193 protein-coding genes and 3 pseudogenes (2 of these 196 only partly in view) are annotated in these 230,686 nt (G+C 61.8%); 109 read left to right on the top strand and 87 right to left on the bottom strand.

The window, feature by feature from the left end; genetic code table 11:
* Together ACIQH5_RS03105 and ACIQH5_RS03100 are read left to right on the top strand one after the other, a co-directional pair.
* Positions 1-1,369, top strand: the 3' portion of a protein-coding gene (locus ACIQH5_RS03105) for an FAD-dependent oxidoreductase (RefSeq protein WP_400400173.1). The gene continues 257 nt to the left of window position 1, outside the view; 1,369 of the gene's 1,626 nt are visible here — the last part of the coding sequence; its start codon lies off the left edge, out of view; its stop codon occupies positions 1,367-1,369.
* Between the two features lie 2 nt (positions 1,370-1,371).
* Positions 1,372-1,971, top strand: coding sequence for a carboxypeptidase-like regulatory domain-containing protein (locus ACIQH5_RS03100; protein WP_091328123.1), 600 nt, complete (start codon positions 1,372-1,374; stop codon positions 1,969-1,971).
* 7 nt (positions 1,972-1,978) lie between these two features.
* Here the strand turns inward: ACIQH5_RS03100 and ACIQH5_RS03095 are convergent, their stop codons facing one another.
* Positions 1,979-4,435 (bottom strand): glycoside hydrolase family 2 TIM barrel-domain containing protein, encoded by a 2,457-nt coding sequence (locus tag ACIQH5_RS03095; protein ID WP_400400171.1) that lies wholly within the window; start codon positions 4,433-4,435, stop codon positions 1,979-1,981.
* A gap of 246 nt (positions 4,436-4,681) precedes the next feature.
* Between ACIQH5_RS03095 and ACIQH5_RS03090 the strand changes: the two genes are divergently transcribed.
* The 9 genes from ACIQH5_RS03090 (at position 4,682) to ACIQH5_RS03050 (ending at position 16,052) form a co-directional block, all read left to right on the top strand.
* Entirely contained in the window at positions 4,682-5,662 is a 981-nt protein-coding gene (locus tag ACIQH5_RS03090) for a hypothetical protein (protein ID WP_400400169.1), read from the top strand.
* A 32-nt stretch (positions 5,663-5,694) separates the two neighbouring features.
* Positions 5,695-8,676 carry a carboxypeptidase regulatory-like domain-containing protein gene (locus ACIQH5_RS03085; protein ID WP_400400167.1) on the top strand — a complete coding sequence of 994 codons (2,982 nt, stop codon included), beginning with the start codon at positions 5,695-5,697 and terminating at the stop codon, positions 8,674-8,676.
* Between the two features lie 286 nt (positions 8,677-8,962).
* On the top strand, positions 8,963-9,886 hold the full coding sequence (locus tag ACIQH5_RS03080) for a carbohydrate ABC transporter permease (RefSeq protein ID WP_091328231.1): 924 nt from the start codon (positions 8,963-8,965) through the stop codon (positions 9,884-9,886).
* Positions 9,879-10,802, top strand: coding sequence for a carbohydrate ABC transporter permease (locus ACIQH5_RS03075; protein WP_400400165.1), 924 nt, complete (start codon positions 9,879-9,881; stop codon positions 10,800-10,802). The genes ACIQH5_RS03080 and ACIQH5_RS03075 overlap by 8 nt, the downstream gene beginning before the upstream one ends.
* 55 nt (positions 10,803-10,857) lie before the next feature.
* Positions 10,858-12,156, top strand: a complete 1,299-nt coding sequence (locus tag ACIQH5_RS03070) for an ABC transporter substrate-binding protein (RefSeq protein WP_400400163.1) — start codon at positions 10,858-10,860, stop codon at positions 12,154-12,156.
* Positions 12,157-12,158: 2 nt separating this feature from the next.
* Positions 12,159-13,262: a Gfo/Idh/MocA family protein gene (locus tag ACIQH5_RS03065; protein ID WP_400400161.1), complete on the top strand. Its 1,104-nt coding sequence runs from the start codon at positions 12,159-12,161 to the stop codon at positions 13,260-13,262.
* Complete coding sequence (locus ACIQH5_RS03060) at positions 13,259-14,194, top strand: PmoA family protein (protein WP_400400159.1); 936 nt, start codon at positions 13,259-13,261, stop codon at positions 14,192-14,194. The genes ACIQH5_RS03065 and ACIQH5_RS03060 overlap by 4 nt, the downstream gene beginning before the upstream one ends.
* Positions 14,191-14,931, top strand: coding sequence for a cupin domain-containing protein (locus ACIQH5_RS03055; protein WP_400400157.1), 741 nt, complete (start codon positions 14,191-14,193; stop codon positions 14,929-14,931). The genes ACIQH5_RS03060 and ACIQH5_RS03055 overlap by 4 nt, the downstream gene beginning before the upstream one ends.
* Positions 14,932-15,032: 101 nt before the next feature.
* A complete protein-coding gene (locus tag ACIQH5_RS03050) occupies positions 15,033-16,052 on the top strand; it encodes a LacI family DNA-binding transcriptional regulator (protein ID WP_400400155.1) in 1,020 nt (339 codons plus the stop codon).
* 99 nt (positions 16,053-16,151) lie between these two features.
* On the opposite strand, the gene ACIQH5_RS03045 is transcribed toward ACIQH5_RS03050, so the two are convergent.
* From ACIQH5_RS03045 to ACIQH5_RS03005, 9 genes are all read right to left on the bottom strand, one after another.
* Positions 16,152-17,462, bottom strand: a complete 1,311-nt coding sequence (locus ACIQH5_RS03045) for an ABC transporter substrate-binding protein (protein ID WP_400400153.1) — start codon at positions 17,460-17,462, stop codon at positions 16,152-16,154.
* A gap of 50 nt (positions 17,463-17,512) precedes the next feature.
* A complete protein-coding gene (locus ACIQH5_RS03040; protein WP_400400151.1) occupies positions 17,513-18,496 on the bottom strand; it encodes an ornithine cyclodeaminase family protein in 984 nt (327 codons plus the stop codon).
* A complete protein-coding gene (locus ACIQH5_RS03035) occupies positions 18,493-19,458 on the bottom strand; it encodes an amidohydrolase family protein (RefSeq protein WP_400400149.1) in 966 nt (321 codons plus the stop codon). Before ACIQH5_RS03035 ends, ACIQH5_RS03040 begins: the two co-directional genes overlap by 4 nt.
* Positions 19,459-19,894: 436 nt before the next feature.
* Positions 19,895-20,197: a hypothetical protein gene (locus ACIQH5_RS03030; protein WP_091328102.1), complete on the bottom strand. Its 303-nt coding sequence runs from the start codon at positions 20,195-20,197 to the stop codon at positions 19,895-19,897.
* A 105-nt stretch (positions 20,198-20,302) separates the two neighbouring features.
* Complete coding sequence (locus ACIQH5_RS03025) at positions 20,303-20,959, bottom strand: TetR/AcrR family transcriptional regulator (RefSeq protein WP_091328100.1); 657 nt, start codon at positions 20,957-20,959, stop codon at positions 20,303-20,305.
* The gene (locus ACIQH5_RS03020) at positions 20,956-23,412 is read right to left on the bottom strand and encodes a beta-glucosidase (RefSeq protein WP_400400146.1); all 2,457 of its coding nucleotides are present in this window, start codon (positions 23,410-23,412) and stop codon (positions 20,956-20,958) included. Before ACIQH5_RS03020 ends, ACIQH5_RS03025 begins: the two co-directional genes overlap by 4 nt.
* Positions 23,409-24,542, bottom strand: coding sequence for an LLM class flavin-dependent oxidoreductase (locus ACIQH5_RS03015; RefSeq protein ID WP_400400144.1), 1,134 nt, complete (start codon positions 24,540-24,542; stop codon positions 23,409-23,411). Before ACIQH5_RS03015 ends, ACIQH5_RS03020 begins: the two co-directional genes overlap by 4 nt.
* A 26-nt stretch (positions 24,543-24,568) precedes the next feature.
* The gene (locus ACIQH5_RS03010) at positions 24,569-25,567 is read right to left on the bottom strand and encodes a LysR family transcriptional regulator (protein ID WP_400400142.1); all 999 of its coding nucleotides are present in this window, start codon (positions 25,565-25,567) and stop codon (positions 24,569-24,571) included.
* Positions 25,568-25,646: 79 nt separating this feature from the next.
* Positions 25,647-26,861 carry a flavin reductase gene (locus tag ACIQH5_RS03005; RefSeq protein ID WP_400400141.1) on the bottom strand — a complete coding sequence of 405 codons (1,215 nt, stop codon included), beginning with the start codon at positions 26,859-26,861 and terminating at the stop codon, positions 25,647-25,649.
* Positions 26,862-27,112: 251 nt separating this feature from the next.
* Between ACIQH5_RS03005 and ACIQH5_RS03000 the strand changes: the two genes are divergently transcribed.
* The 7 genes from ACIQH5_RS03000 to ACIQH5_RS02970 all read left to right on the top strand — a co-directional run bounded on the left by ACIQH5_RS03000 (position 27,113) and on the right by ACIQH5_RS02970 (position 35,130).
* On the top strand, positions 27,113-28,702 hold the full coding sequence (locus ACIQH5_RS03000) for an MDR family MFS transporter (RefSeq protein WP_091328094.1): 1,590 nt from the start codon (positions 27,113-27,115) through the stop codon (positions 28,700-28,702).
* Positions 28,703-28,799: 97 nt separating this feature from the next.
* A complete protein-coding gene (locus ACIQH5_RS02995; RefSeq protein ID WP_400400140.1) occupies positions 28,800-29,288 on the top strand; it encodes a PhzA/PhzB family protein in 489 nt (162 codons plus the stop codon).
* A gap of 22 nt (positions 29,289-29,310) precedes the next feature.
* Positions 29,311-29,949, top strand: a complete 639-nt coding sequence (locus ACIQH5_RS02990) for a TetR family transcriptional regulator (RefSeq protein WP_400400139.1) — start codon at positions 29,311-29,313, stop codon at positions 29,947-29,949.
* Between the two features lie 239 nt (positions 29,950-30,188).
* A complete protein-coding gene (locus tag ACIQH5_RS02985; protein ID WP_400400137.1) occupies positions 30,189-31,598 on the top strand; it encodes an ABC transporter substrate-binding protein in 1,410 nt (469 codons plus the stop codon).
* A 34-nt stretch (positions 31,599-31,632) separates the two neighbouring features.
* Positions 31,633-32,592 (top strand): carbohydrate ABC transporter permease, encoded by a 960-nt coding sequence (locus ACIQH5_RS02980; protein ID WP_091328088.1) that lies wholly within the window; start codon positions 31,633-31,635, stop codon positions 32,590-32,592.
* Positions 32,593-32,598: 6 nt separating this feature from the next.
* Positions 32,599-33,435 (top strand): carbohydrate ABC transporter permease, encoded by an 837-nt coding sequence (locus tag ACIQH5_RS02975; RefSeq protein WP_400400135.1) that lies wholly within the window; start codon positions 32,599-32,601, stop codon positions 33,433-33,435.
* A gap of 54 nt (positions 33,436-33,489) precedes the next feature.
* The gene (locus tag ACIQH5_RS02970; protein ID WP_400400133.1) at positions 33,490-35,130 is read left to right on the top strand and encodes a DUF5597 domain-containing protein; all 1,641 of its coding nucleotides are present in this window, start codon (positions 33,490-33,492) and stop codon (positions 35,128-35,130) included.
* 65 nt (positions 35,131-35,195) lie between these two features.
* Here the strand turns inward: ACIQH5_RS02970 and ACIQH5_RS02965 are convergent, their stop codons facing one another.
* A complete protein-coding gene (locus ACIQH5_RS02965; RefSeq protein ID WP_400400132.1) occupies positions 35,196-36,710 on the bottom strand; it encodes a GMC oxidoreductase in 1,515 nt (504 codons plus the stop codon).
* A 364-nt stretch (positions 36,711-37,074) separates the two neighbouring features.
* Here ACIQH5_RS02965 and ACIQH5_RS02960 point away from each other — a divergent pair, with 364 nt between their 5' ends.
* The 4 genes from ACIQH5_RS02960 (at position 37,075) to ACIQH5_RS02945 (ending at position 41,738) form a co-directional block, all read left to right on the top strand.
* Positions 37,075-38,058, top strand: a complete 984-nt coding sequence (locus ACIQH5_RS02960; protein WP_400400130.1) for a sugar phosphate isomerase/epimerase family protein — start codon at positions 37,075-37,077, stop codon at positions 38,056-38,058.
* A complete protein-coding gene (locus ACIQH5_RS02955; protein ID WP_400400128.1) occupies positions 38,048-38,440 on the top strand; it encodes a DUF6379 domain-containing protein in 393 nt (130 codons plus the stop codon). Before ACIQH5_RS02960 ends, ACIQH5_RS02955 begins: the two co-directional genes overlap by 11 nt.
* An 11-nt stretch (positions 38,441-38,451) precedes the next feature.
* Positions 38,452-40,638, top strand: coding sequence for a glycoside hydrolase family 3 N-terminal domain-containing protein (locus ACIQH5_RS02950; RefSeq protein ID WP_400400126.1), 2,187 nt, complete (start codon positions 38,452-38,454; stop codon positions 40,636-40,638).
* A 110-nt stretch (positions 40,639-40,748) separates the two neighbouring features.
* Positions 40,749-41,738 carry a Gfo/Idh/MocA family protein gene (locus ACIQH5_RS02945; RefSeq protein WP_400400124.1) on the top strand — a complete coding sequence of 330 codons (990 nt, stop codon included), beginning with the start codon at positions 40,749-40,751 and terminating at the stop codon, positions 41,736-41,738.
* Positions 41,739-41,780: 42 nt separating this feature from the next.
* Here ACIQH5_RS02945 and ACIQH5_RS02940 read toward each other — a convergent pair whose 3' ends face one another.
* Positions 41,781-42,482 (bottom strand): GntR family transcriptional regulator, encoded by a 702-nt coding sequence (locus ACIQH5_RS02940; RefSeq protein WP_400400122.1) that lies wholly within the window; start codon positions 42,480-42,482, stop codon positions 41,781-41,783.
* A gap of 107 nt (positions 42,483-42,589) precedes the next feature.
* Between ACIQH5_RS02940 and ACIQH5_RS02935 the strand changes: the two genes are divergently transcribed.
* Genes ACIQH5_RS02935 through ACIQH5_RS02920 form a run of 4 tightly spaced genes read left to right on the top strand, consistent with a single transcriptional unit; the run spans position 42,590 to position 48,033 of the window.
* Positions 42,590-43,351 (top strand): LamB/YcsF family protein, encoded by a 762-nt coding sequence (locus ACIQH5_RS02935; protein WP_400400120.1) that lies wholly within the window; start codon positions 42,590-42,592, stop codon positions 43,349-43,351.
* Positions 43,352-43,398: 47 nt separating this feature from the next.
* The gene (locus tag ACIQH5_RS02930; protein WP_400400118.1) at positions 43,399-44,721 is read left to right on the top strand and encodes an MFS transporter; all 1,323 of its coding nucleotides are present in this window, start codon (positions 43,399-43,401) and stop codon (positions 44,719-44,721) included.
* Positions 44,705-46,297, top strand: a complete 1,593-nt coding sequence (locus ACIQH5_RS02925; RefSeq protein ID WP_400400116.1) for a 5-oxoprolinase/urea amidolyase family protein — start codon at positions 44,705-44,707, stop codon at positions 46,295-46,297. The genes ACIQH5_RS02930 and ACIQH5_RS02925 overlap by 17 nt, the downstream gene beginning before the upstream one ends.
* On the top strand, positions 46,297-48,033 hold the full coding sequence (locus ACIQH5_RS02920) for an acetyl/propionyl/methylcrotonyl-CoA carboxylase subunit alpha (RefSeq protein ID WP_400400114.1): 1,737 nt from the start codon (positions 46,297-46,299) through the stop codon (positions 48,031-48,033). Before ACIQH5_RS02925 ends, ACIQH5_RS02920 begins: the two co-directional genes overlap by 1 nt.
* Before the next feature lie 73 nt (positions 48,034-48,106).
* Here the strand turns inward: ACIQH5_RS02920 and ACIQH5_RS02915 are convergent, their stop codons facing one another.
* Positions 48,107-48,997, bottom strand: a complete 891-nt coding sequence (locus ACIQH5_RS02915; RefSeq protein WP_400400112.1) for a LysR family transcriptional regulator — start codon at positions 48,995-48,997, stop codon at positions 48,107-48,109.
* A gap of 74 nt (positions 48,998-49,071) precedes the next feature.
* Here ACIQH5_RS02915 and ACIQH5_RS02910 point away from each other — a divergent pair, with 74 nt between their 5' ends.
* The 8 genes from ACIQH5_RS02910 (at position 49,072) to ACIQH5_RS02875 (ending at position 55,176) form a co-directional block, all read left to right on the top strand.
* Complete coding sequence (locus ACIQH5_RS02910; protein ID WP_400400110.1) at positions 49,072-49,737, top strand: RraA family protein; 666 nt, start codon at positions 49,072-49,074, stop codon at positions 49,735-49,737.
* A complete protein-coding gene (locus tag ACIQH5_RS02905; protein WP_400400108.1) occupies positions 49,737-50,402 on the top strand; it encodes an RraA family protein in 666 nt (221 codons plus the stop codon). The genes ACIQH5_RS02910 and ACIQH5_RS02905 overlap by 1 nt, the downstream gene beginning before the upstream one ends.
* Positions 50,399-50,989 carry an RraA family protein gene (locus tag ACIQH5_RS02900; RefSeq protein ID WP_400400106.1) on the top strand — a complete coding sequence of 197 codons (591 nt, stop codon included), beginning with the start codon at positions 50,399-50,401 and terminating at the stop codon, positions 50,987-50,989. Before ACIQH5_RS02905 ends, ACIQH5_RS02900 begins: the two co-directional genes overlap by 4 nt.
* Positions 50,990-51,001: 12 nt before the next feature.
* Positions 51,002-52,162: a pyridoxal phosphate-dependent aminotransferase gene (locus ACIQH5_RS02895; protein ID WP_400400104.1), complete on the top strand. Its 1,161-nt coding sequence runs from the start codon at positions 51,002-51,004 to the stop codon at positions 52,160-52,162.
* A 66-nt stretch (positions 52,163-52,228) separates the two neighbouring features.
* Positions 52,229-53,047 carry an alpha/beta fold hydrolase gene (locus tag ACIQH5_RS02890; RefSeq protein ID WP_400400102.1) on the top strand — a complete coding sequence of 273 codons (819 nt, stop codon included), beginning with the start codon at positions 52,229-52,231 and terminating at the stop codon, positions 53,045-53,047.
* Complete coding sequence (locus ACIQH5_RS02885) at positions 53,044-53,307, top strand: hypothetical protein (protein ID WP_400400100.1); 264 nt, start codon at positions 53,044-53,046, stop codon at positions 53,305-53,307. The genes ACIQH5_RS02890 and ACIQH5_RS02885 overlap by 4 nt, the downstream gene beginning before the upstream one ends.
* Before the next feature lie 82 nt (positions 53,308-53,389).
* Positions 53,390-54,964 carry an amino acid permease gene (locus tag ACIQH5_RS02880; RefSeq protein ID WP_400400098.1) on the top strand — a complete coding sequence of 525 codons (1,575 nt, stop codon included), beginning with the start codon at positions 53,390-53,392 and terminating at the stop codon, positions 54,962-54,964.
* Positions 54,961-55,176 carry a hypothetical protein gene (locus ACIQH5_RS02875; protein ID WP_400400096.1) on the top strand — a complete coding sequence of 72 codons (216 nt, stop codon included), beginning with the start codon at positions 54,961-54,963 and terminating at the stop codon, positions 55,174-55,176. Before ACIQH5_RS02880 ends, ACIQH5_RS02875 begins: the two co-directional genes overlap by 4 nt.
* A 243-nt stretch (positions 55,177-55,419) precedes the next feature.
* Here the strand turns inward: ACIQH5_RS02875 and ACIQH5_RS02870 are convergent, their stop codons facing one another.
* The 5 genes from ACIQH5_RS02870 to ACIQH5_RS02850 form a co-directional block, all read right to left on the bottom strand.
* Positions 55,420-55,710 (bottom strand): hypothetical protein, encoded by a 291-nt coding sequence (locus ACIQH5_RS02870; protein ID WP_091328045.1) that lies wholly within the window; start codon positions 55,708-55,710, stop codon positions 55,420-55,422.
* Positions 55,711-55,772: 62 nt separating this feature from the next.
* A complete protein-coding gene (locus ACIQH5_RS02865; RefSeq protein ID WP_091328043.1) occupies positions 55,773-56,411 on the bottom strand; it encodes a GntR family transcriptional regulator in 639 nt (212 codons plus the stop codon).
* A gap of 80 nt (positions 56,412-56,491) precedes the next feature.
* Positions 56,492-57,121 carry a 4-carboxy-4-hydroxy-2-oxoadipate aldolase/oxaloacetate decarboxylase gene (locus ACIQH5_RS02860; RefSeq protein WP_091328041.1) on the bottom strand — a complete coding sequence of 210 codons (630 nt, stop codon included), beginning with the start codon at positions 57,119-57,121 and terminating at the stop codon, positions 56,492-56,494.
* Positions 57,118-58,488 carry an MFS transporter gene (locus tag ACIQH5_RS02855; RefSeq protein WP_400400093.1) on the bottom strand — a complete coding sequence of 457 codons (1,371 nt, stop codon included), beginning with the start codon at positions 58,486-58,488 and terminating at the stop codon, positions 57,118-57,120. The genes ACIQH5_RS02860 and ACIQH5_RS02855 overlap by 4 nt, the downstream gene beginning before the upstream one ends.
* Positions 58,485-59,384 carry an NAD(P)-binding domain-containing protein gene (locus tag ACIQH5_RS02850; RefSeq protein ID WP_400400091.1) on the bottom strand — a complete coding sequence of 300 codons (900 nt, stop codon included), beginning with the start codon at positions 59,382-59,384 and terminating at the stop codon, positions 58,485-58,487. The genes ACIQH5_RS02855 and ACIQH5_RS02850 overlap by 4 nt, the downstream gene beginning before the upstream one ends.
* A 471-nt stretch (positions 59,385-59,855) precedes the next feature.
* Between ACIQH5_RS02850 and ACIQH5_RS02845 the strand changes: the two are divergent.
* A pseudogene (locus ACIQH5_RS02845) lies at positions 59,856-60,213 on the top strand (aldehyde dehydrogenase family protein); the annotation flags it as partial.
* Between the two features lie 187 nt (positions 60,214-60,400).
* Here ACIQH5_RS02845 and ACIQH5_RS02840 read toward each other — a convergent pair.
* The 3 genes and pseudogenes from ACIQH5_RS02840 to ACIQH5_RS02830 all read right to left on the bottom strand — a co-directional run.
* Positions 60,401-61,210 carry an alpha/beta fold hydrolase gene (locus ACIQH5_RS02840; protein WP_400400089.1) on the bottom strand — a complete coding sequence of 270 codons (810 nt, stop codon included), beginning with the start codon at positions 61,208-61,210 and terminating at the stop codon, positions 60,401-60,403.
* Positions 61,210-61,740, bottom strand: coding sequence for an amidase family protein (locus ACIQH5_RS02835; RefSeq protein WP_400400244.1), 531 nt, complete (start codon positions 61,738-61,740; stop codon positions 61,210-61,212). The genes ACIQH5_RS02840 and ACIQH5_RS02835 overlap by 1 nt, the downstream gene beginning before the upstream one ends.
* A gap of 153 nt (positions 61,741-61,893) precedes the next feature.
* A pseudogene (locus ACIQH5_RS02830) lies at positions 61,894-62,487 on the bottom strand (amidase); the annotation flags it as partial.
* A gap of 197 nt (positions 62,488-62,684) precedes the next feature.
* Between ACIQH5_RS02830 and ACIQH5_RS02825 the strand changes: the two are divergent.
* From ACIQH5_RS02825 to ACIQH5_RS02795, 7 genes are all read left to right on the top strand, one after another.
* Positions 62,685-63,704, top strand: a complete 1,020-nt coding sequence (locus tag ACIQH5_RS02825) for a LacI family DNA-binding transcriptional regulator (protein ID WP_400400087.1) — start codon at positions 62,685-62,687, stop codon at positions 63,702-63,704.
* Positions 63,705-63,714: 10 nt separating this feature from the next.
* Positions 63,715-64,719, top strand: a complete 1,005-nt coding sequence (locus tag ACIQH5_RS02820) for a response regulator transcription factor (protein WP_400400085.1) — start codon at positions 63,715-63,717, stop codon at positions 64,717-64,719.
* Between the two features lie 132 nt (positions 64,720-64,851).
* On the top strand, positions 64,852-65,088 hold the full coding sequence (locus ACIQH5_RS02815) for a hypothetical protein (RefSeq protein WP_400400083.1): 237 nt from the start codon (positions 64,852-64,854) through the stop codon (positions 65,086-65,088).
* Positions 65,088-66,638, top strand: coding sequence for a sodium:solute symporter (locus tag ACIQH5_RS02810; RefSeq protein ID WP_400400081.1), 1,551 nt, complete (start codon positions 65,088-65,090; stop codon positions 66,636-66,638). The genes ACIQH5_RS02815 and ACIQH5_RS02810 overlap by 1 nt, the downstream gene beginning before the upstream one ends.
* Positions 66,639-66,711: 73 nt before the next feature.
* Positions 66,712-67,599 (top strand): alpha/beta fold hydrolase, encoded by an 888-nt coding sequence (locus ACIQH5_RS02805; RefSeq protein ID WP_400400079.1) that lies wholly within the window; start codon positions 66,712-66,714, stop codon positions 67,597-67,599.
* Positions 67,600-68,069: 470 nt separating this feature from the next.
* The gene (locus tag ACIQH5_RS02800; RefSeq protein ID WP_400400077.1) at positions 68,070-69,044 is read left to right on the top strand and encodes a cyclase family protein; all 975 of its coding nucleotides are present in this window, start codon (positions 68,070-68,072) and stop codon (positions 69,042-69,044) included.
* 425 nt (positions 69,045-69,469) lie between these two features.
* The gene (locus tag ACIQH5_RS02795) at positions 69,470-70,069 is read left to right on the top strand and encodes a glycoside hydrolase family 3 C-terminal domain-containing protein (protein ID WP_400400075.1); all 600 of its coding nucleotides are present in this window, start codon (positions 69,470-69,472) and stop codon (positions 70,067-70,069) included.
* Here the strand turns inward: ACIQH5_RS02795 and ACIQH5_RS02790 are convergent.
* A complete protein-coding gene (locus ACIQH5_RS02790) occupies positions 70,053-71,303 on the bottom strand; it encodes a beta-ketoacyl-[acyl-carrier-protein] synthase family protein (protein WP_400400073.1) in 1,251 nt (416 codons plus the stop codon). The two genes, ACIQH5_RS02795 and ACIQH5_RS02790, sit on opposite strands and share 17 nt — an antisense overlap.
* 164 nt (positions 71,304-71,467) lie before the next feature.
* Between ACIQH5_RS02790 and ACIQH5_RS02785 the strand changes: the two genes are divergently transcribed.
* Positions 71,468-72,010 carry a TetR/AcrR family transcriptional regulator C-terminal domain-containing protein gene (locus ACIQH5_RS02785; RefSeq protein WP_400400071.1) on the top strand — a complete coding sequence of 181 codons (543 nt, stop codon included), beginning with the start codon at positions 71,468-71,470 and terminating at the stop codon, positions 72,008-72,010.
* Positions 72,011-72,174: 164 nt separating this feature from the next.
* On the opposite strand, the gene ACIQH5_RS02780 is transcribed toward ACIQH5_RS02785, so the two are convergent.
* Genes ACIQH5_RS02780 through ACIQH5_RS02770 form a run of 3 tightly spaced genes read right to left on the bottom strand, consistent with a single transcriptional unit; the run spans position 72,175 to position 74,806 of the window.
* Positions 72,175-72,747 carry a flavin reductase family protein gene (locus ACIQH5_RS02780; protein ID WP_400400069.1) on the bottom strand — a complete coding sequence of 191 codons (573 nt, stop codon included), beginning with the start codon at positions 72,745-72,747 and terminating at the stop codon, positions 72,175-72,177.
* A 2-nt stretch (positions 72,748-72,749) separates the two neighbouring features.
* Positions 72,750-73,793, bottom strand: coding sequence for a methionine synthase (locus tag ACIQH5_RS02775; protein WP_400400067.1), 1,044 nt, complete (start codon positions 73,791-73,793; stop codon positions 72,750-72,752).
* Positions 73,794-73,813: 20 nt separating this feature from the next.
* Complete coding sequence (locus ACIQH5_RS02770) at positions 73,814-74,806, bottom strand: DUF1852 domain-containing protein (RefSeq protein WP_400400065.1); 993 nt, start codon at positions 74,804-74,806, stop codon at positions 73,814-73,816.
* 120 nt (positions 74,807-74,926) lie between these two features.
* On the opposite strand from ACIQH5_RS02770, the gene ACIQH5_RS02765 reads away from it, so the two are divergent.
* The 3 genes from ACIQH5_RS02765 (at position 74,927) to ACIQH5_RS02755 (ending at position 79,370) form a co-directional block, all read left to right on the top strand.
* Entirely contained in the window at positions 74,927-75,868 is a 942-nt protein-coding gene (locus tag ACIQH5_RS02765; protein ID WP_400400064.1) for a LysR family transcriptional regulator, read from the top strand.
* A 250-nt stretch (positions 75,869-76,118) separates the two neighbouring features.
* Positions 76,119-78,527, top strand: a complete 2,409-nt coding sequence (gene ppsA / locus ACIQH5_RS02760) for a phosphoenolpyruvate synthase (RefSeq protein WP_400400062.1) — start codon at positions 76,119-76,121, stop codon at positions 78,525-78,527.
* Positions 78,528-79,370: a pyruvate, water dikinase regulatory protein gene (locus ACIQH5_RS02755; protein WP_400400061.1), complete on the top strand. Its 843-nt coding sequence runs from the start codon at positions 78,528-78,530 to the stop codon at positions 79,368-79,370.
* A 146-nt stretch (positions 79,371-79,516) separates the two neighbouring features.
* Here ACIQH5_RS02755 and ACIQH5_RS02750 read toward each other — a convergent pair whose 3' ends face one another.
* Both ACIQH5_RS02750 and ACIQH5_RS02745 read right to left on the bottom strand, forming a co-directional pair.
* Positions 79,517-80,833, bottom strand: coding sequence for an Nramp family divalent metal transporter (locus ACIQH5_RS02750; RefSeq protein ID WP_400400060.1), 1,317 nt, complete (start codon positions 80,831-80,833; stop codon positions 79,517-79,519).
* A 177-nt stretch (positions 80,834-81,010) separates the two neighbouring features.
* Positions 81,011-81,946 (bottom strand): dihydrodipicolinate synthase family protein, encoded by a 936-nt coding sequence (locus ACIQH5_RS02745; RefSeq protein WP_400400059.1) that lies wholly within the window; start codon positions 81,944-81,946, stop codon positions 81,011-81,013.
* Between the two features lie 165 nt (positions 81,947-82,111).
* Between ACIQH5_RS02745 and ACIQH5_RS02740 the strand changes: the two genes are divergently transcribed.
* Positions 82,112-83,122, top strand: coding sequence for a LacI family DNA-binding transcriptional regulator (locus tag ACIQH5_RS02740; RefSeq protein WP_400400057.1), 1,011 nt, complete (start codon positions 82,112-82,114; stop codon positions 83,120-83,122).
* A 492-nt stretch (positions 83,123-83,614) separates the two neighbouring features.
* Positions 83,615-83,956: a FadR/GntR family transcriptional regulator gene (locus ACIQH5_RS02735; protein ID WP_400400056.1), complete on the top strand. Its 342-nt coding sequence runs from the start codon at positions 83,615-83,617 to the stop codon at positions 83,954-83,956.
* A gap of 63 nt (positions 83,957-84,019) precedes the next feature.
* Here ACIQH5_RS02735 and ACIQH5_RS02730 read toward each other — a convergent pair whose 3' ends face one another.
* Positions 84,020-84,610 (bottom strand): TetR family transcriptional regulator, encoded by a 591-nt coding sequence (locus ACIQH5_RS02730; RefSeq protein ID WP_400400055.1) that lies wholly within the window; start codon positions 84,608-84,610, stop codon positions 84,020-84,022.
* Positions 84,611-84,711: 101 nt separating this feature from the next.
* On the opposite strand from ACIQH5_RS02730, the gene ACIQH5_RS02725 reads away from it, so the two are divergent.
* A complete protein-coding gene (locus ACIQH5_RS02725) occupies positions 84,712-85,470 on the top strand; it encodes an SDR family NAD(P)-dependent oxidoreductase (RefSeq protein WP_400400053.1) in 759 nt (252 codons plus the stop codon).
* Positions 85,471-85,499: 29 nt separating this feature from the next.
* Here the strand turns inward: ACIQH5_RS02725 and ACIQH5_RS02720 are convergent, their stop codons facing one another.
* Positions 85,500-87,371: a BTAD domain-containing putative transcriptional regulator gene (locus ACIQH5_RS02720; protein ID WP_400400052.1), complete on the bottom strand. Its 1,872-nt coding sequence runs from the start codon at positions 87,369-87,371 to the stop codon at positions 85,500-85,502.
* 118 nt (positions 87,372-87,489) lie between these two features.
* Here ACIQH5_RS02720 and ACIQH5_RS02715 point away from each other — a divergent pair, with 118 nt between their 5' ends.
* Positions 87,490-88,371: an alpha/beta fold hydrolase gene (locus ACIQH5_RS02715; protein WP_400400051.1), complete on the top strand. Its 882-nt coding sequence runs from the start codon at positions 87,490-87,492 to the stop codon at positions 88,369-88,371.
* A gap of 190 nt (positions 88,372-88,561) precedes the next feature.
* Here ACIQH5_RS02715 and ACIQH5_RS02710 read toward each other — a convergent pair whose 3' ends face one another.
* The 6 genes from ACIQH5_RS02710 to ACIQH5_RS02685 form a co-directional block, all read right to left on the bottom strand.
* On the bottom strand, positions 88,562-89,566 hold the full coding sequence (locus ACIQH5_RS02710) for a fumarylacetoacetate hydrolase family protein (protein WP_400400049.1): 1,005 nt from the start codon (positions 89,564-89,566) through the stop codon (positions 88,562-88,564).
* A gap of 1 nt (position 89,567) precedes the next feature.
* Positions 89,568-90,653 (bottom strand): amidohydrolase family protein, encoded by a 1,086-nt coding sequence (locus ACIQH5_RS02705; protein ID WP_400400048.1) that lies wholly within the window; start codon positions 90,651-90,653, stop codon positions 89,568-89,570.
* Positions 90,650-91,774: an FAD-dependent monooxygenase gene (locus ACIQH5_RS02700; RefSeq protein WP_400400047.1), complete on the bottom strand. Its 1,125-nt coding sequence runs from the start codon at positions 91,772-91,774 to the stop codon at positions 90,650-90,652. Before ACIQH5_RS02700 ends, ACIQH5_RS02705 begins: the two co-directional genes overlap by 4 nt.
* 88 nt (positions 91,775-91,862) lie before the next feature.
* Positions 91,863-92,870: a cyclase family protein gene (locus tag ACIQH5_RS02695; protein ID WP_400400046.1), complete on the bottom strand. Its 1,008-nt coding sequence runs from the start codon at positions 92,868-92,870 to the stop codon at positions 91,863-91,865.
* Positions 92,867-93,808 (bottom strand): fumarylacetoacetate hydrolase family protein, encoded by a 942-nt coding sequence (locus ACIQH5_RS02690; RefSeq protein WP_400400044.1) that lies wholly within the window; start codon positions 93,806-93,808, stop codon positions 92,867-92,869. The genes ACIQH5_RS02695 and ACIQH5_RS02690 overlap by 4 nt, the downstream gene beginning before the upstream one ends.
* Positions 93,808-94,827, bottom strand: coding sequence for a VOC family protein (locus ACIQH5_RS02685; RefSeq protein WP_400400043.1), 1,020 nt, complete (start codon positions 94,825-94,827; stop codon positions 93,808-93,810). The genes ACIQH5_RS02690 and ACIQH5_RS02685 overlap by 1 nt, the downstream gene beginning before the upstream one ends.
* A gap of 140 nt (positions 94,828-94,967) precedes the next feature.
* On the opposite strand from ACIQH5_RS02685, the gene ACIQH5_RS02680 reads away from it, so the two are divergent.
* Both ACIQH5_RS02680 and ACIQH5_RS02675 read left to right on the top strand, forming a co-directional pair.
* Entirely contained in the window at positions 94,968-95,921 is a 954-nt protein-coding gene (locus ACIQH5_RS02680) for a LysR family transcriptional regulator (RefSeq protein WP_400400042.1), read from the top strand.
* Positions 95,922-95,939: 18 nt separating this feature from the next.
* Complete coding sequence (locus ACIQH5_RS02675) at positions 95,940-96,611, top strand: hypothetical protein (protein WP_400400041.1); 672 nt, start codon at positions 95,940-95,942, stop codon at positions 96,609-96,611.
* Positions 96,612-96,733: 122 nt separating this feature from the next.
* On the opposite strand, the gene ACIQH5_RS02670 is transcribed toward ACIQH5_RS02675, so the two are convergent.
* Together ACIQH5_RS02670 and ACIQH5_RS02665 are read right to left on the bottom strand one after the other, a co-directional pair.
* Positions 96,734-96,868 carry a hypothetical protein gene (locus tag ACIQH5_RS02670; RefSeq protein ID WP_400400039.1) on the bottom strand — a complete coding sequence of 45 codons (135 nt, stop codon included), beginning with the start codon at positions 96,866-96,868 and terminating at the stop codon, positions 96,734-96,736.
* 64 nt (positions 96,869-96,932) lie between these two features.
* The gene (locus ACIQH5_RS02665; protein WP_400400037.1) at positions 96,933-97,445 is read right to left on the bottom strand and encodes a gluconokinase; all 513 of its coding nucleotides are present in this window, start codon (positions 97,443-97,445) and stop codon (positions 96,933-96,935) included.
* A 210-nt stretch (positions 97,446-97,655) separates the two neighbouring features.
* Here ACIQH5_RS02665 and ACIQH5_RS02660 point away from each other — a divergent pair, with 210 nt between their 5' ends.
* Both ACIQH5_RS02660 and ACIQH5_RS02655 read left to right on the top strand, forming a co-directional pair.
* Positions 97,656-102,353: an NAD-glutamate dehydrogenase gene (locus ACIQH5_RS02660; protein ID WP_400400036.1), complete on the top strand. Its 4,698-nt coding sequence runs from the start codon at positions 97,656-97,658 to the stop codon at positions 102,351-102,353.
* Positions 102,354-102,887: 534 nt separating this feature from the next.
* Positions 102,888-103,370, top strand: coding sequence for a hypothetical protein (locus ACIQH5_RS02655; RefSeq protein ID WP_400400035.1), 483 nt, complete (start codon positions 102,888-102,890; stop codon positions 103,368-103,370).
* 10 nt (positions 103,371-103,380) lie between these two features.
* On the opposite strand, the gene ACIQH5_RS02650 is transcribed toward ACIQH5_RS02655, so the two are convergent.
* The 9 genes from ACIQH5_RS02650 to ACIQH5_RS02610 all read right to left on the bottom strand — a co-directional run bounded on the left by ACIQH5_RS02650 (position 103,381) and on the right by ACIQH5_RS02610 (position 111,513).
* Positions 103,381-103,968 (bottom strand): TetR/AcrR family transcriptional regulator, encoded by a 588-nt coding sequence (locus ACIQH5_RS02650; protein ID WP_400400033.1) that lies wholly within the window; start codon positions 103,966-103,968, stop codon positions 103,381-103,383.
* 29 nt (positions 103,969-103,997) lie between these two features.
* Positions 103,998-104,600, bottom strand: a complete 603-nt coding sequence (locus ACIQH5_RS02645) for a TetR/AcrR family transcriptional regulator (RefSeq protein WP_400400031.1) — start codon at positions 104,598-104,600, stop codon at positions 103,998-104,000.
* Positions 104,601-104,606: 6 nt separating this feature from the next.
* Entirely contained in the window at positions 104,607-105,776 is a 1,170-nt protein-coding gene (locus ACIQH5_RS02640; RefSeq protein WP_400400029.1) for a pyridoxal phosphate-dependent aminotransferase, read from the bottom strand.
* A gap of 65 nt (positions 105,777-105,841) precedes the next feature.
* A complete protein-coding gene (locus ACIQH5_RS02635; RefSeq protein WP_253467912.1) occupies positions 105,842-106,639 on the bottom strand; it encodes an SDR family oxidoreductase in 798 nt (265 codons plus the stop codon).
* 107 nt (positions 106,640-106,746) lie between these two features.
* On the bottom strand, positions 106,747-107,775 hold the full coding sequence (locus tag ACIQH5_RS02630) for a biotin-dependent carboxyltransferase family protein (RefSeq protein ID WP_400400027.1): 1,029 nt from the start codon (positions 107,773-107,775) through the stop codon (positions 106,747-106,749).
* Positions 107,775-108,548, bottom strand: a complete 774-nt coding sequence (locus tag ACIQH5_RS02625; protein ID WP_400400025.1) for an allophanate hydrolase subunit 1 — start codon at positions 108,546-108,548, stop codon at positions 107,775-107,777. The genes ACIQH5_RS02630 and ACIQH5_RS02625 overlap by 1 nt, the downstream gene beginning before the upstream one ends.
* A 37-nt stretch (positions 108,549-108,585) precedes the next feature.
* Positions 108,586-109,389 carry a LamB/YcsF family protein gene (locus ACIQH5_RS02620; protein ID WP_400400024.1) on the bottom strand — a complete coding sequence of 268 codons (804 nt, stop codon included), beginning with the start codon at positions 109,387-109,389 and terminating at the stop codon, positions 108,586-108,588.
* Between the two features lie 91 nt (positions 109,390-109,480).
* Entirely contained in the window at positions 109,481-110,830 is a 1,350-nt protein-coding gene (locus tag ACIQH5_RS02615) for an MFS transporter (RefSeq protein WP_400400023.1), read from the bottom strand.
* Positions 110,831-110,880: 50 nt separating this feature from the next.
* Positions 110,881-111,513, bottom strand: coding sequence for an RraA family protein (locus ACIQH5_RS02610; RefSeq protein WP_400400022.1), 633 nt, complete (start codon positions 111,511-111,513; stop codon positions 110,881-110,883).
* Between the two features lie 309 nt (positions 111,514-111,822).
* On the opposite strand from ACIQH5_RS02610, the gene ACIQH5_RS02605 reads away from it, so the two are divergent.
* From ACIQH5_RS02605 to ACIQH5_RS02585, 5 genes are all read left to right on the top strand, one after another.
* Complete coding sequence (locus ACIQH5_RS02605; protein WP_400400020.1) at positions 111,823-113,403, top strand: ABC transporter substrate-binding protein; 1,581 nt, start codon at positions 111,823-111,825, stop codon at positions 113,401-113,403.
* 14 nt (positions 113,404-113,417) lie between these two features.
* Positions 113,418-114,464 (top strand): ABC transporter permease, encoded by a 1,047-nt coding sequence (locus ACIQH5_RS02600; protein ID WP_400400018.1) that lies wholly within the window; start codon positions 113,418-113,420, stop codon positions 114,462-114,464.
* Positions 114,457-116,241, top strand: coding sequence for a dipeptide/oligopeptide/nickel ABC transporter permease/ATP-binding protein (locus ACIQH5_RS02595; RefSeq protein WP_400400016.1), 1,785 nt, complete (start codon positions 114,457-114,459; stop codon positions 116,239-116,241). Before ACIQH5_RS02600 ends, ACIQH5_RS02595 begins: the two co-directional genes overlap by 8 nt.
* Positions 116,238-117,059, top strand: a complete 822-nt coding sequence (locus ACIQH5_RS02590) for an ABC transporter ATP-binding protein (protein WP_400400014.1) — start codon at positions 116,238-116,240, stop codon at positions 117,057-117,059. The genes ACIQH5_RS02595 and ACIQH5_RS02590 overlap by 4 nt, the downstream gene beginning before the upstream one ends.
* Positions 117,060-117,222: 163 nt before the next feature.
* Positions 117,223-117,966, top strand: coding sequence for a GAF and ANTAR domain-containing protein (locus ACIQH5_RS02585; RefSeq protein WP_400400012.1), 744 nt, complete (start codon positions 117,223-117,225; stop codon positions 117,964-117,966).
* Here the strand turns inward: ACIQH5_RS02585 and ACIQH5_RS02580 are convergent.
* From ACIQH5_RS02580 to ACIQH5_RS02565, 4 genes are all read right to left on the bottom strand, one after another.
* Positions 117,963-119,078 (bottom strand): fatty acid desaturase family protein, encoded by a 1,116-nt coding sequence (locus ACIQH5_RS02580; RefSeq protein ID WP_400400010.1) that lies wholly within the window; start codon positions 119,076-119,078, stop codon positions 117,963-117,965. The genes ACIQH5_RS02585 and ACIQH5_RS02580 overlap by 4 nt on opposite strands.
* A gap of 143 nt (positions 119,079-119,221) precedes the next feature.
* Positions 119,222-119,935, bottom strand: a complete 714-nt coding sequence (locus ACIQH5_RS02575; RefSeq protein WP_400400008.1) for a GAF and ANTAR domain-containing protein — start codon at positions 119,933-119,935, stop codon at positions 119,222-119,224.
* A gap of 9 nt (positions 119,936-119,944) precedes the next feature.
* Positions 119,945-120,679 (bottom strand): GAF and ANTAR domain-containing protein, encoded by a 735-nt coding sequence (locus ACIQH5_RS02570; RefSeq protein WP_400400006.1) that lies wholly within the window; start codon positions 120,677-120,679, stop codon positions 119,945-119,947.
* Positions 120,680-120,777: 98 nt separating this feature from the next.
* Entirely contained in the window at positions 120,778-121,557 is a 780-nt protein-coding gene (locus tag ACIQH5_RS02565) for a CPBP family intramembrane glutamic endopeptidase (RefSeq protein ID WP_400400004.1), read from the bottom strand.
* A 180-nt stretch (positions 121,558-121,737) separates the two neighbouring features.
* Here ACIQH5_RS02565 and ACIQH5_RS02560 point away from each other — a divergent pair, with 180 nt between their 5' ends.
* Complete coding sequence (locus ACIQH5_RS02560; RefSeq protein WP_400400002.1) at positions 121,738-122,550, top strand: lysostaphin resistance A-like protein; 813 nt, start codon at positions 121,738-121,740, stop codon at positions 122,548-122,550.
* A gap of 30 nt (positions 122,551-122,580) precedes the next feature.
* On the opposite strand, the gene mtr is transcribed toward ACIQH5_RS02560, so the two are convergent.
* The 11 genes from mtr to ACIQH5_RS02505 form a co-directional block, all read right to left on the bottom strand.
* Complete coding sequence (gene mtr, locus ACIQH5_RS02555; protein ID WP_400400242.1) at positions 122,581-123,996, bottom strand: mycothione reductase; 1,416 nt, start codon at positions 123,994-123,996, stop codon at positions 122,581-122,583.
* 94 nt (positions 123,997-124,090) lie between these two features.
* Positions 124,091-124,834 (bottom strand): 4'-phosphopantetheinyl transferase family protein, encoded by a 744-nt coding sequence (locus ACIQH5_RS02550; protein WP_400400000.1) that lies wholly within the window; start codon positions 124,832-124,834, stop codon positions 124,091-124,093.
* Entirely contained in the window at positions 124,831-125,631 is an 801-nt protein-coding gene (locus ACIQH5_RS02545; protein WP_400399998.1) for an ABC transporter permease, read from the bottom strand. The genes ACIQH5_RS02550 and ACIQH5_RS02545 overlap by 4 nt, the downstream gene beginning before the upstream one ends.
* A complete protein-coding gene (locus ACIQH5_RS02540) occupies positions 125,628-126,602 on the bottom strand; it encodes an ATP-binding cassette domain-containing protein (RefSeq protein ID WP_400399996.1) in 975 nt (324 codons plus the stop codon). Before ACIQH5_RS02540 ends, ACIQH5_RS02545 begins: the two co-directional genes overlap by 4 nt.
* Positions 126,599-126,811: an MbtH family protein gene (locus ACIQH5_RS02535; protein WP_062066064.1), complete on the bottom strand. Its 213-nt coding sequence runs from the start codon at positions 126,809-126,811 to the stop codon at positions 126,599-126,601. The genes ACIQH5_RS02540 and ACIQH5_RS02535 overlap by 4 nt, the downstream gene beginning before the upstream one ends.
* 72 nt (positions 126,812-126,883) lie before the next feature.
* Positions 126,884-137,434, bottom strand: coding sequence for an amino acid adenylation domain-containing protein (locus ACIQH5_RS02530; RefSeq protein WP_400399994.1), 10,551 nt, complete (start codon positions 137,432-137,434; stop codon positions 126,884-126,886).
* Between the two features lie 147 nt (positions 137,435-137,581).
* A complete protein-coding gene (locus ACIQH5_RS02525; protein WP_400399992.1) occupies positions 137,582-137,857 on the bottom strand; it encodes a hypothetical protein in 276 nt (91 codons plus the stop codon).
* A 122-nt stretch (positions 137,858-137,979) separates the two neighbouring features.
* Positions 137,980-139,707, bottom strand: coding sequence for a molybdopterin-dependent oxidoreductase (locus ACIQH5_RS02520; protein WP_400399990.1), 1,728 nt, complete (start codon positions 139,705-139,707; stop codon positions 137,980-137,982).
* A 204-nt stretch (positions 139,708-139,911) separates the two neighbouring features.
* Positions 139,912-140,871, bottom strand: a complete 960-nt coding sequence (locus ACIQH5_RS02515; RefSeq protein WP_400399989.1) for a 2-hydroxyacid dehydrogenase — start codon at positions 140,869-140,871, stop codon at positions 139,912-139,914.
* Positions 140,868-142,067: a pyridoxal phosphate-dependent aminotransferase gene (locus tag ACIQH5_RS02510; RefSeq protein ID WP_400399987.1), complete on the bottom strand. Its 1,200-nt coding sequence runs from the start codon at positions 142,065-142,067 to the stop codon at positions 140,868-140,870. The genes ACIQH5_RS02515 and ACIQH5_RS02510 overlap by 4 nt, the downstream gene beginning before the upstream one ends.
* 105 nt (positions 142,068-142,172) lie before the next feature.
* Positions 142,173-142,553, bottom strand: coding sequence for a bleomycin resistance protein (locus ACIQH5_RS02505; protein WP_400399985.1), 381 nt, complete (start codon positions 142,551-142,553; stop codon positions 142,173-142,175).
* 179 nt (positions 142,554-142,732) lie between these two features.
* Between ACIQH5_RS02505 and ACIQH5_RS02500 the strand changes: the two genes are divergently transcribed.
* The gene (locus ACIQH5_RS02500) at positions 142,733-143,071 is read left to right on the top strand and encodes a DUF1801 domain-containing protein (protein WP_400399983.1); all 339 of its coding nucleotides are present in this window, start codon (positions 142,733-142,735) and stop codon (positions 143,069-143,071) included.
* A 24-nt stretch (positions 143,072-143,095) separates the two neighbouring features.
* Here the strand turns inward: ACIQH5_RS02500 and ACIQH5_RS02495 are convergent, their stop codons facing one another.
* The 5 genes from ACIQH5_RS02495 to ACIQH5_RS02475 all read right to left on the bottom strand — a co-directional run bounded on the left by ACIQH5_RS02495 (position 143,096) and on the right by ACIQH5_RS02475 (position 147,692).
* Positions 143,096-143,824 carry a hypothetical protein gene (locus tag ACIQH5_RS02495; protein WP_400399981.1) on the bottom strand — a complete coding sequence of 243 codons (729 nt, stop codon included), beginning with the start codon at positions 143,822-143,824 and terminating at the stop codon, positions 143,096-143,098.
* A gap of 101 nt (positions 143,825-143,925) precedes the next feature.
* Positions 143,926-144,690 carry a maleylpyruvate isomerase family mycothiol-dependent enzyme gene (locus ACIQH5_RS02490; protein ID WP_400399979.1) on the bottom strand — a complete coding sequence of 255 codons (765 nt, stop codon included), beginning with the start codon at positions 144,688-144,690 and terminating at the stop codon, positions 143,926-143,928.
* The gene (locus ACIQH5_RS02485; RefSeq protein WP_400399977.1) at positions 144,690-145,514 is read right to left on the bottom strand and encodes a fumarylacetoacetate hydrolase family protein; all 825 of its coding nucleotides are present in this window, start codon (positions 145,512-145,514) and stop codon (positions 144,690-144,692) included. Before ACIQH5_RS02485 ends, ACIQH5_RS02490 begins: the two co-directional genes overlap by 1 nt.
* Positions 145,511-146,662 carry a cupin domain-containing protein gene (locus ACIQH5_RS02480; protein ID WP_400399975.1) on the bottom strand — a complete coding sequence of 384 codons (1,152 nt, stop codon included), beginning with the start codon at positions 146,660-146,662 and terminating at the stop codon, positions 145,511-145,513. The genes ACIQH5_RS02485 and ACIQH5_RS02480 overlap by 4 nt, the downstream gene beginning before the upstream one ends.
* Positions 146,663-146,852: 190 nt before the next feature.
* Positions 146,853-147,692: an IclR family transcriptional regulator gene (locus ACIQH5_RS02475; RefSeq protein WP_400399973.1), complete on the bottom strand. Its 840-nt coding sequence runs from the start codon at positions 147,690-147,692 to the stop codon at positions 146,853-146,855.
* Positions 147,693-147,740: 48 nt separating this feature from the next.
* On the opposite strand from ACIQH5_RS02475, the gene ACIQH5_RS02470 reads away from it, so the two are divergent.
* Together ACIQH5_RS02470 and ACIQH5_RS02465 are read left to right on the top strand one after the other, a co-directional pair.
* The gene (locus tag ACIQH5_RS02470; protein WP_400399971.1) at positions 147,741-149,045 is read left to right on the top strand and encodes an MFS transporter; all 1,305 of its coding nucleotides are present in this window, start codon (positions 147,741-147,743) and stop codon (positions 149,043-149,045) included.
* Positions 149,038-150,288: an FAD-dependent oxidoreductase gene (locus ACIQH5_RS02465; protein ID WP_400399969.1), complete on the top strand. Its 1,251-nt coding sequence runs from the start codon at positions 149,038-149,040 to the stop codon at positions 150,286-150,288. The genes ACIQH5_RS02470 and ACIQH5_RS02465 overlap by 8 nt, the downstream gene beginning before the upstream one ends.
* Before the next feature lie 97 nt (positions 150,289-150,385).
* On the opposite strand, the gene ACIQH5_RS02460 is transcribed toward ACIQH5_RS02465, so the two are convergent.
* The 3 genes from ACIQH5_RS02460 to ACIQH5_RS02450 are packed head-to-tail and all read right to left on the bottom strand — an operon-like array spanning position 150,386 to position 152,415.
* A complete protein-coding gene (locus ACIQH5_RS02460; protein ID WP_400399967.1) occupies positions 150,386-151,153 on the bottom strand; it encodes an SCO1664 family protein in 768 nt (255 codons plus the stop codon).
* Entirely contained in the window at positions 151,153-151,698 is a 546-nt protein-coding gene (locus tag ACIQH5_RS02455) for a DUF3090 domain-containing protein (protein WP_400399965.1), read from the bottom strand. Before ACIQH5_RS02455 ends, ACIQH5_RS02460 begins: the two co-directional genes overlap by 1 nt.
* A gap of 24 nt (positions 151,699-151,722) precedes the next feature.
* A complete protein-coding gene (locus ACIQH5_RS02450) occupies positions 151,723-152,415 on the bottom strand; it encodes an MSMEG_4193 family putative phosphomutase (protein WP_400399963.1) in 693 nt (230 codons plus the stop codon).
* A 135-nt stretch (positions 152,416-152,550) separates the two neighbouring features.
* On the opposite strand from ACIQH5_RS02450, the gene ACIQH5_RS02445 reads away from it, so the two are divergent.
* Positions 152,551-154,755 carry a beta-glucosidase gene (locus tag ACIQH5_RS02445; RefSeq protein WP_400399961.1) on the top strand — a complete coding sequence of 735 codons (2,205 nt, stop codon included), beginning with the start codon at positions 152,551-152,553 and terminating at the stop codon, positions 154,753-154,755.
* A gap of 41 nt (positions 154,756-154,796) precedes the next feature.
* Here ACIQH5_RS02445 and ACIQH5_RS02440 read toward each other — a convergent pair whose 3' ends face one another.
* Positions 154,797-156,260, bottom strand: coding sequence for a glycosyltransferase (locus ACIQH5_RS02440; RefSeq protein WP_400399959.1), 1,464 nt, complete (start codon positions 156,258-156,260; stop codon positions 154,797-154,799).
* 233 nt (positions 156,261-156,493) lie between these two features.
* Between ACIQH5_RS02440 and ACIQH5_RS02435 the strand changes: the two genes are divergently transcribed.
* From ACIQH5_RS02435 to ACIQH5_RS02425, 3 genes are read left to right on the top strand one after another with little or no spacing between them, the layout of a single operon-like run.
* Positions 156,494-157,594: a ferredoxin reductase gene (locus ACIQH5_RS02435; protein ID WP_400399958.1), complete on the top strand. Its 1,101-nt coding sequence runs from the start codon at positions 156,494-156,496 to the stop codon at positions 157,592-157,594.
* Positions 157,595-157,607: 13 nt separating this feature from the next.
* Entirely contained in the window at positions 157,608-158,759 is a 1,152-nt protein-coding gene (locus tag ACIQH5_RS02430) for a fatty acid desaturase family protein (protein WP_400399956.1), read from the top strand.
* 51 nt (positions 158,760-158,810) lie between these two features.
* Entirely contained in the window at positions 158,811-159,845 is a 1,035-nt protein-coding gene (locus ACIQH5_RS02425) for an AAA family ATPase (protein WP_400399955.1), read from the top strand.
* A gap of 49 nt (positions 159,846-159,894) precedes the next feature.
* On the opposite strand, the gene ACIQH5_RS02420 is transcribed toward ACIQH5_RS02425, so the two are convergent.
* Positions 159,895-161,295: a PLP-dependent aminotransferase family protein gene (locus ACIQH5_RS02420; RefSeq protein ID WP_400399953.1), complete on the bottom strand. Its 1,401-nt coding sequence runs from the start codon at positions 161,293-161,295 to the stop codon at positions 159,895-159,897.
* 114 nt (positions 161,296-161,409) lie between these two features.
* Here ACIQH5_RS02420 and ACIQH5_RS02415 point away from each other — a divergent pair, with 114 nt between their 5' ends.
* Both ACIQH5_RS02415 and ACIQH5_RS02410 read left to right on the top strand, forming a co-directional pair.
* Complete coding sequence (locus ACIQH5_RS02415) at positions 161,410-162,297, top strand: dihydrodipicolinate synthase family protein (protein ID WP_400399951.1); 888 nt, start codon at positions 161,410-161,412, stop codon at positions 162,295-162,297.
* A 3-nt stretch (positions 162,298-162,300) separates the two neighbouring features.
* On the top strand, positions 162,301-163,557 hold the full coding sequence (locus ACIQH5_RS02410; RefSeq protein WP_400399949.1) for an MFS transporter: 1,257 nt from the start codon (positions 162,301-162,303) through the stop codon (positions 163,555-163,557).
* Positions 163,558-163,637: 80 nt separating this feature from the next.
* Here the strand turns inward: ACIQH5_RS02410 and ACIQH5_RS02405 are convergent, their stop codons facing one another.
* The 3 genes from ACIQH5_RS02405 to ACIQH5_RS02395 form a co-directional block, all read right to left on the bottom strand.
* On the bottom strand, positions 163,638-165,008 hold the full coding sequence (locus ACIQH5_RS02405; RefSeq protein WP_400399947.1) for an L-serine ammonia-lyase: 1,371 nt from the start codon (positions 165,006-165,008) through the stop codon (positions 163,638-163,640).
* A 132-nt stretch (positions 165,009-165,140) separates the two neighbouring features.
* Entirely contained in the window at positions 165,141-166,034 is an 894-nt protein-coding gene (locus tag ACIQH5_RS02400; RefSeq protein ID WP_400399945.1) for a LysR family transcriptional regulator, read from the bottom strand.
* Between the two features lie 47 nt (positions 166,035-166,081).
* The gene (locus tag ACIQH5_RS02395) at positions 166,082-167,086 is read right to left on the bottom strand and encodes an Lrp/AsnC family transcriptional regulator (RefSeq protein ID WP_400399943.1); all 1,005 of its coding nucleotides are present in this window, start codon (positions 167,084-167,086) and stop codon (positions 166,082-166,084) included.
* A 102-nt stretch (positions 167,087-167,188) separates the two neighbouring features.
* On the opposite strand from ACIQH5_RS02395, the gene ACIQH5_RS02390 reads away from it, so the two are divergent.
* A complete protein-coding gene (locus ACIQH5_RS02390; protein WP_400399941.1) occupies positions 167,189-168,637 on the top strand; it encodes an MFS transporter in 1,449 nt (482 codons plus the stop codon).
* Positions 168,638-168,663: 26 nt separating this feature from the next.
* Positions 168,664-169,893, top strand: a complete 1,230-nt coding sequence (locus tag ACIQH5_RS02385; protein ID WP_400399939.1) for an amidohydrolase — start codon at positions 168,664-168,666, stop codon at positions 169,891-169,893.
* A 100-nt stretch (positions 169,894-169,993) separates the two neighbouring features.
* Here ACIQH5_RS02385 and ACIQH5_RS02380 read toward each other — a convergent pair whose 3' ends face one another.
* From ACIQH5_RS02380 to ACIQH5_RS02370, 3 genes are all read right to left on the bottom strand, one after another.
* Entirely contained in the window at positions 169,994-171,016 is a 1,023-nt protein-coding gene (locus ACIQH5_RS02380; RefSeq protein ID WP_400399937.1) for a DUF808 domain-containing protein, read from the bottom strand.
* Between the two features lie 205 nt (positions 171,017-171,221).
* On the bottom strand, positions 171,222-171,998 hold the full coding sequence (locus ACIQH5_RS02375) for a type 1 glutamine amidotransferase domain-containing protein (protein ID WP_400399935.1): 777 nt from the start codon (positions 171,996-171,998) through the stop codon (positions 171,222-171,224).
* Between the two features lie 83 nt (positions 171,999-172,081).
* Positions 172,082-173,080: a nitrilase family protein gene (locus ACIQH5_RS02370; RefSeq protein ID WP_400399933.1), complete on the bottom strand. Its 999-nt coding sequence runs from the start codon at positions 173,078-173,080 to the stop codon at positions 172,082-172,084.
* A 131-nt stretch (positions 173,081-173,211) separates the two neighbouring features.
* On the opposite strand from ACIQH5_RS02370, the gene ACIQH5_RS02365 reads away from it, so the two are divergent.
* From ACIQH5_RS02365 to ACIQH5_RS02320, 10 genes and pseudogenes are all read left to right on the top strand, one after another.
* Positions 173,212-174,099, top strand: coding sequence for a LysR family transcriptional regulator (locus ACIQH5_RS02365; protein WP_400399931.1), 888 nt, complete (start codon positions 173,212-173,214; stop codon positions 174,097-174,099).
* A 204-nt stretch (positions 174,100-174,303) separates the two neighbouring features.
* Complete coding sequence (locus ACIQH5_RS02360) at positions 174,304-175,371, top strand: LacI family DNA-binding transcriptional regulator (protein ID WP_400399929.1); 1,068 nt, start codon at positions 174,304-174,306, stop codon at positions 175,369-175,371.
* A 79-nt stretch (positions 175,372-175,450) separates the two neighbouring features.
* Positions 175,451-177,124: an ABC transporter substrate-binding protein gene (locus ACIQH5_RS02355; RefSeq protein ID WP_400399927.1), complete on the top strand. Its 1,674-nt coding sequence runs from the start codon at positions 175,451-175,453 to the stop codon at positions 177,122-177,124.
* 123 nt (positions 177,125-177,247) lie between these two features.
* Positions 177,248-177,976: pseudogene (locus ACIQH5_RS02350) on the top strand (ABC transporter permease); the annotation flags it as partial.
* A gap of 71 nt (positions 177,977-178,047) precedes the next feature.
* The gene (locus ACIQH5_RS02345) at positions 178,048-178,986 is read left to right on the top strand and encodes an ABC transporter permease (protein ID WP_400399925.1); all 939 of its coding nucleotides are present in this window, start codon (positions 178,048-178,050) and stop codon (positions 178,984-178,986) included.
* Positions 178,983-179,945, top strand: coding sequence for an ABC transporter ATP-binding protein (locus tag ACIQH5_RS02340; RefSeq protein WP_400399923.1), 963 nt, complete (start codon positions 178,983-178,985; stop codon positions 179,943-179,945). The genes ACIQH5_RS02345 and ACIQH5_RS02340 overlap by 4 nt, the downstream gene beginning before the upstream one ends.
* Positions 179,942-181,036 carry an ATP-binding cassette domain-containing protein gene (locus tag ACIQH5_RS02335; RefSeq protein WP_400399921.1) on the top strand — a complete coding sequence of 365 codons (1,095 nt, stop codon included), beginning with the start codon at positions 179,942-179,944 and terminating at the stop codon, positions 181,034-181,036. The genes ACIQH5_RS02340 and ACIQH5_RS02335 overlap by 4 nt, the downstream gene beginning before the upstream one ends.
* On the top strand, positions 181,033-182,583 hold the full coding sequence (locus ACIQH5_RS02330; RefSeq protein WP_400399919.1) for a glycoside hydrolase family 32 protein: 1,551 nt from the start codon (positions 181,033-181,035) through the stop codon (positions 182,581-182,583). Before ACIQH5_RS02335 ends, ACIQH5_RS02330 begins: the two co-directional genes overlap by 4 nt.
* A gap of 146 nt (positions 182,584-182,729) precedes the next feature.
* Entirely contained in the window at positions 182,730-184,154 is a 1,425-nt protein-coding gene (locus tag ACIQH5_RS02325; RefSeq protein ID WP_400400240.1) for a glycoside hydrolase family 32 protein, read from the top strand.
* Positions 184,155-184,180: 26 nt separating this feature from the next.
* On the top strand, positions 184,181-185,125 hold the full coding sequence (locus ACIQH5_RS02320) for a carbohydrate kinase (RefSeq protein WP_400399917.1): 945 nt from the start codon (positions 184,181-184,183) through the stop codon (positions 185,123-185,125).
* A 26-nt stretch (positions 185,126-185,151) separates the two neighbouring features.
* Here the strand turns inward: ACIQH5_RS02320 and ACIQH5_RS02315 are convergent, their stop codons facing one another.
* Positions 185,152-186,612: an MFS transporter gene (locus ACIQH5_RS02315; RefSeq protein ID WP_400399915.1), complete on the bottom strand. Its 1,461-nt coding sequence runs from the start codon at positions 186,610-186,612 to the stop codon at positions 185,152-185,154.
* A gap of 102 nt (positions 186,613-186,714) precedes the next feature.
* On the opposite strand from ACIQH5_RS02315, the gene ACIQH5_RS02310 reads away from it, so the two are divergent.
* Positions 186,715-187,596, top strand: coding sequence for a helix-turn-helix transcriptional regulator (locus ACIQH5_RS02310; protein WP_400399913.1), 882 nt, complete (start codon positions 186,715-186,717; stop codon positions 187,594-187,596).
* A 197-nt stretch (positions 187,597-187,793) separates the two neighbouring features.
* Here ACIQH5_RS02310 and ACIQH5_RS02305 read toward each other — a convergent pair whose 3' ends face one another.
* Positions 187,794-189,239, bottom strand: a complete 1,446-nt coding sequence (locus ACIQH5_RS02305; RefSeq protein ID WP_400399911.1) for an SLC13 family permease — start codon at positions 189,237-189,239, stop codon at positions 187,794-187,796.
* Between the two features lie 12 nt (positions 189,240-189,251).
* Positions 189,252-190,370: a PrpF domain-containing protein gene (locus tag ACIQH5_RS02300; protein ID WP_400399909.1), complete on the bottom strand. Its 1,119-nt coding sequence runs from the start codon at positions 190,368-190,370 to the stop codon at positions 189,252-189,254.
* A gap of 240 nt (positions 190,371-190,610) precedes the next feature.
* Between ACIQH5_RS02300 and ACIQH5_RS02295 the strand changes: the two genes are divergently transcribed.
* The 12 genes from ACIQH5_RS02295 (at position 190,611) to ACIQH5_RS02240 (ending at position 205,505) form a co-directional block, all read left to right on the top strand.
* Positions 190,611-191,549: a LysR substrate-binding domain-containing protein gene (locus ACIQH5_RS02295; RefSeq protein WP_400399907.1), complete on the top strand. Its 939-nt coding sequence runs from the start codon at positions 190,611-190,613 to the stop codon at positions 191,547-191,549.
* A 121-nt stretch (positions 191,550-191,670) separates the two neighbouring features.
* Positions 191,671-192,345: a haloacid dehalogenase type II gene (locus ACIQH5_RS02290; RefSeq protein ID WP_400399905.1), complete on the top strand. Its 675-nt coding sequence runs from the start codon at positions 191,671-191,673 to the stop codon at positions 192,343-192,345.
* 22 nt (positions 192,346-192,367) lie between these two features.
* A complete protein-coding gene (locus tag ACIQH5_RS02285) occupies positions 192,368-193,348 on the top strand; it encodes a D-2-hydroxyacid dehydrogenase (protein ID WP_400399903.1) in 981 nt (326 codons plus the stop codon).
* Positions 193,349-193,462: 114 nt separating this feature from the next.
* Entirely contained in the window at positions 193,463-195,052 is a 1,590-nt protein-coding gene (locus tag ACIQH5_RS02280; protein ID WP_400399901.1) for an ABC transporter substrate-binding protein, read from the top strand.
* Between the two features lie 32 nt (positions 195,053-195,084).
* Entirely contained in the window at positions 195,085-196,026 is a 942-nt protein-coding gene (locus ACIQH5_RS02275) for an ABC transporter permease (RefSeq protein ID WP_400399899.1), read from the top strand.
* Positions 196,010-196,855 (top strand): ABC transporter permease, encoded by an 846-nt coding sequence (locus tag ACIQH5_RS02270; RefSeq protein WP_400399897.1) that lies wholly within the window; start codon positions 196,010-196,012, stop codon positions 196,853-196,855. Before ACIQH5_RS02275 ends, ACIQH5_RS02270 begins: the two co-directional genes overlap by 17 nt.
* On the top strand, positions 196,848-198,431 hold the full coding sequence (locus ACIQH5_RS02265) for an ATP-binding cassette domain-containing protein (RefSeq protein WP_400399895.1): 1,584 nt from the start codon (positions 196,848-196,850) through the stop codon (positions 198,429-198,431). The genes ACIQH5_RS02270 and ACIQH5_RS02265 overlap by 8 nt, the downstream gene beginning before the upstream one ends.
* 109 nt (positions 198,432-198,540) lie before the next feature.
* Positions 198,541-198,966: a ChaB family protein gene (locus tag ACIQH5_RS02260; RefSeq protein ID WP_400399893.1), complete on the top strand. Its 426-nt coding sequence runs from the start codon at positions 198,541-198,543 to the stop codon at positions 198,964-198,966.
* Between the two features lie 150 nt (positions 198,967-199,116).
* Positions 199,117-200,139 carry a 3-oxoacyl-ACP synthase III gene (locus ACIQH5_RS02255; RefSeq protein ID WP_400399891.1) on the top strand — a complete coding sequence of 341 codons (1,023 nt, stop codon included), beginning with the start codon at positions 199,117-199,119 and terminating at the stop codon, positions 200,137-200,139.
* Entirely contained in the window at positions 200,133-202,889 is a 2,757-nt protein-coding gene (locus tag ACIQH5_RS02250) for an alpha/beta fold hydrolase (protein ID WP_400399889.1), read from the top strand. Before ACIQH5_RS02255 ends, ACIQH5_RS02250 begins: the two co-directional genes overlap by 7 nt.
* Positions 202,886-203,875, top strand: a complete 990-nt coding sequence (locus tag ACIQH5_RS02245; protein ID WP_400399887.1) for an NAD-dependent epimerase/dehydratase family protein — start codon at positions 202,886-202,888, stop codon at positions 203,873-203,875. The genes ACIQH5_RS02250 and ACIQH5_RS02245 overlap by 4 nt, the downstream gene beginning before the upstream one ends.
* 130 nt (positions 203,876-204,005) lie before the next feature.
* Complete coding sequence (locus ACIQH5_RS02240; protein ID WP_400399885.1) at positions 204,006-205,505, top strand: APC family permease; 1,500 nt, start codon at positions 204,006-204,008, stop codon at positions 205,503-205,505.
* A 7-nt stretch (positions 205,506-205,512) separates the two neighbouring features.
* On the opposite strand, the gene ACIQH5_RS02235 is transcribed toward ACIQH5_RS02240, so the two are convergent.
* Positions 205,513-206,325, bottom strand: a complete 813-nt coding sequence (locus tag ACIQH5_RS02235; RefSeq protein ID WP_400399883.1) for a hydrolase — start codon at positions 206,323-206,325, stop codon at positions 205,513-205,515.
* 118 nt (positions 206,326-206,443) lie between these two features.
* Here ACIQH5_RS02235 and ACIQH5_RS02230 point away from each other — a divergent pair, with 118 nt between their 5' ends.
* Together ACIQH5_RS02230 and ACIQH5_RS02225 are read left to right on the top strand one after the other, a co-directional pair.
* A complete protein-coding gene (locus ACIQH5_RS02230) occupies positions 206,444-206,650 on the top strand; it encodes a DUF2945 domain-containing protein (RefSeq protein ID WP_024820913.1) in 207 nt (68 codons plus the stop codon).
* Between the two features lie 4 nt (positions 206,651-206,654).
* The gene (locus ACIQH5_RS02225; RefSeq protein ID WP_400399881.1) at positions 206,655-207,851 is read left to right on the top strand and encodes an NAD(P)/FAD-dependent oxidoreductase; all 1,197 of its coding nucleotides are present in this window, start codon (positions 206,655-206,657) and stop codon (positions 207,849-207,851) included.
* A gap of 68 nt (positions 207,852-207,919) precedes the next feature.
* On the opposite strand, the gene ACIQH5_RS02220 is transcribed toward ACIQH5_RS02225, so the two are convergent.
* The 3 genes from ACIQH5_RS02220 to ligD all read right to left on the bottom strand — a co-directional run bounded on the left by ACIQH5_RS02220 (position 207,920) and on the right by ligD (position 210,814).
* A complete protein-coding gene (locus ACIQH5_RS02220) occupies positions 207,920-208,123 on the bottom strand; it encodes a cold-shock protein (protein ID WP_014921815.1) in 204 nt (67 codons plus the stop codon).
* Positions 208,124-208,279: 156 nt separating this feature from the next.
* On the bottom strand, positions 208,280-209,548 hold the full coding sequence (locus ACIQH5_RS02215) for a cation:proton antiporter (RefSeq protein WP_400399879.1): 1,269 nt from the start codon (positions 209,546-209,548) through the stop codon (positions 208,280-208,282).
* 21 nt (positions 209,549-209,569) lie between these two features.
* Positions 209,570-210,814 carry a non-homologous end-joining DNA ligase gene (gene ligD, locus ACIQH5_RS02210; RefSeq protein WP_400399877.1) on the bottom strand — a complete coding sequence of 415 codons (1,245 nt, stop codon included), beginning with the start codon at positions 210,812-210,814 and terminating at the stop codon, positions 209,570-209,572.
* A 156-nt stretch (positions 210,815-210,970) separates the two neighbouring features.
* Here ligD and ACIQH5_RS02205 point away from each other — a divergent pair, with 156 nt between their 5' ends.
* From ACIQH5_RS02205 to ACIQH5_RS02195, 3 genes are all read left to right on the top strand, one after another.
* On the top strand, positions 210,971-211,105 hold the full coding sequence (locus ACIQH5_RS02205; protein ID WP_400399875.1) for a hypothetical protein: 135 nt from the start codon (positions 210,971-210,973) through the stop codon (positions 211,103-211,105).
* Positions 211,106-211,222: 117 nt separating this feature from the next.
* A complete protein-coding gene (locus ACIQH5_RS02200; protein WP_400399873.1) occupies positions 211,223-211,561 on the top strand; it encodes a hypothetical protein in 339 nt (112 codons plus the stop codon).
* 87 nt (positions 211,562-211,648) lie between these two features.
* Entirely contained in the window at positions 211,649-213,397 is a 1,749-nt protein-coding gene (locus ACIQH5_RS02195) for a pyruvate dehydrogenase (protein ID WP_400399871.1), read from the top strand.
* On the opposite strand, the gene ACIQH5_RS02190 is transcribed toward ACIQH5_RS02195, so the two are convergent.
* Both ACIQH5_RS02190 and ACIQH5_RS02185 read right to left on the bottom strand, forming a co-directional pair.
* Positions 213,398-215,971: an ABC transporter gene (locus ACIQH5_RS02190; RefSeq protein ID WP_400399869.1), complete on the bottom strand. Its 2,574-nt coding sequence runs from the start codon at positions 215,969-215,971 to the stop codon at positions 213,398-213,400. It abuts the gene before it with no gap.
* Positions 215,956-218,400 (bottom strand): family 78 glycoside hydrolase catalytic domain, encoded by a 2,445-nt coding sequence (locus tag ACIQH5_RS02185; protein ID WP_400399867.1) that lies wholly within the window; start codon positions 218,398-218,400, stop codon positions 215,956-215,958. The genes ACIQH5_RS02190 and ACIQH5_RS02185 overlap by 16 nt, the downstream gene beginning before the upstream one ends.
* A 108-nt stretch (positions 218,401-218,508) precedes the next feature.
* Here ACIQH5_RS02185 and ACIQH5_RS02180 point away from each other — a divergent pair, with 108 nt between their 5' ends.
* Positions 218,509-219,156 carry a TetR/AcrR family transcriptional regulator gene (locus tag ACIQH5_RS02180; protein WP_400399865.1) on the top strand — a complete coding sequence of 216 codons (648 nt, stop codon included), beginning with the start codon at positions 218,509-218,511 and terminating at the stop codon, positions 219,154-219,156.
* Here the strand turns inward: ACIQH5_RS02180 and ACIQH5_RS02175 are convergent.
* Entirely contained in the window at positions 219,153-219,977 is an 825-nt protein-coding gene (locus tag ACIQH5_RS02175) for an IclR family transcriptional regulator (protein WP_400399863.1), read from the bottom strand. The two genes, ACIQH5_RS02180 and ACIQH5_RS02175, sit on opposite strands and share 4 nt — an antisense overlap.
* A 237-nt stretch (positions 219,978-220,214) precedes the next feature.
* Here ACIQH5_RS02175 and ACIQH5_RS02170 point away from each other — a divergent pair, with 237 nt between their 5' ends.
* The 9 genes from ACIQH5_RS02170 to ACIQH5_RS02130 form a co-directional block, all read left to right on the top strand.
* Positions 220,215-221,771, top strand: a complete 1,557-nt coding sequence (locus ACIQH5_RS02170; RefSeq protein WP_400399861.1) for an ABC transporter substrate-binding protein — start codon at positions 220,215-220,217, stop codon at positions 221,769-221,771.
* A gap of 55 nt (positions 221,772-221,826) precedes the next feature.
* Positions 221,827-222,780: an ABC transporter permease gene (locus ACIQH5_RS02165; RefSeq protein ID WP_400399859.1), complete on the top strand. Its 954-nt coding sequence runs from the start codon at positions 221,827-221,829 to the stop codon at positions 222,778-222,780.
* Positions 222,777-224,798, top strand: a complete 2,022-nt coding sequence (locus ACIQH5_RS02160) for a dipeptide/oligopeptide/nickel ABC transporter permease/ATP-binding protein (RefSeq protein WP_400399857.1) — start codon at positions 222,777-222,779, stop codon at positions 224,796-224,798. Before ACIQH5_RS02165 ends, ACIQH5_RS02160 begins: the two co-directional genes overlap by 4 nt.
* Positions 224,795-225,802 (top strand): oligopeptide/dipeptide ABC transporter ATP-binding protein, encoded by a 1,008-nt coding sequence (locus ACIQH5_RS02155; protein WP_400399855.1) that lies wholly within the window; start codon positions 224,795-224,797, stop codon positions 225,800-225,802. The genes ACIQH5_RS02160 and ACIQH5_RS02155 overlap by 4 nt, the downstream gene beginning before the upstream one ends.
* Before the next feature lie 65 nt (positions 225,803-225,867).
* Positions 225,868-226,866 (top strand): alpha/beta hydrolase fold domain-containing protein, encoded by a 999-nt coding sequence (locus tag ACIQH5_RS02150; protein WP_400399853.1) that lies wholly within the window; start codon positions 225,868-225,870, stop codon positions 226,864-226,866.
* 109 nt (positions 226,867-226,975) lie between these two features.
* Entirely contained in the window at positions 226,976-227,848 is an 873-nt protein-coding gene (locus tag ACIQH5_RS02145) for an alpha/beta hydrolase fold domain-containing protein (RefSeq protein ID WP_400399851.1), read from the top strand.
* A gap of 91 nt (positions 227,849-227,939) precedes the next feature.
* Positions 227,940-228,812, top strand: a complete 873-nt coding sequence (locus ACIQH5_RS02140; RefSeq protein WP_400399849.1) for a fumarylacetoacetate hydrolase family protein — start codon at positions 227,940-227,942, stop codon at positions 228,810-228,812.
* Positions 228,812-230,530: an FAD-dependent monooxygenase gene (locus ACIQH5_RS02135; protein ID WP_400399847.1), complete on the top strand. Its 1,719-nt coding sequence runs from the start codon at positions 228,812-228,814 to the stop codon at positions 230,528-230,530. Before ACIQH5_RS02140 ends, ACIQH5_RS02135 begins: the two co-directional genes overlap by 1 nt.
* On the top strand, positions 230,508-230,686 hold the start of the coding sequence (locus ACIQH5_RS02130; protein WP_400399845.1) for a DUF3500 domain-containing protein. The gene runs 1,066 nt beyond the window's last position; the window shows 179 of its 1,245 coding nt (coding positions 1-179); it begins with the start codon at positions 230,508-230,510; the stop codon falls past the right edge of the window. The genes ACIQH5_RS02135 and ACIQH5_RS02130 overlap by 23 nt, the downstream gene beginning before the upstream one ends.

Raw genomic sequence — 230,686 nt, 5'->3', positions numbered from 1 at the left:
CTGGGTGCGCGCGGATAGTCTTCTGGGTCGTTACAACGATCGGGAGGTTGTGTGGGCGTATGCCAACAACTCGGCAGCCACGTTTGAATTCATGACCGAGGTGGGCAACGTCAAGTGGCGACCGCTGGGCGCTGCAGACCGACTCGACACGGTTAAGCGCCGCGCATTCTCCTTGGAATGGGAAGAGCCCGCCGGTCAAGTGGTGCCCGGGCAGTTTGGTTCAGGCATTGTCCGTCCTCTTGAGAAAGCCGCACGCGAACTGGGTGTTCACATCCTGCTCAAGCATCGGATGGTTTCACTGCATCGCGATCGCGATGTACAGGGCGCAAAAGGACGAGTCTCAAAATTGGCCATTGTGGAGGTGGACGACTACTTCACACCCACGGGTGAAGTGATTTCCGTGAAGGCCCGCCAAGGCGTGATTCTTGCGACCGGTGGGCACTCGGGCAACGTTGGGTTCCGGAGGATGTTCGATCCACGCCTTACCGAGGAATATCAGTACACAGGCCAGAACTGGGCGCCGAAGACGGCGGACGGTGAAGTCGCTGCAATGGCAGTCGGAGCGAGTATCTGGGGTTTTGCCGGACAGACGAACGAATCCGACGGGCAATTGTCAAAAGGACTTATGGGGACACGTTCCAATTACCATGGGCTTTTATGGTCGGTTGACAGCCCCCACTTCTTCCGTGAAAAGGCCACAGGGCTCAAGCCGAGCGATTACCAGAACTTGGTCCTGGTACGTGAAAGTGGCGTACGTTTTTACGACGAAACTGCAGGCGTGCGGGACTACGACTACTTTGCGGCAGCCATGTCGTGGTCTGGAGACCCGGAAAAACTTAACGGTGGCGGCCCTATCTGGGCGATCTTTGATGCTGAGGCTGTGGAGCGCGAAGGTTGGAATGTCACGCCACCAAACGTCGATACCGATGGCTTCTTCTTCAGTGCGGACACGATCGAAGAGCTTGCCGGTCAAATCCAGATGGAATATCAATGGCGCCCCATGCCGCCCGGGAACTTACGGGCCACAATCGAGCGCTACAACCGTTGCGTCGACGAGGGTGTCGATCCTGATCATCAGAAACCGACGCCTCGGTTCAAGATACAACGCCCACCGTTCTACGCCGCATGGCACACCCCGGTGGTGCATGACAGCTACGCAGGACTCAGGATCAATGGATCTGCACAAGTGATCGATACGGAAGAGGCAGCGATCCCTGGTCTTTTTGCCACTGGGGACTGCGCCAGTGGTTTCACGCAACACGGACTCGGGCGGGCGTTCACGTTCGGCTATATCGCGGCCAGGGCTGCTGTCTCGACGGGGCAGGCCCGAACCGGCAGCGGCCCAACGAGCAATAAGGATGGTGTGTAGCCGTGGCTGCGGGACAACCAGAGATCACCCTGGCGGTATGGGGTGCCGACGGTCCTGCCGTCGTCGGATCTACGCTTTCAGTGCATGTTGGGGCGAGGTCCCGCAGCGGCGGTTCCTTGGCGGGCCAAACAGTTATCGTTCGCGGTGCTGCTGGCCATGAGGTTGGGAGTGGAAAACTTGGCGGGAACATCTGGCCGGGGACCCTGGCGCTATGGTGGACCAGCGTGGAAGTGCCTGTGCCTGCCGAGCCCGGACTTCACGTGTGGCATGCGAGCGTCGGCACCAGCCATTTCGCCTTCAGCGTTGCAGCAGTGCCTGCTCCCGCTCACACGCTGACGGTGACGGTTTTCAACACGACTAACGCGGAGATCGAACCCCTGCCAGGGACTCACGTTCGAGCCGGTCATCACGCTGCTACGACAGATGAATCGGGTGGCGCAGTGCTGGCGTTGCCGCCCGGCCGGCACACTGTTGAAGCTTGGAAACAGGGCTACGGTTCAGTCAAAGGTATCGCCGTGGTGGGCTCGGATACTGAGATTTCGCTCGTCACGGAGGTCATCGCAGACAAGGATCCTCAGTATGTAAGGGAACATTGGCGGTAGTTCCTGATCAGAACGTAGTGGACGGCGAGGCACGCCTGTCTGTGAACATGGATTGCACAACGATGATGGCGTCTTGGAACCCGTTCGCTTTGGCCGTGACAACGATCGTCCCTGTGCCGGTTGGTCGAATGATCGCCAGGGCGCGTCCGTCAAAAGTCATGTGGCTGTTGCTGGTGTAGCTTTCCTTTGTGTCCGGGCGTGCGCTGCCCAGAGCTTGGAGAACTGCGGGACCCTCGACGGTGATGTGGAGTCGTTCTTCGATGGTGGTGGCCAGGTTTCCTTGGAAATCGATGAATTCCAAGGTGATGTAGCAAAGGTCGCTGCTATCGGCATGAATGTCGGTCCTCTCAGCGCGGGCATGGAGGCGGATGGCCCCGGTTGCCGTGTGGAGGGTCTCGCGCGACTGTTCCTTACCGTTGACGTACGCGACGGCGGTCAGCTCGCCCGGGTGATAGGCGGCGTCGAACGAGGCCTGGCAGGAGTGGTTCATGCCGGCAGGGCGCCGGCCAACCGACCGCCCATTGACCAGCAGTTCCACTTCGTCGGCAGAGCTGTAGACGTCCACGCGAACCGGGGCGCCGGGGTTGGCGTTCCACGTCCAACTGGAGATGGAGTCACTCCACGCCCACTGTCCAACGCCGGCTTCGCGACCGAAATGTTCAGGGCGGTGGACTGCGATGTATGGCCTGTCCCGAAGGCCGAACACGATCTCCCGGAAGTATGATGCGGGGCGGCGATGCCCGGTGATGTCGATGTCGCCGCACCACGCTGCGATCCAAGGATATGCCGCGCCGAATTCCTTGTCCTCCTCATAGCGGACCCTGCCGATGCCGGTTTCACCGAGGTAGTCCCAGCCGGTCCAGGTGAAGTCGCCAATTACGTGGGAGTTTCCGGTCACTATTTCCCAGTTGGCGGCAATCCGCCCCGGATAGGTTTCAGTGCCGACGATGAGCCGGTGAGGGAAAAGGTCGCGGTCCATGAGATAACGGCTCTCGCCGTAGTTCAGGCCCGCGACATCCACGACGGCGTGCGACTCGGCGGTTCTTTCGGTCACCAAGGGTGAGGCGCTGACGTTGTTCATAAATTCGGCGGCCTGGTTCATCACATCGTTGACACCTTGCGTAGGGGCGACCGATGCGTCCTCACGCGGGGGAGCGGTCCCGTCCCTGAGGGTGGACACGAAGCCGTTGATGCCGTTGGTAAGGTATCGCGTGCTGTCCAAGGACCTGATTTTCTCTGCCAGTTTCCGGCCCCATCCAGCACCATGGCCCGTGCCTGTCTCGGGGATTTCATTGCCGATGGAGTAGAAAATCACGCTGGGATGGTTGAAGTCCTTGGCCACCATGGATTCGATGTCCCGCTCCCACCAGTCAGCGAAATTGAGTGAGTAGTCGAATGAAGATTTGCCCTCGGTCCATACGTCGAAGGTTTCGTCCATCACCAGCATCCCGTGCTTGTCGCAGGCATCGAGCATGGCTTGGCTTATCGGGTTATGGGAGCTGCGGATTGCGTTGAAGCCAGCTTCCTTCAGGAGCTCGATACGCCGTTCCTCGGCCCGACCGATTGCAGCGGCTCCCAGAATGCCGTTGTCGTGATGGATGCAGGCGCCCCGAAGCTTTATGGTGGTGCCGTTGATTTGCAGGCCGGACTCCGGGTCCAGTTGCAGGAAACGGATGCCGAATGACGTGATGCTCGCATCCACTACTTTGTCGAGGAGCAGGATGGTGGTGGTGGCCGTGTAGAGGTGTGGAGCCTCGACGTCCCAGAGCTTGGGGTCGCGGACGTACATCCTTTGCCGGACGAGGGCCTGTTCGCCTGGAAGCACCGTGACCGGGGTCGTGTCCCTTGCAGCCTGTTGCTGGCGGGCATCCATGATTTCGGTGGCGACGTCTACCGTGACTGTTTGCAGACCGGCGTTGTGGACTGTAGTGGCAACCACCGTGACTGCGCGCCCGGCGGTGATGTCCGGCGTCGTAATCTGTATGCCGTTCCGTGGCACGTGGACGAGGTTGGCGACTGTAAGGAAAACGTCCCTGTGGATGCCCAGTCCGGAGTACCACCGTGAGTCCTCGTGTGCCCGCGCTTCAACCCGCACGGTGTTGTCCTGCCCGTACTTAAGGAACGGATCCATGGCGATCTCAAAGGTTGAGTATCCGAAGGGGCGCTGTCCGGCGAAGTGGCCGTTGACGAACACCATGGCGTCTCTGTAGACGCCGTGGAATTCCAGCGACAAGCGCTTCTGCCGGTAGGTCTCGGGAACTCTGAAGGTCTTTGAGTACTCCACCGCGCCACCTGGGAAATAGCCTCCGTGTGATCCTGAGCCGGCGGCCGGGCTGCGTTGCATACCGATCATGGCGTCGTGGGGCAGCGTCACGTCCAGTCCGGCGCTAACACCGGGCTGGTCGGCAAAGATGCTGACCTTTGGCCGTACAGACCAATCGTCATTGAAGCTGACGCGGCTCATTGCTTTCTCCTTTGACAGCGAATGTCGGCCTTTCCAAGGAGCGGTGTACGCATCCATTGACAGGAAAGTGATCGATAACCATAATCATGTTAGCGCTCACAAGCGCGTCTGCAAACCTGAGCTTTCATGGTCGATGGTGTCCTCCGCACCCCTCACGCCAATCATTCGAAGCAGAACCCCGCCCGGAACTATGGCGTCTTTTCCGACCGTCGCCGGCAACATTCCCATCGAAGAAAAGGAACAACGATGTCCCATTCCCGAAGTAGACGCGGCACGGGCGCCGCAGCCCTCGTAGGTATTGTGTTCAGTTTGGTGGGCTCGCTGCTCACTCCGGCAGGAAGCCATGCGGTGACGCCGGATGTCGGCAGCGCCGCGACAACATCTGTCTATTACCTCGACGCCGAGGGGGATGACAATGGTGATGGTCGGTCACCGCAGAGTGCATGGCGCACGCTGGACAAGGTGTCGGCAACAACATTTACGCCGGGTGACCGAATCTTGCTGCAGTCCGGCGACTCATGGACGGGCCAATTGTGGCCCAAGGGTTCCGGTACCGAAGCGGCGCCGATCGAAGTCGGAAGGTACGGGGAGGGGGCCAAGCCAGCGATTCGCGGCGCCGGCGAGGTGAACGATGCCGTTCGTCTCTTCAATCAGCAGCACTGGGTCATCCGTGATCTGGATATCAGCAACCAGCGCGTCGGCGGGGCGTCTGAGGCCGACAATCTGGCTGACTTGCGTGGCATCCATGTGTCGGGTGACAACTCCGCCTCCCTGTCCGGCTTCGTCATTGACGGTGTGGACGTACACGACGTGACCGGCGAGGTTAATTGGATCTCGGGTTCTGTGGCAAACAACGAGCCTGGAATCAACTTCAAGACTGGCTGGGACGGCTCCAAGAAGACAGGCGGCATCGTCTTTGATACGACGGTCCCCGACGTTCTGAATCCACCAAGCACCGCGACAATTTTGAACGATATCCTGATCCAGAATTCATCCGTCATCAACACGTCTTTTGCCGCCATCACCATCAAGCAGTACACCGGCGATGGCCGGGATGCCCAGGGCAACCTCATCGCCGCGGGAACCGGTTGGGGAACCCGCACATCGCCCACGGACCCTAAGTTTGCTCCGCACACCGATGTCACTGTCCGGGGCAATTATATCCGTCAGGATGGCAGCGACTACGCCTGCAACGGCATCTATATACAAACGTCCGCGGCGGCCTGATTGAGCGGAACACTGTTTACCGGGCGGGAACTGTGGGAATCGAGACCTACAGCGCGGACGATGTGACCATTCAGTACAACGAGGTCTACGAAACACAAAAGAAGGCCGGCGGGGCGGACCATAGCGGCATCGACCCTGACAGGGCCACCACCAAGCAGCTCATACAGTACAACTATGTGCACGGCAATGGCGACGGAATCCTGATCTGCCAATTCGATTTCGGTGACGCGATCATCCGTAACAACGTGATCGCCCAGAACGAGCGCCACCCGATCTACCTGCATTCCGACCGGTCAGCCACGGCCCGGATTTACAACAACACGATCTACAACACCATTTCCCAGCAACTGATCTATGGCTACGGCAGCTCGCTCGATGCAAAGTATGACATCGCAAACAACGTCATTCATTCCACAGTGGCCAATGCGACACTCACCACCAGCCCCACCATCACGTATCGAAACAATCTCTATTCCGGAGCTGCGCTGATGATTCCTGCCGGAGATACCAAGGCACTCGTGGGGGATGCCGGATTTGTTGCGCCCAACGTGGCTGGCCCGTTCGGAACGCCTGCATCCGGCCCGCAGCTCGCCACGGCACTCGGCTATGCCGTGCAGTCGGGATCGCTGGGTGTGAACCGCAGTATTGACGTGCCCGAGGCCGCGCCAGAGGATTATGCGGGCCGGGAACCCGTAGGCCCGCGCGACCTCGGCGCCATTGAATACGTATCACCCGAGGCTGCAACGACCGAGAGCATCGCTGGGTTCGTAACGGATGCCAGTGGCCGCCGTATCGCTGGCGCATCCGTCACGGCTACCGTCAACGGTCAAGGACGGTCAGCGACATCCGATGCCGCTGGTTGGTATCGCCTTGCGGAGGTTGAGTTCGGCGATGCAGTAGTCGCCGCTGAGAAGCCGGGTTACCAGGGAAGCCCGATCACCGTCTCAGTAACCAAGGGCACGTCGTCCGTTGCTGACCTGCCGCTTCAGTCCACATCAAACGTGGGAACCGTTCATGGGGCAGTGTTCGATGAGACGGGATCGCCTCTGGCTGGGGCGACCGTCGAGATCCGAAGCGGAACCGTTATGGCGGCCAGTACCACAACCGATGCTACCGGCACTTACCGGATGGAGACCCCCATTGGTGAGGGGTACTCAGTAACGGCGACGGCGGGTGACCGTCGCGCTGCCTCGGCTACCGGCGTCGTGGTTGATCCAGGCGGTGACACTCCGGTCAGGGCGCTGCTACTGCAGCCCATAGAGCCGACGGTTCTGTTCGCAGATGACATGTCAGGCAAGCCACTTGGGCCCTTCGCGGGCACAGGCGGGTACACCGTCAACCCATCCGGGGGATCGGTGTCGGTGGTGGATGTGGGAGATCAGCGCGCGGCCAAGATCACCCGAACCTCGACTACTGGATCCACCAGCGTCCAACGCAATTATTCAGAGCCGCTCACAGGGTTGGTCACCGTGGAGGCCAGGGTCATGCGCAACGACGCATCAGGGTCGGGCGGGAATTGGTTCAGTGCACCCTACATCTACGGAAGTGACGGAAAAATCGCCGCGTCCGTGGGTTTCAGCAAGGGCAAGATCATCGCCTACCAGGGGACACAATCCACTGAGCTGCAGCCCTATGAGCCGGGCAAGTGGTACACCATCACGCTCCAGCTGGATACTGTCAACCAGCGCCTTAGCCTGCTCATCGACGGCAGGCGGATTTTCACGGACGTAGGATTCCGCAATCCCCTGACGGGCGGGGTTGCCCGGATTGAGTGGTATGCCAATAGTTCCAATACGGGCTCACTGCACTTCGACGACGTACGTGTCCTCCAAGGGACCGACCGGGATCGAAACGACGCAGGCATTGCGACCTTGGCTACGGACGTCGCTGCAGCAGCCCGTTCGGGCAACACGTGGCACGCAGCTGTTCCAGCCGGCACGGATCACTTGCGCATCGCTGTGATCCCGACGGCGGCCGCCGTGGCTGGAATTACGATTGGCGGCGTCCCGGTCCAACCGGGTGTGGAGTCGGAGCCGCTGGCGCTGGTGGAAGGTACCAACACCATACCCGTGGTGGTGACGGCCGAAGACGGTACTACGCGCCAGGAGTACAGCGTGGTGGTTGAGCGCGGATTCCTCGATGCGGACGCAACACTCTCCAAGCTGTCCGTGACGGGATCCAATCTTTCGCCGGAATTCACCTCCGACACGGAGGAGTACGCGGTTGAGCTGCCGTCAGGGAGTACCTCCCTGACGGTCATTCCGACAACCACCGCGACCCAGTCGGAACTTGATGTGGACGGGACGTCGGTACAAAGCGGCACCGGGCACGCTCTCGCTGTTGTTGACGGGCAGGTAGTGAAGATTGCTGTGGCATCGGCAGATGGCACCGCGCGCACTGTGTATTCGTTGATTGTCTCGGTTCCTGCACCGCCAGTGACCGATCCTGCTCCGCCTGCACGCGGCGTCCTGTCCACCACGAGCGGCTGGGCCCATGGTCTTCACGATGGCAATTTCCAGGTAACGATGAACCTCTGGTGGGGCACCAACGCGCGGACGTTCAGGCTTTTTGAGAACGGCGTATTGATAGCGACGGTTCCTCTGACTGCCGACGGGGTGAGCGCCCAGAATGCCACCGTTGACATCAGCAATCGTCTCAACGGGACATATGCATACACCGGTGAACTGGTGAATTCAGCTGGTTCCACAGCAACGACAACGGTCGCCGTCAAGGTAGCGGACGCGGCGCCGGGCCAGCCCGTCGTTAGGGTCGCAGGAAGCGGAGCGCAGCGCACGGTGGTGGCCGACCTCTGGTGGGGCACCAATGCCTCCTCCTACCGGATCTATGACAATGGTGTGCTTGTTGCCGAAGGTGCCCTTGCGCCGTCGACTCCCAATGCGCAGCACGTAGAGACGCCTCTCACCATGGCATCCGGGGATCACGTAGTAACCGCCGTTTTCGCCAACCACGCGGGCGAAACGTTGTCCAAACCGCTGAAGGTGGCTGTGCCGTAACCACCACTGGCGGGACGGGGCAGGCAGCTGCATCGTCCCGCCGGCGGCGATCACCAAAATAGTGATCGATCACCCATTGACTTAATGTGATCGATCACAAATAATTGTGTTACCGATCACTTTCCGCCGGTTCAAGGCTCCGGATCACATCAGATCCCGGACGAACAGCGACATACCGCATTCAAGGACGGACAGGCCCACGAAGCTGTGGCTGGCCGTCGCGTAAGGAAACCATGAAATTGTCAACAACGGGCACAACTACGTGCCGCTCAGAGCAGGCAGCACCATGAGCGCATTGTCAGAACTGGGCAAGCTCAAAGGCCAGGGCTCCAAGTCGGAGGGTCGCGATACGAAGGCCGCGCTGGTCTTTCTGGGGCCATGGTTGGTTGGCCTGGTGGCCATCACGCTGGGCCCAATGCTCATATCCCTGTACTTGTCTTTCACCGACTACAACCTGCTTCAGGAACCGACGTTCGTCGGCTTGGATAACTTTGTCCGAATGTTCGAAGACGCCCGGTTGTTGAACTCGCTTCGGGTGACCTTCATCTACGTTCTGGTGGGCGTACCCCTGCAGCTTGCTGTTGCACTGCTCATCGCGATGGTCCTCGACCGGGGGATCAGGGGCCTGCCCTTCTACCGTTCAGTCTTCTACTTGCCCTCCCTGCTGGGTGGATCGGTAGCCGTCGCCATCCTGTGGAAGCAAATTTTCGGCACCACAGGCTTGGTGAACCAGTTCCTTGCATTGATCGGTATTGAAGGCCCAGGATGGATCTCGGACCCCAACACAGCGCTGAGCACCATCATCCTCCTGCACATCTGGACCTTCGGCAGTCCCATGATCATCTTCCTGGCCGGTCTCAGGCAGATCCCGCACATGTACTACGAAGCCGCCCAAGTGGATGGCGCCAGCAAAGTCAGCCAGTTCTTCCGCATCACGCTGCCTCTGCTGAGCCCCATCATCTTCTTCAACCTGGTGCTGCAGATCGTGGGAGCATTTCAGTCCTTCACCCAGGCGTTTATCGTCTCCGGTGGTACTGGCGGACCATCTGACTCCACCATGTTCTTTACCCTGTACCTGTACCAGAAGGGCTTCGGCCAGTTCGATATGGGGTACGCCTCGGCCATGGCGTGGGTACTCCTCCTGATCATCGGCGCCTTTACCGCCATCAACTTCTACGCCTCAAAGTTCTGGGTGTTCTACGATGACTAAACTTCAAGCTCTTCCCACCCCAACCAGTGAGGGTCGCAAGGAAGCCAAACTCCCGCCCCGCAAAGTGTCGCGGCCACGAAGCCCCGCAGCTACTCGTATGCGGGCGATACTGAAGCACATAATCCTGATTCTCTCGGCTCTGCTGATGATCTATCCGCTGTTGTGGATGGTGGTGTCTTCTCTTCGACCCAACGACCTGATTTTCAAGGAGCCAGGACTATGGCTCACGACATTCGAGGCAAGCAACTTCAGCGATGGCTGGAATGCGCTGGCGAACCCCTTCTCCACGTATTTGCTGAACTCCGCGATCGTGGTCCTCGGGTGCATCATCGGCAACCTCGTTTCCTGTTCGATGGCGGCCTATGCGTTCGCCAGGCTGAATTTCAAGGGAAAGAAGTGGCTTTTCGGGGCGATGCTGCTGACCATCATGCTGCCGTTCCATGTGGTGATCGTTCCCCAGTACATCCTGTTCTCCCAGATCGGCTGGGTGAATACCTTCTGGCCCATCATCGTTCCCAAACTCCTGGCCACGGATGCGTTCTTCGTATTCCTGATGGTCCAATTCATCCGCGGCATCCCGAAAGAGCTGGACGAGGCGGCCAGGATTGACGGTGCGGGCCACCCAAGGATTTTCCTACAGGTGATCCTGCCGTTGATGGTCCCGGCACTTGCCACCACCACCATTTTCACTTTCATCTGGACCTGGAATGACTTCTTCAGCCAGCTCATCTATCTGACGGATCCGGACATGTTCACTGTCCCGGTGGCGCTCAGGGCTTTCATCGATGCCACCGCATCAACGTCGTGGGGTGCCATGTTCGCTATGTCCATCGTGTCCCTGCTTCCCGTCTTCATCGCGTTCCTCCTCGGCCAGAAATTCCTGGTCAAGGGAATCGCCACCACAGGCATCAAATAAGAGCAATTCGGTGTCAACCACGCCAACCCCACAACACACCAAGGAAGGTGTATTCATGAAGACTCAACCTACCCGCCGCAAACTCCTCCAATGGTCGGCCACCGCTGCTGCCTCAGCCCTCCTCCTCACCGGCTGCGGTGCCGGCGCCAATCCCGCCGCCGAGGAAACAGGACCCGTCACCATCCGCTTTTCCTGGTGGGGCGGCGATGCGCGGCAAAAGGCCACCCAGAAAGTTATTGATGCATTCAACGCCGAAAACCCCAACATCACAGTGGTGGGGGAGTACGGCGATTGGAACGGCTACTGGGACAAACTCGCGACGCAGGTGGCAGCAAATGACGCTCCGGACATTATCCAGATGGACGAGAAGTACGTCCGTGAATACGGCGACCGTGGTGCGCTGCTGGACTTAAAGAAACTCAATCTGGACACGTCAAGCATCGAGGGCGACACGCTGAAGAGCGGCGAAGTTGACGGAAAACTAGTGGGGCTGGTGACCGGCGTTGCCTCGTACTGCATCATTGCCAACCCGGCTGTCCTGGAGAAGGCCGGAGTGGCCATGCCCGACGATTCCACGTGGAGTTGGGATGACTACAAGAAGATCGGGCAACAGATCAGCCAAAGCGGTGCGGGAGCTACCGGTGTCGGCGTCGGGTACAGCGACCAGGACCTTTACATCTGGGCCCGTCAGCAGGGCGACAGGCTGTACGACGAGTCCGGCAAAGTAGTGATCAAGGCCGAGACACTGGTGTCCTTCTGGAAGAACATCCAGGACCTCTCCAAGTCCGGAGCAGCAGCGAAACCTTCCGTGATTATGGAAAACGCCACGGCATCGCTGAACCAGACAGCCATCGCCAAGAACCAGATGGGGCTCTCCGGCTCCTTCAATACCCAACTCACCGCCTACTCGGCAGCCAGCGGACAGCCGCTGAAGTTGTTGCGCCTTCCGGGTGAATCACAGGCCAAGGAACCCGGCGCATACTACAAAGCCTCGATGTTCTGGTCTGTGTCGTCCCGTACCAAGCACCAAAAAGCAGCAGAGAAATTCCTGAACTACCTGACCAACAGCCAAGCCGCCGGCGATGTCATGCTGACCGAACGGGGCATCCCGGCCAACACCAAGATCCGGGAGGCCATCGCTCCCAAACTGTCTGCCACGGACAAGGCGGCGATCGACTTCACGGACTCCATCGCCGACGCTGTGCGTCCCGCACCGCCCATTACCCCCGCCGGCGGAAGCACCATCCTGGACATTCTCAGCCGATACACCTCGGACATCCTCTTTGAACGCACTACACCTGAGAAGGCCGCCCAGCCGTTCATTGACGAACTTTCCTCCTCCCTCCGAAAGTAGCCATGACTGACACCAAGAAGATCCGCGTCGCTTTTGTTGGCACCGGCGGGATCGCCAATTCCCACGCCGAAGCCCTGCAGCAACAACCAGGGATTGAACTGACCGTAGCCATTGACCTGGATGCAACCCGAGCTCAGGAATTTGCGGACAAGTGGGGCGTCACCCGTACCGCCGCCAGCCTTGCAGAAGCGGTCGACGGCGGAGGGTTGGATCTCGTTGCCATCTGCACGCCACCGTCCAGCCACTTTCCGCTGGCGCTTGAGGCGCTCAGCTACGGGTTGCACGCGGTGATCGAGAAGCCACCGGCGTTGTCCCTGAGCCAGATGCGCGAACTTGAGAAGGCAGAAGCTGCCTCTTCGGGAACCCTCAGCTGTGTGTTCCAGCACCGTTTCGGTTCGGGGGCACAACGGCTGCTCGAGCTCCAGGCTTCCGGCGCCTTGGGCAAGCCATTGGTAGGTACCTGCAATACCCTGTGGTTCAGGGACCAGCCTTATTTCGACGTTCCATGGCGAGGCCTGTGGGATGTCGAAGGTGGCGGACCCACCATGGGTCACGGCATCCATCAGTTCGATCTTCTCCTGCACCTGTGGGGGCCATGGGCCGAGGTCACGGCCTTCGCTGGAAAGCTGGCCCGCAGAACTGACACGGAAGATGCATCCGCCGCAGTGGTTCGATTCGAATCCGGGGCTATCGCGACCGTCATCAACTCCGTGATCTCACCACGCGAGACCTCCTACACGCGCCTGGATTTCGAGAACGCAACGGTGGAACTGGAGCACCTATACGGCTACAGCGACAACAACTGGACTCTCACGCCGGCGCCCGGGCGGGAGGACGTCGTCGAACTGTGGAATCACGGCGAAGACTTCCCCAGCGGTCATGCCGCGCAGTATCGAGCGATGATCCGGAGTATCCAGCACGGCATCCACCCGCCGGTCTCCATTACGGATGCCTACGCCACCATGGAATTGGCTGCGGCGATCTACGCCTCGAGTGTCAGCGGAAGCACCATTTCCCGCGGGCAGATCAATGAAAACAGCCCGTTCTTCACCCGTATGGACGGGCACCTGGAACCGTGGAAACAAGAGGAAGCACTGAACGCATGAACCACATCATCAGCTGGCGTGACGAAGAAAAATCGCTGACAGTGTCCCTGGGGGACCTGGAGATCGCCACCTACACCTATGACGCCAGTGACGAACAGCGGGAATCGCCCCGTCCGTTCTTCCACCCGCTGAGGACCACCGCAGGTGAGGTGGTCAGTGTCTACCGTCCATGGGACCATGTCTGGCACAAGGGTATCGCGTGGTCACTGCCGCACTTCGGGGACGACAACTTTTGGGGTGGCCCAAGCTATCGCAAAGAGACCGATTACACGTGGCTGCCAAACAACGGCCGCATGCGCCACGAACGCGTTCTCGAAGCCAGTGCTACGGGTAACGCCTTTCAGTTCTCGCATGAACTGAGCTGGTGGACCCAGCCCGGCGAACACGTTGTGGACGAAATCCGCACCATCCGCATCGAGGCAGAGTCTGCGGACAACGCCTGGACCCTCGTCTTTGAAACGGCCATGACCAACGTCTCCGGTCGCGACATCCAGATCGGTTCGCCCACCACGGAAGGCCGCGAAAATGCTGGCTACGGTGGTTTGTTCTGGCGTGGCCCCCGCGAATTCGCCGGCGGCCGGATCGAGGGACCGGGAGGCGCCAGCGGCGAAACCTTGCGCGGAACCCGGGGACCGTGGCTCGCCTTCGTTGGGCAGCATGATGACAGTTGCCGGCACTCCACAGTGCTGATCGCCGATGCCACGACCAACGCCCAACACCCTCCCGAGTGGTTCGCGAGGTCGGAACCTTTCGCTTGCTTTGGTCCGGCCCCGTTCTTCAGCCAGGAGGTGACATTCGTTGCCGGCAGCACCATGGTGAACCGTTACGCTGTGGTGATTGCCGACGGCGACTCCAACCAAGAGCGGCTGACCAGCCTTGCGTCGTTGGCATCTGAGACTCTGCAGTCGGAGCCCGCAAAGGTCGGAGCATGACGACGACCACGCTTTCGGCGGCTTTCCCGGGCGGCGTCGGATTGACCCGGTTGAAGGTGTACGAATGGGAAACAGCTGACGGTGTGTGTGGGGGATCCCCGCATATGCACACAGCCTCGACGGAGGCTTACTTCGTTCTGGCCGGGACCGGTCGGGTGGAAACCATCAGGTCCTCGGGCTACGAGTCCTACGACTTGGCTCCGAACGATCTGCTGTGGTTCAGCCCCGGCACCATTCATCGGCTGGTCAACGACGGCGATCTGGAGATTTTGGCGATCATGCAGAACGGTGGGCTGCCTGAAGCCGGGGATGCCGTGCTGACCTTTGACTCCGATGTTGTTGCCGACCCCGTCAGGTACGCGCGGGCTGCTTCGCTGACTGGGGGGTCGCCGTCGGACTCTCTCCAGGACGCAGCCCGCTTCAGGCGCGACGCGGCCTTGGCCGGATACCAGCGTTTGAAGGAAGCCGCCATTGCGGGGGAAGGGGAGTACCTTGCGAAGTTCCATCAGGACGCCGTCCGGCTTATCCAGTGGAGGGTACCGGAATGGAAGTCACTGTGGGAGGAGACGGTGGCCCCGGAGTCCCAGCGTACAGCTGACTGGTTGAAGGAACTTGCCCAAGGGCAGGCCAGCCATTTCGCCAATGCGACCGTCGCCAGATCAGAAGCCAACAGTCCGGGAACCATCTTTGGTATGTGCGGCACGCTGCAGAAGTGGGATAAGGGCCACGCACTCTAGCCCGCTGAACCGTCAGCGGAGCACGGCCGGTGGCGGGAGGGATAGGCTTGAGCCCGGTCCCTCCCGCAGAGCCGGGATCAAGATTGAAGGGAAGCCACGAGATGGTGCAGGAAGCAATCGGACGGGCAAAGGCCCCCACGATCTATGACGTCGCTGAATTGGCCGGTGTTTCACATCAGACAGTGTCGCGCTACCTCAAAAACAAGGACTCCCTGAAAGCCAACACCTCCGAACGCGTGGAAAAGGCACTTGCGCAGCTGAACTACTCACCGAACCTCGCAGCCAGGTCGCTGCGTTCGCGTGAACTTTACCGTGTAGTGGTGGTGGTACCGGAGGCGTCCTTGTACTTCCCGGCACGGATGCTGAGCGGTGCCGCTGGTGCGGCCCACGCTGCTGGCTATCGGGTGGACGTCGTGGCCATGGAAGGAACGGTGGAAGCCCGGGCCCTTCAGCTGAGGACCTTGCTCGCGGGTGAGGACATTGCCGGCATTCTGTCGTTCGTCCCACGGCCGAAGTCAGCCGCCATTGATTCCGCCGTTCCGCTCGTGGTGGCTGGAGAGTACGACAACAAGATGCGCGCCCGCGGCAGTCTTGCCGATGGCACGGCCGCCGGGAAGATCGTGGAACTCCTGGCCTCCTTGGGGCACCGGAACTTCTTCCATGTCGCCGGGCCTGCTGCGTGGCCTTCCGCGCGGAACCGTAAAGTCGCCTATGAGGAAGCGATCGCCGAACTTGGACTGACAACAGTGGGTGTAGCCGCAGGCGATTGGTCTCCCGGCTCCGGCTACGCGGCCGGAAAGAAGATCGCTGCTCTCCGCGAGGTCACTGCGGTTGTGGCGGCGAACGACCAGATGGCCATAGGAGTCATGCGCGCACTCCACGAGCACGGAATCGCGGTCCCTCGCGACGTCAGCGTCTTCGGGTGGGATGACATGGCGGAATCTTCGTTCCTGGTCCCGTCCCTTTCGAGTGTCCACATGGACCTCGAAGCGCTGGGTGCGCGGTCCATGCGTGAACTTGTCTCCAGAATCCGTGGGACGCACTCTGCCTCCGAAGCGTTGACCCTGGATCCGATGGAGCTGGTGATCCGTGAGTCGGTAGGGCCGGTCCGCTCTGGATAGTTCCCAGGACATGGCGCTGCTCTCGGCTTCAGGGAGGCTGCGAAGAGCCCGCAGCCTCCCTGACCATCATGTGTTCAGTTGTTTCTTTGTCGTGTGGCCCTACTCTCCGCGGTCGTACGCGTCATCCATGGCCTTCAGCACTTGCTCCGGCGTTGCCTGTCCAGTCAGGAGACCCTGGACTCCTGTGCCCAAAGCATCGAAGACGCCGCTGTTGGGCCACACCAGATTCGGCTGAGCGATAATCCTCGATTCATCCTTGAAATATGACTCCAGGGTTGGGAATTGAGCGGGGATGGAACCAGACAGTGCGGCCGTCATGGCTACGTTGCCGTTGAGCTTTGCCAGTTCATCCTGACTCGAGGGCTTGGCGAGAAACTCCAGGAACTTCAGCGCCGATGTCTTGTGTTTACCTGCAGCGTTCACGGCCAAGGCATTGACCGGCGTTGCCAGAAGCCTGCTGTCCCCTGCCTCGTTACCCGGAAAAATGCTGACGTCGAACTCTCCGGTGGTCACTTGGGCCCGAAGTGCGGCCACGGCGCCTGCAGGAGTAAAAGCCGCGGTTACTTTACCTTGGGCCACAGCCGGGAACAGTTGGTCCATGCCAGCACCGGCCACGCCGTCCTGATAACAGTCAGCGCTCTTGAGTTGGAGTATGCGCTCGAGGACAACTTGCCAGTCGGATCCAACGAACTTTGCTTCGCCTTTGTCCCGCTTGGCATCCCAGTCCGGGTCCTGGGCGTACACCGTCGAGGCCGCTATCTGCATGGCGTGCATACCATTGTTGGCGGCAGAGGCACCTGCCAGACCGTAAAGTGACTTGCCCGCGGCGCTGGCTAGTTTGCATTGGTCCAGAACTTCGCGGAAGGTCGTGGCCGGACCTACGCCCAGGTCCCTAAGAGCTCCGATATTCGTTATCTGTCCAAGCGGTGCGAGGTCCACAGGCATGGCGTACAGTTTATTGTCTTCAAAATAGAGACTGCGGGCCGAGTCCGGCACGGTGTCAGCAGCCCACTGTTGGCCGGTAAGTTCTTCAAGGTATCCGGCGTCCGCCAATGAGCCGAATGACTGGTTGATACCCCTCCCCGCGGTGACGTAGAAGATGTCCGGAGCATTACCGGCCTGAAGCTGCGTCCTGATGGTCTGACCGTGCTGATCGTTGGGGGTCTCCACCAACTTGATGGTGATGTTTGGGTTCTCTTGGGTAAACGCCGCCATGAGGGGTTCATAAGGGTTCGTGTCGCCGCCCGCGTAGGCGGGGGTGGCCAGCAATATCTCGACTGGCCCGGTTTCTTCGGTGGGCGTTGCCTCGGGCGTCCCGCTGCACGCACTCAGGAATAATGCCAGCAGAGTTACGGGTGCAAGGCGAACGAGACGCCGTTGCGCTCGGGAACTGGTGTGTCGGTTCTTCATGGGTGACCTTTCGTTCGGGGTCCTGGCAGGTGTGAGTTGGGAAATGCGTTTCATTTCAGGAGGTCTATTTCTGTTCCAAGTCCGGACTTTTTGGCCGCATCGATAAGGAGGCGGGCTGCAGCAAGATCCTGGAGGCCGGTTCCGAGGGAGTTGTACAGGGTAATTTCCGTATCGGATACGCGCCCAGGGTGATGGCCTGCCAAAACCTGGCCGATTTCTCTTCTGAAATGGGCGTGTGAAATTGCCCCCTCCTGGAGCGGAATCAGGACGTCACCTGACTCGGCCAAGGCTCCCGGCAGGCTGTCGACAAAGACCGATGAACGGGAGATTCCGGCGGTGTCGATCTCCCGATGATCGGCTCTCGGTGGAGCCCCGACGGCGTTGACATGCTGGCCTGCCCCGAACCATTCACCGCGAACTACGGGCGCCTTGGACGGCGTGAGAGTGCAAACAATGTCGCTTTCGCGCACGATTTCCTCGGGGCTCTCCTTGACGTTTACTTCGAACCCTCTTTCCCTGGCCACGCGGGCGAATCCGTGCCTCCGTTCGGCTGACCTGCTCCAAACCAGGATTTTTTGGATGGGCATCTCGGTTGACAAGGCATGCATGTGGGCTCGCGCAAGGGCGCCCGCTCCAACGAAGCCCACAACTGAGCTGTCTTTGCGTGCAAGCGCAGTTGTTGCCACAGCGGTGGCGGCGGCAGTCCTGAATCGGGTCAGACTTGGACCTGAGAGAACGGCTTCCGGCCTTCCGTCGCTGGCCGACACGGCCAGCACCGTAGACCGTTGCGTCGGCAGCCCGCGAGTGCTGTTGGACGGAATGTCTGCCAGCAGCTTCACCACTGCCAGGTTGTCCCGGTTGGAGGCCGCCATCATGGAGAGGAACATTGAGTCTTCGGTTGGGTGTGCTGCAGCCAAGGGAGCGGGTAAGGCGGCGATCCCCATTGCGTGGTCTATCTGGGCCTGCCGGACGGCATCGATGACGGCCGGCATGTCCAGCAGTTGTAGCACTTCGGAATCAGCAAGGACGATCATCGGATGCGCTCCGCTAACCTCGGAAACAGGGCCAGCGCGTTTCCAGAGGCTATCGCTTCGGCGTTATCCGGGCCCAGTTGGGCCGCCTGCTCGAAGACCTTGTCACGCTGGAGGTGCAGGACCGTCTTGGAGCACCAGGGTATGTCAGTGCCAAAGAGGATGCGGTCTGGCCGCTCAAGGTGCTGCAGCGGGCCGAGATTCAGGGTGGTGTCGTAGTAAAGGCCGTCGAGCTTCGCAATTTCACGGTCGAAGTCTGCGGGGTCGGTTTCGGTCGTCCAGAGATCGCCCTGGAGTGCGTACATGGCGATGCGCCATTTGATGTAGGGAACCATGCCCCCTGTGTGGGGAAGGATAAAGCGAATGTTTGGGTAACGCTCGAAGGCGTTTGCAGCTGCCATCTTGGTGGCGAACCTGGTGGTGTCAAAAGTACCTTCGAGCAGTGCTGGCGGCAGGTCCGCCACTTTCTCTTTCACCAGAATGGGGTGTACGAACACCACTGCCCGACGTTTGTTGAGCTCGTCAAGCAGTTCTTCATAGTGCGGGTCGCTCAAGTAGGCACCGTCGTAACTGGAAAGAATGCAAATTCCCTCCAGTTCCAACTCGTCCAGGGCCCGGACGGCCTCCGCAGTTGCGTCATCTGGAGAAAGCATGGGAAGCGAAGCGAAGGCACCAAAGCGGCTGGGGTTCTTCGAGACGAGTAGGGTCAGTTCTTCGTTCATTGCGCGAATAAGGGCAGGCCGTTCACTTGGGGGCAGAAAACCAAGGTCTGACGGCAACGACAGGAGAGAGGCAGTCGTGCCGATCTCGTCCATCCGGTCCACAGCAATCTCGGGAGACCATTTGGGGAGCCAATCGGGAACGGTCAAGCCGAGCTCTTCTTGTTTGTTTGTCACTACCTGAAGGGTTGCGTGATGATGCACATCGATGAGAGTGCTGAGGGGTGGGGCCTCGCAATGGGTCATGCCATTCCTTTCGTCAGTAGCCATACCGCTGAATTCGGCAAGATGGCTATCTGGTATACAAAATGGCATGTTGTGACGCTGATAACAAGATATGGAGCCAAAATATCGGCCTGTATAAGTATCTTGAATACCAAAGGCGTTTTCCGCCAACTGGGGGAGACGTGAAACGCCCGAATTAGCGGCCCCGGAAGTCCGTCTATAGACAACAAAAGGCGCCCGCGAATGCGGACGCCTTGTGGCAGGCTTCGATCAGCCGCTCCACGGCTGGTCGCGCTGCAATACGAACGTGGCTACACGTCCAATGGACTGGACTGTCAGGAGAAAAGTCGGGTGCGAATCCTCGGGTCCTCCATTCTCCGGCGTACCGTCGCCAGAAGCCCGTCCTTCGTGTCGGATAGGGAGGCGCTGCCAGGTTGCCTCGTCCACGGTGACCCTGTCAGTAAGCCTCAATGTGGGCACGAACATGGCTGCCGTCGTCGCTCAGCCAACCCTTGCCGGCCGCATAGACCAGCATGTTGGCGAAGCGGTAGTTCCACCCCATACCGATCCGGCCTGCACACTCGCTGCGGATCCAATCGACAGACACCAGAACGTCACCGTCGTCGAGTTGGCCGGCGGAGGTCGTCTTTAGCAGAGTGGGGAGGTTATCCCTCGCCGCCTCGGACAACAGCACCTTGAAGCTGGTGCAATCGTCGGGCTCGTCCAGGGCTACGGATCCGGGGCTGACACGAACGTGCATGGCGGACTCCTTTCAATCGGCAGTGAGTTTGTGCTTATTTCCACTATGCCGAGAGGCGGGAAGTGTCAGGAAGACGAGCTTTTGCATAGCCGGTATTGCTGAGAGTTATGCCGTGTCGATCGGGTCCTGCAAACTGGCCATCAGGTAGGAAGTCACCATGCCGGCGAGCTTTTCCGAAATCTCCGGCCACTCCAGCTTGCCGCTTCCTTCCATGGTGCTCCCAAGGCCGAGCCTTCGGGCGACCACGCTGTAAGCGACGTTAAAGCACCAGTCAATCTCATCCTGGCCGAGGTAACCGCCAGGCCACTGGCGCAGCACGGTTGCGAAGTTTCCCGCAAGTACTGCGTGTGATGCCGCACCTCGTTGCGAGATGGTTTCATCGTTGGTCGCCCTGAGCATGAAGGGGCGAAGAATATCGGCGTACCGCCTGAGTACTTCAATGGTCTTGTCCATGGCCTCACGGACGATTGCCTGCAATCCATCCTCCGGATGGGACGGGAGCGACTCGAACAAATGGCTGGAAACGGCATCGATGTCGTCCATTTTCCGGCCGTGGGCGACGCTGACGAGGTCGTCCTTGCCTTCGAACCGCGCGTAGATGGATCCGATGGAGACACCTGAGCGGGCGCTGACGTCCGCCAGCGTGAATTCATCGTTGCCCCGCTCTTCAAGCAGGGCCAGGGCCGCCTCGATCGTCTTTTCAAACGACTGGCGGCTCCTGGCCTGCTTGGGTTCGCGGGACTTTGTCTCCGGAAGGGTCACAACGCGATCCTACAGAGGATTCCCACGTCGGAGGCATTCCGTGCCACACGAATCTCCCATTCTCCTGACGGGATGGCCCATACCGCATTCGATGAATCCCAGCGCCTGAACCCGAGTGGGTCCAAGGCGATCTGTGCCTCGGCTGTTTCGCCTGGGGCTATATCGACGGCCTTGAAGCCAACCAACCTGAAGTCCGCCTCGCCGGGCGCCTTGGCATAGGCCTGCAGGACATCACGGCCTTGCGAGTCGCCTGTATTGCTGACGGTCGCCCGAACGATGATCCCGTCGACGCCGTTGGCAGGGTCCTGCCTAGTCGGGCTAGTGGGCGTTACGGCGTCCACCAGCTCAAAGGTGGTGTAGCCAAGCCCGTACCCGAAGGAGTAGCGGGATTGACGCCCTGATCCTTCGAAGTGCCGGTATCCCATGGGTTCGCCGGCGGCATAGTTCAGCGTGAGCTGAGCATCCAGCCCGGTGCCCCATCCGGGGATGTCTTCATCGCGCCAGGGGAAGGATACCGGGAGGCGTCCGGAAGGAGCCTCCTTGCCAGCCAAGACAGCAGCCAGCGCCGGGCCGAACTCCTGCCCTGGGAACCAGGCCATCAGGACGGCCTTTACGTTGTCGGCCCACGGCAGCAAAACTGCCCGCGACGCGTTGACCACCACAACAGTTTCCGTCGCCACCTCGGCCACTGCCGCAACCAGCCGGTCGCTGGCCGTGTCCAGTGCCGCCGTCGTGCGGTCAGCGCTTTCGCGTGATGACCCTTGCTGGTCACCGATGACGACTACTACAGCGTCGGCACGGGCCGCGAGGTCCACCGCTGCAGCCAGCGGGTCGGTCACCTCTTCCGGTGTTGCCACTGCAGTGATGGCCTGCACGCGCCCAGGCTGGAAGGCCATTTCGACGACGACCTCAACTTTGCCCTGAGGCATTTCGAGGGCAATCTCTTGGGTTTCCGCCCGCGCCACCACACCCATGACGTCGTCAGGCGCGGGCGGAGGAACCTCCAGCACCTCCGTCCCATCAACTCGAAGGGAACTGACGCCTGTCCCACCCGCACCCAGGGTCCATCGGGTGGCGTTTGGAAAGGTGAAGTTGGCTGTGATGCGGGCACGGCCGGGAACGCCGGCTCCCAGTCCTGGAACCGGACCGAACCAGACGAACGCGGATGCTTGGCGCACCTCGCTGTAGAGGACGTCTTCAGCCTCACCGGCCGGAAGGACTTCCAGTAGAACGCCCGGAGTTCCGTCTGGTGCTGTGCTGCCAAGATCGGTCAGGGACAGAGCCGACGATGGTGCGGCACCGGGCTCATAGAGAACCTCAATGCCGGGTCCAACGGCTGCGCGGATAGCTTCCAGCGGAGAGACCACGTCGCCCTCCGGGCGGACCGTCGCAAACGTTCCTCCCTGGAAGCACGGTTTGCTCGCGTTGGGCCCCACGACGGCCAGCGTCCTGATACCCGAGAGATCCAACGGCAGGACATCGTCCTTGTTCTTGAGCAGAACAAATGACCGGGAAGCAGCCTTGTTCAGGATCGCCCGTTGCTCATGTTGGCTACGAAGGCGGGACGGTGCCGGTGGGGTACCGCCAGAGCGGCGTCCCGTCCTGTCCGCGAGCCGCGTGAGACGTTCGACGGCGTCACTCAGGCGCGGTTGCGCAACGTCACCGGCGGCGACGGCTTCACCGAAACGAGCGCCAAAATGAGTGGCCGGTCCGGGCATCTCCAGATCCAACCCTGCGTTTGCAGCAGCGACGGTGTCGTCCACGCCATACCAGTCGGACACTACAACGCCGTCGTACTTCCATTCATCCTTCAAGACGCCAATCAGCTCGGCGTTCTGGGAGCAGTGGGTGCCATTGACGCGGTTGTAGGCCATCATGAGCATCCAAGGATTGGCCGATCGGACGGCAGTTTCGAATGGCCGCAAGTACGTTTCGCGCAACGTTGCCGGCTCCACACGGGAGTTCATCCGGCGTCGTTCGGTCTCTGTGTCATTAGCGACGACGTGCTTGGTGCAGGAACCAACACCTTGCGACTGCACACCGTCAACCCAGGCCGCACCAAGAATGCCGGTGAGCAAAGGATCTTCCGAGAACATCTCAAATCCACGGCCCGTGAGTGGCGAGCGAGGCATATTAAGGTTGGGTCCGAGGATGGCCGACACGCCACGTTCCACGCCCTGCTGACCGATGACCTGGCCTACATCCGACACCAGTTCCGGGTCCCAGGTGGCGCCCAAGGCGGTTCCGGAGGGCATGATTAGTGAGGTGTCACGTTCGTCCATGGCCTTGCTAACGATCCCCAGGGGACCGTCCAGCAGGACCATTTCCTCAACTCCCATGGCCGCACTTGCGGACGTGCTCCAACCGTTCAGGCCGCCGGTGAGTTCTGCGCCAGTGAGGTTCGGGGCAGCGTTGCTTGCTTCTTGTTCACTAGTGGTAGCACCCGCCGTCACAGCGCAGCGACCTTCTCGGCATCAGCAGAGTCTGCGGCCGGCAGGAGCGGCAAAACGCGCTCGGAGAACAGACGCATGGTTTGGGCAGTGAAGCGTCGGCGTTCTTCGGTGAGCGGGCCGCCCATGACTGCCATGAGGACATTGCCAATGCCAAGATCAGCGTATTTCTGAAGTTCTGCCGCAACGGTCTCCGGGCTGCCGTAGAGGCACCAGGTTCCCTTGTAGCCGTCCGTCCGCGCATCCGGTGTGGGGCGCAAGTCTACGCCGCTGATTTCTTCGGCTGCTTTGTTGGCGGCGTGTTCGCGCTCTACAGTCTCCTGGTACTGCTCGAGGATGATGTCCATTTCAGCGGCAGCCTGCTCATCCGTTTCTGCAATGTGCACGTGCTGGAAAGAATGGGTGGTCCACTCCAGCGCGGCTTTGACGGCTTCATCCGAGTGGCCGGCTGCCTCAAGGGCATTGCGGTAGATGCTGAAGTTTTTCTTGACTTCCTCATAAGCGTTTCCGCTGTCGATCACTGGTGGTGTGAAGGCGAGGATGAAGGCCGGCTGGGCGTTCTTGGCGGCGCGCTCGACGCTGGAGGGGCGCGCAGCGACAGACATGACGCGCGGTTCAGGCTTGGTGTACGGGGTGGGGACGATCCTTGAGACGACTGCGCCGCGGTAATGGCCGTTATCGAAGACAACGGGATCGTCACCAGGTTTCTTGGCCCACAGTCGCTCGGCGATCTCAAGGTTTTCGTTGGCCAGGCGTGAGCTGTCCTGGTAGTTCACGCCGAAGCCGATCATTTCTTCGGGCGTCGTTCCACTGCCCACGCCCACCAAGAGTTTGCCGTCAGTCAACTGATCCAGCAGTGCCAGGCGTTCGGCGAAACGGACCGGGTGGTGGAGCGCAAGGGTCTGTACGGAGAATCCGAAGTGCATTCGTTCCAGCTTGCCAGCGAGGTAGGCCGCGAACACGAAGGGGTCGCTGGCGGGGGGAGCGTAGCCGGTGAAGTGGTGGTCGGGGAGGAAGACCGCGTCGAATCCCTTCTGTTCGGCATCGACTGCATGCTCCACCATGGCCTGCATGACGGGGCGGTCTTCCTCGGGGCCGCGGGAACGGGAGGTGAGGAACAAAGAGAAATGCATGGAAACTCCTGAAATGTTTTGTTGTGTCAGGCGAGAACGTGTTGAGCCGTCTGCGGCTCCACGTGGTGCTCTGCCTCGGGATTTTCTGTAGATCTGGGGACAGTAGGGTCAGTCGGTGAGGAGTCGAGCTGGGCTGCGGCGCGCGCCACCAATCGTCGGAACCACTGATGCCCGGGGTCTGCGGTTTTTGAAGGATGCCACCAGGCGCACTCCACCAAACTGGGAAGGCTGATGGGAAGCTGCATGATCCTGACTCCGGCCACGGACGCCAGCATTCGTGCAAGCCTCTCCTGGACGAGGGCCAGACGTGCCGTTCCCGCCACCGCGAAAGGCAACATCAGGAAGCTGTCCACAATGATGTCCGTCTTCTCGCCCAGTTGGAGGTCGTACACCCTGCGATCGGCCAGTGTCGAATCCACTTCGGCGCCGAAAAGCCTGGCCCAGCGTGCGTCCCTCATTTCCTCGACTGTCAGTGTTCTTGCCTGTGACGTGGCTCCTGTCACGCATACCCAGTTATCGGTAAACAGTTCCATATGGGGGAAGCCGGAAAAATGACCCTTGGGGATGAGCATGAGATCGGCGGACTGGAGCGTCTCCTTGATGCGTTCCACTGCCTGAGGTGTGACGGCATCAAAGTGAACCTGCACACCCGGCGCCTCCTCTTGGAGCATGGTCATCAGTTTTCCGGAGAGGGCGGTGAGGCAGTAGTCCGAGGTAACGATCCGGAAACTGCGGGTCGACAACGCAGGGTCAAAGACCGCCTGAGCATCAAAGGTCCGTTCCACCATGCGCAGGATCTGCGCGACGTCTTCCTTGAGGACCTGCGCCAAGGGCGTGAGTTCGTAAGACGATCCAACGCGCGTCAGCAGCTGGTCATCGAACTGCCTGCGAAGGCGCTGCAAGGACGAGCTCATGGCCGGCTGGCTGATTCCGATCCTTGCACCAGCTCGCGTGACATTGCGTTCTACGAGCAGGGCGTCCAAAGCAACCAGGAGGTTGAGGTCCGCAGTCAGTAGGTTGACCATGTGATTCTCCAAATTCGAATTAGAATACTGATACTAATTATGAGAGCCGTCACAGCCCGGGTCAATAGCCAGCGCGGACCTAAGCTGCGGGGCTCGGGGGAGTACCTCCGATCGCCGCGGAGATTGCCTTGGCTGAGGTAAGAAGCCTGTCGCGGCACTCCTCCAGACGTGCCGGGGAGTCGTTTCCGGAGAATCCGTTGAGTGTAAGCGTCACAGCTACCTGTCCTTCTGAATCGAAGACCGGGGCGTGTAGGGATGTTACTCCTGCAGGATCGTCCAAGGATGCGGGGCCGGATGATGCAGCCCGCTCGATGAGGAGAGGCAGAACGCCGCTGAGATCCGGCGCTGCCGTATCGCTCGGGATGTGGACGATTCGCTCAAACTCAGCTGCTGCGCCCACGTCTACGGAAATTGCGTAACCTGCGGATCGGACCTGCTGCAGTTCTGCATGGGCAAGTGTGGCGTCGACGTCGCCTACGACCTCGCGGGCGTTGTCGATCCACCGCTTCTCGGCAGCCTCGCCGGCCCATGCAACATGAAGCGGTGCCAGCGGGGCGGCAAGGCCGAAGGACACACCGACACGGGACGGCGAACCGCCGGGCGAGCTGTCCACGCCGGCCGCGGTAAGTACTACGACGGAGTCGTCGACGACGCCACTCACCAGGACTTCGAGCTTCAACGTTTTCGCGAGGCTCTCAATCTCCGGTCGTGCTGCGTCGGCTGCTTTAACGTGGCGTGTCAGCGCGGTTGCCGGGGAAACGATGGACGGAATGGAGAAGGACCCATAGCCTCCGCGGAGGAAGAGCAGAGGCAGTTCCTTGGATGAACCCACTCCCAGGGCCTTGACGCGGCCGATGACGATGTCGTGATCGCCCGAGCGGATGACGTCTTCAATGTCGCAGTCAACCCAGGCGGCCGCCCCCTCAAGCCTCGGGCTGCCAGACGGGGTGTCTCCCCACCGGTTGGCGCTGAAGCGGTCCTCGGCTTTGCGCGAAAAAGCCCGGCAGACATCCTGCTGCCCGGCGGTCAGAATGTTGGCACAGAACGAACCGGCCTCGCGGATCTTGGGCCAGCTCGTCGAGCGGACATCGGGCATGAACGCCACCAGCGGTGGATCCAGTGAGACGGAACTGAAAGTCCCCACCACCATTCCGGCAGGGTCACCGTCACCGGGTGCGGCCGTAATCAGGGTGACGCCTGTGGGGTATTGGCCGAGGACGTAGCGGAACCAGGCAGCGTTTTCGGGGCTGGTTTCGTGCGTTTCGGCGGTAGAAGCGCGGATGCTCTGGGTCATCGTTTTTGCTCTCCTCTTCGTTGAGATTTCCTCCAGTAAACGCGGGGGAGACGCGGGTGTGGAAATAGTTCCAAAATATGTGCGCTATCGCGAATTCCGATGCTCCATGCCTGGGCGCCGAAGCGGAGGCCGATGATAGGTTCGTTGGGATACCGGGGCTTCATGGCCCGTCGGTCGGGGTGAACGTTCCTCCGGACGCGCATCTGGCCGGTATCGAGTCAATGTGTTGACTCTCCCAGAACGAGGTTGCGGTGCGCCGTCCAAACTTGTCCCCACTCACCAATTCGGATCCTGCTCAGGGTGAGCCTCGCATCGACGGATATTCGGCGGCTGGTCCGTCCGTGGAGACGCCCGAGCCTGGTCATCAGGGGCCGAAAGTCCGGGTTGGCCCCATCTATACGGCACTGCTGATCATCGTCCTGCTGGGCGCCCTGGACCATACGATTGTCGCCACTGCACTGCCCACCGTGGTGGGTGAACTGGATGGCGCGCGCCATATGGCCTGGATCATCACGGCGTACACGCTGGCGATGACAATAGGCATGCCCGTCTACGGGCGCCTGGGGGACCGCTTCGGCCGTCCCGTACTTCTCATGGTCGCCCTCACGATTTTCCTCGGGTCATCCGTGTTGTGCGGCTTCGCGCAGGACATGATTCAACTCTCACTATTCCGTGGCATGCAGGGGCTTGGCGGCGCGGGGCTGGCTGTGCTGCCGCCGGCAATTATCGCGGACCTTGTTCCGCCCCGTCAGCGGGCAAAGTATCTTGGGCCGCTCGGATCTGTTTTTGGTGTAGCTACAGTCATCAGCCCCTTGGTGGGTGGCGCCATTACTGACACCGTCGGCTGGAGATGGGTGTTCTGGATCAACATCCCAGTTGGCTTGCTGGCCTTGGCCATGGCGTTTTCGCTCCGCCGTCTCAAATCCAACCGCGGTGCCGGGGGTGTGGATTGGGCCGGCACCCTGCTCATGGTGATCTTCACGTGTTCCTTGGTGGCGATGATCTCGCTATCCACCGAATCGGGGACTCCGGCTGGGGTTCTTTTGGGGCTCGGTGGGCTGACTGCTGTCTCGGGGGTGCTGTTCGTGGTCGTCGAGATTCGATGTGAGCACGCCTTGATCCCCATGGGGATGTTCCGGAGCTGGCCTGTGGTTAATGCGGCCGGTTTGGGCTTGGTTATCGGAGCCGGCTTGTTCAGTGTGGTGGCGTACCTGCCCAGCTATGTGCAGATGGTTTACTCCACGTCAGCGTCCGTTGCAGGGATGATTCTGCTGCCCATGGTCCTGGGAATGATGGTGTCCACCAACCTCACGGGTTGGATTGTAAGCCGCACCGGGAGGTACAAGATTTTCCCCCTGGCCGGTTCGGCCCTTGCTGCGGCGGTGGCCATCTGCCTTAGGTTCCTTCAGCCCGGTACGCCGCTTCCGGTCGTCGGCATACTGCTCGCACTCATGGGGTTGGCGGTGGGGAGCTTCATGCAAATCACCGTGGTGGCAGCGCAAAATGCGATGCCGCATTCGGTGGTGGGAAGCGTGACAGCTTCTCTTGGTTACCTTCGCGAACTAGGCGTTACGGTAGGTACCGCTGTCTTCGGTGGGCTGTTCGCGACGATGCTCGCGCAGGGTTCGGCTAACAACAAGCTTGGTCTGCCGCCGTCGATGATCACCGATCCACAGGCCGTCCAACAGCTCCCGCCGGCGCTCCAATCCGGAGTTGCCACCATCTACACAGATGCGTTCCTTCCGATCTTCGGCCTTCTGGCGTGCATCTTCGCCGTGGGGGTGCTGCTGTCCATCTTCATGCCCGAGCAACGCTTGGCGGACCGGAAGGACACTGCATAGAGGGGGCTCTTGACGATCAGGTCACCCGCGGCTAACTTAACCATAATCATAATTACGATTATGATTATTGATTCATACAGCTCAAGGAGAAGCCGGCATGGCCCACAGCAGCATCAAGGAAGTAAACCGACGGACAGTGGAGCGATTCTTCGTTACCTCAGGACTTGAGAGGGCTGCCCTCTTCGCCGTGGATGGGCGCAAGGAGCTTCCCTGGACCTCGATGGGGCATCCCATCGACATGGAGGGAATCAGGGAGATCAGCTACAACTTCACGCGCAACCGCCAAATCTTCACGGACTGGAAGTGGAGCGGCGTGGAAGTTTTCGACACGCAGTACGACGACCGGTTCTGGGCGGAGTGCGACGGTAGGGGTGTCATCCGCATAGATGGTCATGAACCTGTCAACGCGGCGAACCACTACGTCATGGCTTTTCGCTTAGAGGATGGAAAGATCAAGGAGTTCCGCGAATTCTGTGATCCCACACAGCCGTCACGCAATGATGCTGGCGATCCCGTTCCCACGCCGCCGCTGGGAGACTGGAAGCCCCCGGCTGAGTGGCAGACACCGGCGGAACTCTTGAACTAGGTCATACGAAACAGGGAGTCTCATGGGCGTCGTCGGAGCGGGCAGGAAAATTCCGCAGCAAGAACGCAGCAGGCAGTCCGAAGCCAAGCTGCTGGATGCTGCAGAGGAGGCCTTGTCCGCCCGCGGCGCGAGTGACTTCAGCTTGGCAGAGGTGGCATCCCGTGCGGGAGTTACAACAGGCACCATCTACTCCAGGTTCAAAGGCAAGAGCGAACTCGTCCATGCGGTCCATGAAAGAGTAATGGATCGCATGGACGCCCATGCCGCCGAGCTCTTCGGTGCGTCCGAGGATGCCACTCCACCCGAGAGGTTCGTAGGCGACGTCGTGTCCCGGCTCGCCGCCGTACTGGAAGCAGAGGCGGCCGTCCTTAGGGCCTTGATGTTCCATGCAGTCGGGGACAGGTCCATCTCGGAACGGGGTGCGGCGTCCCATTCCAAGCTGGGCGCTTTCTTCGACGACGCCCTGCGGCGGCTCAGCGCTGCGCTTCCTGAAGCGTCCGAGCGCAAGCGATATTGGGCCTTCACCTTTTCCTACGACGTCCTTGCCCGTCATCTGGGGCTGGGGCATTCATCTCCACGCACCGAGCAGGACGACTGGGATGAAATGCTCCATAATCTTTCCGGCATGGTCGCGGCGTACCTGTTAGCGGATCTCGTCTAGGCGTCTCCACGACCAGCGTCGTCGAAGGTGATGTCCCTCGGACCCTCACCACTGTGACGGTCTTCGAAATAGTCCTGGACACCGCCGGGTCCTTCCGCGCGACATCTGAATTGTGCCTCAAACGCGTGCAAATACCCATGGGGGAAAACAGCCATGCGGAGAGAAGATGGTGAGCATAGACGATAACTATTTCCATGGCCGCAGTTTCCTGACCTACCTTGAATGACAGGAGCCAGCTTGTGATCCAGGAAACACAAACTGACGCAAGGCTCGAATCCACTGATCGCTACGGCGAACAGGACAACGACGTCATGAAAGGCCACACCATGAAGAAAGTAACAAGCCCCGCAGGCCGGAGGTTCCTCTCCGTCGCGGCGGTAGCGTCTGTGACCGCATTGGCTTTGAGCGCTTGCGGCGGCGGAGACGCCAGCAGCAGCGAACCCATCGCGGAGGAAACGGGTCCAGTAGAGATCAGTCTCGCAACTCCCGCCTTCACAGGTGGCGGCGCGGGAAACCCCTACTTGGCTTTGATCGACGCGTTCAAAGCAAAGAACCCCAACATCACCGTCAAATTGGTGGAATCGCCTAACGATCAGCACGGGCAGACGATGCGTACGCAACTGCAAGCCGGCAACGCACCCGACATCTTCTATGTCACGGCAGGCAGGGGCAACAACCAGTCGTTCGCGTCATTGGCAGAGGCCGGCTACCTGCAGGACCTCACCGATCAAAAGTGGGCAGCAGATGCGATTCCTGCATCGGCAAAGAACTTGTACTACGACGAAGACAAGATCTTCGCGGTTCCTGCCGACCTTGCTCCCATCACGCAGTTGCAGAACTCCGCGGTCTTGAAAGAGCTTGGCCTTAAACAGGCAACCACCTTGGACGAAGTCATAGCCCAGTGCAAGACGGCACGGGCGGCCGGTAAGTCGTTCTTCGCAGTCGCAGGTACTTCCGGTGCCAACACGGGTCTCCAGGCAATGCAGCTTGCTGCTTCATTTGTCTACGCCAAGGATCCCCAGTGGGATGCAAAGCGCGCCAAGAAGGAAACCACGTTCGCTGACTCTGACTGGAAGAAGGTGCTGGAACAGATCGTGAAGTTCAAGGACGCCGGCTGCTACCAGGATGGCGCCGCAGGTGCCGGGTTCGATCAGCTGTTCCCGTCCGTCGCCCAAGGCAAGGTGGCAGCTGTATTCGCTCCGGCCGGTGCAGTCGCTGCCCTTCGTGGCCAGGTCAAGGATGGATCCTTCGACGTATCAGTCATCCCCGGCGAGAAAGCCGAGGACACCAGACTGATCGCGAGCCCGGGCAACGCCCTGGCCGTCAACGCTGCAGGCAAGCACAAGGGCTCCACCCTCAAGTTCCTTGAGTTCCTCGCCCAGCCGGCCAACCAGGATGCCCTGGCGAAAGCCAACGGAAACGTTTCGATCACTGCCGCAGTCTCGGGGACGGTGCCTGCGCAGTTCCCACTGCTTGAGCCCTTCTTCTCCGAACCTGAGAAGAAGATCGTTACGCAGCCCAACTACCTCTGGCCGAACAGCGGTGTTTACGACTCACTTGGCACTGGCATCCAAGGACTTCTCACCGGTCAGGCTACTCCTGACCAGGTTCTGAAGACCATGGACGAGCAGTACGACCGCGGCGCCTAGTCACCGGCGACCAACCCGATTGGAAGAACATCCCATGACCGCACAACTTGAGCAGAAAGCGGAGGGCGCCCGGGTCACCGGGCGCCAGCCCCGCTCCAGCAAGCAGAACGGCCGCAAAGATCACCGCGGCACAGAGCGTCGGTTCGCCACGTGGTGGTGGTTCACCCCCGCACTCCTGGCCCTGGTGCTCATCCACTACGCCCCCAGCGCCATTGGGGCATTCTTCGCCTTTACCAACTGGAAAGGCTTGGGAAAGTGGCAGTTTGTCGGCTGGGACAACTTCGCGGCAATTGCCGAGGGTGGCCCGACCACCACAGCATTGATCAACACCTTCATCATCGGCATTTCATTCGTGGTTCTGACAAACGTCCTCGGTTTGCTACTGGCTCTCGGCCTTAACCGGACCGTGAAATCACGCAATGTCATTCGTACGCTGATTTTCGCTCCGGTGGTGCTCAGTTCGTTGGCGACCTCCTACATTTGGAAGTTCATCTTCGAACAAGACGGCCCACTCAACGAATTCCTTGCCTCGATCGGACTGGAGTCTTTGCAGCGGACGTGGCTGGGCGACCCGTCAACCGTCCTTCCAGCGATCATCATTGTCATGGTTTGGCAGAACGTCGGCTTGGTCATGGTCATGTACCTGGCCGGACTGGCAACCGTTTCTCCGGAGCTCGAAGAGGCGGCGTCCCTTGACGGGGCAAGCTTGTGGCAAAGGTTCAACTATGTGGTCCTCCCGGCCATCATGCCCTCTGTGGTGATCGCTATGACACTCATGCTGATCAACGGTCTGCGTGTCTTCGACCAGATACAAGCACTGACGGGCGGCGGGCCCTATGGCGCGTCCGAGACTCTCGCGGTGACCATCTATAAGGAGACCTTTGTGATGGGCCGATTCGGATTCGGTGCCGCACTTGCTTTGGTCATGTCCGTGATCATCATCATCCTCACGGTGGCCCAGCGCCTCCTCCTCCGTACGAATTCCAAAGGTTAGCCAGCCATGTTCCGTTATACGAAGAAGACGTTGTTCCGTGAGGCACTCCTGATCCTGGTTGCCTTCATCTTCCTGTTGCCGTTCTACTTCCTGATTAACCTTGCCCTCAAGAATGGCAGCGACGCACTCACGACCTCGGCGATGCAATTGGTGACCAACCCCACCTTGGACGCTTTTGGGCAAGCCATTCAAGGCGGACGCCAAGCAACGTTGATGGATGGAATGCTCAACAGCATCATCATCACCGCCGGTAGCGTCCTGGTGCTGGTAGCTGTTGGGTCAATCTCCGCCTATACGCTGAGCCGCCGGACCGGGAAGTTGAGCAAAGCAGCCATGGGGCTCATCTTGGTCACCATGGTGTTGCCGGCCCAAGCCGCGATCATTCCCATCTACGTGGGCATGCGCAATGTTGGACTGGTGGGAACGCATGCGGGCACCATCATTATGTACGCCGGTGCGCTGCTCCCCATTTCGATCTTCCTCTATATGGGTTTCACCAATGGAATAGCCCGGGATTACGAGGAAGCCGCCCAGATCGATGGGGCATCCCGGTTTACAGTGTTCCGCAAGATTATTTTTCCTCTGTTGTCGCCGGCCACCGGCACCGTGGCGATCTTCACCGGACTCATCGTCTGGAACGACTTCTTCACGGGCCTGATCTTCCTCAACGGCTCTGACGCAGTAACGCTGCCTGTGGTGATCTACAACTTCGTCGGCGAGAGCGTTTCCGAATGGAACGTGATCTTCGCAGCCATCATTATTTCGATGATCCCCATCATGGCCTTCTTCCTGTTTGCGCAGAAGCAGTTCATCCAGGGCTTCACAGGAGGCGTGAAATCCTGACGCCGCTGGGCAATCCGGCTCAGCCACCAACTAACCCGACAGACTCAACGAAAGATGAACATGCCCCCACTTCCGAGACTCGAACGATACTCCGGACATGCCCGATTGATCGTCGACAATGAACCGTTCCTCTGCATTGGCGGAGAGTTGCACAACTCGAGTTCGTCAGATCCCGGCTACATGGCATCACGCTGGGGAGGGATTGCGGATTCGAAGGTCAACACAGTCATTGCGACAGTCGCCTGGGACCAAGTGGAGCCAACCGAAGGTGTCTTTGATTTCTCCGCTGTTGATGGGCTCATAGCAGGCGCCCAATCCGCTGGTCTAAAGCTTGTGCTGATCTGGTTTGGGGCCTTCAAGAATGCCTCTTCCACCTACGCGCCGTCATGGGTGCGGCATGACCCTTCGCGCTTTCCTCGCGCGGATCGCGGATCCAAACCCATGGAAACACCGTTCTCCTATAAGGGATCGATGCCCCGTCCAACCCTTACCGTTTTTTCGAACGATCTTTTTGAAGCCGACAGAACTGCGTATTGCCGTCTCATGGCACACCTTGCCGAAACGGATACGCAGCACACTGTGATCATGGTTCAGGTAGAGAACGAAGTGGGGCTCCTCGGGGCCGGACGAGACCGTTCGGAAGCAGCCCAGGCAGCCTGGGAATCGCCCGTACCCGAAACACTCAGGAAGGCTCTGGCCAACAGCGAGTACTCCTTCGATTCCGCGTTGGCGGATTCGCTCCGTCCCATCACCTCCTCTGACGCCAGTTGGGCCGATCACTTTGGCGACGGCAACCCAGCCGCTGAGGAAACCTTCATGGCGTGGGCCTTTGCAACATACGTTGGTGGGCTTGCCGCTGCTGGCAAGGAGCTGCTGGATCTTCCGGCCTATGCCAATGCCTGGATCGGTCCTCAGCCCGGCCAAGACCTACCGGGCAATTATCCAAGTGGCGGGCCGACGGCCAGGATGCTGCCGGTGTGGCAGGCAGCTGCCCCCGCCCTCGATTTCTTGGCCCCGGATATCTACGTACCCCATTCCGCCGAAATCATGGCCCAGTACGCAACTCCGGAGAATCCCCTCTTCATCCCGGAAGCCCGATTTCGGGCAGGGGACGCCTTCCTCGCCGTGGGGCGATTCGGAGGTTTCGGCTACCACGTCTTCGGCCTGGAGGATGGCCGCGAGGGCAACCAATACAGTAAGGCCTGCCAGGCGATTCTTTCACTGAACCAGGAGATCGTGGACGCACAGCGGGATGGGCGGATTTTCGGATTCGCTTTGGAACAAAACGAAGACGACGTGGTCACCACGTTCGGTGAGATCACCGTTAGCATCCGCAACGCAGCCAAGCTCTACACAGCAATGCTCTTGGACGCCGGGGTAGTTCTGCCGCCGCCTCCCGAGCTACCGGGGGAGACCGAGGGAGCCGCCCACGGTCACACTCCAGGCGACAACCGTCCGTTCGGACTCGTCATCGAGACGGGTCCACTGGAGTTCCTCGTCGTCGGCCAGGGTGCTTTGTTCGATTTCCACAAGAGCGGCTCAGTGCTTGAAGTGGATTCAGTGCGGGAGCTTCGGCTGACACCCGATGGCTGGCAAGAGGGCCGCCTCCTGAACGGCGATGAGCGGTTGCAGGTTCTTCAAGGCGACAGGATCAGCGCATCCCGCATCAAACTGCTGGAAGTTATCCAGCACTGACGCTTCACAAAGGCAGGGCGGTGCCACCTTATGGGTGGTACCGCCCTTCTTCCTGCCTGCGTGATTCAACTCAAGCGGTGAGAGATCGCGCGAGCACCCAGAACTGCCAACCCCACAGAGGTCAGGGTCGGATTGCACGCCGTGGACGTTGGGATGACTCCGTTGCCGGCAACGTATAAACCGTCGGTACCCCAAACCTGGCTGTCCGGGCCGCAGACGGAGCGACCGTCGTCGTACTGGCCCATACGCACGGACCCTTGGTAGTGGAGCGAGGATCCTGCCGGTAGCAGGAAGGGCGGTCTGTCATCCAGAAACGTGCCCAAGGCTTTGCCGGCGCGTGTGACAGCCTCCTTTGCTTGGTCAATCACCCGCAAATCCTTCCACGTGAGGCTGTACTGGATGCTCATGCCGGGCATCCCATAGTGGTCCAGCGCGTCCTCGTCGAACTCCACGCGATTCTCCTCAACGGTCTCGGTGGCACAAAACCAGCCGAGACCAATGATGGACCCGGGGACTACCGGATCGTCGTCTGCCAAAGGAATGGGAGATGCATCGAGCTGCATGACCTGGCCGTGGAACGGCTCGTGGTCCGTGTAGGGAACCCACGAAACGCCGCTGTGCCGCGCTGCGCCCACCACTGCATCTCCGTCCTTGTCCTCCACCGTGTTGATGGGCAACCTGACGGCGCTGACCACTTGCGGCTGGTCGTTCAGGTAGCGGCCGAGAGCGCGAAGCCGGATACCGGAGGCAAACAGCACCTGCGGCGTGCGGAGTGCGTCCGCTGCGACAACAACAACCGGCGCTGAAATGGTGTATTCGGTCCCCGTCGTGAGGTTTTTGAGTTCCACTCCGGTAACGCGGCCGTCGTCGATCAGAACCCGTCGGCAAAGGGTCCGGTCGCGGAGTTCGAAGCGGTCGCCCCGGGTCGCCGGTCCGGCCAGCGGGCCAAGGACGACGTCGGTCCCTGACCATGTGATGGTTCCATCAGGAAGCTTTTGCACGGCCAGCGGCATCGACTTGATGGCCGCGGATCCGGTGCGGGGAAACTCCCCGGCCAGTCGCTGGCGGACTTTGGCCGAAAAGGGTGCACCCTCGAACGCCAACGCCGTGACAGACAGGAGCCGCTCTGCCTCGGAAAGGGCTGAGTCCAACGTGCCATCGTCCAGGAAGGCGATCCGTTCAGATTCCCCAGGCCTCGGGCAGGCGCAGGTCCAGTGCGCGCCCATGCCTCCGACGTTGCTGGACATGGCCGCCGCCGGCATGCCAGCGAGGGGAGCGAGGGCGTCGGGACGCAGCAGGAAGGTTCCCGGCCGCCCTGGACCCGGTGTGGGTGTTTCCGGATTCAGGGACGTCATCGGACCTTGGGAAGCAAGCTGCGCCGCCGTTCTTGCGGCCGGGTCAGTCAAGTTCTTCACATGCAGGCCCGGTTGTTCGGACAGTAAAGGGCCCGCTTCAACCATCAATACCCGGAGATGTGGAGCTTCTTCATGCAGGACGCGGGCATAAGCGGCGCCCGCAGGGCCGCTGCCGACGATAACGACATCGAAGGCTTGGTGTGCTTTGTCGGATGCGATTTCCATGGGAATCCTTCGCGGATTACTCAGTGCTCGGGTGATGGAACCGGAGGCACAGTGCCCGGGAGCATCAACGCACGAAGCGTACTAAACGATGCAGGCACCTGAATAGACGGTACCGGTTGCGACGGCGCGCAGGACGATTGTGGGCATTCGATCTATTGATGAGCAGCATCGGCGTTCGTGATCTTTCCAGCACTGCCCTTTGTGTGTACACGACAGTAGCGTGGGAATACGCCCGTCGTAGGTCGGTGCGAGATGTCGCGCGGAAAGTGCGCCAAACACGAGGAGCTGGGTGTTGAATACCGCCCATCAGATTAAGCGTGGAGTCAGTTTTTACAGTTACCAGGAAGAGTGCTTTCTCAAGAAAATGTCCCTTGAGGACTGCGTCAGGGAGGCCGGGTCCATTGGAGCATTCGGCGTCGAAATCATCCCGGAACAGTCGATGACCCGTTACCCAAACCCGGGGGATGAGTTCTACCGGGTCTGGGATGAGTGGATGGAAAAGTACGGCACCACCACGGTAGCCACGGACCTCTTCCTCGACACGAAGCGATACCCCGGACGGGTCATGACACTCGCCGAAATGACCGGGTCCGTCCGCAAAGACCTGGACATCGCGAAACGGATGGGCGCCAAGTTCGTCCGCGCCATCATCAACACACCACCGGAGGTCATGGAGGATTGTGCCCCGTATGCCGAAAGGCTGGGGCTGAAGTTACTCCTGGAGGTCCATGCACCGTTCCACTACGAGCATCCGTGGATTCTCCGGCACTTGGAAGTGATGCATCGCCTGCAGTCGCCAGCTCTGGGGTTCATGCCGGATATGGGTACCTTCGTGGAACGGTTTCCACGGGTCATGTCCGAGCGCGCGCTGCGCGATGGTGCCAGGCCGAAGTTCGTTGAGCTGGCAGTGGAGACCTACAACAATCGCGGGGACGTGCATGGCCTCATGGATACCTTCAATTACATGGGCGCGAACCCTGTAGAGCAAGGAATTGCCCGCCTTTCAACCTTCCTCACGTGGAATGAACCCCGCGTGATGCTGGAGCACATGCCGCTGATCCATCACATCCAAGCGAAGTTCTACGAGATGACAGACGACGGGTCGGAATACAGCATCCCGTACCACAAGATCATTCCTGTGCTCATTGAAGGCGGCTATGACGGATATCTGTCCAGCGAGTATGAAGGCAACCGGCATATCCAGGACATCGTGGAGGTAGACAGCGTGGAACAGGTCCGTCGGCAGCACCGCATGTTCCAGCGCCTGCTGGGTGAAGAAACAACGCTCGACGCCGGGGCAACGCAAGGCAGCGGCGTTTTCGCCGATGGAGGCAGCAATGTTCGATAAATACATCATCGTTGAGGACACCCTGAGGAATACAGGTGATGACGACGATGTCACTGGTTTCCAGCTTGGCGTGCGGCTTCCGTACTATCGCGGTCTAGGTCTCTCCATGGTGGAGGACATCGAGGTGACCATCGATGGGGAAACTTCCTCGAGCGCTTCGGTGTCCCTGACGGTCCACGGGAATACGTACAAGCTGACAGACCTGCCCGGTGTCTTTGATGATCGCTGGGAAATGGGGGAGGTGGCCACGGTGTCCGTGGAGAGGGCAGGTGGCCTGGTTGAGGGACCGCATTCAGTTGCCGTGAGGCAAAGGCTTCGAATTTCCTACATGCCCGTGCCCGGTGGAGGAACGGACCTCAAGACCCTCACCCTTCGACACTGAAAGGCTTACAAATGCCGGTAACACCGGTTCAGGAGGACGTCATCAACCGTCTCATGGCATCGATGACATGGGAACAAAAGCTGGCTCAGCTCCAGATAGCCTTTCGGCCCCGGCTGGAAGACGCTGCGGAGTTGGTCCGGAGCGGCATCGGTGCGGTCTTTTGGCCTCGCAGTGTGGAAGCCACCAACGAACTCCAGAGGATAGCCCGGGAAGAGACCCAGCACGGGATTCCTCTGTTAGTGGGCTTGGACGTGATTCACGGACAGAGGACCACGTTCCCTGTCCCCCTTGCTCAGGCGGCAAGCTTCGATCCCTCGACGGCGGAAACCGACGCCCGCGTCACTGCGCAGGAAGCTGCGTCGGGGGGAGTCAATTGGACCTTCTCTCCGATGATCGATGTGTCCCGCGATCCTCGCTGGGGCCGTGTTGTGGAGGGCTTCGGAGAGGACACGTACGTCAACGGCGTGTTCGGTGCGGCGAAGGTTCGTGGCTATCAAGGTAGTTCTCTGCGGGACCGCGACTCCATCCTTGCGTGCGCAAAGCACTTCGTGGCCTACGGCCAGGCCGAAGGTGGACGTGACTACAACACCGTGGATGTGTCCACACAGCGACTCCGGAACATCTATCTTGAGCCATTTAGATCAGCAGTGGATGCCGGTGTGGCCACAGTGATGGCGGCCTTCAATACGGTTTCCGGTCGACCGGCACACGCCAACCAGCAGCTCCTGACCGAAATCCTCAAGAATGAACTGGGGTTCGCCGGTGCGGTGGTGGGTGACGCCGACGGCGTGGTGAACCTCCTCGACCACGGAATCGCAGGAGATCTCCAGGATGCCCTCAGACAGTCCTTTGCTGCCGGGCTTGACATCGAAATGGGTGGGAATGTTGTTGCTGACCACGGCGATGCGCGCCTTGGCCACGATGACCTGCCCCTGGAAAGAGTGAATGACGCCGTTCGCAGGGTACTCGGCCTCAAGGTTGCTCTCGGTCTATTCGATGATCCCTTCCGGGAGCCCGAATACGAGGTGAAATCTCCCACGGATACCAGTCGGCGTGCAGCGCTTAAGGCTGCCGAAAAGGCGCTGGTGCTGCTCAAGAACGAATCCGTCCTGCCGTTCGGCTTGGGGCCGAAGCGCATCCTGCTGCTCGGTCCCTACGCCAACAGCACGGACCATCTTGGAGCGTGGGTCCAGTCCTTCGCGGAGCCCGCCGGTTCCTTGGCCGACGCCATCCGGCGCGAGTGCCCGGAATGGGTGCTGACTGTGAGGGAGGCGACCGGCTTCTTCGGGGGCGAGCCCGATCTGATCGCCCAAGCAGTGGGTGACGCTCATGACTACGACGCTGTTGTGGTCGCCGTCGGTGAACCATCAGCCCTCACTGGAGAAGCCAGTTCACGGAGTGACCTTCGACTCCCAGGGGTGCAGGAAGAACTTATCCAGGCCGTTGCGGCGACGGGTTCAACGTTCGCTGTGGTCATGTTCAACGGACGCCCGCTGGTCACAAGTGCATGGATTGATGGGGCTCCTTCAGTGTTGGAGGCCTGGCACCTTGGGCTGGAAGGGCCCCAGGCAGTGGCTCGCGCATTGAGCGGCGTGGTGAATCCCGGCGGGAAGTTGCCCATGACGTTTCCGCGTTCCTCCAGCCAGGTACCCATCTATTACGACCACGAGAACACCGGGCGTCCGGCAAGGGTGTCGGGAACACTCGACGGCGGTGCCGTTGATGTTGCTCTGATGGGCCCCGGCAACACAGACGACCACTACACATCCAAGTACAAGGACTTGGACCTTGGCCCTCAGTTTCCCTTTGGTCACGGTCTGAGCTACACCTCCTTCGAGTACGGGGAACCCAGGCTTTCCGCCCCGGAGGTCTTATTGTCGGACCTTGAAGGCGGCCAAACCGTTGGCGTTGAGATCGATGTTTCGAACACAGGCTCACGCTCAGGAGACGAGGTAACCATGGTCTTCATTCGAGACCTCGTCGCCTCCCTCGCACAGCCCGTCCGGAGGCTCAGACGCTTCACTCGAACCAGCTTGAAGCCCGGCGAGACGCGGACGCTGTCTTTCGAACTCGGTTGGAATGACTTCGGATTCTGGGACAACGACGCTCGCTACGTCGTAGAGGAAGGGGCCTTCGAAATCCATGTGGGCGGTGGCCTCGACGCGGCGGCGGTTCGGAGCCTTCACCTACGTCTATAGACGTGCAAGTTATCAGTGACGGACTTGTTTCGCAGCCGGTCCAGTGCACGGACCCGGGTCACAGCGTCGCGGCGTGTGCCACGGCATTACCAGTCGCCATAGGAGTTGGCATGCAGAAAGATCGAATCCGCTGGGGCGTCGTGGGGACCGGCGGTATCAGCCATCAAGTCACCGCGGACTTTTCGCGGGTCGAGGAGGCTCGCGTCACCGCGGTCAGTTCGCGGTACCAGGCGTCCGCTGATGCTTTTGCCGAGGAATATGACATAGCCGGGAGATACTCCCGGTTCTCCGACATGCTCGGGTCGGACATCGACGCTGTGTATATAGGCACACCCCACGTGACGCACTTCCCGCTCGCATCAGAGGCGCTCCGCGCCGGAAAGCACGTGCTGTGCGAGAAGCCACTGGGTCTCAACTCCCGTGAGGTCGAGGCTCTTTCTGTCATGGCCTCAGCCTCGGGGGTGTTCCTTATGGAAGCCATGTGGATGAAGTTCACTCCACTTCACAGGAAGCTCGCAGACATGATCCGAGATGGCACTCTCGGCGAAGTGCGCGGCTTGCAAGCCAGCTTCGGAGCGGCCTTCCCGCGCGATCATTCGAGCAGATGGCAACCTGGTGGAAGCGCCCTCCTTGACCAGGGAATCTATCCTGTGACGCTCGCGCATATGTTGTTCGGCAACCCCGTCTCCGTTCGCGCCATGGGAACAACACGGCCCGACGGTGTCGATCTTCGCGGCCACGCCATGCTCGGGTACGACGACGATCGCATCGCGCAACTGGCGTTCTCGATGGTGGACTGGCTTGGCTCAGCCGCAATGATCGGGGGCTCCGAAGCGTGGGTCACCATTGACAACGGCTTCTGGTATGCGAACGAATTCACGATCCATCGTCCCCTTGAACGGGGGCAGCGCGACGACGAGGTGGTCACGACGAGCCGCCAAGGATTCGGCTATGTTCCGATGCTTCGAGAGGTTTGTCAGGCGATTCAAGCCGGCAAGCTGGAGCATCCCCTCCACACCCACGCCCAAACCTCTGCTATCTACGCAACCATGGACGAGATCCGCCGTCAGGTAGCCGATGGTCGTGTTGAGGTTCAGTAACTGATCCAGTTGATGGGAGAGGATCGACGTGCGGCCCGGCCACTATGACGCGTCGTAAATCTCGAAGAGGTGCTGCTCCGAACGATCCAGGTACGCCTCTAGTAGGGACGCTGCCTCGTCGAAGCGTCCATCCGTCAGGGCCTTCGCGATCTCTTCGTTGTCCTCCACATACCGCGAGTAGAACTCCACGTTTACGGGTTCTTTGAAGAAGAACAGCCGCATCTCTGCGAGCACTTGATTCATGAGCGTATTGAGCCTCTGGCTTTCGGCCATCTCAACGATGGCGCCGTGGAACCTGAGGTTGGCATCTGCCAGTTGCTCCTTGTCCTTGGCTTTGGCCGCCTTCCGTCCATCGGCCACGGCTTCCTGGATGGCCGCGATGCGGGCGGCGGAGCCGCCGTTCCGGACGGCGCTCACCTCTATAGCGCGGCGGACCGTGTAGAAGTCGCGAAGGTCATCCGCGCCGGGGGCGGCCACAAAAACTCCGCGGTTGGGAAGGCGGAGCACCAAGCGTTCAGCGCCAAGTTCGGCGAAGGCCTCCCGAAGGGTATTGCGGGACACTCCTAGTTCCTCGGCGATGGTGGGCTCATTGAGGCGCATCCCGGGGACCCACTTACCCGTGATGAGTTGGCGGCGCAGCTCCGCCGCAACCCTGGACGCGACAGCCGGTACCGCGACCCGGAGCCTCGCGGCAGGGTCAAGCTCGTAGTGCGAGTCGTCCAAGAGTTCCCCAGCTGCGTCCATAAGAAGAATCTACACTCTCTCGGTATCCTTCATTCACAGAATCGTTGAACGATTCCCAAAGTTAAGCAATGATGGGTTCATCACGTTTCCCTGAGATGAGGATCACAATGCAACACATAGACCTGAACAGCGATGTGGGTGAGTCATTTGGGCGATGGAGCCTGGGTGACGACGAAGCCGTCTTCCGTTCCGTGTCCAGCGCCAACGTCGCGTGCGGCTTTCACGCAGGAGACCCAACGGTCATGCGGGCTACCTGCGAACTCGCCGCCCGCCGCGATGTCACCATTGGCGCCCACCCGGGCTACCGGGACCTGGCCGGCTTCGGCCGTCGGTTCATGGAGATTGCCCCCAACGAGTTGGCCGATGACGTCGCCTACCAAATCGGGGCTCTGCAAGCCATGGCAGCAATCGCCGGCACCACGGTGAAGTATGTGAAACCCCATGGCGCCCTGGGTAACGCAATTGTTCATCATGCTTCACAGGCCCAAGCCGTCGTCGATGCCGTCCGCTCGGTGGACCCCACGTTGCCGATCCTTGCCCTTGCAGGTTCAGAGGTCCTTCGCCGTGCCGAAAAGGCAGGACTTCGTGGCGTACCTGAAGCTTTTGCGGACCGTGCCTATACCCGCGATGGTTCCCTGGCGCCGCGCAGCCTGGAGGGCGCTGTACTTCACGATCCCGAGGCCATCACCAAACGCATTGTTCGGCTGGTGACTGAAGGCAAGATCGAGACCATCGACGGCTCGCAGATCAAAGTCCAAGCTGAAAGTATCTGCGTCCATGGAGACACAGCAGGTGCCGTGCAGATCGCATCAGCAGTCCGTGAATCCCTCGAGTCGGCGGGCATCGCCGTAAGGAGTTTTGTCCAGTGACGCACCCCAACAATGCCGTGACTGAGCCGTCCCAACCGGAGAAACCAATGGCAACTTCCCCCAGCGAAACCCGCCTCCGCAAAAGGAGTGCCATCAAGGCCTATGTCGCCAGCCTCAGCGGAACCTCGCTTGAGTACTACGATTTCGCCATCTATTCCGTGGCCTCCGCCCTGGTCTTCCCTAAGATCTTCTTCCCGGGCAACGACGAGTTCGTTGGCCTCCTGCTTTCCTTCTCCACCTTCGCCGTCGGATACTTGGCGCGTCCGCTCGGCGGCGTCATTTTCGGGCGGCTGGGGGACCGGCTCGGCCGCAAACACGTCCTGGTAGTCACGCTGCTGTTGATCGGCGCAGCCACCATCCTCATCGGCGTTCTCCCTGACTACAACGCGATCGGACCAGCGGCGCCGGCCATCCTTGTCCTTTTGCGCCTGGCCCAAGGCATCGGCGTCGGCGGTGAGTGGGGCGGAGCGGTACTGCTGTCCAGCGAATTCGGCGATCCTGACAAGCGCGGCTTCTGGTCATCGGCCGCACAGATCGGTCCACCTGCCGGTAACCTTATGGCCAATGGCGTTCTCGCCATCCTTGCCGCATCTCTCAGCACCGAGGCTTTCCTGTCCTGGGGTTGGCGGGTGGCCTTCCTTGCTTCTGCCCTGCTGGTGGTCTTCGGCCTCATCATTCGCCTGAAACTGGAAGAAACCCCGGTGTTCAAGGCGCTGGTGGAAAACAATGAACGCTCGGAAGCTCCGCTGCGTGAAGTATTCCGCAACGAACCGCGCGCCCTCATTGCAGCGGCCCTGTCCCGCATCAGCCCCGACGTTATCTACTCCATGTTCACCGTGTATGTGGCCGTGTATGCCACCAAGGAACTGGGCATGACCACAGGCAACGTCCTGACCGCTATCCTGATCGGATCTGCCGTGCAGATCTTCATTATTCCGACGGCGGGCGCGCTTACTGATCGCTTCAACCGTCGCCTTCTCTACGGCATCGCCGCAGCAGGCAGCGCCATCTACATTCCACTGTTCTTCGTCATGATCCAGGACCGTTCCGTCGTAACCCTCACCCTCGGTGTCGTGGGCGGCTTGATCTTCAACGGCCTGATGTACGGCCCGCAGGCTGCCTTCATCACAGAACAGTTCCCGGCGCGGCTCCGCTATGCAGGAAGTTCCTTGGCTTACACACTCGCCGGAGTGGTCGGTGGTGCCATAGCTCCGCTGATCTTCACGGGTCTTTATGCTGCTACCGGTACTTGGTACCTCATCGCCGTCTACCTGGCCGTGTGCGCTGCGGTCACCATAACTGGTGTCGCACTCGGACGTGATCCCAAACCCGAAGAAGATCTGAGGCTCATCCGTGAAGTCAACGCCTGAAACACTTATCCGAACCGGGTCCCGGATAGCGGCCGTGCGGGCCGTCGGGGAACGCGGCGTGCTGGCCGAACTCGACACGCCCGAGGACGTCCTGGCATTGACGGAGCTGCTGAAGCGCACGCCGTTTACGGGGCAGCGCGAAGTGGTTCCCGCTGCAGAGACCGTCCTCATTACTGCTGAAAGCCCTACAGCGATGTTGCGGATCACGTCCCAGCTGGGCAAATTGACCATCCCGCCGCACCGCCAGGTCGGCAGGAAACTTGTCGAAATTGACACCGTGTATAACGGCGAGGATCTCCGAGACGTTGCCGAGCTCGCAGGGATCAGCGTTGAAGCCGTTGTGGCAGCTCACACGGGACAACTGTGGACGGTTGCCTTCACTGGCTTTGTTCCCGGGTTCGGTTACATGCGGGGAGAAAATGACATCCTTACCGTCCCGCGGCGGCCCAGCCCAAGAACCAACGTTGGCGCAGGATCGGTGGCCTTGGGCGGCAGCTACACGGGAGTCTATCCACGTCAATCGCCTGGCGGTTGGCAGATCATCGGCCACACTGGCTGTGTCATGTGGGACAGTGGCCGTGCCGAACCTGCGTTGGTCAGCCCGGGAACGGGCGTTCGATATAAAGCAGTACGGGACACAGTAGTTGTTCAACTGCCCGCTGTGCAGGAAGCGGTCAGCCACGGACATGGTCTCCGGGTCCGCCGAAGTCTCCCTTTGACCTTGGTCCAGGATCTTGGCCGGCCTGGCAATGCGGCCATTGGCGTCTCACGCTCCGGAGCGCTCGATCAGGGCTCGCTCCGCCGGGCCAATCGGCTGGTCGGCAACATGGAAGGCGCACCAGCGTTGGAAATCGTCGACGGCGGCCTGACCGTCCAGGCTGTCGGCGAGCAGATTGTGGCTATCGCCGGAGCTCCTGCCGGGATTCGGATCAGTTCTGAAACCACCTCACGGCCTGCGACGGTAGCCACTCCTTTTGTCCTCATGGATGGGGAAACGCTGACCATGTCCGCCCCTTCGGCGGGAGTTCGCAGCTACCTGGCAGTTCGGGGTGGTTTTGTGGCCGAGGAGGTGCTGGGCAGTTGCTCTGCCGATACCCTCTCCGGGTTGGGCCCCAAGCCGCTGACAGTGGGCGACTTCCTGGCAGTTGGTCCGCCGCCAGCACAGGCGGTTGGTCTCCCGGAAACGCAGCCGGACTTTCCTGCTGGAGACGTGGTGGAACTGGAACTTGGCCCCGGCCCGCGGCAGGACTGGTTTTCCGCTCAAGCGTTGAAGTCCCTTTTTGACCAGGTGTGGACGGTCACCAACGACTCCAACCGGATTGGCATGCGTCTGGCTGGTACGCCACTGGAACGCGTGCAGCACGGTGAACTGCCCAGTGAGGGCACCATCTGCGGTGTGATCCAGGTACCGCCCACCGGACAGCCAGTGGTTTTCCTGTCCGATCATCCCGTCACGGGCGGCTACCCGGTGATCGCCGTCGTAACCCCCAAAGACCTGGACAAAGCGGCCCAAACTCCCGCCGGCGGCCGGGTCCGCTTCAGACACGCACCATCGATCACAGAAAGTACTTTCTAATGCGCAAGATCCTTATTGCCAACCGTGGAGAAATCGCCGTACGGATCGCTTCCGCCTGCACCGACGCGGGCTTGGCCTCCGTGGGTGTTTACTCCGACAACGACTCCGGATCCGTGCACGTGTCCGCAGTCGACGAGGCGTACAGTCTTGCAGGCAGGACCCCCGGGGAGACTTACCTCGACGTCGACAAAATTCTGCACGTCGCAAAACGTTCAGGGGCTGACGCGGTGCATCCCGGATACGGCTTCCTCTCCGAAAATGCGGACTTTGCCCAGTCAGTAATGGACGCAGGGCTGACCTGGATTGGACCAAGCCCGGACGCCATCCGATCGCTGGGCAACAAAGTCACCGCGAGGGAAATCGCCGTCCGCGCCGGCGCGCCCTTGGTTGCTGGAAGCAAAGGACCGGTTGCCAATGCCGCGGAGGCCCGGGCCTTCGCGGAGGAGGTTGGCCTGCCCATTGCCATCAAAGCCGCTTTCGGGGGAGGCGGACGTGGGCTGAAAGTTGTGCGTGACCTGGACGGCGTGGAAGAAGCTTTCGACTCGGCCGTCCGGGAAGCAGTCACAGCGTTCGGTCGTGGCGAGTGCTTCGTGGAGCAGTACCTGGACCGGCCCCGGCACGTGGAAGCGCAAATCCTTGCCGATAACTTCGGCAAGGTGGTGGTGGTCGGGACGCGGGATTGTTCCCTCCAGAGGCGCCATCAAAAACTAGTGGAAGAAGCGCCGGCCCCTTTCCTGAGCGAGCAACAGCGGCTGACAATTTACGAGGCAGCCCGGGCCATCTGTTCGGAAGCCGCGTATGCCGGTGCTGGAACTGTGGAATTCCTTGTGTCCGAATCCGGTGCCATTGCTTTCCTGGAGGTCAACACCCGCCTTCAGGTGGAGCATCCGATTACGGAAGAGACCTCCGGCGTGGACTTGGTGCAGGAGCAGTTCAGGATCGCACAAGGGCTGCCGCTCTCTCTTGCGGAGGATCCCGAACCGCGCGGCCATTCCTTTGAATTCCGGATCAACGCCGAGGACGTGGGCCGCGGATACCTCCCAACGCCCGGGACCGTGGAGTCCATCACCGTGCCTACCGGGCCCGGCATTCGCCTGGATTCCGGGATTGGGGCAGGTTCAGAGATTTCCGGGGACTTTGATTCCCTCATGGCCAAGCTCATCGTCACAGGATCGGACCGGCAGCAGGCCATCCGGCGGGCACGGCGGGCGTTGAGGGACTTCAGCATCTCTGGATTGCCCACCCTCCTGCCCTTCCACCGTGCAGTCCTGGAATCCCCGGACTTCACAGACTCGTTCTCCATCCATACGCGGTGGATCGAAACTGAGTTTGAGCACTGCATCACGTCCGATCCATCTTTTGACCCCCGCCAGGCCGGCCCCGCCGGTACTGTCACAGTCCCTTTGGATATCGACGGCAAGCGGGTCATGGTGGGCTTCCCGGGTAACCTTGCAAGCCTGTTTGGCACAGCAGTCACTGAGGCTCCGCAAGAGAACGTCACGGCTGAAATGAGTGATCCCGGACTGATTGAATCGCCCATGTCCGGCAAAGTGGTCAAATGGCTCGTCGACGCTGGCGCAACCGTTCAAGAAGGATCTCCGCTGGTGGTCCTGGAAGCCATGAAGATGGAGAGCGTCGTTCCAGCGCCCCGGTCAGGTGTTCTGGCAGAAGCCCTGGCTCCAGCAGGAAGCAGTATCAAAGCGGGGGAGAAGCTCGGCCGTCTCACCCTCGACTAACCCGGGTGGGCAACAACAAAAGCAGAGCGTACGACGGCGGGAACCTCCCGCCGTCGTACGCTCGCTGGTGCATCTAATCGCCGTCCGCGACACCCTGCGCGCACTCGATGAAATTGTCCGCGATGGTCTCCGACGTGCCTGCTCGGCCGACCAGCGACAGCTCCACGAGGTCCACTCGCTGCGACAATTCCCTTGCTATCAGTCCCCGCCGAGCCCCCAGAGATGAGCGTGGCACCAGAGTGACCCCCAGACCGCATCCGACCATAGCCAGTTGAGACTGGATGGAGTTCGCGATGTGCCTGGCCTGCGGACTGAATCCTGCCTGACGGCAGGCCGCTACCATTTCGTCGTGGTAATCCGGCGAGATCGCACGCGGAAGCCACACCCAGCTGTCGTCCCGGAACCTGGCTAGGTCCACCGCGCCCCCGTCGGCAGCCTGGGGATGCGTCACCGGGAGTGCAAGAACAAAACGGTCCCGCCGCAGGGGAACCGAACGCAGCCCCTTGTCAAAACCCGGTTGGCGGATGATGGCTACGTCGAGTTCCCGCCGAAGCAGCCGATCGCGTCCATGATGAGTGTCAATCTCCGATACTTCCAGCTCCACGTCCGGCCAAGCACCCCGGAATCTGTCCAGAACGTCGGGGAGCAGGCCGTCGAAAGCGGATGTCACCGAGCCCAGGCGCAACGTCCCGGCCATGCCGGACTTGGACCGCGCCGCAACGTCCTCTGCCCGCTCGGACGCCTGGACCAGCAAGCGGCATTCGTCCAGAAACAGCTTCCCCGCATCGGTGAGCAACACAGATCGGCTGGAACGGGTCAACAGGCTGGTTCCAAGCTGCCTTTCCAGCTGCAGGATGGCTTGACTAAGAGGTGGCTGGGACATCATGAGCCGTTCCGCGGCCCGCCCGAAATGCAGCTCCTCTGCCACGGCAACAAAGTACCGGGCTTGGCGTACCTCGATCATTGAGTCGCAAAACCTCTTCCACCTATAGCTAACCAGACCTTCACTATATCGATTGATGGCGGTCTACTGGAAGCATGACTTCCCAAACAACACTGCTGGAGCACTACTCAACGCTGGATTCAGCTGCTGTCTCCGATGCCCTCGACGCCCTGGGCTTGCCGCCGGGACAGGCAGGTTTCCTGCCCGTCTGGGGAACCCCAAAGATCGTCGGATTCGCTGTCACCGTTCAGCTGGAGCCTTACGTTCCCGGCCCTTCCGGTGCGCACATCGGCGCAACGGCCGTCTCGGCAGCCAATGACACCAACGTCATCGTCGTCGCCAATGACGGCCGCACCGACGTCTCCTGCTGGGGAGGGCTCCTCAGCCTCGGCGCCGCCCTGAACGGAGTCCGCGGCGTCGTCGCCGACGGCGCATCACGGGACGTTCACGAGGCCAGGGAGATGGGCTTCCCCGTCTTCGCCAAAGGCCGCATCCCGGCCACCGCCCGCGGCCGGCTCCAGCAACGCTCCACCGGCGAACCCGTCCAACTGGGCGAGGTGACAGTCACCCCCGGCGACCTTGTTCTCGCGGACGAAACCGGCGTCGTAGTTGTCCCCGCTACCCACATAGACGAGGTGCTCGAACGCGCCCAAGGCGTGGTCGCACGGGAGCAGGCCATCGCCGCCGACCTGCGGGCCGGCGTCGCACTTCACGAAGCCATGCGCGACGCGCGCCTGGCAGGAACCACAGAGGAACACTGATGAACACCACCACAGAAACGTCCGTCACCGAACGCCTGTCGGCTTTGCCGACGGCCTCGATCTCCGATGCCATGGACGCCCTCGGCCTGCACGGGACCTTGCACGGATTGTCCCCGCTGACCCATGACTTCCGCGCCACCGGACCGGCTTTCACCGTCCAGTACGCACCGGCAGGCGAAACCCGCGGCAGCGTGGGAGATTTCCTGGACGACGTACCAGCCGGATCAGTCATTGTCATCGACAATGAAGGACGAACCGACGTCACTGTCTGGGGCGGCATCATGACCGAGGTCGCCGCCGAACGCGGGATCGCCGGAACCGTCATCAACGGCGTCTGCCGGGACATCTCCACGTCGCTGCAGCAGAACTACCCGCTGTTCAGCCGCGGAAAGTTCATGCGCACCGGCAAGGACCGTGTCCAGCTGGTGGCCGTCCAGACCGAGGTGACCATCAACGATGTCACCATCTCACCTGCGGACATCATCTGCGCCGACGCGGACGGCGCGCTCTCTGTACCCAGCGCCCGCGCAGAAGAGGTCGCCGACCTGGCCGAAAAGATTGAAGAAACCGAAACCCGGATTGTCGCCTCAGTCAAGGCCGGTTCCACCCTGGTCCAGGCCCGCAAAGACCTCGGCTACCACGACCTCCAGTGGGGTAACAAGTGACCAATGCAGCCCGCGGACACTCCTCCGCCACCCTTTATGAAGCCTCCAAACTGCCCTGTGCCTGCGATCCCGGCCTCAAACCTGCCTGGCAGGGAGCCAAGGTCACCGGACCGGCATTCACCGTCCGAGGCATCGGCGGCGACAACCTCGCCCTGCACCACGCAGTCCTGAACGCACCCGCCGGCAGCGTCCTGGTGGTCGACATGCAGGGTGCCGAACACGGACATTGGGGTGAAATCCTCGCCGCCGCAGCCCAGCATCGCGGCATCGCCGGACTGGTCATCGACGGCGGCGTCCGCGACGTCGACGAAATGGCGCAGATGGACTTCCCGGTCTTCTCCCGCAGCGTCACCGTCGTCGGAACCGCCAAGGACTACGCAGGGGAATTCTCCTCCCCGGTCCGCGTGGGCGGCCTGACCGTCCGTGCCGGCGACTTGGTAGTCGGCGATTCCGACGGCGTGGTGGTAGTCCCGCGCGACGCCGTGGATTCAGTTTTGGACAAGGCAGACCAACGGGTGGCCGACGAGCAACGGATCCTTGACGAAATCCGACACGGTAAATCCACCCTCGAGTTGTACTCCTTTTAGACGGAAGAACACATGACAGTCACGTCCCAGCCACAGATGGGCGCTCCTGAACGGATCGCCGCCTCCAGCCGCCGCCCCGCCACCCTGGGCGCGGCAGCCCCTGGCACCATTTCACTCGCCATGGGGGAGCCGGACGCCGGTACCCCCACCGCGATTGTCGACAGTGCCGTCCGTTCCCTCGTTCAGGGACGGACCCGGTACTCGCCCATGACCGGAGCACCGGAACTGCGGGAGGTGCTCGCGCGGAAGATCTCTGCCGGGCACCCCCGCCCCACCACTGCGGGCGAGGTGGTACTCACGCATGGTGGCAGTGCGGGGCTTGCCGCGGCCATGCTCGCCCTGGTCCAGCCAGGGGATCGGGTTCTGATCCCGGAACCGACCTATTCCCTGTACGCCGACCACGCCGCCATGGTCGGCGCCGAAGTGGTCTGGATTCCAGCCCTCCCGGACGGTTCCCTCAACCTGGTGGTTCTCCGCAGGGAAGCTGCGTCGGCCCGGATGATGGTCCTGTGCAACCCAGGTAACCCCACCGGGCGTGTCTACCCTGCTGCTGACTTGGCCGGGGTCGGAGAGATCCTGGCAGATCACCCGGACCTGCTCCTGCTCTCCGACGAAGCGTACGGCAGCATTGTCTTCGACGAAGTCGAGTTCGTCTCTGCCCTTGACCTGGCGGAGGTTTCCGCCCAGGTGGTCTACTGCAGCACCCTGTCCAAAACCTATGCCATGACCGGATGGCGGCTCGGCTTCGTCGTGGCCCCTGTTCCCCTAGCCAACAAGATCAACTTGATCCACCGCACCATCAACGGACCGCTGAACACCTTCGTTCAGGATGCTGCCCTGACAGCCTTGGAAACACCGGACAAGGACCTCCTGACCATGACAGGTTCCTACCAGGAGCGACGAGACATGGTGATCAAGGCGCTCAACGGAATTCCCGGCGTCGAAATCCTCTCGCCCCAAGGCGCTTTCTACGCATTTCCCCGAATCACGACGACGTTGGGGTCGGACGAAATGGTGGCCCGGTTTGCCGAAGCCGGTGTCCTGGTGCGTTCGGGAAGCGAGTTCGGGCCCTCCGGACAAGGACATGTGAGGCTCTCCTTTGCCACAGACGCAGCGAGCCTGGATGAAGGCCTTCGCCGCTTCGCTGCAGCTGTCCGGGACTTCCCGCAATGACCAATACAGGCTACCTGCCGGCATGAGCGAATTAGAATCATTTCCCATACCTGATAGGAGGATTCCTTGCCTGGCCTGACCAAGCTCGAGCCTTTCACCCTTCCCCTCGACATCGACGGAGTCCGCGTCGAAGTTGCCGGCATGTACCGCGCCGGTACCGGCATCCCAATTGTCTTCCTCCACGGATTCGGGTCCACCAAAGAGGACTATGCCGACGTGATCCAACAGGCAGAGCTCGCCGACCGCCCTATCCTTGCCTACGACGCCCCCGGGTGTGGCGCGACCTTCTGCTCGGACCTGAACGCCATCTCCGTGCATTTTCTTGTCGCCGTCGCGAAAGAGGTCCTTGCCTCCCGAGGCATCGAGCGCTTTCATCTGGTAGGTCACTCCATGGGCGGTCTGACGGCCCTGCTCCTGGCAGACCAAGACCCAGCCCGCGTTGTGAGTTTCTCGGACATCGAGGGCAACGTGGCACCGGAAGACTGTTTCCTGAGCCGACAGATCATCAGCCACTCACATCCCGACCCGGAGGGATTCTTCAAGGACTTCCAGGAACGCGTGTGGAAATCCCGGTTCTACTCCAGCAGCCTCTACGCGGCGAGCCTTCCCCACAAAGTTCGCCCCGGAGCGGTTCGGCCGATCTTCGAGTCCATGGTGGAACTGTCCGACCATGGCGGCCTCATGGACCGATTCCTGGCCCTGCCGTTTCCCCGCATGTACATGTACGGCGTTCAGAACAACACCCTGAGCTATCTGCCACTGCTGGCCGAAAAGGGCATCGAACTGGCCGAAGTCCCGCGCAGCGGACACTTTCCCATGTACTCGAACGCCACCGAAATGTGGGACCGCCTCACAGCGTTCTTCCTCAGCAGCGAGCAGGCATGAAACGACGGGACACGCCCCAATTCATCCGGTACGACGATTGGACGGCCCTGATCGGCGGACACGTACAAATCCGCAAGCCCGGGGAACCCGTTCACTCCGGGATCGTGGACCACGCCATGGCCGATTCATCCACGCTCTGGCTAAGAAGCAACGGGGTCCAGCCCCGTCGGGCCTTCGTTCGCAAGGAAGGCTACGAGGTCTGGATCAGTCCCCGCGACCTGCAGTTCCGCCCGAACCCCGTGGCCAACGCCAGCATCTAGCCCTTGGGCCACCAGCCCGGGGCTCCGGGCAGTCTATTGTCAGCCGCACGACGACGTGCGGTTCGTTCCCATGGAGAAAAATATGCATACACCCGCACACGACCCCGCGGATGAACCGGAAAACGAACGCGAGCGCACGGGCGACGTTGCCTCAGCCGTCCGGGACTTCTCCAGTGAAGAACACGGCTATCACAAGTCACTGAAGCCGAGACAGATCCAAATGATTGCCATCGGCGGAGCCATTGGTACCGGTCTGTTCATGGGAGCCGGCGCCCGCCTCAACGGAAGCGGGCCGGCACTGGTCCTGGTCTATGCCGTCTGTGGATTCTTCGGCTTCCTGATCCTCCGGGCTTTGGGAGAGTTGGTCCTGCACCGGCCATCGTCCGGTTCGTTCGTTTCCTACGCCCGGGAGTTCTACGGCGAAAAGATGGCCTACGCGGCCGGTTGGCTCTACTTCCTGAACTGGGCCATGACCTCCATTGTCGACGTCACCGCGGCGGCCCTGTACCTGAAATTCTGGGCACCCTATTGGCCGCCGTTGCAGGAAACACCCCAGTGGCTATTGGCGCTGATCGCCTTGGTGGTGGTGCTGTCCCTGAACCTGGTTTCGGTGAAGCTTTTCGGTGAGATGGAGTTCTGGTTCGCACTGGTGAAAGTCCTTGCCTTGGTCACCTTCCTCGTGGTCGGCGTCGTCTTCCTCCTCAGCGGTGCCGCCACCGATGTCGGCCCCACAGGTTTGGTCCTGTTCGCAGACAACGGCGGGTTCTTCCCGAACGGCGGCATCGCGCCGCTCCTGGCCGCCAGCGGGGTCATCTTCGCCTACGCCGGCATCGAGCTGATCGGCACGGCCGCCGGTGAAACCAAGGAACCAGCCAAAGTCATGCCCAGGGCGATCAACAGTGTCGTCTTCCGGATCGCCGTGTTCTATGTCGGGTCCATCCTGCTGCTTTCCCTGCTTTTGCCTTTCACTGCTTACAAGGGCGGTGAGTCACCGTTTGTCACGTTCTTCTCGCACCTCGGCGACCCGCAAGCGGGTGCAACGGCCGCATCCATCATGAACTTCGTAGTGCTGACCTCGGCCCTGTCCAGCTTGAACGCAGGCCTCTACTCCACCGGCCGAATCCTGCGATCCATGGCCGTCAATGGATCCGCGCCACGATTCTCGGGCCGGATGAACAGCAAAGGTGTTCCGTACGGCGGCATCCTGTTCACCACGGTGGTGGCCCTGCTTGGCATCGGACTCAACGCCCTCGTACCATCACAAGCCTTCGAGATCGTCCTGGAGATCTCAGCGCTCGGAATCATCGGCTGCTGGGCCACCATCATCCTGTGCCAGATGAAACTTCACAGGCTCTCGCGGTCCGGCCTGATTACGCGCCCAAACTTTCGTTTGTTTGGGGCACCGTATACCTCTTACGTGACCTTGGCGTTCCTGCTCTTCGTGCTCGTCTCCATGGGCTTTTCCGATACGGGCCGCTGGGTCCTGGCCTCGTTGCTGGTGCTGATTCCGCTGTTGATCGGCGGGTGGTTTGCCGCCCGGGAGGGCATTGCCTCAGCGGCCAAGGAACGGGAAGGCTACACCGGGAGCCTTCCCGTGCTGGCGAACCGTCCAGCGATTGATCAAGGCCGGGCACCAGCGGGAAACAGTACGTCATGACATCGCGCTATCCAGGAGCTGCCACCGTTCCCGCCCTCGTTCTAACGGGCCATCACGCTCCTGTCAGCGGGTGGTGGCGGCCCGACGGCGAAACAGTCCCGTTCCGCTACGTACAGAAGGGTGACCTCATGCCGGGGGTCCGGGGGAGCAGCGTCAGCTGGAAACTGGAGTTGCGGACCAGCGAGACTTCCTCACAGCATCCCCTCGGCTGAGTGTTGTTTTCGAACCGCGCCCCTGCCACCAGTTGATGAAGCCGGTGATGGTGATGATGGGTGCTGTGGGATGCTTCTGCTGGATGCGCGTAGGAGTAATTATTGGGCCCATTAGATCCGTGACCATTGGGGTTCAGTTTCTGTCTGGGCGAAGAGGATGTGTTGCTGTGGGTCATCACGTGGCGGGAACGTGATCACGCTGGTCGGGCCGGACGTTCGGTGGCAGAGTGATGGGTCCTCCGGTCAGCGAGGCCTTGGCTGGACTTTTCCGAAGATGTGGCTGGTTGTCATTCGGTAGCTGAGTTCCCCGTCCATTTCCTGTGGGGTGACCCAGACCTGATGGCCGAGGCATGCTTCGAACATCTGTCGAGGCCCGTGCTGGTCGGCCGCGATCCAGAGGGCTGAGGAGTCGGGCATGGCGGCGTCGACGAAGCCGGTTCGCAGGATGCGGCCGTGGAGACGGATCTCCACGCGTGCTTTGGTCAATCGAGACCATTCGAAGTGTTTGTGGGATTCGGGCTGCTTCGATGTCATGAAGTTGCGGGCTTCCGGGTTGGCAGGATGGTTGAGTGCCCCTCTTGTGTGCCCGTGCCGTTTTAGCGTCTGCGGGTGAGGGCCGCATAGGAGGTGCGGAGGTGACCTTCCATCAGTGCCCGTGCGCGGTGTTCGTCGCGTTGGGTGATGGCGTCAACGATGAATCGGTGATCCTGCAAGCTGCGGTGAAGTTCGTCGGGGGAGTAGTACTGAAAAGATCCTGACATTAGCGGGGCAAGTGCGAGGTCTTTTGCGATGTTGAAGAGCCTGGGTGACGCTGCTGATTCGAGGATGAGCAGGTGGAGTTCGTGGTTTAGATCGGCGATCTCGGCACGGTATCCCTCGGGCCGGTTGCTGGCCAGTTGGTCCATGCGGTCGCACAGCCGGTTCAGATCTTCCAGGTGGGAGTCTGAGCGGCTGTGCGCTGCAAGGCCTGCGGCGTGGGATTCCAAAAGGGCACGGATGGACATTACCTCGGCAGCGTCGGCATTGGTCCACTCTGCTACGAATACTCCGCGGTTTGGTGAGACAACTACTAGGCCCTCGTCCGCGAGTTCTCTTAACACCGTTCGGATGGGGGTGCGGCTGAGGGAGTATTCGGCGCAGAGTCCGCGCTCGGTGAGGTGGCTTCCGGGCGGTAGTTTGCCTGTGGTGATCTTGGCGCGCAGATCCTCCAGAACGTCCTGTCGCTGCGTGTCCATGCCCTCCCCAAACTGATCGTGATCCCGGCTGGCCACGATGCTAGATGCTATTGATCAAGCCTAGTGTCATGGTGGCAGTGTTATGGCCGGGTGAGTCCGAGAAGGTCGAGCGTGCTGGCGCCTTCGCGGATCCGTGCGCGCATGGTCTCTTCTTTGAGTTCGCGTTGCTCGGAAGAAGCCAACGCGGTGTCCACGTCGTTTTGACCGACGCGGACGAGTCCGTCGGCGTCACCCACCAAGATGTCTCCCGGATTGATCAGAACCCCTCCGATGGTGACGGGAACATTGACCCGGCCCTTTTGCACCTTCGTGGTTTTGCGGATGCACACTCCCCGGGTGAAGACGGGGAAGCCGGAGGCGATGATTTCCTGGCTGTCGCGGACTGCGCCGTCGATGACGAGTGCGGCGACGCCGCGCTCCTGGGCGGCGAGGGTCAGGACGTCGCCCCAGGGGCCAGCCTGAACGTATCCCTTGGCGTCGACTACGAGGATGTCTCCTTCTCCAGCTTCGAGGAGTGCGACGTGTATGAACCAGTTGTCGCCCGGTTCAAGGTCAACGGTGACCACTCGGCCAGCGACCCGGGAGGTTGGGTCCAGGGGTTTGATGGCGGGGTCGATGGCGTCACGCTGTCCGTTTGCTTCGTAGACGGTAGCTGCGCCAAGTCCAGCGAGCTTGGTCATGCGCGGGTCTGTGGTTTGGTTGAGGATCATTTGGTATCTCCTGTGGTGACGAGTTGTGCCTTGGCGTCGGCTTCTTCTTCTGCGATCCGTGCTGTGGCTTCGGCCTGCTTGACGAATTTCAAGCCGACCACCATCGCTGCGGCGATGAGGCACGTGGCACTGACCATGGCCAGCCCCCAGTTATTGCTACCGGTGGAGTCCTTGAGGGCGCCGAAGGCGAACGGTCCTATGAATCCACCAAGGTTCGCAAGGGAGTTGATCGCTGCAAGTCCGACGGCTGCTGACTGACCGGTAAGGAACAGGGAGGGCAAGGACCAGAACGGGCCGTAGGTGGCGTAGACGGCGACGGTGATGACGGTCAGCAGAACGATGGACAAGATAAGGTTGTTCACCGCGAAAGGCATGAGCGCCAGGCCACCGCCTGCGGCAATGAGGGGGATACCGACGTGCCAGCGGCGTTCGCGCTTCTTGTCTGAGTGCCGTGCCCAGTAGACCATGACAATTGCGGCGATGCCGTAGGGCACGGCGTTGATGTAACCGACGGCGGTGTTGCTGAGCTGAGTTGATGCGGCGGCGATGATCTGCGGGGTGAAGAAGGCTAGGACGTAGATGGCCACGGATTTGCTGTAGTAGATCAGCGACAATGCTAGGACACGTCCGCCAGCGAGGCTGCGCCAGAAGGAGACATGGCCGTGGCGCTGGACCTTGGCGTCCCGCTCTGCCTGGAGGGTTGTTTCCAGCCACGCCTTCTCTTCGGTAGTGAGCCATTTGGCCTTGGCGGGGGCATCGACCAGGACGAAGAGTGTGACAGCTGCCAGGATGACGGCAGGGGCACCTTGGAGGATGAAGACCCAGCGCCAGCTCTCCATTCCGGCCCAGTGGACATTGTCGAGGATGAGTCCGGACAAGGGAGCCGCGATGACGGTGGCGAGGGGCAGTGCGATCATGAACAGCGCGACTACGCGGGCGCGTTCACGCTCGGGGAACCAGAAGGACAGGTAAAGGATGACGCAGGGGAAGAACCCTGCCTCAGCGACCCCGAGGAGTGTCCGGATAATCGCCAGCTGAGTGAAGTCCTGTACGAATCCGCAGGCCACCGCAACGATGCCCCAAGAAACGAGGATCCGTGCGATCCAGCGGCGTGCACCGACCTTGCGCATGAGGATGTTGCTGGGTACTTCGAAGAGGAAGTATCCGATGGAGAACAGCCCTGCGGCGAGACCGAACTGGGCTGTGGTGATGCCGAGGTCGGCGTTCATCTCCTTGGCTACGAAGCCTACGTTGGCGCGGTCGATGAACGCGATGATGTAGAGGATGACCAACAGTGGCAGGATGCGGTATTTGATCTTGCGGACGGTGGCGTCTCCGACGCGGGGGCGCGCGGTTGAGGTGCTCATGCCAGCACCTCCTGCGTGGATGTCGTTGCTGTTGTGGACTGGGCCAGGGAGTCCAGCCAGTCCATTGAGTCTTCAAAGGTGGAGCCGCTGGGGCCGCCGGTGGCCTTCAGGTTGTCGGCGGTGACCGCGTACTTGGCGGCCACGTGGCCGGTCAGTTCTGCCGGATATCCCGCGCGGTCGAGCTGTGCTGCGGATTCGAGCACCTCAGCGTGACGGCGGACCGAGTGGCCAGGGTGTGTGGCGACCATGCTCTTAAGCAAATCCGTGAATGGTGCTTGGTCCACGTCGCTCAGAACGGTGCACAGCTGGTCAAAGACGCCATAGGACCGGGCCGCAGGGAAGGCCTCGACGGCCAGTGCTTCCAGTCCCTTCATGATTACCGAACGCAGCAGTTTCACCGTTACGGCGTCTCCCGGTGTGCTGCCCGGGAGAACCCGCACGGGGGCGCCGGCGTCCCGGAGCAATTCCTCGGCAGCGGGGTTGGGCTGACCGGCATAAAGCAGCGGTGTGCGTACCCCGTTCAGGGCCACCGCTCCAGTAATTGCAATGTCGACGTAGTCGATGCCCGCAGCAGATGCCAAGGCCGCGGCTTCCCGCTTCGCCTGGGCTGCCGCCGTCGTCATATCAATGATTGTGGCACCCGCGTTGAGGTGCTGCACCAATGGTCCAGCAACTAACGGGAGCACCGACCCGGGAACGCAGACCAGAACAATGTCCTGATCAGTGATCCATTCTGAAACTACCGGGCGGATTGGAACCCCGGAGTTAGCAGACCAACTCGAGGCAGCCGCAGGTGGCTGCGGGTCCGAGAGTGAAATTGTGTGGGACGAGTGCGCGTTGAGCGCCTCAGCCCAGCACAGGCCGACTTGGCCAGAACCGATAATTGTGGTTTTCAAGACTGACTCCTTCGTCGCGGTGTCTCTGTGATCCAGAATACAAGATAAGTACCATTAAGCAACATCACGGTCTAAAAATGCCGAACCTAGACTATTTGGTATCTAAATGGTTCTGAGTGGTTGTCCGTCGGGAGGCTGCTGCTGCGTGGCGGTGAAGCAAGGGAAGTGCCCGACGCTGTGGCTGTTGAGTGCTGACAGCAGGCGGCAGCGCGTGCGGCGGGCTAGCCTTGCTCCAGGTGAGGGGGTGCGTGCACGAAGGGGGTTCCAATGCCGCCGTTTCAGCCGGCGAAGTGGACTGCTGCTCTATTGCGTGTGTGTGTTCACGAAAATGCGTGGATAGGTTCGCATTGGCAGCATCTGGTCTTGCGCTAGCCCCGACTGCAGTCCGGCCAACGCCATGAAGCAACGGGATGGGGGTATGAACCCTGTCCACACTCTCCACCCCGGACTGGCCCGTACACCCACCGAACTGGCCCGGATTCTTTCGAGCCAACAGTTCTGGATCGGCTCAGTCCCAACTCGGCTCTGATGTCCGAAGAGATCTTCGGGCCGGTCATTGGCATCATCCGATTCACCAATGAGGAGGAAGCAGTCAAAATCGCCAATGACACAGACTACGGGCTGGTCAGCTATGTGTTCAGGGAGAACGTTCATCGCGCCCAGCGCATGATTGAAAGCTGCAGACGGGAATGATGGGTTCGAACACTGGTCTCATCTCCAACGCCGCGGCACCATTTGGCGGTATAAAGCTGTCAGGTATCGGCGGGAAGGCGGTTTTGAGGGCATCAGCGAGTTCCTCTCAACCAAATACACCCTTATTCCGCGCTGATGAATGCCCCTAAACCGATCTCTGGGGGCTCGTCGATAGCCACTGAAACTGACTGAAAGCGAGGGCCTTCACGTTCCCGTGCCGGGACGTGAGGGCCCTCGCTTTCTTTCCCACCGTGCATGCCAAACGGTCTGCGCAGGAGCAGGATCACGATTGGACTTGGTGTTTTCGTTAGTGCAATAGCGCACTAGTTGGAATGCTGGGACTGGTTGTGCTTCAAGACTGCTTGCGTGAGGTGCTCAGCCAGAAGGCCGGGTGCCTCGCTGTGGGCCAAGTGACCCTGATTTGCCAGGCGAACGACCTCGGCTTGGGGAAGGGCTTGAGAGAAGGCGGTGAAAGCGACACCGTATGGCGGCTTCCCCTCGTTGCGTTCGCCAAGCATCAGGGTGACTGGAGCCGTGATTTCGCTGTAGCTGGAGAGGGCTGCAACATGGTCATTTATAGCAGTCAGCTCATCAGCCAGGGGGTGAACAAGAGGACGGAGGACAGGCCAAATCGGGTCCGCGCGCAGTGCTGCCATATATTCGGCGGAGTAACCCGCCATGACCCGCTTGACCACCTCGACGGCGCCGTCCAGGTCTCCCTTCCCGAGAGCAAGACGTAGCGGTTCAAGGGCATTCGATCCGAAGGGGCTGGAGACGGGCTCATACGCGATGACAGAGCGCAGGTTGCGTCGCTCTGTCGCCGTTTCCAAAGCAATAAGTCCGCCATAGCTCCAGCCGAACAGGTGGACGTCCTCCTGGAGGGTGTCAAGGATGTAGTGCAAATCGTCAATTTCAGTCCGGACCGAGTAGCCACGACCTGTCGGGCCGCTGGGCAGCCGCCCGCGGCGGTTGATGACCAGTATCGGGTTAGTCAAGTTCAATGCATCGGCGACTGGGCGCCAGGTATACGCATCGGACATCACGCCTGGAACTACCACGACGGGCTGTCCGCTGCCTTCTCGTAGCTCGGCAGTCAGGGTCGTTCCGTCACGGTTGAAGCTAAGGGTCCGCATCAGTTTCCTTTCGTCGGGTTCTGGGCCTCTTGTAGCTCCCTTGCCACTCTCAAGAGCTGCGCTTCAGCTCCAGGCGGGCCTACGAGTTGAAGAGAGGTAGGTAGTCCAGCGACTGGGGCCGCTGGGATGGAGATGGCCGGGAGACCTAAAACGCTCCATGGGCTTGTAAGTGAGAGAAGAGCTTTTCGGGTCTCGACGCTGGTCCCGTTGATGTCCTCGATGCGGCTATCCAGCTGGGGTGGGGACAACGGTATCGTCGGAAGTGCCAGAAGCCCGTAGCGCTTCAACAGCTGCTGGATACTTTGCCGGGCACTGTGCCTAAGCTCAAGGGCCTTACTGTACTCCCACCCGAAGATATCGCCTCCGGCGAGCAATCGCGCAAGCACCTCGGGGTCGTAAAGTTCGGGAGCGTTGGATATCAGTTGAGTATGTTGGGCGTATGCCTCACTGCCTTGGATGATCCCGTATGCCTCTCTTAGGTCCCTGGCTTCCAGGACGTCGGCTTCTCCGGTGAGAAGTTGATCGACCATGCTTCGGACGGCACTTGTGATTGAAGGCTGCGTCGGAAATATCGAATCCGGTTCGATCCATCCGATACCCGGGGCCAGCGCAACATTCTGAGTGCCTCTCAGTGCGGTCCACAGCAGGAGACAGTCGGCGGCAGTGCGGGCCAGCAAGCCTATGGTGTCCAGAGTTGGTGACAAGGGCACCATCCCGCCAATGGGCAAAGCTCCATGGGTTGGCTTGAGCCCTACAATGCCGCAGCAAGCCGCCGGGATACGAGCGGATCCGCCGGTGTCGGTACCGAGCGCCAATGGAATGATTCCGGCGGCAACCGCGGCAGCGGACCCGCTGCTCGAACCACCAGCCATGTGGTCTGTATCGTGAGGGTTACGCGTAGGGCCGGAGGCCGAGCGATCTCCGGTAGGCCCGTTCGCAAATTCGTGCGTCGTGGTCTTCCCGATAATGATCGCCCCTGCCTGGACGAGCCGTTCAACGCATTCGGCGTTCGTACGGGCAATGTGGTCATTTCGGTGGCGCGAACCTGCGGTTGTGGGCATTCCCCGGACGTCGATGACGTCTTTGATGGCAACAGGAATGCCGTGCAACGGCCCTCGATCGATGCCAGAGGCCAGCTCAGTGCGGGCCCTCGCCGCCGCCGCACGGGCGCCGTTTTCATCGAACGAGACGAACGCGTTGATTGAAGGCTGCCACCGGTGGGCCTCCTGTAAGGCAATGTCCACAAGGTCTGTTGGCGCCGTAATCCCTCTGCGCATCATGGCGGCGAGCTCGGAAACACCAATGTTGGCGAAAAACCCCGCTCCTGGGGGATTCTTCAGGCGTGCATCGGGAGATCGCATACGTCCCTCTTCGAATTCGGTGGTGTTGGTTGAACTGCATATAACCATACCCAATCGTTTGGGACAATCGTTTGGTAAGATTTGTACTCAACTCACAGAGGGAGTTTTCAACGATGCCAGGTAGATATAAAAGCAGCTCGGTCACGCTGAAGACGATTGCGCAGGCGGCGGGGCTCGACGTCTCGACTGTGTCGAGGGTCCTCAGCGGATCTCCTGATGAGGTTGCGCGGGCGGCATCGCCGACGACAGCCGCAGCCGTTCGCGACTGGGCACAGCGACTGGGTTATCAGCCCAACCCGCACGCTAAGAGCCTGCGAACAGCACGGAGCAATCTGATCGGAGTGCTGGTTCCCCGTTTGTCCGACATGGTGCTCGCCACCATCTACGAAGGGGTGGAAGAGGCATGCGCCCGCAACGGACTGGCCACGTTCGTAATGAACACTTATGACCGCCCCACGGAACAGCGCGCCAAGATTGATTTGGCATTGTCCCGCCACGTCGACGGCCTTATCCTCGGCGATGCGCACCGAGACGCAGTTGTGCTGGACGAACTGGCGGCGCGGGAGGTGCCGTTCGTGCTTGTGAGCCGCTACGCGTCCAAGTATCCATCCGTGACATGTGATGACTACCTGGGAGGGTGCCTCGTTGCCAAGCACTTCCTGGAGCTCGGGCACGAGAAGGTCGGCGTAGTCGCTGGTGAACCCTTCGCCAGTACAGGCGTGGACCGGAGCAATGGCTTTATTGACACTTATCAGAAGGCGGGCTTCGAGGCGCTGGCCGTGAACTCCTCCTTCGATGCGAGAGGCGGACATGAGGCAGCGGAATACCTTCTCAAGCAAGCCCCTGAATTGACAGGCATCTTTGCTGTCAATGACTTCGCCGCTATCGGTGTTCTGGGCGCTGTCCGCGATGCGGGCCTGCGCCCCGGCAGGGATATTGCCGTGGCGGGTTACAACGACACTCAGCTTGCAGCCGAGTTGCCGTTGCCCTTGACCAGTGTGCGCTCACCACTGCACACCATGGGTACCCGGGCGCTGGAGCTGCTCGTATCAGTTCTCAGTGGAAAGAATCCGTCCTCTGAGCGCTTGGCCCCGGAGCTGGTCATCCGGGAATCAACACTTTCTCCTGATTAGGAACAGTTCGATGCGCCCCTATCCCACAATAAAAGCCCCGCTTGCAACAACACCTGTCATCCTTGAGCGGGCAGAGCAAGTTACCAGGCTCCTGCGCGACTTGGTGAGGTGCGATGCTGTGTTGCTGTCGGCGTCGGCCCCCTCGGGAGAACGCCCTCAACACCAACAGCTGGCCTCAGACGGCTATGCACCTGATGCGGTATCTCAACTGCTTGAGAACTTCATCCCGGAAACCAATAATCCTGGATTCAGTGTGGTGCGAAACCGAGTACGTCAGGCTCTTCGATGGGCAGACTTGGATCGTGACTGGGACGTTCATTTTGCGTTCACACCCCTGGCCGAAGATTATCTGCGGCCGGCGGGCTTCCACGAAGGCATATCTGCAAGCCTTTGGTTGCCCGGTGGACACCATGTGGGAGCCATCCACATGAACTGGGCAACGGCACGGTCTGCAACAGATGAAACCAAGAGAGTTGTCGAACAGTTCCTTCCCGTGCTTGCCGCCGCATGTGACCGATCGCAACCACACCGGGTCCTGGCCGAGGAATTGCACGGCGACGCTAATGTTGCGGTGATTGGTGCAGGCCTTGACCAAGCCATTACCGGCCGCGAAGTAGGGAAGACCCTCCTATCGGACGGACCATTGTGGCCATTACTTCTGCCTCTCGCTCTACACGGAGACAACAGCTACATCTGGATTGACGACCGGGGGGGGTGCCACAGAATCAGCATCACGCGGTGCATACAGAACACTGCCCTTGTGGCGGAACGCGAAGTGTTACCGCCCTATGGACTAACCCCCAGAGAGCTTCAGATCGTCACACTACTTGCTGATGGCATCAGCAACCCTGAGATAGCCGATCACCTGGTAGTTAGCAGGCGAACGGTCTCAACTCACGTCGAACACATCCTGGCAAAGCTTGGGGTTTCATCCCGTGCTGAAGCGGCCGCTCTTGTCAGCCGCGAGGGGCTACGACTCATTCAAGCAGCCCCTAGACGTTCGCCTGTCACGTAGCAGTGAGCCTTAGGTGACTCCTCCTGAGGCGGAAAAGATACGTCACGTGACCGATAACACTCAGGACGAGGCTTCCCTAGGCTGGGATTTGTCAACGATGACACCCCCAAACATAGTCCTAAGTGAGGCATCATGGAACGCGCAGAGATTCACAGGCGGTCCTCTACTAATCTTCTTTTCGGCACGCTGTTCACCCTGATTTTCGTGCTGGCCTTGGCGCCGCCGCTGTACATTGCACTTTCTGAAGAACACGCGCTGGTTGCCGGCGTGCCCGGCTCCATCTGGTATCTCCTCTTGGTTTCAGCCGCACCCATCCTGGTGGGTTACGGGCTGTGGCGCGTTGAGGGACGACGCGGGGAGTTGGACTGATGCTGATCACTTTCGGAGTCCTCGCAGCATTCTTTTTGCTTATCGTCCTCGTGCTGCACAAGTCCAAGCAAAACCGCAGCGTCTCAAGCTTCAGCAGCTATGCGGTGGGCGAGAGATCGTTCTCCAGCTGGTTCGTTTCAATGGCTTACACCAATTCTTGGTGGCCCGGCTCCACATTCACGGCAGTCTTTGGATTTGCCGTCATCAGTGGTGTCATTGGACTCTATTTCCTCGTCTACTCCACCTTGGGCGTTCTCGCCATGTACTTCATAGCTCGACCGGTGTGGAAATGGGGAAAACAGTTCGACTTGCGCACTCAGTCAGACCTGTTGTCGCTGCGCTACAACAGCCCTGGCCTGAAACTGCTTAGCAGCGCCATCAGCGTTGTTGCACTACTTCCTTGGCTGATCCTCGGACTCATTGCCATGGGCGCGGTCATCCAATGGGCTTCTCTGGGAAACCTCTCCTTCGAAGTCTCGATCCTAATCGGCATCGCAGTGCTCGTAGTTCGCCAGTTCTGGACTGTGCAAATGGGCATGCGTGGACTGATCGTCACCGACATGGTCCAGGGGATCGTGGCATACATCGGTTCTGCCGTTCTGTGCTTGGGCCTGCTGATCTTCTACTTCGGCGGCTTGTCCAATCTTGAACAGCTCACCACCGCGCAGCTCAGCCTCCCAGGCTATGGTTCAGAAAGCGGCGAATGGTTCTATTTCGGAATCGTCGCTTCAGGGATCATCGGCAGCTTGTGCTGGCCCATGATTTTCACCCGGATTTATACAGCCGGGAGTGTGCGGGAAGTTAAGAAGGGCTCCCTCCAAGCCATGGTGATCGGGTTTGTTTTCTTTGTGTTGCTTATGGCTGTCGCACTTTGCGCCGCGCCCATGTCTCTTGCATCGGCGGATCCGTTGTCGGCATTCTTCGCTCTCACTCAAGACGCTGGTGGAACGTGGCTGCTTGCCTTTGCGTTGCTCATAGTTTTTGCGGCCAGCATGGGATTTGTTGACGGGGTCACACAGTCTCTTGGGACGCAGGTTGCCAACGACATAGTCGGTGTGATTCGGCCTCTGAGCGATAAGCAGGAACTTTATCTGGCCAAAGGATCCATGGCTGGCGCCGCCATCATTGCAGCAGTCATCGCAAATCAAATCTACGGGTGGTCAAACCTGGCCGGAGTGGCCCAGCTTGCCTACCAGGCGATCATCCAGCTGGCTGTCCCGATCTTCGGTGGACTGATCTGGCGCCGCGGAAACAAGGATGGAGCCATCGCGGGGCTTCTTATCGGCACAGTGATAGCACTGGCCCTGACCATTCCGTACATGCACACAGGAGGCGCAATTCCCTGGCTCGGAGGGTTTGGAGCAGGTTTGGTTGGGTTGATCGTCAATCTGATTGTTTACGTCCTGGTCAGTTTCACCCGTCGAAGCAGCGACGCGGAGCTGGCCAGAGTCGGCAGCCTTTTCCGTGCCGCCCGGGCCCGAACCGAAGTGACAGAGGAAACTTCTGCACTGACAGATGCGGAATCGGTACCGAGCCAAGAACCAGCATGACATCCCGTATCACTGGCACGGGGCACCGTCTCCGGCCAACGGGTCTAACAACAGGAAAGAAAGTGATAGGCAGATGAGAAAGATCGAGCAGACCGTAAGCGTCCCGCACCTTGGCGGATCAGTGGTTGGATACACACTGAGCGGTCAATACCATCCGGAACTACCCACATTGGTGCTGATCAATTCCTACACCACATCGGCTGAGCTCTATAGGCCCCAGTTCGCCAACGCCGCTCTTACATCGGCTGTAAACCTCCTGGCACTTGAACCCTACGGCCACGGCCGTACACGAGCGTCCTACCAGCACTTCACGTACTGGGACAGCGCAGTTGCCAACCTGCAGGCCCTTGCTGCGTTAGGTATTGACAAGGCCTTCGTGCTGGGGACGTCACAGGGTGGATGGATAGCCGCCCGCATGGCGTTGTTGGCACCGGAACTAGTCCGGGGAATCATTCCGCTGGGCTCGTCCATGGACTCAGAGACTCTCCATAGCCGGCAGCTCGGATGTTGGGATGCCCCGGAATTTTGCACGCCCTTCATCGAGGCCTTCGCAGATCCGGTACCGGACGAATGGGTGGTACCGGAGCAGTTCGTCGATGACACTTTTGACGCGGCTCTGGGCGGACTCTCAGCTGACGAACGCGAATTTTGGCTTGCTACCTACCGTGCTAACTACTCCGGAGACGGAGGTCGCCGACGGCTGTTGCTCAGCACCATTAACCTCAGGGATCGCGACGGGCTTCATGGACGACTGCGTGACATTAGTTCACCCGTGCTGTGGTTGCACGGTTCAGAGGACAAGGTCTATTCCGTGGCCAACGCAGAAAAAGAAATAACTATGTTCACTGGTTCGCCGGAGGTCCGGCTGGAGGTCATCGAAGGCGGCCATCACTTCCTGAGTGCGTCAAAGCCCGCCGAGGTTGACTCAGCAGTTCTTGAGTTCATCAAAAGCTGGTCCTAAACACATCAGTGGGCCAGGCCATCGCGCCTGCCCACTGATGTAATTTTGCTCGAGAGATGGCCGTAGGCAGCTTCAATCCTGACTGATCAGTACGAGCTGACCGTCAGAGGAGCCAGCGGCCGCCACTGAAATCGGATCGACCGTCATGGAAACCAACAATAGACTCCCGGATGAGCACTCAACCGGGGACCACCATGTTTGCCAATTGGACTTTGACGATTGGGTACATCTCAACGAGGGCGACAGGGTGCTCGTCCAGGTCCCTGGGTCGCCGCTCCTAAGAGCCACAGTCGAAAATATAGGTGATGATGCCACGTATTTTTGGTTATGGATCGACGGGTACGGCCGCAAAATGACCTTTGATGGAGACGGTTCTTCGATTTTCAAGTTGCCTGAATCCAGCTCGCAGACAACTAAGAATCTCTTCCGCAATTAGTGCATAAGACCCGAGTAACCGAAAGGAGTTAGTGATGACTGAGGTTCAGGAAACCCCGGGCACGCCCACAATGCATGAGCTACTACGTGATTCACCGAAGAATTGGGGCAAGTGGGGACCCAACGATGAAGTTGGCTCATTGAATTACCTTACCGTTGAAGAAGCGCGGCGCGGTGCGGCGGAAATCCGCTCCGGGAAGAGTTTTACTCTGGCCATTCCGATTGGCAATCCAGAAGGTGATCCAATCTGGCCGGGCCGAAAAGCCGCGGTGAGGACTAACGTCATGGATCGGGGCGATTTCCTCAGTGGAACAGGGCCCAGCTTCAATGGCGACGTTGAATATGCCGATGATGTGATCACGATGTACCTTCAGGGAACCAGCCAGTACGACGCTTTGGGGCACATGTGGTACGGCGAAGAGATTTACAATGGGTTTGCAGCCGAGACAACAATCGGGAGCCTGAAGAAGGCCAGCATCTTCCCCATAGCAGAACGCGGAATCGTGGGAAGGGGCATCCTCGTCGACATGGCGCGCTTTCGGGGCAAACCGGCATTGGAAAGAGGCGAAACCTTCTCTTACGAGGACCTGATGGCTGCTGCATCAGCGCAGGGTGTCACCATCGAGAAACGCGACATACTTCTTATTCGCACAGGGTGGATCGGCTCCTATTACAAAACGGAGGAAACGGAGTTCTACCGTGACTTCCTAGAACCTGGGCTGACCTACTCCCCGCAGCTAGTGGAGTGGTTCCGAGATATGGAAATACCCAACCTAGTCACTGATACCATCGGCAACGAGGTCACCCGCGACCCGGTCAGCGGAGTTGACCTTCCGCTCCACAATGCGCTCATGCGAAACCTCGGCATCGCATTTACGGAAATTATCGCCTTGGATAAACTTGCCGATGATTGCTCCTCTGACGGGCAATGGACCTTCCTCTACACCGCCGCTCCTATGAAGATCGTGGGCGGCTCGGGTGCACCGGTCAACCCAGTTGTTATTAAGTAGCTCTTCAACCCGCGTTGTGGCCGCACTCGAAGAGTCGGACCCGTTGCAGAGTGAGACGACTGAGACTTCATGACCCGCCAGCGCCGATATTGGACGCTATGGGGGACTGTCCGGAAGGGCTTGGTCATGCTCCTTGGTGCCGCTTTGGCCATGTACAGATGAAGGAGGTGCTCCCACTGTGTCGAGTTATTCAGCGTTCTGTAGGGAAGAGTGCCGTCGCGTGCGGGGTGTTCTGCCGCCCAGCAGGAGTCATGCTCCGGAGGGCGGGGCCTCATCCTGGCCGGAGGCTTCACGCGGACTCAGAGGCGCCATCCAGCCATTAATTTGCAGAGGAGGTAACGCCGTCCCGGCGGAGTCTTTGAGTGCGCGGGACGTGTCGAGTCCCCGTATTTCGGTCTCGATCGCGTGAAAAGGAGGTGTGGACAATGTCCACACCTTTCGTCTCGAACTCCCTCGTACAGCCACCGAACTGCCCCGCATTCCGTATGTTTCCGCGACTTCCCAGTGTTTCCAAGGCCTGGAATCCCGTTCGAGTCCCACCTCGGGCACGGCATACCCCTGAGGCCCTCGCGGATGATGCTCGTGTTGCAGCGACTCCGGTTGAAGCGGACATGGCGATTGTCCGTCTTGATGCCCCTTACGAGCCACGCAATGAGCTGTTCCTTGAGGCCATGTTCCACGCGGGAAGCCTCGAGTTCGATGCCGTAACCGTGGCACGTATCGAAGAGCTTGCGGCCCAAGTACCGGTGGTTCTTGTGGTCAACCTGGACCGACCTGCCATCCTTACGCCGCTGGAACCGCACTGTTCGGCAATCTTGGCGACATTCGGGGTCTCCGACGAAGCCCTCGTGCGGGTGCTGACCGGGGCCGTCAATCCCGAAGGCCGACTTCCCTTCGACCTGCCCCGGTCGATTGAGGCTGTCCTCGAATCCCAGAGCGATGTTCCAGGCGGCACTCTGGATCCTTTGTACGCCTACGGCGACGGCTTGAGGCGATTGGACGCGCCCCTCACTGATTCTTGCTGAAGATCAGGCTGACGTTCTGGCCGCCAAATCCGAAGGAGTTGGACAGTGCTGTGGGAGGTGTTCCGTGGCGCTGTTTGCTGATGTGACGCTGTTCGGTAACGAGGTCCAGTCCGATCTCCGGGTCCACGTTTCCGGGATGGAGGTTGCGGGTGGGAGGGATGATCCCCTGCGCAACGCTCCGGGCAGCGATGATGGCTTCGACAGCGCCGGCGGCCCCGAAGAGGTGTCCAAGGGATGCTTTGGGTGCAGTTACGGGGATGGTGTCGCTGAAGATGGCCCTGATGGCTTTCGCCTCAGCAAGGTCGCCAAGGGTGGTGCCTGTGGCGTGGGCATTGACGTGACCCACCTCCGCAGCGTTCATGCCGGCGTCGTTGAGGGCTTTGGTGATGGCGGTGATCTGGCCTTCGCCATCGTCCGCCGGTGCCGTCATGTGGAAGGCATCGGAGGCGATTCCCACTCCACGCAGGACCGCATGGACGGTGGCGCCGCGGGCCGTGGCGTGTTCGGCGCTTTCGAGTACAACGATGCCTGCTCCCTCGCCGAGGACGAAGCCGTCGCGGTCGGAGGCGAAGGGGCGTGATGCGGAAGCCGGGTCTGCGGTGAGGGTTGAGAGGGCCCTCGTTTGCAGGAAGGCGGCGACGGTGAAGGGCGTAATGGCGGCTTCGGCGCCGCCGGCAATGACGACATCAGCTTCGCCGGAGCGGATCAGCCTGGCGGCCAGGGCGATTGCCTCGGCGCCGGAGGAACACGCTGAGACCGGGGTGTAGGAACCCGCCTTGGCGCCATAGCGGATGCTCACCGCCGCGGCGGGTCCGTTGGCCATGAGCATAGGTACGGCGCGTGGGGAGACGCGGCGCTGTCCGCGGTTCTCCAGGGTGTCGTCCTCGCGGAGTAGTGTGCCGATTCCGCCCACGCCTGTTCCGATGGCTACGGCCAGCCGGGTGCCGTCCACTTGGGGTGAACCGGCATCCGCCCAGGCTTCCGCCGCGGCAACCATGGCGGCTTGCTGAACCCGGTCCAGTCGTTTGGCTTCGACGGCGGCAAGTTCTGTGGCGGGGTCGGTAGCCATGGGTGCGGCGATGGTGACCGGGAGTCCGCTGTCCCGCAACATCTCCTGCCCGACGTCGCGAACCGCTGAAACACCCTCAAGAAGGGCGGTCCAGGTGCTCTCGACGGTGCCTCCCAACGGCGTGGTGGCGCCCATTCCTGTCACAGCGATATCTCGTGCCCTCATAGCAACTCCTTTTTCTTGTATGTCATACAAGATATCCAGATAGTTGTATGATGTACAATTTTGCTTATGACCGCAGAGCTTCCCTCATGACCGTAGAGCGCAAGGGCAAACCTCAACCGGGTGGCCCATCCCAAGCCCGTGGCCACACGACCAGGGGCAGGATCTTGGACAGCGCGGTAAAGCTCTACCTCGCCACCCCCTCCGCTGAAGTGAGCGTGGCGGCCATAGCCACCGATGCCGGAGTATTTCCCAACCAAGTGACCTACTACTTCGGTTCCAAGGACTCGCTCTTCATCCACGCAGCCTTCCTTGCATTGCTCCACGATGCGGAGCGCGTGGAAGCGATCGGCCACAGCGCCGGATGTCCCGAATCGTTCCGTAGGAACATGGCTCGCGCGGCGCTGATGCTCCCATCGATGCCGCTGGTGGTGCGTGCCTTGGCTGTGGGGACATCCCGGCCGGCCCTCGCTGCAGTGGTGGACCAGCATCTGAATCTGCTGTTCCGCCAGTCTGAGCGCTACCTTGGCCGCCTTCTGAAGCAACGGCAATGGGAAGTGCAGCGCCCCATGCTTGTGGAAACCAGGACGTTTTGGAGCGCAGCCTTCGGAGCCACCCTTCTTTCGCAGGCCGGCGTCACGGGCTCCGGCAGTGACGTAGATCTGGCCGGCACGCTGACGGTGCGTGCTAAGACGGCGGAAGACTCTTAGCGGCAGATGGCCGGCAATCGGCCCTAGGGGGACGCGGCCAACTTTCCGCTGGGCAGGAGTTTCAGACGTCGATGGACGCCGATGTTAAACGAGGACGACGGCGGGAGTTACCTCCCGCCGTCGTGGGCCGTTCGGCTTGCCGCCTCGCATTGTTGGCGCGGCGCTCAGCCCTCAAGCTTGGAGTGCTCGCCCAAGCGGTGCCAGGAACGGTTGTGGTAGACCAGAGCGTCGCCGGGTTCGCCCGCTTGGACGTCACGCATGACGCGCGACTCCAGGGCGTGAACGGCGATGATGGTCGAGGTCCCTACCTCCATGCGATTGATGACGGCGCAGCGCACCCAGGCGCGGACATCCTCATACACCGCCTCGCCGGTTTCAAGGGCCGACCAGTGGTGGGTCTGGTCAAAGCGGTCGGCGCCGGGGGTCGCTCCAAACTTCGCCAGGTCGACGTCGTGCGCGTCCAGCAGGTGCACCACGACGGTTTCGGCGCGCGAGAGAACCTCGGACGAGGAGGACAGTGCCGAGACCGAGAAGATCAGCAATGGAGGTTCCGCACTCACTGACACCACCGACGATACCGTCAGCGCCACTGGCCCTTCGCCGGCATCGGCCGTGATGACGGCGACACCTCCGGGGTGGCCCCGGAACAGTGCTTTGAAGTCGTCGGCCGGGAGGGACTGAGTGAAAGTTTTCTTCGGAGCCCCGAGCCAAGTGTCTGTGGGATAGGCGTGAAACATCGCTACACCTTGGGGGCGGAGCGTTCAAGTTCCTCGCGAACGATTCCCGTCCCTGCACTGAGAGCACTCAGCTTGGCCAGGGCGACGTCCCGGGGGAACGGTGCCATGCCGCAGTTGGAGCTGGCGATGAGCTTGTCAGCGTCTACGAATTGCAGGGCCTTGCGGAGGGTGTCGGCGACCTCCTCCGGGGTCTCGATGGTCTCGCTTGCGACGTCGATTGCACCGAGCATGACTTTCTTGCCGCGGAGGAGCTCGATCAGGTCCATGGGCACGTGGGAGTTCTGGGATTCCAGCGAGATGATGTCGATGCTGGAGCTCTGCAGCAGCGGGAACGTTTCCTCATACTGCCGCCACTGTGAGCCGAGCGTCGCCTTCCAGTCATTGTTCGCCTTGATTCCGTAGCCGTAGCAGATATGCACAGCGGTCTCCGCACGCAGCCCTTCTGCCGCTCGCTCAAGCGCAGCCACGCCCCAGTCCTTGACCTCGTCGAGGAAGACGTTGAACGCGGGCTCGTCGAACTGGATGATGTCCACGCCGGCCGCCTCGAGTTCCTTCGCCTCCTGGTTCAGGATGGTAGCGAACTCCCAGGCCAGCTTCTCGCGGCTCTTGTAGTGGTCATCGTAGAGGGTGTCCACCATGGTCATGGGGCCGGGAAGAGTCCATTTGATCGGCCGGTCGGTGGTTGCGCGGAGGAACTTTGCGTCTTCGACGAATACCGGCTGCTCGCGGCGCACCGCCCCGACGACGGTGGGCACGCTGGCGTCGTAGCGATCGCGGATGCGCACGGTCTTGCGCTGTTCAAAGTCCACCCCGCTGAGGTGCTCGATGAAGGTGGTGACGAAGTGCTGCCGGGTTTGTTCGCCGTCGCTGACGATGTCGATGCCGCGTCGGCTCTGTTCGTGGATGGCGATGCGCAGCGCATCCTGCTTGGCCTCGAGCAGCGCATCTCCCTCCAGTTTCCACGGGGACCACAGCGTCTCCGGCTGTGCGAGCCACGATGGTTTCGGCAGGCTACCGACAACGGTGGTGGGCAAAAGTGTGTTCATGATTGACGATTCTCCGTGGGTCAGTTGACGAGAGCGGGGTATCTGGCGGTCCACTGGTCCAGTAGGTCCTTGTGGGGCGTGATGAAGTGTTCCTCCGTGTACTTCGCCTGCGTGATCGCGAGTTGACTGCGCTCGACGCGGTCGTAAGCAATCTGGGTCCGCGAGAAATCCTGCTCTCCCAGGCTCGGCTGGTAGACGACGGCGGCGGCGGAGTTCGCGTTGTAAACCTCGGGGCGGTAGATCTTCTGGAAGGTCTCCATGGTGCTGATGGTGCCGATGAGCTGCAGGTTGGAGTAGTCGTTGAGCAGGTCGCCGCGGAAATAGAAGGCGAGCGGCGCAACGCTGCCGCGTGGCATGAAGTAGCGAACCTGCAGCCCCATCTTCGCGAAGTACGCGTCAGTCAGCGAGAACTCGTCCTGGGAGTACTCGACGCCCAGGACCGGGTGATGGTTCTCCGTCCGCCGGTACGTCTTGCTCGTGGAGACGCTGATGCACACCACTGGCGGCTGCGGGAAGCGTTCCTGGCAGGCGGAGGAATCGAGGAACTGCTGGAACAGTTTGCCGTGCAGATCGCCGAAGTCCTCTGGAACGGTGGGCTTGCCCGACTCCGCTGCTGCCGCTGGCAGAACCACGCTGAAGTCGAAGTCGCGGACGTAGGAGGAGAAGTTGTTTCCCACGATCCCCTGGTGGCGGACCCCGTTGAGTTGGTCAACGATCTGGATGTCGAGAACTTCGAACAGGGGGAACTGCCGATCCGTACCTTCTGCAGTGAACTCAATCTGCACGGAGACAATCTCAAGCTCGAGCGTGTAACGGTCCCGGTCCGGGTTGTCCCAGCTTGCGAGATCGTTGAAGCGGCGTCGAATCATGGTCAAGGCGTTGCGGAGGTTCTCCTGGCGGTGCTCGCCTCGTGCCAGGTTGGCGAAATTCGTGGTGATCCGGGAGCCTTCTGACGGGGAGTAGTCCTCGTCGAAAGGGGTGGTGGTGATGCTGAAGGTGAAGTCGTCTGCCATGTGCTGCCAATCCGTTGATGGGCCGGAGACGGCCTTTCAGAAGGTGATGTCTCCATGGTGCAGCCTTCCGACGGGTATCAGGTAACTAGTGGTTACTATGCATTCATATAGAATTTGCCTATGCCCCAGATTTCGAGCGGATTGACCCTGCAGCAGCTCCGTTACTTCATAGAAGTTGCAGCTGAGGGGTCGATCTCCGCGGCCGCCGATCTTCTCTACGTAGCGCAGCCAACAATGTCCGCCTCGATGAAGGATCTTGAGGCCCGGGTTGGCCGTGAGCTCCTGCTTCGCTCCGCCCGCGGAGTCACCCTCACCGCAGACGGGGTTGAGTTCCTCGGCTACGCGAGGCAGGTCGTCGAGCAGTTCGCTCTCCTCGAGCAGCGCTACCTTGGCAGGCCACCGCGGCGACGTCTGCTCGGGGTGTCAACGCAGCACTACTCGTTCGCGGTGGACGCCTTCGTTCGGATGGTTAAGGCCTCTGATGTGGCCGAATACGAGTTCTCGCTGCGTGAGTCCCGTACTTGGGACATCATCGAGGATGTCCGGACGCTCCGCAGCGAGATAGGCATCCTCTACCGGAACGATTTCAACCGGAAGGTCATCGACAAACTGCTCCGGGAGTCCGGGCTCGCGTTCACTCCGCTCTTCCTCGCCGATCCGCACATCTTCATCTCACGGAAGAACCCGCTCGCCTCAAAAGAGCGTGCAACTCTCGACGATCTCGCCGGTTTGCCGCGGCTAACTTTCGATCAAGGTGCGAACAACTCCTTTTACTTCGCCGAGGAGATTCTCTCCACCTTGTCCAGTAAGCAGGAGATCCGGGTCTCTGACCGTGCCACGATCTTCAACCTCATGATCGGGCTCCACGGCTACACGATCTCGACGGGCATCATCAGCGGGCAGCTCGACCCGGAAATCGTCGCCATCCCGCTTGACGTTGACGAACGCATCGAGATCGGCTGGATCGGCCACGCCTCGATCCCGCTCACCGACCAAGCGCAGCGCTACCTCGGGGAATTGCGGGCCGTCGTCGCTGAGTTCGGCGTAGCGCTACTCAACTGACTGCCGTTGAGCGGGCGGGTCTTTACCCTGCAGTGATTGGACGTCGTTGATGCAGCCGAGCGGGTTGCTGGTTTCGTACCTGCCCGTGGTCGTTGGCATGGGCGGAGCACAAGTTTGATGACCTTTCGTTACTTCGCGGGTATGTTGCGCGAGTCACATCTATTTGCTTCCACTGAGCTGGTGCCTTGATCCTTGCATGACCTAGTTTTTTTAGCGCTTGTCAGAGCGTGCCCAATGGAGGACACAATTTATGACTAACGTTCTTTGGTTTTCTGAGCTTGGCTTGTCCGACCTTGACCAGGTTGGCGGCAAAAATGCATCGCTTGGGGAAATGGTCCGGAATCTCGCCAGCGCCGGCGTGAAAGTTCCGGGCGGATTCGCGACGACGGCGGACGCTTACCGGCGTTTTCTGGCGGAGTCCGGGTTGGATGCCCGGATCGAAGGCATCCTGGAAGGCTTGGACAGCAGCGACGTCACTGCTTTGGCCAAAGTTGGCCAGGACATTCGCACCTTGATTCGTGAAACACCGTTCCCGGCCGGATTCGAAGGAGACATCCGGACCGCTTATGAGCGCCTTACGCAGGAACATGGCGGGGATGTGTCGTGGGCGGTGCGTTCCAGCGCCACGGCTGAGGACCTACCGGATGCATCGTTTGCCGGTCAGCAGGAGACGTTCCTGAACATCCGTGGCATCGACAACATTCTCCTGGCCATCAAGGATGTGTTCGCTTCCCTGTATAACGACCGGGCCATCGCCTACCGGGTGCATCACGGCTTCACGCATTCTGAAGTTGCGCTGTCGGCCGGAATTCAGCGGATGGTGCGTTCCGACGTCGGCGCCTCTGGCGTGATGTTCACCATGGACACCGAAACCGGCTTCACGGACGCTGTGTTCATTACGTCCTCGTATGGGCTGGGGGAGGCCGTGGTCCAGGGTGCTGTGAACCCGGACGAGTTCTATGTTTACAAGCCGGCCCTGGCAGCCGGTCGTCCGGCCGTGCTCAAGCGCGGTTTGGGGGAGAAAGCCGTGCAGATGATCTACACGGCTTCGGAGGAAGTTGGCAGGACCGTTGACTTCGTTCCGGTAGCGCAGGATTTGCGGAGCCGTTTCAGCCTGACCGATGCCGAAGTCCAGGAACTCGCCCGGCACGCGGTAGCCATCGAGGCACATTATGGCCGTCCGATGGATATCGAGTGGGGTAAGGACGGTGTGGATGGTGAGCTGTACATTCTTCAGGCTCGTCCGGAAACCGTCGAGTCCCGGAAGGCCGCCGGGACCACGTCCCGGTACACGCTCACGGAACGTTCCACGGTGTTGGTGGAAGGCCGAGCGATCGGTCAGCGGATCGGTGCCGGGCAGGTTCGGGTGCTGACCTCGATCGATCAGATGGCCTCCTTCCAAGAGGGTGATGTCCTGGTGGCGAACATGACGGATCCGGACTGGGAACCGATCATGAAGAAGGCCGCCGCTATTGTCACCGACCGTGGCGGACGGACCTGCCACGCAGCGATCATTGCCCGGGAGCTGGGTATTCCCGCCGTTGTCGGTACCGGGTATGCGTCCCAGATCCTCAAAGACGGGGCCCCGGTCACGGTGTCCTGCGCTGAGGGTGAGGCCGGTCTGGTCTATGAGGGTTTGCTCGAGTACTCATTGCACGAGACCAGCGTGGAGACCATGCCGGAAGCTCCGGTGAAGATCATGATGAACGTGGGTACCCCGGAACAGGCGTTCAGCTTCTCCAGGCTCCCCAACCATGGCGTGGGCCTGGCCCGCTTGGAGTTCATCATCAACCGGCAGATCGGGGTCCACCCCAACGCCTTGTTGGCGGTGGCAGGCGAAATCGAGCGCCCGGCTGCCTTGGATGACTACACCGTCCGGCAAATCCAGGAAAAGACCGCCGCTTACGATGGTCCCCGTGATTACTATGTCCGCCGCCTGGCCGAAGGCATCGGCGCCATCGCGGCGGCGTTCGCGCCGGAACCGGTCATCATCCGGCTCTCGGACTTCAAGTCCAACGAGTACGCCAACCTCATCGGCGGTCCGGCTTTCGAACCGGAGGAGGAGAACCCGATGATCGGGTACCGTGGCGCCTCCCGGTACCTGTCGGCGTCCTTCCGCCAAGCGTTCGAACTCGAGTGCGAAGCCTTGAAGTACGTCCGCAACGAGATGGGCCTGAGCAACATCAAGCTGATGGTCCCGTTCGTCCGGACCTTGGACGAGGCCCGCGGTGTGATAGAACTCCTCGCTGCCAATGGGCTCCGCCGGGGCGAGGATGGGCTGGAGATCGTGATGATGTGCGAACTGCCGGCCAACGCACTCCTGGCCGATGAGTTCCTGGAGTACTTCGATGGTTTCTCCATTGGCTCCAACGACCTCACCCAGCTCACCCTGGGACTGGATCGTGACTCCGCCCTGGTTGCTGAGGGCTTCGATGAGCGGAATCCGGCCGTGACCAAACTGCTGGAAATGGCGATCACGGCGTGCCGCGCCAAGGGCCGCTATGTGGGAATCTGCGGCCAGGGTCCCAGCGACCACCCGGACTTTGCCGAGTGGCTGCTCGGACAGGGCATCAGTTCGATTTCGCTGAACCCCGATGCCGTAACCGAGACCTGGCTGCGCCTGGCCCGCACCACACGTACCACCAGCACCACCGCCTAAATGGCAGACCACACCACCGCGGGGGCGGGCTCCTCGCCTGCCCCCACGGTGTTCTTCCTTTCCGACAGCACCGGGATCACCGCTGAAACGCTGGGCAACACGCTGCTGACGCAGTTTCCGGGCCAGCGGCTGGAACGGCGCACCATCCCGTTCATCACCACCAGCGAGCAAGCGCGTGAGGTGGTGGCACTGATCGACCGGGTCGCGGACAGTGGTTCCCCGCCGATCATCTTTTCCACTGCTGTGGGGCAGGACATCCGTGCCATCCTTTCCCGGAGCCGCGGGCAGTTCTTCGACTTGTTCGGCACGCACATCGGACAACTCGAACAGACCCTTGGCGCGCAGGCCAACGGCAAGCCCGGCCAGGCCCACGGCGTGGGTGACGCCGTCCGCTACCAATCCCGCATGGCCGCCGTCGAATACGCGATAGAGCACGACGACGGTCAGTCGCTTCGGGCGCTCGAACGCGCCGAGCTGATACTCATCGCCCCGTCGCGGTGCGGGAAAACTCCCACCACCATGTACCTGGCCCTGCAACACGGCATCCTCGCCGCGAACTTCCCCCTGGTGGAGGAAGACTTCGACACCATGACGCTCCCGAAACCCTTGCTGCCTTTCGCGAGCAAATGTTTCGGGCTGACCTCCCAGCCCGTCCGCCTCAGCCAGATCCGGCAGGAACGCCGCCCGGGCAGCAACTACGCCTCACTGAATCAGTGCGCCTTTGAGCTGCGTAATGCCGAGGACATGTACCAGGCCAACAACATCCCCTACGTCAACTCCGCGTCCATGTCCGTGGAAGAAATATCCGCCACTGTCCTCCAACGCATGCAGCTGCATCACTGACCAGGAGTTGCACCACTGAACAAGGGTCACCGACCAGGCGATCCTTGGAAGACTGTTTTCGAGGATACGAGTAGTGCCCCCACCTTTTTGGGTAGGGGCACTTTCTTGTGTGCTGGTGCTTGGTGCGGGCCTATGGGGTGGTCGGGTTAGCCGGCCACGAAGTTGAGGATCAGTCGGATGGAGAGGGCGAGTACTGCGAGGAGGCCCACCACGCCCAGCAGGTTTTGCCACCACTTGTTGCGCAGCGAACCCATCAGTTCGCGGCGGTTCGCCATGACCACGATCAGCGTGGCCAGCAGGGGTGCGACCAGGATTGTCAGCGCTTGGGCAATGACGATGACCTGCACCGGTGAGGTCTGGAAGATAACGGTGATGGTGAGGCCGAACGCGAGGATGATGGCGCTGATCAGTTTCTGGGTGCCGGAAGTGATGCCTTTGGTGCCGCGCCGGTTGAGCGCGTCGGAGAGCATGGTGCCTCCTGCGGTGCAGTTGGCTGTCATGGCGGAGAAAGCGGCGCCGGTGAACCCGATGGCGAAGATCGCGGTGCCGATAGGGCCGGCGAGGGGTTCGAAGATGCTGCCGAGCTGACCCATGGTTGCTGCTGCCTGGCCCGTGGCACCGAGTACGGAGGCGGCCACGACGATCACGAGGGAGGTCATGATGCCGGGGGCAACGATTCCCGGAATCGTATCCACCATGGTGATGTCGCGGTAGTCTGCCTCGCTGCGTGCGCGCTCCTTGGTGCCGTAGGAGGTGTAGAAGGCGGCGTTCACTGAGAAGTTGGTGCCGACAAGGGCGATGACCAGCAACCAGGCATCGCCGGGAACGCGGGGAATTAAGCCGGATGCTGCCGCGGCCCAGTCAGGGTTCGCGATGAAGGCCGATGTGACGAAAGCAATTGCCATGACGCCGACCATCACCACCAGAACCTTCTCTATGACCCGGTAGACGTTGCGGAAGAGGAGGATGGTGGCCACCATGGCGGTGCCGATGATGGTCCACATCACCGGTGATCCGCCGAGGAGCATTGACGCGCCGAGGCCGAGGCCCACGGCGTTGCCGACCGAGAAGCACAAGGTGACCAGGAAGACGCCGATGCCGGCGATCACCCCGACCTTATTGCCGAGGTGGTCTTTGATCGACTGGATCAACGACACCGGTGACTTGATACCCAGACGCACGCTCATGTCGGTCAGGAAAATCATCAGGATGGTGGAAACAACGATCACCCAGATCAGGGTGTATTGGTAGCCGCTGCCAGCCTGGACGGCGGTGGCAAGGTTACCGGGTCCGAACTGCCAGGCGCCGGCGACGAAGGCTGGGCCGATCAGGGCAAATTGGCCCCAGAAGGATCGGCGGGTCTTTCGGGTCTCGGCACCGGTCCGGACACTATTGGGGGGTAGATTCCCCAATTCGGCGCCCGGGGTACGTGAGGTGCTAGGCGTCTTCGTATGCTCAATCACGGCGCGCCCTCCTTCCACGGGACTATTCTCCCGCTCAGTCTTCTTTGACTTCATTAATCCCGACCTCAATGTCGGGTGGGCGGCCCACCGAAGTGGCCGATTGCCCGCGTATCAACGTGGGCGGTGGCGGAACCAGGGTGCGTGCAGTTCGCCTTCGCCGCACGCACCCTGTGGTCGTCAGACGTTGGCTGTGACCTTGCCGATGTTTGCTGCGGCGAAGGCTTCCGCGATTTCTGCATCGGCACCTTCGGGCAGGGGCAGCAGTGGCGTGCGCACGGTGGCGTGATCCAGGATGCCCCGGTTCACCAGACCCCACTTCAAGGCGACGGTGCCCTCCATGTGCGACCCGCGGTGGTAGACGCTCTTGGTCACGGGAAGGAGTCGCTCGTGGATGGCGTGGGCGCGCGCGTAATCCTGTGCCTTGCCGGCTTCGATCAGTTCGATGAGCAGCTCGGGGGCGATGTTGCCGTAGCCGACGAGCAGACCGTCGACGTCGAACATGGTCGGCAGCAGGTATTCGTCATGGCAGGAGAGCACCTGCAACTCGGGGTACGCGGCGCGCAGTGCAGGGATTTCGGTGTACCAACGGCGCATGTTGCGGACGCCGTTCTTCGTGGCGAACACGCCTTCCTGGCCCGCGATGTCCAATTGGGTGTCCAGATCGTAGGTGGCCTTGGTGTTGTCCGGGTATTGGAAGAGGATCAGCGGCAGGCCGGACTCTTCGTAGATTTCCTTGTAGCGCGATTGGGGAGCGCCGTTCTGGTATCCGAAACGCAGCCACCCATGCGAGGGATAGACCAGGCCCGCAGACGCGCCGGCTTCCACTGCCTTCTTCGCTTCGAGGGCCGCAGTCTTGTTGCCCTCCTTGGTAATACCAGCTACCACCGGGATGCGACCGTCAGTGGATGCCACGAAGGCGCGAATGACGTCCAACTGTTCCTCTTCAGTAAGGAACGTGCCTTCGCCAGCATGTCCCAGGACTACCAGGCTTTTCACGCCCTCAATCGATCCCAGCCACGAACCCAAACGCTGGATCGCAGCGAAGTCGACAGCGCCATCTTCGGTGAAAGGGGTTACAGGGGCGGGGCTGAGTCCGCGGAGATCGAGTGTCATTACAGCTACCTCTTGTCTTCATTGATGTTGGCAGTTCCGCATCTGTGGGAACGTTTGCGGGAACGTTTTCAAGTTTGCACGTGTCGCAGCTCACTGTCAAGGGAACGTTTGCAAGTCAGGAGGATTAGAGTGTCTGTAACACCTTTGCCGACTAGGAGAAACGCCATGGAACCGGACGCCCCCGGCAACGTCGTCACACTAAAGGACGTCGCAGCGGCCAGTGGTGTGAGCATCTCCACGGCCAGTCGCGCCCTCGATGAGCGGACCACCTCCCGGTCCGCCGCCGCAGTGAACGTCCGGAGGGTAGCCGAGGAGCTCGGGTACCGGAGGAACTCATTCGCCTCCAGCCTTCGCCGCGGAGAGACCCGGACCTTGGGCGTCCTCGTCCCTCGCCTGAGCGACACCGTCATGGCCTTGATGTTCGAAGAACTCGAAAAAGCTGCCGCCTCCCGTGGCTACTTCGCCATGGTTGCCACCAGCGGGGATGACCCTGATGAGGAACGCCGCGCAGCTGAAACCCTGCTGGACCGTAACGTGGACGGATTGATACTGGCAACGGCCCGGCTCGACGACAAACTTCCCCTCCTTCTGCGTGAGCGCCGGGTAGCGCATGCCCTGGTACTGCGTACCGACGGCATCAGTCCATCAGCGCTCGGAGATGACGAAGTGGGCGGCTATCTGGCCGTGCGACACCTCATCGACCTGGGGCACCGCGACATAGCCGTGGTCACTGGCCCTGACTTCACATCCTCCGGGAAGGCCCGTCTCACCGGAGCCCGCAGGGCCATGGAAGAAGCCGGCATCAACGCACCTGCCAATTGGCTGATTGCAGCGGGTTACGGCATCGAAAACGGCTACACCGCCGGTGATGAACTCCTCGGCGTCAGCCACCGACCTACAGCGATCTTCGCAGCCAACGACAACATCGCCATGGGCGTTATGGCTGCAGCTCACCGCAACGGCGTCACCATACCGGAGGACCTCGCTCTCGTCGGGTATAACGACACACCCCTCTCAGCGCGGCTGCCCACACCCCTCAGCTCGGTCCACGTTCCCTTGGACCAAATCGCCGCCACCGCCGTCGACCTCATCGTCAACCCCGGGAAGGAACCGCTCATCCGGCGCTCCATGCCGACCCTCATTCCACGTCAATCCAGCGGTACACCTAGGCACTAACTGGCAGGACATCGTGGAAGGCGCGCGCGTTTTCGAGCAAAAGCTCAGCTTTGCGGCAGTGCGCCGCCCACGCAAAGTGGATACCTTTCAACGGCTCCGTAGGGATCTTTACGGGGTTAGTCGTGCGGGTTTGTATATGTCCAACGGATTCGCGACCGGAACGTCATTTTCGTGGTAGATCACAATAAGAAGTGTGGACAATGTCCACACTTCTTTGGATCGGCCTGTAATGCCATCGAACGTGTCAGGGGGTTGCTCTAGCGTGTTCGCGCACTGTTACCCGTGCTCGTTGAACAGCACGGAATCATCACTGCTCGGTGGCCATGGAACTTGGAGGGTGCGGCGTAGCGACTACCGCGCCGATTTGCCCTTCGGCATCCGAGAGGCCCTCGGGGCCTTGGAAATCCTCGGAATTGTCGTTGTGAGGCCCGGGGCGGGTAACTAAGCGACGGCGTCTCCGAGCTATGGCTTCGAACGCTTAGCTGGGGACTCATGCTGGGGGATCCCCGGACCCGCGAACTAGTCGAATTGCGCAGCGGCCTTGAAGTCCAGGCCGTGGAACTGGCCGCACTCAGGGTCAACGACGAAGCCCTGCAACGAATGCGTGCCAACTTGGAGGCGATGCAGAAAAGTGTCGATGACTTGGCAGCCTTCGGGGAAGCCGATGCCGCCTCCCACCGAGAGATCGCGGCCGCATCGGGAAATGTGGTCCTGGAGGAACTCCTGCCGAGCATCCCACGACCACCCTGGATCAACTCGTTGGCTTCCGAGCTGTTTACAAGGAAGTTCAGCAGTCACGCAGCCGCTTTGGGGTACTTCGACTCTGTTGGATAGGCATTTTTCCGGTCGGCACAGGGCGGTGGATTTTGGTTGGTCGATCGGCCCGTGAAACCTCTCTTACGCGGGCGAAATTCCGGGGGTAGCTGACTCGGGGGTGGTAATGCGCCTGACAGTGTAAATGACTGCCTGCCGATAGGAAGCCATGGCCTCTGCGCTGCCGGGATCCGCGTGATTCGCTTTCAGCAGTCCGAGAGGGGCCAGCTGCCACGCTTGGGCGACCGCGTAGATCACCACTAGAAGGTCGACGGCGGTCAGTGGCCCCGGGGCTGTCCCGGACAACATCGACGCCTTATCCATGTAGCTCTGCAAGGGTTCGGATGCCGCCTCGGGACGCTCCAGCTGAGCCCACAAGGTGAGGCGAAGTGCAGCGGGGTCACGCTGGTGATAGTCGAAGAGATCGCCGGCCCACTCGGGAAGGTCTTCGGCGCGAGGAGGGACCGCCGCGGCCATGGCGCCAAGAGAGGCGGCCAGCGCCTCATCAAACAGTCCGCTCTTGCCGCCAAAGTATGCGTAAATCATGCGGACATTAGTGCCTGAGCTAGCGGAGATTCGCTCAATTCGCCCTCCGGCGTGGCCATGCTTGGCAAATTCCTCCACGGCCGCTTCAAGGATTCGGGCTTTCGTTGCCTCCGCATCGCGTTGCGCCATCGACCTTCCTTCCTGTTGGTTGCCTGTTAACGATCTCACCCTTAGTATATAAGTAAATACCTACTTACTTATGTACCTTCTAGCAGAAAATGAGGAAGACAATGAAGAACACTGTTGCGCTGGTGACGGGTGGAAACAGGGGACTGGGCCGCAGTACCGCGCTGGCTCTAGCGTCCAAGGGCGCGAAAATCGTAGTGACGTACCGTAGCGGGTCAGAAGCCGCAGCTGCCGTCGTCGATGAGATTCGGTCCGCGGGAAGCGACGCCATAGCAGTACCGCTCGACATAACTGACATCGGGACGTTTCCAGGCTTCTCCGATGGGTTGCAGGAATCTCTGCGGTCACGCTGGGACCGGGAAACGCTGGATGTACTCGTCAACAACGCCGGAGTCGGACTGTTCGGCACTCTTGAAGAGACCACTGAAGAAAGCTTTGACGCACTTGTTGGGACCAATTTCAAAGGAACGTTCTTCCTGATCAAAACACTCGTACCCCTCATGTCCGATGGCGGCCGTATTGTCAACGTTTCAACGTCGCTGACCCGTCATGCCAGCCCGGGAACCTCGGCCTACGCCGCCTCGAAAGCCGCGGTGGAAGCTCTGTCTAGGAGTCTCGCCCTTGAGCTAGGGCCACGGAAGATCCGCATCAACGCGGTCGCCCCGGGCCCTAGCGCTACTGACTTCAATGGAGGAGCCATGCGGGACAACAACGAGCTTCGGAAGGTGCTCGCCTCCCAGACAGCACTCGGACGGGTGGGCCACCCGGAAGAAATTGGGGATGCCATCGCCTCACTCGTCAGCGATGACATGCGTTGGATTACTGCCGAACGCATCGAAGTCTCCGGCGGAGCCCTTCTGTAAAGCAGCGGTTCGCGGAAGGTCCTGAACCCCTATCCTTTCGGAGCTGCCTCGAGCAGCTCCAGGAACCGCTTCACGTTGCCGAGGTCTACAACACCGCTACCCGCGGCTCGCTCTCCACCGGCCGGAGCAAGAGCGGAAAAAGCCCGCTGAATGGTCGCGGCTTCGCCGAGCTCTACGGCGGTTTGAGCTATTACGCACCAAGTGACCTCGAGCAAGAGATCGTTGGGCGGCGCGGGCAAAGTCCTGAGGGCATGGGTCGCGTCCTGACGTCGGTCTGCCCGCAGCATGAGTAGAGGCCGCACCCACGGCTCATAGGGCCCGAAGTCGCCGTCACTTATGTTCGATCCCTGGGTCATTTCTCGAGTGAATCTGGTCAAAGCAGCCAGGCCATGAGTGAAGCCAGGCATCGCATCTGGCAGCGGAGGGTCGCTGTCGTCGATGAAAGCGGACCTAAACCGGCCGGTAAATACTGCTGCGAGCGGTCTTTCGTGTCGTGCGGCGAGTTCGTCCACGGCGTCGGCTTCGGCGTTGGCCGCAGGGATGTCGTCCAGAGCGCAGAGGGCCTGCATGCGGATGAGGCGGCCGTTGATTTCGAAGGTGGGTGAGTCGGCGCTTATGGCTAGAGCTGTCAGCTGGGCGCCGATGTCAGCGCGCTCCTTTGCCAAGCCTGTCCTGTGGAACTCCTGCATGAATCGGGCGCTGAGGGCGAAGCAATGAAGTTGTTCGTCGCCGAGGCGCGTGGCAATTGATTCTGCTTCTTGGGCTTCGGCCTGCCGGTCGGCAGTGCCGCGTGATTCCATGGCGATGGTGGCCAGCAGGCGGGCGCGTGTCCTGTCAGAGATTCGCGCGGTTGAAGCGAGTGTATGTTCAGCAGCTGCAACAACGACTTCTGTGGCCTCCCGGTTGTCGGAGCGCGTCCATATTCCCGGAATGTCATAACCGCCAATGATCCGGGCAGTAAGTTCGGCATCGTCGACCGACTGTGCCGCGCGAATCGTGGCGATTCGCTGTGTCTGGGCAGTCTTCACGTCACCCGTGACCGCAAGGCTGCCCAGCACCGCGTTTGAAGCCTCGAGTTGAGCCCTGGTGCCACTCCGGGAATATGCGGCTGCCGTTAAGCCCAACCCTGTCGGTTCGGGCAGCTCCAGATTCGGGTCCCGCCGCAGGATCTGAATCTCCAGAGCTGAAAGCGCCGGTCCGGGATCGACCCCCAGATCACGTCTGAGGCGCATCCTCGCAGTGCGTAGGACCGCCAAAGCCTCCCCTTGTCGTTGGCTGCGGTAGAGAGCCAATGCCAACAAAGCCCACCCTTCTTCACGCCACGGCGCGGCCGTTACCTGCCCTTCGAGCAGCGGCACGGCCTCGTCCGCCCGTCCAACGGCGAGCCGTGCGTTGGCGCAGCGCTCAACGGCAGAGAACCGCAGATCGCCCAATCTTGTTCTCACGGAACGCGACCACGGCCGCTCAGCGAACTCTTCGAAAGCCTCGCCTTGCCACTCAGCCAACGCGGCCGAAAGCACCGAGTCTGCTTTCTCCGGCAGGGCCGTTCCCGCTGATTCCACGGCAGCTTCAAAGCGCCATGCATCAACGGCGTCGGCACTCAACCGCAATGAGTAGCCATCGCCGACAGTTACCAGGACTTTGGCTGGACTCCGCGGCAGACGATTCGGTTCAATGATTCGGCGAAGCTCACCCACGAACGTTCGGACGGCTCCCACCGCACCAGCCGGGGGTGCGTCATCCCAGAGTTCCGCGATGAGGTCTTGGGTGGAGATCACCCCGCCCCGGAGAGAAAGAAGTATCCCAACGATCTCCCGGTGCCGGCGCTTGGACAACTGCCGCACTACACCGTCAACAGTCACCTGGATAGGACCGAGGACGCGGAATTGAGGGCAGCTCACGAATTCATCGTAATCAAAGTCCGCGCCCTGCCCGATGTCGTGCGGAAGCGGCGCCCCACTGATTCAGCACTGATTCGCCCACGGGAAAGTGGAGACACCAACAAGGAACGGAGACATCATGTCCCTGAAATTGCTCCCTGAAGCAAGCTACTACCGCGTCCCTGCAGCGCCGCACGTAGAACTCAACGTCGCCGTCGTCGGAAGCGGACCTGCTGTAGTGCTCCTGCACGGCTTCCCGCAGACACATCACATGTGGCGCCATGTTGCCGCGAAGCTGGCAGCAGACCACACGGTGATTGTTCCCGACCTGCGCGGTTACGGCGACAGTGACAAACCGAAAGAATCCAACGAGCACACCTACTCAAAGAGGACCATGGCAGCCGATGTGGTAGCCGTTGCCCGAGCACTCGGCCACGAACGATTTGCCTTGGCAGGCCACGATCGCGGCGCCTTGGTCGCAATCCGGGCGGGCCTTGATCACCCCAACAATGTGAGCCATCTGTTGACATTGGATGTCCTGCCGACACTGGATATGTGGGATATTCTGCACGGGGCAGACGCAAAAGTCGCGTGGCATCTCTACCTGATGGCCCAGCCGGCCGGCGTCGCGGAGCCCATGATTGAAGCGACCGCCGATACATTCTTCGCGTCCTTCCTGGACGGATGGACCTCCAATCCCGAAGCCATTCCCGCCGAATACCGGCACCACTACCTGTCAGCATCAGCGAATGCCGTGCCATCCATCGTTGCCGACTACCGGGCATCAGCCGGCATTGACGTCGAGCACGACCGCGCAGACAGGGAATCAGGCCATATTTTGGGCATGCCCGTCACTGTCTTACAACAAAACTGGGGTGCAGTCCTCGGGTACGACGCCGCCGCGCTCTGGGGCAAGTGGGCGTCCGACCTTGAACACCGGACGCTAAATGCCGGGCATTTCATGGCAGAGGAGGATCCCGAGTCCGTCACAACGGCGCTACGCGAACTCATGAACCGCTAGTAGTAGCACCGGCAGCCGCGTTGATCGCAAGTCCCACGTCAACGCGGCTGCCGAATTTGTGGTGGTCGCCGTGCCTTCACTCGGTGGGCGCCAAGATTTTATAGCACCTGACATCAAACTCCTGACCGCAATCCTCAAGAGTTAACTCAGTACTCCAGCGCGGTGAACTCCGCGCTCCTACCACCTTCACCTACGCAGACATAGCGGATTCGCCTTCAGAGACAGTCCTGTTCCGTGGCCGGTTCCGTGCAGCCACCCGCGTCACGGCTTCGCGGCGTTCGCCCACCGTGTTCTCAATCGTTCCGATTCCCTCCACGGTCATCCGCACGACGTCGTCGGTCGTTAGCGGCGGGGGAGTCTTGGAACCATTCCGTCCCCAGAGTTCGGCGAGGCAGCCGCTGCCGCATGTTCCGGATCCGAGGACGTCGCCGGGCCGCACCACGGAGTCTTGGGATGCGTAGGCGACGAGTTCGGCGAACGGCCAGCCCATGTTGGAGAGCAGGTCCTGGCCGATCGGCTCGCCGTTGACTTCCACGGCCATGGAGATGGGCAGGAAGCCTTGGTCGTCGTGAAGGTGTGCGAACTCGTCGGCGGTGACGATCCACGGACCCAGGGTGTTGGCGAAGTCCTTGCCCTTGCAAGGACCGAGGCTGACTTTCATTTCGCGGCGCTGCAGGTCGCGTGCCGACCAGTCGTTGAGGATGGTGTAGCCGAAGATGTGGTGGTGCGCCTCGGCCGCCGTCAGGTTCCGGCCGTCGCTGCCCGGGACATGGCCGACGACGGCAGCTACTTCGGTTTCGAAGTCCAGGTCCTCGCAGCCTGCGGGAATGCCTATCACCTCGCCGGTGCCGGTCACCGTATGGGGATTCGTGAAGTAGAAGGTGGGCGCTTCGTACCATTCAGCCACCACGCCGGCTACGCCGTCGATGCTTTTGCGGACACCTTCAACGTGTTCCTCAAAGGCGACGAAGTCCCGGATGGTTGATGGTGCCAACGGTGCCAGCAACTGCACGTCCCGCAGGGCGACGGGACGGGCGCTGCGGAGAGTTTCCGCGGCGATGGACAGTGTCTCCTCCAGCCCTGCGGCTAGAAGAGTGTTGACTGTGCGTCCGGCGGGCAACGCGAAGCAGTTGCCGTCGTCGACGAACCCTTCCCAGGTGCCGCCGTCGTGACTCCAGCGGGCAATCTTCACCATGTCAGGCTCCTTGGGCCGTAGCGCGGGTATTGAGCGTTGCCGCGGCGGCGATGCCCAACCGGGTTGCATTGCCGGCGAGAATCGCGGCGGCCTCGGCCTCGGGAAGCCCGGCGGCGTGCACGTCGTCAACAGGCCTCTCTGATCCCATGTCGAAGGGGTAATCCGAACCGAGCAGCACCTGTCCGGGACCCGATGCCTCAACGAGCGAACGCAGCTCACGAGGGTTATGGACCAGGGAGTCAAAGAAGATCTTCCGCAGATATGACGACGGCGGTTCGGCGCACCTTTGCGCTTCGGGGCGCACTTTCCAGGCGTGGTCGGATCGTCCGATGGTGGTGGGCAGGTAGCCGCCGCCGTGGGCCGCCAGGATCTTGAGCTCTGGGTGCCGGTCCAGCACGCCGCTGAAGATGACATGGGACAGGGCCACCGCGTTTTCGGCGGGCTGGGAGACAGTGTTGGCCAAGTAGAAACGGTCCAGCCGTTCGTCCAAGGAGCAACCGAAGGGGTGCAGGAACATGATGGCACCCAGTTCCTCGGCCCGGCTCCAGAACGGTTCCAGCCGCGGATCAGAGAGCTCTACCGTGGTCCTCTCCGGGTCGCCGGGCGTCCCTGCGAACGAACCGATTTCCACGCCGAGCAAACCACATTCCAGCACGGCATGGTCCAGTGCTTCGACCATGAGGTGCGGATGCTGCAAGGGCGCCAGCCCTAGACCGTTGAGCCGCTCGGGGGCGTTGTTGACGTAATCCCGGACAGCCTCGTTAGCCTGCCGGGCCAGTGTCAGGGAAAGCTCCTCGGCGGCAAAATAGTAGAAGTGGGACGGCGAAGGTGAGACAAGTTGTACATCCACGCCTTGTGAATCCATGTCCGCCAGACGGCGGTTCAGGTCCGTCAGCTGTGGCCAGCGTTCCTTGATCATGAGGCCGGAGTTGGCCATGGATTCGGGGCCATTGCGCCGGACTTCCAGGGCCTGCAGGGCCGCGAATCCTTCCGGATCATTCTCTGCTACGGCCTGCTGCAGGGCCGGAATCAGGACATGGGCGTGGACATCTACGGTGGGGTGGTGGCTTGTAGCGGAGGGGTTCATGCGGGTTCCTTCAGCATGGTGGAGAGCGAGTTCATGAGGGCGGGCAAGTTGGCATCCCGGACGCCGTCCAACATCCACTGGCCCAACTGGACGGATGCTTCAACCACTGCGGTCGCCCTGTCGAGTCGGCGGTCTGCGAACTCTTTCCACAGAGTCTCGGTGAGATGGTCGGCAGAGATGAGGAGTTCGGCCAAGACTGCGGCGTCTTCCAGCGCCATGGCCGCACCCTGGGCCACAGTCGGCGGGCAGCTGTGGGCGGCGTCGCCGATGATCACGGTGCGGCCGCGGTTCCACGGACCGTCCACCAGATGCGAGGTAAACCACGTGTAGTTGATGCGCGCACCGTGGTCCAAGTTGGCGCGGATCTCGTTCCAGGGGCCGCCATAGGCTGCAGCCAGCTCTGCCATGATGCGGGGCCCGTCGTCGTGGTGGCGTTCCTGGGCCTTCTCCACGAGGTAGGCGTAGATGGTGTCCGGGCCGGTGGGGCAGTAGCCGGCAATGAAGCAGGGGCCGCCATACGTCAGGTCGGTCCGGACCACGTCCGTGGGGCGATCTACGAAGGCCCGCCAGATGCCCATGCCGGTTGGCTGGGGTTCGACGTCGATGCCGATCGCCTTGCGGACGGCCGAATGAAGCCCGTCCGCGCCGATCAGAAGGTCGTAGCGCGCAGTGGCACCGTCGGCAGTGCTGACGGTGACGCCGCCGCCGTCGTCGTTAATGTCGGTCACCTCCTTGCCGTAGCTGATCCGGGCGCTCGCCTGCCCGGCGCGTTCGCGGAGGATGGCCGTCAGGTCCGGGCGGTACATTCCGAGTGTGGCCGGAAGGTCGTCGCCACCGGTCCGGATGTCTTCCAACATGGCGATCACGGTGCCGTCGGGGTCGGGGGCCCGCAGGCCGAGGGTGCTGAACCCGTACCCTCTAGCCTCAACTTCTTCCCAGACGCCGAGTTCGCGCAAGATGCGCAGGGCGTTGCCCTGAAGGGTGATACCGGAGCCAAGGGTCTGCGGCTCCGCAGCCTTCTCCAGAATCTCAACCTCGATGCCCGCATCGGCAAGGAGAATGGCTGCGGCGAGTCCCGCCGCCCCCGCTCCGACAATTCCGACCCTCTGTACTGCTGCCATCTGAAGACTCCTTTGTGTGACGGCTACTGCCAATGGTGCTGTTGTCCCGGGTTGGGCCTTCGTTGGCCCAAACCCTGGGACTGGCCGGCTACCGGACGGCGATGGGATTGACCGGCGAACCGACGGCCCCGGTGATGGGAAGTGGCGCTGCGGTCAGCATGAAGTCATACCTGCCATCTTCAGCACACGCCACAGCCAAGGCGTCCGGGTCCCACATTTCTCCCAGAAACAAACCCAGGTTGGGGATGGCAATCTGGTGCAGTGGCTGGAAAGCGCCCTCAAACTCATTGGGCCGGACTTCGAAGCCCCACGTGTCAGTTGCGATTCCAGCGATCTCCGACTCGTGCAGCCATGCAGCGGTGCTGAAAGACAACCCCGGCGCGGATCCACCGGCGTAGTCGCCCCAGCCGTCGCGGCGGACCCGGGCATATTGACCTGTGCGGATCACCACGATGTCACCACGACGAACAGCCGAGCTGGCACCCTGGCGATCAATGGTCCGCTGCAAGTGTTCCGGGGTGATCGCGAAGCCGTCAGGCAGTTCACCGTCGGTCCGTCCCAGTTCCGGCCCGAGCGCACGCCCAACGTCCAGGAGTACGCCGCGGGTCACGATCTTGGCCGCAGCGGTCTCGATCCCAGTGACCAGGTCACCCTCCGAGGTCACCACATCCCCGGCGGCCCTGCCGTTCCAGGCTTTGCCGCGATCGAAGATGTGTCCCAGTCCGTCCCATTGCGTGGAGCACTGCAATGGCATGGCAATCACGTCGTCCGCGCCGCCGAAACCGTGCGGGAACCCTTGGTTGCCGCGCTCAGCGTCCACCCCGGTGTCGGTCATGGTGTGCACGGGGTTGGTCCGGCGTCGCCAGCCCTTCTGCGGGCCGTTGGTGTCGAACGGTTGTGACAAGGAGAACGCTTCGCCGGTGGTGACCAACGCAGAAGCCTCGACCCGTTTTGCGGCGTCGATGAAGTTCAGCGTTCCAAGCACGTCGTCGTCGCCCCATCGGCCCCAGTTGTTGTACCGATCCGCGGCGGCGGCGATGCTGGCCAAGGGATTCGATCGCTGGATCAAGGAAGCGTTCGAGGCTTCTGTGGTCACTTTTCGTCCTTGCAGTGGATGACTTGGGTCCCGAGTCCGGTGATGGTGCCTTCCATGACGTCGCCGTCTTGCAGGAGTCGTCCCCAGTGCTGGCCGTTCCCGGCCGGGCTGCCGGTCAGGACCAGGTCGCCCGGACGCAGTGGCATGATCTGGGATGCTTCGCTGACCAGTTTGGCAACCCCGAAGATCATGTCCTGCGTCGACTCATCCTGCATGGCCTTGCCGTTGAGTTTCAGCGTGACGTGGACATCCTGTGGGTCTCCGAAGAATTTGGCTGGCACCAGCAGGGGACCGGCGGGCAGGAAGCCGGGAGCGTTCTTGGCCCGGTACCAGTCCGAACCAATGGCCGGCATGTCCTTGCGGAAGACAAACTCACGGGTGGTGATGTCGTTGACCATGGTGTAGCCGAAGACGTACTCCAGTGCCTCCTCGGGGCTGACCCGGAAAGCTTCCTTCCCGATGACAGCTGCAAGCTCCAACTCCCAGTCGTGGCTCTTGCTGTAGGAGGGCAAGGTGAGGTCCTCGGTGGCCGAAGCGATCGCCGTCGGGAGCCCAATGAAGAAGTACGGCGTTCCCTGGCCTGCCCGCTCATCCATCATCGCTGCGGTCTTGGCGCGTACTTCCTCTGCGTCCTGTCCGGCGTCGCGGTGCGCCACCGCCAGGTCGATGACGTGCTTGCGGTAGTTGGCGCCGGTCTGCAGGACTTGCGCCGGTTCAACCGGGGCAAGAACCTCGACGCCGGACAGCGCCAGCCCGGTGCCCTCACCAACGGAGGCGGCCAGTGAGTCCAGCTCGGCCTCGGTGGTGTCCCAGTGCTGGATCAGGGAATTGATGTCGCTGTCCAACGGGAGGACCCGATCGCCCACCAGAAGGCCAGCTTTTGTTTTGGTGTCGCCGGACTCCTGAAAGCGGACCAGTGCATAGTTTGGCTGCGTCATTAGCCGCGGCCCTGCTGTGCGTAGGGGTTCAGGAGGGCTTCCTTCATTTCGGCGGAAGCTCCTTCCTCGGTGGCAGTGAAACCTTCGGCCGGAGGGAAGGATTCGGTCATGGAGTGTGGCATGGCGCCGTTCTTGTAGAAGTTGTTGGAACCTTCCGAGGGCTTCCAGGTGTTGGCGTCCCAGTCCGGGACGTAGTTGCGGTAGCCGCCGGAATTCAGTTCCACGCGCAGCCCGGACGGGTCGCGGAAGTAGAGGAAGTTCTGTTCGCCCACGCCGTGGATGGAGGGGCCGTATTCCATGGGGGTGCCGTTTTCCATCATGACGTCGGCGGTGCGGAGCAGGTCTTCGGTGGCGTCCACCCAGAAAGCGATGTGGTTGACGCGGCCGGCCCGGCTGGAGGTGTCCAGGACGACGCCGAGGTCGTGGGACTTCTCGTTGGTGGTCAGTACCGAGAACACGGTGATGGGGGCTTCGTCCAGGTCCACGAACGCCATGACGCGGAAGCCCAGGGCCTCGTTGTACCACTTGGCGAATCCGCGGACGTCGGAGGAAGCGACGGTGACGTGGTCCAGGAAACGCGGCGCGGCGGCGTGGCTGCTGCGGCGCTCCGGCCGGTCCGGGTAGGTGGATTCGAAGCCGGGCTCGGCAACGAACTTCTCCACGTCATAGAAAAGCCGCATGTGGTGTCCATAGGGACCCGTGAACTCGTAGGCCTTGCCGAAGCCGTGACCGCCGGCAGTCCACGTGCCCTGCACGCCGGTTGCTTCTACCCGGGCTGCTGCGGCTTCGAGGGCTTCCTGGGTGTTGGTGCGCCAGGCCATCCGGCCGAGCGATGCTTCAGGGCCTTCGGTGATGACCAGGCTGTAGCGGTAGTAATCGCCCCAGCAGCGCAGGTATACGTTTCCATCCACGCGGTCGATGATGCGCATGCCGAACTTTTCCTCGTAGAACCTCGCCGAGGCTTCGACGTCCGGAGTGGTGATCTCGAGGTGTGCAAGATGGGAGAGGGGAGTTTCCACGATGAATTCCTTCTAAGTGCTGGTTGCTCGGACAGTTATCTGCAGGTCCTGTAACAACAATGGTGCAGGTCACTTATTTGGGGAAGAGAAGATTCTGGATAGGACGTATTTGTTGGACAGATACCCGGTAGTCTGTGGGCATGAAGACTCTGGACCTGAATCTACTGCCCCAACTTCAGGTGCTGCTTGAACTGCGAAACGTCTCCAAGGCAGCCGAGCGGCTCCGTTTGAGCCAGCCTGCTACGAGCGCTGCCCTAGCCAGGCTGCGGCGGCATTTCGACGACGAACTCTTGGTCCGCAACGGACGAAAGTACATCCTCACGCCGTTTGCTCAGTCGCTCGTCCCACTGGTGGACGAAGCGATGGTGCACGTCCAGAGGGCCACGCTGGTCCGATCAGGATTCGACGCCACCACAAGTGAACGGGAATTTGCGATCGCGGCCTCGGACTATGCGGCGGCTCTCATCGTGGGCCCGCTGCATAAAATCCTGCGGGAAGAGGCACCCAGCGTCACCGTGGACATCGTCCCCATGACAGGACTTCACGGCACCATGGCCGATTATTCAAAGCTGGACCTTCTCGTTGGACCTACCGGTTACAAGATGGAGGGGGAAACAAAGCAGCTGTTCAGGGACAGTTTTGTGGCCATCATGGACGCCGCAAACCCTGTTGTGCAGCTGCCGGGAATCACCCTGCAAGATCTGGTGACCGTCCCGCACGCGGTGGGTTACTTCGGGGAGGGAATCAGCACCCCGGCTGACAAGCTGTTCGAGTCCCGGGGAGTTCGACGCCGTGTGGCAGCTGTGGTGGCAGGTTTCCTTTCGCTGCCGCTCTTGGTTGCAGGAACAGACTTGGTGGCGCTGGTACCGCGGATGCTGGCAGCCAGAGCCCAGCGAGGGGCGAACATCGAGGTCTTGGAGTTCGAGGCAGAACTCGAAGCGTCCCTGGTGGAGGCCTTGTACTGGCACCCATCACGAACTGAGGATCCGGCCAACGTTTGGTTGCGTTCGGTGGTTCAGCGCGCTTGCTCGCAACTCCACCAGTTGTTCCCGGTGAGCACGCACCCGCAGTTGATTGCTCAGCACGCGTCGTGAATGTGGAAGGCTTGAGAAATGGACAGCTGGGAACCCAAGAAACCACCCGTTGCTGGGAACGAACACCCTTGGCGCGACATTGATCTCGATGTGTACGAGCGGCACATGAGCGACTCCCGGGTCGGGCAGCTTCAGCAGCTGAACCTCATCACGCGGGATCAACTCGCTGCATACCCGGCGGCATCAGTCGGTGTTTTGGGTGTCGCCGGAGGTAACGGGCTTGACCTCATCGACCCGGGAACCATTGATGCGGTCTTCGGCTACGATATCAACGCCGAATACTTGGCAGTGTGCCAACTGCGGTATGGACCGGTTTTCGGTGACAAACTGCACCTCATTGAGGCATCCGTCGAGGGATCGTTGGCGATTGACCGGGTGGATCTCCTCATCGCCAACCTCATCATTGAGTACGTTGGCGTTGATGGATTCGCGGCGTTTGCCGCCACGAATGCCGGTGTCATTGGTGTTATGTCGTGCGTGACTCAGAGCAACCACGCGGCCGGCTTCGTGAGTACCACGGATTACGCCTCGGCGTTTGACGGCCTCGGCTCCATCTCCACGGACGTTGATCCCGAAGATCTGAACACGGCCATGCTGGATGCTGGGTTCCTGGCGCTGGGTCGCATTGCTTATCCACTGCCGAACGGAAAGACATTCATCCGCCAGGATTACCGTCCCACGGCGAGCTAGAAACTCTCTCGGCTCAGTTGTGTTGCAAGTCAGCGACGTCAATTAATGCACGACGACGCGACCCACCTTGCCTGCGGCGGTTGACGCCCTGCCGGGTGTTAACCGCCAAACCTAGCGCGGGTTTACTCCTCGATTTCGCCGCCGAAGGTACGGAGGTGCCCTGCCACCGAAGATTGCGTGCCCTGGAAGAGCTTCATGCCATCAGCGGATACTGTGCACAGTTGGACGCGGAGGCCCTCAGCTGAAGTTTGAAGCATTGGAGTTCGTGACCACTGTGACTTCGGGGGCTCCTAAGTCATCATGCCAAGTCGGCTTATGCCCCTAATGCTGAAGCCGCCCGCAGATGTCGTCCACCAGCACGGGAGGGGAGAGCTTGAAATCCGCGAGGACGTGCCTTTCATCCGACCCCAGCGGTTCCAGGGTGCTGAGTTGTGAGTCGAGGAGGCTGCTCGGCATGAATTCGTGGTCGCGGGCGTTCATGCGGGCCAGGAGGGTTTCGCGGTCACCATTGAGATGGACGAACACGACGTCGGGCGCATGCTGCCGCAGCAGGTCCCGGTAACTGCGTTTCAGCGCCGAACAAGCGATGATCAGCGGCTCCCCGGCGTCTTGTGACTGGCGTAGCGAGCGGCCGATTTCCTCAAGCCAAGGCCTCCGGTCATCGTCATCCAGCGGAATTCCCGCACCCATTTTCGCCTTGTTGGCGGCAGGGTGAAGATCATCTCCATCCTGGAAGTGCAGACCCAGACGTTCGCTTAACAATGAGCCCATGGTCGATTTGCCGCAGCCGGCGACTCCCATGACAACAATCGGCGGAAGGGGTTCATGTCCCATGTCGAGGGTCCTTTCGGGGGGTCTGCCGGGCTGACATCTCTGCCTTACGCACGACATGAGATCAACTTCACAATTGAGAATAGTTTCGCAAATAGCAACGCTGTCGTCAAGGCTTCATGAAGCTCCTTGACGGCCCGCTCAATATGAGAAAAGATTCTCATATCTTTTCGAAGTCGCGACCCCAAGACGAACCCACAAAGGGAGCAAGACGTGTCCACGGAATATGACATGGAAATCCATGCGCTGCCTGAGCCCTTCCTGGCTGACTACTACGCCGAGTTGTCGCCGGAAGACAAGGCGCCATACGTCGTTGGACGGCTTGAATCCCGCGCTGCTGCCCATCGTAGTGCTGTCAGAAACAGTGCTCAGGAGGCCTGGATCGGACTGCTGCCTGATTCGGTGAGCACCGTACTTGGCATCGTTTGCGACGACAGCCCATTCCTTGTGGACTCGGTCCTGGCCGAGTTGACGCGTCGCCGTTTGGGCATTCGACTCGTCGTGCATCCCCGGTTCGCAGTGCTTCGGAACGCAGACGGTGCCGTCACGGACATCCAGCGGGCTTCCTCTCGGTTGGGAGAGGGCGCTGAGTCGTGGATTGCCGTGGAGCTACGCGAGCTCCTCCCCGCCAAGGAATCAGCCAGCCTGCTGGAATCCCTCCGGCGCGTCCTCGCAAACGTGAAAGCAGCCACCAGTGACTGGGGTTCCATGCGCAACAAGCTGGGGGAGGTGGCCAGGGGTCTCCCCAGCCACGATAAGGCCCGAAACCTCATGAAATGGCTCGGCCGCAATCATTTCGTCTTTATCGGCTACAGGGAGTATGCCTTGGAGAGAGGTGAATCGGTGGATCGTTTGGTGGCCATTGCGGGAACAGGGCTTGGTATCCTCCGTAACCCGGGCGATGCAGGAGTTGAGCCTCCGCGTGTCCTGACCGGCGCCGCCCGTGACTCGGCTCGGGCGCCGGTTGCCCCCGTCGTCACTAAGGCCCGCTCCCGCTCCACGGTCCACCGCGACTCCCATTTGGACTACATCGGAGTCAAGAAGTTCAACGCTGCGGGCGAGGTGACCGGCGAGCACCGTTTCCTCGGGCTTTTCACCTCCAATGTCTACAACGGTCCTGTGGACAATATTCCCGTCGTCGCGGAAGTCATCAGCGGGGTTATGACCCGCAGCGGACTGGACCCGTCCAGCCACTCGGGGCGGCAACTCTTGGCGATCCTGGAAACCTATCCACGCGACGAACTGTTCCAGATCGGTGTTGAAGAGCTGTTCCATATCTCAGGAAACATCATGCGGATGCAGGAGCGCAGGCTTTCACGAGTATTCCTGCGGCACGATGCCTACGGCAGATTCGTGACGGTGCTCGTCTACCTGCCGCGGGACCGTTACAACACGGCAGTCCGCGTGCGGATTGAGCATGAACTGCGCGAGGCGTACGGCGCCATCGACATAGAACACGAGGCCCGCGTCAGCTCGTCGGCCCTCGCACGTATCTTCTTTACGGTGTGGACGGACGGCACCAGCGGGATTGATGAAGCCGTGATCGCGGGCCGGGTCAACAGTGCGGTGAGGTCATGGGCGGAAGGCGTCCAAGATGCCCTGAGGTCAAGTCGTTCCGCAGCCGAAGCGGAAGTCCTCGCCAAGCGATGGGGCGAGGCGTTCCCGCCGGAATACCAGGTCCGGTACAGCGTGGAAGAGGCCAGTCAGGACATTGAACGGTTCCATGAACTCGGCGTGGATGATAGCACGACGGCGGCACGACTTTACGTTGACCCCGTGACGGACGCATCGACTGACTCGAGTGGACGCATTCGCCTCTATCTTCGCCGTCCGGAGAGCCTCAGCCGCATCCTGCCGTACTTTGAGCATCTGGGCCTGGAGGTGCTGGAAGAACGTCCACACGAAATCGTTGATTCCCGCGGCGCGGCGTTCTACCTGTATGACCTCCTGGTGGCCAAGCCCACGGATGTTTATTCGTCCGACGCATGGGATCTGGTGCCGGGAACTTTCCGCGCCGTATTGGGTGGGGAGGCCGAATCGGACCAGCTCAACAGCTTGGTCCTGCTGCAGGGATTCCAGTGGCGCACCGTGGCGTTGTTGCGCAGTTATGTGAAGTACCTCCGGCAGCTCGGGACGTCGCATTCCTTTGAGTTTGTGGCTTCGACGTTGCAGTCGCACCCGGAGGCCGCGAGGTCGCTGGTTGGTTTGTTCGCCGCGAAGTTCGACCCCGATCATGTGGGTGACCGGGCTGACGCCGTGGTTGCCGCCGAAGCAGCCGTCGCCACAGCCATGGACCACGTAGCCACCCTGGATGCGGCGTTCGTACTGGAGGCTCTGGCCTCCCTGGTCAAGGCGACGGTGCGCACCAACTTCTACCAGGTCAAAGCGCACATCAGCACCAAGTTCGATCCCACGGGTATCGCGACGCTGCCCAGCCCGCGACCGGCACATGAGATCTGGGTCTACTCCCCGCGGGTGGAAGGTGTCCATCTTCGTTTTGGACTGACGGCCCGCGGCGGACTGCGATGGTCGGACCGGCAGGAAGATTTCCGCACCGAAGTCCTGGGACTGGTCAAAGCGCAGACCGTCAAGAATGCAGTGATTGTTCCCGACGGCGCCAAGGGCGGCTTCTACGCCAAGTTCGCTGCAGACATGGGAGACCGTGCGGAGCAGTTAGCCGAGGGGCAGGAATGCTACCGGACCTTCATCCGCGGCCTGCTGGATGTCACCGACAATATTCGTTTCGTGGACGGCGAGCGGCAGGTTGTAGCCCCACCGGACGTAGTGAGGTACGACGGCGACGATTCCTACCTTGTGGTAGCGGCGGACAAGGGGACGGCCTCTTTCTCGGACATAGCCAATGACGTCGCTGCCAGCTATGACTTTTGGTTGGGGGACGCCTTCGCTTCCGGGGGCTCGGTGGGTTATGACCACAAGCGCATGGGCATCACGGCGCGCGGTGCGTGGGAATCGGCAAAGATTCACTTCAGCGAACTTGGTCTGGACCCCCGGAGCACGGACTTCACGGTTGCCGGCATCGGCGACATGAGCGGAGACGTCTTCGGCAACGGGATGCTGCTTTCGCAGCACGTCCGACTGGTAGCGGCTTTCGACCACCGGCACATCTTCCTGGACCCGAATCCGGACGCGGCATCATCTTTCCTGGAACGCGCAAGGCTGTTCGCGCTGCCGCGCTCCAGCTGGGCAGATTACGACGGTTCGTTGATCAGCGACGGCGGCGGGGTGTGGCCGCGGACAGCCCGCGCCATTCCAATCCATCCGGCCGTCCGCGCAACACTTGGCCTGGACCCTGCCACCGAGTCCATGAGTCCGCCGGCCCTCCTGCAGGCAATCCTGAAGGCTCCCGTCGACCTTCTCTACAACGGCGGCATCGGAACCTACATCAAGTCCGGCACGGAAAGCCATGCCGACGCCGGGGACCGGGCAAACGACTCCATCCGGGTCGACGGCAGCCAACTCCGCGCCCGCGTGGTGGTGGAAGGCGGCAACTTGGGCGTCACCCAGGCGGGTCGCGTTGAAGCAGCCCTGTCAGGAGTCCTCATCAACACTGATGCAATCGATAACTCGGCCGGCGTGGATTGCTCCGACCATGAGGTGAACATCAAGATCCTGGTTGATCAGAACATCAGGGCCGGGGAACTGCCGGCAGCTGAGCGAACGGCGTTCCTGGAAGCCCTTACGGACGAGATCGCAGAATTGGTGCTGACTGACAACGTAGCCCAGAACGTCCTGCTCCTGACCGACAGAAGGTTCCCTCCGGCGTCGTTCCCTAACTATGAACGGCTGATGCAGTCCCTTGAGGGCCGGGGCGAATTGGACCGCGAGCTGGAATACCTCCCCAGTACTCAGTCGTTGGAGGAACGGATCTCCCAAGGCAAGGGCCTTACTTCCCCGGAGTTGTCGGTCCTGGCCGCTTATGCCAAGAACACTCTGGCCAACAGTATCCGGAGGAGTCCGCTCGTTAAGGACCGCTACCTGACCAAGTTCCTGAACGGGTATTTCCCTGGTCCCGTGGTGGACAGGCTTGGAGAGGGGATTGAACAGCACCCGCTCCGCGAGGACATCATCGCAACAATCCTCGCTAATGATGCGATCAACATGGGCGGTGTGACAGCGGTCTTCAGGCTCATGGAGGAGACCTCGGCCGATGAGACGGCCGCCGTTAAAGCCTTTGTCATTGCCAGTGAATTGTTCGGGCTCAGGGACCTCTCCGTGGGTTTGGTTCACCTCTGTGCAGACCTGCCGGCCGAAAAGTGGAGCCGGATCTATTTGGACATCCGGCGTGTTCTGGACCGCGCCATGCGCTGGTTCATTCAGTACGATCATCAGCGTCCCATCGAAGAATGCGTAAGGCTGTACCGGCCGGTGGTAGAAGCGCTCCGCGGACGCTTGCCCGAACTCCTGATGGGAACCGACAAAGCGGACGTTGCCGCTCTGCAGGACCAAGCACTTGAGTGGGGGCTGCCATCGCAGATTGGAAGGACATGGGCAGAACTGCGGGAGGCGTTCACGCTGCTGGACGTCGCCCGGGTCCAGCAAGTCACGGGCCGGCCCTTGGACGCCATCGCACCGGTCTACTTCACTGTCCGCAACCGTTTCGGGATTGAGGGTTTACTGGAACGCGTGGACAACCTGCCACGCTCCACCAAGTGGCAGGCCATGGCCAGGGCGACGCTGCGGGACGACGTGTCCGGCGTCGTGCCTGAACTGACGGTCGCCGTCCTGGGCCTCGGCGACGAAACGCCCGGCGCCGACAGCGTTACCGTATGGGAGCAACTGCACCATAGGCGTCTTGACGAATCGGAGCGGTTGGTTGAATTGGCTCCGCCGGGCAGCTTTGAGGCACTTTCTGCCTATGTGGGCACCCTCAGGAAGGCAGCCCGGGCGTGAAATGGGCTCTAAGCATAACTGACGGGCGGGACTGGCACGCCCGTGAGTTCAGTGAGCGCGACCCCTCCTGGCGCAAGAGCAGCCAGCGGGGGCTCGTGTGCCTGGGCTGCGGCTCGCCGGCGTTCTTCCGCGCCCCGTCACGAAAGAAGACGCCTGCATTCGGGGCCAAGCACAAGGACGGCTGCGAGCTCCTGAAGGAAGCGTGGGGCGCATTCAGATATCTCCAATAATCATGAGACTCCTTAATCAAATGAGAAACTTTTCTTGCTTTTATGTGAGCTGGACCATAGGATTAAGACAAGAACCAGAGACAACGCCGGAGGCACGTTATGTTGCGCATCGTTGGACAACCCGCAGAAGACCGTTCACGCCGGAGCCGATTAGTTGCCGGCACCGGAAGCCATTGCCCGATCAGTGGCATCTGGGCGCCCGCCGGGAAGGCGGAAAAGGGCTTGCGGTTACTGGAAGGCAGCATCATGCCGGTGCACGATAACTCCGCCGTTGACTGGCAGCTGGTCCAGGGCCTCACGCGCCGTGACCTACGTAGCTGAAGCCCGGCCCCGTCGCCGCACAACGCCTGCAAAGCCCCGTTTGAACCGCGTGGAAATGCGCCTCTCCGAGTCCCGGGTGACGCGGGCGTGCATCGATAGCCGTGTTCGTACACTGCTGAGCCAGCGGAATGAGGCAATTGCGGCCGCTTTAGCAGACAAAGTGTCCTTGTCTGCGATTTCCACTGTGGTGGGAATCAGGGCGGCGGATGTAAAGCGGCTCGGTGGCGCCTACCACGACCTGCACTTTTCGGGAATTCGGCATGATTGGCACCTCACGCGGCTGTCCGCCATCGTCCGCCAACTGGATGCTGCGTTGGAAGACAAAGAGCAAAGTGCGCAGAAACTCCGGCGCGACGTACTGGAGGGCCTGGAATCAGGCCGTCTGGACATCTTCCGTGTCGCAGCTCTGACGGCACTGCCGGCGGAGCGGATCCGTGAACTCATGCGGCCTGCAGCTGCTCACTGAGCCTGGTTGACTAACCCTGCTCGCGGTTCTCGCTCCAACCCGCCAGCGCGCCCCTGAGTGCAGAGATGAGCCTGGCGGTGACTTGGTCCTTGGTCAAACCCACAGTATTGATAAGGTCCAGGATTTCGCGTGGATCAAAGAGGATGTTCCAGAGGAACATTGCTTCGTCGCCGATGGGCGGCAGTCCCAGTTCCTCGACGGCTTCGCGCAGAGGTCGCTCCAAAGCATCCGCCTGAACCGTCAGGTAGTAGGCACCCGTGCGGAGCCGGGCAAGGTATCCCTCGCCGGAACGGGTGTAGAGCATGGCTCCGCCATGACGGGTGACCAGGTCAACCCACTTGCGGCTGACCGCCGTCAAAAGCTCGACGCCGGACATCTCCTGCTGCTTCAGGCTGTAGTCGCGCAGCTTCTCGCCGACGCCAAACCGGTACTCTGCCAGGATGTCCTCGACTGAAGCGAAATGCCGGTAAGCGGTGGCAGTGGATATTTCCGCTTGCTTGGCAACATCGGTCATGCTGATGGTTACGCGACGGGACGCGAAAAGTTGTCCCGCTGCCTTGACCAGTTGCCTGCGGTTGCGCTGTGTGTCACTACGCATTGATGGGTGCCCTTTCGTCAACTCATAGCTTAGGTCCTGGAAGCCGACCAACCGGTGAGGGCAGCGGTGAAAGTCCTGACCAGTCGTGCGGACACTTGCTCCGCAGTGAGGTTCAGGCTCCCGATGAGATCGTAGATTTCCCGGGGGTCGAAAAAGCCATTCCATAGGAAGAGCGCTTCATCGCCTGGGTGCTGGATGCCCAGTGCCCGGGAGGCCTCCTCCAGGGGACGTTCCAATGCTTCAGCTTGTACTGTCAGGTAGTAGGCGCCCGCCCTGACCCGCGCGAGGTAGCCTTCCGCTGATCGTGTGTGAACCATGGACGCCCCGTGCCGGACCACCAAACGGACCCATTTGTGGCAGACAGCGTTCAACAGCTCCAGCCCTTCGGCCTCTGAAGCCCGGCTGAACTCCAAGAGCTCCCGGCCCACTTCAAAGCGGTACGAGGCAAGCACATCGTCAACAGAGGCGAAGTGGCGGTAGGCGGTAGCTGTCGAGATGCCGGCTTCAGCAGCGATTTCGGACATGGTAGCCGAACGGCCGGCTCCGAAGAGCCGGCCGGCCGCGTCCACCAAAAGCTTCCGGTTTCGCTGCATGTCGATCCGCAGCCCGGCCGGTGGGTCGAGAACTGTCATGGGTACCTACTTGAGCGCCGCAAGACCGGCGGCGATGCGTTCGACGCCGAGTGAAATCGCCTCGGCACTGGCAGCGTAGGAGAGGCGAAGGTGATGTTCACCGTTCCGACCAAACTCGCTGCCCGGGCGGACTGCTACGCCGTACTCGCGCAGGTGTGCAACCATCTGCGCTGCCGGCATATCGATGTCGTACTTCGGGAAGAGGTAGAACGCCCCTTCAGGGGAGCTGACCGTGAGTCCCGGAATCCTGCTGAGGCCCTCAAACATCAGTTCGCGGCGCACCGCGTAAGAAGCATGCATGCGCTCGATGTCGGGGCCGCAGGTCCTGAGGGCCGTCAGGGCAGCGAGCTGGACCGCGGTGTTCATTGAACCGTTGAAGGTGTTGTGAACGCGGGCGGCAGATGCGATGACATCCGAGGGGCCCCAGAGGTAGCCGACTCGCCAGCCCGTCATGGCATAGCTCTTGGAGAATGTCTGGCAGTAGATGGTCCTACCCGCCAGGCCCGGTATTTCCAAAGCGGAAGTAAAGGGTTCAGGCGTGTAAACGAGATCGCTGTAGGCCTCGTCGGACAGAACCAGGGTGTCCGTGCCCGCCACCATGTCCGCCAACGCTTCCAGCTCCTGGCGGGAGTGGACGATGCCGGTGGGGTTGGAAGGGTTGCAGAAGACGAACATCTTGGCCCCTTCAAGTGCTGCGGCCAGGGCTTCAAGGTCCCAGTGAAGGTCCTCAGCAAGTGGGACAGGCACGACGGTTCCGCCGGCCATGCTGACCAGGTCCGCGTACAGGGAGTAGGTGGGGTCCGGGATGACCACCTTGTCTCCCGGGTTCACGATGCCGAGGATCGCGGCGGAAAGGCCTGCGGTTCCGCCCTGGGTGATCAGGACATCGCTGGGGCTGGCCACTTCGCCGAGGAGCTGGCCGATACGGGCGGACAGCTCCTCGCGAAGCACCAGCTCGCCGAGCAATGGCGAGTAATGGGTGTGCCCTTCTTCCAGGGCACGGGCCGCAGCAGCGCGGACCTGTTCGGGGGTATCGAAGTCTGGTTCGCCCATGGCCAGCGACACGAGGTCACCTTTGGACTGGGGCTGCTGGACGCGCAACGACGTGCGCTGGACCCGCAGCACGGCCTCGGAAGGCTGGAACGCTGCGATGGCGGTGGTTGGTTCAAGGGTCATGACAGTCCTGCTTCGAGTCGTTGGGAGGGTGGCGGCTTGGCCGGGTGCGTAGAGGCGCCGGGGTTTCACGGACGGGGCAGGTCTTCTGCGGGCGCGCCTGTCCAGCGGCTGATTTCGATGTCCCCGGAGGTGTCGCGTTGCACAGTAGGTGCAATGACGAGCTCCTGGACCACAGTGCGCTGTGGCAGCGTGGCTACGAGGTGGATGGCACGGGCCACGTCCTCCGGCTGGACCATGGCGTCGCGCTCTTCAGCCTTGGGTGGACGGGCTCGGTTGTCGAGAATCGGAGTGGCTGTCTCGCCCGGAAGAATGGTGATGGCGCGCAGCCCTTCATTGCGGAAGGTGTTGTGCAGGTACGTCATGAAGTTGCGGACCGCTGCCTTGGCAGCGCCATAGGCCGCACCCCCCAGCAGGTTGGGATTGACCGCTGCCAAAGACGAAACTGTAATGATGGTGCCGGTGTTCCGGGCGAGCATGTCCGGGAGTACTGCCTGAGTGAGGAGGTAGACGGCGTTGAGGTTGACGTCCAGGACCTCGTTCCATTCTTCCTGGCTGATCCAGCGGACGTTGAGGACCTTGCTGGCACTGCCGGCGTTGTTGACCAGGATGTCCACCGGACCAACGTTTTCGCTGACCCAGGCCACCAGGGTGTCTACGTCGTCCTTGGATGCGATGTCCGCAGCGCGGGGGTGGACGGTGCCGCCGTCGGCTTTGATTCCCGCCGCGACCTCTTCCAGGACGGATAGCCTGCGCCCCACCAGCACCACGTGCGCTCCTTCGGCTGCGAGCAGTTCCGCGGTGGAGCGGCCCATGCCCGTTCCTGCGCCCGTGATTACGGCGACCTTGCCTTCAAGAAGTCCCATTATTTACGTTCCTCGGGTCTGGTTGGTAGAGAGATTCGAATCACATATGCGAAAAGTTTCTCATTTAGTTTACGTGAGCGTCAAGTACCTCGGGGGCGTGACGCGCTTCAGGCCGCTTCCTGCGCCGCGACCGGCCGTGAGTGATGTGGCAGATCGATGGCGCTGAAAAGGCTCTGCACGCGCGATTCCAAGAGGTTCAACCGGCGCTGGGACTCGTGCTGGCTTTCGACAGCCTCTTCTTGGCTCACCCAGCGGAATCTCATGCGCTGGCCGGGCCGGGCTTGTCCCAACATGGGAAGCGAGGCCTTGGTGGCGAAGGCGACAATGGGGTAGCCGGCGGTGAGGGTTCGGTAACGGCCCAAGATGATGAGTTCGTCTCCGTGCGGAATTTCGAAAGCGCCGATGGGCACACCGTGGGACACGATCTCACCGAGCCCTTCCGGATGCACCACCGGCCCATCAAGCCGCAGCCCTACGTGGTTGGATTTCGCCGTCACCGTGTACTCCCGTGCGGCGAGTAATTCCCTGATTCCGTGTGCAGCATCAGTTTCGGGGCCTTCAACAATGTCGATGGTCCACACCGGGTGATCGAACGAAGGAACAGGTACGGGGAGGCGGAACAACGGCTGCGTCAGGTAAGGGTGCTCGAAGCCTGCGTAGGCCGTGATGAGGTTCAGGTGCTGCCCGGCAGAGATCTGCTGGGGAAAGCCCATCCGTGCTTCCGGTGCGGTGCTGCCCATGAAATGGTCGGCGACCACGGTGCCGCTGAAGGCGAGGTAGTTGCGCATGCCGCCGTGGGCGTTGGCGATGACCACCCGGCCTTTCGCGGGGACGCACACCGGTTCCCACATCTGTACTTTGCTGCCGTTGACAGTGACATCCGCGGGCGCCCCCGTGACCGAGATCAGCAAGGGCTTTGAGGTGGTGAAGGAGAACCGGCCACCCATGATTTCGATGCCGGTGGCATTCCGCGGATTGCCCACCAGGATGTTGGCCACGGACGCGGAGTGCTGGTCCGCCGCCCCGCCGCAGGGGACACCCAAGGCCTCGGACTGCTCCCTGCCCAAATCCTGGAAGGTCGCCAGCCAAGCGGCCTCACGGATTTTGATGGTGACGCTTCGTTCGGACGCCGGCATCAGTGTTCCCCCTTGGTGGTGTCGGAATCGGCACGTAGGAACCGTCCTTCGAGCCGTTCCCATTCACTTTCCGGGACCACCTTGAACCGGACGGTGTCGCCGGGCTTGAAGGAGGTGGGCGGGTTCTCCCGGATGTCACAAATGGTCAGGGGGGTGCGCCCGATGACCTTCCACCCGGTCGGTCCGGGGAACGGCTGGATGATGGCATTGGTTCCGGCCACCATCACGGATCCTGGGTCCACATTGGTGCGTGGTTCCTTGCACCGGCTGACCTGTCCGGGAAACTGCACCCTGCCGATCATGGGCGCCATGGCTGAGGCCAGAAGGTTGATGTTCAATTCCGAGGCCTCGAGGTGTCCCAGGACGGCCTCCTTGCTGATGCCTAGCTCTTCCGCCACGTCCGTGAGATCCGGTGCAAACGATTCGTTGATCACCATGGGAATGGTGAAGTGCTTCCCGAGGTGGGCTGGCCCGTCGCCTTCGAAGCCCCTACTTGCCGCGGCCAGCCGGATGGTTTGCGCCAGCTGGGTGTGGCTGACGGTGAGACAGTCGAATTCCACCAGGATGGAATCAACGCCAGCCACGACGTCCAGCAGACCGTGAGGACGCACATTCAGCAGGATTTCGCGCAGCCCGCGGCTCCCGGACTGACGTTCCTCTGCGGTCCCGGAAGCCAGACTGACCATCAGCGCCGAGTCGCCGAAGGGAACTGCTTTGATGTCGGTTGTCTCCGATGCCGGGCTCAGCTGTCCGGGAGCTGGGTGCGTACTCATGTGTCCTTGGGTGCTCGGTAGTAGGTGCGCGGCTGAATCAGACCGTTGCCAGGCGGGCTTTTTCGGCCAGCACTTCCTGCAGCCCGGTGGCCTTGACGCCGGCCTGGTCCAGAGCGGCGCGAAGGGCTGTGCCGTTCTCCAGCACCTGTGGGTGGTCACCGTGGAGGAGGACGACGTCGGCGTCGTGGCCGAGCGGGACCACCTTGCCGGTGACGGCGCGAACCGTGCCCTCGGTGACAACCTGGACCACACGGCGCCCGATCTCCTCGGGATCGTGGAGGAGAGCACCCTCGGTGTTGCGGGAAACGGGCATACCGTCTTCGCCATAGCCGCGGTCGGCCAGGAAGACGTAGCCCACCTCGAGTCCGCGCTTGCGGGATTCATCGGCCAGGAGACCGTTCTGGCAGATCACGATGTACGACGGATCGTAGGCTTTGATGGCATCGGTGATGGCGCGCGCGTGCTTCGCGTCAGTCTGGGCGATGCTGCCCATGCGGCCGTGCGGGGCGACGTGGCTGATCTTGCCGCCGTGAATGCGGGCAAAAGCGTCCAGGGCCCCGATTTGGTAGAGGACATCCGTCCGGATTTCCTCTTCACTGGCTTCGATGAGGCGGCGTCCGAAGCCCACCAGGTCCGGGTAGCCGGGGTGCGCGCCCAGTTCGATTCCGCGCTCGAGGCAGGCCTTGACGGTGGTGTCCATGACTCGCGGGTCTCCGGCGTGGAAGCCGCAGGCGATGTTGGAGGCGGTGACCAGGCCCAGCAGGGCGTCGTCATCGCCGATGGTGTAGTTTCCGTAGCTTTCGCCGAGGTCGGCGACGACAGCGACTGAATTGATGCCCAAGGTGACTCCCAATGGTTTCGTTGTAGTGCTTTATGGTCCAACGACGGCGGCCGGTCGGCAATGGCGGCAGGCCGCCGTCGTGCGTGTCTTGTTAGTGGGTGGCGAGAGGCTGTCCCTTGGTCTCCTTGAGGAAGAAGATGGAGACCAGAGTGATGATGGCCGTTCCGATCGCGGCGTAGGCCGGGACCATGCTGTTGCCGGTGCTCTTGATCAGCTCGGTCATCACCAGCGGAGCGCTGCCGCCAAAGATGATGGTGCTGATGCTGAAGCCAATGCTGTAGGCGCTGTAGCGGACGGTCGTGGGGAACATTTCGGTCAGGACCGTGTGGACCACGGCGGCGTGCCCGGAGAATGCGATGGCCATGACAACAGTTGCTACACAGGCCAGGGTCATGTTTCCGGTGGTGATCATGGCGAACATCGGGTAGGAAACCAAGGCCATGAGCACTGCCGAAAGCATCAGGACGGGCTTGCGGCCGATGCGGTCGGACAAACGGGCCATGAGCGGGATGGCGATGATGATGGCAACAAGGCTGACGGCCGTGACCATGAGGGCCTGCAGCATGCTGAAGTTGTTGCCGCTGCCCAGCTGAGTCTTCAAATACGTGGGCATGTATGCGAACAGCAGGTAGTAGCCGGGACCGTTCACGGCGGGCAGGAAGATGGTCAGGGCGATGGCCTTGAGGTGGCGCTTGGAGGTGAACACGGCTCGCAACGGGTTACGTTCCACAACGTTGCGTTCACGCAGTGCGGCAAAGTGCGGGGTGTCTTCCATCTTGGAACGGATGTAGAAACCTACGTAGCCCAGGGGGAGCGCGAACAGGAACGGAATGCGCCAGGCCCAGGCTTCCATGGTGGCGTCACCCAAAGTGGTGATGAGCATGGCGGAGAAGCCGCTGCCGAAGAGGAGGGCGCAGAAGGAGCCCACCGCGATGAAGCTCATGGAGAAGTTGCGGTGCTTGTCGTGGGCATACTCGCCAACGAAAGCCATGGCGCCTGCCACTTCACCGCCCGCCGAGAAACCCTGGAGGATGCGGAAGAGGATCAGCAGTGCCGGGGCAGCCCAGCCGATCACGGAGGACGACGGGATGAGGCCGATGCAAGCCGTGGCGCCGGAGATCAGGAGCAGGAGTACGGCCAGCAGGTTCTTGCGTCCAAGCTTGTCCCCGAGGTAACCGGCGATGACGCTGCCAAAGGGGCGGGCCAGGAAGCTCACCAGGAAGCCGACATTGGTCAGCAGCAGCGAACCAAGGTCCTTGGAACCCATGATGTTGATGGCCAGGTACGTGGTGAGCAGACCGTAGATTCCGTAGTCATACCATTCCACGAAGGAGCCCATGGTGCCGGCCAAGGTTGCCTTGCGCACCACCTTGCCGTCAGCGGTGACGACCTTGATTTGAGCGGTGTTCAGTGTCACTGATTCCGTCGATGTGTTAGTCATTGCGGGTTCTCTCAGTCTAAGCGGGGTCCCGTTGGGGGAGTAGGGGAGGACTAGCTGTATTCGCGGGTGATCTCGGCAGTCATCTCGGCCTCATGGATTGCGACGGCCTTGACCAGCTCGAGGATTTCGGCCGCACGGGCCTGGGGGATGATGACGACGCCGTCATCATCTGCGGCGACGATGTCACCGGCGGAGCAAACTATGCCGCCGATTGCCACCGGTTCGCCGATCACGCCGGGGCCGTTTTTGAACGGTCCGGCAGGGGTGGTTCCACGTGCGAAGACAGGGAACTTGATCTCGGTGATGGTTGCGCGGTCACGGATATAGCCATCGATAACTGCTCCGGTTGCGCCTGCGGCCTCGAAACGCTGGGAAAGTTGTTCGCCTACCAAGGCCCGGTGCTCGTGTCCGAAGCCGTTGATCACCAGGATGTCACCAGGCTCGATGTAGTTGAGGGACTCGATGACGGCGGCATTGTCGCCTGCCGCGCCGAGAACGGTCAACGCGGAACCCACACATTTGGCGCCGGCCCAGACCGGGTTGATGTTTCCGTCCACCATGCCCAGGCGTTCCATGGCGTCGCCAATATTGGCCACCGGGAACTCCTCAAACGCGCGGACCAGCTCCCGCGGCGGTCGGGTCCACTGAGCCTTGCGGACTGTGAGCTCGAGGGTCGTTGCCATGTCTTCCACCTTTGGTTGTTCCGGGTTCCGGATGAGTAGGACGCCTTGAGACGTCAATCACATATGAGAAAAGTTTCGCGTTTTTTCCCCACCACGTCAAGGCCCTTCTGTTTCCAGCGTGTAAAACATCGGCGTGGCGGGGGTCACTTGTGGGGGAACTCACAAAAAAGCGTTGACTTAGTCGATTCAATTAGAGAAACTCTTCTCATTCGCGAAAGTTATCGCAGATCAAATCCTTCCGTTTCTCCGCCAGATGCGCTCGCATCCGCAATGGCCAGAGACTCGAAGGCGACCAGGAGGCTCATCCCTATGCAAGGACGTTCCACTTTCATGGCAGCGGCGGCAACCGTCGCCGCCGCCGCGTTCCTTTTGACCGGTTGCACTACGGGCGGTCAGGCATCCTCCGGCGGCACCGGCGGGACAATGTCCACCGACACCATCAGGACTGCACTCAACGCCGACCCCACCACCTTCAATGCCGCCAAAGCCAACGCGAAGGACGACTACGAGGTAGCGCGCTTCCTGTTCGACACCGTGGTCCGCCGGGACGCCGACGGGAAGTTCATCGGCGGCCTGGCCACGGAATGGAAATCCACTGCCTCTGAAGCCACGCTGACCATCCGCAAGGATGCGACCTGTGCGGACGGCACAGCTATTACGCCCAGCATCGTGGCCAAGTCACTGAGCTACTTCGCCGATCCAGCCACCAAGAACAACTTCGGCAAGCTCGTCTTCGGCCCAGGCCAGCCCACCATTACCGGTGATGACGCCGCAGGCACCGTGGATATCAAGCTTGCACAACCGTGGTCCGAACTCATTGGCGGTTTGACGTTGGCTCAGACCGGTATTATCTGCCCGGCAGGCCTTGCTGATCTGGAGGGCCTGGCCAAAGGCAGCGTCAAAGGAGCCTTCTCCGGCCCGTACACACTGACGAAGTCCAGCCACGGCGTCAGCTACGACATGACCCTGCGTGAGGACTACAAGGCCTGGCCCCAATGGTCCAAACCGTTGGAGGGAACTCCAGCCAAGACCGTTCGGTTCTTCCCCGGCGTCAACAAGACAACGGTGGCCAACCAGCTCCTCACAGGCGAGATGGACGTCTCCGACATCGCACCCTCGGACGTCCAGCGTTTTGAAAGCAACAAAGACTATGCCGTCACCACAGTCCCGTTTGCCGGCATCTTCCTGCTCTTCAACCAGCGCGAAGGCAGCCCCTTCACGGATCCCGCACTGCGTAAGGCCGTGGCTCAGCTGATGAACCAGCAAGCCTTCAACTCTGCCGCCTACGCCGGAAAAGGCATTACCTACAACTCGATTGTCGCCCCTACCGTTCCGTGCGTTCTTCCGGACAATTCAAGCCTGACGCCCGAAGACGCCGCAGCTGCCAAGGCCGTGCTGGCAGGCAAGACATTCAAGATGGTGGGAACCACCAGCATCGGCCCGAACGGTGCAGGCAGCACCTACGTCCAGGAAGCACTCCGTGCTGCAGGGGCCACGGTGGAACTACAGCTCGTGGACAACGGAGCGTGGGCCACCATGACCCAGACCAAGCCCGAAACCTGGGACCTTACCGTCCAGGGTGACGCCAACTTCGTAGGGACCGTGGCAGCTTCCCTGACCCGTATCGCTGGAGTTCCCACCGAGAAGGGTGGCCGCAACATTGGCGGTGGCGAAAACGCCGACATCCTCGCGGACATCGCCACCGCCCAAGCTGCCACCGACGAAGGGGCCCGCTGCGACGCGTACACCAAAGCGCAGAAGAGCATCCTGAGCGACAACGACATCGTTCCGTTTGTCGGCGAGCCGCAGATCGTTGCGCAACGCTCCGGATTCTCCATCCAGGCGCCGTCGGGAATCGTCGACTACGCCACCATGCGCATCACTAAATAAGCAGAGGTTTCACGATGACTGAACCAACCATGCTCTCTAAGGAAGTACAGATCCTTGAGAGCACAACCCCGGGGGCCACTAAGCGCCCCCGGGGCGGTGCCCTGAGTCTTTCCCCTTGGGCCGACTACGCCCTCCGCCGCGCCGGCGGTGTCATCCTCTCCGTCGCCCTTCTGGTGGTGGTGACCTTCTTCATGGTTCCGCTCATCCCCGGCGATCCTGCCGTTGCAGTGGCAGGCGCGGATGCCACGTCGGAACAAATAGAAGCCATTCGCAGCAGTCTCGGTCTCAACGAACCTCTCTTCGTCCAGTTCATCAACTATGTGGGCGGCCTTTTCACCGGAGACTTGGGGGAATCCTTTGCCTACAGCACCTCGGTCTCGCAGATCATCGCCACCAAGCTGCCCTTCACCGCAGAACTCGCCGTGCTCGGTATCATCCTGGTGCTCCTGGTCTCAGTTCCTACCGGCATGCTCGTGGGCATCCTGACCCGTGGCGGCCGCAAAAAATGGCTCGACGTGTCCTTCGGCATGCTGACCGGATTCTTCCAGGCTGTTCCGCAGTACGTGGTCTCCACCATGCTGGTGGTCCTCTTCGCAATTATCCTGAAGGTCCTGCCAGCAGCCGGAGCAGCTTCACTGAGCGCACTCATACTGCCCGTGATTGGCCTGTCGATCGCTCCCATCTGCTCCATCGCCCGCGTGGTCCGCCGCGAGACATCCACCGTCCTTGAGCAGGATTACTTGAGGACTGCCCGAGGGTGGCGGTTGCCGTCGCTGCGCTTGTATGCACGGCACGCCTTGCCCAATCTGTTGACGACGGCACTCACGTTGGCCGGGCTCATCCTGGCCGGCATGCTCGGCGGCGCAATCATCGTGGAAAACGTCTTCAACTGGCCGGGCTTGGGCCGCGAGATCGTCACAGCCATCGTCAATAAGGACTACCCAGTGATCCAGGGCATCATCCTGGTTCTGGGTTTCCTGGCAATCGTCCTCAATCTGCTGGTCGACGTCATTCTCGGCCTCATCGACCCCCGTACGCTCGGAGGAAAGTCCAATGGCTGAGACAGCCCGTCCCCGCCGCAGGTTCCGCTGGACCACCGGCCTCATTGTGGGCATCGTCATGATGTCCATCATGGTCCTCACTGCCATCCTCGCGCCGATGTTCCTCTCAGAAGCTGCGGAAAAACTGACACCGCAGGCCTCGCAAGGACCAAGCACCGAGCACTGGCTCGGAACCGACGACTTCGGCCGCGACGTCCTTGCCCGTTCTCTCGTGGCCACCCGCTTAACACTCCTCATGACGGCGGCGACCACGGCAATTGCCGTCGTCGCAGGCATCGCGATCGGCACCGCCGTATGGCTGGCACCCCGCCGCATCCGCGCCGCCGTGCTCCGCGTCATCGAAGCCGCCGTCGCCTACCCGAGCCTCATCTTCTCGCTGCTGATCGCCGCCATCCTCGGCCAAGGCACGTGGTCTGCAGTATTGGCCATTTCCATCGCCAGCATCCCTGCGTTCGCCCGGCTCACCGCGAACATGGCGGCTTCGATCTCCCAGCGCAACTACGTCTCCACCGCCAGGTTGCTTGGCGTCTCCGGTCCGCACATCATCACCAGGCACCTGCTGCCGAACATGGCGGAACCGCTCCTGGTGCTGACCGCCACCGTTTTCGCCACTACGTTGATCGACCTCTCCAGCCTGTCTTTCATTGGCTTGGGCGTACAGAATCCTGAGTATGACTTTGGCCGCCTGTTGAACGAGGGGCTCGTCAACATCTATTCCCAGCCTCTTCAGGCTGTGATGCCTTCCATCATGATTACCATTACCGGTCTGGGCGCCATGCTGATCGGTGACGGCCTTGCTGCCGCCACCGATCCCCGCGGCGGGCGGAAATTTGGCAGCCTTCGTAAAGCTTCCGAGATGCCCGAATCCATGCGTGCCGATGCCCAAGCGCTGGTTGAGGTGGACAACCTGACCGTCACCACGCCGTCTGGCGTTCCGTTGGTCAAGGGTGTGTCTCTCAGCATCCATGCTGGTGAGGTGGTGGGCCTGGTGGGGGAGTCCGGTTCCGGAAAATCCCTCACCGCCATGTCCATCGCCGGGCTGCTGCCGGAGGAACTGGGCGTCAGTGCCAAGACCATGCGTCTTGGCGAGCTGAACCTCTTGAAGAAGAACAACCCACGCGAGCTCGCCACCTCGATAGGCCTCGTTTATCAAGACCCGGGAACAAGCTTCAATCCGGCCCTCCGCATTGGATCGCAGCTCACTGAAGTAAGCCGCGTGCATCTCGGTCAGTCCCGCAGTACTGCGTTCGGCCGGATGGTCAAGGCCTTGGCAGACATTCGGATTACCCAACCCGAAAAACGGATGAAGCAACACCCCCACGAACTCTCCGGCGGGATGCTGCAACGAGCCATGATCGCTTCGACCTTGGTCACGGACCCCCGCCTGATCATCGCCGATGAGCCCACCACAGCCCTCGACGTGACGGTCCAGGCCGATGTGCTCCGGCAGTTCCGCACCATCAACCGCGAAATGGGCACGGCCATGCTGTTCATCTCCCACGACATTGGAGTGGTGCAGGCGCTATGCGACAAGGTCATCGTGATGAACGGAGGCAAGATCCTCGAGCGGCTCACGGGCGAACAGCTCGCCGCCGGCAAGGTCAAGCACCCGTACACCAAGGCACTTCTCGCCGCGACGCCGTCCATTGCCGAACGCAAGGCCGAACTTGTCACCGTTTCTGCCAAGGACTTCGCCTTGGATGAAGTTTTCGACGACGACCCCGCTACGGGCGGCAACGTCACCACCAGCCGGACTGTCGAGGAGACCGCCAAATGAGCGCTGTTACAACTCAGAATCAGCCGGTTCTGGAACTGAACGACGTCAAGGTCACATTCGGTTCCGGACGTTCCGCCGCCACTGTCCTCAAAGGAGTCACCGCCAGCATCCATGCAGGCAAGACGCTGGGCATCGTAGGGGAGTCGGGCTCGGGAAAGTCCACTATGGCCAAAGCGATTGTGGGCCTGGTGAAGCCCAGTGACGGCCTGATCTCGTTCTCCGGCCGCGACGTGACCAAAATGTCCGGGGCCGAGCGACGCCGCATGAGGCGGGTTGTGCAGATGGTTCCCCAGGACCCGTATTCCTCGCTCAACCCCCGGCGGACCATTGGGCAAACCCTCGCGGAGGCAATCGATCCCCTGCGGGCCAATCCCAAGGAACACAGCGAGAAGATCTCCTACTGGCTCTCAACCATCCGCCTGGATCCCGACGTGGCCGAACGCTATCCACACGAGTTTTCCGGCGGACAGCGCCAACGCATCGCTATTGCCCGGGCTTTGGCTGTGCAGCCGAAACTGATCATCGCGGACGAGATCACCTCCGCTTTGGATCTCTCTGTTCAAGCTGAGATCTTGAACCTCATTGGCAGGCTCCGGAAGGAATTGGACCTCACCATGGCATTCATCTCGCATGACCTGGACGTTGTGCACCACGTCAGCGATGAAATCCTGGTCTTGTTCCATGGTGAAGTAGTTGAGCAGGGGGATGTCGATGAGGTTTACGGGAATCCACAGCACGCCTACACGCGCCGACTGATTGACTCTGTTCCGGGAGGGCCGGGGTTCGATATTGGGGAACGCCGTGTAATGACCCGTTGAGCCATCGAAGTGCTGAGCCAAGCGGAAGTGCTGTGCGCCGGGCTGCTGGCTATTGCTTAGGTGGTGGCGCATACTCAGGTGACAGCCGCACGCGCTGCTTTCCGTCCTCCCGGTGTCCCCCGTCAAGGGTTGTTGTCAGGGCACAATGAGGAATGAGGCCGTCATGGCCCTTGAATCACGCATACTTCCCGCCGATCTAGTTGTCGACCATATGCAGGACCTTGTCTTGAAGACCGATGACGTGAGGGAAATGTTGGACGAACTCGCCGAGTTCACCTCGCTTACCCTGACCGACCCTGCCATTGCCTTCTGCAGCATCACCCTGATGCAGCGAAAGAAGCCGGTAACTGTGGCCAGCAGCGAAGAGGGTGCCGTTCAGCTCGATAAGATCCAGTACGGCGCCGGGGACGGGCCATGTTTGTCCGCGATCCGCAACCAAACCGCCGTACATATCCCGGACCTGTCCCAGGAGCACCGTTGGTCTTCGTATACGGAGGCCGCGCTGGAGGTGGGAGTCGGATCTAGCCTTTCCGTGCCGCTTGCCCTGTCGGGAGAAGCGGAAGCGGGCCTCAATCTGTACTCCACCCGTTCCGAGGGCTTTAGCCGTGAGGATATTGACGCTGTGGAGTCTTACGCATATCACGCATCGAAAGCACTCCGTCTCGCCGTGAAAATCAGCCAGCTGGCCGAGGCGAAAACCAATCTCACAGCTGCCTTGGAATCGCGCACGACCATCGACCTGGCAACGGGTGCCATCATGGCCCAAAACCGGTGCAACCAGGAAACGGCCATCACCATCATGAAAATTGCCTCCAGCACACGAAACGTCAAACTCCGCGACATCGCTGCGTCTGTGGTTGCTTCAGTTTCAGAAGACCCACGAGTGCGGACCCACTTCGACGCCTAGCGCCTGTGCTCCCCGGCGAGGGGGCAGGTGAACGGATCAGCCGCGGCGAGACCGACCTTATTGAGGTAGCGGATCACGATTGCGTAGGAGCGAATCAGCCCGGTTTCGGTGTATGGGATGCCAGCGAGCACGCAGTGTGCCTTGACAAGTTGACTGGCTTCGCACAGATGCCGGCGGGGCATGTCAGGAAACAAATGGTGTTCGATCTGGTAATTGAGCCCACCCATGAAGAACGTCACGAATCCATTGCCGGTGATGTTGCGGGACGTGAGGACCTGCCGGGTCAGGAAGTCGGCACGACTGTCTTGGGGCAGTATCGGCATCCCTTTGTGGTTGGGTGCAAAGGTTCCGCCCATGTATAGACCGAAGACGGCGACCTGAACCCCGATAAACGCCGCAGCCAGGCCAGGGGACAGCACCAGGAAGAGCAAACCGATGTAGGTGCCAAAGCGCACACCCAGCAGGCCTAGCTCAAGCCAGCGAAACTTCACCTGCCCAGGACGCAGCAAGTACTTCAGCGAGTCGATGTGTAACGTCCACCCAAGGAACAAAAGCAGTGGGAAGAGCAGGTAACCCTGTCGCCTGCCGTAGGCCCGGGAAAACCGTCCACGGGTAGTCGGCACCTCGTTGTGGAACACGATGGCGCCGGGAGCGATGTCCGGATCCCTACTAACCACGTTCGGCCGGGCGTGATGCCTTGAGTGTTTGTCGGTCCAGTAGGCGTAACTCATGCCCACTACCAACGTTGCCAGCAGGCGTGCAGCCCACTCGTTTGCCGTCCGGGAAGCAAAGACCTGAAAGTGCCCGGCTTCGTGTCCGACTAATGCGAATTGCGTGAAGAGAACACCGAGTGCGGCCGCGACTGCAAGTTGGAGCCAAGAATCGCCCAGAACGAAGAAGGCCACCCAGACGCCCCCGCCCGCAAGGATCAGGAACATCAAGAGCAGGAGGTAACGGCCGCGGCAACGCTCAAGAAGCCCTGCTTCCTTAACTGACGCCAAAAGGCCCGCGTAACTGCTGGTGACTTTGTTGATGCGGATTCCGGACGTTGCCTTCTGGGCAGCTGGCGCGCGCGTGGGCACCACCGGTGGGGGCTGGTTGATGAGCGACAAGATATTGCCTCCTCGTGTGTGCTTGGACTGCACTGCCGAGGTCTGGGGCAACAACACCAGCGTAGGCACGAAGGGTGTTCTGAGTCCATAGGGAATGGATCTGTGGGGGCAATCCTTTTGCCCGCGGCTAACAAGGATGAGTGCTAGATCATCAGGGTGCGTTTGACGATGCTTTCGGCCACGTCGTGCAGATTTTGCCGGGATGCGCGAGCATGAGCGCGCAGCACGTTGAAAGCGTCGTCCATTGTGAGGTTTTTGGTCTGTGCGATGACACCTTTGGCTTGCTCGATGAGTACGCGGGTAGTCAACGCACGCTGGAGTTGGTCGTTGAGAACGCCTGCTTCGCGGATGGTGCGTTCCTGAAGAAGACTGATGGTCGCCACATCGGCCATGGCCTGGGCGATGGCGGCGTCTTCGGGGGTCAGGGCGCCTGTCTCGGCGCCGAACAAACCCATGGCGCCGATGACCCTGGTGTGGACGCGCATTGGCACCGCGTGGACTGACCTGAATCCCATGTCCAAGGCAATGTGTTGGAAAGCCGGCCACCGGTCACCAAGGTTGCTGATGTCATCTACGGTGATGACTGTTCCGCTGCGGTAGCACTCTACGCACGGGCCCGCTCCTGCTTCGAGTTGCAGTAGTTCCACCAGCTGGCTTTGCTCACTGGTGGACGCGAGCAATTGGAGGTTCCCGTCGGCGTCGGAGAGTAACAGTCCGGCCTGGGCGGCGTCGAGCAAATCGACGGCATCTGCGACGAGAGTGTGGAGCAGGTCCAGGACATCGTAGTCTGCAACGAGGGTATCGGTCAGCTTCACGAACGTATCGCTCAGACGTTCGGCTCTGCTTTTGATGACCATGTCTGCATTTTACTGTGAACCGGTATCGGAGACGCCCGCTTCTGGGGTGAAATCCAGCCGACGGCTCACCACGTCCAAGGCTGTTTCCTGCAACGAACGCCCGCTGGCGAAGGCGTGGCCGCGCAGCAACAGTAACGCCTCATAGGCGGTGCTGTCGGTTTGGACCAGCACCATGCCGGTTGCTTGGTGGATTTCCCGCCGCGCCAGTGGAATGCCCGCCGATCCGGCTCCATCGTCCGGCACAAATCCCCGCAGCAATGCCCACGCGGTCCTGCCGGCGATGCGGGCGGCCTGGCTTGCCTGAGCGGGGGTGAACTCGCATGGTGAGGTGCAGTAAAGCTCCGCCACGCCGATGGCCAGGCCACCGGCGAGCAAGGGAAAGACGAAGAGTGCCGCAGCTTCCGTTGTGGTGGCTGCCTCGGCGAAGGCCGGCCATGACCGGGCTCCGATGCCGCTCAAATTGGGGATCATGACCGGTTGCTGGCTACGGAAAACATCCCACCGTGGCCCGTCGCCGAGATCGTACTGGAGCTCATCGAGCCGGGCTGCTGTAGCGTCGGATGCGCACATCAGTGTTTCGGCTGCAGAACCACCAAAGACAGATACGGCCGCGCCATTGATGGGCAATTCCTGGAGGAATGCGGCGCACAGATCGGCGTCGAGGGCATTCTCCGACGCTGAGGTCATCTGGGGCATGCGTCGTGAGATCTTCTGCGATGGCTCGGCTGCACCAGTGTCCACCATTCTTTGTCCTCAAGACAGCCGGGCTCTGACTGCTTCCTCAACCATAAGCCCGTGGGCTGTGGTGGATCTCGACGGCGGCAGTCGCCTCTGCCTGTAGGTCAGCTTCCTGCTGTGGCAGCCGCCAGGAGGACCAGGCTGAAGGACACCCAGTCATTGAGCACGTGCGCTCCGGTGGAGACGAGAATGTTCTTCGTCCGTATGAAGGCCAGCGTTAACACCATCCGGGCGGTTCCGATAACCAGGAGTGCTTGGGCAACGTTCCATCCGTACGTTGGCAAGTGGGCTGCACCGAACCACAGTGCTGTGATGAGCCAGGCCAGAAGCAACGACGTTGTGCGGCTAAGTTTCGCTTTGGAGTACAGCCAATACATGACTGCCAGGAACGGCAGAATGGTGAAGACCTCTTCGCCGAGCAACTGGATACCGGTTCCGACGTAGAAGGCCACCACTTCGCCGGGTCCACGCTCCAGGATCCCGTCCGTGGCCTTGTTGGCGTTGGCTCCGAAAATGGACGACACGATGATGCCCACCACGAAGCTGATGACCAAGTTGAGGAGCCAGAAGATGACCATGGCAAGGTAGTCTGCGCCGGTCGGCTTATGGAAAATCGATTTCCAGTAAGACCCTGTGAGCCAGATGAACACGGCCAGGGGGATGGCAACGAACAGGAATCGGGGGAGCAGCGCAATGACGTTGGTGTTTTGCGGAAGCAGAACCAGCGCCGCAAATCCAACCATGCAGGAAACGATGACGACGATCCATTTCCACGTGGCAATTTCCGCGGGCTGGCCGTCATAGAAAGGGACATCACGGCCATCATCCCGTTCGATGAGGCGGCCGAACCGCTTCTTACGCTCATCGACAGCTGGAACACTCATTGAATCGTCCATCCGAAACCCCTTCAAAGCCGCTGTCTGCAACCAGAGCCAATCAGGTGGGGGACTCTGGCTGAGAGAACCATATCGTTGCTAGATTGAAGCCGAAAGGGCCACGGTCAACTTTCCGGCTGGCCTGTCCACCGTCTACTACCGAAAGCTGACCGCCATGGAGCTGGACACATGACCCCGTCGTTGGCGTTCAGCGTCTTCACGTACGTGCTGGCACTCGGCTTTGGGATCTTTGCCATTGGCTACTGCATGGCCAAGCGCAAGCCGGTTCTTCGTAGTCTCGGCCTGACCTTCAACCGCTGGCTGCCGATTGACGTTGTCATTGGTCTTGCGATCACGTTCGTCGCGATCGGGCTGGTGTTCGTCGTCGAAATGCTTTTGGGAGCGATTTCAGTCCAACCGGGCACTCTCACCTGGACGTCGTTCGTCAACGAAGTACTGGTCCCGCTGGCCGGAGCGGCAGCGCTCGAAGAGCTGTTATTCCGAGTTCTGCTGCTCAGCGGCGTGGCCATAGTACTGTCACGCCTCCAGCGCGGGCGGTGGATAGCTGTGCTTGTTACGGCAGCCCTCTTTGGTGCGGGGCATCTGGGAAACGAGGGCGCCACCGCGGTCGGTGCGTTTGGGACAGGACTCGGCGGGGTCATCTACGCCGTCGCCTTCCTGACCACGCGCAGCGTATGGCTTCCTTTCGGGCTCCACCTGGGCTGGAACATGTCGCAAGGCCTGTTTGGGTTCCCGATCAGTGGCCATGTTGTGCCGGGCTGGTTCAGCTCCACCTCCTCCGGCGCGGAGATCCTGAACGGTGGCGCCTATGGTCCCGAAGGCGGTATCCCAGGCATGCTGGCTCGAGTACTGATCATAGTGCTCGTTTTCGTCTATGTGAAGAAGCGTTGGCCAACCGGGAGCGTAGGGACTCTGCAGTTCGCGCCCGATCCACAGAGGAGATCCTTAGCGAGCAGGGAGTCCGCACCCAGGACTTCCTGAGTCGCTGGAGCGTGCGGACGTTTTGCCGGTCTACTGTGGATTGAATGTGAGACCGAGCAGGGCGTTCTCGGTGACTTCGGGCAGTGCGGGGTGGATCCAGTATTGCTTGCCCGCGAACTGGCGAACGTCGAGGTCGAAGGCCAGGACGGTGATCATTTGCTGAATCAGGGTTGATGCTTGGGGGCCCATGTAGTGGGCGCCGAGGAGTTTGCCGGTGTCTTTATCGGCGATGAGTTTGCAGATGCCGGTGGTGTCTTCCAAGGCCCAGCCGTAGGCGACGTCCCCATAGCTCTGAACTTTGGTTGTCACGTTGCGGCCTTGCTCGCGGGCTTGGGATTCGGTCATACCGACGGTGGCGATTTGCGGGTGGGTGAAGGTGGCAGCCGGCACGTGGTCGTGCGGCATTTTCTGCAGGTTCTCCGGGTTCAGCAGGTTGTGGCGCACGGCGCGCATCTCGGCGTTGGCAACATGTTTGAGCATGTAAGGAGAGGAGACGTCGCCAAGGGCCCAGACACCTGCGGCGGAGGTTGACCGACCGTACTCATCCACCTTGATGCGCCCGGCTCCTATGGTCTCGATCCCACCCGTGGGCAGGTCCAAGAGGTCCCCATTGGGGATGCGCCCTGTGGCCACCAACAGTACCTCCCCGGTGGCGGAGGAGCCGTCGTCGAGCCTGACAGTTATGCCTTTCTTGGTCTGATCGGCGCCGACGGTGGTCCTGCCGGACCGGATGTCGAAGCGCTCGGCGGCCAAGTCATTGAAGGGGATGTGCAGGTCGTCATCGAGGTTCCGTAGGAGCGTGGACCGGGTGATGATGGTGACGTCCGTGCCGAGGGCGTCGAAGACGTGGGCGAACTCCATGGCGATGGATCCACCACCGATGATGACCAGCGATGTGGGGAGCTGCGGGAGCCGCATGATGTCCTCGTTGGTGTGGTACCGCACGCCCGAGGCGGCGATGGCCTCGGGGATCAAGGGCCGGGAGCCTGCAGCGATGACGATTTGGTCACCGGAGATGATTTTCTGTTGAGCCCCTTGGCCCGTGCGCAAGGTGCGTTCTCCGACGAAGACGGCGTGCTGGTCGTAGACGTCGACGTTCGGGCTGTCTGGGCCGCGGCGGTATTCCTCACCGGCGGCGGAAATGGCATCGACGCGCTTCCCAAAGTTGCGGTCAACCATGCCGGGCCAGTCTATGGACGTGACCTCGGCGTGGAGGCCCAGCCGTCCGGAATCAACGATGTCCAGCGCGGTGTCAGCGGTGTGCACGTACATTTTTGACGGGATGCAGCCGGCGTTCAAGCAGGTACCGCCGAACGACGCTTTCTCGATGATCGCGATCGACTGGTCTTCGAATTCGGGTCCTGGAATGGAATTTCCGGACCCGGTGCCGATGATGACCAGGTCGTAGTGCCGATCCACGATGGTCTTATTGGCGGTTGTATGCATGGACATGGTCCTCACTTTGGGGTCTTCTCCACCCTACTGAACACTTTTCGAAGGGGAGGAGCGGCATCTCGACTACAGCGGGCGGATCAGCGACTTAGCAGGCCAACAGAGCTGGAACTACCTCGGTGACGTCGCGGGGTAGCGGTGGGCCGCATCCCCTGATGGATACGGCAGCAAGGTGCGTTGCACTGGCTGGGACGTGGTGAATCGTCAGGCCATCGATCAGTGGCTGCTCCGGACAAACGGCGTGGAAGCTACCGGAATTCCGCTTAGCGGAGACCAGCGCCACAGCAGACGGCGGGAAACTGAGGCCCAGCCCTGCGGCTTTGAGTATTGCTTCTTTGGCAACCCACTGGCGCATCCTTGACGGCACGTCCGTGTTGTCCATGGAAGCCGCAGCCCGGGGATCAAGAACGTAGTTGTCAAAGCCGTCGAAAAGTCCGGATGGGACGCGTTCAATGTCAACGCCAACGCTGGCTGAGGCCGGCCCTACTGCCGCCATCACCAGGCCATGGCTCCTGGAAAGGCTCAGCGACATTCCCGGCAGGACCGTCCGCCCATGGTCGGTGCTGCCGCAGCCCGGGCACTGCCGTGTGATGTTCAATGCAGGGGCCGCAAGCGGCTCCAGCCCCAACTGGTGCGTCGCCAGCAGTCGCAGCAGAACATGTGAGGCCGCATAGTCCTGGCTGTCCGCCATGCTACGGAACTGTGCCCGGGCGGCCGTTTCGGCTGGGGACAGAAAACGGTCCAAACCGCCGACGCCGGAACACGCCGCCTCGACGTCGGCGGAAGGCAGGATCACGTACCCGACGGCGAAGGCGGCGCTCCGGGCCTTCACAGCTTGCTGATGCGCCGGTACTTTGCGATGGCCAGCGGTGCGAACACAGCGATGATCGCAATGCTGCAGGCCAAGGCATACACCAAGGCGTTCTCTGCAGGCCAGCCGCCGGGGGCAATGAAACCGGAAGGTGCAGCATTTCCGAAGAGCTCGCGCACAGCCGTGGCCACGGAGGTCACCGGGTTCCATTCGGCAATGGCCCGTAATGGAACCGGGAGGGAAGCCGTGGAGACGAAGGCGCCGGACACGAAGGTAACAGGGAACAACCACACCAGGCCAAGGCTCTGGGCTACTTCCACGCTGCGTGCCGTTAATGCGATCAGCGCCCCGATCCAGGACACGGCAAAGGCGAACAGGAGCAGAACGCCGAGGGCAGCAATGACCTGCAGTACGCCGGTGTGTATCCGCCAGCCGACGGCCAGACCACAGACGAGAGTCACCACAACTGAAATGACGCTGGTGTACAGATCCGAGGTGGTGCGCCCGAGGATCACTGCCACCCGGGACATTGGCAGGGAGCGGAAACGGTCAATGAGTCCGAGTTGAAGGTCCTTGGCCAGATACACAGCCGTAAAGGACGCATTGAACGTCAAGGTCTGGGCCAGGATGCCGCCGATGAGGAAGCTGCGATACTGCTCGCCACCCAGCGAGCCGCCGAAGACGAAGCCCAGAAGCAGGACAAACATGACAGGTTGCACGATTCCTGTCACCAGCGCCCCAGGGGTACGGAGAACGTTGAGCAGATTGCGGTGTGCAATGACGGAACTATCCCGGACAGCCGCGGTCATGACGCTCATGCTGGTACCTCGTCCTTGCGTGTGTGCCCTTGCGGCTGGGCACTTCCTCCGGTGAGCTGGAGGAAGACGTCGTCCAACGTGGGCCGGCGCAGGGAAGCTTCTGTCACCGGGACAGATCGCGCGTCCAATTCGGCCAAGACGCGTACCAGCACGCCGTGCCCTCCGGGTGCTGCAACGGAAACTCTCAGCGCCGCTGGCTCGACGTCCGGCGCTGAGGATCCGCGGGTTTGTGCTGCCAGAATGGACGAGGCAAGCTGAAGGTCTGTGGCATTGCGTATGGTGATGTCCACGCGCTCCGACCCCGCACGGTTTTTGAGCTCCGACGCACTGCCTTCGGCGATCACGCTGCCATGGTTTATGACGGCAATGTGGTCCGCTAACTTGTCAGCTTCTTCCAGGTACTGCGTGGTCAGCAGGACGGTGGTTCCGGCGGATACAAGGTCTGCCACTACTTCCCACGTATCAAGCCTGCCTCGTGGGTCTAGCCCGGTGGTGGGTTCGTCCAGCACCACCACTTTGGGCCGCGCCACCACGGCTCCGGCAAGGTCGAGTCGGCGTCTCATGCCGCCCGAGAACGCGCCGGCCCGCTTGCCGGCAACGTCCGTCAGCCGGAAGTCGGCCAACAATTCGTGGGCGCGGGCGGAGGCGTTCCTGCGGTTCATGCCATAGAGGCGCCCCACCATGTGGAGGTTTTCAAAGGCGGTGAGTTTTTCATCCACTGCCGCGTACTGTCCCGAGAGACCCAGATTGCGTCGTACAAGTTCAGGCTGTTTGCTGACCGAGTGTCCGGCCACCCAAGCATCCCCTGAATCCGGTGCCAGCAAGGTGGTGAGGACCTTGACGGTGGTGGTCTTGCCTGAGCCGTTAGGTCCCAGGAGTCCCAGCACAGTCCCCTCGGCGGCGTTGAGTGTCAGTCCGTCCAGGGCCGTGAACGTGCCGTAGTTTTTGCGGACATTCTCTATACGGATCACTGGCTGGCGGCCAGCTCGGAAACCTTGCGGGGAGCCATATCAGTCCACGTTTGCGACACGTATTCCAAGCACGCCTCGCGGCTGTCCGGGCCGAACATAGCCACCCACCCCTTGGGTGTGGCCGCGAACGATGGCCACAGTGAGTGTTGCTGGTATTGGTTCACCAAGACGGTAAAGGTTGCTGAAGTGTCATCAAACGGGTTCGTCACGAGGATTGACCTTTCGGGTTGTTCCGGCGTAAACAAGGCCCCGGGTTCCGGAGCGTTTCCAGTGGTTCGGACTCAACCCCCCAGCTGGATGGCCAAGGCGGGCATAATTACCGGGAGAGCTGCGTCACTTAACATCCGGGAGTGCCTTGCCGGCACCTCGACGGCGGTCACGCGACCGGTGATATACGGCCCCCAGGCTTGCGCTCCTGGAGTCCCCGCAGGGACGTCCTCCGTCGCGCGGAAGAGAAGCAGGTCACCGCCGAAGACCGCTGGTTCCTCTTCCCTGATCAGTTTGGCCAGTACGGGGAAGTTCTCCACCATGGCCTGCACGGCGTCCAGTGGAACGGTGCCCAGTGGGTTGTGGTTCCTGCGGAGGATCTCCTGGGCCTTGGCAGCGCCAAGATCCTCGTAGTCGGACTCGTCCAGGGCGTAGCCTTGCGCCTCCAGGAAGGCAGCCCAAATTCCGGCACCTGCCCCCACCTCATCGTTGCTCTCCTGGTTGCCGGGGAACGCGTCAAGGATGGCCAGTGACGCAACCTCATCGCCGAGTTCCTGCAGCCGGGTAGCCAGGCGGTGGACCACATGCCCACCAAAGGACCAGCCCAGCAAATGGTAGGGGCCCGAAGGCTGAACGGATCTGATATGGGCAATGTAGCTGTCCGCGAGTTCAGTAAGGTCCATCGCAGTGACAGAGTGGGTGGCGCCCGGTTCCATGCCCGGCATCTGCAGCCCGATCAGGGGCCGCTCCGGATCCAGCGAGCCGAGCATTGAAGCGTAGCCCCATGCGATACCCGACGCCGGGTGGACGGCGAACAGGGGCGCTTTGGTGCCGCTGGTGCGCAAGGGAAGAATTTGTCGCAGGCTTTCAGCCGCGCCTTCCTCCACTCCACGATCGGCCTCAGCCAGAAGCGACTCCACCGTGGGAGCGCGGAACAAAGCCTGCACCTGCAGCGATGTACCCAGCGCTGCGTTAATACGGGCGATCAACGGTTGCGCCAGGAATGAATGCCCACCCAGTTCGAAGAACGACTCATCCACCCCTGCTTTGTCCAGGGACAACACGTCCGCGAAGATTGCTGCCACCGCCTGCTCCCGGGGGGTCCGGGGAACCTTGCCGGACGTGTGCGGCGCGCTGTCCGCTTCCGGCAGGGCAGCAAAATCCACCTTTCCGTGATGGGTCAGGGGGATCTCCTGGACGGCCACCACCACCGCAGGCACCATGTAATCCGGCACCAGGTTCCGCAGGTGGGCGCGCACGCCGTCAGTGAAGGCTGCCCCGGCATCCGTAGTGTCAACAGAAACACCGGCCGCGGGGACCACCCACGCCACCAACCGCACGCCGTCGCCGGAGGATACCGCCCGGACCACGACGTCCTGAACGTTTGCCGCAGTGGCGGCCGCCTGTTCGATCTCCCCGGGCTCCACACGGAACCCCCGGATCTTCAGCTGATTGTCATTGCGTCCGGAGAAGACGATGCTCCCGTCAGCGTGCCGCACCACGAGGTCTCCGGTGCGGTACATGCGTGCACCAGCGGAGCTGAACGGATCGGCAACAAAGCGTTCGGCCGTCAAAGCTGGCTGGCCACGGTATCCATTGGCCAGCTGGCGGCCTGCGATATACAGCTCGCCGGGAACTCCTGGAAGTGCGGGCTTCAACTGACTGTCAAGGACGTACAACCGGGTTCCTGACGTTGGAGCTCCCAATACCGGAGCCGGGTTATCAGCGACCCGGGCCATCACGGTATCAACGGTCGCTTCGGTGGGCCCGTACAGGTTCCAGGCGGACACATTGTGGTAGGCGGACAAGTCGCTCCAAAGTCCGGGATCGAAGGCTTCGCCACCCAAGGCAAGGCTGAACCCGGAGTCTGGGGAGGTCCCCGGGGCTTCCAGCACGCGGGTGAATGCCGGTTCCTTCAGCAACTGCCTGACGTATCCGGGCGTAGTTTCCCAGACGGTGATCCTATGCTTTTCGAAGTATCCGGCCAAAGCTGCCGGATCACGCCTGATGGTGTCGTCCACCACGTGGAGTTGATGGCCGGCAATCATCCAAAGGATGGGATCCCACGAGGCGTCGAAGCCGACTCCCGTGGTGTGTGCCACGTTGTGCCGGACTCCTGTGGTGGCAGGGTTGAGCCCTTCAAAAAGTGTTGATTGATGGGATTCCAGGAGGGCGCCGAGTGCTCCGTGGCTCACTTCCACGCCCTTTGGCCTGCCCGTGGAACCGGAGGTGAACATGACGTAAGCGGATTCACGGTTTGTGGGCTGCCGTTCGACGAGTTTCCGGGCCGCTTCCACGCCTTGTTCTGCGTCCATTCCTGAGAGAGGCTCAAACAGTTGGGGCAGCGTGATCAGGCGTGGAAGGGCTGCTCCGGTCTTCCGGGTAGCCATCGCGGCCACCACGTCTTCCAAGCGTTCCGCTACCGCGTCCACGGTAATAATCACAGACGGTTCGGCATCTTCCAGGATGGACGAGACCCTGTGGTCCGGGTACTCGGTGTCAATGGGGTTGTACACGGCGCCCGCAGCCAATGCACCCAACAGGCACTGAACTGTTCCTGCTGATCGCGGGAGGAACACGGAGACGACATCGCCGGCGACCACCCCTTGCTGTTCCAGGCCGGTCGCCAGGGCCAGCACAGAAGCGGCCAATCCGGCGAAGGTTTGTTCGCCGTCCTCAGTCACCAGGGCCACCTGGTCTGGTGCAGACCGAACGGAGGCAGCAAACGCGGCCAAGACGCCGTCGTTCGTGTCCGTGTGATGCCCGACGGCGGAACGTCGTCCCGCTGTGAGCGCGGCCAGCGCGTCTGCCTCTTCAGGATCGACGAGCACCACCTCTGACAAGGGCGAATCCGGGTTGCTGGCACTGCGTTCCACGAAGCGCACGAGGCTGGCGACGAGGCGGTGGATAGTGTCTTCCTGGAACATGGCAGCGTTGTACTCCAGCGTTGCCAAAAGCCCCATGGTGCCCGGGCGGAACGTGAAGGAGAGATCGAACTTGGCCTCTCCGGATCCGTTGTCAGGAAACGGACGCACCACGGCCCCCGGCAGTTCCGGAAGTGAAACGGGGGAGCTGTCCACAGTCAGCATGGTCTGGAACAGCGGGTGCCGGCCCAGTTCGCGTTCCGGGTTCACTACTTCGACCAATCGTTCGAAGGGAACGTTGTCGTGATCGAAGGCAGCCAGAATGCTGGTCCGGGCACGATGCACCATGGTCCGCAGAGAGGGGTTGCCGGCGGCACTGACCCGCAGCGGCAGGGTGTTGACAAAGAAACCCACCAGCTCTTCCAGCTCCGGGTCCGTCCGTCCGGCGGTCGGTGAGCCAATCACCAGATCATCACCGGCGCCCATGCGGTGAAGGAAGCCTGCCAGCACCGCGTGGAGCGTCATGAACATGCTTGCGTTGGAGTGCGCTGCGACGGAGTTCAGTCCTTCGAGGGCTGCGGCGCCGAGCTCGAAACCATGGTGCTTACCCGGTTGCCGTGCTTCGCGGGGGCGGCGTTGATCGGCAGGGAGTGGCAGCTCAGCAGGAATTCCCGCGAGCGCATCCCGCCAGTAGGCAATTTTCCTCCCTGACGTGGCGTCCCGGTCCAGTTCCTCCTGCTGCCATGCACTGAAGTCTGCGTATTGGACGGACAGTGGGGCGCGGCGGGGCACCGAACCTTGGAGCGCGGCGGCGTAGGCCTCCGAAAGGTCACGGGCCAGCGGTGCCAAGGACGCGCCATCGCTCGCGATGTGGTGCAGTACCAACTGCAGGACCCATCCGGAACCGGCGCCGTAGTCCCTGCATAGCAGGACCGCGCGGAGCGGAAGATCCTCTGTAACGTCGAAGCCCTTGCGCGTCTCCTGTTCCAGGACATGGGCTTCCTCTGCCTGGGACGTCACCGGGATGATCTGCAGAATGCCCTGGGCGTCTGCTGGAGCGTGGATCCGTTGCCGCGGGGTTCCGGCGTCAGCAGGGTAAGTGGTGCGCAATATTTCGTGTCTGGCCACCAATGCGTCGACGGCCGAGGATAGGGCGTTCTCGTCCACTTCGCCGTCCAGCTGCGCGGTCAGGGAAATGTTGTAGTCGGCCGATCCCGCATCCAGTTGGTTGAGGAACCACATTCGTTGCTGGGCGAAAGATAAGGCCGGGGAATCCGCACGCCCTTCCCGGCGCAGAATCCACTCCGACAGGGGTGTGGATTCCGACGTCGGTGAGGCCTCATCGTGAGTGGACTGGCCGGATTCGTGCTTGGCGCCACCAGGGCGATCAGAGGTCACCGCCTCCAGCAAAGCCGCGGGAGTGGGCAGGTCGAAGAGGGTTCGCAACGGAAGGGAGGTGCCGAAGGCTTCCCGGACCTTGCCCATCATGGTGATTGCCAGCAGGGAGTGGCCTCCCATCCTGAAAAAGTCATGGTCCATGGCAACGGTTTCCAGTCCAAGAACCTCAGCAAAAATGCCCGCCATGACATGTTCTTCAGGTGTTGCGGGGGCCACGCCGCGGCCCGCGCCGGAGACCACGGGCGCCGGGAGGGATTTGCGGTCCAACTTGCCGTGAGAGGTGAGCGGCAGCTCCGGGATGGTCATGAAGACGGCTGGGACCATGTAGTCGGGGAGCAGATCGGCAGCACGCGTCCTGAGTTCAGCAGCGTCAACCTCGCCAACAACGTACGCGATGATCCTTTGGGCTGGATTGCCTTCAGGCACCGCTGCGACTTGTCGTACCTGGGGATGGCTGGCCAGCGCCGCCTCCACCTCACCTAATTCGATTCGGAAGCCGCGTACCTTCACCTGGTCATCGAGCCGCGAGAGGAACTCCAGCACACCGCTGGCATCCCGCCTCACTACATCGCCCGTGCGGTACATACGGGAACCGTCCGAGGCGAAGGGGTTGGCCACGAAACGCGATGCCGTCTCGGCGAAGCGCTGATCGTATCCTTGCGCCATTCCGGCGCCCGCTAAGTACAGTTCCCCGGGAACGCCCGCCGGGACAAGTTGCAAGTAGGCATCCAACACCATGGCCGAAGTGTTGCCAGCCGGCCGTCCGATCACAGGCTTAGGTCCACGGACATCGGCCGTGACTGAGTCCACTGTGAACTCTGTGGGGCCATAGAAGTTCAGCGCACGAACTGAAGGATCGGCGGCGAGGCGTTCCCATAGGGCGCCCGGGACGGCTTCGCCGCCGAGGATCAGAATCAGCGGTTGTTCGCGTTGGTGCTCCAACAGGCCGCATTGCAACAACTGCGTGGCAAACGTCGGTGTTGTCTCCAGAACGTTGATGCCGTGGTGGAGGCAGTATTGGGTGAGGCTTTCGGCGTCGCCCCGCTCTTCATCAGCCACCATGTGCAGTTTGGCACCGGCAACCATCCAGAGCATTGGATCCCAGGCAGCATCGAATCCCAGGCCCGCAATGTGCCCCACCACGGGCTGATCCGCGTCGACCGTGAGGCGGGGGCCAAAGAGGGTGCGGTGGTGGTGGGCGTAGAGGTTGGCCAAAGCGCCATGCGTTACCGCCACTCCCTTGGGCCGTCCGGTGGAGCCGGAGGTGTACAGGACATAGGCAAGGTCACCTGCGTTTGGCGCTCGATCCGCGGAGTCGCCGCCCGGGGTGGTTGCGCCGCTTGCCAGCAATTCTGCAAGCGTCACTGCCTTGTAAGGCTCGACGCCGGTAGTCGCGTCGGCATCGACGATCACCACCGCGGGCGTACTGTCCTCCAGGATCATCCGGATCCTTTGCGTGGGGTAGGCGAGATCAACGGGGATATAAACGGCACCTGCCGCCAGTACGGCCAGGGCGGCAGCCACGACGTCGGCTGATCGACGGATGGCGACCGCCACCCTGTCGCCGGGGCGTACACCGTGCACAATCAGTCCGTTCGCGATGGTGCTTACCCGCTTCTCAAGCTGAGCGAAGGTCCAAGAAGACCCTGCAACACCTGTCCCGTCGGCCACTGCAATCTGTGATGCCCGCAGGGCGGCCGTCTCTGAGAAGGCGTCCAGGATGGTGGCCCACTGGACGTCCTGTTCGCTGGCGACGTTGTTGGCCAGTACAGCTTCGTGCTCGGCCGGGCTCTGTATCCGCAGCTGGTCCAGGCTGACGTCGAAGTCCGTGGCGAACTGCGCTGCTACCAGTGCGAAACCTGCTGCCAGCCGCTCCACTGTGCTGCGTGTGAAGAGGGCGGGATTGTAAGCAAGGGATCCGGCGATGGCGCCACCGTCCCGTTCTGCCAGGTCCAGGAGGAGGTCGAACTTCGCGCCGCCTGGTTCCCGTCCCAAGTCCGCCGATGCATCCATGCCGTCCATGGCAAGCACAGCATCAGGGGTGTTCTGCAGCGTCAGCATCACTTGGAACAGCGGGTGGCGGTGGCGTGATCGCGTGGGGTTCAGTTGCTCTACGACACGCTCGAACGGAGCGTCCTGGTTCCCATACGCGTGCAGGTTGGTGTAACGGACGCTCTCCACCAGCTCAGCGGCCGTAGGGTTGCCGGACGTATTGGTCCTGAGCACCAAAGTGTTGACGAAGAAGCCCACCAGCTCGTTCAGTTGGGTATCGGTTCGGCCGGCCACAGGCGTGCCCAGCGGGATGTCCTCGCCCGCGCCCGACTTCGTCAGGAGTGCCGCCAAGGCAGCCTGCAGCACCATGAAAAGACTGGCGTTGTGGGTCTTCGCCAGTTCCTTCAAGCCTGAGGAAGTGACGGCGTCCAGTTCCAGTGGAATCGACGTCGCCGGGAGGTCGCCTTCGCGGGTTCCTCGTGGGTAGTCGTAGGGCAGGTGCAGCTCCTCCGGAGATCCCTTGAGTTCGCGTGCCCAGAATTCCAACTGACGTGAAATCGGGCTTGACGGATCGTCCTCCCGGCCCAAGGCCGCGCGTTGCCACAGGGTGTAGTCGGCGTACTGGACGGGAAGGTCATGGGTAACTGCCGCCCCTCCACGCAGCCGCGCAGTGTAGGCCCGGGAGAGGTCGCGGGCGAGAGGTGCCAGTGACCATCCGTCCGCGGCAACATGGTGCAGTGTTATGGCCAGGACGTGGTGGTCCGGCGCCAGTTGGAACAGGACTGTCCGAACTGGAACTTCGGTGGTGATATCAAAGCCACGCTGTGTCTCTGCCAGCAGTGCCCGCTCCAGGTTGGCCGCATCGCACTGAACTGCCAAAAGATTTGCCTGCGCTGCATCCGGGGGCAGGATTTCCTGACGTGGTTCGCCCTCCGACCACGGAAAGATGGTGCGTAGTGTCTCGTGCCGGGATAAGACGTCGGTCAGCGCGGCCTCCAAGGCATCTACTCTCAGAGGACCCGTCAAAGTCAGTACGATCGGGATGTTGTAAGCACCTGACTGGTGATCAAGCTGGTTCAGGAACCACAAACGGCGTTGGGCATAGGACAAGGGAATAATTGCGGGCCGGTTCGCCGCCGTCAGTTCAGGAGCGGACGGTCCGTCGTGCTCCAAGGCCGCGGCCAGGCCGGCAACTGTAGGCTCTTCGAAGATGGTTCGCAGTGCCGGTGCCGAACCGGTTGCGTCCCGCAGGAAAGCCGCCAGCCGCGTGGCCAGGAGCGAGTGGCCGCCAAGATCGAAAAAGTCGTCCTCACGTCCAACGGATTCGAGGCCTAGAACCTCCCGGAACGCCTCTGATACCAAGCGCTCGGCGTCGGTGCGTGGCTCGGTGGTTGCCACTTCACGTTCATGCGTTGGCAGTGCCCGGGTATCCAGTTTGCCGTTGGCGGTCAACGGGATGGAATTTATGGTGAGGACCGCAGCGGGCACCATGTAGTCGGGCAGCGTCCTGCGTGCCTGCTGACGGATGGCGGCTGAGTCCAAGGGCTGCGGACCAGACACGTCTGTGAACGTGCGGCTGCCTTCGAGGCCGGGCTCGGTGCCAGCGGGGGTGACGTAGGCGAGCAGTTGATCGTAGCCCGCCTTGTTCTTAGTGATAGTCACTGCCGCTTGTGCCACTCCGGTGATGCCTCGCAGCACTTCCTCGATTTCGGACAATTCAATCCGGAAGCCCCGGATCTTGACCTGCTGGTCCATGCGGCCAAGGAACTGCAGGATGCCGTCGTTCGATCGGCGTACGACATCGCCCGTGCGGTACATACGCGAGCCGTCCCCTATAAACGGATCAGCCACAAATTTCCCGGCGCTCAGGCCGGGTTGGTCCATGTATCCGCGTGCCAGGTTGGGGCCCGCGACGTACAGTTCTCCGATGGCATTGGCAGGGACGGGGTTCAGGCCCGAGTCAAGAATGTAATGGCGGCTGTTTGCTACGGATCCTCCCAGGGTGACATCAGTCCCGGGTTCCATCACTGCGGTGAGTGAGTCCACCGTGGTTTCGGTGGGGCCATAGAAGTTGTAGGCCACGACGCCGGGTTGGGCCGCCAGCTCACGCCACGTGGCAGGGTCCACGGCTTCCCCGCCCAGGGCGACTACAGAGGGATGCACCTCTTGGTCGAAGAGTCCGCAGTTCAGCAGCGCCTTGGCAAAGGTAGGTGTTGTTTCTATCGAGTCGATGAGTTCGTCTGCCAGAAACACGCTCAATGCCTCCGGGTCGCGGCGGGTCTGGTTGTCCACCATGTGCAGCTCGTGACCGGCCAACAGCCACAGGATGGGATCCCACGACGCGTCGAAAGACAACCCGGCGGTGTGGGCCACACGCAGCGGCCGGCCGAGACGACTTTCGGCAGGATCAAAAATCCTGTCGCGGTGGGAGGTCAACAGATTCAGGAGTGCCAAATGTTCCACGCCGACGCCCTTGGGACGCCCGGTGGAACCCGACGTGAAAATGACGTAGGCAAGATCATGCTGTCCAGCGCTGGGGGGTAGTGCCGTGGAATCATGGCTCTCCAATGTTGCCGTAGTCTCGGCGGAATCCAAGACAGTCACCGGGACCTTGGTCTGGGGCCTCCCTGGCTCACTGTCCGCGGCCAGGGCAGCTTCGGTGAGCAGAATGATCGGTTGCGCATCCTCCAGCATCCCCTCCACTCGTCCCGCCGGATAGTCCGGGTCAAGCGGAACGTAGGCAGCGCCGGCCTTCAGGATGGCCAGGATGGCTACGGGAAGCAGAACGCTGCGGTCCAGTCGAACGGCCACGGTGCTGCTTGGCCCGGCCCCACGTCCGCGCAGGAAGCGGGACAGCTGGTTGGAGCGGCGCTCCACCTCGGCGAACGTCAGGCACCCGTCGAAAGCAACCACGGCCGTTCGTTCCGGAGCGGCTGTTGCCACCGATTGGAACTCCTCAACAACCGTGTGGCCCGGCAGGTCCACGGACTCGGCGTCCCCCTTGGCCAGCAGCGTCTGTTCTTCGGCCATCGTCGTCACGGAGAGAGCAGCAGTCGGATCTTCAGGACTGGCCAAAAGCGAGTCCAGCAAACGGACGAAACGCATCAGGTGTTCATCAAGCCCCGCTTGACTGTAAAGATCGGCACTCGCCGCAAACTGAACTGTTACCTCGGCCCTTGAACCCTGTCCGAGACCATGAACGATGATCGACAAATCATCAATAGGTCCCGTGGAGAGAATATTCATGGCTCCCGTTGCCTCGCCAAAGGAAATATTCTCAAGTACTGGAAGGATGTTGACCGATGGACCCTGGTATCCGCTGTGGCCGCTCAAAGACTCGAAGCGTGTGCGCTGGTGGATGAGGGCCCCACGCAGCTTTCCTCCCATGGTTGTCACCATGTCCTGGACGGTGGCTCCTGGGGTGACGTCCAATCTGATAGGGACGATGTTCGACAGCATTGAGGGTGTGGTCTTGGCAAGTTTTCCGCGTCGGGCTGTTACAGGCAGCGCGAGGGAGACATGCTGTTCCCCGGTCATCCTGTGCAGGTATAAGGCCGTGGCAGTCAGAATCAACGACGGTGCGGTGCCGGATGCTGACTCCAATGCCTCCACGGCGGACGGAGAAAGACCTTGGGTAGAGCGCACCAGGGAGTCGGTTGTGCCCAAGGGGCGGCCCGCCAAGCCGGTGGGGACCGGGTTACCTGCGAGTTCGTCTGACCAGTAACCCGTGTCCGAGGCTGCCACGGCTGAGGACTGGTAGCCGTGGTCATCGGCTATCAAATCCTTCAGTGGGGCATAGTCGAGGCCCGGGGCACAGCCCATGTTTTCGCCGGCGGCGAGTGCCTCGTAGACTGCGGCGACGCGGCTCAGGACCAGCACTGCGGAGTATCCGTCGAGCAACAAGTGGTGGACGCGCTGGTAGAAGAAGTGCCTTGACCCGGAGATCCGGATGACCTCCGTGTGGAGCAGCCCATCTTCTTCCACGTTGCGCGCTTGTGCCATGTCCGAGTCCATGAGTTCGCGTGCAGTCCGCTCGCGTGCAGCTTCGTCCCCGCACTGGCTGAGGTCGGTGAATTGCACGGCGGGCACTGCCGCTTTTGCGTACTGGTAGGGACCGTCGTCGTCTTCGCCGAAGGCAAGGTTCAGTGCGGGTGTCTCTGCAACGGCCCGGACTACAGCGGTCTCCAGTCGGTCAACGTCCAACGGTCCATTGATCTCGATGAACTGGCCAATGTGGTACATCGGGCTGCTGGGTGCCAACTTTTGCGCATACCAGATGCCTCGCTGGGCGGCTGTCAAACCCATCCGGGCTGGTGCCTGGTCCTCCGGAATGCCGGGCTGGTCAGGGGAAGCGGGGATAGGGGAGTTCATAGTCCTTCTCTGCGGTGGGGGGTGTGGGAAAGCAGCGGCAGCCCCGGTATTCAGGACTGCCGCGTCGTGCTTGCAGGGGCTCACATCAGGGACGGAGAGGTGCTTGTGTGCTGAGAATGTGCGGAAGTGACTGTTGCCAGGCGGCCGCTACTGAAACTGGCCGATCTGGAGAGGCCCCAACACATCCCCGTCCAAGAGGGGACCGTTAATGAGTGGGCCGTTGATCAGCCCACCGTTCAAGATGCCTCCAGCCAGAAAGTCGTTGAGGACAGTTACCTCTGAAGGGGCCGCGATTGCGTTGGCGGCTGTAGGCGTGTCGGTTGTGATCGCTGCTTGTGCAGGAAGAGAGGCGATGGTGAACGCGGAAGCTGCGAGCATTGTTCCCACCGTGAGGCGAGCGGCGTTCTTGGTGGACTTGTTCACGGGATCTTCTCCATTACGTAGCTGACGATATCCACGCGCCACAGTGTGACGCGCCATCAGTAGTTCGGAGCTGCAGGCCCTATGGATGGGAGTGGTGTTCTGCCCGGACTCACCAAGCGCCCTCAGATGGACTGCCGGTAGCCGAAGAATTCGTGGTCGTTGTTGTAGCCGCCGTGTCCGCTGCCGATGTCATGGAAGTCTTCGACGAATTCGATTCCTTTGACCCATTTGACCATTTTGAATCCGAGTTGGGATTCGTTGCGGAGCCTGACGGGTGCGCCGTGGGTGAAGTTCAGTGGCGCATCGTTCATGTCGAGGGCGAGCATGGTGAGGTGGTAGCTCATTTGCCCGATCTCTTGGGCGTCGTAGTAGGTGCCGCCGTCGGATCCTTCTGCGAAGGAGTAGAAGATCACCCATTTCGCTTCGGGTGCTGGATTGACGATGTCCAGGATGGTTTGCATGGATACTCCGCCCCACTTGGCGACGCCGGACCATCCTTGGATGCAGAAGTGCTGGGTGATCTGTTCGTGTGGGGGCAGGTCACGGAGTTGATGGAGCGAGAGTTCCACCGGGTTTTCCACGAGCCCGTAAATGGAGAGGCGGTAGTCGCGGAATTGGTCCGCCTGCAATGCCTGGTACTGATCGCTGTCGGGCACGCGCCCGTTGCCCCAGAAGTAGGGTGAGATGTCTTTTTCGGTGTAGCGTCCCGGCTTTGAATCGAGGTGTTCAAAGAGTTGCTGGAACGGGCCGATGAGCGCGAACCCGATGCGTTGCACGGCCCGCGGGTGCCGGTAAGTGACGGGTGTGGCAGCTACCCAGGCGATGATCATGGCCACCATGGATGCGGCGAAGATACCGAACCCGGCCCAGGATGCGGTGTCGTTTGCGGCGTACATGTGGTTCAGGTTCCGCAGCGCACCGGTAGTGAACACCAGGGTTACGTGGATGAGGATGAAGAAGAGGAACCAGCACAGCACCAGGAAGTGCAGGGACCGGGCCAGTTGGATGCTCAGCACTGAGCTGATGCGGTGGAACTTGGTGGATAGCGCAGGTGACATCCCGAGACCGGTGATAAGCGCTGCCGGCGCGGCGATGAACACGGTGATGAAGTACGCCATCAGCTGCAGGCTGTTGTAGTTGTTCCAGCCATTTTCAACGGGCCAGTCCAACGACAGGTACTGGATCGCGACTGACACGGCGTTCGGGAACACGTCCCAGCTCAGCGGCACCAGTCGCATCCACTGCCCGGTCGTGAAGAGAAGGATGTAGAACACGACGCCGTTCAGGAGCCACAGGGTGTCGGCGCCAAGATGCCACCACCTGGCGAGCCCGATCGAATGGCGTCGGCCGGGCAGGCCCACACCACCGGGAAGAGTGATGGAGTCCGCCTTCGCCGTGTAGGACGGGTCATCGGGTACGGGCTTTTGCATCCGGAACCACTCCGAACCCGGTGTGGAGTGCTTGGACCAATACAGCCGGGGATGATCTGCCAGCACGGTGATACCGGAACGGATGATGAAAATCATCAAGAACGCGTTCAGGAAGTGCTGCCAGCCGAGCCACGCGGGAATCCCCACCGGAGCACCATCGGGCAAGTCCATAGTGCCGGGATAGTCCAGGACGAACCCCTGAACGGCCGGTAGCTCGCGCAGCCCCTTCGCGACAGCGATGCCCGCCACCAAAAGAACCAGACCGATCGGAAGCAGCCACAACAGGTTGAACCACTTGCCAGTCTTTAGACGGACCCGCGGAGCCACCCCGTACTGCGCCGGTAAGCCACCTGCCCAGTCCTTTCCCACGCTGAGGTGCTGCCTCGCATCCACGCCCTCGCGATACCCCGGATCAGTCACTGCCGCCCCCTGTTAGTGATGTTTCCAAGTGCCTTACGAGCTGTGATGACAAGGAACCAACGCCACAAGAATACTTCTTCGACACCACGAGGGTATCGGCATGGCACCAGGTGCCGTACGGCACGGCCTCGGCGAAGAGGTGCCTCGACGACGGCGACTTCACCACCGTCGTCGAGTAGTGCACCCCCACGCCTCAGATCACGCCTAAGCGATCGGTGCCGGCGGTTGTTCCCCGCTGAGCACTGCGAGGGCGTTGTCGGCTGCGAGCATGGCCATGGCGGTGCGGGTCTCCACGGTGGCCGAGCCGAGGTGGGGCAGCAGCGCAACATTGTCCAAGTCCAGCAGTCCCGGGTGCACGCGAGGTTCGTGCTCATAAACGTCCAGTCCTGCTCCAGCGATCACACCATCCCGGAGTGCTGTCGCAAGTGCGTCTTCGTCCACGATGGGTCCGCGTGCGGTGTTGACGAGGAATGCCGAGCTCTTCATCGTTGCGAGTTGTTCGGCTCCGATCAAGTGATGAGTGGCGGGACCGTAGGGGCAATGCAGTGACACGACGTCGGAAACTGCCAGCAACTCGTCGAGGTCCACGCGCCGGGCGTCCAGCTCGGCGGCGATCGTGGGATCCAGCTCGCTGCGGGACTGGTACACGATCTCCATACCGAACGCTTTGGCCCTACGAGCCGTTGCCTGGCCGATGCCGCCCATGCCGACGACGCCCAGTGTCTTGCCTTGCAGGCTGGAGCCGAGGAGGAAGAACATGCCCCACTTCCAAGCCTGGCCGGATCGGATGAGTCGTTCTCCCTCGGCGAGCCGTCGGGTGGCCATGAGGATGAGGCCGAAGGCGATATCGGCTGTGGCGTCGGTGAGCACGCCGGGAGTGTTGGTGGCGACGACACCGCGTTCCACACAGGCGGGGACATCAATGTTGTCATATCCCACAGCCACGTTCGCCACGACTTTGAGCTGCGGGCCGGCGGCGTCGAGCAATTCAGGATCAACGCGTTCGGTGAGCAGGGACACGATCGCGTCGGCCCCGGCGACCCGGCGCAGGAGTTCGTCGCGCCCAATGGACTCCGGGCCACTCCAGGCATCTACTTCGTGTTCTGCGCGGAGCTTTTCAATGGCAGCGTCGGGGATGCGTCCCGTGACGACGACGCGGGTCATGCGGTCACGATCCATTCGCGGAGGCGGCCGAGGCCTTCGCGGATGTCCGCGACGTCGATGCCTGAGTAGGCGAGCCGGATGTATTGCCGTTCCTCGCCGGGTTGGCGTCGGCCGAAGTGCTCGCGGGTGCAGAAGGAGACGCCGGTCTTGTAGAGTGCGTCGCTCGCGAAGTCACCGACTGCCGTGTAGCCCATTTTGTCCATGACGTCGGTGACGTCGGGGAACAGGTAGAAGGTGGATTGGGGCACAGCGACGTGCATTCCAGGGACGGAATTCACTAACTCGCAGGCAGCATCCCGGCGTTCACGCAGAACGTCCAGCATCTGCTGCACTGGTTCTTGGGTTCCGCGGAGCGCTTCGATGCCTGCCCACTGCACGTAGTGGGTGGTGCAGGACTCGTCGTTCGTGTTGAGTGTGCTGAGCACCTTGGCGATCTCGAGAGGCGCAACCGCACAGCCGAGCCGCGAGCCGGTCATAGCGAACTTCTTGCTGAACGTGTAGAGGATGACGGTACGTTCTGCCATGCCAGGAATCGAGGCGATCGAGCTGGAGACTCCTTCGTAGCGGGTCTCGAAGTAGGCCTCGTCGGAGAGAACCCAGAGATTGTGCTCCTGGGCGAGCTGAGCGACAGCCTCGCGCTCGGCCGCGGTTGACTCCGCGGAGATGGGGTTCTGCAGGTCGTTGTAAATGATCGCAACGGTATTCGGGGTGATGGAAGCGCGCACCTGATCAAGGTCGATCGAAAAGCCCTGGCTTGTGGGGAGGTAGCGGTACGGTACGGCTGTGCCTCCAAGGTATTCGATCTGCGATTCGTAGATCGGGAATCCGGGATTCGGGTACAGCACCTCCTGCCCAGGATTCATGACCGCCTGGAGGAACTTCGTGATGACGGGCTTCCCGCCAGTCATGACCACCACGTTATCCGGGGAGAGGCTGATGCCACGGCGTGAGCCGATGTCCTCTGCGAGTGCTTCGCGCAACTGTGGGATGCCCGGACCGGGGCAGTAGCCCGTGTAACCGTCGGCGATTGCCTTGGTCATGGCTTCGACGATATGTGGGGCAGTGGGGATGTTGATGTCACCCAGGTGGAAAGGGTAAACCAGGTTCCCCTTGGCCTTCCAGGCCGCCGCAGCTTGGGCGACGCTAAAGGCAGTTTCGGTGCCGAGCCGTTCGAGTCGATGCGCGAGTTGCTGCATGCTTTGTACTCCTCGTTGAGTTAAGAGTCATTCGTAGACATCTAATACATAACTAATATATCAAAGGCGTCTGAAACATGACGGCTTGCGACCCGGGGGAGTTGTTCAGGGCCGCTGTTCGATCAGGGCGAGCTGGGTACCGTCGGGGTCTATGAGGTATCCGGCACGAAGACCCCACGTTTGCCTACGGACCGGGTGGAGGCGTGGCATACCGGCGGTGGTCACCGGCACGCCGGTCCGGAGTATGGCGTCGTACAGCTCATCGACATCGGCCACACGCAGGCAGCACATGAAGTTGCTCGAGTACGGATCAAGGTCCGGAAATGGAAAGAACTCAAGTTGCAATCCGGCCCGGGTCAGGATCATCCAACCTTGGTCGCGGAACTGGCATACAAAACCGAAGGCACCGTAGAACAGTTCGGTCGCGTCGAAGTCCCGGGAGGGGAGATTTGGGACAGCGAGGTCGTGCTCACGGGCAGGGGACATGGACCAATGGTGACATACGCCCTGGGCTGGCAACGTGCTGCGCCGAATTTTCGCCTCGACTACCATTCCCCGGCGTCGTAGGCTAGCACCGGCGCTCGTCGCCGACGACATTGGTGGCCCGGGCGGTAAGTCAGGGAGCCGCAATTCACTGACAATCACATGAAGGAGGCGTGAACCGGATGTTCACTAAGAAGGGTGATGAGGCTGTTCTGGCCAAACTACGGGGAGCACCCGCACCCTACGGGGCCATCGGGGAGCGCCTGCACAGCATTATCCGGGAGAGCGCGCCCTCGTTGGAGCCGATCGTACGGTGGGGACTGCCCTTCTATGTAAAGGACGGCCAGGATGTTTGCTACATCAAGCCGGACAAGGAGTACTTGGTATTTGGCTTTGGTGAAGTTGTGAATCCCGCGCAGGAGGAGGGCGCACACATGCACCCGGTCGCATGGACCATAACCTCGCTGGATGAAGCGACGGAGGCCACGATTCGCGGACTCGTCGAGAAGGCGGTCTCCTAACGCGGCCCGGCGGAGGGATTGTAGTCAGTTCCCGACGGTCCGTGCCTGCTCCAGATCGGCTGCGTTCGCCAGTGCTTCGCTGAGGCTCTCCCGCTGCTCGCCGGTGAGCTTGATGGCTGCGACCTCCGCCAGCAGTTCGCCGGCCTGCGCCTGCTCGCCGAGCCGCATCGCGAGCTCGGCGGCATAGACCAGTGCTTCCACCAGCTCGGTGACCGGAGCCGAGCCGCGGTGTTTGTTCAGTGCGCTGCCCAGGATCCGTGCGGCCTGCCGGGTGTCGCCCTTGGAGTCGCCCAGCACCACCGCGTTCCGAGTTGCTTTCGCAAGCTGGCTTGAAGGTTCGTCGGTGTCAGTGTCCGCCGCATCAGTGTTGTGGAAGATGCGGATCCAGTTGCCGCCGGGGTCCACGACAGAGAAGCCTGTAGCGTTGCCGCTGTTCTTCCGCTTGCGTGGCCTGGTCATTCGCGGGATGCCGGTGACCAGCACCTTGCCGTGCACCGCACGCATGCCAGCGGCGAAGGCTTCGTAAAGCGCCATGGTGTCTTCCACCAGGACCACACATGACCCGTACGACGCCTCCGGGTCGAAGCCGTCCAGCCCGAAGAATTGCAGCTGGAAGTCTTCGCGGCGGAGGCCAACGCAGGGGTAGGGCTTGGTCTGCCAGTAAGTCCGCTCAAAGCCGAGCATCTGGTAGAAATCCGCGATCTCGTCGATGGACCGGCAAGGCAGCAGGGGAACGGTAATCTCGCCTGACATGGCGTCATCCTCACGCGTAGGAGAGCAGCAACTCTGCAAAGCGTACGGCAAACCTCCGGTGTGGCAACCTTCAAATTTCAGTTACGGACCCGTCGTGGCAGCTAGATCCATGGTGGGGCAGATGGCGTGGTCCCGTTCGCGAGGGGACCGTCGGCTGTGACGTTGTTGGTTCCGCGGCCGGTGGCCCATTCGACGACGGCGGGGAGGGGGCCGGTGATGGTCGTTGGGTCCGGGGTGCTGGTGTCGCCGAACGTGAGGTTGGTGCCGTTCCCGGCAGTGTTGGTGACGTTGATGAGGAGTCCGGTGTCGGTGCTGCGGGTTTTCCACGCGCCGGTGATGTCGCCCAGGAGTCGTTCGAGGACCGGGGCTGGGATGTCGTTGAAGGTGGCTCCGTTGTCCAGGTCCACGGCATGGACCCAGACTTCGCGGGTGCGCATCCACACTGTTTCTGAGGCCGGGACGGTTCTGCCTTGGGCGGTGCGGACTTCGTTGGCCCAGTTCGCATCGGGGAGGTCGCGCCATTCGACGGACAGGTGCACGGCGGAGTGGTCGAACAGGTTCCGCAACGCGATGGGTGAGAGGGTCGCTCCGAAGTCGATTTCGTGGTTCCGTGCCTCGGGGGAGGGATACATGGGTGTCTCCACCCCGGTGGCAGCCCATTCAACCAGGCGGGCGATCGCGCGGGCGTTGTATCCGACGTGCGCGATGACGTGGCGGCGGGTCCAGTCCGGAAGGAGGGTGCCGCCGTCGAGCTGGGCGTCGGTGAGTTCGTTGAGTTTACGGGCGAAGAACGCGGTGCCCCGCCGGGCCTGCAGGAGGTTCTCCTGCAGGCCCGGATCGGTGGCGAGGTCGTGGCGGGCTGCCATCAGGCTTCCTTGACCACGCGGTTGGTCAGCTGGCCCAAGCCCTCGATGGTGGTGACCAGGAGCTGGCCTTCCTGCAGGTACCGTTTGGGGTCCTGGGCGTGGCCCACGCCGCCGGGGGTGCCGGTGGCGATCACGTCACCGGGGTTCAGGGTGATGATGGTGGAGATGTAGGAGACCAGGAACTCGGGGGTGAAGACGAGGTCGCCGGTGGGGGTGGACTGCTGGATTTCCCCGTCCACGGCGGAGGTCATGAGCGGGCCAACAGTGAATTCGTCGCGGGTGACCAGGGCCGGGCCGAACGGGGTGGAGTTCTCCCACGTCTTGCCCTGGAGCCACTGGATGGTGCGGAACTGGTAGTCGCGCATGGACACATCGTTCAGGACCGCGTACCCGGCAATATGATCGGCGGCGTCGGCTTCGGCGATGCGGCGGCCTTTCTTGCCGATGATCACAGCAAGTTCGGCTTCCCAGTCCACCGTGTCCGATTCCTGCGGCAGGGCAAGGTCATCGTTCGGGCCGATCAACGATTCCTGGTATTTGGCGAACAAGGTGGGGTACTCGGGGATTTCCCTGCCCATTTCCTTGATGTGGTTGCGGTAGTTGTGACCCACGCAGATGATCTTCCCGGGTGCGGGAACGACGGCGGCGAGGTCGGCGCCGTCGAGCGCGTGCGTTGCGCCGTTGGCCGCCTTCGCGGTGGTTTCCCAGGCGGGGTCGGCCAGCAGCGCGCCGACGTCGGCGTACCCGGGGATCTCTGTCAGGGTCTCGCCGTCCTGACGGACGGCTTTCGTTCCAGCGGGAGTGCGGAGGGTGAGGAGTCTCATGCGTTCTTGCGTCCTTCGGTGTAGCTGCGGTTGAAGTTCAGTCGTTCAAAGATGGGGGCGTCGCTGAAACGGAACAGATCAAACTCTGTTGGTGTAACAGCGTTCGCGTCCGCGGTCAGGGACCATTCCTGCCAGGACGGGACCACGAACAGGTCACCCTTGGCCAGGGCCTTGGTCTCGCCATTCAGGACGACGGTGCCGGTGCCTTCGAAGACCTGCCAGACACTGGAGCCAACCTCGCGGAGCGGCTCGGTGGAGGCTCCGGCGCGGAGGCGGTGGAACTCGGCCCGGATGGTGGGCATGACGTCCCCGCCGGTGGTCGGGTTCGAGTACCGGATGGCGGCGTGGCCTTGGGAAACGGTGGCCGGGTGGCCCTCGTCCTCCAGCAACAGCTGTTCGCGGAGGGCTGCGTCGGTGTGTTCCCAGCGGTACGCGGCGATGGGCGAGTTGGTGGTGTCATCGAGACCGGACAGTGGGCGGAGGCCGGGGTGGGCCCAGAGCCGTTCGGAACGGGAAATGTCCGGGGTCGCTTCATCGGTGACGCGTTCGGTGCCGAACTCGAAGAACCCGGCATCGGCATAGTGCACGAACGGGATGTCCAGCCCGTCGATCCACGCCATCGGCTGATCGGTGTCATTGTGGTGGCCGTGGAAGTTCCAGCCCGGGGTGAGCAGGAAATCACCGCGGCGCATCGCCACCGGATCCCCGTTCACTACAGTCCAGACGCCCTCGCCCTCGACGACGAAACGGAACGCGTTCTGGGAATGCCGGTGCTCCGGAGCAACCTCACGGGGTCCAAGGTACTGGATGGCGGCCCACAACGTCGGGGTCGCATACGGGGTGCCGGCCAGGCCCGGGTTGGCGAGGGCTATGGCGCGGCGTTCTCCACCGCGGCCCACGGGAACCAGATCCCCCGCCCGGGCAGCCAAAGGATACAAGTCATTCCAACGCCACACATGCGCCACGGCCTTCGGCGTGGGGACCATCGGCATCAAGTCACCGATCTCCGTCCACAACGGCACCATGTTCCCGGCAGCGAAATCCTTATACAGCTGCTCCAACTGGGCAGCTTCCTCCGCAGTGGGCTCCGGCACAACATGCGCGGCGGCCACAGATTCATGCGTTGGGTTCTCGGCGCTGATGGACACGGGGGCCTCCTCGATAGGGTGCGAACAGTTTTTGGCGTAGTTCGACCCTATGGATGGCCCGCCGGGAGTCAGAGAAGTTTCTGCTGTGCAGAATTGTAGGATCATTGCGGGGTCCGCTATGCGCGGAAAGATGCGTGAATGGGGCGCAGAGCGGGCCTGGCAACGCGGAGGTGGTGCGTTGTGAGGCCACCTAGGCTCCTTCGGCCGGGTTGGCCGCGATGTCCACTTCCAGTTGGCGGCAGGTTGCACGCAAGGCAGCCACCAAACCGGCGTCGAACACTTTACGGAAGCGCGTGGCTGGGGTGGCGACACTGAGTGCGCCGACCACCTGCCCTTGCCGGTTGTGGAGCGCCATCCCGAGTGCGCTGACGCCCTCCTCAGTACCCTCGAAGTTGGCCGCGAATCCGTTGCCCCGGATGCTGTCCAGCTCGCGCAGAAAGGCCGGGTAGTCAGAGGCCAGGATGGTGTCACCGCCGATCTCCGCATTGTGGCCCCGGAATAGTTGCTCGATCATGCCGGGCTCGAGTTCGGCCAGCATGGCTTTGCCGCCGGACGTCTTATCGGCCCGCATGACAGTCCCCTGCCGGTCGCCGATCCGCAGTACGTTGCTGCCCTCCACGGTGGCGAGGAAGCGGACTTTGGTACCTACCCGGACCATCAGGTTGACCGTCTCATCCAGACGCGAGGACAAGAGTTCCATATGGGGTTGGGCGAGGTCGCGCAGTTGCCGCGTCCAGCTCAGTCCGGCCGGGCCAACTCCCATCGCAGGGCCCGGAACGTATCGGCGGTTCTCGTCCTGCACGGCAAAGCCCCGGTACACCAGCATCGCCAGAAGTCGGTGCGCGGTAGAGGGCGCGACGCCAAGCTCTGCCGCCGCGTCCTTGAGGCGGAGCGCTCCGCCGTCGCGGAGGAGTTGGAGGAGCTGCAAGGCGTTGTCCACGGCTTCGATGGAATACGTGGGCCGCTTCTGCGCTGGTTTCCGGGTTGAGTCTGGTTTTCGGCTTGGTTGTGATGCTGAGCTGTTCTGCACAACAGAATTATATGGCCCCTCGAGTGCTGTTCATCTGACAGTGGTGGGATGAATCACACACTTCCCGCTGCAGCGTCGCAAGGGTCATCTTCCCGAACCGGCACCGCTGAAGTTCCCGCTGGCACCAGCTCTCCGCGGTTCTCCAAACGCTCGGCACTCGCCGTGCTGGTGTGCTGGCTGCTGGTGGTCTTCGACGGTTACGACCTCATTGTGTACGGCACCGTCCAGGCTTCCCTGATTTCTGAAACCGGCTGGGGCCTGACCAAGGCCACGGCCGGGACCATCGGTTCCATGGCGTTCCTCGGCATGATGATCGGAGCACTCTTCGCCGGCCGCATGGCCGACTCCTTGGGAAGGCGTAAGACCATCCTCGGATGCGCGGTGGTCTTCTCGATCTTCACCATCCTCTGCGCGTTCGCGCCCAATGCGGCCGTGTTTGGCGCCTTTCGCCTGCTGGCCGGCATAGGACTAGGCGGGCTTGTGCCATCGGCCAACGCCTTGGTGGCCGAACTGGTCCCCGGCAAATGGCGGTCCACCATTGCCACGCTCATGATGTCCGGGGTCCCCATCGGTGGATCCCTCGCCGCGCTGGTGGGCATCCCGCTCATTCCCGCCTTCGGATGGCAGGCCATGTTCCTGGTGGCCGTGCTGGCTTTGGTCATTGTGGTGCCGCTGGGCTTGAAGTACATTCCGGAAACCCTGACGCCAGGGTCCATGACGGGTGGTCAGTCCAAGAACTCCGCAGGTTTCCGCAGCCTGCTCCGCGCGCCCTACCTGGGCATCAGCATCCTTTTTGCCCTGGCCACCATAGCCACCCTGTTCGCTTGGTATGGCCTGGGCACATGGTTGCCCAACCTGATGCAGCTGGCGGGCTACAACCTGGGATCGGCGCTGACCTTCGCACTCGCCCTGAACCTTGGTGCCGTTGCTGGATCGGTCATTACCGCCTGGGCGGGCACGCGTTTCGGTCCGATTCCGACGGCGATAGCGGCAGCCGCCGTCGCCGCCGTCGGGCTTGCCGTTCTCCTGGTCAGTCCGCCCGTCAGTGTTGTCTATCTCGCCCTGGTGCTTGCCGGCGTCGGAACCCACGGCACGCAGTGCCTCATCATCGCTGCCGTCGCCAGCCACTACCCCGACCATTTGCGGGGGACCGCCCTCGGATGGGCGCTGGGCACTGGCCGCATCGGAGCCGTCATAGCACCCCAGGTGGGTGGCTTGTTGCTGGCGGCCGGGTTGGGCGTCAACTCCAACTTCCTCGCGTTCGCTGGAGCGGCCGCAATCGCAGCTTTGCTGCTGGCCGGCGTCGCAGTCAAAATCACCACCAAAATCTCCCAAGGAGCAAACAATGTCTGAATACCCTGATTCCACTGACGTTCTGGTTGTGGGAGGTGGCATGGCCGGCCTCGCCGGAGCTTTGGCCCTCCGCGAAAACGGCGCCAACGTCACGCTGGTAGAGCGGGCGCCCGAGTTCGGGGAGGTGGGTGCCGGCCTGCAGATGGCACCGAATGCCTCGCGCATTTTGAAGAGATGGGGGCTCCTGGAGAAAGCACTCGACATCGGTGTCCAGCCCAAGCACCTGGTGTTCCGCGATGCCATCACCGGCGAAGAGCTTACGCGTCAGTCGCTCGGCGGGGAGTTCGCCGAACGCTACGGCGCTCCTTACGTGGTGATTCACCGCAGCGACTTGCACCGTGTGCTCCTTGAGGGATGTGAAGCTGCCGGGGTGAAGCTGATCAATGATGTCATGGTGAACGGTGTGGAAACCGTGAACGGCCGGGGAATAGTGCACACAGAAGCCGGAGTGGACTATGAAGCGGACGTAGTCATTGGCGCCGACGGCCTGAAGTCCACGCTTCGCCCGCTGGTGGCCTCAGATGAACCCGTTTCCTCTGCGTACGTTGCGTACCGGGGAACCGTTCCCATCACATCGGAAACCCCTGCCACGGACCTCGAAGACGTTGTGGTCTATCTGGGCCCGGACTGCCACCTGGTGCAGTACCCTCTCCGCAAGGGTGAGTTGCTGAACACTGTGGCTGTATTCAAATCTCCGTCCTTTGAGCGCGGGGAAGAGCAATACGGGGGAGTGGACGAGCTGCAGGCCGCCTACAAGGATTGCATCCCGCCGGTGCAGTCGGCGCTTGCGAACCTCGCCACCGGGATCCGCTGGCCCATGTATGACCGCGATCCAATTGAGAATTGGGTTGCCGGGCGCATGGTCCTCATGGGCGATGCCGCCCACCCCATGCTCCAGTACCTCGCGCAAGGCGCTTGCCAGGCCCTGGAGGACGCGGCCGTGCTGCAGGACGTCACCGCGGGCACCGTCTTTACAACCGACGGCATCAACCCCGCTGGCTGGGACGAGGCCTTGGCCGCTTTCAACTCCGCCCGCGCCGCCCGCACCGCGAGGGTCCAGCGCACCGCTCGCGTCTGGGGTGAGTCCTGGCATGTCTCCGGATTGGGCCGGACTCTGCGCAATCTGCTGTTCAAGAGCCGCAAGGATGACGACTTTCAGTACAACGACTGGCTCTATGGTCAAACCGGGGAGGGATTGCCGGCACCGGAGGCGCCCCGGGTTGCCAGCCAGCTGCCAGCCTGACGCTACGCGCTCATGCCGCCTGCCGTCGTCGTGCGTTTCTTGAAGCACGACGGCGGTGGCCGCCACTTTCCGGTGGGGGCCAGCTGTTCCCAAGTCCCTAGAAAAGCGGCCAGGGAACTGCCGAGATCTCACCGCTCGGAGCCGGAAAGCGCCCCGAGGAGCGCAACCGGGCGCAGCGCGTTGCGAGCGCTTCCATTTCTTCGGCACTGAGCAAGTGGGCCAAGTCCCGGCCCAGCCCACCGTCCAATCCTTCGATGACGCGATCAATGCCTTCGCGTTCCCCGGTGGTGAGAGGGTCTCCCAGCCATCCCCAGAGCACCGTGCGCAGCTTATGGTCATGGTGGAAGGTCAGCCCGTGGTCAACGCCGTGCCGGTGTCCGTCCGTCATGGCAAGAATATGGTTGCCTTTGCGGTCGGCATTGTTGACTACCGTGTCGAAGACTGCCATGCGCCTGAGTTCCGGCGAGTCTTCGTGAATCAGGGTGACCATCTGTCCGTTCTCATCCTGTCCTTCGAGAACGTGTTTCCAGCCTTCCTCCGGCACGTGGTCCGTTGCTACCAGGTCCACGGCGTGTTGGGCGGGGTCTTGCTCCTGCCAGAGCTGCACCATTCCTTCACCCAATGGACCATCGCGCAGCCAGGTGCGGGGCACGATGTCCCAGCCGAGGGCCTGCGAGACCAGATAGGCAGCCACCTCACGGTGTGCCAACGTGCCATGGGGAAAGTCCCACAGCGGGCTTTCGCCTGCTATGGGCTTGTAGACGACTTGTACGTCGCCGATGCTGCCCAGAAATGTAGCGTTGGAGGCCGTGGTGATCCGGCCCGTCAGCGTCAGCTCGGAGGTTAGTAGGTCCGGTGCCGGCATCAGGCGTCGGGAAGGGTGCAGGTGTGCCCGTCGGCGTCTATGGGGAAACCGCAGAGCGGGCATGTAGGACGACCGGCCCCAACGATCTCACGGGTGCGCTTGGCGAAGGCGCGGGCGGTGCCCACCGGCATTCGCACCAGCAGCATTTCGGGCGCGTTGGAGTGGTCCTCATCAAGGAATTCGTCGTCATCAGCATCGCTGAGGGGGTACGCCTCAACCACAACCTGGGCCGTGGTGGGATCCCAACCCAAACTCATTGCGCCGGTGCGGAACTGCTCTTCAACGGCCTCAAGGGGATCGTTGTCCACCAACTCGATGGGAGTACTGGTGGGCACACTGAACGGGTTGCCGTCCACCGTGCCGAGCTGGTCGAGAATCGCATCAATCTTCTCCGCGAGCAGAGCAGACTGCTGCTTCTCCAAGGCAATACTCACGATCTGAGTCCCTGCGCGCACCTGCAGGTAGAACGTGCGCGACCCCGGAAGGCCAATGGTGCCAACTACAACCCGATCAGGCCAGGCAAACTCGTGAACACGTGTAGGCATGTCTGTATTTTAGGCACATCAGGGTCATGACGCCTTATGTCCCGCGCCCCCGCCCACCGGCGCATCGCCGGAGTGAATGCCGTTTGAGAGCCACGACAGGTCACCCGCGTCGGTGTTGGTGGCATAAACGGTCGGCCGGTTGGGACCATAGCGCACGATCGATAGGGAGGCGGGGCCCACGCTAAGACGCTGGAACAGGTCGAGGTGCATTCCGAGCGCATCGGCGAGGATTGACTTGATGATGTCACCGTGACTTACCGCCACCCACACGGCCCCGGACCCATGCTCGGCTTCGAAGGCGGCATCGAGGCGTCGGATCGCTGCCACGGACCGGGCCTGCATCGCGGCCATGGATTCGCCGCCGGGAAAGACGACGGCGGACGGCTGCGATTGCACAGCCGACCACAGTTCCTCGGTGGCAAGATCACTGAGCGCGCGGCCTTGCCACTGCCCGTAATCGCACTCAGTGAGATCGGGTTCCACCGGTGCGTACGGTGTGCCGGCCTGGCGATCGATGATGAGCTGGGCGGTCTGCCGGCAACGCTCCAGAGGGCTGGACACCACCGCTGCTACTGGTACGGCGGCGAGCCGGTCTGCTGCCAGGGCCGCCTGTTCGATGCCGGTCTGGTCCAGGCTGACACCGGGGGCCCGTCCGGCCAGCACCCCGGTTGCATTGGCCGTGGTGCGTCCGTGCCGCACAAGAATAACTGTTGCCATCCACCAAGCCTAACCAGTAGTCGTTACCCGTCAGACCGCAGGCGAACCCGGCGCGCGTGCAGGCAGAGGGTGCAGACTTGGGTTCATGAAGATGGCTGCGGGCTTACGGCTCCGCGAACGCAAGAGTCGCAATTGATGGAAACGACCACGGTGACGGGCAGCGCGTACGGCGACGCAGTCCGGGCAGTCCGGGCCGGTGAACTCACCGCGGATGAAGCGGCGAACCAGCTGATCGGCCAGATGACGGACGGGGAGATCCTTGGGCTGCTCGACGGCGATTCGCCCCGGTGGCTGCTCCCGTTCATCCCGGTACTGCTCGGAAGGCGCCCGTTCGTGGCGGGGGCAGTCAGGCGACTCGGCATACCGGGCCTTCGGTTCAGCGACGGTGGCCGAGGCGTGGTGATCGGCGCGTCCACGGCTTTCCCCGTGACGATTGCGCGGGCAGCCACCTGGGATCCGGCGCTGGAGGAACGGGTTGGGCTTGCGATCGGTCTTGAGACCAGGGCGAGGGGAGCAAACTACTCGGCCTCAGTCTGCGTGAACCTGCTTCGCCACCCTGCATGGGGCCGGGCGCAGGAGTGCTATGGGGAGGACCCGGTACTCACCGGCCGGATGGGATCGGCCCTGACGCGTGGCGTTCGCGTGAACACCATGGCGTGCGTGAAGCACTTCGCGCTCAACTCAATGGAGAACGAGCGCTTCGAGGTGGACGTGGCGGTGGACGAACACTCCTTGCATGAGGTCTACTTGCCGCACTTCAAGGCGGTGGTGGACGCCGGCGCCGATTCCGTCATGAGTGCTTACAACCGCGTGCGAGGCGAGTACATGGACGTCAACCGCGCCCTGCTCACCGACGTGTTAAGGCAGGAGTGGGGTTTCTCCGGGTTCGTGACGAGCGACTGGGTGTTCGGTACCCACGATGCTGTAGCCAGCCTTGAAGCAGGAATGGACGTGGAGATGCCGCTCCGGCTGCTGCGGGCCCGCGAGCTGCCGGCCGCTCTCCGGAATGGTGCGCTGGCCCGATCCACAATTCTGGAGTCCGCGCGCCGCATCCTGCGCACGTGCGTGCAGCATGCCGCAGCCCGGAAGATGGAGGCGCCTACCCGCGACGTCATCGCATCCCAGGCGCACCGGACTCTTGCCCACCAGGTCGCCGCAGAGTCGATCGTGCTACTTAAAAACGAACCCGTGGGCGCGGCGCCGCTGCTGCCACTGGCTCCCACCACCAGACATCTTGCAGTGATCGGACGACTCGCCGGACGAGCTAACCTCGGCGATCATGGCTCCTCACGTGTCCGGCCTCCTTCCACCGCCTCACCCCTGCAGGGCCTGCGTGAGGCCCTTCCCGGAGTCCGGATCACCACCACAACCGGCCAGAACGTGCGCCGCGCGGCGGCGTTGGCAGCCGCGGCGGAGACGGCGATCGTCGTCGTCGGCCTGGACCAGCACGACGAAGGCGAATCGGTGGTCACCGGAGGTGTGGACGTGGGCGTGCTCGGAAGGACCGTTGGCTCAGGCCCCCTCCGCCGGGTCCTCATCGGAGCAGCGCACCTGGCCGCCCGCTTCGTCCGAGGTGGCGACCGCAGCTCGCTCAACCTGCGCCCCACCGACGAACGGCTCGTTCAGGCGGTGGTGGCCGCGAACCCCCGGACCGTCGTGGTGCTGATCAGCGGCAGCGCGATCCTCACCGAGACGTGGCGGGAACGGGTGCCAGCGCTCCTCCTCGCTTGGTACGGCGGTATGGAGGGCGGACGCGCGCTCGCGAGCGTGCTGACCGGCAGTGAGGAACCCGGTGGACGCCTGCCTTTTGTGCTGCCAACGGACGCCGCCCATCTGCCATTCTTCGACTCCGCGGCAAAATCCGTTGTCTATGACGAGCAATGGGGTCAACGCCGGCTCGACGGCGAGGGGCACAGGCCCGCATTCCCCTTCGGCTTCGGCCTGGGCTACACAACCATGGAGCACCGCCTCCTGGAGCACACCTTGGACAATACCGGCGGCCATGCGGACGTGCTCGTAAAAAACACAGGCAACCGCAAGGGCTCCACCGTTGTTCAGATTTACGCGGCCGATGTGTCCCTCCGCAGACCCGTGTCTCAGCTTCTGGGCTTCCGCAAGGTGACCCTGCAGCCCGGTGGTGAGACCACTGTGCGGGTGGCTCTGGATGCGGCCCCTACCCTGCAGCGCGATCCGAGTACTCGGCGTTGGTCTCCCCGCGCGGGGGAGTGGGCCCTGCTCGCCAGCCAACACAGCCCGGACAGTTGGGAGAACGCCGTCCGCTTGCGGCACACAGAGGGTCTGACAGACAAGGACGTCATCACGGACGGCCTGCAGGCCTGATGCTGACCGGGGATCTGGCCCTCGTACCCCGGAAGATCTCGTTATCCCGTAAGATCGCGGAACGGTTCCGGCGGCCCTTCCACACGGACAGGCAGTGCGTCCTCGCCCCGAAGCATGGCACGGAGCAAGCGACGTTCCTCCCAATGACGGAGCGGGGACGCCTGGCTGCGCCGCAGCACCAACTCTCCATCCGGCGTCGAGTGTCGCTTCTGGAGATCCGCCACCTCCTCCTCTTGCAGCAGCGCAACCGTGCTGCCCGACGCCTGGTCCACCAAGCGAACCAAGGAGGAGGGCCCGGTGAGGTCCGTCGCGACGAAACGCTGCTCGCTGGCGGCAAGAATGGTCCTTTGCGCCGCCCGTGTGACCACCAGCGGACGGGACGGCCCGCTCAGCAGCTCGCTGAGTACGTTGGCTGCGGCGTCCGGGCGGCCTGTTCTCTGCGCCGCTGCCTGCATCATCTGTAACTTCCCCGGCTCGCGCAGAACCTCATCGATCTTCCAGCCGATGGTCGCGGCCGCGTTGCAGCGGACGGCCGCCCCCTGCTCCATGAGGTAATCGCCGTTACGTACCTCCTGACCAGGGATCGGGTTCACAAGAACCATGGGGAGCCCTGCAGCCATGCACTCCGACGCCGACAACCCGCCCGGCTTGCCCACGAACAAGTCAGCGCGCTGCAGGAGCTGCGGCATTTCCGTGGTGAAGCCGAGCACGGTGTAGCGCTCGCCAGCCGACGCCACAAGTGCCTCGATGCGCTGCCGCAGAGCGACGTTGCGTCCGCATACCACTGTGGCCGTGAACGCCGAGCGCATGTGCATCGTTTGCCGCACCACCGAGACAGCGTAGTCGCCACCACTCGCGCCCGCCGAGATGAGCAGCATAGGTGGCTTGGTGGCATCGCGTACTGGCGCTGGGCTGAGCTGTTTCTTAATCGGGATTCCCGTGGCAGCCACTCGGCCGGGAGGAAGGCCGAGCGCCATCAGCTCCACCTTTCCCTCCTCCCTGGCCACAAAGATCTTGTGGAACGCGCCTGTAAGTGACAAGCCTTGGAAGTCGTAGTCGGTGGTCACCACAGCTGTCTTGGCGTCGATCACGCCTCGAAGAAGCAGCGTGGCCAACAACTGGGCCGGCAGGAAATGTGTGCACACGATCGCTGTGGGACGGAACCTTTTGATGGCACTGATCACTGGACTGGAGTTCACCCTCGTCCAAGGGTCAATCGGGCCACGGCGCCGGAATGGCGGGTTGCTGATGTCATAGCCCCACTCCACCAGCCATGGCAGGTCCTCCACCAGGACGAAGTAACCCTTACCTAGCAGAGCGCGGTAGAGAACGCTGCTCACTTGCAGTACGTCCAGCACCTGCACCTCGGCGATGTCCGTGCGTTCGGCACATGCTTGCTGTACTGCCGCAGCCGCGCTGTTATGCCCCGATCCCACACCTGCGGAGAGGATGAGAATGCGCTGTCCGCTGTCGGTGGCTTCGGCTCGGGCCGACGTTGTGCGCATGAGGAGAGGCTAGCAGGCTGTACCACCGTGAGGACCGCCAACTCGTGGCTTTCGGGTTTGCATGGAATTCGGTGGACGTACTACTGTCTTCTGAAACCGCCATGGGGGACATGGGCCCTGAAGGTGGAGCGCATCGCCGCTGACTATTCCTGGCACTCTGTCACCTTCCGGTTGAAAGACCCTCCTGGGTCTTCCGCATGTCCGGCAGTGGTTCCGTCCGCGAGGAGTAGTTCATGGTCAGCTTTCGGCCCTTGGCCCGCATCGCGTCGGTCTTGACCACCCCGCTGGCGCCCGAGGACTTCCTGGCGCTCTTCAACCCGGTCTATTCTTCCCGTCAGTTGCGCGGAGTGGTCACTCAGGTAGTCCGTGAAACGGCCCAATCAGCCACGATCTTCTTCCGTCCAGGCCGCGGCTGGCATGCCCATCTCGCCGGTCAGTGGGCGAGGATAGGTGTAGAGCTGAACGGAGTCCGCCAATGGCGGTCCTATTCACTGAGTTCACCAGCCGGCAAAGACCCGGCCATTACCGTCACTGACGTTGGATCCGTGTCAGGAACCCTGGTCCGCGAGACGAAGGTGGGGGATGTGCTTTTCCTGGCTCCGCCCCAGGGCGACTTTGTCCTCCCTGAGCACCCCCGATCACTGTTGATGCTCACCGCGGGAAGCGGCATCACGCCCGTCATGTCAATGATTCGGACACTCGTCCCCAGCCGCCCCGACGCGGACGTTGTACTGATCCACTCGTCCCGCGGGGAAGGCGACAGTATTTTCCGCGAAGAGCTTGCTGAACTCGCTGATCAATTTCCCAACTTCAGGCTGGTGCAATGGCACACCAAGGGTCGTGGCCGGATGAACTTCACGTCCTCTGCCGCTCTGGAAGAAGTTTGCCCGGACTGGCGGGGCAGGGCAGCGTACGCGTGCGGTCCCGAGTCCTTCCTGGATGACACCGCCGCATTGTGGAACCAAGTGGCGCTGGCTGATGCCGCCGCGTCCGGCAAGGAAGCCAGCAGTGGAACCGGGCAGGGTTCGCTCACTATTGAACGGTTCAGCACCGAGCTCCGGGGCGGGGACGGAAGCGAAGGTGGCCTGGTCACGTTCGAAGCTTCCGACCGCGAGGTGGTGGCCGAGGGCAGCGTCCCCATCCTGGACGTCGGCGAGGACGCAGGGGTGCTGATGCCCAGCGGATGTCGCATGGGTATTTGCCACAGTTGCCTCACACCACTGCTCGCTGGAAGGGTCCGGGATCTGCGCACCGGGGAGATCCACGGAGCCCCGGGGGAACTAATCCAAACGTGTGTCTCGGCAGCTGCCGGACCCGTCAACCTCGAAATCTGAGGAGTACAACCGCATGTCAATAGTTTCAGCCAAGAGCTCCGCCACCGCCGTCAGGCCCGAGACCCGGCCCGGTGCCCTCGCCCAAACGGGGAGGCCCACAATGCGGCCACCAGCGGCGGCGCATTTGAGCGACGAGCAAGTAGCCCAACTGGGCCGTGAGCTCGATGCCCTGCGTGATGGGATCCTTGCCAAGCGAGGCTCCAGCGACGCTGCCTACATCAGGCGCATGATCAAGATTCAACGTGGGTTGGAAATTTCCGGCCGTGCCGCGCTGCTGGTGGGCAGGAACAAGGCCGCCTGGTTCACAGGCACAGCACTCCTCAGCGTGGCCAAAATCCTGGAGAACATGGAACTTGGCCACAACATCCTCCACGGCCAATGGGACTGGATGCGCGATCCGGACATTCACTCCACCACGTGGGAGTGGGACTTCGTTACCCCATCGCGTTCGTGGCAGCACACGCACAATGACCTCCACCACCGCTGGACCAACGTGATTGGCAAAGACCGCGACGTCGGCTACAATCTCCTGCGCATGGACCCCGATCAGGAGTGGAAGCCCTTCAACGTGGGCAACCCCCTGTACAACGCCCTGCTGGCGCCTGTCTTCGAATGGGGCATCGCCATTTATGACTTGGAGATCCCGGAGTACAAGGAAGGCCTCAAATCGAAGGAGGCCATGAACAAGGACCTCAAAGCGTTGGGGCGAAAGGCCTTCAAACAGTTCGCCAAAGACTATGCGGCCACTCCGGCCCTGGCCATGGTGTCGGGTTCAGGGAAACAAGCCCTCTACGGCACACTCACTGCCAACGCCGTCCGTAATGTCTGGGCCCACGCCGTGATCTTCTGTGGCCACTTTCCCGAAGGAACGGATACCTTCACCGAGGAAATGGTGGAAGGCGAAACCCGCGGCGACTGGTACGTACGTCAGATGATCGGGTCTGCCAACATTTCCGGGTCACGGTTCATGCACCTCATGACAGGGAACCTGTCGCACCAGATTGAGCACCACCTTTTCCCGGACCTGCCATCCAACCGGTACGCAGAGCTTGCGCCCAAAGTCCGGGAGATCTGCGAACGCTACGGGTTGAAGTACACCACGGGGCCGCTGCTCAAACAGGTGGGCTCTGCGTGGGCCAAAGTCTTTAAGCTCGCCCTGCCTTAGTACTGGAGCCCAGCCCAGCCATCGTCGAGAATCCGGTACTACAGTGGACGTATGGCTGCAAGCCGCAATCCGCTCGATGAACTGCGCGAAACCATTGGCCATCTGGCCAGTCAGCTCAAGCTGTCCGGTTCGGAACGTGTCGATGAACTGGTGGGTGACGTCATCGGTGCCAGGCCCGGGCCGGCCCGCCCGCTATCCGAGGTTCAGGCCGAACTTGACGCGCTGGTGGGTCTGGAGACCGTGAAGGAACAGGTGCGGGCGCTTGTGGCATTGCTGCGGGTACAGGCCCGTCGTAAAGCGCATGGCCTGCCAGAGGTGGCCACATCACAGCATCTGGTGTTCCTCGGCAACCCCGGCACTGGCAAGACGACAGTGGCGCGGCTCCTGGCCGAGATGTATCGCGCGGTCGGGCTGCTCCAGAAAGGACACTTGGTGGAGGTGGACCGTTCGGCTTTGGTGGGGCAGTACGTTGGGGCGACGGCCATCAAGACGGACCGGGTGATCCGGCGTTCGCTGGACGGTGTTCTGTTCATCGACGAGGCCTACGCGTTGGCCCCGGAGGACGGCCGGATGGACTTCGGCCCCGAGGCGATCGAGGTCCTGCTCAAGCGGATGGAGGACCACCGTCACCGTCTGGTGGTGATCGTGGCAGGGTACCCGCGGCTGATGGAGTCCTTTTTGCTGTCCAACCCCGGGCTGCGTTCCAGGTTCGCCCGGGAGATCACGTTCCCGGACTACTCTGTCGATGAACTCCAGACGATCTTCCATCGGATGCTGGCCCAGCATGAGTACACGCTGGAGCCGGGTGCGGACCAGATGCTTCGTCGCATCCTCGCCGGGCTCCATGCGGGCGAGGACTCCGGCAATGCACGGTTCGCCCGCACGCTGTTCGAGCAGGCACTCAACCGCCAGGCTCTGCGCCTCTCGATCGACGAAGAACGAGGTCTCGACACTCTCGATCGTGAGACGCTCATGACGCTCACCGGGGACGACATCGTCGAGGCCGCCCTTGCCTTGGGTGAGGAGCCGGAACCAGAACCGACGCCCGAGCCGGAGCGTGCGCGCTGGTGGCGCTGGCTGGTGTGAGCTGGCCGGACTGAGCTCGCCTAACTGAGGGGTTCAGTGCCGCACGTGATCACTGCGTAGGTGGTCCGATCAGCTCCGTGAGAATAGTGAGGGCTTTGGCAAGCTGCAGATCCGAGGCGGCTCCGTAGCCAAGAACGAGTCCATTTTCGGGCGGGCGGTCCGCATAATACTCAGCCAGGGGGATGACCCGCACTCCCAGTTTCAGCGCTGCGGCGGCCACGTTAGTGGCTTCCGGGTTCTTGAACCGCACCACGGCGTGCAGGCCGCCGTCGAGGGCTGAGAGTTCCAGGTCAGTCCTGGACCCCAGCCGGTCAATGAGAAGGGACCGGCGGTGCGTATATTCCCGCCTGGCCCGCGTGATGTGCCGGGAAAGCCCGCCTCCGTGGATGTAGTGGGCAATTGCCGACTGCAGTACGCCGGCAACAGGTGTGTCCAAAGCTTCCCTCGTGGCCTTTAGCCGTTGACCGGAGTCGCCGCGAACCACCAGGTATCCGCATCGCAGCCAAGGGCTGAGGTTTTTGGAGAACGTTCCGAGGAGGACTACGTCCGCCCCGCTGGGCAGGGATGCCACGGCGGGGAGAGGCATTCTGCTGTGTCTGAATTCGCTGTCGTAGTCGTCCTCCAGCACAAGTACACCGTGCTGGTCCGCCCAGTTCAGCAGCCCCAGCCTTTCCTGAACGGTCATCCTGCCGCCCAGCGGGTACTGGTGGCTGGGTGTCACCAGAACTGCGTCCGGGATCTCCTTGAGCTTTGCCAACTGTGAGCTCTTCAGGCCGTTTTCATCCACGGGCAGTGTGGCGAGCCGGGCGCCGGCCGCCGACATGACCCGGCGCGCAGTAGGGTAGCCGGGGTCCTCAACCAGGATTCGCGGCTGGGTGGCCCGGCTGCGGAGCATGGCGACGATGAGATGCAGCGCGTCGCTGGTGCCCCCGGTGATGATGACGTCATCAGCGTCGACGGCGAGGCCCCTGGACACGGCCAAGTGATCAGCGACAGCTTCACGCAGTGCCGGGATCCCCAAGGCGGGCGGGAGTTGGACCTTGCCCTGTTCCGCGACGGCCAACTTCCAGGCACTGCGCCATTGCCTGTCCTGAAACGGGGATCCGGAGGGTCGGCCAGGCGTCAGGTCTATGCGCTCAACCTGGGGCGAAGTGCTTGATGGTTTCCTGCCCTGAGATGGGCGGCTGTGGATGTCCGGACGGATGGCCACTTTGGTGCCGCCCGCGCCGTTGCTCACCAGGAACCCCTCGCCTGAGAGTTGTTCAAACGCCCGCACAACAACACCCCTGGAGATGCCAAGTTCCGCGGCGAGCCTACGGGTGGCCGGCAGGGTGTCCTCAGGCTGCAGGACACCGGTGAGGATGGCGGCCCGCAGCTGGCTGGCAACTTGGGCTGCGAGGGAATTGGGGTGGTTCCTATCCAGCTCGATCGGTAGCTCAGCTACTGCCATTTGGACCTCCAGACTTATGCAATCTTGGATCTAGTGTAGGACCAAAGGCGCTGGGAGCATGGAAAAGGTCACCTGAAGCGCTGCCTCCTTGCAGCCCGACGAAAGTGGGAAACAGTGTTCAACGGCCTCAGCGCATTTCCGCTCACCCCCTTGGTGGGCGAACGCGTGGACCTCAAGGCCCTCGGCAAAGTGGTGAACCGCGCTGCGAAGGCCGGAGTGGACTCGCTGGGTGTTCTCGGTTCAACGGGAAATTACGCCTACCTCTCCCGGGAGGAACGCAGGGCAGTGCTGGAGACGGCGGTGGAGGCTTCCAACGGCGTCCCGGTACTTGCTGGCGTGGGAGCTGTGCGCACCCGGGACGTACTGCTGCATGCAGGCGATGCCCAGCGCGCCGGGGCTCAAGCGTTGCTGGTAGCCCCGGTGTCCTATCAGAAGCTTTCCGACGCCGAGGTATTTGGACTCTTCGAGACTGTGGCGGCAGAGTCCGATCTTCCGATTGTTGTTTACGACAATCCGGCTACCACCGGCTTCACCTTCAGCGATGACCTGCACGCCAGGATTGCCAGGATCCCGGGAATTGCCTCCCTCAAGATTCCGCCGCCCGCGGCCGGAGAAGTCGCTGCCCGGGTCACCAAGCTCAAGGCCGGATTGCCCGGCCACACATCACTGGGCATCAGTGGCGATTGGGTCGCCGCGGACGCGTTGCTTGCCGGATGCAATGTTTGGTACTCAGTGATTGCGGGGGTGTTGCCTCGCCAGGCACGGGCCCTGGTTGATCACGCCGTGGCTGGCCGAAGAGATCAGGCGCTGGCGGCATCCGCGGACTTGGAACCCATCTGGGCCCTGTTCCGTACCTATGGAAGCCTTCGCGTCGCCGCGGCTTTGGCTGAGGATCTTGGCGTGGTGCCGTCCTCGGCTTTGCCGCTGCCACTGCGCGGTTTGGATGCCGAGGGCCGGGACTTGGTGGCCTCAGCCATTCGTCAATGTGGTGTGGAGGCTTAGCACTTGGCTCAGGATGGAACGTCCGGGACATTTCGCGATGGTGGCGGAAGGGGAGTGGGCCTGGCCGGGAAAGGCCAGGATGCTGAAACGAACCAGCCAGGTAGTTTGGGTGGCCTTGCCCGCTATGTAGTAGCCGCTACCTTGGCACGCAGCGCGGACGGCGGGGCTGTTGTGGCGATAGTCCTGTTGGCGACCACTAGTGGTTCGTCAGGGTGGTTGGCCGGGATTCTGGGTGCTTGCATCACGGCGCCGCATCTCTTCGGGCCGCTGGTAGCGCGCAGGCTGGATACAGCCGCGGATGGCAGGACTGTTATTGCTTGGGCATGTGTTTTCCATGGGGCCACCCTGGCTGCGGCGGTTCTTCTTTTCCCGGTGACTCCGCCCCTGGTGCCAGGGCTCATCCTCATCGCCTCCGGACTGGTGGGTCCACTCCTCACAGGCGGCATCAGCAGCAGGTTGACAGCAATTGCCGGGCCGGAGCGGATCAGCCAGCGCCGGGCTCAAGGCTGGGACGTGGCCAGCTATGGCATCGGTGGCACGATCGGACCGTCATTGGTTGCGGCGGTCTCGGCTTGGGCCAACCCGGCCGCTGCAGCATTGATCCTTGCAGCATCGACTTTCGTGGCAGCGGCTCTCATCAGGCTTCTGCCCTACGCGCGTCCGGCCTCCGCTGCCGCTGACGTTCCACGGCCTGGCCGCACGCTCCTGATGATGATCTCCACCGGCCCGCTTCGACGAACCCTCTACATGACCGTTGTGGTGGCATTGGCGGTGGCCGCCCTACCCATCACCGCGGTGGCGTCCACGGGGGAACTTGGCGTAGCGCCAGCCGCGGCCGGTCTTTTGACGGCAGCCTATGGGCTCGGCGGACTCCTGGGTTCTGCGGGCGTTATGATCCGGCCGCTGAAAACCGATGCGGATCCGTTGATAACCTGGCTGGCCGCTACTGTCGGGATTGCTCTGGGTGGGGCAGCCTTGGCGGGGACCTTCCCGACGGCGGTTGCGGCCTTTGCTTGTGCCGGCGTGCTGAACTCCTACTTCTTCGCCGCCACGTTGGCGGCCCGCAGCGAATACGCACCGCCCGCTGCGCGAGGTCAGGTGTTCGTCTGGATCGGCGCCCTGAAAATCACTGCCGGTTCAGCCGGCACAGCATTGGCGGGAGCACTCATCGCCCCTGCTACCCGCATGCCGTTGTTCCTTGCATCCGGGCTCATTGTCCTGGCCGTCGTGGCATCCATGGTGGACCGGCGCAGCGATTAAGGTAAGTGCTGATGGATTCGCACGCCTGAGCGTCACAAACGCCAGGCGCGAGTCCATCGCTCGTTGACCCAAGGTGCAGGTCAGCAGGCGATCACATTGACGGCGAGGCCGCCCCGGGACGTCTCTTTGTACTTGCTCTTCATATCGGCACCAGTCTCGCGCATGGTCTTGATGGCTGCGTCGAGGGAGACGTGGTGCATGCCGTCGCCGCGCAGGCTGATCCGGGCGGCGTTGATGGCTTTGTTGCTGGCCATCGCGTTGCGTTCGATGCAAGGAATCTGCACCAAACCGCCTACGGGGTCGCAGGTAAGGCCCAGGTTGTGCTCGATCCCGATTTCGGCGGCGTTCTCCACCTGTTCAGGGGTGCCGCCGAGGATTTCGCAGAGGGCTCCGGCCGCCATTGAACATGCTGATCCGACTTCCCCTTGGCATCCAACTTCGGCCCCGGAAATGGAGGCGTTCTTCTTGAAGAGGACTCCGATGGCAGCTGCGGTGAGAAGGAACCGCACCACGGATTCTTCGTTGGCCCCGGGGGTGAACATCATGTAGTAGTGCAGTACCGCAGGAATGATTCCGGCAGCGCCATTGGTGGGAGCCGTGACGACCCGCCCGCCGGTGGCGTTTTCTTCGTTGACCGCCAGGGCGAACAGGTTTACCCAGTCCACGGCGCGCAAAGGATCGCTGGTGTCGTCTTTGGCCTGCAGGTCTGCCAGGAGGCGGGGCGCACGACGCCGGACCATCAGGTTGCCGGGCAGGTGAACTTCGGTTCGGCTACAGCCGCGCGAGACGCACTCCTTCATGGTTTCCCAGATGTGGAGGAGCTCCGAACGGGTTTCCTGTTCGCTGCGCCAGGCGCCCTCATTGGCCAGCATGACGTCGCTGATTGAAAGGCCGTTCTTGGCGCAGTGCGCCAACAATTCCTCGGCGTTGGAAAAAGGGTAGGGAAGCTGCACCGTATCCGGCTGCTCGTCAGCCACAGCGTCTTCGTCCACAACGAAGCCGCCTCCCACCGAGTAGTAGACGCGTTCCGCCACAACGTTCCCCTGACCGTCGAAGGCCTGGAACCGCATGCCGTTGGGGTGCGCCGGAAGGGACTGCCGCAAGTGCAGCACCACGTCCTTGGCTCTGTTGAAGGAGATCATCCGGCGCCCCGCGAGCAGGATCTTCCTGGCCTCCGTGGCTTCGTCTACAACGCGGTCTGCCGTGAGGGTATCCACGGATTCCGGGGACTCTCCCATGAAACCCAGGATGACCGCCTTGTCCGAGCCGTGCCCGCGACCAGTAGCCCCCAAGGAACCGAACAGTGCGGCGTGGAGGCGATCAACGCCGTCGATCTTCCCTTCACTTTCAAGGACTTGCACGAACGAGCGGGCCGCGCGCATGGGCCCCACGGTGTGGGACGACGACGGGCCGATTCCGATCGAGAACAGGTCAAGGGCACTCAGGGCCATGGGATACCTCCGGGTGGAAAATGGTTGGGGTCTCCTAACAGCTTGGGGGCGAACGCAGGCGGGCGTCCATCGGGAACTTTTGAACAGAACTTCAAGCAATACTTAACGTTTTGGTGTGCGGTCAGGGACGAGTCACGCTGTGGGCCGGGCGTCTGTAGCTTTCCGAAGTTCACTGACGACGGCGGCGATCGCCGGGGATTCACGGCTGGCAGCGCGGTGCAGGACGATGATGTTGCGCCCGTACCCCGGATCGACGCGGCGTACCACCAGGTCCTCGGTCTCGCGTCCGAGGTTCAGCTCACTCATCAGGGCTACGCCCAGGCCGCCGCGAACCAATCCGAGCATGGCCATAAGGTTACGGCAATTCGCTACGACATTCGGCTCAAATCCGGCGTCCCGACAGGTTTGGCGAACGAACTGCTCAAAGACACTGCCTTCCTGGTCCAGGATCCAACGTTCGTCAGCGAAGTCTGAGAGCGTAGCGTCTGTGGACCCGTGCCGGTCTCCCGGGAGGCAAAGGATGATCTCGTCTCTGCCCAAGATGGTCTTTACCAGCCCCTCATCCTGGATGTCGTGCAGGTCATCCACCACCGCCACATCAAGGTGCCCGGCCCTCAGCTGGGCCACACTTTCGAAGGGTTCCAGGTCCGAGACCGTCAATTCCAGCCGCGGATAACCAGCCTGCAGGGACATGAGCGCCGAGGGGAGCACTGTGCTGCAGAAACTGGGGAAGGCGCTGATGGACAGCCGCCCACGGACGTCTGTTTGAAGCTTTTTCAGGTTGGCCTCAGCCGCCTCAACCTCGGTGGCGATCCTGGCATAGTGTTCCACCAGCATTGCCCCGGCCTCAGTCAGCCGGACATTCCTCCCGGCGCGGACCAGCAGTGCCAGTCCTGCCTCCCTCTCAAGCACGGCCAACTGCTGGCTTACCGCCGATGTTGTCATGTGCAGCTTGGTGGCAGCGGCAGTCATTGTTCCCTCGAGGGCCAGGGTTTTGAGGATGTGCAGCCGGCGGATATCGAGCACAGGGGCCTCCTTTGGTTTAGGACCACTTAACCTTAGAAGCGCGGGCTCTAGCTACTTGCCGACGACGGGTGGATAAATCCCAGCGTCGCGGCACCTTGTTCGTCGATGAGCCGGCCCAGGTGCTTGCTCATCCTGAACACCACGCTCCGATCGACAATTCTGGCGCTGGGCACAGCTGCTTCCAGAGCGGCTTCGAAGCGCATCACGTCCGACATTTCCCGTAGCCATACCGCCACCACGAGGTTGTACTGACTTGCGACTGCCAGCGCTGTGCGCGCTTCAGGAATCCGGGCCATGAGTCCTTGCATTTGCTGGATGTGTTTTGCGGCAGTCCGCATGAAGTACCAAGCGTAGACGGGCCAACCGGTGACTGTCCGGGCCACGTCGGTTCGGATCCGGAGCAGGCCATCTGCGCGCATGCGGGCAAGCCCGTCGGCGACGCGCTGCTCGCTGAGGCCGTGCTCGGCAGCGATCCGGCTGACTGGACGCCGCCCGTCTTCAGTCAGGCAGTGGCGAAGAGCCGCTTCGACATCAGGGTGCACTGCCCGCGGTGCCCTGGCTCGAGGCGGGCGGGGCCGTGGGACCTTCGCGGCATCTTGGGAACTCAGGGCTCGCATCCTCCAGTCGGAGGCCTCCATGACTATCTCGGTGACCAGGTGGGTTTGGGTGTTTCTGACGCCGTCCAAAGCGCCAATGCTGTTGGTGACAATGTCCCAGATGGACAGGGGACTCTCGGCCAGCATGGTGGCCAAGAGGTCGCGCCCGCCCGAGGTGTGGTCCAAGGTCAGCACTTCCGGGATCTGTGAGAGGTGGCGGGCAACCTCGCTGATCTGCTGAGGGTGGCAGGTGATGTCGATCAAGGCAGAAGCGCCGCCGGGGAAGATGCCGGTGGTCCAGGCCAGCCCACGTTCCCGCAACGACTCCCACCGCCGGGCCAGAGTTACGGCGTCCACTCCGATCACAGGTGCCAGCTCACTCCAAGGTGCCCGGCCTTCGATTTGAAGAGCATGGATGATGCGCTCCTCAAGGGGATCAAGCATGTTTTTCGACATGAGATGAAGCATATCCATGGAAAACTGCAATTTCATCAATCGGAAACATGTAGCTTTCAAGATGTTGTGATCCCGTTCACTTCTCATCACATCGGAGCGTTCATGCGTACAACTGCGCAGAAATCCACCACAGCGGCCGGTGCCGTAGGCTTCCTGGTGGTCATGGAGCTTGGCAGCGGCATCCTTCAGGGCTGGCTGAATCCTCTGTTCTCATCCATCGGCGAACACTACGGAGTCTCAGCTGCATCCCTCAACTGGATCAGCGCCTCCTATCTCTTGGCGACGGTCTTGGTTGTTCCCCTCCTGTCCAAGCTTGGCGATATCCACGGCCACAAGCGGATCCTGATGATCGCCACAGCAATCGTGGCCGCGGCGTCCGTCCTGGTGGCCTTCGCACCCAACTACGAGTTGTTCCTCCTGGGCAGGGCAATTCAGGCACCGCTGGCTGTTTTCCTTCCCCTTGAATTCGCCATCGTTCACCAGCGTGACTCGGCGCGCTCCGGGAGAAGCATTGGCAGGCTCGTCGCGGCGCTGACACTCGGGGCGACCATAGGTGGCCTGCTCTCCGGATTCGTGCTGGACGCTGTGGAAAGCTTGTCCATCACCTTGCTCATGCCCGCGATTTTCATGGCGCTGTGCCTTCCCGGGATCGCGATCTTCGTCAAAGAATCGCCGCTACGCAGCAAGGGCAGGGTGGACTACTTAGGCGCGTTGCTGCTCGGCGGCGGTTTGGCTGCCCTGCTGGGCGGCGCCTCCAACCTCTCAACATGGCCGCCCATGGGAACTGCGATCGCCATGCTGGCTGGTGTTGCACTCCTCGTTGCCTGGGTGATGTCGGCCCGCCGGATTGAGCACCCCTTGGTGAACCTGAACATGCTGCTCCGAGGCGGCCTCGGGCTGCCCATCATCGTCGCTTTCCTTTATGGCGCCCAAATGTTCGGCGCGCAGGCGCCTATCTCGGTCTACCTTCGCTCCGACCCCGCCACGCTGGGCTTCGGCTTTGGCGCTGCAGCCTCGGCCGCAGGAACAATGCTCAGCATCATGGCATTGGCAGCGTTTCTGGGGGCGTCCCTCAGCGACCGGGTGGCCCGTGCACTGGGCGGTCCGCGAAGCGTAGCTCTAGGCGGCGTCCTGAGCGCTGTGGCCTACGTCTTCATGATTCTGGCACCGGGAAGCCTCGTGACTTTCGCTGTGTGGCTGGTGATCGTAGGCCTGGGTGCCGGCCTGGTCAGCGGCACGTTGCCAACGCTGGTGGTTCAACGGGCGGCCGCAGATTCGGTGGGAATCGCCTCCGGTCTGTACAACACTGCCCGCACTGCTGCCGGCGGCGTAGCAGGAGCACTTTTCGCGCTGCTGATGGCTGCATTGGCCACGCCCACAACGGCCGGACCAAGGGCTGCCACCGAGCTGTCCTTCCACGCTGTCTGGTGGATCTGCGCAGGCCTTTGCCTTCTGTTCGCTGTGGCTGTCCTCTTCATACGGCCTGCGAAGCCAACCGCACCATCCGTTGCTGCATCGGCTGATGCCGACGCCCTCGAACCCGTCAACTGACACCCCACCCAACAAAGGAGTATCCAATGACCGTTTCCATCGACATCACCTCCAAGGCCGCCCTGCGGGAGGCTGTGCAGGAGTCCGTGACCGCCGTCGGGCCTTCCATTCTGGAACTTAGCCACACAGTCCACGCATTGGCGGAGATCTCCTGGGAGGAGCATCAATCGGCTGCGTCCGTGGCCGACGTCCTGCGTGCAGGTGGATTTGACGTCACGGAAAGCGCCTATGGCGTCCCGACGGCGATCGAAGCAATCTACGGTACCGGGGAACTGACTGTAGTGATCTGTGCAGAGTACGACGCCCTTCCCGAGGTGGGTCATGCCTGTGGCCACAACATGATCGCCGCTGCCGGCGTTGGCGCGGCGTTGGCCCTCACTCGGGTTGCTGATGCTGCCGGACTTCGCATCAAACTGCTCGGCACCCCGGCTGAAGAGCACGGCGGCGGAAAGGTGTCCCTGCTGCAGGCAGGTGCTTGGGAAGATGCCGCGTTCTCGCTGATGGTTCACGGGATGACGGGGACGGAACGTAGCGCCTCGGCATTCACCATGGCGGCCGTGGAACGCTTCGAAGTCCAGTTCAAGGGAAGCGAAGCCCATGCTGCCGGCGCGCCGGACAAGGCCATTAACGCCGGAGCGGCAGCAAGCCTGGCGCTGATGAACATGGCCGTGCTCCGGCAGCACCTGCCGGAAAATGCCAATACCAATGCCTTCATTTCTCACGGTGGAGGCGCAACGAATGTCATCGCTGGTGACTCGACTGTCCAAGTGGAAGTCCGTGCCGGCGACCTTGACGTGTGGCGGAACCTCAAACGGCGGGTACTCGCATGCTTCGAAGGCGCGGCAATCGCCACCGGCTGCACGTGGACTCACCGGCAGACCGAGCACCCCTACGCTCCGCTTGAAACCCACCCCGGTCTGGGACGTTTCTGGGATCAGAACATGGAGGCTGTGGGGAGGCCTGTGGACTCGACGCCCGTTTTTGGCGGGGGATCCTCTGACATGGGCAACGTCTCTCAAGTGCTCCCGTCCGTGCACGGGATGGTGGTGGTGCGCAACAGTACGGCAGTTCCGCATCACCCGGACTTCACCGCCGACGCCATCACTCCTGAAGCGGATCAGGCAGTTCTCGACGGCGCAACTGTCCTGGCCCTGACAGTCCTTGACGCGGCCCTGGACACGGCCCTGAGAAACGAACTGCTGGAACTTCAGGGTGGCCGTCGCCCTGGCGCCACCACGGTAACCCTGGAGGCCTGACCACAGCAGTTCCCAACGTCAGAACGGCACCCCTCAGGCGAAGCTTGAGGGGTGCCGTTCTGAGGGTCCAACGGTGACCGTGCGGTCAGCCGCCAGCTTGCTAGGAGACTGGATCTTCGGTGTGATTCGTGGGCTTATGACCGGCAATTGCGGCGCGGACGTCGCCTTCCTCGTGGCCTTCCTTCTTCTTGCCAAAAGGCAGCACCTTGAGCAGTGGGTGCAGGATGAGCATGATGACCAGACCCCAGATGGCTCCCAGAATGGCTGAGCACAAGGTGTTGACGAGCCAGGCGAGGAAGCCGCCCACCACCGGGATCCCGGCGAAGGGTGTCTCGAGCACATGAACAAGGTCATAAGGCCCGTGCCAGCCGAGGTCGTGCGCACCCTGCAGCATGATGTGGCCACCAACCCACAGCATGGCGATGGTCCCAATCAGGGTGATGGCAGCCAGTACAGCCGGCATTCCCTTGACGAGCAGGCGGCCGAAGCGCTGGGAGCTCCCGGAGTCCTTGGTGGTCAGGTGGAGGCCGATGTCGTCCATCTTGACGATGAGTCCCACTGCGCCGTAGACGAGGACTGTGATCACCACTGCTACGACCACCAGGATGAACGCCCTGACCCACAAAGACTCGCCGGCTACCTCATTCATGGCAATGACCATGATTTCGCAGGACAGGATGAAGTCGGTGGTAATGGCACCCTTGGTCACCTTGGCCTCAGCCTCGGGGCCGCGTTGTACAGCCGGCGCCTTCCCTGCGTCTGAATGGCCGCGGAGTTTGTGCCAAACCTTCTCGGCTCCCTCGTAACAGAGGTAGGTGCCGCCCAACATGAGGATGAACGGAATGACTCCCGGGATGAAGGCGCTGACCAGCAGCAGCGCCGGGAGGATGATCACCAGCTTGTTTCGCAGCGAGCCCCAGAAGATCCGCTTGATCATGGGCAGTTCGCGGGACGGGTCCGCCCCGGAGACGTACTGCGGTGTGACAGCGGCGTCGTCAATGACCACGCCCGCGGCTTTGGCCCCGGCTTTGGCGGCCCCTGCAGCGATGTCGTCCACGGATGCAGCCGCAATGCGGGCCAGAGCTGCAACGTCGTCCAAAAGCGCTACCAAACCGCCGCTCACAGAACCGCCCCGTCCTGCTCATGGGTGGACAGCAGAGTATGGCTACCTAAAGAGAAACGCGTTATTGGCATGCTCGGATTATATGCTGGCGGCGGCCACGGTTCTCAGAACGGGGAGCGGAGGCCACGCGGGCAGCCCTGAAACTGTCGGACGGCCCCCAAGGGGGAGCCGCCCGGATCAGTGCCAGTGGGTTAGTGCCAGCAGACTAGTGTTCGGTGTCCGCCGCTTCCTTCTTGGCAGTCTTCTCCGCGTCTTTCTCAGCACGCAGCGCCTCTGCCTCATGCTGCTCTTCGGCCTTTTCCTGGTGGATGACCTCGGCGAAGAGCTTCTCCATTTCCTTGGCGACCCCTGCCGCTGAGGCTGGATTCTGGCCGGTCACCAGGCGCTCGTCCACCGCCACCTTCTCTTCGAAGACACCTGCGGAAACGTGACGGGCGCCCTGTTCTTCCAAACGGTCTGCCAGGAAGAACGGGATGACCTTGTCCTTACCGGCGGCCACTTCCTCATCGTTGGTGAACGCGGCAACGTCCCGTCCTTGAACGAGGCGGAAACCGTTTTTCAGTTCCACATTCAGCAGTCCGGCGGGACCGTGGCATACCGCGCCCACCAGGCCGCCGGCGTCGTAAACGCTGGCTACCATGCGCTGGAGTCCTTCGCTGTCCGGGAAGTCCCACATAGTGCCGTGCCCTCCTACGAGGTAGACGGCGTCGTATTGTTCGGGATCCACGACGTCCACCCGGGCAGTGTTGTAGAGTCCGGCGCGTGTGGTTTCATCCTTGGTGAAGGCAACCTGGATGGGATCATCGGCATCAACCTCGTCGGCGGGAGGCTGGCCGCCCTTGATGGAGGCAAAATCGACGAAGTGGCCTGAATCTTTGAAGACCTTCCAAGGGTGTGCGGCTTCGGCGACGTTGTAGCCGGTCTTCTCGCCTGTGGTGCCGAGTTCGGAAACGCTGGTCAGTACCATGAGGATTTTCTTCATGAAGTGCTCCTTTCGTCCACCATCCACCCTACGCCCCACGTGATTCCGGCCCTGCGGGCATGCTGAAGCAACTGACGAATGGCTTAGAGGGTGACCGCGTCAGTCGAAAACCGTGCGGCGCGGGGGTCAAGCTCACTGCCTTGCCGTTGACTCAGGAGTGTGTAGAGCTCCGGCCTGCGTCCGCGGATCCACCGGCGACCGGTGGAAAGGGGTACGAGGCCCAGATCGAGATCGGCGGTGACAATCGCTTCGCCGGCCACCCAGGTTTCGGCGATGACCGAACCGTAGGGGTCGATGATCATCGCATTGCCCGTCCGGATCTCGTCGTCGTCCTTGCCCACGCCGTTGCTGAAGAGGATGAACATTCCATTGTCGTGAGCGCGGGCAGGTAGCCAGCGCATGAGCCACCCGCGGCCGTGCGGGCCGCGGAAGGCAGCTTGGATGGCCTCGGGATCTGTTGCGCGATTCTCCCAGAGGGCGGCCGGAATGGGCTTCATTCCCCTGGGGCTTCGGGAGTTGGTGCCCCCGGTTTGGTGAGGCGCCAGAAGCACGGTGGCGCCCAGGAGCGCGGTTGCCCGGACGTTTTCCACCAAGTTGTTGTCCCAGCAGATCAGGATTCCCATTTTGACACCCCACGGGGTGTCAAAAACCGTGAACCGGGAGCCACTGTCTATGGACTCGTGTTCGAAGGCGTGGATCTTTCGATGGGTGTGTTGTGTGTCATCGGGGAGGCATAGCGTGTAGGAGTTGTAGAGGCTGCCGTCGCTGCCGGCTTCCAGGAATCCAACGCCGATGCCCACACCCAGCTCCCGGGCAAGCCCGCTGACCACGCGCATGCTTGGGCCGTCCGCCGGCTCGGCAAGCTCCTCCAAACGCCGGGTGGTTTGCCTGCGAAGGTGCCAGTAGCCGATCAAGCACATTTCCGGGAATACCACCAGCTGCGCTCCTTCCTCTGCTGCCTTGCCCGCCAATCGGCGAATTGTCTGCAGATTAAGGTCCGGGCGGTCGGGTACAGCCTCGAATTGCGCGGTTGCGGTTCGAAGGGTTGTGGCGCGAGGGTTCGGGAGTGGTTCGTTGGGCATCGGGTCTCCTGGGTAGCGGTGTTTGACTCCTCCCATGCTTGTTCGCCTTATACATTCTGTCTATTGAATAATTCCTCTCTATCAATTCCATGTGGGAATGAAAGGTGTCAGAACTTCTGTAAGGTTGCGGAATGGAACTACGCCTGTTGCGTTCGTTTATAGCGGTAGCGGAGAATCGCAACTTCGGAGCCGCGGCGAGGGCGCTGATGACAACCCAATCCGCCCTCACCAAACAGATTCAACTCCTGGAGCGGCAGTCAGGAAGCGCTCTGTTCACCCGCGGGCGCCACGGTGCCGTCCTGACCGCCGCCGGCGAGGCCTTGCTCGCGGATTCCGTTGATCTGGTGCGCAGGGCAGACGCCCTGGCCCAGCGTATGGAGCGCGTGGCGATGGGCGCTGAAGGTGTGCTGAACGTGGGGTTCGGGATGTCTGCCATTGACGTTGCGCCGCGCGCCGTCGCCGTCTTCCGGGCTGGCCACCCTGGCGTGGACATCAGGCTCGAAGACATGTCCTCCACCGCACAATTCGAGGGCATCCGTAACGGTTCTCTACACGTTGGATTTGTTCGGCTCCCGGCTCCGCCGGGCATTCTCACCCGCGAGATTCGCAGTGATCAGCTGGCCCTAGCCATCCCATCCGGCGAGCCCGTGCCGTTGGCTGATCGCCGGAGTCTGCGTGAGTGGTTCCAGGACCGCCCGCTCGTCAGCCTGCTTCAGGCCAGGGGTCCAGGGCTCGCGGCTCAAACCAGCGAACTGTTCAAGGATCTGGGATGCAGCCCACCGTCGATGTACGGGACTTCGGACTTGCTGACAGTCCTGGCTCTGGTGGCCGCAGGAGCGGGTTCATCGGTGGTGCCCGCAAGCGTTTCAGCGATAGCACCCGAGGGGGTGCAGCTCGTCCCGATCGACCTCGACTCAGCATCTTGGAGTGTGGGGACTGCCTGGCTGGAAGAGTGCCGAAATCCCCTGATTCCGCTGTTTCTAGAGTTCACTCAGGCCACCTTGAATCTCAGGGGCTGAGGCATGGGGGACCGCCGGGGCATCCACGTCTAAGGCACTTTCGCACGTGCCATTTTGGGCTGTTGACATACTGGAAGTAACGCGGGTAACCTAAGTCACATGCCCCTCGGGTAACGCGCGTTACCAACAGCGTTTCCTGCGAAGCAGCCAGACAATGAAGCACTGGCAACACCATCGCATCAATCAAGAGCTCCGGAGCATTCAATGGCGAAAACCAACCCCGACGAGTCCGCACCTGTGCGGCAACGGGGAGTCACCATGAAGGACGTCGCCAACCACGCCGGCGTCTCCCGGACTGCAGTCTCGTTTGTGCTGAGTAACCGCGAAAACGCCAGCATTTCCGAGGAAACCCGCACCCGGATCAATCACGCTGTGCAGGAACTGGGCTATCGTCCCAATGCCGGCGCACGTGCGCTGGCATCCCGGCGCAGTGACTGGTACGGGATAGTCACTGAGATCGTCACGGCACCTTTCGCCGTCGACATCATCAAAGGAGCCCAAGACCAAGCCTGGCTTGACCGCCGGTTCCTGCTTATCGCGCCCTCCGACCAGGCCGATGCCGTAGGACCCAACCAGGGCCTGGAAGATGCCGCAACTGAAAAGCTGTTGGAGCAACGAGTGGAAGGACTTTTGTACGCAGCCACCTTCCACCGGGGCGTGCATGTTCCACAGAGCGCCAATGAAGTACCCACCGTCCTGATCAATTGTTTCGACGCGGACGGGAAGCTGCCCTCGATCGTCCCTGACGAGCGTGGGGGTGGACGCGTGGCGGTGGAACGATTGCTCCAAGCCGGTCACACCCGGATTGGCATCATCAACCTTGACCCGGATATTCCGGCTGCAGTGGGACGTTTGGAGGGTGCACGCGAAGCACTCGCCAACGCCGGACTGGAGCTTGACCCTGAACTGGTGGTGTCAGGATACGCAACGGCTGACGGGGGCTACGAAGCCACGTGCCACATCCTGGATCGCTACCCGGAAAGTGACAGGCCAACAGCACTGTTCTGCCTCAATGACCGCATGGCGATGGGCGCCTATGACGCCATCAAGGAACGGGGCCTGACCATCCCCGGGGACATCGCCGTGATCGGCTTCGACAACCAGGAACTTATTGCGGCCTACCTGCGGCCGAAATTGACCACGGTTGCGTTGCCCTTCGAAAAAATGGGCGCCTTGGGCGTCCAAACGCTCGCCGCTCTTACAGCAGGACAGCCGATCCTTGCCGACCAGCAATTGGTCGACTGTCCGCTGCTAGAACGCTCTTCGGTCTGACCGCGAAATCAACGTCGAAGAGCAAACCCTTACCCACCCCTTCACCTTGGACGATGAAGATAGGAAAGAGATAACCATCATGACACAACCCCGATACTTCCGGGCTGCCCGGATGACGGCGGCAAGCCTTGCAGTGGGCGCGATGCTGCTCACCGGCTGCACAGCAAATGTCACTAAAACAAGCACCTCCGACGCCGGAGCGAACGCCAGCGCGTTCCTCACCATTCCGCGTGAGGACATGGGCACGTTCGTGCAGAACTTCAACCCGTTCGCTCCCACGGTGAACCCGATGGTTCAGCAGTCCATCTACGAATCCCTCCTGATCTTCAACCCGGCAAAGGGAGACACGGTGCCGTGGCTGGCCACCGAGTGGAAGGCGGCAGAGGACGGCAAGTCGGTCACCTTCACCCTTCGTGACGGCGTGAAGTGGTCCGACGGGCAGCCCCTCGTTGCTGATGATGTTGCCTACACTTTCGAACTTCAGAAGAAGATCAAGGGCGGCTTCGAGTATCTGGACACCGTCACCGCCGAAGGCAACAACGTCACGTTCAACTTCAACAAGCCGTGGTCGCCTGCCCTCTACGACATCGGCCAACTCATCATCCTGCCCAAGCACATCTGGGCTGCTTTGCCGGACCCGGAAAAGGATACGAACGCCAATCCGGTGGGTACAGGACCGTACACCGAAGTGGATACTTTCCAGGCCCAATCCTTTGTGCTGAAGAAGAACCCCAACTACTGGCAGCCGGAGAAGCAGAAGATCGCCGGCATCAAGATGCTCGCCTTCGCAGGAAACGACGGCGCCAACCTCGCCGCCGCGAACGGGGATGTGGACTGGGCTCCGCAGTACATTCCCAACATTGAAAAGACGTTCGTTTCAAAGGACAAGGAACACCGCCAGTACTGGTTCCCCGCCACCGGTTCAATGATCAACTGGCAGCTCAATACCACCAAAGCGCCGTTCAACGATGTTGACGTGCGCAAGGCATTGAGCATGGCTGTTGACCGCGATCAAGTCACCAAAATTGGGATGAGCGGCTACGCCAAGCCGGCGGACTGCACTGGACTCTCCGGCAACTATGAAACCTGGAAGAACGCCGCGGTCAAGGACAACTGCACGTGGACCAACCACGACGTACAGAAGGCCAACGAGCTTCTGGACAAGGCGGGCTATCCCAAGGGAGCAGACGGGAAACGCACTCTCAAGGACGGGAAGCCTTTCGAGTTCAGGATTTCCGTGGGCGCCACTTCTTCCGATTGGCTGTCCGTGGCCAACGTGATCTCGCAGAACCTGGCCGAGGTGGGTGTCACTGCCAAGGTGGAGTCCCCGGACTGGGCTGCAGTGGTTGCCGGCTACGAGACCGGCGACTTCGACTCCGGGATCGTCTGGAGCGCCAACGATCCCAGCCCTTACAAGTACTTCAACACCACCATGGGCACCTCCACTGTGAAGCCGGTGGGCACCAAGACGTTTGATAACTACCACCGCTTCGGCGACGCGAAAGCCGACGCCCTGCTGGCCGACTTCGCTGCGGAGGCCGATCAGTCCAAGCAAAAGGACATTGCCAACAAGCTGCAGGAAGAGTACAACGACGCCGCACCCCTGGTGCCGCTGTTCTCCGGCCCTGAATGGGGTGCCTTCAACGACACCCGGTTCACCGGCTGGCCCACCGAGGGCAACCCGTATGCAACCCTTTCGGTCCGCGCACCCACAACGGTGCTGGTGCTGACCACGCTGGAACCGCGCAAGTAGCGTAGCCGGCCGCAATCTGCGTTCAGCCCTCACCGCACGCCCGGCGGCTCTCCGCCGCTAAACCGGCGAACCCGCCGGGCGTGCCCTCTCACACTTTCCGCAATTCCCGAATGGAGGGAAACCGTGCGCTTCATCCTGCGCCGCCTGGGTTTCTACCTGATCGCCTTCTGGGCATCCATCACCCTGAATTTCCTGCTCCCGCGGTTCATGCCGGGAGACCCCGTGTCCCGCATGTTTGCCCGCTCCCAGGACCGAATGCAACCTGAACAGATCGAGGCCCTGCGCAAGCTGCTGGGTGTTGATGACCGGCCCATTTGGGAGCAATACATCGACTACATGCACAACGTCTTCACCGGGCAGATGGGTGTCTCCATCTCCCGTTTCCCCACCCCTGTCACCGAAGTCATCTCGTCCCAAATCGGCTGGACACTCCTGCTGGGCGGAACCGCACTGGTGATCGCCGCCGTCGTGGGCAACTTGCTGGGTATCCTGGCCGCTTGGCGGCGCGGCGGAGCGATAGACTCCGCGCTCCCACCGGTACTGGTGTTCATCGGCTCGTTCCCGTACTTCTGGCTCGCCATGGGTGCGCTGTACCTGTTCGGCGTGGTGCTGGGTTGGTTCCCCATCCGGCATGCGTTCACGGACGGTTTGGAGCCGGCATTCACGTGGGAGTTCATCGGCGACGTCGGTGCCCACCTGGTGCTGCCGGCGCTGACGATCGTGCTGGTCTCCATCGGCGGCTGGATGCTCGGGATGCGAAACACGATGATCGCCACCAATTCCGAGGACTACATCACCATGGCCGAAGCCAAGGGCCTCCGCCCGGGCCGCATCATGCTCCGCTACGCAGCTTGCCAACTTCCTGGTGGACATCCTCTACGTCCGCCTCGACCCGCGCGTGCGCAGCAACTAGAGGACTGACCATGACAACCGCACTTCTCAAGCAGCCAACCCAGCCCACAGCTGTCCGCAAGCCCAACCGCAGCTTCATCCACGGCCTTATCAGCAACAAGAAAGCGCTGACGGGCATGGCCGTGATGATCATCTTCATTGCACTGGCCTTGCTGGCGCCGCTCCTGTTTCCGGGCGATCCGTCAAGAATCACCGCCATGGCTTCCCTGGAACCATCGGCCGAGCACTGGCTGGGTACCACCGCCAAAGGACAGGACGTCCTGGCGTTGACGGTCCACGGTTCACGAAGCTCGCTGTTCGTGGGCCTGACAGTGGGCATCGCATCGACGTTCATCGGCATCCTGGTTGGCCTGGCTTCGGCGTACTTCGGCAAATTCATTGACGAAGCACTCTCCCTGGTCACGAACGTCTTCCTGCTCCTTCCCGGTCTGCCGCTGCTGGTTATCCTGGCCGCTTTCCTTCCGCCCGGCCTGGGCACGGTGATCCTGGTTCTGGTGGTGACCGGATGGGCCGGCTCGGCGCGGGTCCTGCGTTCACAGGCGCTATCCATCCGTTCCAAGGACTTCGTGGCTGCGGCTGTTGTGTCCGGCGAACGGGCTGGCCGGATCATGTTCCGGGAGATCCTGCCCAACATGGCCTCGATCGTCATGGGCACCCTCCTGGCTTGCGTGATTTACGGAATCGGCGCGCAAGCTGGCCTGGAGTTCCTCGGACTGGGCGATGTCAGCACGGTCTCCTGGGGCAACAACCTCTTCTGGGCCGGCAATGAAGGCGCCTTGCTGACTGGCAGTTGGTGGGTCTTCGTTCCTTCAGGCGTGTGCATCGCGCTGGTCGCGTTCGCCCTTGCCCTGATCAACTACGCCGTGGACGAAGTCACCAATCCGCGGCTACGAAAGATCAAGACGCCCACAACAACACCCACGAAAGCCGAAACGAGCGCCGCCAAATGACCATCTCCCAAGTTTCTTTCGGCTCCCACGAACCCGTCCTGGACATCAAGAACCTCACGGTCAAGTACATCGGCGACACCCGCTCCACCACCGCCGTCGATCGCGTTTCCTTCAGCATTGGCACCGGTGAGGTGTTCGGCCTTGCGGGGGAGTCCGGCTGCGGGAAGTCCACCATTGCCAACTCGATCATGAGGCTCCTGAAGGATCCTGCGAAGATTGCCGGCGGCAGTATTTCCTTCGGTGGTAAGGACGTCCTCGCCATGAGTCCGGAGGAGCTGCGGCGCTTCCGCTGGCAGGACGTGGCCATGGTGTTCCAGTCGGCCATGAACTCGCTCAATCCAGTACTGACCATCGGCGAACAGATCGTGGATATCTTCACCACACACGCCGGTTACTCCCGCAAGGAATCAATGCGGCGTGCCGGTGAACTGCTGGAACTGGTGAGAATTGACGCTGCCCGGCTTAAGTCCTATCCGCACCAGCTCTCCGGCGGCATGCGTCAACGCGCTGTGATTGCCATGGCGGTGGCGCTCAAGCCGTCATTGTTGATCCTGGACGAGCCCACCACCGCCCTGGACGTGGTGGTGCAGCAGGAGATCATGGCCCAAATCAAGGAACTCCAACGCGAGCTTGGCTTCTCCGTCCTGTTCATCACGCACGACATGTCCCTCATGGTGGAACTCTCGCACCGTATGGCCGTGATGTACGGCGGGCGCATCGTGGAGACCGCCAAGGCCCAGGACGTCTACGCCACCCCCCGCCACCCCTACACCCAGGCGCTAATGGGCGCGTTCCCGCCGCTCACCGGCCCCCGCCTTCCGCTGACCGGACTGCCCGACGGCGTGAAGTTCCGCAACATCCCGGACCTCACCGAGGCTGCACCCGGCCACTTTGTGGCACCGTTCGGTGCCGACGCTTCGGTTGCTGAGCCCGCCAATCTGGAAGGAGCCGCACGATGAGCCACTCACTGATCACCCCATCGGCAGTGTCCAACACCGGCACCCCTGCCCTGGAGATTCGCGGCTTGGGAAAGACCTTTCCTATTGGCGGCCTCTTCTCCCGCGATTCTGTCCGCGCCCTGCACGGGATCGATCTGACCATCGGCAAGGGCGAAATCGTGGCGCTCGTGGGGGAGTCCGGTTCCGGCAAGAGCACCCTGGCCCGCTGTGTGGCGCGGCTCGAAAAGCCGAGCTCGGGGGAGATCCTCATTGACGGCGTCGACGTCCTGAAACGCGACCGGTTCCAAGCCTCACGTGCGTTCAGATCACAGTTGCAGATGGTGTTCCAAGACCCCTTCGGATCCTTGAATCCAGCCCACAGAATGGATCACTTCCTCCGGCGCTCACTGGCAATCCACGGCAAGAGTGGCAGAACGGAGCGGGAGACCCAGAGTCGGCTCGAAGAACTCATGACCACGGTGGGCCTGCAGGCCGACATGCTGAACTCGTATCCGCACGAGCTCTCCGGAGGCCAGCGCCAACGCGTTGCGATCGCCCGGGCACTCGCCGTTGAACCGCAGGTCATCCTGGCTGACGAGCCCACGTCCATGCTGGACGTTTCTGTCCGGATCGGCGTATTGAACCTGATGCGCAAGCTCCGCGACGAGCAGGGCATCTCCATGCTCTATATCACCCACGACCTCGCGTCTGCCCGTTACTTGGCAGACCGGACTGCGGTTATGTTCGCCGGCGAATTGGTTGAGGAAGGCGAATCCTTGGACCTTCTGGCCAACCCTGCGCACCCGTACACGCAACTGCTGGTTTCAGCTGTCCCGGACCCGGCCCGGGCAGGCTCGTATGATCCGGTCCGCAGGGCCGAATTGCGGAAAGCCGTGATGGCCTCACAGCACTGTGCGTTCCATGGCGATCCGAACCAAGCATGTTCGTCAGAGGAACCTGTGCGTCATCAGGTGGGTGACCCCGAAAACCGTCACTGGGTACGCTGCCACCTCTACCGGCCCTGGGCCGCTGCCGGCGGCCATGCCTTGGCCAGCGAGCCACTCCCACCCAGCCACCCGGCGTCGAACGCTCAAGAAAAGGCTTCCGCATGACTGAAACCACCCACCCGCTGGCCACCATTCCACGGGAAGAACTGCTCTCCCGCGCCGAGGCAGACCCCCTCCGACCGCGATTCCACTTTGTCTCGCCGGCCGGTTGGCTCAACGATCCCAACGGGGTCAGCCAATGGAACGGCACGTACCACCTGTTTTACCAATACAACCCTGAAGGTGCCTTCCACCACCGCATCCAGTGGGGTCATGCCACCAGCACGGACCTGGTCACCTGGAATGACCAGCCAGTGGCCTTGGAACCTTCTGCCGGACCCGATGCCGAGGGCTGCTGGTCCGGGGTGTTGGTGAACGACGACGGTACGCCCACCTTGGTGTACTCGGGACGGTTAGAAGACAAGGAGCTTCCCTGCGTCGCAGTGGGTTCCCCGGACCTGCTGACCTGGACCAAAGATCCCGGAAATCCTGTTATTGCTGCACCGCCGGCTGGCGTTGACATTACGGCTTACCGCGATCACTGCGTATGGCGCGAAGGAGACACCTGGCGCCAGTTGGTGGGTTCAGGAATCCGTGACGTCGGGGGTACCGCGTTCCTGTATGAGTCCTCGGACCTCAGGACCTGGGACTACCTTGGGCCACTGCTGATTGGCGACGCCTCCCAAGGGGATCCCGCAGACACGGACTGGACCGGGACCATGTGGGAATGCGTTGACCTGTTCCGGGCCGGTCAGGGACGGTTGGGGTCCGCGCCTGCTGACCACTCGCCCGACGTGCTGGTTTTCTCCGCGTGGGACGACGGCGAAACCCGCCACCCGTTGTACTGGACCGGCCGCTACGCCGGGGATACTTTCACGCCGGAGGCGCTGCATCGGCTGGACTACGGGGGCCGCTTCTTCTATGCACCGCAGTCTTTCCTGGATGAGTCGGGCCGACGCGTCATGTTTGGCTGGATGCAGGAAGGGCGAAGTGACGCGGCGATGGTGGAGGCCGGCTGGTCCGGAGTCATGAGCCTGCCGCGGCTCACCACAGTGGCCAACGACGGAACCTTGGAGTTTGCACCGGTTCCGGAAATCGGCAAGCTGCGCAGAAACCACACCAGCGTGCCGGCCCAAGTGCTGGTGGGAGCCGGAATACCGGTCACCACAGCTGTGTCCGGCAACCAGCTGGACCTTGAGCTGGATGTGCAACTGGCTCCCGGGTCAGAGATTCGTTTGGGCGTGCTGGCGTCGGCTGATGGCGCGGAGCAAACGGTGATCGTGCTTGGCCGGGATGCTGACGGAACCCCTACCGGTACCCTTCGGCTTGATCGCACCCGCAGCAGCCTTGACTCTGCCGTTGATGTGGAGGAGAAGTCCGGCCCCCTTTCCATGACGGACGGTCGTGTTCGCCTGCGCGTGTTGGTGGACCGGTCCGCCGTCGAAATTTTCGCCAACGGAAAGCCGCTCACCGCCCGTATCTACCCGACGCTGGGCGGCGAGGGCGTGACACTGGCAGCCACCGAAGGTTCGGTGCGGCTGCTCTCCTTCGATGCCTGGACCATGGCTGGGGTCTTTGAAGAGACCCGTAGCCTCCTGCCTGAACGGAAGTGAAACCCATGAAGAATTCACCATCAGTCTCACGCCGCGGACTTCTCACCGGCGCCAGTGCGGTAGCCATCGGCGGATCCTTGGCGCTGTCAACCCCCGCTGTGCCCGCCATGGCGGCGGGCGGCCCAGCTTCGAAAGGAACATCCCGGATGCGCCCGGCCTATCACTTCAGCGTGGCCGACAACTGGAAAAACGATCCCCAGCGGCCCATCTACCTGGACGGGGAGTACCACTATTACTACTTGTACAACGCTGACTACATCAACGGCGGTGGTGGCACGTCCTGGCGCCGTGCCACCACTACCGATCACGTCGCGTTCCGGGACCGAGGTGTGGCGATACCGAAGTTCAGCAACGGCAACGGCGACTGTTGGTCAGGTTGCATGGTGGTTGATGAGGGCAATACTGCGGGATACGGGGCAGGTGCGGTCATTGCCCTTGTGACGCAAGCGCCGGAAGGCCGTCAAGCCCAGTACTTCTGGTACTCCAAGGACAGGGGCCGCTCCTTTAAGCCCGGAGGCCTGGCTCCGGTACTGCCCAACCCGGGGGTCCATGATTTCCGCGATCCCAAGGTGATCTGGGACGCAGACCGTGGCCGTTGGTTCATGGCCAATGCAGAGGGGCAAAAGCTGGGTTTCTACACCTCCCCGGACCTGCGGTCCTGGACGCGTGTTGGCGAGTTTCTTCGCAGCGACCTCGGGCTGCTGGAGTGCCCCGACCTCTTTAGGATGACTGCCGACGACGGCACCTCCCACTGGGTCCTCGGGACCAGCGCCAACGGCAAAGGGCGCGGATTACCTGCCACGTATGCGTATTGGACTGGAGCCTTTGACGGCAGTTCGTTTACCCCCGACCACGCCGAGCCGGAATGGCTCGATTACGGCTTCGACTTCTATGGCGCAGTGACCTATCCGCACCACCATGCCTCGGGTGCGGAAGACCCCACTCTTCGACGCGCCATCGGGTGGGCCAATTTCTGGGATTACCCCCACAACACACCGACCCTTGCCACTGATGGCTACAACGGCGATGACATGATTGTCCGCGATGTCCGCCTCAAGCGTGGAAACGGCTCCTACTACCTCGCCTCCGCCCCCACCTCGGCATTGGGGGACCACGTGAAGCGGACACACCGGCTCGGTGATGTGGCGGTTGCTGGCACTCATGATCTGAAGATCCGCTCGAACGCCTACGATCTGAGCTGCGAGCTGGTGTGGAACCCGGACGCGCCGCCGGCCAATCTAGGGCTGGAAGTATGCCGTGCGCCCGGTGGAGGCAGGCATGTGGCGGCGGGCGCTTTCCTGCGGGGCCCGTTTACCTACGTCAACCGCCGCCCAACCATCAACCCCACTGGAGGCGAAACCCAAACCCCGGTGGACCCCTCCACTGGCCGCCTCACGCTACGCATCCTTGTGGATCGCACCAGCGTGGAGGTGTTCGTGGGCGATGGGCGCGTGGTGCACTCGCACAGGGTTTTCCCGCTTGAAGGCGACGACGGCATCCGCCTCTACGCCCATGAAGGATCGGCCACGTTCAAGGACCTGACCATCCGCGAACTCAAGGTCACCCCCTAGCCCGCCCGAAGACAGAGAGACAACTGATGGACTACCTCAAAACAACGTCAGACCAAGCGCATCCCGAGTTTGATGTGATGGTGGTGGGTGAAGCGCTCATGGACGTCGTGACCACCGGGACGCTCAGGGCTGAACACCCGGGCGGTTCGCCCGCCAATGTGGCCTACGGACTTGCCCGCCTCGGGGTCAATACCTGCCTCCTGACAGCCATCGCTCCGGACGCGTGGGGGAGGCGCATAGAAGAGCATCTCAGTGGCGCGGGAGTAGTGGTTCTGCCGGGATCAACATCGCTCACCAGGACGGCATCGGCCACAGCAACCGTTGCTGCCGATGGTTCCGCCCACTATGACTTCGACATCTCCTGGGAACTGGCGCCTCAGACGCCTGCGCACTTCCCGAAAATGCTGCACACCGGGTCCATTGCCACTTTCCTTGATCCAGGCGCCAGCGTGGTGAAATCCCTGCTGGAACAAGCCCATCGGCACTGCGTGATCACTTACGACCCAAACATCCGCCCGGACCTTCTTGGCAGCCATGCCGAAGCGAAAGCGGTCTTTGAGGACCTGTTGGCTTACACCGACGTGGTTAAACTCAGCGACGAGGATGCGCAGTGGCTATATCCGGGGATGACTTTTGACGAGACAGCCGCTCACATCCTGGGACTCGGAACCAGTCTGGCGGTCATTACCCAGGGCGCCGCAGGTTCCTACCTCAGCACCCCGGGCTTTGACGTCACCGTGCCTGCCGTGAAAACCAACGTTGCAGATACCATCGGCGCCGGCGACTCCTTCATGTCCGCCCTGATTCTGGGATTGCTCAACCGTGAAACGGAAGGCTTCGCTCCCGGTGTTCTGGAGCAGCTCGGACGAGCGGCGGCCGCGGCTGCGGCAATCACCGTTCAGCGCCCGGGAGCACATCCGCCCAGCCTTGAGGAACTGAACGGACTGCTCGAAAGTCAGCGGGTTGGATGAGAAGTATCGACGTGGCTTGAAGGCGGTCAGCGTGCGTGTGCTGCCTCAGGTGCAGGTGCAGGTGCAGGTGCGGTCGCGCGGAGTTTCTTGCTGCGTGCGGCGAACTCGGCGGGGAGTATCAGCACGATGACAACAATCAGGGCCAGGAGCAGCAACACACTGGCGGTGGTGAGGGCTGCGCTGACCTGCGAGGCCAGGTCCAGTGTGGCCGTCCCGCTCGTGGGGACCGTCGCTGCGGCGGCCACTGCGATGCCGAGCCCTAGGCAGGTGCCTACTTGGTGGAACGTGTTCACCAGGCCCGATGCCGCCCCGGCGTCGGCGGCTGGTGCTCCGGCGATGCCGAAGGAGGTCAGGGGCGCGAACGCGAGCCCTTGGCCGGCACCGATGAGCACCATGGGCAGGGCTACCCCGGGCATGTAGCCAGTCCCGACTCCCACCCCGCTGAGCCAGAACATCCCGGCAAGGGTGACCAGCACCCCGGCCAGCAGCGCGAGTGAGGCGGGCACCCTGCGGAGGAGGTGAGGGATGCTCATGGCAACAGCGAAATTGACCGCTGTCATGGGCAGGAATCCCAAGCCGGCCTGCAGGGGGTCGAATCCAAGGACTTCCTGCAGGAACCGGGTGGTGAAAAAGAAGAAGGAAATCATCGCTCCGAGGTACAGAAATCGTGCCAGGTAGGCTCCGGTGCGGCGGCGGCTTCTGAACAGGCGCAGCGGCATGATGGGCTGGGCGGCTTGCCGTTCGATGAGGACAAAAGCGATCAAAAGTACGACGCCGGCACTGACGGCCGTGAGCGTCACAGGCGAGTTCCAGCCCGCTTCGGCCGTGTGGATGATCCCGAACACCAGGGCGCCCACGCCGAGGGTCGCGCTGAGGGCGCCGAACAGGTCAAAGCGCCCGTTGACTCGTCCGGTCTCCGGGAGGAACCGGGGAGCGAGCGCGATCATTGCTACGCCGATGGGCACGTTGACGAAGAATCCTGCACGCCAGGAGATCCAGTGGGCCAGGGCCCCGCCGATGACCAGTCCGAGGCTGGCGCCGATGCCGGCGGTCGCACCGTACAGCGCCACGGCACGGGTGCGTTCGCGGCCTTCCGGGAAACTCGCAGTGAGCAAGGAAAGGGAAGCCGGGGCGACGATCGCGGCCCCGATGCCCTGAACTGCGCGGCCTGCGATCGCCCACCCGCCCGACGGTGCCAGCCCGATCAGCAGGGAGGCGATGGAGAACACCACCAAGCCGAACACAAAGACACGTCTGCGGCCGAGCAGGTCTCCTGCCCGGGCGCCCAGGAGCAGCAGGCCACCGAAGACCAGCGTGTACGCATCCTGAACCCACGTGAGTTCACCGGTGCCCAGGTGCAGATCGGCCTCCAGGCTCGGCAGTGCAGTGAAGATGACCGAGTTGTCCAGAAGGATCATGAAGTAGCTGACGAGGATGATCGCCAGAATCGCCGCAGGGTGGGCGGTAGTTGCGGGTGCAGGTTTCATGCTTTTCATGCAATCGTGATCCCCTCTTTGTGGGGAGTCACGGTTGTTCCGGGTACTGCCAGTCCCTCCCTCGGTCTGAGGCATCGGCGTAGCGTGGAAGCCATGACACACAGCGAGGACGTGCGGAAGTTCCTGACCACCCGCCGCGCCAGAATCACCCCCGATGAAGCCGGACTGCCCGTCTATGGCGGCAACCGGCGCGTCAGCGGCCTGCGCCGCGAGGAGGTGGCGATGCTCGCCGGAATGAGCATCGACTACTACATCCGCCTTGAACGAGGAAACCTTTCCGGCGCCTCGGACAGCGTCTTGGAAGCGCTCGGACGCGCGCTGAAGCTCGACGACGCCGAGTTGGCCCACCTTTTCGATCTGGCCCGTGCCGCCACTGCTGTTCCCCGTGTGAGGCGCAAGCGCAGTCCACAAACGGTACGGCCGAGTGTCCAACGCGTCCTCGATGCGATCACTGGGGCACCAGCCTGGGTCCGCAACGACCGCGGAGACGTCCTGGCCGCCAACGACCTTGGCCGCGCGCTTTATCTGGAATTGATGGCCGAACAGACAGTCCCGCCGAACAGTGCGCGCTTTACTTTCCTGAACCCGAAGGCGCGGGATTTCTTTGCCGATTGGGAACGTGCTGCCGATGACATGGTGGCCGTCCTCAGATCCACGGCAGGGAAAAACCCGTACGACAAGGACCTCACTGACCTGATCGGTGAACTTTCAACCCGAAGCGAAGAATTCCGGGGCCGGTGGGCACGCCATGACGTGAAGTACCACCGCACAGGCCGGAAGCGCCTGCACCATTCGATCGTGGGGGACCTTGACCTGACTTTCGAAGCGCTCGAGCTGGCTGCGGACCCGGGGCTGCGTATCAACATCTATACAGCAGATCCCGGGACACCCTCCGAGGACGCCCTGAAAGTCCTCGCCAGTTGGGCCGCGACCCAGCGCCAGGCCGTTGATGCCGTGGTGAAGGAGACGAACTAAGGAGCCTCGTTGACTACCAGCGTTGTGGCGATGGCCACTGGATGAGCAAGGGCAGGACCACTGGTGGGTGGTCCTGCCCTTGCTGCGATGGGTCGCGCCCCTGCGCCCGTCGGTCGGGCTACCTGTTGCGATGGTGTGCTGGAGCGGTTCCTTACGCGTACCGAGCGTGTTTGTCGGTGTCAGTTTGTTCCTCGGGGCTACATGATGCCTGTAGGAACGAGCAGTGCCCAGGCCAGCGCCGGTGCCACCAGGACTACTCCGCCGGCGTACATCATCAGCTGCTTGTAGACGCGCTGACGGTCATCTTCGCGGGCGTTGGCTACTACCAGGGCACCGTCGGTGGAGAAGGGCGATACGTCCACCACCGTTGCGGCGATGGCGAGGGCCGCCACCGTTCCCGATGCACTCAGTGAGCTCGTTGCCAGCAAGGGACCAGCCAAGGGGATGAAGGCCGTCAGCAGCGCGGTGGAAGAAGCAAAGGCTGAGCCTACGCCGATGACGTAGCAGAGAACCAGGGCGATGAGGAGCGGGGCTCCGAGTGCCAGGGCTTGTTCGGCGAGGGTGTCGATGACACCGACGTGCTGCAGGAGGGAAACGTAGGTGATCATGCCAGCGACGAGCAGCACGGTGGACCAGGAGACTCCGCCGATGAAGGTCTGGTGCTCTTTGATGTTGACCAGCGCCAACAGGAGCCCTGCCGAAAGTGCCACGAAGCCGATGGGCATGTGGAAGCCCAAGGCGCAGACCAGCATGGCGACGATGAGTCCCAGGGTCAGGATCTGCTGGCCGTGAGGCCGGGTGGCGCGTGCCTCGAGCTCGGCGTGCTGCCCGGCAGCGCCGTCGCGAAGTTTGCCCAACAGTGCGAACAGCACCACGGTGAGCACTGACAGGATGAGATTCAGTGCGAAGCTCGCTCCGAAAAGAGCACCTTGGGAGATCGGGAAACCGTTCTTTACAGCGATGTCATGCACCAGGACGCCCGCCACGGAGAGCGGGGAGAAGCCGCCGGCGTGGGCTCCGTTGATGATGAAAGCGCCCATGAGAACCGGGTGAATGCGTGATTCGTAGGCCAGTCCGATCGCAGCCGGTGCCAGCAATGCCACGGCGGCGGGGGAGAACGTGCCCAAGGCGGTGAGTGATGCAGCCAGGAGGAAGAATACCCACGGCAGAAGCAGCGTCTTGCCACGAACAAGCCGGACGCAGTTTTGGACGATGATGTCGATGGTCCCGTTCCGCTGGGCCATGCTGAAGAAGTACGTGACACCGATGATGGTGATCACGATGTTTGCCGGGAAATCGGCCAGGATCTCTTTGTCGGTCATTCCCAGCATGAAGTAGCCAACGCCGAAGGAGGCCACGAGTCCCATGACGCCGATGTTCAAAGGCCACTTGGTGGCGACGACGAACATCACCACGAGGATTACCAGTGGGATGATCTGGATGGCGGTCATGGTCGGCTCCGATTCAGGGGTGGCCGCCGGGTTGAAGATGGCACCCCCAAACAGGATGGCAATCAGACCCAGGATGACAGAAGCGGCAACCGTTATCAGCAGGATACGGCGGCGGTTGTCGGGACGCTGGGAATCTTCTTCCCGGAGGTCGCTCTCAGCCTCGGGAGCTGGTGTGAAAATAGTCTTAGCCATGGTGTTATCTCCTCATCGAGTGGCTGTTGCTAGTGAGGCTTCGACGACGTTGCCGAGAGTCTCCGGGAGGTGAATAGTGCTGGAGGCGATGGTGCGCGCTGTTCGATCGACACCCACCAGAAGGGAACCATCGTGTTCCTCGCTCCAGGTTTCGATGACGCCGGCAGGCGTCCTGAGCTTCAGCGCTGCTGGGGATGTGGTGCCGGCGATGGTGTTCATCACGGTGCCGGGCGTACGGGCAGCGAGCGTTAGGGCAATGCTGCCGGTGATCGCCAGGGCCGGATGCGGCTTGCCCATGGAGAGCATCATGACGTTGACGTCACCTTCGGCGTCAGGACCTTCGGGCGGGCCGACAATTGCGAGTTTGGGAACAGCCCGCGCGGCTTGAGCGGGAGTTGCTGCCATGCCCATCCGGACCGCAGCCTGGCGCCGTATGACGTCCAAGGTGTCCAACTGCAATTCGATGCCGGCTTTCCACGTGTCGTAGCGGGCAGTGTCCAGTCCAAGCTCCTCGGCCCGGACCATGACCACCGGTGCCCCAGCGTCCACCATGGAAACCGTCCAGCGGGTTCCGCCGGCAGTGATCGTGTCCGTTGCCGAGCCGGTGGGAAGTAGCTGTCCGGTGGTCTTGCCGGCCGGATTCTGGAATCCGAGCCCTACTCTGTACCCGGGAAACACGACGCCGGGCATCTGTGCGTCCGGGACGATCGGGAGGGCGCCGGCGGGAGTCGAGACCTGCTGAATGATGATCTGACCCGTGTTGGTGTTCCTCGTGACGATACGGGTGGAATCGCCGTCAGGAACTACCCACCCTTTCTCGATGGCGTAGAGGCCCACAACCGCCGAGCAATTCCCGCAGTTGCTGCCCCAGTCAACAGAGGCTTCTTCGATGCCCACCTGGGCGAACGTGAATTCGACATCCACATCATTTTCTGCCGGGCGGTTAAGGATCATGGCCTTGCTGGTGGTTGAAGTAGCCCCGCCTACGCCATCGATCTGACGGGAATCCGGGCTTCCGAAGAGGCGTGGCAGGAGGTCGTCCAGATTGGCGTTCGCCCTGTTCAGATCTTCAGTCTCAAAGACCCAGCACTTACTGGTGCCCCCGCGCATCCACTCAGCTTCGATCTTCATTGTGCTTCCCTGCCTCTCGTGGCATCTTGCGAATATTTGTTGCCTGTTATGAGGATGATGCGGATCACATATGAAGACAATGTTGGATGAATGAGGGGGAGTGTAGTGATCCTTCATTCACTGTCTGGGCAGGGTCAGGACGATCTTGAGGATCACTAATTCCCTGGTTTGCACACTGCTGCAGGCCCGGAATGTTGCGGAACTGCTTAGAATGAACCAAAGACAGGGAAGGCTGAAGCAGTGCTTAACGATGAGAATGTGGATTTATTTGATATCCGGCGGCTCGCCCTCCTGGTGGAGGTGGTGGAGCAGGGATCCATCACGGCCGCGGCTGACATCATGATGTATTCGCCCTCGGCTGTCTCGCAGCAGTTGCGTAAGTTGGAGCAGGAAGTGGGGCAACCCCTCCTCAACCGTCGGTCGCGCGGAGTTGTCCCCACGGAGGCGGGCCAGGTGCTGGCGGGTCACGCACGGAAGATCGTAGGTCAGATGCGTGCAGCGCGGTCCGACTTGGGCCAAATCGCCGGTTTGAACCGCGGCTCGTTGACCGTGGGCACGTTTCCCACGTTGGCCGGCTCATTTTTGCCGATGGTGATCCGCGCGTTCAAGAAGCGCTACCCGGCGATCGGTCTATCCGTGCGGAGCGCCCGCTTCGATGAGCTCGTATCGGACCTGGAGTCCGGAGTGACCGGACTGTGCCTGCTCTGGGACTACCCTTGGAACCGGTTCAACGATGAATCCATTCGCATCACTGAAGTCTTCCAGGAGAGCACTGTGATCCTGGTGGCCAAGGGGCACCCCCTGGCCGATCGTGACGAGGTGACCATGAAAGACCTCCGCAAGGAATCATGGATTGTCCGCGCGGAGGCCCATCCCGTGGTTGAGGTGCTTCAGCGATCAGCCCACGACGCCGGCTTTGAGCCGAACATCGGTTTTCTCGCCAACGATTACCAGGAGGCTCAAGCCATGGTGAGCGTCGGCATGGGTGTGGCGATGGTCCCCAAAACAGCAGTGGCCTTGCAACATCCGGACGTCAGGGTTCTAAGCCTCGGCGCTGATGCCCCGCTGCGTCGGGTTCTCCTGGCCCAGCGCCAGGACAAGGTGTACGCACCCGCCGAGGTCGCTTTCCATGCAACGCTTCTGGAAATTGCGCGGGAACGGGGCCGTGATTATCTGTGACGTGATGGGCTGCGTTGGAGAGTGCGAAGGTTTAATTTCGAAGCAGCCCAGGTGGAAGAATTGGAGACCACCCCGCGGATGAACGTCCCCTAGTCTCACCCCGACCAGAAACGGAATTGACATGAAAGACACTGATTTCCGGCCGAAGTTCATCTCTTTTGACATCTACGGCACGCTGATCAATTTCGACCTCGATCCCACCACCCGGAATTTGCTTGATGGACGTATCTCCGACGAGCAGTGGCCTGCGTTCAAGAAGCAGTTCCGGGGGTACCGTTTTGATGAGGTGCTTGGGGACTACAAGCCCTATGAGCAGATCCTCCAGGATTCTTTCGACCGGGTGTGCAAGCGCTGGGGCATCGGGCCCACCCAAGGTGCAGGTGCATCGTTCGCCGCCGCTGTCCGCAGCTGGGGTGCCCACCAGGACGTGCCGGCTCCGCTAAAGCTGATGGGCGAGAACTACAAGTTGGTTGCACTGTCCAACGCGGACACCAGCCACCTGGACATCAGCATCCCCGCGCTGGGCGCCGCCTTCCATGCGGTGATGACTGCTGAGCAGGCCCAGGCGTATAAGCCCAGGTATCAGGCCTTCGAATACATGCTGGACACCCTGAACGCCAAGCCGGAGGACTTCTTGCACGTTTCCTCCCACACCCGCTACGACATGCACCCCATGCACGATCTTGGATTCCGAAACCTCGTCCTGCTGGACCGTGGCTACGATCCCGTCACAGAGGGCTACGACTACACCACTGTTGAGTCGTTGGACCAGCTCAACAAGCACCTCGGGCTCTAAGCCTGCTACGAGGCGAAACATCATGACCATGGCTGAAGCCAAGCGAGCAATTGTGGCTGTCCTGTATCGGGACGCCTTGCCGCCCCGATTGGGCGAGATCGAGGAACTGGCCGAAGTCCGGCTGACAAAGGCCGATGGACTCGCCGAGGCGTTGGACGGAGCGGACGTGCTGTATCAATGGCATTCGTTTTCACCTGCGCTGCGCGCGAACTGGTCCGCAGCTTCGTCGCTCACGTGGGTGCATGTTTCTGCGGCCGGCGTCAGCGAGCTCCTCTTCGACGATCTGATTGACAGTGACATCGTGTACACGAACTCGCGGGGCGTCCTGAGCAGGGCGATTGCTGAGTTCGCGCTGGGGTTCGTCTTGGACATCGCGAAAGATGCGCAAGGCTCACTCAGGCTCCAGCAAGGCCGACGCTGGCAGCACCGGATCACCCGCAAGATCCAGGGCCAGCGGACCCTTGTGGTGGGGACAGGCTCCATCGGACGGGAAATCGCGTCCCTCTTCGGCGCCGTTGGTTTGCGTGTCAGCGGTGCGGCCCGCAGCAGCAGGCCAGGGGATGCGTACTTTGACGTGGTTCATTCGTCGAGGGATCTGGCCTTGGTGGTCCACGATTTCGACTACGTTGTGTTGGCCGCACCTCTCACCGACGACACTCAGGGCTTGGTGGATGCGGATGTCCTTTCAGCCATGAAGCCCACAGCACACCTGATCAATGTGGGTCGCGGGGGATTGGTTCAAACGGACGCGCTGGTAGACGCGCTCCGCTCAGGATCCATCGCCGGCGCAGCACTGGATGTGGTCCACCCGGAACCGTTGCCCGAAGAGCACCCACTGTGGGCAATGGGCAACGTCATCCTGACCCCTCACATGAGCGGTGACACCGAAGATTACCTTGAGGATCTGGACGGGGTGTTCGTGGACAATCTCCAGCGTTTCATCAGGGGGGAACGGCTGCTGAACATTGTGGACAAAAGGCTTGGGTTCGTCCCCGGGTCCTGATTCCAGGTTCCTTACAACGAGGCAGTGAAACCGGACACAATGTTACGGGTCCCCGGAGGGTCAATTTTCATACAGAAAGAGGTAAGGCTAACCTAAATAGTCTCCATTTTCCCCATGCCCACCCGTTCGGGCATAAAACGCAGGCGGTTCCCTTTGCGCACTCCCAGCCGATCCACGGCAGCCCTCGGGCTGGCAGCACTCCTCACTCTTTCCGGATGTGGGCTCAGCGGCGGCCAGCCTGCTTCCGCCGGGAAGGTGGCCGACACCAACCAGCGCATCGTGGTGGACAACTTCCGCGCACCCGTGGCCAACTGGGCCCCCGAGTCCGACGCCGCGTATATCCTGTCACTGTCCGGCTGCTTGGAGACCCTCACCAAGTACGATTCCGCCCAAGGGAAAGTGGTTCCATTCCTGGCCACCGAATGGAAGCAGGCCTCGCCGTTGGAATGGGACTTCACCATCCGTGAAGGCGTGAAATTCCAGGATGGCACCGATCTCACCGCAGAGGCTGTGGCCGACTCACTGAATCACGTTCTGGAGGCTAAAGTGCCCGCCCGGGCGTTCAGCCCGAGCGTCGTCAGTGCTGTGAAGGCCACCGATGCCAAGACTGTGCGTGTGACCACGCCTGTGGAGAATCCGCTGGTGCCGTTCCGGCTTGCGAGCGTAAACACCGGCATTCTCGCCCCGGCCGCCTACGGAGGTGCCACCGTTGATCCTTTCGGTCACTGCACGGGCCCCTTTACTCCGGTATCGGAGAAGGCGAAGCAGTCTCTGACGTTGGACCGCAACGAAAATTACTGGGGCGGAGAGGTTCAGCTTGCGGGTGCTGAGGTCCGCTTCATCACCAACGGCGCCACACGCGCTGCGCAGGTACAAACCGGCGAGGCTGATATTTCACTTTCCATCCCGGCCTCTGCGTTGTCCACTCTGCAAAGTGCCCCTGAGGTTTCCGTGCTGAAGGAAGACTCGCCACGCACGGCCACGCTGTATATGAACAACGGCCGGGCGCCTTTCAACAACGTCGATTTCCGCAAGGCCCTCCGCTCGGCCTTGGACCTTGAAGCGTTGGCTGCCAGCGTGTACGAGGGCGCCGCGCTTCCGGCTGCCGGCCCTTATGCACCTTCTGAACCGTGGGCGTCGAGCGATGCAATCCCACCCAAGCAGAACGTTGAGGAAGCGAAGAAGCTCCTCGCTGCCGCCGGCTACACGGCCGCCAAGCCGTTGGAAATCATCGCGATTGTTGAAAGGGCCGAGTTCGCCGACGTCGCAACCGTTATTCAGGACAATCTCAAGAACATCGGTGTACCCGTGACGATTCAGGCCAAGGAATACGCCTCCGCGGAACCCGATGTTCTGGCGGGCAACTACGACATGATCCTGAGCCAGCGCAACCGGCTCATCGACATCGCTGATCCCATTGGCTTCTTGACTGCCGACTACACGTGCAAGGGCTCTTACAACCTCAGCCATTTCTGCAACGAAGAGTATGACGCGATCATCGCCGAAGCTGCCCGCACTTCCAATACCGAGGAACGCTACAAGCTGTATGCCAAAGCCGGACAACTGCTGAACGACCAGGCAGTCAACCTTTGGCTGGTCAACGAACAAGCCACCGACGCCGTCCGCAGCAACGTCCTCTCCTACGTTCAGGATCCGCTGGCCCGTTACGTCCTGACGGCACAAACGGCCAAGTCCGGCTCCTAGCAACCAAACAGCGAGCCTACAGACAAACCGGCATGATCACGTTCCTTACGAAGCGGACGGCGGCCCTAGTGGTCGCCGTCCTGTTGTCGTCTTTCGCTGTCTTCCTGATCCCTTATGTGACCCCGGGCGATCCTGTCCGGAAGATCATCCGCTCCCGCGTCGCCGGGGATGTGGTGGATGACGCGACTGTTCAGGCTTTGGGCGAGAGCCTTGGACTCAACGATCCCCTCCCCGTGCAATACCTGCGATGGCTGGGAGACTTCTTCACCGGGGACATGGGGTTGTCCCATATCAGCCGGACACCCGTGGTTGATCAAGTGATGCCGGCTTTGGGCATCACGCTGAGCCTGGTGATCGTCGCGCTGGGCACTGCCGTAGTGGTGTCTTTGCCTTTGGGGATTGTTGCGGCGCTTAAACAAGGAAGTAGAACGGACAAGGTGATCACCACGGTCACGCAGTCCTTTATCGCGATGCCTGAATACTGGCTTGCGCCTCTGCTGGTTCTGCTGTTTGCCCTCAAGTTGTCCCTGCTGCCCTCTGCGGGATGGAACACAGCGTCCTCCATCGTGCTGCCGGCGGCAACACTGGCGCTGCGGCCCATCAGCTTCTTCACCTCCGCCGTGCGGTCAGGAATGATCGATGCCCTCGACGCCGAACACCTCTCCGCCGCGCGCGCCCGGGGTTTGAGCCACGTTCAGACAGTCATCAGGCATGTTGTGCCGAACGGCCTGGTGCCATTGTCCACACTGTTTGCGGTGTGGTTTGCGGGTCTGCTGGGAGGTTCGGTGATTGTGGAGGTGATCTTCGCAATTCCGGGAATGGGCAGGCTCCTGTTCGACGCCGTGGTCAACAGCGACATCCCGTTAGCCCAGGGCGGTGTGGTGGTAGTGGTGGCACTGGCAGTCGCGATCACCACTCTTGCTGATTTCCTGCATCGGATCCTGAGTCCGAAAGTGAGTGGCGCCCTTGCGTAACCGTTCAGCGATCGACGCTGCCGCCGTCGTGATTCTCGTGCTTATTGTCGGTGCTGTGGCTGCCGCACCGTGGCTGTCGCCGTTCCCTCCGGATGATCAGAACCTCGCCGCACGGCTTGCACCTCCCAGCGCTACGCACTGGCTGGGAACGGACCACCTTGGGCGGGACACGCTGAGCAGACTGCTCGACGGCGGCCGCTTCTCTTTGATGGTTGCCTTACTGGCCACCGTGCTCACCGGCATCATTGGTTTGGTGATAGGTGTCCTCAGTGCCCGCCGCAAGGGATGGCTTGATGAGCTGTTCACACGCACCAATGACGTCTTGCTGGCGTTGCCCGAAATGGTGGTGGCCTTGTTCATTGTGGCTGCCATGGGCACAGGCTTCACATCACTGCTGGTGGCCCTGACCGTGACAGGGTGGACGCCGTTTGCCCGGCTGGCCCGGACACTGGCCTACGACATCTCGGCACGCGGCTTCGTCGAAGCAGCACGGGTGGTGGGTTGTTCGCCGTCGTTCATTGTCTTTCGCCACATCCTTCCGCATCTGGCCGCGCCAATGCTGGGGCAGGCGACGCTGCGCTTCGGCCAGCTCCTGATCAGCGTAGGCGCCCTGTCCTATCTGGGGCTCGGCGTCCAACCGCCGCAATCAGACTGGGGTTCCATGCTGGCGGCAGCGCAACCCTACGCAGAAAGGGCGCCGTGGGGGATCATCGCTCCCGGACTCGCTGTGTTCCTGGTTGCTCTATGCGTGACATTGATCGGTCAACGGGCATCGCGCCGGGCCTCGGATCCGGTGGACGTCCTGGTAGTGGAGGGCCAGCATGCCTGATCTGGTAGTTGAGGATCTGACAGTCCACAGCACGGTGACGGGACGCCCCATCCTCGATGGTGTCAGCCTCGCAGTGAAACCCAGCGAGTTCGTGGCTCTCGTGGGAGGTTCTGGTTCGGGGAAGACCATGACCGCGCGGTCGGTCCTGCAACTACTTCCTCAGCCGTTGAGGATTCAGTCCGGCTCCGTCCGGCTCGGCTCCCTCAATGTCACAGGGGCATCGGAATCAGAGTTGAACCGCATCCGGGGTGGCCGGCTGGGAATGCTGTTTCAGCAGCCAAAAAAGATGTTCAACCCCAATAGAAACATCGGGGCCCACCTCCGGGAACCCCTCAAACTCCATGCCGGCATGCGCGGCCACGCGGCGAAGGCGAAAGTGCTCGAATTGTTGGCCGAGGTGGGCTTCGAGGATCCGGAGAGGGGCGCAAGCTCTTATCCGCATCAGCTTTCCGGCGGCATGGCGCAACGAGCCATGACGGCCATGGCCCTGGCTGGCCAGCCCGAGATCCTTCTGGCGGACGAGCCAACGTCCGCCCTGGATAAAGTTCTGGAGCAACAAATCCTGGAGCTGTTGGACCGGCAGCGGATCCAGCGCGGCCTGGGAATCCTCTACATCACCCATAACCTTGCCTCAGTCGCTGCCTTTGCGGACAGAGTGCTGGTCATGGATGCCGGCGTGATCGTTGAATCCGGCACCACCGAGACGGTCCTGGGACGGCCCCAGACGGAGTACACCCGCAGGCTCCTTGAAGCGTCCAACCTCGCTCCCACGGGAATCGCGGCGCCACCCACCCACCAGCACAGCGCCCTGACGCTGACAAACGTGGTCAAACAGTTCGGATCCGGGAGGCGCCGTGGGAGACCGGCCTTGGACTCGATCTCCCTGGACGTCAAACAGGGCGAAATTCTGGGTGTCCTGGGTCAGTCAGGATCAGGGAAGAGCACGCTCGCCCGGGCCATTGTTGGGCTGGAGGGCATCAGCAGCGGAACCATCAGCAGGACTCTTGTGGGCGGTAGTGCAGGCCCCACCGCCGTGCAGCTGGTGTTCCAGGAACCCCACGATTCCTTTGACCCACGTATGACGCTCCGCGCAAGCCTCGAAGCACCGCTTCGGTCGAAAACAGAACTCACACCAGGGGAACGCTCCCGCAGAGTCACCGCCGCCATGGAAGAGGTGGAGCTGGATCCCGCCCTCTTGGACCGGCGCCCGGGTCAATGCTCGGGAGGGCAATTACAGCGGGTCACCATTGCCCGCGCGTTGCTCTTGGAGCCCGAAGTACTCATCTGTGATGAAGCAACGTCCGCTCTGGACGCTCTGACCCAACGGACTATTCTTGAGCTGTTGCAGCGTCTTCACCGGGACCGCGCTTTGACGCTGATGATCATCACCCATGACATGGACGTGGTGAGGCACATGTGCCAGCGAGTGGCAGTCCTCTACCAAGGACGACTTGTGGAGCTCGCTGACACGGACAGGTTCTTTACGGATCCGCAGCATCACCACAGCCAAGCCCTCGTTTCGGCAGCCATCCCATGCCGGGGCCTGCACCTGAAGAAGATCAGGGCGGCTCTTTAGCTGTACTGACCGGGTTCGCCGTGGCGGCTACGGTCCTTGATCCGGACACTCGGTTCACATCAGACTTGAACCACCCGAGGACAATCATGATGCAGGGAGTTGGAGTGCCATGCCCAAGACCGGAAAGAATGATCACGCCCGCAAGGACGAGCTGCCGTCAACACTGCAGCGCTCGGAACAGAAAGCCCAGGATACTTTTGCCAAGACCTACGACTCGGCAATGGAGACGTACGACGACGATTCGAGCCGTGCAGCCCGGACAGCTTTCGCGGCCCTGAAGCACAGTTACGAGAAGGTGGGTGACCACTGGGAACCCAAAGAGGAGCGAGGACCTTCCGATGAGCACGCGGAGGAAGGAGCGGACTCCACCAAGCCCACGGCCGGGGGAGTGGATGCCAACGCTTCCAAGGAGCACCTCTACCAGCGGGCAAAGGAAATGGATATCAAAGGTCGTTCAACAATGGACAAGAAGGAGCTGGTGGAAGCGCTGCAGAAGGCCAACGACGCAGCTACCCGGAAGGCGCGTGAAGGTTAGCCCCCATAGTCCCGGACAAGTCTTGAGTCGGTCCGGGCTGCGCCAAATATGCAGGAACGGGTCCGCACCGGCATAGTTAACGTCTTGGGGTTGCACTTTATGGGTACAGTCACCGCATAAAGGCAGGACAGAAACGAACAGGGGCTTAACTTGGCAGGGAATGCGACCTTCCGGCACAGCAACACCGCGCTGCTCTCGGTGAGCAGCGTAGAGGCTCCGAGGATAGTGAGCTCCACGGATTTCGACCGGAGATTGGCTTCGACCTTGCAGCGGCTGAAGTTTCCACCACGATTGCTTGAACGCGTAGCGGGCATCACTCACCGCCGCTGGTGGGCCGCGGGGACGTCCTTCGATGATGCTGCTGTGGAGGCGGGCGCCAAAGCCTTGGCCGAGGCCGGCGTCGAAGCTTCAGAAATCGGCTTGTTGATCAACACGTCGGTGACGAGGCGCAACCTCGAACCCTCCGTGGCGGTCAAGATCCACCACGAGCTCGGCCTGCCGTCCTCGGCCATGAACTTTGACTTGGCGAATGCCTGTCTCGGGTTCGTGAACGGCTTGATCCTGGCGGCCAACATGATTGACTCGGGGCAGATCAAGTATGCGGTGATCGTCAACGGAGAAGACGCTCAGGGCACGCAGGAAGCCACTCTGGCGCGGCTCCAGCGTCCTGAAACCACCCGTGAAGACTTCAACCGCGAATTTGCCACACTGACGCTGGGATCGGGGGCTGCCGCAGCGGTTCTGGGTCCAGTTAATGAGCACCCGGGGGCCCACCGGCTTGTGGGAGGCGTCATGCGCGCCGGCACGGAACATCACGAACTTTGTGTTGGAGGCATCGATGGCATGTCCACCGACACCAAAGGACTGCTCGACGGCGGCCTGCAGCTAGTGGTGGATGCCTGGCACGAGGCCCAGCCTGAGTGGGATTGGGCCAGCATGGACCGCTATGTCACTCATCAAGTCAGCAACGCCTATACCCAGGCCATCATCAACGCCATAGATCTGGACCCGGACAAGGTCCCCATCACATTCCCGCACTGGGGCAATGTGGGTCCCGCATCGCTTCCCATGACGCTCGCGGCGCAGGCGCAGTCATTGACCTCGGGCGACCGGGTCCTGTGCATGGGTGTTGGTTCCGGACTGAACGCAGGAATGGTGGAAATCGTTTGGTAGCCGCCAATTGGCCTGGCGTGGATCCGGAATGGTCCCGGACAATCCGGGTAAAGTCCACGTCGTCGGTGGACGCGCCCGGCGCCGTGCGACGCTGGCATGTGCTGGATAACGCCGCCCAGCTCAAACGCCGCGGCCTGACTCCGAGGGGTACCTTGCTGTGCGTGCACGGCAACCCTACGTGGTCCTATCTGTGGCGAACGCTGCTGAGCGCGGGAGCAGACCCGGCGCATCCGTGGCGGGTTGTGGCCGTGGACCAGCTGGACATGGGCTATTCAGAACGCACGGGCACGTTCCGGCGCCTGGCTGACCGGGTCACCGATCTCGGCGACCTCACGGACGCCCTGGGCTTGGAGGGGCCAGTGGTTACGGTCGGCCACGACTGGGGTGGAGTGATCAGCTCAGGATGGGCCCTGAAGCACCCGCAGCTCCTCGCGGGCGTGGTGCTGACCAACACCGCCGTCTACCACCCCTCGGACTCGCCACTCCCTCCGGCCCTCCGGCTCGCGTTGCACCCCGCCGTGCACCGGTGGGGCACTACGACGTCGGACGCCTTCCTGCGTGTGACACATTCTTTGGCCAACCCGCCGCTGCCGGCAGATGTGAGGAGGGCTTTCATGGCCCCCTACCGCGGCGCCGGCCGCCGGGCCGGGGTGGGAAATTTCGTTGCGGACATTCCCGCCAATGCTTCCCACCCCAGCTTTCCCGGGCTCACACATGTTGCGGACGGCCTGCGCGGTCTGAGAGTTCCAGTCCTGATGCTCTGGGGTCCGAAGGATCCGATCTTCTCCGACCGATACCTCAAAGACCTCATCAGCCGGGTTCCCCACGCGGATGTGCATCGATTCGAAGGTGCCGGACATCTCGTGGCGGAAGACCGGGATATTGCCGCGCCGGTCTTTGATTGGCTTGCTGTGCACGGCACTGAAATCAGTGGGAATGCCATCAGCGGCGATGCCTCCCGGTTGGCCGGAGCTACCGGCGAGCCACTGCCTAAGAAGCCTGCCGAGGAAGAGAAGACTAAATTCCGGCCACTCTGGGACGCACTCGCCGAACTGGCCATGGGACCAGCCAAGGAAGAGATCGCTGTAGCTGAAATGGCGCCCGACGGCACCGTGAGTGGTTCACTCAACTGGCGCCAGCTGGAGGAGCGCATTCTGGATCTGGCGGAGGGATTACGGGAAGCCGGCGTGGGCCACGGCAGCCGCGTCAACTTGATGGTTCCGCCCGGAACCGATCTGACCGTGGCGCTTTACGCCTGCCTGAGGCTTGGCGCGGTTGTAGTTGTGGCCGACGCCGGACTCGGGACCAAAGGCATGAGCCGCGCCGTCAAGGGCGCTACGGCCGACTTCCTGATCGGCATCGACAAGGCACTGGCGGCCGCCACGGTGCTTGGGTGGCCGGGACGCCGGATCAGCGTTCAGGATCTCCCCACAGCCCGCCGTCGAGTCCTGGGGGTTGAGACCTCGCTCCATGCGCTGGCAAAGAGCGGCGCAAGGAGCCTCGTCGCACACGGGAGCGCCGGGCGTCAGCAAGACTCTCAGTTAGTCATAGTGGACCCTGACGCGCCGTCCGCCGTGCTTTTTACCTCCGGCTCCACCGGTCCGGCCAAGGGCGTCCTCTACACACACCGGCAGCTTGCTGCGATGAGGGACACGGTTGCCGCTACTTTCGGGATCCGTTCCGGTGCCAGGCTTGTGGCGGGCTTCGCGCCGTTCGCTTTGCTGGGTCCGGCGCTGGGAGCCGTTTCGGTGACCCCTGCCATGGACGTCACTGCCCCCGGCACGTTAACGGCCCGAGCCCTGGCAGACGCGGTAACTGCCATTGACGCCAGCGTGGTCTTCGCTTCGCCTGCGGCATTGCGTAACGTCGTCGCCACCCGTGATGACCTCAGCGGGGCACTATTGCAGGCTCTAGGCAACGTGGAGCTGCTTCTGTCCGCCGGCGCGCCCGTCCCCGAGCCCCTCCTTGCGGAGGTGCAGCGGTTGATGCCGCAAGCTTCGTTGCATACGCCCTACGGGATGACCGAGGCGTTGCCGGTCACTGACATCAGCTTTGAGGAGATCCAGGCGGCTGGCGCCGATGCGGCTGCCGGGACTGTCCTTGGAGCCGGCAACGGGGTCTGCGTGGGCATGCCGGTGCATGGTGCCCGGGTGTCGATCGTCGCGCTGGCGGCAGATGGAACAGCACCAGGAGAGAACCTTCTGACCGAGGCTGGGGTGACTGGGGGGATAGCTGGGGTGACTGGGGAGATATTGGTCAGCGCCCCGCACGTCAAAGAAGCTTATGACAGGCTCTGGCTGACCGAACAAGAGAGTGCCGGTCTGACCGGATGGCACCGAACGGGCGATGTTGGCCACTTCGACGCCGCTGGCCGCCTGTGGGTGGAGGGCCGTCTTGCCCACGTCGTGACAGCACCCGGGGCAGTAGTGACTCCCGTTGGTGCCGAGCAGTGCATCGAACGCCTGGACGCCGTGAGGCTGGCTGCCATTGCCGGCGTAGGACCGTCAGGGACGCAAGCTGTGGTGGCCGTCGTCGAGACCGTGCCTCCTGTCCCTAAAGCCGGTCCCGCAGCGCCGCAACTCGCTGGGCATGTCCGACGAGCGGCCTCCGAGGCCGGCGTCCATGTCAGCGCCGTGCTCGTAGTCCCCGCACAGCCCACCGATGTCAGGCATAACGCCAAGATCGACAGGACGCGACTTGCGCGGTGGGCTTCAAAGGTGCTGGCCGGCGGCCGCCCGGGCAAGCCATGAGGGTCCTCGTCACGGGGGCAAGCGGGCTCCTCGGAGGGGACGTTGCGCGGCAACTGGTCCGTCAAGGGCATAACGTGGCCACGTTCCAGCGCCGCCCGTCGGGGGTTGACGGCGTGGAGGACTTCCGCGGCTCCATCAACGATGACGCGGCTCTCCGCCGGGCATTGGCCGGCGCAGAGGGAATCATTCACCTCGCAGCCAAAGTGTCCATCACCGGCCGCGCCGAGGAGTTTGACGCTGTCAATGTGGAAGGAACCCGCCAACTACTGCACCTGGCCCGCCAGGTTGGGGTGCGGGACGTGGTGTTTGTCTCCTCACCGTCTGTGGCCCATTCCGGCGCGGCCATCATGGGGCAGGGTGCGGAGCAGGCTGACCCGCGGCATACGCGCGGACACTATGCCCGCACCAAGGCAGAGGCTGAGTTGCTTGCCCTCGCCGCGGACCGTCCCGATTTCCGGGTGGCAGCAGTGCGCCCCCATATTGTGTGGGGACCGGGAGATACCCAGCTGGTTGAACGCGTCCTGGCGCGCGCCAGCCGCAGCCGGCTTCCCCTGCTCGATTCCGGCGCCGCCCTGATCGACACAACCTATGTGGACAATGCCGCCTCGGCTATCGTCGCGGCGCTGCACCGTATGGAGCAGGTCCACGGCAAGGCCCTGGTGGTGAGCAATGGCGAGCCCCGGCCGATCGGCGAGCTGTTGGCGGGCATTTGCGCAGCGGGTGGCGTGGCCCCGCCGTCGTGGTCTGTACCGGGTGGACTGGCACGAACAGTGGGAGCAGCTGTGGAAAGGCTGTGGACCTGGGCAGGACAAAAAGATGAGCCGCCTATGACGCGGTTCCTCGCTGAGCAGCTGTCCACCGCCCATTGGTTCGACCAACGATTGACCCGTGAACTCCTCAACTGGACACCTGCTGTGTCCATTGATGAGGGACTGGCCAGGCTGGCCGAGCATTACGGTTCACGGACTTCGCGGACCGGGGAATAAGGGCAACGTCACTAAAGCAGTGCCGGCTTTTCGCCGGACAGTGTTGCCAAACCCGCACCTCAGGATCAAAGTGAGATAAATCAGATCACTTACACGGTTCGAAGGACCGTGTATTGGCCGGGGGTGGACCATGAGCACCACGTCAGACAACGCATTGGAAGCAACGCCTTCAGGTGAGGAGCCAGAGCTTAAACGCGTGCTGGGACCCAAACTGCTCCTTCTCTTCATTGTGGGGGACATTCTGGGGGCCGGGGTCTACGCGGTCACGGGCACCATGGCAGGGACAGTCGGTGGCATCGTCTGGTTGCCGTTCCTGCTCGCCTTTGTTGTGGCCACCCTCACCGCGTTTTCCTACCTCGAATTGGTGACCCAGTACCCCCAAGCTGCTGGAGCGGCGCTCTACACGCACAAGGCCTTCGGGATCCATTTCGTCACCTTCCTCGTGGCGTTCGCCGTTGTTTGCTCCGGCATCACCAGTGCCTCAACATCTGCCAACGTCCTTGCCCAGAACTTCTTTGGTGGCTTGGAAGTCAACGGCTGGATGGACGTGCCGGACCGCGGCGTGATCACAGCGGTAGCCTTGGGCTTCATGCTGCTGCTGGCGGCGATCAACCTGCGTGGAGTTGGAGAGAGCGTGAAGTTCAACGTCATTCTCACAGCAGTGGAGGTCATCGCCCTCTGCGTCGTGATCGGGGTCGGCTTCTTCGTCATGGCGCAGGGAACCGGCAACGTCCAGGAAATCTTCGTGTTCACCGACTACCAGGACAAGGGTCTGTTCCTGGCCGTTACCGCAGCCACCTCCATTGCCTTTTTCGCCATGGTTGGTTTCGAGGACTCCGTCAACATGGTTGAAGAAACCAGGAACCCGGAGCGGATTTTTCCCCGCACCATGCTGACTGGCCTTGGCATCGCAGTGATCCTCTACATGCTGGTTGCTGTGTCCGTGGTCAGTGTGCTCACTCCTGCGGAGCTTGGGCAGATCAGGGAGGCCGAAGGTGCGGCACTCCTTGAAGTGGTGCACAAAGGCTCTCCCGACTTTCCCATCGACAAGATCTTTCCTTTCCTCGCCGTCTTCGCCGTAGCCAACACAGCATTGATCAACATGTTGATGGCCAGCCGGCTGATTTATGGCATGGCACGCCAGCACGTTCTGCCGCGGTCCTTGGGAAAGGTCTTGCCGGGCCGCAGGTCACCATGGGCCGGAATCGTGTTTTCCACCGTTCTTGCCCTGGGACTGATCTGGTACGTCAGCAGCGACCCCTCAAGCAACATCGTGGCGAATCTTTCCGGAACCACGGCCTTTCTCCTGCTGTGCGTTTTCACACTGGTCAACGTGGCATGCGTCGTTCTCCGCCGAAAGCGGGATCCTCACCGGAAAGTGTTCTTCACCTCTCCAGGACAACTCCCATTGGTTGCCGCTGTGCTCTGCGCTTTTCTCGCTGGTCCCTGGGTGGGCAGGAACCCCGTCCAGTACCAAGTGGCCGGCGGCCTCATGGCCATCGGCCTGGTGCTGTGGTTCATCACCTGGCTCATTACCAGGAAGAGCAACGGCGGCGGTGGAGAACCGGCGGTTGCCAGCGCGGACGCTGACACGAACAGCCAAAGATCACAGCAGCCACCGCAGGACTAACCCGGATTCACGTCAGGGAGTCGAAATCTCCCCGCGTCCATGCTGCATGCCGCTGGGCAGAGTCCTGCAGAATGGTTTTCGCTCCGGCGGCTATCACGTTGTTGAAGTTGCCGTAGATGCGATCGAACTCCAGCTCTTCCAGCTGGGCGGCGATGCGCAACGCCACAGCTCCTGACAGTGGCAAACGATTGGGATAGCTGCGCATGAACGCAACCGTGCGCCGGTCAGGATTGGGAAAGACGCTGTCGCCGGTCAGCAGTACCCCTTTGCCGCCCGCTCCGGTTGCCCAGTGAGCCACCGCGCTTCCCGGAAAGTGACCGCCGGTCTGATGCAGGGCCAGCCCCTCGGCAATTGTCATACTGCCGGACCAAGAGGCGACGCTTGGGTCACTGCGGCCAAGCCAGTGTCGATCCGCCTCGGCCACCAGGACAGGGACGTTTCCAAGGCGCCGCGACCATTCCACCTGCACACCAAACATATGTGGATGGCTGGCCGCGATCGCCACAACGGGACCATGCTCAAGGACCGATTTCACTGCCTTGTCATCGATGTAACCCACAGGGTCCCACAGCAGTGAGCCGTGGGGCGTCACCACAAGCTGGGCAGTTTGGCCAATACCGACCTTGGGCTCTGTCCTGATCCCGATGAGTCCGGGTTCATTTTCCTCCATCACCGTCTGCTGGCCGGCCCGCTCCAGCTCGTCCAAGGTGAGCCATTGCTGTCCGTCCTCGGGCACGTACTGCCGTTCGTCGGCGCAGATCGGACAGAGATCGGGCACGGGTTCATCGCGTTCTACGGCGCAGGTAGCGCAGATCAGCATCGGACGTCCTTCCACAGCACGTTATTCCGCTTGCTCCGCCGGGTGACCACAAATGATCATCATGCTTACTATTGTGGAGCAGTCGAAGTTGGAGAGGGACACCACACTAGGAGCGGACATGGCACTGAGCAAGGGAACACGCGTGGAGTGGAACACCCCGCAGGGTAAGACGCACGGAAAAATCGTGGAAAAGAAGACCAGCAACTTTGAACTGGACGGAAACAAGCACGTTGCCAGTGAGGACGAGCCGCAGTACGTGGTGGAATCAGCGAAAACCGGCGCCAGGGCAGCGCACAAGGGCTCCGCGTTGACTGAGAAGAGCTAGCGGCATGGAAAGCGTCCACGAGGTTGCCATCATCGGCGGTGGCAATGCAGGCGTGTCCCTGGCCGCCCGGTTGAAGCGGTACGGGGTCAAGGACATCGCCCTGATCGAGCCCAAAGAACACCACCTCTACCAGCCCCTGTTCTCGCATATAGCCGGTGGTCGGGCGGAAGTCAAAGAAGCTGTCCGGAGCCAGAAGTCCGTAACCCCAAAGGGTGTGGAGTGGATCAAGGACAAAGCCGTAAACGTGGATGCGAAGTCCAACTCGGTGACACTGGCGTCCGGTTCCACGGTGACCTACCAATACCTTGTTGTGTGCCCCGGGCTGCAGTACAACTGGGACGTCGTGCCGGGGTTGGCTGAGGCAGTGCACTCACCGTACGGTTCCTCTCACTACGAGTTTGAGCTTGCGCCCAAGCTCTGGACGCTCTTGAGCTCCATGACGTCCGGCACTGTCATCTTCACCATGCCCGCTGGGCCTGTAAAGTGCGCCGGAGCGAGCCAGAAACCGATGTACCTGGCCTGCGATTATTGGAGGGAACGGGGCGTCCTGGAGAATATCCGGGTTGTCATGGTCCAGCCGTACCCCACAGTCTTCGGCGTTCCCGAGGTGGACGTTGAGCTTGACCGCAAGATCGCCGAGTACGGCATTGAACTTCGGACTAACAGCGAACTCGTGGCAGTGGATCCTGCGCATCGTGTGGCCACTATCCGCAATATTGCGGATCACACCTCAGAGGAGCTGCCGTACGACGTCCTCAACGCCGTTCCGCCCCAGTCGGCGCCGGACTGGCTCAAGGCCACGGATTTACCTGCTAACGAAGACCAGTACGGCTTCGTGGAGGTGGACACCGAGACTTTGCAGCATCCCAGGTACCCCAATGTCTGGTCTCTGGGCGACGCCGCAGGTACCTCCAACTCGAAGGCCGGCGGGGCGCTCCGCCAGCAGACCAAGGTTCTGGCGAAGAACCTGCTCTCGGCCCGGAAAGGTGAACCTCTCCGCGCGAAGTACAACGGATACTCCGTCTGTCCGTTCACCGTTTCGCGGAACACTGTGGTCTTTGCCGAGTTCGATGATGGTTACAAACCCCTGCCAACCATCCCTAAAGTGCCTACCTGGAAGGAAAGCCGGTTCGCCTGGTGGGTGGACCGCGATATGTTCCCGCAGGTTTACTGGCACCTGATCCTTAAAGGCCGGGCGTAGAGACGCCAAGAGACCGGTCAGGCCACTAGGCCCGGCCGGTCTCTTGTTGTGAACTCTATGTTGTGTACTTAGGCGGGCTGAATGTTTTCCGCCTGCGGACCTTTGGGGCCCTGCGTGATGTCGAATTGGACCTTCTGGTTCTCCTCCAGCGAACGGTATCCGCTCGACGTAATTGCTGAGTAGTGAGCAAAAACGTCGGGGCCTCCATCGTCCGGGGCGATGAATCCGAAACCCTTTTCAGCGTTAAACCACTTAACTGTTCCTGTTGCCATGCCTTTATTTCCTTCACCCGGTCGCCGGTCGGTCCCGCTGGTCGGTTTGCCGTCCCTGCCACTCACGATATGAGCCTATGGGCCTGTACCGCCTGGGGCAACACATTTGGCCGGGCAACACATCAAACAGGATGCTTTGGAACGGCCGAGCCCGCCTCAGGCTTTCGGTGTTTGCTGCGCGGGGTCTGCCGATTCCGTGCGGCGTAGCCGGCGAAGCGCCAGCAACGGAAACAGGAGTACAGAGAGCATCCCCGCACCTACGAGGGCGGAGGATATCCCACTGGTGATGAGTCCGTGGTCCCGGCCGATGGTGGTCACCGCCACGATGATGGGCAAGGCTGTGGCCCCGAACAGCATGAGGGCACTTTTGTCCTTTCGACTCGAGCCGGGAGGCGCGGCGAGCAAGGACGGCACGCCGCGGATGATCAGCAACAGGGCAAGGAACAGCGGAACCATGGCGAGGGTGAGTGGGCTGGAGGTCAATGCGCCCAGATCAAAGTCGATGCCGGTGTCGATGAAGAAGATGGGAACCAGGAACCCGAAAGCTACGGCGTCGATCTTCGTCTCAATCACTTTCCGGTCCACCTCAGGAGCCCGGGCTATGGTGACCTTCCAGAGGACTCCTGCGGCGAAGGCGCCCAGCAGCATGTCGAGCCCCAGGATCATGCTGAGCACCACCAGCGTGCTGAGAATCAACAGAATGGACCTCATGGCGAACTGGCTGCTGGTGTGCAGTGTGGCAGTGACTTGGGCGTGGAACAAGGTATGCCGTGCTTGGGAGGCAAGGTAGATTGCCACGCCGGTCAAGAGGACGAAGCCCAGGAGAACTCCTGACGCCACTCCCAGTTGTTTGCCACTGAAGAACAGCGAGATGGCTATCAACGGACCAAACTCACCGGCCGCGCCCAACGCGGTGACGGCCACGCCGATTGGCGACTTGGACGCACCCGCGTCCCGGAGAATCGGCAGTAACGCGCCCAAGGCAGTGGAGCTCAGGGCGACGCCGATGATCACGGCAGCCTCCGGTGAGGGGACCAGCACAAATCCTGCGCCGATGCCTGCCGCCAAAGAGATGACCCAGCCAGCAGAGGCACGGTAAATGGGACGGCCGCGTATTGCTGTGAAATCGATCTCGTTGCCGGCCACGAAGAACAGCATGGCCAATCCGAAATCAGCAAGCGTATCGGTAAACGCGGTGGATTGGACCCACCCCAGGAGGCTCGGACCGAACAGGATTCCAAGAACAATCTCAAAAACCACAATCGGTACTTTGACCCAACGGTTGAGCAGCCGGGTGGCAAGAGGGGCCACAACAGCCATGAGGGCGATCAGGACCAGCGACGTGGACAAGCCTTGCATCGGCAGTGCCTCCGGTCCCTCGGCTGCTTCAAGGAAAAGTACTCCAAAGCTACCGCCACCGCTCACCGTGCGCCATAACTCGAAGCGTCAGGAAACCGGCCGGCCTGGCCAGTCCTTACCCGCCCACGGGTCATAGTCTGCGATCAGCTCCTCCTGGGGCGGACGCCGGTCTTCGGGGATGTGTTGAAGATTCATACGGACCCGATACCAGAGGGAACTCGATCCCCGCATCCCGTCAATGAGGACATCGGCCGGATGCAGCAGGGAAACAACGTCCGCGTGCCGGTCCTTCCACTCCTGAAGTGCAGCTTCGGCCTCGGGCTTGGTTTTGGTCCGGGCCACTTCGATGAGCGGCATCACCGACACCCGGCGCCCTGATCCATCTCCACTCCTGGGGGCTTTCTCTGCGGGGCCAAGCTCCGCGGCCAAGGCGAGAAGCCGGTCGAGCGAGCCGGCTGCGTCGTCGATTCCTGCGTGCGGGTCTCCCGATTCCGCAAAACGTGCGGGCACTGATTGGACTGTGAACTGCTCCGGCCGTGCGGAGCGCACCTCTTCCCATGTGAGCGGGGTTGAGACTCGGGCGTCGGGGCGGGAACGTACCGAGTAGGCGGAGGCAACGGTGCGGTCCTTGGCGTTTTGGTTGAAGTCCACAAAAACACTCTCACCGCGTTCTTCCTTCCACCATTTGGCCGTTGCCAGTCCTGGAGCGCGGTTCTCCACTTCGCGGGCAAGGGTTTCTGCGGCGAGGCGCACCTCCCGATAGGACCAGTGGGGTGCGATGCGGACCAGGATGTGGAGCCCACGGGATCCACTGGTCTTCGGCCAGCCCACGAGTCCGACGTGGTCCAGAACCTCCCGTGCGACGTAGGCGGTGTCCACAATCCGGGACCAGTCGACTCCCGGCATGGGGTCCAGGTCCACCCGGAGTTCGTCGGGATGGTCAAGGTCCTCTGCTCGCACGGGGTGCGGATTGAGGTCCAGGCATCCGAGATTCACTACCCATGCAAGGCCAGCGGCATCACGGATCACCGTTTCCTCGGCCGAGGTGCCGGATGAGTAGTGAAGGGTTGCCGTGTCAATAAAGCCAGGGTGGTTCTCGGGCACGCGTTTCTGAAAGAACGGTTCGGCGTCGATGCCTTTGGGGAAGCGCTTGAGCACCATGGGCCGCCCGCCTGCGCCACGCAGTGCCCCTTCTGCGACGGCAAGGTAATAGTTCACCAGATCGAGCTTGGTCAACCCTGGCTCGGGAAACACCACTTTGTCCGGGTTGGAGATGCGGACCTCGTGGCCGGCGATGTCGAGGATCTCGGCCGGGGGCTTCGACGGGTTCATGCGGCCACGCTAGCAATTACCAGCCCTCCCAGCCAGAGTTGCGGGGGAGAAAAGGCTAAAAAAACTGCGAATCCGGGGCCGTGGAATTCGGAAACTGGCTTTAAAAATATAACTAGGTATGGTGATGTCATACCGAAAATACTGAAGGAGTGGAAAATGTCCGGCAAATCACCAAGAAGTGCCACGTCGAAAAAGACTGGTAAGACAATTCTCGAAAAACGTGCCGAAAAGAGAGCAAAGGCCGAAGGTGGCGATAACGTCTTTTCCAAGCCAAGAAAGAATCAACGGTAAGCCCAGGGAAGGGCTGCGCTGCGCTCGAAGGCCGACAGCCCGCGCGGCCTGCACCAGTAATGCAGAAACGAGCACTGAAAAGTGATTGAACCGGAATTTAAAGACATGCAGCAATCAATGACAGTTCTTATAATACCTGCGCGCATCAATGAATGCATCCGAGTGGAGCGCATTGAACCCGCTATGGAAATGCGGCAGTCACTCGTGGGGGGAAATGTTGAAGCCATATCAGGCCGTGGATGGCACGTTCTCCTGAACGACCAAGCGATCCACATTCCCTTGCCACCGAACCCGCGGGCTGAGGTATTGATCAGGGAGGCAGGAACCCCCGTGGAGGACACCGTCAGTGGCACTGCCGTTTTCCTCGGTCATGGAAGCAACGGAACGGACCAGGACGTGCCGGGCCATCTGCTGGGCTTGGCGGAGCGGCTGTTCCAGACTCGGCTGGCAGCTTAAGAAGCGGGCGTTCCCAGGTGAGGCCGGGACAGGCCGACTATATTGGCCCTGTCAGCCCACCACCACCATTGAGGGAGCCTGCACACTATGGCCAAGGAACTTGCCACCCAACTCATCGAACAACTCCAGGCTGCCGGGGTGCAGCGCATCTACGGAATTGTGGGCGACAGCCTGAATCCAATCGTGGACGCTGTCCGGCAAACAGGAGGCTCCGCGAAGGGCGGTATCGACTGGATCCATGTCCGCCATGAGGAAGCTGCTGCCTTTGCTGCTGCTGCAGAGGCTCAACTGACGGGAAAGCTGGCGGTCTGCGCGGGCTCATGCGGTCCCGGCAACCTGCACCTTATCAATGGGCTGTACGACGCCAACCGCACCGGAGCGCCGGTGCTCGCCATCGCCTCACACATCCCCAGCAAGCAGATTGGCAGCGGCTTCTTCCAGGAAACCCATCCGGACCGTTTGTTCAACGAGTGCTCTGTGTATTCGGAAATGATCAGTACCGCCGAGCAAGCACCTAGGGTGATGCACAGCGCCATCCAGAACGCTATTGGTCTTGGGGGAGTCGCAGTAGTCACCCTGCCTGGCGACATCGCCGGGCTTGAGGCTACGGCCCCAACCCCGCTTCCGGCCACGTTCCGGCCGGCCGCCTTGATTCCGGACCCGGCAAGCGTCCGCGAACTGGCGGACGCCATTAACGACGCCGGAAAGGTGGCCATTTTCGCCGGGGCAGGTGTCGCGGGCGCCCATGATGAACTGATCGCCCTGGCTGAACGTATTAACGCCCCCATCGGCCACTCTTTGCGGGGCAAGGACTTTGTCCAGTACAGCAACCCTTTCGATATTGGGATGACCGGGCTGCTGGGCTACGGTGCCGCGGCCGAGGGCATTGAAGACGCGGACCTGCTGATCATGCTTGGCACCGACTTTCCCTACGACCAGTTCCTCCCGGACACCCGGACGGCCCAGGTTGACCGGGCCGCACAGCGGCTGGGGAGGCGGACCGACGTCGACATTGCAGTCCATGGCGACGTCCTGCCAACGTTGACGGCACTGCTGCCGCTGGTGACGCCGAAGAAGAACCGGCGCTTCCTTGACCAGATGCTGAAGAAGCATGACCGCCTGATGAACAAAGCCGTGGGCGCCTATACGCGCAAGGTGGAGAGAAAGCAGCCCATCCACCCGGAGTACGCGGCGTCGCTGCTTGACCAGGTTGCGGCCGAGGATGCCGTCTTCACGGCTGATACCGGCATGTGCAACGTCTGGACGGCGCGCTACATCAACCCTTTGGGCACGCGTCGGCTGATCGGCTCGTACCTCCACGGATCCATGGCCAACGCACTCCCGCACGCGATCGGCGCGCAGCTTGCCTATCCCGGACGGCAGGTCATTTCCGTTTCCGGAGACGGGGGACTGTCCATGTTGCTGGGCGAGCTGATCACCGTGGCCGCGCACCGGCTGCCGGTGAACGTGGTGGTCTTCAACAACTCAACCCTGGGCATGGTCAAGCTGGAGATGCTGGTGGATGGCCTTCCCGACTTCGGAGTGGACGTACCGGACGCCAACTATGCGGCGGTGGCCAAGGCCTTGGGTTTCCACGCTGTCCGCGTGACGGATCCCGCTGACGTCGAAGCCGCGTACCGGGCCGCGTTTGCTCATCCCGGTCCGTCACTGGTGGAGCTCATTACCGACCCCAACGCGTTGTCCATCCCACCGAAGATTTCCGGCTCCCAGGTCATCGGCTTCGCCACGGCCATGTCCAAAGTGGTGCTGAACCGCGGCGCCGGGGAGGCTGTCAGCATGGCGCGCAGCAACCTGCGGAATATTCCCCGGCGCTAGCTACGGCCGGCGGGCGGCGGCCAGGTAGGGTGCTGTCCGGCTCGTTTCGGAACGCGCGACGACGGCTGGCGGGCCTGCGACCATCACCCTGCCGCCGGCGTCGCCGCCGCCCGGGCCTAGATCGATCACCCAGTCGGCGCCTGCGACAACGTCCATCTCATGCTCCACCACCACTACCGTGTTGCCGGCGTCCACCAGCCTGTGCAATTGGGCCATCAGAAGTTGGACGTCGGCAGGGTGCAATCCGGTGGTGGGCTCGTCCAGCAAATAGAGGGTGTGGCCGCGCTGGATGCGCTGCAGCTCGGAGGCGAGTTTGATGCGCTGTGCTTCGCCCCCGGAAAGCTCAGTGGCGGGTTGGCCCAGCCGGAGATAGCCCAAGCCCACCTCGCGAAGGGTTTGGAGGCTACGGGCAACGCCTGGGAGATCAGCCAGGAATTCGGACGCTGCGTTCACCGTCATGCCCAGGACTTCGGCAATATTGCGTCCACGGTAGGTGACTTCCAAGGTTTCCGGATTGAAACGTGAACCGTGGCATTCGGGGCAGGGGCCATAACTCCCCGGCAGGAACAGAAGTTCTACTGCAACAAAGCCTTCTCCCTGGCAGGTTTCGCAGCGGCCGCCGGCCACGTTGAAGGAGAACCGTCCAGCCCCGAAACCTCGTGAACGGGCGTCCGGAGTGGCGGCGAATTCCTTCCGGACTCCGTCGAAGAGCCCTGTATAGGTGGCCAGGTTGGAGCGGGGGGTCCGGCCGATGGGCTTCTGATCGACCTTCACGAGCCGATCCAACTGGTGAAGCCCGGAAATGAGCCCCACAGCGTCCGGCATCGGCGGGGTGTCTGCATCGAGGGCTTCCGGATGCAGCGCAGCCCCCACCACCTCCGCAAGAACGTGGCTGACCAAGGTGGACTTACCCGAGCCGGACACCCCTGTCACTGCTGTGAGGACGCCCAGCGGGAACTCTGCATGGACGTCGCGAAGGTTGTGCCTGTTGATGTTGTGTAAGGTGAGCCATTCCTTCGGTGGCCTGGGCGAGGCTGGACCGGTTCCGGCGGCCACCACACCGTCGTCGTGAGTTGCCTCGGCACTTTCGGCGCCACTGCTGCGGTCAGGGAACAGGAAAGGCCGCGTCACGGACTCCTGGACATCCGCCAGCCCGCTCACAGGGCCGCTGTAGAGGATTTCTCCTCCACCCTCGCCTGCGTGCGGCCCAACATCCACCAACCAGTCGGCCGCCCTGACCAAGTCCATGTTGTGCTCCACCACGAACACAGAATTACCGGAGCTTTTGAGCTGATCCAGCACAGCCAGGAGCGGCTCGGCATCGGCTGGATGAAGTCCGGCGGATGGTTCATCAAGTACATAGATGACACCGAACAGCCCGGACCGCAGCTGCGTGGCGATCCGGAGTCGTTGCATTTCACCCGGGGAGAGTGTCGGTGTTGGGCGACCCAGCGCCAGGTAACCCAGTCCCAGCTCCAGGAGTACGTTGACCCGGCCCAGGAGATCGCGGGTGATGGCGAGGGCTACCTCGTTGACTTCCCCGGAGGTCTGGGTCCGCGAGGCTGTGCTGGCCGCTGTCAATTGCGTGGTGGGGCGGATGATGTCGGCCAGTTCTGTCATCGGCAGGGAGTTGAGCTCGGCGATGGTTTTTCCGGCGAAGGTGACGGCCAGTGCTTCCGGCCGGAGCCCGCTGCCACCACATCGCGGGCACTGCCCCGTTTCCATGAAGCGCAATACCCTGTCACGCATCGAGGAGCTTTTCGAGTCGGCCAGGGTGTGGAGCACATAGCTTTTGGCGCTCCAGAACCGGCCCTTGTACGGCTTGGCGACTCGGTCGCGTTGCGGTGTAACTTCCACGACGGGCTGCTCTTCGGTGAAGAGGATCCAGTCGCGGTCCTTCCTGGGGAGCTTCCGCCACGGCGTGTCGACGTCATAACCCAGGTGGGTGAGGATGTCACGGAGGTTCTTGCCTTGCCAGGCGCCGGGCCACGCGGCGATCGCACCATCCCGGATGCTGAGTGAAGGGTCGGGAACCAGAGACTCTTCGGTGACCGTGTGGGCAACACCGAGTCCGTGGCACTCGGGGCAAGCGCCGGCTGCAGTGTTGGGGGAGAATGCATCAGAGTCCAGCTGGCTGGCCCCTTCGGGATAACTTCCGGCTCGGGAGAAGAGCATGCGGAGTGAGTTGGACAGTGTGGTCAGCGTGCCAACACTGGAACGTGCGGTTGCCGTGCCGCGGCGCTGTTGAAGGGCGACGGCGGGAGGCAGCCCCGTGATGGACTCCACCTTGGGGTTGTGGCCCTGTTGGATGAGGCGCCGGGCGTAAGGTGCCACGGATTCGAAGTATCGGCGTTGGGCTTCGGCAAAAATGGTGCCGAACGCCAAGGACGATTTTCCGGAGCCTGAGACTCCGGTGAACGCGACGATTGCATCGCGGGGCACGTCCACGTCCACGTTTCGGAGGTTGTTTTCGCGGGCTCCGCGGACTCTGACGAATCCGTCCTCGGACTCTGCCGACTGTGGTTTCGGCTGGATGCTGCCGGGCTGCCGGGCGATTGTCAGTTCACTGTCCATTGACATGACTCTATCGGCCCCACGGGCCGCCGCGCTTCGATGAGGTCGGTCGGGGATGATCCCATGGCGCGGAATTCATGCTCCCCGGCCGCTGCTACGTAACGTGTTCCGTCCGGCATTTCGACCCCGGCCGAGACCCCTTCCGGAATATTGAGCCGCAGAATGAACTGCCCGTGGTCAAGGGTCCATGCGCTGCTGATCCTGCCATGGGCTGTCTCGACGGCGGCACTCGCGGAGGTCAGGCCGCCACCGGGCTGCGGGGCGATGGTCACGGTACTGTAGGCGGTTTGCTCCGCATCCGGGTTCTCCGGCAGGCGGATCCCTGCCACGTGAGTGTAGAGAAATGAACCGACTGCGCCCTTGCTGTAATGGTTCAGGGAGCCCCGGACGCCGCTGCTGGTCACGCCGTCCCACCATTCCCACATGGTGGTGGCACCGGCTTCGAGCATGCCGAGCCACGATGGCGTCCCGGTGGAGAGCAGCAGGTCGTAGGCGACGTCGAGGTAGCCATGATCGGCAAGTACCGGCAGCAGGAGACCGGTGGAGAGAAATCCTGTGCCCAGGCGGTTTCCGTTGAGCCGGATGAGTTCCACCAAGCGTTCGGCGGTCAAGGGAGCCAGTTCATCCGGGACGAGTCCGAAGGCCAGGGCCCGGGCGTAGTGACCTTGGGACTCTTCGCTCAATCGGCCCGTGCTATCCAGGTATTCCGACTGCCATGCGTCGAGTACATGGGCAGCCAAGGCCTGGTAGGCGGCAGCAGTTTCCTGTTCGCCCAGCACCGAGGCAGCCTGGGCCAGCAGGAAGGCGGAGCGGTACAGGTACCCCGTGGCGACGATGCCATGGTCCCGCGTGGGGTCGGGGTTCGGTGGTGAGTCTGGCTCGAGCCACTCGCCAAAATGAAACCCGGTGTCCCACAAATACAGTTCGTGGGGCAGGGGAGTGGGACGCGCGACCACACGATCAGGATGGCGTCCTCCGGCTGCAGCTCCAGCCGCATAGTCAACCCACGAACGCATGGACGGGAAGGCCCCTGCCAGTTCTTCCTTGTTACCGTAGGCCCGCCAGAGAGACCAAGGAACGAACACTGAGGCGTCGCCCCACCCTGCCGAACCGGTGGCCAGGTCCTCGAAGAAGGTGCCGGAGGGTCCATCGCCGGCCGGGTTCGGAACAACCGTTGGCACCCGCCCGTCCGGCCACTGATCGGCGGCCAGGTCCTTCAGCCATTTGGCGCTGAAACCAGACACGTCGAACATCAAGGCGGCGGTATCCATGAAGACCTGCCAGTCCCCGGTGAAGCCGGACCGCTCCCTTTGGGGGCAATCAGTTGGTATGTCGCAGGCGTTGCCCCGGAAGCTCCAGAGGATCGCGGTGTGAAGAGCATTGAGGCGGGTATCGCTGCAGTGGAACGTGCCAGTGCGCTCGAGGTCCGTGTGCACTACCACTGCAGTGATGTCTTCGGGCGAGATGGTGCGGACGTTGCCTTCAATCTGCACATACCTGAAACCGTGGGTGGTGTGCCGCGGTTCAAAAACATCACTGGGGCGGCCGGCTGAGATCACCTCGTCCACTTGGCCTGCGGGCAGGGGAGTCTTGCTGGCGAAGTCGAAGGCCTGGATGTTCGCCGTAGACACCAGCCCGGCCTCGTCAAGGATTTCGCCGTGGAGCAGCGAGGTGCGCGTTCCGGTGGGGCCGAGTTGGCTTAAGCGGACCCAACCATTGATGTTCTGGCCGAAGTCCACCACTGTGACGCCCGCCGAGGCTTCTCTGATGCTGACGGGCTTGAGCTCTTCGATGCGGCGAACTGGGGGAGCAAGGGGCCGAACAAACCGTTCGCGGTTGTTGTAGAGCCCGCCTTGGCGGGGGACGGCAGGAAGCCAGCCATCCGCCGTCGTGCGCTCATTCGGCTCCGGAAGCCGACGAAAATCGACCGTTTGTCCATCCATCAGATCGGCGCGGGTGATGTGGCTCTCGCGGGATTCCCAGAGGGAGTCGGTGACCGCAACGGTTCCCGAGGATGTGGTGATGGAGGCGAGGAGCGCGGTTTCGTTGCCGAAGCCGTCGGCCCTTCGTTCGAATCCATGGCGGCCGCGGAACCAGCCGTCGGAGAGCAGTGCCGAGACGCGGTTCTGGCCGCTCAGCAAAAGATCGGTGATGTCCCACTCGTGGACCTGCAAGCGTTTGCGGTAAGAGGTGAAGCCAGGCGTCAGTTCCTGGTGGCCCACGCGGCTGCCGTTGATGAAGAGTTCGTAGACGCCGTGGGCGGTGGCGTGCACTATTGCCTTGCCCTCGTCCCTGGACCACATGAAGGTACCTCGCAGCCAATAGGCCGGCCGAGTGCCAGGCTGTTCGCGCTGGTCCCGGGCGGGTGAGATCCAGGAAGCGCCATGGAGGGCTGCCTGTACGGAAGGATGAAAATCAGGGTCAGTCAAGGGAACTCCTCAGGGAAACCGGCACCTTCGCCGCTTCCAGCAATGGTAAAATATAAAAACCGTGTGTGCACTGTTTTTATTCAGCAGGGACATGGCTACCCTGAAGGAGTGCGAACGCGGCGAAAAACTGGAAGCTATGAAGTAGGGCGCGCCAAGCGTGCCGAAATACTGGATGTGGCCACCCGGCTCTTCGGAACCTCCGGCTACCACAAGGTCCCCCTTTCGCAGCTGGCAGCGGACGTTGGACTCAGCGAAAGTGGCCTCCTGCACCACTTCCGTTCCAAGAAGCACCTGCTGTTGGCCGTGGCGGAGCGCCGGTTGGAGCAAACAGCGAGCTGGTGGGGTTCGCGGGAGCCGGAGCTTGCCGCCGATCCGTTGGAGGTTTTCCGGACCATGGTGGACTCCACGCGTGAGCTGGTCAGGGAACCGGGGCTTATTGAGCTTTTCGTCCTGATTTCGGCCGAGGCTGCTGATGCCACAACGCCGGCGCACCAGCTGTACGCCTCGTGGTACCAGCGTGCGGTGGACGAAACCGCGCAACGATTGGCGGCAGGCGTCGAACGCGGTCACCTGCGGCCAGACACAGGAGTCGGCGGATGCGCCCGCGAGATCATTGCCGTCAGCGATGGACTGCAATTGCAGTGGGTGCTGTCCGGCGGGGAGCTGGACCTTGTGGAGGCAATCCGGGATTACGCCCGCCGGCTGGCCCGTTCACTCCTGATGCCCGAGCACGCCGGCGCCGCCGACTCTCTCTAACGCATCCGCACACTGTCGCTCGGTCCCGGGTTGTAGCCCAGGTTTCGCGATACCGCCCTAGCTGTTGCCTGCACGGCGGGCGCCAGAACGTTGGGCGGAGTCGCACCGTCGGGAACCACGATCGACAACGCGGCCACCACCAAGCCTTCGGCGCCAAAAATCGGCGAAGCAACCGAGACTGTCCGCGACGGCGCCGTTCGCCTGATCATGGCCAGGCCCGTTCGCCGCACATCGGACAACGTGCGCCGCAATTGACCTTCAGGCATGGACTCCACGCCCACCTCAGTGTCGGCCGGTTGGCTGATGACTGATTCCTGGAATACTGCGTCGGCTCCGGACAGCAGAACCAAACCCACCGCCGTCGACCTCAGCGGTGCCCGCCCACCAACGCGATAGGCGACCTCCGTTGCCTCCTTGGAGGACAGCCGCTCTATCAGGACGGCCTCATTCTTATCACGTACTGCCAGGAGAACGTGGTGGCGGGTCACGGCGAAAAGGTCTTCAAGGTAAGGCAGGGCGATCTCGCGAACACCATGCCCGCGGGGCGACAATGACGCCACTTCCCACAGCCTGACCCCCACGACGTAACGGCCATCCTCCAGCCGTTCCAGGGCTCCCCATGCCACAAGGCGCGCAATCAAGCGCAAGGCAGTGGGGGCCGGCATGTCGGCCAGCCGCGCCATTTCGGACAGTGTCAAGGCACGACGACGGTCGCTGAAGACGGCCAGCAGGCTGAGGGCGCGATCAATGACGGGTTCGCCCTGCTTGGGCCGCTTTCCGCGCTGCGGTTTTCCGGCGGAGTCCTCTGCGCCAACGGGCATCTGACTGAATCCTTTCAACGTCGTGAGTGATCTCCACCACAATACTGTTTCAACCAATGAAATTCACATGGGGTGCGATGCCTCCCGCCTACGACTCTTGAAGAAGCCGGTTACCGGAAGCCATCTGACGAGAGGGCGCCGACGGATCGGCCCGGACATGTCACAGCCGACCATGTTTCAGGCCGCCGGTCCCACATCTCGACTCACGATTCCATCACGAATGCGAAGGCGCAGCACATGAATCTCCTCACCTCACCTGCACGTCGGAGCGCGGCCGTCCTGGCTGGCGCGCTCCTCCTGGGATCACTCACCGCCTGCGGTGGCGGCACAGCTGCCACCTCCACGGTGGATAAGAGCACGCTGACCATCGCCACCGACAGCGACAGTGCCTCGTTCGGATACGACCCGTTGCGGGTTTCGGACGCCCAGCGGCAGTTCTTCGAAGGCCTGTATGAAAACCTGATGACACTGCAGCCCGATGGCAGCGTGGGTCCAGGCCTCGCGAAGGAATTCAGCTACAACGCAGACAACACCGTGTTGACTCTGACCCTCAAGGAAGGCGTGACCTTCACTGACGGCTCCACTCTGGATGCGGCGCTGGTCAAAGCAAACCTTGATCGTCGCAGCGACACCGCACTGAGCGCCTACTCGGCCATTGCCAAGGGTGGAGCGCAGGAGATTGCCTCTGTTGACGTGGTCAGCCCCACCCAAGTGGCCATCACCTTCGCCAAAGCACAGCCGGGCTTCGAGAAGAACCTAACCTCCACCTTGGGCATGATCGTGGGCAAGAACGCAGTCACTGACACCGCGAGCCTGGCCACCACCCCGGATGGCTCCGGCCCCTACACCTTGGACAGCGCCACAACAGTCAAGGGCAACAAGTACGTGTTCACCAAGAACGAGAAGAACGCCGACGCCTCCAAGTACCCGTACAACAAGATCACCTTCAGCGTCATCATGGATCCCCAAGCCCGGGCGAATGCACTGGTATCCGGCCAGGCGGATGTAGCGTCGCTGACCTCTCCAACGGTGGACTTCGCCAAGTCCAAAGGTGTGGGCGTGTCCCAGATCGGCGGCACTGTCCAGACCATGATCTCCTTCGACAAGACCGGTAAGACCTCGCCCGCCTTCGCCAGCGAGAAGGTCCGCCAGGCCTTCCAGTACGCCATTAACCGCAAGGCACTGGTGGATGCCCTCCATAAGGGAGACATCCCTGCATGGAACGCCCTCCCCAAGGACTCCGCAGGTTTTACCGAAGAGCTGAACACCACCTACGCCTACGATCCCGCCAAGGCAAAGAGCCTCCTGGCCGAGGCCGGATACGCCGATGGCTTCGACTTCACCATCATCGCCAGCGCCCAGACGCAGACCGACCTGCAGGCAGTCCAAAAGGACCTGGCCGCGGTGGGCATCACCATGAACGTCAAGCTGGCGGCCTCCACAGACGAAGCCTTCGCCGCGGTGGCAACCACCCCGCTGGGTTACGCCCCCCTGGGCTGGGACAACCCGGTAGGCCTGATGTACGGAGCGATCCTCAGCGGCTTCACCAACGTCCAGAAGGCTACGGACGATCAGCTGAACGCGGCCACGGCCGAAGCCGCCGCAGCCAAGGACGACGCCGCCAAGAAGGCCGCGTTGACCAAGCTCAACACCCGTTTGGTGGAGTCCGGCTGGATGATCCCGCTCTACGAGTCACTCACCAACCAGGGCTACAACACCAAGAAGGTCCAGCAAGTGAAGTTCGCCGGGACCAACGTCTACCCGCTGCTCTCCTCCTACGCACCCACCAACTGATCCACCAACAGACCGGGCGCCGGTTCCCCCAAGGGACTGGCGCCCGGCCCGACCAATGGAGGTCACCATGGCAATGTTTGTCACCAAGCGCCTGCTGATGGCGCTTGCCACCGTGTTGGTGGTGGCGGTGCTGGCATTCCTGCTGGTCCACGCCATGCCCGGCAGCCCGGGTGCTGTCTCCCTGGGCGCTGGAGCTTCGCAGGAGGCCATCGATCAGCTGAACCAGACTCTCGGCTGGAACGACCCACTGCTGGTTCAGTTCTTCCGGTGGCTCGGCGATGCTGTTCAAGGCAACCTCGGGAGCTCGCTCATCGATGGACGCTCGGTGAGCGCCGACCTCGCTGCCAGGCTTCCGGTCACGGCATCCCTGGCAGCGGGAGCCACCATCCTGAGTGCCATCTTCGGCATCATCCTTGGGGTTACCGCTGCCGTACGCGGTGGTTTCCTTGATCAGCTGATCGGGGGATTCGTGGGACTCCTGGTGGCCCTTCCAGCGTTCTGGATCGGTGTCATCTTCGTCTACTTGTTCGCTGTCCAGTCATCGGTGTTCCCTGCCACCGGGTATGTGCCTTTTGAGGTTTCCCCGCAGGACTGGGCAATGTCCCTGGCGCTTCCAGTCATCACCCTGGCCGTGGGCGGAGCAGCATTCATCGCCCGCCAAACCCGGGCTTCCATGCTGGAGGCCTTGCAGCAGGAACACATCAGGATGCTGCGGGCCACAGCCACTCCCACATGGAAGATCCTCTACGTCCATGCCCTCAGGTATGCGAGCTTGCCCATTGTTGCCGGCATCGCCCTGCAGTTCATCGGCCTCTTCGGCGGTTCTGTCATCGCAGAACAACTGTTCGCCATGCCCGGTTTAGGCCAGGCAGTCCAGACCTCCGTCAGCACCCACGATGCGCCCGCAGTCCAAGGCGTGGTGGTCATCGCCACAGTGGTGGTGGTCGCAGTGAACCTGGTGCTCGAACTCGCTACCAAATTCCTTGACCCGAAGTTGCGTGCCTCATGATCCCCACACTTCCCGCCACCCCGCGGAAAACAGCTTTCACCAAGCTCTCGGGACACCGCCTGATCGCCTCCCCGGCAGGCTTGGCCGGCACATTATGGCTGGCCGCGATGGTCATCTCTTCCCTCACGGCACCATGGTGGTTGCCTTTCAAGACCGAGGACCAGGACTTTACCGCTGTCCTGTCCGGTCCTACAGCAGCCCACTGGCTGGGCACGGACGAACTCGGCCGTGACATCCTCAGCCGCATTTTCGCCTCAGCAGCCGAAACCCTGGGGACATCGTTCATCACGGTGATTGTCGGCGTCGGGCTGGGCACTTTGCTGGCCCTGGCGGCGGCGAACAGCCAACGGGCGGAGGGAGTCATCAGCCGGGTTACGGAGATCATGATGTCTTTGCCCGGAACGGTGATCATTCTGGCCGTCATTGGTGCTGTAGGGACCAACATTCCCCTCATCATGGCAATTCTTGGCGTGCTGATCTCCGCAGGCATTTATCGCGTGATGCTCGGTCAGGCGAAATCCCTGCAGAACCAGCTGTACGTGGATGCCGCCAGAGTGGACGGGCTGGGTCCCCTTGCCATCAGCGTCCGCCACGTGCTGCCCGGCCTGGCCACCACCATCGTGGTTCAGTCCGCGCTGATCTTTGCCGTGGGTCTCCTGATCCAAGCGGGCCTGGCATTCATCGGCTTCGGTCCGCCCCTCCCGCAGCCCAGCTGGGGTGGCATGATCCAGAGCGCGTCACAGCACGTTTACGACGCTCCCTGGCTCATGGTTCCCACCGGTGTGGTCCTGGCCCTGACCGTGCTGTCAGCCAACGCCATCGGCAACGCACTGGGTAAGGCACCGAACACTGCGGCTTCGCACCTTCCTTCAGCCGCGATCCGCCGGAAGCGGGCACGCCAGGCAGCTGCGGCTGCTGCAGCAGCCCCCGCCGTCGGGAATCCTCCCGCGGCAGGCAAGCTCAGCGTGCGCGGCCTCTCAGTAGGGGTCGACGGCGGCACTCCGCTGGTCACGGACGTCTCGTTCGAGGTGGAACCCGGCACCGTCCTGGGCCTCGTAGGCGAATCGGGCTGCGGTAAGACGATGACTGCCTTGTCGCTCATGGGGCTCCTGCCTTCCGGTGTTGCCATAACGGGCGGCCAGATCTTATGGAACGGCAAGAACCTTGCTGCGGCCACGGACCGGGACATGGAATCTATTCGTGGCCGCGACATCGCCCTCATCTCACAGGAACCCATGCGGGCCTTGGATCCCATGTTCACGGTGGGCTACCAGCTGACATCGGCCATCCGACGCCTGCAGTCGACGGGCAAAGCGGAGGCCAAAGCCGAGGCACTCAGCCTCCTGGAAAAGGTGGGGATCGTGGACGCGCAGCGCATCCTGAAAACGTACCCCCACCAGATTTCCGGCGGTATGGCCCAACGCGTTGCCATAGCACTGGCCCTCTCCGGGAAACCACGCCTGCTGGTGGCCGATGAGCCCACCACTGCCCTGGATGTCACCGTCCAGGCTGAAATTCTCTCCCTCCTGCGGTCCTTGGTGAAGGACACGGGCATGTCGGTTGTGATGGTCACGCACGACCTCGGTGTGGTCGCCGATATCTGCGACCACGTCGCCGTCATGTACGCCGGGCAGGTGGTAGAGAACGGGAAGACAGTGAGCATCCTGGACAACCCGAGGCATCCCTACACGCTGGCCTTGCTGGCAGCTGATCCGCACGCCAACTCAGCCCACGACATGCCCGATCGCCTCGCCACCATCCAAGGACAGGTCCCGCAGCCGAAGGATTGGCCGGGCGGATGCCGTTTCGCCGCCCGGTGCCAGTTCGCTGGATCGGCGTGCCTGGTGCCCATCCCGTTGCTGCCAACAGGGTCCGGCGAAGGAGTGGTCCGGTGCGTCAAGGCTGACGAACTGGCCGTAGACGGCCTGGGGTGGGTGGCAACGGAGTCCGCCCACACCGTTCCCCTCGACGTTCCTGACCGGCATCGGCTCCACATCATTGAAAAGGACATGGCATGAGCATCGAAACCCCGCTGCGTCAGCAGGACGGCGCCCCCGTCCGCCAGCAACCCATGCTCGAGGTGAAGGACCTGGTGGTCCGCTACGGCCACGGAAAGAAAGCAGCCACCGCACCACCGGCCGTTGACGGCGTCAGTTTCGCCATCCAACCCGGTGAAACGGTGGGGCTGGTAGGGGAGTCAGGGTCCGGCAAGTCCACCATCGGCAAAGCGATCCTGGGTCTTCAGAAGGTGGCGGGCGGCTCGGTGGAATTCCAAGGAGAGGACATCACGCACGCCAATTCCGGCAAACGCCGTGGTATCGGCAGCGACCTCCGGGCTGTCTTCCAGGATCCCAACTCCTCCCTGAATCCCCGCAAAACCATCGGCTCGTCGCTGGCTGAGCCTTTGCGCGTTCGGGGCCTCGCCGCTTCTGAAGCCAGAACCAAGGCAGAAGACATGGTGGAACGCGTCGGCCTGCCAAGGGACGCCGTGGACCGCTACCCCAGCCAGTTCTCCGGCGGACAGCGGCAGCGCATCTCGGTGGCCCGTGCGCTCATCTGCGAACCACAGCTGGTGGTTTGCGACGAAGCCGTCAGTGCTTTGGACCTCTCCACACAGGCACAGGTTCTCAACCTCCTGGCAGACCTGCGGGACGAACGCGGGCTGAGCTACCTGTTCATTGCGCACGATATTTCCGTGGTGCAGTTCCTGGCCCAGCGAGTGGTGGTCCTCTACCGGGGGCAGGTTATGGAATCCGGACCGGCCGCGGCCGTAACGGAGAGCCCGAAGCACCCGTTCACCCAGGCCCTGGTGGCGGCATCTCCTGTTCCCCGTCCCGCAGAACAGGCTGAGCGCCGCGCGGTCCGCGAGTCTTTGGGTGTCCGGACAGCCTCAGCTGTGGCTGCGACAGCTGGTGGGTGCCCCTTCCGCCAACGCTGCCCACTGGCCACAGAACTCTGCGCCACGGAACGCCCTGCCTTGCGCCGCGTGGGCGAGGCCGACGTCGCGTGCCATTACGCCTGAACCGAACCCTGCAAGCGTCCCAAAACCACGGCGGACATCACGCCACTTCTTCCCAGGAGCAAACTATGACAGTCGAGACAACCATGGGCGCATCATCGGCTCAGCGAGGCACTGAGGCCGCGGAACGCCGTAAGCCCACACCGCCGCCGTTCCCGGCCTTTCATGCCCCCGGCCAAGCTGAGGTGGTGTCCGAAAACTCGCTGGTCCATCGCGAGCTCAGCTACGCCATAGCCGTAGGATTCCGCCGCCTCTCCATGGACCTTTGGCTTCCCCGGAGGGTTGCTGAGAGACCAGTGCCGCTGGTGGTGTGGATCCACGGAGGCGCCTTTCAATTGGGGGACCGCCGTGAGCTGCCCCCTACCTTCGGGCCGGATTCAGTATTCCGCCTCTTGAACCAGGCCGGTATAGCCTGCGCAACGGTGGACTACCGGCATTCCTTGGAGGCCCCGTTCCCTGCCCAACTGCACGACATCAAGGCAGCAGTCAGATACCTCCGGCACCATGCCGACGTCTTGGGCCTTGATCCAGCGAGGATCGGAGCCTGGGGCGAATCCGCCGGCGGACACCTGGCGGCATTGCTGGGACTCACCGGCCACCGCGCTGACCTTGAAGGTGGCCTTGGTGTGCAGGGGCATCCCAGTTCTGTCAGCGCAGTGGTGGACTTCTACGGTGTGTCCTCCCTGAACGACATGCCGCCCATGACGGCCGCCAACGACTTCATGGGCCCGGCACTCCTGGCCGCCGTACCGGAGGGCGTGTCGGTGCACCCGGAGACCATGCTGGTGGGTGGCTCCAAGGATCCCCGTGTTCTGGACGCGGCCAGCCCACGCAGCTATGTGACACCGGATGCGGCCACCTTCCTGCTGGTTCACGGCGATTCCGACGGACTGGTGCCACTCTCCCAAAGTGAACTCCTGGCCGGCCTCCTCCAGGAATCGGGCGTGGAGCACCAGCTGGTCACCATCGAAGGCGCCGACCACTGCTTTTTCTTCGCCGAAGATCAGATGGACCGTATCCTCGCCCTGTCCGTCGACTTCTTCCGGCAGCACTTCAGGCTCCCATGAGTAGTTTCATTGATTGAAAGTTTCGGTTCTTCTTCGCAGCGGAATCAGCCAGTCTTGAGTGAACAGCTCGGACCCACGGATCCGGCACCAGAACATAGGGGAGTCAACGATGACCGAGGGTCGCGTAGTGAAGGCCATCGAGTTTGCACGCGCCGGTGACGACGGCGAGCGCCCGCTCCTGCTGGATCTTTACCTGCCGGAATCCCGGCAGGTCATCGGCCAGGGCCGGAAGCTTCATCCCGCCGTCGTCCACTTCCACGGTGGTGGTTGGCGGGTGGGTGAACGTTCCTCTCTTGGGCCGGTATGCTATGGATTCGGGCTGACGCCCTTTGAGGTCTTGAGCGAGGCAGGATTCGTGGTGGTTTCGGCCGACTACCGCCTGAGCGGAGAGGCCCGGTTCCCAGCACAATTGCACGACGCCCTGGCTGCGGTGCAGTGGATGCGGGACCATGCCGGCGAGTACGGCGTGGACCCGGCGCGCATCTACGCGTGGGGTGACTCTGCGGGCGGCCATCTGGCCAGCCTTGTGGGGCTGGTGCCAGTGGATGGACAGGACAGCGAAGCGGGCAGTGTTGCTGCGGTTGCCGCCTGGTATCCGCCGACGGACCTGGTCCACATGGGGGAGCAGGCTCTGCCCAATGCGGTGGCCCGTTCCAGCGATCCCGGATCCCGCGAGGAGCTGTTGGTGGGTGCAGTACTGGCGGACAACCCGGACAAGGCGGCGGCCGCGAGTCCCATCGGTTATGTTGGCCCGGCAGCCCCGCCCTTCCTGCTGATCCACGGAACGGCCGATCGTTTTGTTCCGGCGGCCCAGTCGGAATCGTTGGCGAGTGAACTGGCCAAGGCGGGTGCCGACGTCGAACTTCTCCTCATCGACGGCGCTGACCACATGTGGTCCACCCCGGACGGTGGTTCGGCAGCTGCCGAGAAGGCTCTCGCTGCAACTGTCTCGTTCTTCCGCAAGCAAGCTGCGCTCGCATAACCTTTTCCAGATTTCGGCAAGACCTATCAGGGGTTTCATTGCCGTGCCCTCCTATCGATTACCGCCTTCGGGCGAAGCTGAAAGGCCCAACATGCACTACATAGGCATTAACCACGACGACGGCGCGTGGGTCGCGGCCCTCAGCGGAGGCAGAGTTTTCCCGCTGGCGACCGTAACGGACTTCTGGGCCGATGCGGCCCGTTGGGAGGAGAAGGCCGCGGCCATCGTTGCTGGCGGTGCAGCTGGAGAGGGTGCAGCTGGCTGGGAGCGGACAGAAGTCACCGAGGTTCCGTTGGTTCCAGCGTCGGCCCGGGTGATCTGCGTGGGCCTCAACTACAAAGCCCACGCAGCTGAAGGAAGTTACAAGGACCAGGAGTTGCCGCCGTACCCCACCTTGTTTGGTCGTTGGACGGCGTCGCTGTCCGTTGGCAACGTACCGGTGCCCGTGCCCGGTGGCGAAGCCGGGCTGGACTGGGAAGGCGAGGTGGCGGCCTACATCGGCAAACGCGTGGAGTCTGCTGACGAGGCGAGCGCGGAGGATGCCGTGTTCGGCTATTCCACGTTCAACGACCTCACTGCGCGCCGCGCCCAGAAGCTCACGTCCCAGTGGACGCTGGGCAAGAATGGTGATTTCAGCGGACCGGTCGGCCCGCTGGTCAGCCGTGACGAGGTGGGCGATCTCCGCGATGGGCTTCAGGTCCGCACCCGCGTGAACGGTACAGAGGTTCAAAACGGCAACACGCGGGACATGATCTTTTCCGTTCCAGCCATCATCGCGCTGATCAGCCAGACGTTCACCCTCCACCCCGGAGACGTGATCGCCTCCGGTACGCCGGAGGGTGTGGGATATGCCCGGACGCCTGCATGGCTTCTGCAGCCAGGTGACACAGTTGAGGTGGAGATCGACAAGCTTGGCACCCTGGTCACGCCCGTTGGTGAGCCTTCGCTTCGAGCGAGGGCCTGATGGGTACATCCCACGAGGCCCGGCTCGATGAGTTGCCGGGTGAGATTCCCGTTCTGATCTCCGGTGGTGGACCCAGCGGCTTGTTCCTGGCGCTTGACCTCGCCCAGCGGGGGATCCGGAGCCTGGTGATCGAGCCGCGTGCATCCATAGATGCAGACCGTCCGCGGGCCAAGACCACCAATGCCCGCACCATGACCCATCTGCGCCGGATTGGCCTGGCGTCGGCGCTGAGGAGTGCAGCGCCGCTCCCAGTGGACTTCGCACAGGACGTCATTTTCTGCTCTTCCCTGACGGGCCGCGAGATCAGGCGATTCCCCAACGCCTTTCAACTGGAAAGCGGCAGGTACGAGCCCCAGCCAGAGTGCGGTCAGCAGGTACCGCAGCCTGTGCTGGAGTCCGTACTCAGGGACGCGGTGGAGGCATCCACCCACGCAACGTTGTTGACGGGGTTGCGGGTGGAGTCGTCTTCGCATGTGGCAGGTGGCCAGCAGGTCACGGTGGTTGATGCCGCGGGCCAGTCGCGGACCGTTCGCAGCAGCTTCCTGGCTGGGGCCGACGGCGGTTCGTCCACCGTCCGCCGTGGCATGGGTATCCGGCTGGAGGGCGGATCTGCAGCCTTGTCCAACATCAGTATTCTGTTCCGCTCCAGTGACCTCGCCGAGACCATCACCCTGGATCCCGCCGTGCAGTATTGGGTTCTTGGCCCGGGAACGGCCGGCATGGTGGGCCGCATGAATCTGGGGGACACCTGGTGGGCCATCATCCAGGGTGTTGCCGCCAACGCCGAAGGTCTGGACCCGGTGTCCATGGTTCGGTCTTTAGTGGGTGCGGACATCGACGTTGACGTGATCGCAACAGATCCTTGGACGGCACGGATGCTTCTTGCGCCTTCTTATGGCGAAGACGGGGTGTTCCTTGTGGGCGACGCTGCCCATCAGAATCCACCCTGGGGCGGGCACGGCTTCAACACGTGCATTGGCGACGCCGCGAATCTGGCGTGGAAGATCGCAGCTGCCCTGGATGGGTGGGCCGGGCCGGAGCTCTTGGCGAGCTATGGCCTTGAGCGGCGCCCCGTCGCCGAACGAACCATCAACGATGCCGCAGCCAACGGCAAGGCACTCGCTTACCACTTTGCCGATCCTGCCTTGGAATCCGGGGGTGCTGATGGTGCGGCCGCCAGGGCAAGGGCTCACGAGGCATTGAGCGTCAAGCAAAGCGAATTCGACTCGTTGGGCCTTGTGCTGGGCTACAGCTACTCCGGGACGCCGTTGGTTGTCCCGGATGGATCTCCAATACCGGTGGAGGATCCCATTCGTTACACTCCATCAGCCAGCCCCGGCGCTGTCCTTCCGCATGCGTGGCTGGACGACTCCACCTCGCTCTACGACGTCCTGGGGCAAGGTTTCACGCTGCTCGTCGATGCGCTATCCGTGGTGGGATCGGCCGTCGAAGATGTTTACGCACCGGTGCTGGCCGCAGCGGCCGACCGGGGCGTTCCGGTGGCCGTGACCGCCGTCGGTCCTGACCGTCGGGGAATCCCGATGGCAGAACACTGGGCCGCCGACGCCGTCCTGGTCCGCCCCGATCAGCACGTGGCATGGCGAGGTTCCTCCGCTGAAGCCGCAGCCGGCGCCCTCAGCGTGGCCGCAGGGTGGGCCCATCGCAACGATTCGCACAACACCCAGGAGATTGCACATGCCGACGCCGTCATTTCGTGACTACCTCTTTGCCCCGGAACACCCTCGCGTAGCCAAACTACGTGGCCTGGACGCGCGATCCTACGCGGAAGCGGCCAAGCGCGACTCTTTCGCCGGTCCCATGATCGAGGGTTGGAAGAAGCTCTACCCGAAGCCTTTTGTGGGTGTCACCAGTGA

It is taken from the genome of Paenarthrobacter sp. NPDC091711 (assembly GCF_044756605.1).
Classification (GTDB): Bacteria; Actinomycetota; Actinomycetes; order Actinomycetales; family Micrococcaceae; genus Arthrobacter.
This window is presented reverse-complemented; position numbering and strand designations above follow the sequence as displayed.

Coding starts and splice junctions, on each gene's coding strand:
- ACIQH5_RS03095 (WP_400400171.1), bottom strand. CDS start 4,435: ATGAGCCGCGTCAGCTTCAATGACGATTGGTCTGTACGGCCAAAGGTC.
- ACIQH5_RS03090 (WP_400400169.1), top strand. CDS start 4,682: ATGTCCCATTCCCGAAGTAGACGCGGCACGGGCGCCGCAGCCCTCGTA.
- ACIQH5_RS03080 (WP_091328231.1), top strand. CDS start 8,963: ATGAGCGCATTGTCAGAACTGGGCAAGCTCAAAGGCCAGGGCTCCAAG.
- ACIQH5_RS03075 (WP_400400165.1), top strand. CDS start 9,879: ATGACTAAACTTCAAGCTCTTCCCACCCCAACCAGTGAGGGTCGCAAG.
- ACIQH5_RS03070 (WP_400400163.1), top strand. CDS start 10,858: ATGAAGACTCAACCTACCCGCCGCAAACTCCTCCAATGGTCGGCCACC.
- ACIQH5_RS03065 (WP_400400161.1), top strand. CDS start 12,159: ATGACTGACACCAAGAAGATCCGCGTCGCTTTTGTTGGCACCGGCGGG.
- ACIQH5_RS03060 (WP_400400159.1), top strand. CDS start 13,259: ATGAACCACATCATCAGCTGGCGTGACGAAGAAAAATCGCTGACAGTG.
- ACIQH5_RS03055 (WP_400400157.1), top strand. CDS start 14,191: ATGACGACGACCACGCTTTCGGCGGCTTTCCCGGGCGGCGTCGGATTG.
- ACIQH5_RS03050 (WP_400400155.1), top strand. CDS start 15,033: ATGGTGCAGGAAGCAATCGGACGGGCAAAGGCCCCCACGATCTATGAC.
- ACIQH5_RS03045 (WP_400400153.1), bottom strand. CDS start 17,462: ATGAAGAACCGACACACCAGTTCCCGAGCGCAACGGCGTCTCGTTCGC.
- ACIQH5_RS03040 (WP_400400151.1), bottom strand. CDS start 18,496: ATGATCGTCCTTGCTGATTCCGAAGTGCTACAACTGCTGGACATGCCG.
- ACIQH5_RS03035 (WP_400400149.1), bottom strand. CDS start 19,458: ATGACCCATTGCGAGGCCCCACCCCTCAGCACTCTCATCGATGTGCAT.
- ACIQH5_RS03030 (WP_091328102.1), bottom strand. CDS start 20,197: ATGCACGTTCGTGTCAGCCCCGGATCCGTAGCCCTGGACGAGCCCGAC.
- ACIQH5_RS03015 (WP_400400144.1), bottom strand. CDS start 24,542: ATGCATTTCTCTTTGTTCCTCACCTCCCGTTCCCGCGGCCCCGAGGAA.
- ACIQH5_RS03010 (WP_400400142.1), bottom strand. CDS start 25,567: ATGGTCAACCTACTGACTGCGGACCTCAACCTCCTGGTTGCTTTGGAC.
- ACIQH5_RS03005 (WP_400400141.1), bottom strand. CDS start 26,861: ATGACCCAGAGCATCCGCGCTTCTACCGCCGAAACGCACGAAACCAGC.
- ACIQH5_RS02995 (WP_400400140.1), top strand. CDS start 28,800: ATGGCCCACAGCAGCATCAAGGAAGTAAACCGACGGACAGTGGAGCGA.
- ACIQH5_RS02990 (WP_400400139.1), top strand. CDS start 29,311: ATGGGCGTCGTCGGAGCGGGCAGGAAAATTCCGCAGCAAGAACGCAGC.
- ACIQH5_RS02980 (WP_091328088.1), top strand. CDS start 31,633: ATGACCGCACAACTTGAGCAGAAAGCGGAGGGCGCCCGGGTCACCGGG.
- ACIQH5_RS02975 (WP_400400135.1), top strand. CDS start 32,599: ATGTTCCGTTATACGAAGAAGACGTTGTTCCGTGAGGCACTCCTGATC.
- ACIQH5_RS02970 (WP_400400133.1), top strand. CDS start 33,490: ATGAACATGCCCCCACTTCCGAGACTCGAACGATACTCCGGACATGCC.
- ACIQH5_RS02965 (WP_400400132.1), bottom strand. CDS start 36,710: ATGGAAATCGCATCCGACAAAGCACACCAAGCCTTCGATGTCGTTATC.
- ACIQH5_RS02960 (WP_400400130.1), top strand. CDS start 37,075: ATGTCCCTTGAGGACTGCGTCAGGGAGGCCGGGTCCATTGGAGCATTC.
- ACIQH5_RS02955 (WP_400400128.1), top strand. CDS start 38,048: ATGTTCGATAAATACATCATCGTTGAGGACACCCTGAGGAATACAGGT.
- ACIQH5_RS02950 (WP_400400126.1), top strand. CDS start 38,452: ATGCCGGTAACACCGGTTCAGGAGGACGTCATCAACCGTCTCATGGCA.
- ACIQH5_RS02945 (WP_400400124.1), top strand. CDS start 40,749: ATGCAGAAAGATCGAATCCGCTGGGGCGTCGTGGGGACCGGCGGTATC.
- ACIQH5_RS02940 (WP_400400122.1), bottom strand. CDS start 42,482: ATGGACGCAGCTGGGGAACTCTTGGACGACTCGCACTACGAGCTTGAC.
- ACIQH5_RS02935 (WP_400400120.1), top strand. CDS start 42,590: ATGCAACACATAGACCTGAACAGCGATGTGGGTGAGTCATTTGGGCGA.
- ACIQH5_RS02930 (WP_400400118.1), top strand. CDS start 43,399: ATGGCAACTTCCCCCAGCGAAACCCGCCTCCGCAAAAGGAGTGCCATC.
- ACIQH5_RS02920 (WP_400400114.1), top strand. CDS start 46,297: ATGCGCAAGATCCTTATTGCCAACCGTGGAGAAATCGCCGTACGGATC.
- ACIQH5_RS02915 (WP_400400112.1), bottom strand. CDS start 48,997: ATGATCGAGGTACGCCAAGCCCGGTACTTTGTTGCCGTGGCAGAGGAG.
- ACIQH5_RS02910 (WP_400400110.1), top strand. CDS start 49,072: ATGACTTCCCAAACAACACTGCTGGAGCACTACTCAACGCTGGATTCA.
- ACIQH5_RS02905 (WP_400400108.1), top strand. CDS start 49,737: ATGAACACCACCACAGAAACGTCCGTCACCGAACGCCTGTCGGCTTTG.
- ACIQH5_RS02895 (WP_400400104.1), top strand. CDS start 51,002: ATGACAGTCACGTCCCAGCCACAGATGGGCGCTCCTGAACGGATCGCC.
- ACIQH5_RS02885 (WP_400400100.1), top strand. CDS start 53,044: ATGAAACGACGGGACACGCCCCAATTCATCCGGTACGACGATTGGACG.
- ACIQH5_RS02880 (WP_400400098.1), top strand. CDS start 53,390: ATGCATACACCCGCACACGACCCCGCGGATGAACCGGAAAACGAACGC.
- ACIQH5_RS02875 (WP_400400096.1), top strand. CDS start 54,961: ATGACATCGCGCTATCCAGGAGCTGCCACCGTTCCCGCCCTCGTTCTA.
- ACIQH5_RS02870 (WP_091328045.1), bottom strand. CDS start 55,710: ATGACATCGAAGCAGCCCGAATCCCACAAACACTTCGAATGGTCTCGA.
- ACIQH5_RS02865 (WP_091328043.1), bottom strand. CDS start 56,411: ATGGACACGCAGCGACAGGACGTTCTGGAGGATCTGCGCGCCAAGATC.
- ACIQH5_RS02860 (WP_091328041.1), bottom strand. CDS start 57,121: ATGATCCTCAACCAAACCACAGACCCGCGCATGACCAAGCTCGCTGGA.
- ACIQH5_RS02855 (WP_400400093.1), bottom strand. CDS start 58,488: ATGAGCACCTCAACCGCGCGCCCCCGCGTCGGAGACGCCACCGTCCGC.
- ACIQH5_RS02840 (WP_400400089.1), bottom strand. CDS start 61,210: ATGCGGACCCTTAGCTTCAACCGTGACGGAACGACCCTGACTGCCGAG.
- ACIQH5_RS02835 (WP_400400244.1), bottom strand. CDS start 61,740: ATGGTCGATCAACTTCTCACCGGAGAAGCCGACGTCCTGGAAGCCAGG.
- ACIQH5_RS02825 (WP_400400087.1), top strand. CDS start 62,685: ATGCCAGGTAGATATAAAAGCAGCTCGGTCACGCTGAAGACGATTGCG.
- ACIQH5_RS02820 (WP_400400085.1), top strand. CDS start 63,715: ATGCGCCCCTATCCCACAATAAAAGCCCCGCTTGCAACAACACCTGTC.
- ACIQH5_RS02815 (WP_400400083.1), top strand. CDS start 64,852: ATGGAACGCGCAGAGATTCACAGGCGGTCCTCTACTAATCTTCTTTTC.
- ACIQH5_RS02810 (WP_400400081.1), top strand. CDS start 65,088: ATGCTGATCACTTTCGGAGTCCTCGCAGCATTCTTTTTGCTTATCGTC.
- ACIQH5_RS02805 (WP_400400079.1), top strand. CDS start 66,712: ATGAGAAAGATCGAGCAGACCGTAAGCGTCCCGCACCTTGGCGGATCA.
- ACIQH5_RS02800 (WP_400400077.1), top strand. CDS start 68,070: ATGACTGAGGTTCAGGAAACCCCGGGCACGCCCACAATGCATGAGCTA.
- ACIQH5_RS02795 (WP_400400075.1), top strand. CDS start 69,470: ATGTCCACACCTTTCGTCTCGAACTCCCTCGTACAGCCACCGAACTGC.
- ACIQH5_RS02790 (WP_400400073.1), bottom strand. CDS start 71,303: ATGAGGGCACGAGATATCGCTGTGACAGGAATGGGCGCCACCACGCCG.
- ACIQH5_RS02780 (WP_400400069.1), bottom strand. CDS start 72,747: ATGTTTCACGCCTATCCCACAGACACTTGGCTCGGGGCTCCGAAGAAA.
- ACIQH5_RS02775 (WP_400400067.1), bottom strand. CDS start 73,793: ATGAACACACTTTTGCCCACCACCGTTGTCGGTAGCCTGCCGAAACCA.
- ACIQH5_RS02770 (WP_400400065.1), bottom strand. CDS start 74,806: ATGGCAGACGACTTCACCTTCAGCATCACCACCACCCCTTTCGACGAG.
- ACIQH5_RS02765 (WP_400400064.1), top strand. CDS start 74,927: ATGCCCCAGATTTCGAGCGGATTGACCCTGCAGCAGCTCCGTTACTTC.
- ppsA (WP_400400062.1), top strand. CDS start 76,119: ATGACTAACGTTCTTTGGTTTTCTGAGCTTGGCTTGTCCGACCTTGAC.
- ACIQH5_RS02755 (WP_400400061.1), top strand. CDS start 78,528: ATGGCAGACCACACCACCGCGGGGGCGGGCTCCTCGCCTGCCCCCACG.
- ACIQH5_RS02745 (WP_400400059.1), bottom strand. CDS start 81,946: ATGACACTCGATCTCCGCGGACTCAGCCCCGCCCCTGTAACCCCTTTC.
- ACIQH5_RS02740 (WP_400400057.1), top strand. CDS start 82,112: ATGGAACCGGACGCCCCCGGCAACGTCGTCACACTAAAGGACGTCGCA.
- ACIQH5_RS02735 (WP_400400056.1), top strand. CDS start 83,615: ATGCTGGGGGATCCCCGGACCCGCGAACTAGTCGAATTGCGCAGCGGC.
- ACIQH5_RS02730 (WP_400400055.1), bottom strand. CDS start 84,610: ATGGCGCAACGCGATGCGGAGGCAACGAAAGCCCGAATCCTTGAAGCG.
- ACIQH5_RS02725 (WP_400400053.1), top strand. CDS start 84,712: ATGAAGAACACTGTTGCGCTGGTGACGGGTGGAAACAGGGGACTGGGC.
- ACIQH5_RS02715 (WP_400400051.1), top strand. CDS start 87,490: ATGTCCCTGAAATTGCTCCCTGAAGCAAGCTACTACCGCGTCCCTGCA.
- ACIQH5_RS02710 (WP_400400049.1), bottom strand. CDS start 89,566: ATGGTGAAGATTGCCCGCTGGAGTCACGACGGCGGCACCTGGGAAGGG.
- ACIQH5_RS02705 (WP_400400048.1), bottom strand. CDS start 90,653: ATGAACCCCTCCGCTACAAGCCACCACCCCACCGTAGATGTCCACGCC.
- ACIQH5_RS02700 (WP_400400047.1), bottom strand. CDS start 91,774: ATGGCAGCAGTACAGAGGGTCGGAATTGTCGGAGCGGGGGCGGCGGGA.
- ACIQH5_RS02690 (WP_400400044.1), bottom strand. CDS start 93,808: ATGACGCAGCCAAACTATGCACTGGTCCGCTTTCAGGAGTCCGGCGAC.
- ACIQH5_RS02680 (WP_400400042.1), top strand. CDS start 94,968: ATGAAGACTCTGGACCTGAATCTACTGCCCCAACTTCAGGTGCTGCTT.
- ACIQH5_RS02675 (WP_400400041.1), top strand. CDS start 95,940: ATGGACAGCTGGGAACCCAAGAAACCACCCGTTGCTGGGAACGAACAC.
- ACIQH5_RS02670 (WP_400400039.1), bottom strand. CDS start 96,868: ATGCTTCAAACTTCAGCTGAGGGCCTCCGCGTCCAACTGTGCACAGTA.
- ACIQH5_RS02665 (WP_400400037.1), bottom strand. CDS start 97,445: ATGGGACATGAACCCCTTCCGCCGATTGTTGTCATGGGAGTCGCCGGC.
- ACIQH5_RS02650 (WP_400400033.1), bottom strand. CDS start 103,968: ATGCGTAGTGACACACAGCGCAACCGCAGGCAACTGGTCAAGGCAGCG.
- ACIQH5_RS02645 (WP_400400031.1), bottom strand. CDS start 104,600: ATGACAGTTCTCGACCCACCGGCCGGGCTGCGGATCGACATGCAGCGA.
- ACIQH5_RS02640 (WP_400400029.1), bottom strand. CDS start 105,776: ATGACCCTTGAACCAACCACCGCCATCGCAGCGTTCCAGCCTTCCGAG.
- ACIQH5_RS02635 (WP_253467912.1), bottom strand. CDS start 106,639: ATGGGACTTCTTGAAGGCAAGGTCGCCGTAATCACGGGCGCAGGAACG.
- ACIQH5_RS02630 (WP_400400027.1), bottom strand. CDS start 107,775: ATGCCGGCGTCCGAACGAAGCGTCACCATCAAAATCCGTGAGGCCGCT.
- ACIQH5_RS02625 (WP_400400025.1), bottom strand. CDS start 108,548: ATGAGTACGCACCCAGCTCCCGGACAGCTGAGCCCGGCATCGGAGACA.
- ACIQH5_RS02615 (WP_400400023.1), bottom strand. CDS start 110,830: ATGACTAACACATCGACGGAATCAGTGACACTGAACACCGCTCAAATC.
- ACIQH5_RS02610 (WP_400400022.1), bottom strand. CDS start 111,513: ATGGCAACGACCCTCGAGCTCACAGTCCGCAAGGCTCAGTGGACCCGA.
- ACIQH5_RS02605 (WP_400400020.1), top strand. CDS start 111,823: ATGCAAGGACGTTCCACTTTCATGGCAGCGGCGGCAACCGTCGCCGCC.
- ACIQH5_RS02600 (WP_400400018.1), top strand. CDS start 113,418: ATGACTGAACCAACCATGCTCTCTAAGGAAGTACAGATCCTTGAGAGC.
- ACIQH5_RS02595 (WP_400400016.1), top strand. CDS start 114,457: ATGGCTGAGACAGCCCGTCCCCGCCGCAGGTTCCGCTGGACCACCGGC.
- ACIQH5_RS02590 (WP_400400014.1), top strand. CDS start 116,238: ATGAGCGCTGTTACAACTCAGAATCAGCCGGTTCTGGAACTGAACGAC.
- ACIQH5_RS02585 (WP_400400012.1), top strand. CDS start 117,223: ATGGCCCTTGAATCACGCATACTTCCCGCCGATCTAGTTGTCGACCAT.
- ACIQH5_RS02575 (WP_400400008.1), bottom strand. CDS start 119,935: ATGGTCATCAAAAGCAGAGCCGAACGTCTGAGCGATACGTTCGTGAAG.
- ACIQH5_RS02570 (WP_400400006.1), bottom strand. CDS start 120,679: ATGGTGGACACTGGTGCAGCCGAGCCATCGCAGAAGATCTCACGACGC.
- ACIQH5_RS02565 (WP_400400004.1), bottom strand. CDS start 121,557: ATGAGTGTTCCAGCTGTCGATGAGCGTAAGAAGCGGTTCGGCCGCCTC.
- ACIQH5_RS02560 (WP_400400002.1), top strand. CDS start 121,738: ATGACCCCGTCGTTGGCGTTCAGCGTCTTCACGTACGTGCTGGCACTC.
- mtr (WP_400400242.1), bottom strand. CDS start 123,996: ATGCATACAACCGCCAATAAGACCATCGTGGATCGGCACTACGACCTG.
- ACIQH5_RS02545 (WP_400399998.1), bottom strand. CDS start 125,631: ATGAGCGTCATGACCGCGGCTGTCCGGGATAGTTCCGTCATTGCACAC.
- ACIQH5_RS02530 (WP_400399994.1), bottom strand. CDS start 137,434: ATGAACTCCCCTATCCCCGCTTCCCCTGACCAGCCCGGCATTCCGGAG.
- ACIQH5_RS02515 (WP_400399989.1), bottom strand. CDS start 140,871: ATGACCCGCGTCGTCGTCACGGGACGCATCCCCGACGCTGCCATTGAA.
- ACIQH5_RS02510 (WP_400399987.1), bottom strand. CDS start 142,067: ATGCAGCAACTCGCGCATCGACTCGAACGGCTCGGCACCGAAACTGCC.
- ACIQH5_RS02505 (WP_400399985.1), bottom strand. CDS start 142,553: ATGTCCCCTGCCCGTGAGCACGACCTCGCTGTCCCAAATCTCCCCTCC.
- ACIQH5_RS02500 (WP_400399983.1), top strand. CDS start 142,733: ATGTTCACTAAGAAGGGTGATGAGGCTGTTCTGGCCAAACTACGGGGA.
- ACIQH5_RS02495 (WP_400399981.1), bottom strand. CDS start 143,824: ATGTCAGGCGAGATTACCGTTCCCCTGCTGCCTTGCCGGTCCATCGAC.
- ACIQH5_RS02490 (WP_400399979.1), bottom strand. CDS start 144,690: ATGGCAGCCCGCCACGACCTCGCCACCGATCCGGGCCTGCAGGAGAAC.
- ACIQH5_RS02485 (WP_400399977.1), bottom strand. CDS start 145,514: ATGAGACTCCTCACCCTCCGCACTCCCGCTGGAACGAAAGCCGTCCGT.
- ACIQH5_RS02470 (WP_400399971.1), top strand. CDS start 147,741: ATGAATCACACACTTCCCGCTGCAGCGTCGCAAGGGTCATCTTCCCGA.
- ACIQH5_RS02465 (WP_400399969.1), top strand. CDS start 149,038: ATGTCTGAATACCCTGATTCCACTGACGTTCTGGTTGTGGGAGGTGGC.
- ACIQH5_RS02460 (WP_400399967.1), bottom strand. CDS start 151,153: ATGCCGGCACCGGACCTACTAACCTCCGAGCTGACGCTGACGGGCCGG.
- ACIQH5_RS02455 (WP_400399965.1), bottom strand. CDS start 151,698: ATGCCTACACGTGTTCACGAGTTTGCCTGGCCTGATCGGGTTGTAGTT.
- ACIQH5_RS02450 (WP_400399963.1), bottom strand. CDS start 152,415: ATGGCAACAGTTATTCTTGTGCGGCACGGACGCACCACGGCCAATGCA.
- ACIQH5_RS02445 (WP_400399961.1), top strand. CDS start 152,551: ATGGAAACGACCACGGTGACGGGCAGCGCGTACGGCGACGCAGTCCGG.
- ACIQH5_RS02440 (WP_400399959.1), bottom strand. CDS start 156,260: ATGCGCACAACGTCGGCCCGAGCCGAAGCCACCGACAGCGGACAGCGC.
- ACIQH5_RS02435 (WP_400399958.1), top strand. CDS start 156,494: ATGGTCAGCTTTCGGCCCTTGGCCCGCATCGCGTCGGTCTTGACCACC.
- ACIQH5_RS02430 (WP_400399956.1), top strand. CDS start 157,608: ATGTCAATAGTTTCAGCCAAGAGCTCCGCCACCGCCGTCAGGCCCGAG.
- ACIQH5_RS02425 (WP_400399955.1), top strand. CDS start 158,811: ATGGCTGCAAGCCGCAATCCGCTCGATGAACTGCGCGAAACCATTGGC.
- ACIQH5_RS02420 (WP_400399953.1), bottom strand. CDS start 161,295: ATGGCAGTAGCTGAGCTACCGATCGAGCTGGATAGGAACCACCCCAAT.
- ACIQH5_RS02405 (WP_400399947.1), bottom strand. CDS start 165,008: ATGGCCCTGAGTGCCCTTGACCTGTTCTCGATCGGAATCGGCCCGTCG.
- ACIQH5_RS02395 (WP_400399943.1), bottom strand. CDS start 167,086: ATGTCGAAAAACATGCTTGATCCCCTTGAGGAGCGCATCATCCATGCT.
- ACIQH5_RS02390 (WP_400399941.1), top strand. CDS start 167,189: ATGCGTACAACTGCGCAGAAATCCACCACAGCGGCCGGTGCCGTAGGC.
- ACIQH5_RS02385 (WP_400399939.1), top strand. CDS start 168,664: ATGACCGTTTCCATCGACATCACCTCCAAGGCCGCCCTGCGGGAGGCT.
- ACIQH5_RS02375 (WP_400399935.1), bottom strand. CDS start 171,998: ATGAAGAAAATCCTCATGGTACTGACCAGCGTTTCCGAACTCGGCACC.
- ACIQH5_RS02370 (WP_400399933.1), bottom strand. CDS start 173,080: ATGCCCAACGAACCACTCCCGAACCCTCGCGCCACAACCCTTCGAACC.
- ACIQH5_RS02365 (WP_400399931.1), top strand. CDS start 173,212: ATGGAACTACGCCTGTTGCGTTCGTTTATAGCGGTAGCGGAGAATCGC.
- ACIQH5_RS02360 (WP_400399929.1), top strand. CDS start 174,304: ATGGCGAAAACCAACCCCGACGAGTCCGCACCTGTGCGGCAACGGGGA.
- ACIQH5_RS02355 (WP_400399927.1), top strand. CDS start 175,451: ATGACACAACCCCGATACTTCCGGGCTGCCCGGATGACGGCGGCAAGC.
- ACIQH5_RS02345 (WP_400399925.1), top strand. CDS start 178,048: ATGACAACCGCACTTCTCAAGCAGCCAACCCAGCCCACAGCTGTCCGC.
- ACIQH5_RS02340 (WP_400399923.1), top strand. CDS start 178,983: ATGACCATCTCCCAAGTTTCTTTCGGCTCCCACGAACCCGTCCTGGAC.
- ACIQH5_RS02335 (WP_400399921.1), top strand. CDS start 179,942: ATGAGCCACTCACTGATCACCCCATCGGCAGTGTCCAACACCGGCACC.
- ACIQH5_RS02330 (WP_400399919.1), top strand. CDS start 181,033: ATGACTGAAACCACCCACCCGCTGGCCACCATTCCACGGGAAGAACTG.
- ACIQH5_RS02325 (WP_400400240.1), top strand. CDS start 182,730: ATGCGCCCGGCCTATCACTTCAGCGTGGCCGACAACTGGAAAAACGAT.
- ACIQH5_RS02320 (WP_400399917.1), top strand. CDS start 184,181: ATGGACTACCTCAAAACAACGTCAGACCAAGCGCATCCCGAGTTTGAT.
- ACIQH5_RS02315 (WP_400399915.1), bottom strand. CDS start 186,612: ATGAAACCTGCACCCGCAACTACCGCCCACCCTGCGGCGATTCTGGCG.
- ACIQH5_RS02310 (WP_400399913.1), top strand. CDS start 186,715: ATGACACACAGCGAGGACGTGCGGAAGTTCCTGACCACCCGCCGCGCC.
- ACIQH5_RS02305 (WP_400399911.1), bottom strand. CDS start 189,239: ATGGCTAAGACTATTTTCACACCAGCTCCCGAGGCTGAGAGCGACCTC.
- ACIQH5_RS02300 (WP_400399909.1), bottom strand. CDS start 190,370: ATGAAGATCGAAGCTGAGTGGATGCGCGGGGGCACCAGTAAGTGCTGG.
- ACIQH5_RS02290 (WP_400399905.1), top strand. CDS start 191,671: ATGAAAGACACTGATTTCCGGCCGAAGTTCATCTCTTTTGACATCTAC.
- ACIQH5_RS02285 (WP_400399903.1), top strand. CDS start 192,368: ATGACCATGGCTGAAGCCAAGCGAGCAATTGTGGCTGTCCTGTATCGG.
- ACIQH5_RS02280 (WP_400399901.1), top strand. CDS start 193,463: ATGCCCACCCGTTCGGGCATAAAACGCAGGCGGTTCCCTTTGCGCACT.
- ACIQH5_RS02275 (WP_400399899.1), top strand. CDS start 195,085: ATGATCACGTTCCTTACGAAGCGGACGGCGGCCCTAGTGGTCGCCGTC.
- ACIQH5_RS02265 (WP_400399895.1), top strand. CDS start 196,848: ATGCCTGATCTGGTAGTTGAGGATCTGACAGTCCACAGCACGGTGACG.
- ACIQH5_RS02260 (WP_400399893.1), top strand. CDS start 198,541: ATGCCCAAGACCGGAAAGAATGATCACGCCCGCAAGGACGAGCTGCCG.
- ACIQH5_RS02245 (WP_400399887.1), top strand. CDS start 202,886: ATGAGGGTCCTCGTCACGGGGGCAAGCGGGCTCCTCGGAGGGGACGTT.
- ACIQH5_RS02240 (WP_400399885.1), top strand. CDS start 204,006: ATGAGCACCACGTCAGACAACGCATTGGAAGCAACGCCTTCAGGTGAG.
- ACIQH5_RS02235 (WP_400399883.1), bottom strand. CDS start 206,325: ATGCTGATCTGCGCTACCTGCGCCGTAGAACGCGATGAACCCGTGCCC.
- ACIQH5_RS02230 (WP_024820913.1), top strand. CDS start 206,444: ATGGCACTGAGCAAGGGAACACGCGTGGAGTGGAACACCCCGCAGGGT.
- ACIQH5_RS02225 (WP_400399881.1), top strand. CDS start 206,655: ATGGAAAGCGTCCACGAGGTTGCCATCATCGGCGGTGGCAATGCAGGC.
- ACIQH5_RS02220 (WP_014921815.1), bottom strand. CDS start 208,123: ATGGCAACAGGAACAGTTAAGTGGTTTAACGCTGAAAAGGGTTTCGGA.
- ligD (WP_400399877.1), bottom strand. CDS start 210,814: ATGAACCCGTCGAAGCCCCCGGCCGAGATCCTCGACATCGCCGGCCAC.
- ACIQH5_RS02205 (WP_400399875.1), top strand. CDS start 210,971: ATGTCCGGCAAATCACCAAGAAGTGCCACGTCGAAAAAGACTGGTAAG.
- ACIQH5_RS02200 (WP_400399873.1), top strand. CDS start 211,223: ATGACAGTTCTTATAATACCTGCGCGCATCAATGAATGCATCCGAGTG.
- ACIQH5_RS02195 (WP_400399871.1), top strand. CDS start 211,649: ATGGCCAAGGAACTTGCCACCCAACTCATCGAACAACTCCAGGCTGCC.
- ACIQH5_RS02190 (WP_400399869.1), bottom strand. CDS start 215,971: ATGGACAGTGAACTGACAATCGCCCGGCAGCCCGGCAGCATCCAGCCG.
- ACIQH5_RS02175 (WP_400399863.1), bottom strand. CDS start 219,977: ATGCCCGTTGGCGCAGAGGACTCCGCCGGAAAACCGCAGCGCGGAAAG.
- ACIQH5_RS02170 (WP_400399861.1), top strand. CDS start 220,215: ATGAATCTCCTCACCTCACCTGCACGTCGGAGCGCGGCCGTCCTGGCT.
- ACIQH5_RS02165 (WP_400399859.1), top strand. CDS start 221,827: ATGGAGGTCACCATGGCAATGTTTGTCACCAAGCGCCTGCTGATGGCG.
- ACIQH5_RS02160 (WP_400399857.1), top strand. CDS start 222,777: ATGATCCCCACACTTCCCGCCACCCCGCGGAAAACAGCTTTCACCAAG.
- ACIQH5_RS02155 (WP_400399855.1), top strand. CDS start 224,795: ATGAGCATCGAAACCCCGCTGCGTCAGCAGGACGGCGCCCCCGTCCGC.
- ACIQH5_RS02150 (WP_400399853.1), top strand. CDS start 225,868: ATGACAGTCGAGACAACCATGGGCGCATCATCGGCTCAGCGAGGCACT.
- ACIQH5_RS02145 (WP_400399851.1), top strand. CDS start 226,976: ATGACCGAGGGTCGCGTAGTGAAGGCCATCGAGTTTGCACGCGCCGGT.
- ACIQH5_RS02140 (WP_400399849.1), top strand. CDS start 227,940: ATGCACTACATAGGCATTAACCACGACGACGGCGCGTGGGTCGCGGCC.
- ACIQH5_RS02135 (WP_400399847.1), top strand. CDS start 228,812: ATGGGTACATCCCACGAGGCCCGGCTCGATGAGTTGCCGGGTGAGATT.